The sequence below is a fragment of the Streptomyces sp. ATexAB-D23 genome, from assembly GCF_000373645.1.
GTDB classification, from domain to species: Bacteria; Actinomycetota; Actinomycetes; order Streptomycetales; family Streptomycetaceae; genus Streptomyces; species Streptomyces castrisilvae.
On record NZ_KB892068.1, the window covers coordinates 1 to 230,175 of the forward strand.

The window sequence follows — 230,175 nt, forward strand, 5'->3', positions numbered from 1 at the left end:
CTGGAGGACCGGCTTGCGGCTGCTGTCGCGGACTGGCGGGCGGGGCGGGTGCGGGTGGTGCGGGGCGGGAAGCGCCTGTTGAACACCCGCCATCACCTGGCCGAGGCCGGGCTGAGCGAGGAGGAGTGGCGTCAGCGGTGGGAGACGGAGCGGTGGTTTCTGGCGGCGGACGGTGAGTCGGGCAAGCGGTACGGGAACGAGACCATCCGCGTCACCCCGCAGGGCCGGGTCAGCGTCAAGCTCCCCGCCCCCTTGGCCCACTTGGCCAACAACGCGCACGGCCGCTACACCCTCACCTCGCCGGTGGTGTTCGCGCACCGGGGTGGTGAGTGGGCCGACCGCGTCGAAGGCAACCGTGCTGTGGCCTATCGCATCCACTACGACACCGGCCGGGACCGCTGGTACCTGACCGCGTCCTGGCAACGTCCTGCCGTGCAGACGATGCCTCTGGCAGCGGCGCGGGCGGGGGGTGTGATCGGGGTGGACACCAACGCCGATCACTTTGCCGCCTACCACCTCGACCCCCACGGCAACCCGGTCGGCAACCCCCACCGCTTTCCCTACGACCTGTCCAAAACGGCCGCACACCGTGACGCGCAGGTCCGCCACGCCCTCACCCGCCTCCTGCACTGGGCGAAGCAGACCGGCGTCACCGCGATCGCGATCGAAGACCTGGACTTCAGCGCGGAGAAGACGCGGGAGAAGCACGGGCGCAGGAAGCGTTTCCGGCAGCTGATCTCCGGCCTGCCCACCGGCAGGCTCAAGGCCCGCCTTGTCTCCATGGCCGCCGAGCACGGTCTCGCGATCATCGCGGTCGACCCCGCCTACACCTCACGGTGGGGTGGCCAGCACTGGCAGAAGCCACTGACCACACCCCGCCGGAAGATGTCCCGTCACGATGCCGCCGGTATCGCGATCGGGAGACGCGCCCTCGGACACCCGATCCGGCGTCGGACGACACCGCCCCGTGCGCACCAGAGCGATACGCACGGGCATCGGACCGCCCAGGCCGCACCAGGTGCCCCAGGGCGTGAGGGACCCCGCCCCCGCATCCCCGGACCACGGACACGATCCGTGCCACCGGACACGGCGAGAACGCGGGCAACCAGGACACCCAAAACCGTTCGGGATGTCCGCAGCGAACAGGAATGGGTCCAAGACCCACTCCTGCTCACTGAATAGGAACGGTCCACCTTCACCGTCGTCGTCGCGGCACTCGCCAATCTCGGCATCGCCGTGGCGAAGGCGGTCGCCGGGCTGATCAGCGGATCGAGCGCGATGCTCTCCGAGGCGGCGCACTCCGTCGCCGACACCGTCACCGAGGTGCTGCTGCTCACCGCGCTCAAGCGCAGCGAGAAGCCCGCCGACGAGGACCACCCTCTGGGGTACGGCCCCGAGCGGTACATCTGGGCGCTGCTCGCCTCCGTCGCCACCTTCGTCGGCGGCGCGGTCTTCTCGGTCTACGACGGCGTGCACACCCTGCTCGCGGGCGAGGAGCTGGGCAATCCGCTCATCTCGTACCTCGTGCTGGCCGTCGCCTTCCTGCTGGAGGGCTTCTCGCTGCGGACCGGGCTGAAGCAGGTGCGCGGCGAGGCCGTCCGGCTGGGCGCGCCCGCCAGGCACTACTTCCGGCGCACCCCCGACACCGCCGTCAAGGCCGTGGTGATGGAGGACTCGGCGGCCCTGGTGGGGCTGCTGCTGGCGGCGGGCGGGCTGCTCGGCGGCCGGCTGACCGGCTCCGGGGTCTGGGACGGCGTCGCCTCGCTGCTGATCGGGGCGCTGCTGGTGTACGTGGCCTGGGTGCTCGGCCGGTCCAACGCCCAACTGCTGATCGGCCGCCCGGTGTCGGCAACGATGCGGGCGGGCATCCGGGAGGAGCTGCTCTCGGTGGACCACGTCATCGCCGTACTGGAGCTGACCACCCTCATCCAGGGGCCGGACGAGGTCCTGGTCGCCGCGAAGGTCGACTTCCTGGACACGGTCAGCGCCGAGCAGGTCGAGTGGGCCTGCGAGCTGGCCGAGCGGCGGCTGCGGGAGCGCTACGCGTCGATCAAGCGGGTGTATCTGGATCCGACTTCGGGGCGGGAACAACGGCGCCGGGCCCGCACCGCCGGAGACGATCCGGCGGGCGGGCCCGACGAGGGGCGTGGCAGGGCCGGCGAAGGGCGTGGCGGGCCCGGCGAGGAGGGCGGCGGGCCAGGTGGCGGGGGCCGGCCGCTCACCCCCTGATCCCCTGATCCCGCCGCCATCGCCACCGCCGCTCAGCCCAGCGTCGTGAAGAACTCCGTGACGTCCTTCGTCAGCAGTTCCGGCTGCTCCAGCGAGAGGAAGTTGCCGCCCCGGTCGACCTCGGTCCAGCGCACCACGTGGTGGTCGCGCTCGGCGAACCGGCGGATCGCCACGTCTGCCTGGAGCGCCACGGCGACGGCGGTCGGGACGGTGCCCCGCTCCTTCGGCGCCCAGGCGGCCGGGTCGTGGGCCATCTCGTAGTAGAGGTGGGCGGAGGAGCCCGCCGTGCCGGTGAACCAGTAGAGGCTGACGTTGGTCAGCAGGGTGTCGCGGTCGACGGCGTCCTCGGGCAGCTCGGCGGCCGGGTCGGTCCACTCCTTGAACTTCTCGATGATCCAGGCCAGCTGGCCCACCGGCGAGTCGTGCAGGCCGAACGCCAGGGTCTCGGGCCGGGTCGACTGGATGACGTTGAAGCCCATCTTGTCGTCGCGGAAGTTCTGGAGGCGCTCCAGCCGGGTCTGCTCGGACTCGGTGAGCCCGGCGAAGTCGGCCGGGTCGTCGGAGGGGAAGGTGACGAGGCCGTTGACGTGGACGCCGTTGACGGAGTCGGGGGCCTGCCGGCCCATCTCGGCGGCGATCCAGGCCCCGCCGCCGTTGCCCTGGACCCCGTAGCTTCCGTAACCGAGGCGGGCCATCAGGGTGTTGAAGGCGGCGGCGATCCGGCCGGTGTTCCAGCCGGTCGACGTCAGCGGCCCGGAGAAGCCGACGCCGGGGGTCGAGGTGACGACCACGTCGAAGTCGCGGGAGAGCGGTTCGATGACGTCGGTGAACTGGACGAACGAGCCGGGCCAGTCGTGGACCAGCAGCAGGGCGGGGGCGCCGGCCTTCGCCGAACGGACGTGGACGAAGTGGATGTCCTGGCCGTCGATCTCGGTGAGGAACTGCGGGAAGGCGTTCAGCCGGTCCTCCGCGGCCCGCCAGTCGAAGCCGTCGGCCCAGTACGCGGCGAGGCCCTTGAGGTACTCGGCGGGCACGCCCCGGGTCCAGCCGTCGACGCCCGGCAGTCCGGTGTTCCAGCGAGTACGGGCGAGACGGTCACGCAGGTCGTCGACGTCGGCCTGCGGGATCTCGATCCGGAAGGGGCGGATTTCCTCGGTGGTGCCGTCCTGGGCGGTGCGGGCTGCGGTGGCGCTGCTGTTCTCCATGGAAAGAACTCTAGGATCGATGTAGGAAAGGTTCGTTCCTGATGGACGGAGAGAGTGCGGACCATGCTGGAAACTTCCGCGCGCCTGCTCAAGCTGCTGTCCCTGCTCCAGTCACCGCGTGAGTGGCCGGGCTCCGAACTCGCCGAACGGCTGGGGGTGAGCGGCCGGACCGTGCGCAACGACGTCGAGCGGCTGCGCACCCTCGGCTACCCGGTGGACGCCACCCGGGGCACGGCCGGCGGCTACCGGCTGGCGGCCGGGGCCGCGATGCCGCCTCTGCTGCTGGAGGACGACGAGGCGGTGGCGGTGACGATCGCGGTGCGCACGGTCGCGCGGGGCGCGATGCCGGGCATGGAGGAGACGTCGCTCCAGGCGCTGGCCAAGCTGGAGCAGGTGCTGCCCTCGCGGCTGCGGCGGCGGGTGCGGGCGCTTCAGCAGTACACCGTGCCGGTGCCCGCCGACCGGGCCGATCCGGGGGTCGGCCCGGACCTCCTGATGACGCTGACCGCGGCCTGCCGGGACCGCGAGCGCCTGCGGCTGGACTACCGGGACCACGCGGGGAACGCGTCGCGCCGGCAGGTCGAGCCGCAGCGCGTCGTCAACTGGGGGCGCCGCTGGTACCTCGTCGCGTGGGACGTGGACCGCGCGGACTGGCGGACGTTCCGGGTGGACCGGATCACGCCGCGCACGCCGTCCGGGCCGCGCTTCGCACCGCGCGAGGACCCGGAGGGGGACGCCGCCGTCTATGTGGCGGGCAAGGTGTCGGCCGCGGCCTGGCGGTACCGGGCGCGGGTGACGGTGCACGCCCCGGCCGGCGCCGTGCTGGAGCGGATCAACCCGGCGGTCGGCGTCGTGGAGCCGGTCGACGCGCACACCTGCGTGCTGGACACCGGGGCGGACACGCTGGACAGCCTCGCCGTCCACCTCGGGATGCTGGGGTACGACTTCACGGTGACGGAGCCCGCCGAGCTGGTCGCCCACCTGCGGGACCTGGCCGCGCGGTACGCCCGCGCCACCCCCGAAACCCCTGCGGACGGCCCCGCCTAGGGCCTGTCCGGCGAATTCTCGTGGGCCCGCGAAGATCCGCCGGACAGGCCCTGGAGCAGCCCCGCCGCGTCCAGCAGGTAGTCCGTCATCGGGTCGTAGAAGCGCGGGTCCAGGACGTGGTCGTCCAGGGGGACAGCCACCTGGAGGGTGCCCTCGGACTCCGCGAGGAACAGGGCGGGGTCGTTGCAGTCCGCGTACCCGATGGCGTCCAGGCCGCGCTGCGCCGCGCACCCGGCCCAGCCGTGGTCGGCGACGACCAGGTCGGGCAGCGGGCGGCCCTCCCGCTCCAGACCGTCCAGGATCGCCGCCATGGGGGCCGGGGAGTGGGTGTGCCAGAGGGTGGCGCCGCGCTCCTGGACGGCGACGTCCGCGAACTGGAAGACCATGCCCTCGTCCGCCATCAGCCCGGACGGGATGCGTACGATCTCGCAGCCGGCCGCCCGCAGCGCCGCCGCCGTCTGCCGGTGGACGTCCAGCAGCCCGCCGGGGTGGCCGGTGGCGAACAGGACCCGCTGGGCCCCGTCGGCGGCCTTCCGCAGCCTGGCGGCCGCCCGGTCCAGGGCGGCGACGGTCAGCTCCGGATCGATGGTGTCCTGCCCGAACCGGTGCTCCGGATCGTCGCTGACCCCGCACCGCTCGGCCATCACGGCCAGCACGTCCTGCTCGTCGCGCCAGCGGTCGCCCAGTTCGAGACCCAGCCAGAAGTACCGGTCGCCGTTGGCGAGCTTGCGGTAGTGGGAGAGGTTGTTGTCGCGCGGGGTGGCGACGTCTCCCGCGATGCGCGTGCGGACGAGTTGTTCGACGAGGGCGGCACGGCTGGGTATCGGCATGGGCCCATTGTGCCGTGGTCCGGGCGCGGCCGGTCAGGAACCTTCCCGGGCCCCCGCGGCGGCGAAGGCCCCCCGCGCCAGCCGGTGCAGCAGCGCGGCCGTCTCGGTGCGCCCCGGCAGGGCGTCGGGGCGGCCCGGGGCCTGTCCGGGGTCCCTCTCCGGCGTCACGGCGTCCGCCCCCTCCCCCGCGCCGGAGCCCCGGACGGGCCCGAGGTGCGGGGTCGAGTTGAGCAGGCCGAAGACGGCGTGGACGGCGGCGCGGGCCTCGTGCTCGGGGAGGTCCGGGTAGAGGTCGCGGACGACGGTGACCCAGACCTCGACGTACTGCCGCTGGAGCCGGCGCACCCGCTTGCGGTCGGTGTCCCGCAGGCGGTCCAGCTCGCGGTCGTGCAGGGTGATCAGGGGGCGGTCGTCGAGGGCGAAGTCGATGTGGCCCTCGATGAGCGCGTCCAGCAGGGCCTCGGGCGACCCGTCGCCCGAGACGGCGTCCTCGGACACCCGGAGTTCCCCGCCGGCCAGCAGCCGTTCGCTGATGCCGACGAGGAGCTCGGCGAGCATCGCGTCCTTGCCGGGGAAGTGCCGGTAGAGGCCGGGGCCGCTGATGCCGACGGCGGCCCCTATCTCGTCGACGCCGACACCGTGGAAGCCGCGCTCGGCGAAGAGCCGGGCGGCCTCCCGGAGGATCTGCTCGCGACGGGTGGGAGCCGCGACGCGGGCGGCGGCATGGGTGCTCATGAGCAGCCATTCTAGACAGGCGCGTTAGCGGTCGTTAACCTGTGGACACGTTAACGGTCACTAACATCGTCGCGTTGACGCTCATCACGACACTGCGGTACGGGCAAGGGGGCTCGACAGGATGCAGCAGGCACCGGTGCTGGCGAGCGCGGCCGATCCCGCCTCGGAGGCCTGGCAGGCCAACGAGGCGGCGCATCACGCGCTCGCCGACGAGCTGCGCAAGCGGCTCGCCACGGCCAGGCTCGGCGGGGGTGAGAAGGCCCGCGCCCGGCATGTGGCGCGCGGCAAGCTGCTGCCCCGGGAGCGGGTGGACACGCTGCTCGACCCCGGTTCGCCCTTCCTGGAGCTGGCCCCGCTGGCGGCCGAGGGGCTGTACGGGGGCGCCGCGCCGGCCGCCGGGGTGATCGCCGGAATCGGCCGGGTCAGCGGCCGGGAGTGCGTGGTCGTCGCCAATGACGCGACCGTCAAGGGCGGCACGTACTACCCGATGACCGTGAAGAAGCATCTGCGGGCCCAGGAGGTGGCGCTGGAGAACCGGCTGCCCTGCCTGTACCTGGTGGACTCCGGCGGCGCCTTCCTGCCGATGCAGGACGAGGTCTTCCCCGACCGGGAGCACTTCGGGCGGATCTTCTACAACCAGGCCCGGATGTCCGGCGCGGGCATCCCGCAGATCGCGGCGGTGCTGGGCTCGTGCACGGCCGGCGGGGCGTATGTCCCGGCGATGAGCGACGAGGCCGTCATCGTCCGGAACCAGGGCACGATCTTCCTGGGCGGCCCGCCGCTGGTGAAGGCGGCGACCGGTGAGGTGGTCACGGCCGAGGAGCTGGGCGGCGGCGAGGTGCACTCCCGTACGTCGGGGGTCACCGACCATCTCGCCAAGGACGACGCGCACGCGCTGCGCATCGTGCGCGACATCGTGGCGACGCTGCCGGACCGGGCCCCGCTGCCCTGGTCGGTGCGGCCGGTGGACGAGCCGAAGGTGGACCCGGCCGGTCTGTACGGGGCGGTGCCCGTCGACTCGCGCACCCCGTACGACGTGCGCGAGGTGATCGCCCGGGTGGTCGACGGCTCCCGGTTCGCCGAGTTCAAGGCGGAGTACGGGACGACGCTGATCACCGGCTTCGCGCACATCCACGGCCACCCGGTCGGCATCGTCGCCAACAACGGCATCCTGTTCTCCGAATCCGCCCAGAAGGGCGCGCACTTCATCGAGCTGTGCGACCAGCGCGGCATCCCGCTGGTCTTCCTCCAGAACATCTCGGGCTTCATGGTCGGCCGGGACTACGAGGCCGGCGGCATCGCCAAGCACGGCGCGAAGATGGTCACCGCCGTCGCCTGCACCCGCGTGCCGAAGCTGACCGTGGTGGTCGGCGGCTCCTACGGGGCGGGCAACTACTCCATGTGCGGCCGGGCCTACAGCCCCCGCTTCCTGTGGATGTGGCCCAACGCGAAGATCTCCGTCATGGGCGGCGAGCAGGCCGCCTCCGTTCTCGCCACCGTCAAGCGCGACCAGCTGGGCGACGACTGGAGCGCCGAGGACGAGGAGGCCTTCAAGGCCCCGATCCGCGAGCAGTACGAGACCCAGGGCAACGCGTACTACGCCACGGCCCGGCTCTGGGACGACGGCGTGATCGACCCGCTGGAGACCCGGCAGGTGCTGGGGCTCGCCCTGACCGCGTGCGCCAACGCGCCCTTGGGCGACGCCGGCTTCGGCGTCTTCCGGATGTGAGGAAGAGATGACGATGTTCGACACGGTCCTCGTCGCCAACCGGGGCGAGATCGCGGTCCGGGTCATCCGGACCCTGCGCGAGCTGGGCGTGCGCTCGGTCGCCGTCTTCAGCGACGCGGACGAGGGGGCGCGGCACGTACGGGAGGCCGACACGGCGGTACGGATCGGGCCCGCCCCTGCCTCGGAGAGCTATCTGAGCGCGGACCGGCTCCTGGAGGCGGCCCGCCGCACGGGCGCCCGAGCGGTCCACCCCGGCTACGGCTTCCTCGCGGAGAACGCGGCGTTCGCCCGTGCCTGCGCGGAGGCGGGGCTCGTCTTCATCGGGCCGCCCGCCGACGCGATCTCCCTGATGGGCGACAAGATCCGGGCCAAGGAGACCGTCGCCGCTGCCGGCGTCCCGGTGGTCCCCGGCTCCTCCGGGAGCGGGCTGAGCGACGGCGAGCTGGCGGACGCGGCGGACGCGATCGGCATGCCGGTGCTGCTGAAGCCCTCGGCGGGCGGCGGCGGCAAGGGCATGCGCCTGGTGCGGGACGCGGCGCTGCTCGCGGACGAGATCGCGGCGGCCCGGCGCGAGGCCCGCGCCTCCTTCGGCGACGACACCCTGCTCGTGGAGCGGTGGATCGACCGGCCGCGCCACATCGAGATCCAGGTGCTGGCCGACGCCCACGGCAACGTGGTGCACCTCGGCGAGCGCGAGTGCTCGCTCCAGCGCCGCCACCAGAAGATCATCGAGGAGGCGCCGTCCGTCCTGCTCGACGAGGGGACACGGGCGGCGATGGGCGAGGCGGCCGTCCAGGCGGCGCGCTCCTGCGGTTACGTCGGCGCGGGCACGGTGGAGTTCATCGTCCCGGGCAACGACCCGTCCTCGTACTACTTCATGGAGATGAACACCCGGCTCCAGGTCGAGCACCCGGTGACCGAGCTGGTCACCGGCCTGGACCTGGTGGAGTGGCAGCTGCGGGTCGCCGCCGGGGAGCGGCTGCCGTACGGGCAGGACGACATCACGCTCACCGGGCACGCGGTGGAGGCCCGGGTCTGCGCCGAGGACCCGGCGCGCGGCTTCCTGCCCTCGGGCGGGCGGGTGCTGGCGCTCAGCGAACCGCAGGGCGGCGGGGTGCGCACGGACTCGGGGCTCGGCGAGGGCGGCGAGGTCGGCAGCCTGTACGACCCGATGCTGTCCAAGGTCATCGCGTACGGCCCCGACCGGGCGACCGCCCTGCGCCGGCTGCGGGCGGCCCTCGCGGACACCGTCGTCCTCGGCGTCCCGACCAACGCGGGTTTCCTGCGCCGGCTCCTCGGCCACCCGGCCGTGGTGGCGGGCGAGCTGGACACGGGTCTGGTGGAGCGCGAGGTGGACGCGCTGGTCCCCGGGGGTGTACCGGAGGAGGTGTACGCGGCGGCCGCGCTGCTGCGGCAGCACACCGCGTCCGCCGCCGCCCGCGCCGGGGCCTGGGCCGACCCGTTCTCGGCCGGTGACGGCTGGCGGCTCGGCGGCACCCCGGCCCGGACCCTGCGCGACTTCCACATCCCCGGTCACGACCCGGTCCAGGTGGCCCTGCGGCCGTGCGGCGGCGGGGCGACGGAGCTGACGTTCGGCCATGTCGGCGAGGTCTGCGGCCCGCCGGCCCCGGAATCGGGGGCCTGCGGCCCGCTCGGACCGCTGCCCGGCGGACCGGAGACCGCGCGGACGCTCGCGGTGGACGGCGGCCGCATCACGCTCGAACTCGCCGGGGTGACCCATGTGTTCGCGTACGCCGTCTCCCCGGAGGGGCACTGGCTCGGCCGGGACGGCGACAGCTGGCACGTACGGGACCACGACCCGGTGGAGGCGTCGCTGACCGGCGCGGCCCGCTCCGGCGCCGACACGCTCGCCGCGCCCATGCCCGGCACCGTCACGGTGGTCAAGGTGGCGGTCGGGGACGAGGTCGCCGCCGGGCAGAGCCTGCTGGTGGTGGAGGCGATGAAGATGGAGCACGTCATCTCCGCCCCGCACGCCGGCACCGTCACCGAACTCGATGTCACGGCCGGGGCCACGGTCGCCATGGACCAGGTACTGGCGGTCGTGGTCCCCGCCGCCGGGGAGGAAGCATGACGACCGCCCGCACCCTGCCGATGACCGTGCCCGCCGAGGGCCTGCCCGCCCGGGTCCGTATCCACGAGGTCGGCGCCCGTGACGGCCTCCAGAACGAGAAGGCGGTCGTACCGACGGAGATCAAGGCGGAGTTCGTCCGCCGGCTCGCGGTCGCCGGGCTGACCACGATCGAGGCGACGAGCTTCGTGCACCCCGAGTGGGTGCCCCAGCTCGCCGACGCCGAGCAGCTGTTCCCGATGCTCGGCGACATCGCGGACGTGGGCGACGTGGCGCTGCCGGTCCTCGTGCCGAACGAGCGGGGGCTCGACCGGGCCCTGGCGCTCGGAGCCCGTGCCATCGCCGTGTTCGGCTCCGCGACGGAGACCTTCGCCGCCCGCAACCTCAACCGCACGGTGGACGAGTCGCTGGCCATGTTCGAGCCCGTGGTGGCCCGTGCCAAGGCGGACGCGGTGCATGTGCGCGGCTACCTCTCCATGTGCTTCGGCGACCCCTGGGAGGGGCCCGTCCCGCTCCCCCAGGTCGTGCGGGTGGCGAAGGCGCTGATGGACCTCGGCTGCGACGAGCTGTCCCTCGGCGACACCATCGGCGTCGCGACCCCCGGCCACGTACAGGCCCTGCTGACCGGGCTGAACGAGGCGGGGGTGCGCACGGAGACGATCGGCGTGCACTTCCACGACACGTACGGGCAGGCCCTGTCCAACACCCTCGCGGCGCTGCGGCACGGCGTGTCCACGGTGGACGCGTCGGCCGGCGGCCTCGGCGGCTGCCCGTACGCGAAGAGCGCGACCGGAAATCTCGCCACCGAGGATCTCGTGTGGATGCTCGACGGCCTCGGTATCGAAACCGGGGTCGACCTCGACGAGCTGACCGCCACCAGCGTGTGGCTCGCCGGACACCTGGGCCGGCCCAGCCCGTCCCGTACGGTCCGCGCACTCGCGCCCCAGCCTTACAAGGAGTGAACGTCCCCATGTCCCTGGACCACCGGCTGACCGCCGAGCACGAGGAACTGCGCCGCACTGTCGAGGAGTTCGCGCACGACGTCGTCGCCCCGAAGATCGGCGACTTCTACGAGCGGCACGAGTTCCCGTACGAGATCGTGCGCGAGATGGGGCGGATGGGCCTGTTCGGGCTGCCGTTCCCGGAGGAGTACGGCGGGATGGGCGGCGACTACCTCGCGCTCGGTATCGCCCTGGAGGAGCTGGCCCGGGTCGACTCCTCGGTGGCGATCACGCTGGAGGCCGGGGTCTCGCTGGGCGCGATGCCGGTCTTCCGCTTCGGCACGGAGGAGCAGAAGCAGCGTTGGCTGCCGAGGCTCTGCTCCGGTGAGGCGCTCGGCGCGTTCGGCCTGACCGAGCCGGACGGCGGTTCGGACGCGGGCGGCACCCGGACGACGGCGGTGCGCGACGAGGCGTCGGGTGAGTGGGTGATCAACGGCTCCAAGTGCTTCATCACCAACTCCGGCACGGACATCACCGAGTTGGTGACGGTCACGGCGGTGACCGGCCGCAAGGAGAACGGCGCCCCGCTGATCTCCTCGATCATCGTCCCGTCCGGCACCCCCGGCTTCACGGTCGCCGCCCCCTACTCCAAGGTCGGCTGGAACGCCTCGGACACCCGTGAGCTGTCCTTCTCCGATGTCCGCGTCCCGCTGGAGAACCTGCTGGGCGAGGAGGGCCGGGGCTACGCCCAGTTCCTGCGCATCCTGGACGAGGGCCGGATCGCCATCTCGGCGCTCTCGACGGGCCTGGCACAGGGCTGTGTGGACGAGTCGGTGAAGTACGCCGCCGAGCGGCACGCCTTCGGGAAGCCGATCGGCGCCAACCAGGCCATCCAGTTCAAGATCGCGGACATGGAGACGCGGGCGCACATGGCCCGGATCGGCTGGCGGGACGCGGCCTCCCGGCTGCTGGCGGGCGAGCCGTTCAAGAAGGAGGCGGCGATCGCCAAGCTGTACTCCTCGACCGTGGCCGTGGACAACGCCCGCGAGGCGACCCAGATCCACGGCGGCTACGGCTTCATGAACGAGTACCCGGTGGCCCGCATGTGGCGCGACTCCAAGATCCTGGAGATCGGCGAGGGCACGAGCGAGGTACAGCGGATGCTGATCGCGCGGGAGTTGGGGCTCCAGGCCTGAGGCACGGGGCCGGGCGCGCCATGGGCCCGCCCGGCCGAAGGGGCCTTCAGTCCTCGTGCTCCGGCACATAGTCGGGGCACAACGAGTGCCCGCACTCGCACGGAGGCCGACGGAGCGCCGCACCGGGCACGAGGTCGGCTCCCTCCGCCCCCGAATCGGCCATCGGGACGATGAGGACACCGTCCTTCCCGAAGCGCTCCGTTAACCGGGACAGCCCCTGTCGCGCCTTGCTGCCGTTCGTCATCGCACCGCACCTTTGAGTTCACTCACACCCTGGACCTCCACAGATTCGCAGTCTCGGGACTACGAACTTGCCGAGTTCGATATTGACCCGCAGTCCCAGGACTGTCAAGGTCATTGTGCTGTGCTTGACTGCTCCTTGAGACGTTGCGAGAGGAGTTGCGCATGGCGCCCAAGTGGCGGGAGTTGGCGGACAGGCTGGCCGACCGGATCCGGAGCGGCGCCTACTCCCCGGGGGACCGACTGCCGCACATCAGGGATCTCGTGGAAGCGGGCGAGGGCTCCAAGTCCACGGTCCACGCGGCATACCGGGCCCTGGAGGCCGAGGGTCTGGTCACCTCGTCGCGCGGACACGGCACAGTCGTACGGCAACGGCCTCCGCTCAAGCGTCTCGGCATCAGCAGGTACGACAAGGCCAAGTGGCGCGACGGCGACGAGGTCGCGTTCATCGCCGACCGCATGGCGTCCGGGCGCGTCCACAGACGTGACGACCAGACGCAGACGGTGAAGCGGGTCGAGGCACCACCAGCCGTCGCTGCCGCGCACGGCCTGACCCCCGGTTCGCACGTCTACGCCCGCGCCCGCGTCGTACGAGAGGCCGGGCAGCCGACGCATACGCTGACCAGCTACTACCGCCCCGAGCACGTCGAGGGCACACGTCTGGTCGACCCTTCCCCGGGTCCTGCCGGCCGGGGCGGCGGCTTTCGCGTGCTCTACGACGCGGGCTACGAAATCGACCGCATGCGCGAGGAACTCTTCGCACGCGCGGCGACCCCCGAGGAGTCGAAACTGCTCATGCTGGCCGGGGGTGAACCGGTGGTCGAACTGCACAGGACCGTGTACACGGCGGACGGAACGGTCGTCGAGTTCGCGATAGGCGTGCACGTCGCCTCACGATTCACCTGGTCGTACGACTTCGACGTTCCCGACTCGGCCCAGGGCGGAGGTACCACGTGACCGTCTCCTCCCGGTCGTGGTCGGACGCCCTGCTGTTGTGGGACCACCACCTGATGCACCACGACCCGCGCCCCTGCTCGGTGGCGATCGGCCTGGGCAGCCATGACCTGGGGGTCGCGGACATGACCGTGCGCCTCTACCAAGGCGGTATGGCCCCCCTCATCGTGTTCACCGGCGCCACCAGCCCCACCTCGCGTGCGCGCATGCCCCGCGGTGAGGCCGTGCACTATCGCGAGCGGGCCCTCGAACTCGGCGTCCCCGACCGCGCGGTGCTCATCGAGCCGCGCGCCCGCAACACCGGGGAGAACATCCGCTTCTCCCGGGCGGTCCTCGAAGAGGCAGGCGTCCCGATCTCGTCCGTCCTGCTGGTGAGCAAGCCGTACGAGGAACGTCGCGCCCACGCCACCGCACGCAAACTGTGGCCGGGAGTCGCGTTCGTGTGTGCCTCGGCCCCCGTCACGTTCGAGGAGTACCTGGCCTCGATCCAGAACGACCGCATGGTCATCGACATGCTGGTCGGCGCATTGCAGCGCCTGATGATCTACCCGGCGCAGGGCTTCATGGCCGCCGACCCCGTTCCGGACGACGTGGCTGCCGCGTACGAGCGGCTGTGCCGAGCAGGCTTCACGAGCCGGCTCATCGCGGACGGGGCCAACGCGTACGGATAGCCCCCCCCCGTCGCCCGCATGTGGCGCGACTCCAAGATCCTGGAGATCGGCGAGGGCACGAGCGAGGTACAGCGGATGCTGATCGCGCGGGAGTTGGGGCTCCAGGCCTGATCCGGCCGCGCACGGTCCGACCGCGCGTGTGATGCGTAAGACACCCCTAGCCCGCCGGGGGCCCGATGGCCAATGATCGGAGCATGCGCGCACAGGACAAGCAGGATGCCGCCCCTCGCCCGGTCCGTACGGAGCCCGCTGCCGCGCGCTCGGCCGGCGCCGTGGTCTCCGGCGCCGTGGCGCCGGCCGGACCGGTCGGCCTCGCCGGGACGGCCGGGACGGTCGGCCTCGCCGGGACGGTCGGTCTCGCGGGCGCGGTCGGCTCCGGAGGCGCGGTGCCCGGGGGCCGGCTCGGGGCGTTGCAGCGCTCGATGGGCAACGCCGCCGTCGTCCGGGCGCTGGAGCGGCAGTGGCAGGCCGACTGCCGGATACCCGGACTCCCCCACGGGCACGGCGAGTCGGCGCCCGTACAGCGCCATGAGCACGGGCCGTCCTGCGGGCGCGGCGGGCCCGCTCCCGTGCAGCGCTCGTCCGTGCCGGACGTGCTGCGCGGCCCCGGGCGGCCGCTGGGCGGTGACGTCCGTACGGAGATGGAGGCGCGGCTCGGTGCCGACTTCTCCGATGTGCGGCTGCACACCGGGCCGGCCGCCCAGCGCTCGGCGGCCGAGGTCGGGGCCCGCGCCTACACCTCGGGCAGCCATGTCGTCATCGGCTCCGGCGGCGCGGACCGGCACACGCTGGCCCATGAGCTGACGCACGTCATCCAGCAGCGCCAGGGGCCGGTCGCGGGCACCGACAACGGCTCGGGGCTCCGGGTCTCGGACCCCTCCGACCGCTTCGAGCGCGCGGCGGAGGAGAACGCCCGCCGGGTCCTGGCCGGTCCCGCGCCCACCGGGGCGGCGCCCGTGCAGCGGACGGCGGACGGCCCGGCCCGTACCGGCGGGGAGATCGCCGTACAACGCCTCGGCGAGGGCGAGGCGCCCTTCGACCACGCCCAGTACTACGCGCACACCAACTGGCAGGCGTCGGCCGAGCGGTTCGAGCAGCGGCTCGGCGCGTACGCCTTCGGGCACCCGAGGGCGCTCGCGGCGGCGCGCAAGACGGTGAACCGGCTCAAGCAGCTACTCATCAAGTACAGCCGCATCGAGCACAAGGACTCCGCGCTCGCCAACAAGTCGTTCTTCAAGGACGACCGGACGAGCGCCGGGCAGGTGGGCGAGAAGATGACCACCGCCCAGATCAACGACTTCTTCTCCCGGGACGGCAACGTCCGTGAGCTGATCACGGCCGTCTACAACGCCGCCTACTACAACAAGGGCGCCGAGCTGTCGCTCAAGAACATCCTCAACAGCATCATCGGGCCCAAGCCGAAACTGGCGTCGACCCTCGGCATGAACGAGGAGGAGCTGAAGAAGCACTCCGCGTTCCTCAACAGCTGGACCCGGCTGCCCCTGTGGGCCGGGGCGAGCGCCGTCGGCAAGGGTTACAACTACGAGAAGGACCCGTACGCCCTGGGTGGCCTGCTGTGGCAGTCGGACTCGGAGACCGTGGCCGGCGACACCCGCGAGATGATCAGCAGCCAGGGGCCGCGCAAGGAGCGCAGCGAGGCCGACAAGGCGGCCAACCGCAAGACCCCCCGGGACTACGAGACCCGCGGCGCCCCGCTCAGCGCGCGCGAGCTGGAGTTCGCGGGAAAGCCGGGGCCCGATGACAAGCTGCCCTGGAACGAGGGCGCGGCCTACTGGGAGATCCAGCAGAACGAGGCCTGGCCGAAGGCGAACGCCGAGCGTGGCATCCCGATCGTCGCCGGGATGTCCGGCACCACGACCCGGATGCTCAAGACCTTCCAGTGGATCAACGTGCCCGGGGTGGACGTCTTCGACTACCGGATGGCGCTGATGGGCTGGATGCTGCCGTCCTGGGACCACTCGCTCTACGAGATCCTGCGCGGCTCCTGGGCGGCCGGGGTCAAGGGGCCGGGCGAGACCGTCGCCCGAGCGGGCAAGGGCGCGGCGCTGATGTACCAGAGCATCGCGCCCTTCACGGAGGAGGAGCTGCGCCGAAACGTCTGCGTCGACGGGCAGTTCCCGCACGAGCTGATGTATCTCGCCCAGGCCAACATGCCCCGTGCGGTCGACCCCGCGGCGAGCGGCTTCATGGAGCCCGGCCGGGCCACGGCGGGTGAAGTGCCGGGCAGGTACGCCGACTTCCTCGCGGGCGACACGGCGCCCACGCCGGAGATCGCCGACTGGAAGGCGAGGAACAACGGTGCCTCCACCACGGCCCTCGCGGAGCGGCTCAAGCCCGCCCACGCGACCGCGCTGATGGCCTACACCGGGGGCGCGCACCAGATGATCAACTCGGTGGTGCGCAGCCGGCTGCTGCCCGAGGGGTACGCGCCGTACGGCACCGCCGGCCTGGCCGCCTCGGGTGCCGAGGCGCTCTCACTGCAACAGATCAAGAAGCAGCTCAAGTGGGCCGCCCAGGACCCCGGTGGCGAGGCGGTGAACACCCTCGAAGAGGACCCGGTGATCGCGCCCCAGCTCGCGGCCGCCCGGGGCACGGACCCGACGGCCAAGAAGGCGGCCGTCGCCGTCATCGACGCGCGCGTCGACCTCCTCGCGCCCGTGCTCTTCGAGGAGATGAAGGCGCACGCCGACATGACGATGGAGGCGCTGAAGCGGCTGCCTCCCGTCACCGGCACCGTCTTCCGCGGCGACTGGAACGCGGGCGGCGACGAGTCGGTCTACCAGCTCGGCAAGCAGGCCGCGCTGAACTACCGGCCGGGCTCCGTCTTCACCACCTCGTTCGACAGCACCAGCAGGGACGAGCCCGTGGCCATGGACTTCATGCGCGGCCAGAAGGTCTCCGGCAGGGCGACGCACCGGATCCTGCTGGAGCTGACGCTCACCGGCAAGTACGGCCGTGACGTCGAACCCTTCCACCGCTACCAGAACACCGAGTCCGAGGTCCTGCTCATGCCGGGCGCGAACTTCAAGGTGACCAGGAGCGAGTGGAAGCAGGACCCGCACCACGACGCGACGAAGGGCGGCAGCGCCTGGTACGAGCACGTCCGGGCGACGGAGGCCTGAGGGCGGCGCCGCGTCCACCGGGGCCGGGCCCCATCGACAGGTCGCCACACGCTGAGGTTAGGCTAGCCTTCCTTCGAACGTGTCACCTGCCGGTCTCCGGCTCGTACGAAAGCGGATTCCGTCATGCGCACTGCCCGAGCGTCCCGTCCCACCCGCCGTGGCCTGCTGGCCATGGGCGGCGCCGTTGGTCTCGGCGCCGTGCTCGCGGCCTGCGGCGGCAGCGACTCGAAGGACTCGGCCGCCTCCGGCTCCAAGAGCGCGGACGCCGGACCGTGGAAGTTCAAGGACGACCGCGGGCAGAGCGCCGAGGCGAAGTCCGTCCCGAAGAACATCGTCGCCTTCACCGGTGTCGCCGCCGCCCTCCACGACTACGGCATCGAGGTCAAGGCCGTCTTCGGCCCGACGAAGACCAAGGACGGCAAGGCCGATGTGCAGGCCGGTGACCTGGACATCGGCAAGGTCGAGATACTCGGCAACGTCTGGGGCGAGTTCAACGTCGAGAAGTACGCGGCGCTCGGCCCGGAGCTGCTGGTCACCGCGATGTGGGAGAAGGACGCCCTCTGGTACGTGCCGGACCAGTCCAAGGACAAGATCCTGAAGCTGGCCCCGAGCGTCGCCCTGTGGGCCGCCCAGACCACGATTCCGAAGGCCATCCAGCGCCACGAGGACCTCGCGGCCTCGCTCGGTGCCGACGTCAAGGCCGCCGGGGTCGTCGCCGCGAAGACCCGCTTCGAGAAGGCCGCGGCCCGGCTGCGCGCCGCCGCGAAGTCCAAGCCGGAGATCAAGGTCATGATCGGCTCGGCCAGCCAGGACCTGTTCTACGTCTCGCTCGCCAAGATGTCCGCCGACACCCTGTACTTCCAGGAGCTGGGCGTGGGCTTCGTCGAGCCGAAGGTGGACGAGGCGGGCTTCTTCGAGAACCTGAGCTGGGAGAACGTCGACAAGTACGCGGCCGACATCATCATGATGGACAACCGCTCCTCGGCCCTCCAGCCCGACGCCCTCACCTCCAAGCCGACCTGGGCGCAGCTGCCGGCCGTCAAGGCGGGCCAGGTCATCCCGCGTACCACCGAGCCGATCTACAGCTACGACAAGTGCGCGCCGATCCTGGAGGACCTGGCGAAGGCCATCGAGGACGCCAAGAAGGTCGCCTGACCCCGGCGGACCGGGTCCGTGCGGCAGGCCGGGGGCACGCGGCCCCCGGCCTGCGTCATGTCACCCCGCGGCGGCCGGCCACGGGACCTGGGGCGAGCGGTAGTAGTCGATCCCCTGCGCGGTGAACCGCTCCCCGAGGCCCGCCAGCCGCACCTTGTAGGTGTTCCAGTCGTGCGTGGAGGCGGGTGACCAGCCCAGCTCGGCCGCGCCCGGCAGCCTCGGGAACGCCATCACGTCGATGTCGTCGCTGTCGGTCAGGGTCTCCGACCAGATCGGCGCCTCGACGCCGAGGACGGCGCTCTCGGGCGTGCCGGGGAGGTAGGTCGCCGGGTCCCAGTCGTAGGAGCGCTTGACCTCGACCAGTCCGGCCCACTTCAGGCCCAGTTCCGTCTGGTCGTTGTACTTCATGTCGAGGTACACCCGGTCCGCCGGGGAGAGCACCAGCTTGGTGCCCTTCTTCGCCGCGTCGACCACCTGGGCGCGGTCCGCGGCGCTCGTCGCGTCGTAGCCCCAGTACTGGGCGACCGCGCCCTTGACCGGGTCGGCCCCGGTGAGCTGGTGCCAGCCCATCACGGTCTTGCCGTACTTCCCGACGACGGCCTGCGCCCGCTCCATGATCGCGACGTAGTCCTCGTGACTGGTGGAGTGCGCCTCGTCGCCGCCGATGTGGAAGTACCGGCCGGGCGTGAGCGCGGCCACCTCGCGCACGACGTCGTCGATGAAGTCGTACGTGACGTCCTTGCCGGCGCACAGGGAGCTGAAGCCGACCTTGATGCCGGTGTAGAGCGGGGGCGCGACGCCGTCGCAGTTCAGCTCGGCGTACGAGGCGAGGGCGGCGTTGGTGTGGCCGGGCATGTCGATCTCCGGCACGACCTCCAGGTAGCGGGAGGCCGCGTAGCGCACGATCTCCTGGTACTGGGCCTTGGTGTAGTAGCCGCCGGTCCCGCCGCCGACCTCCGTGGAGCCGCCGTACGTGGCCAGCTTCGGCCAGGAGTCGACGGCGATGCGCCAGCCCTGGTCGTCGGAGAGGTGGATGTGGAAGGTGTTCATCTTGTACTGGGCGACCTGGTCGATGTAGCGCTTGACCTCGTCGACCGAGAAGAAGTGCCGGGAGACGTCGAGCATCGCGCCCCGGTAGCCGTAGCGCGGGGTGTCGGTGATGCTGCCGCCCGCGATGCGCCACTGCGCCTTCTGCGGGCTGTCGCGCTCCACATCGGCCGGCAGCAGCTGACGCAGCGTCTGGACGCCGTGGAAGAGGCCGGCCGGCTGCCGGGCGGTGATGGTGACGGAACCGGTCCCCGAGGTGAGGGTGTAGCCCTCGGCGCCCAGCTTGCCGGCGCGCGGGTCGAGCCGGAGCCGGATGCCGTCGGCGCCGTCGCCCTCGGTGACCGGGAGGGCGTATCCGGTGGAGGGGCGCAGCAGGCCCGCCAGGTACTCGCCGACCTTCCGGGCCTCGCCGGACGCGCCGACGGCCCGGATGCGGGTGGCCGGGGTGAGGGTGTACGGGTCGCCGCCCGGTCTCACCGAGGCGGGCGCCGGCACCACCTGGCCGAGGGGCCGGGGCGCCCACGCGGTTGCGGTGTTGCCGGCGGCGGACGCGGTGGGAGCCGCGCACGCGCTGGAGACACCGGCCGCCGCCACGAGGAGCAACGAGCCGAGAAGCCGGGGCAGCGTGCGGGGAAGAGCACTGCGCCGGGCGGTGTGCAGTCTCACAACCGGGTCCCTTTCTACGGGGTCGCTCTGCTGGGTCTTCGGCCTTTCGCACCGTCGCCATGCGTACCGCGTGCCTCACGGATGGTCAAGGTGTAGACCACGGCCGGGCGTTGGCCGGTCCGGCACCCGCAAGGTGCTTTGTGGCTTATCGACCAATTCACCCCATCGGCTCCGACCAGTGTCGCGACCACCCCCTCCCGCACGGCCGCGCACCACCTCACGAAATCCACCCAAGCCAGAAAAAGAGGGCCACTCACCCACTTCCCTGCCCGATATCGGGCAGGATTGTTGCGCTCGCGCTCCGTGCGCCGCAATATCGACGGGTGCTCGAACGCCGCTCGTCGTACGACGACCTCATTGACCACGTGGTGCGCAGCACCGCGCTGCCCCGCGGCGAAGCCGCCCGGGTGATCCTCGACGTGCTGGCGTACTTCGACGAGACGACGGAGGCCTTCGTCCGCCGCCGCCACCGCGAACTGCAGTCCGGCGGCCTGGTGAACAAGGACATCTTCGAACGGATCGCGGCCGAACTGCCGCACCGGGCCGTCGCACCCCCGGAGCTCTCGCTCCGTCAGCTGCGCCGCATCGTCTACGGCTGAGACCGCCTCACGGCCGGGCACCTCTTTTACCTGTACGTCGATGGAGGGCGGAAAGCTCTATGTGCGGAATCGTCGGTTATATCGGAAAGCGTGACGTGGCCCCGCTGCTGCTGGAGGGCCTCCAGCGGCTGGAGTACCGGGGGTACGACTCCGCGGGCATCGTGATCACCGGGAAGCCGGCGGCCGGGAAGCCCGCCGCCCTGAGGTCGGTCAAGGCCAAGGGCCGGGTCCGCGAGCTGGAGTCCCGGGTCCCCAAGCGCTTCGCCGGCACGACCGGCATCGCCCACACCCGCTGGGCCACCCACGGCGCCCCGAGCGACGAGAACGCCCACCCCCACCTGGACGCCGAGGGCAAGGTCGCCGTCGTCCACAACGGGATCATCGACAACGCCGCCGAGCTGCGCGCCCGGCTGACCGCCGACGGCGTCGTCTTCCTCTCCGAGACCGACACCGAGGTGCTGGTCCACCTGATCGCCCGCTCGGAGGCCAAGACCCTGGAGGAGAAGGTCCGCGACGCCCTGCGCTCCGTCGAGGGCACGTACGGCATCGCGGTCCTGCACGCCGACTTCAACGACCGCATCGTCGTCGCCCGCAACGGCTCCCCGGTCGTCCTGGGCATCGGCGAGAAGGAGATGTTCGTCGCCTCCGACGTCGCCGCCCTGGTCGCCCACACCCGCCAGGTCGTCACCCTGGACGACGGCGAGATGGCCACCCTCAAGGCCGATGACTTCCGTACGTACACCACGGAGGGCTCGACCACGACGGCCACGCCGACCACCGTGGAGTGGGAGGCCGAGTCCTACGACATGGGCGGCCACGACACGTACATGCACAAGGAGATCTCCGAGCAGGCCGACGCGGTCGACCGGGTGCTGCGCGGCCGGATCGACGACCGGTTCTCCACCGTGCACCTGGGCGGGCTCAACCTGGACGCCCGCGAGGCGCGCGGGGTCCGCCGGATCAAGATCCTCGGCTGCGGCACCTCGTACCACGCGGGCCAGATCGGTGCCCAGCTGATCGAGGAGCTGGCCCGCATCCCCGCGGACGCCGAGCCGGCCTCCGAGTTCCGCTACCGCAACCCGGTGGTGGACCCCGACACGCTGTACGTGGCGGTCTCGCAGTCCGGTGAGACGTACGACGTGCTGGCGGCCGTCCAGGAGCTGAAGCGCAAGGGCGCGCGCGTCCTCGGCGTGGTCAACGTGGTCGGCTCCGCGATCGCCCGGGAGGCCGACGGCGGTACGTACGTCCACGCGGGCCCCGAGGTGTGCGTCGTGTCCACCAAGTGCTTCACCAACACCGTGGTCGCCTTCGCGCTGCTCGCCCTGCACCTGGGCCGCATCCGGGACCTGTCAGTCGCCGACGGCAAGCGGATCATCGACGGCCTGCGCAGGCTGCCCGCCCAGATCAGCGAGATCCTCGACGGCGAGGACGAGATCAAGAAGCTGGCCGCCGAGTACGCGGACGCCAAGTCGATGATGTTCATCGGCCGGGTGCGCGGCTACCCCGTCGCCCGCGAGGCCTCGCTGAAGCTCAAGGAGGTCTCGTACATCCACGCCGAGGCCTACCCCGCGTCCGAGCTGAAGCACGGCCCGCTCGCCCTCATCGAGCCCGCGATGCCGACCGTGGCGATCGTGCCGGACGACGACCTGCTGGAGAAGAACCGCGCCGCGATGGAGGAGATCAAGGCCCGCAGCGGCCGCATCCTCGCCGTGGCCCACCAGGTCCAGGAGAAGGCCGACCACACCATCGTCGTACCGAAGAACGAGAACGAGCTGGACCCGATCCTCATGGGCATCCCGCTCCAGCTCTTCGCGTACCACACGGCACTGGCCATGGGCCGGGACATCGACAAGCCGCGGAACCTGGCCAAGTCCGTCACCGTCGAGTGACCCCACCGCCACGCGCGGAAACGGCCCCGCACCCACAACCCGTGGGTGCGGGGCCGTTTCCACCGGGGCCCGGGGAACCCGCTACGTGTCGGTAATGTCACTCGATCGGCGTTTTCCACAGGCGAGTTGACGCCACCGCGAGCAGGTGTGCGAAATGCCCGGAAGGCCGGGAAGGGCGAGCCCCGGGCGGTCCGGCGCGGGCTACGGGATGACGACGACGGGGCGCTGGGCGCGGCGGGCCAGCCGGCCCGCGACCGAGCCGAAGATCCGGCCCACGATGCCGTGCGTGGAGCCCACGACGATCGCGTCGGCCGAGTACTCCCTGCCGACCTCCTCCAGCTCGTGGCAGATGTCCCCGCCGCGCTCCACGAGCACCCAGGGCACCTCGGCGAGGTAGTCCGCGCAGGCGAGCTCCAGACCGAGGACCTCGGTGCGGTGGTCGGGCACGTCCACGAAGACGGGGGGCTCGCAGCCCGCCCAGACCGTGGTCGGCAGCCGGTTGGCGACATGGACGATGATCAGCCCGGAGCCCGTTCTCCGGGACATGCCAATGGCATAGGCGAGGGCCCGCTCGCTGGAGGTCGAGCCGTCGAAGCCGACGACGACCCCATGCCGGAAGGCGGGATCGCACGGACGGCGCGCTTCTTCGGCCGCCTGCGGGCCCGACATGGGGTCGGCTACCTGCTTGCGGTCCGCGGGTTCGGGGATTTCGTGACCGGCCATCGGTGTCTCGGCGAAGAGAGTCCTCGTGAGGAGAGCGACGTGGGGAAGGTGCGTCAGCGGGCTGTGTCGTGGTGTCCGGGAATCATCTTCCCAACCCCTTACCCCCAAGGGTACGGCGCCATTCCTCCACTGCCCGTCCCGCGCACGGCGCATGCGACGTTTCCCGGAGCATGCCCGAGACCGGGCCCGGATGGCAATGCCGGTTGCCCGGTACAACGACGTCGCGCCCCGGCCCGGCCGCCCCGTACGGCCTTGCCGGGCCCGGCCGGTGTCCGCCTCGGGGGCTTTTGCCCGGCCAACCGGAAGCCACCCGTCCGGGCGACGGGGCCGTCGCCCGGAGGCGCGTCCGGAACCCATCGGGCGAGTGGCCCCCGCCGCGGTCCGGTGGCCGGTATTCGGCTGCCCGCCCCTCCCGGCGCGCCGGCCGGGCCGACTCGGCCGCATGACCCGGCGAGGGGGCGTGCGGGGGCGGATAGGCGCCCTGGGTTGTGCGCCGGTAGAACGACTGATTTCCGCACACGCGACCGTACATTTCCAGCCAACTTCGGGGGCCAGTTGATTCCTTGCCGAAATGGCCGGTCAACCCCCTTGCCACCAGGCAGGAAGAGACCGAGCGGTACGCTTCCGCCCAATGGGGACGGGCCATGAACGCCGGACGTACTTCCCTGCGCGACTCACGAGTGAAACGCTTCGTGATCGAACGCTTCCCGCCAGGTTGCCTTGTCGACAATGAGCCGGTTGGTGAACTTGTCACGACGGCACCACGGGACGCAGTAGATTCGATCTTGGGCGTCGAAGGCCGGGGACTCGTGCACGACCGAGGGGACAAGTGCAGGTGCGACAGGCCCGTAAGGACCAGGAAGACGCGAACACCGAGGGGGGCTTAGCGTCATGAGCCAGGACTCCGCCACCGCAACGGAGGCTGTACGGAAGCTGGGTGGACGACGACGCCGGGAAGTCGTCGCCGTACTGCTGTTCAGCGGTGGCCCCATCTTCGAGAGCTCCATCCCGCTGTCGGTGTTCGGAATCGACCGCCAGGACGCGGGAGTTCCACGCTACCGGTTGCTCGTGTGCAGCGGTGAAGAGGGACCGCTGCGCACTACTGGTGGACTCGAACTGACCGCGCCCTACGGGCTGGAGGCGATCAGCAGGGCCGGCACCGTCGTGGTGCCCGCCTGGCGCTCGATCACCTCACCGCCGCCCGTGGAGGCGCTGGAGGCGCTGCGCCGTGCCCACGAGGAGGGCGCCCGCATCGTCGGACTGTGCACGGGGGCCTTCGTCCTCGCCGCCGCCGGGCTGCTGGACGGCCGCCCGGCCACCACGCACTGGATGTACGCGCCGACGCTGGCCAAGCGCTATCCGTCGGTGCACGTCGATCCGCGCGAGCTGTTCGTCGACGACGGCGATGTGCTCACCTCCGCCGGAACGGCGGCCGGCATCGATCTCTGCCTGCACATAGTCCGCACGGACCACGGCACGGAGGCCGCCGGGGCACTGGCCCGCCGGCTCGTCGTGCCGCCCCGGCGCAGTGGCGGCCAGGAGCGCTACCTCGACAGGTCTTTACCGGAGGAAATCGGTTCCGACCCGCTCGCCGAGGTGGTCGCCTGGGCGCTGGAGCATCTGCACGAGCAGTTCGACGTGGAGACGCTGGCCGCGCGTGCCTACATGAGCCGGCGCACCTTCGACCGGAGGTTCCGCTCGCTCACCGGCAGCGCGCCTCTCCAGTGGCTGATCACCCAGCGGGTGCTCCAGGCGCAGCGGCTGCTGGAGACGTCCGACTACTCGGTGGACGAGGTCGCGGGCCGCTGCGGCTTCCGCTCACCGGTCGCGCTGCGCGGGCACTTCCGCCGCCAGCTGGGCTCCTCCCCTGCCGCGTACCGGGCCGCCTACCGGGCCCGCCGTCCGCAGGGCGGGGTGCCGGAGCCGGTCGCGACGGTCACGGAGGTGGCGGTGCCCGCCCAGGGGACCGCTGCGAGCCGCCGGACCGCCGTCGCGGGCCCGTCCGCCGCCGCACCCGCGGCGCTGGACGCGGGCCGCGCCGAGCACGGGAAGGCCGGCGCCGACGTGTACGCCGCGGGGCGCCCGGCCCTGCCCGGACAGCGGAGCGCCCCGTAGAACCTGTCGTCACGTTCCCGTCTGCCGGGCGGACGACGGGAACGTGACGACAGGCTCTGGGGCCTGTCGTCGAACTGCCGTCGTCGCCCGAAGGGCGGCCGGGCGGCGTCAGGTGCGTGCTCTCGGCGTGCCGGCCCCAGGCCCCTGTACTGGACGTACCGGGGNCTGGGACCGGTGCGGCGAGAGTGCGTGCATGGCGTCGCCCGGCAGACGGCAGTTTGACGACAGGCCCTAGGGTGGGGCGCATGAACGACCGCATGGTGTGGATCGACTGCGAGATGACCGGGCTCTCGTTGACGGAAGACGCACTCATCGAGGTGGCCGCACTGGTCACCGACTCGGAGTTGAACGTGCTCGGCGAAGGGGTGGACATCGTGATCCGCCCGCCGGACGCGGCGCTGGAGACCATGCCCGAGGTGGTGCGGCAGATGCACACCGCCTCGGGCCTCCTGGACGAGCTGGCCGGCGGCACCACGCCGGCCGACGCCCAGGAGCAGGTCCTCGCCTACGTCCGCGAGCACGTGAAGGAGCCCGGCAAGGCGCCGCTCTGCGGCAACTCGGTGGGCACCGACCGCGGCTTCCTCGCCCGCGACATGCCGCTGCTGGAGGGCTACCTCCACTACCGGATCGTGGACGTCTCCTCGGTCAAGGAGCTGGCCCGCCGCTGGTTCCCGAGGGCGTACTTCAACAGCCCGGAGAAGAACGGCAACCACCGGGCCCTCGCCGACATCCGCGACTCCATCACGGAGCTGCGGTACTACCGCGAGGCGGTCTTCGTGCCCCAGCCCGGCCCGGACTCCGAGCGGGCGAAGGGGATCGCGGCGCGCCTGTCGCAGCCCTCCGCCTGACACCGACGCGAAGCCGCTGGTCACCGCCCTTCCGGGGGCCGTGACCGGCGGCCGGGCAATGGGGGCGCGAGCACCCTCCGAGACCCTGTACACTTTTTCTCGGCCGGTCGGAAACGACCGGACATGGTGGGTATAGCTCAGATGGTAGAGCACCTGGTTGTGGTCCAGGATGTCGCGGGTTCGAGTCCCGTTACTCACCCTTGATGAAGAAGGGCCGGTTCGCTTGGGCGAACCGGCCCTTCTCTATGGTCGGGGCTGTCCCACAGTCGACGAGAGGAACGCTCATGCGCGCCCGGAGTATCGGCACGGCCGCAGCGGCGGCACTGGCGCTGGTGGCAGCCCGCGACCTCGTACAGAAGAAGCACGCGCTGCTCAGGAACTTTCCCGTGATCGGCCACGCCCGGTATCTGCTGGAGAGGATCGGGCCGGAGCTGCGGCAGTACGTCGTGACCTCCAACGAGGAGGAGCGCCCCTTCAGCCGCGACCAGCGCACCTGGATCTACGCCTCCGCGAAGGAGGAGAACAACTACTTCGGCTTCGGTACGGACATGGACGTGGAGCATGTGCAGGGCCACGCGTATGTGAAGCAGCGCACGTTCGCGGGCCCACTGCCCGACCTCCACGACCCGCAGGCCCCGCTGCCCTCGGCCAAGGTGCTGGGCGGTCCGCGCGGGCGGGCCAAGGCGTTCCGTCCGGCGAGCGTGGTGAACATCTCCGCGATGAGCTTCGGCTCGCTGTCGGGCGCGGCCGTCACGGCTCTGAACAAGGGCGCGGCGCTGGCCGGCGCCCTGCAGAACACCGGCGAGGGCGGCCTCTCCCCGTACCACCGCAACGGCGGCGACCTGATCCTCCAGATCGGCACCTCGTACTTCGGCTGCCGCAACGAGGACGGCACCTTCAGCCTCGACAAGCTGAAGGAGATCGTCGCGGGGGCGCCGGTCAGGGCGATCGAGATCAAGATCTCGCAGGGCGCGAAGCCGGGGCTCGGCGGGCTGCTGCCGGCGGCGAAGGTGACCCCCGAGATCGCGGAGATCCGGGGTATCCCGGAGGGCGAGGACTGCGCCTCGCCCTCCCGGCACACCGCGTTCCACGACGTCGACTCGATGCTCGACTTCGTCGAGCTCCTCGCCGGGGAGACCGGTCTGCCGGTCGGCATCAAGAGCGCCGTGGGCGACATGGGCTTCTGGGAGGAGCTGGCCGCCCTGATGGCGCGGGGCGACCGCGGGGTCGACTTCGTGACCGTGGACGGAGGCGAGGGCGGTACCGGGGCGGCTCCGCTCATCTTCTCCGACTCGGTGTCCCTGCCGTTCCGGATGGGCTTCTCCCGCGTCTACGGCACCTTCGCCGAGCAGGGCCTCACCGACGACATCACCTTCATCGGCTCCGGCAAGCTGGGCCTGCCCGAGAACGCCGTCGTCGCGTTCGCCCTGGGCGCCGACATGGTCAACGTCGCCCGCGAGGCGATGCTCTCCATCGGCTGCATCCAGGCGCAGAAGTGCCACACCGACAAGTGCCCCACCGGCATCGCCACCCAGGACCCGTGGCTGGTGCGCGGCGTCGACGCGCCCTCGAAGGCGATACGCGCCGCCGTCTACCTGCGCACCCTCCGCAGAGAGCTGCTGAAGGTCTCCGGCGCCGTCGGCGTCGCCCACCCCGGGCTCATCACCACCGCCGACATCGAAGTCATGAACGGCGACTACGAGGCCCGTGGCCTGGCGAGCGTCTACGGCTACAAGGACGGCTGGGGCGAACTGGCCCCGCACCTCGCCCAGGAGATCACCACCCTGGTCACCGGGACGGGCCCGGCGCCCGAGGGGCATGCCTGACGCACGACGAGCACCCTGAGCGCACGTAACCCTCATCTTGGCCCGTCGCGGGGGTGCCGCGAGGCCCGTGGGTGCCGTGGAAGGCCTCTACCCCCGGGGCCTGTCTGAGGGCGCGGGGCCCGTGCCCTCACGGCGCCGGCAGTGCGGTGACGCTTCCGCCCGGCGCCGGGCGGTCGCGGTCTCCGCGCGGGCCGGACACGGCGGCGGTCACGACGAGTCGCGGACCACCAGTTCCGTGGGGAGCACGATCTGCGGGCGGTCCGCGTTCTCGCCGGCGATCGTGTCGAGCAGGACCCTGGTCATGGTGCGGCCCATCTCCTCGATCGGCTGGCGCACGCTGGTCAGTGCGGGGTCCATGTGGCGGGCCACGGCGGAGTCGTCGAAGCCGATGAGAGCGACGTCGTCGGGGATGCGGCGGCCGGCCTCGCGCAGGATCTGGCGGGCGCCGGCGGCCATGACGTCGGACGCGGCGAAGACGGCGTCCACGTCGGGGCGGCGGGCGAGCAGGTCGCGCATGGCGCCCGCGCCGCCCTCCTCGGAGAAGTCGGCGGGGGCGATCAGCCGCTCGTCCGGTTCCAGGCCGGCTTCGCGGATGGCCTGGCGGTAGCCGTCCAGACGGCGCTGGGAGGCGTAGACGTCGAGGCGTCCCGTGATGGTGGCGATGGTGCGGCGGCCGCGCGAGACCAGGTGTTCCACCGCGCCGCGGGCCCCCTCGAAGTTGTCCGAGTCGACCGAGGAGAGGGGTTCGGTGGCAGATCTTCGGCCGTTCATCACGGCGGGCATGCCCAGCTGTTCGAGCAGGTCGGGCAGCGGATCGTCGGCGTGCACGGAGACCAGCAGCACGCCGTCCACCCGGTGCGCGGTCAAGTACTGGGCGAGCCTGCGGCGTTCCCGGTCGCTGCCGACGAGAGTGAGCAGCAGCTGCATCTCGGTGTCGGCCAGGGCGGCGCCGACCCCGCGCACGATGTCGGAGAAGTACGGCTCGGCGAAGAAGCGGCTCTCCGATTCGGGGACGACGAGCGCTATGGCGTCCGTGCGGTTTCCGGCCAGGGCGCGGGCCGCGCGGTTGGGTACGTATCCCAGCTCGGCGACGGCCGCCTCCACCGCCTCCCGGGTGTGGGCGCTGACCCTGGGCGATCCGTTGATGACGCGCGAGGCCGTACCCCGACCCACCCCCGCCCGTGCCGCGACCTCTTCGAGCGTGGGCCGGCCCCCGCTCCGTACTCGCGCTGCCGTCATGGCTGCCTCCCGTTCGCGGTCAATTTCTCACAGTCGGATAACCAAACCAAGTCCTGGTGTTGGTTCCCTTGACACTCTGCGGGACCGGTCGGCCGCTCCCCCGCTCCGTTCTATGGGAGCGCTCCCACTCTACGCGCGTGGTCAAGCGGGACGCACAGGCCGGGGCGGTGCGGGCGGCCAAAGGGGCACAAACGGCTGAGACCCGGCACGGGTGCCGGGTCTCAGCGGGCCGGTACGGGTCAGGACGTACCGGAGAGGGAGGGACGTGTCAGGCGCGGTCGCCCCGCGGGGGCAGGGCGTGACGGCGGATCACGTCGGCGTACCAGTGGGCGCTGTCCTTGGGGATGCGGCGCTGGGACGCGTAGTCCACGTACACGGCACCGAACCGCTTCGAATAGCCGTACGCCCACTCGAAGTTGTCCATCAACGACCAGAGGAAGTAGCCGCGCACGTCCGCGCCGTCGGCCACCGCGCGCTGCACGGCGTCGAGGTGGCCGTGCAGGTAGGCGACGCGCTCGGGGTCCTGGACCCGGCCCTCGGGCGAGACGTAGTCGTCGAAGGCGGCGCCGTTCTCGGTGACCATGAGCGGGATGCCGGGGTGCTCCCGGGTCACGTCCATGAGCAGGTTGTAGAGCCCGTTGGGGTCGATCGACCAGTTCATGGCGGTGGTCGGCTTCCCCTCGGCGAGGTGGAAGGCGACGTGCTCGGAGCCGGGCCACGGCGAGAAGTCGCTCGCGCCGTGGCCGTCGTTGCGCGTGTCGCCCGCGCCCTCGCCGGGCGTGGAGACCAGGGTCGGCGTGTAGTAGTTGACGCCCAGGATGTCGACCGGGCGCGCGATCGCCTCCAGGTCGCCGTCCTGGACCAGCTTCGACCAGTCCACGACGTGCGCGGTGTCGGCGAGCAGGTCCTCGGGGTAGGCACCGTGCAGCATCGGGCCGGTGAAGACCCGGTTGCCGACCGCGTCGATACGGCGGGCGGCGTCCGCGTCCGCCGGGCTCGATGTGAGCGGGCGCACCTGGTGGAGGTTGAGGGTGACCGAGGTCTGCGCGCTAGCGGGGAGTTGAGTGCGCAGAACCTCGATCGCCCGGCCATGTGCGAGATTGAGGTGATGGGCCGCCCGCAGGGCGGAGGCGGGCTCGGTGCGGCCGGGGGCGTGCACGCCGGAGCCGTAGCCGAGGAAGGCCGAGCACCACGGCTCGTTGAAGGTGGTCCACGTACCGACGCGGTCGCCGAGGGCGCCCGCCATGATCGCGGTGTAGTCCGCGAACCGCTCGGCGGTGGCGCGCTCGGGCCAGCCGCCCGCGTCCTCCAGCTCCTGGGGCAGGTCCCAGTGGTAGAGGGTGGCGACGGGGGTGATCCCGGCCTCCAGCAGCTCGTCGACGAGCTTGCGGTAGAAGTCGAGGCCGCGCTCGACGGCGGGGCCGCGGCCGGTGGGCTGGACCCGGGACCAGGAGATGGAGAAGCGGTACGCCTTCAGCCCCAGCTGCTTCATCAGGGCCACGTCGTCGCGGTAGCGGTGGTAGTGGTCGGCGGCGATGTCGCCGGTGTCGCCGTTGCGGACCTTGCCGGGGGTGCGGCTGAAGGTGTCCCAGATGGAGGGCGTGCGCCCGTCCTCGGCGGCGGCCCCCTCGACCTGGTAGGCGGCGGTGGCCGCCCCCCAGAGGAAGCCCGTCGGGAACTTCGTGGCCTCGGGCGCCGGCTTCGGTGCGGTGTCGGGTCGTACGGCAGTCATGCGGGAGCGCTCCCAAGGAAGTGACGGACAGGGGCGGTGACAGGGTGGAGCTCCGGAGCCCGTACGGTCCGCGGGGCGGGCGAGGACCGTACGGGGCGTCCGGGACGGTGAAGCGGCGGCGGGGGGTCAGCCCTTGACGGCGCCGGACATGATCCCGCCGACGATCTGCTTGCCGAAGATCACGAACACCACGAGCAGCGGCAGGGTGCTGATCAGCGCGCCGGCCATCACGATGCTCTCGTCGGGGGTGTAGGAGGCCTTCAGCTGGCCGAGGGCCACCTGGAGGGTGGGGTTCTGCTGGTTCAGGGCGAGGTAGGGCCAGAAGAAGTCGTTCCACGCCTGGACGAAGGTGAGCATGCCCAGCACCATCATCGCGGGGCGCGCCACCGGGAGCACGACGCTCAGCACGATGCGGAAGTTGTTCGCACCGTCGATCTTGGCGGCTTCGATCAGTTCGTACGGCAGCGCCTCGATCAGGTACTGCCGCATGAAGAACACGCCGAACGCGCTGACCAGGGTCGGGAAGATCACCGACTCCAGGCTTCCGCCCCAGCCGAGGTCGGCCATCATCATGAACAGCGGGACGACGCTGAGCTGCGGCGGAATGGTCAGGGTCGCGATGACCGCGGTCATCAGCGCGCCGCGGCCGCGGAAACGCATCTTGGCGAAGGCGTAGCCGGCCAGGGTGCAGAAGAAGAGCGTCGCCAGCGTGATGCAGCCGGAGACGATGAAGCTGTTGACGATCGCCTTGCCCAGGTTCGCCTGCTCCCAGGCGGCTTCGAGGTTGTGGAACAGTCGTCCACCGGGCAGGAAGGGCGGCGTGGTGGCCAGGACCTCGTCCTGGGTGTGGGACGCGGCCACCAGGGTCCAGTACAGCGGCAGCAGCGAGCCGATGCCGACGACGGTCAGCGCGATGTAGGCGAACGGACCGCCCTTCAGCTGCTGACCGGCACCGGGCTTGAAACGGCTCGGGCGCTTCTGCGCGCGGTGCGCGGTGCGCACCGGGCGGACGGACCCGGGAACTTCGGTGGGGCTGGTGATGGTCATGGATATCGCTCCCGGTCAGACCGCGGATTTGCGTACGAAGCGGCCGATGAGCCAGTTGACCGCGGCGATGAGCAGCAGGAGGGCGAGCATCGCCCAGGCCACTGCGGCGGCCGGACCGAGATGCCCCAGGTTCCAGCCGTAGTTGAAGAGGTAGATGCTGAGGGTCTCGTACTGGTTCTCGTTGCCGCCGATCGCGCCGAGCTTGCCGCCCTCCAGCAGCAGGGGCTCACCGAACAGCTGCATGGAACCGATGGTCGAGATGACGATCGTGAACAGGATCGTGGGCCGCAGCGAGGGGATGGTCACCTTGAGGAACTGCTGCCAGCGCGAGGCGCCGTCGAGCGAGGCGGCCTCGTACAGATCGGAGGGCACGGCCTGCATCGCGGCGAGGTAGATCAGGGTGTTGTAGCCGGTCCAGCGCCAGATCACGATGACGGAGATGGCGATCTTGGACGTCCAGTGGCCGTTGGCCCAGTTGGTGTCACCGAGTCCGACGAACTCCAGCACCCAGTTCAGCAGACCGCCGTCGGCCCGGAAGACCAGGGCGAAGACCAGGGCGGCCGAGGCCACCGAGGTGGCGTACGGGGTGAGGATGATCGTCCGCCAGAAGGTGCTGGCGCGGAGCTTGTAGTTCAGCAGGTGCGCCAGGCCCAGGGCCACGAGCAACTGCGGGACCGTCGACATGACACCGATCAGGAAGGTGTTGGTGACGGCCGTCCAGAACTCCGAGTCGTGCAGGATCCTGTCGAAGTTCTCCCAGCCGACCCATTCCATCTGGTCCAGGCCGGTCATCTCCACCCGGTGCAGGGCGATCCAGCCGGTGTAGATCAGCGGGTAGAGCCCGAAGGCGCCGAAGACGAGGAAGAACGGGGCGATGTAGGCGTACGGCGACGCCTTGTCGTCGAACCGCCAGAGGCGGCTCCGCCACGTCTGCCGGCGGGTGACCGCCGGCTTTTGCTGGGAGCCAGGAGGCGGCGGGGCGTATACGTCCCGGGTGGGAGACGAGGTGGCCACGGGCGGGATTCCTTCCCTGGAGTGCTTGAGTTACCCGGGTACGAGGCAGGGGCCGAGGACGTGTGCGGTGGGCTTCCACGGGGCGGCCGGGGAGGTACCCGGTCGCCCCGTGCAAGCCCGCCGGCAGACGCGCCCCGCGCGGCTCCGCACCCGCGGGATGGAGACGTGCAGGTGCGGGCGGCCCGGAGGCCGCCCGCGCTGCGAACGTCAGCCGATCACCTTGTCGATCTGCTCCGTCGCCGCGTCCCACGCCTTGTCGGGCTTGGTTCCGCGCTGCTCCATGTTGTTGATCTGGGTGGAGATGGCTTCCTTGATGGCGGCGTCCTTCGGGCCGATGACGGCCTCGGGGATGGACTTGGCCTCGTCGGCGTAGATCTGCCCGATCGGGGCGTCGCTGAAGTACGGGAGCGTGGCGCCCTTCACGTCGGCCAGGTCGTACGCGCCCTTGTTGGACGGGAAGACACCGATCGCCTTGAAGACGGCGGCCTGCTGCTCGGGGGCGGTCAGCCACTTGACGAGCTTGCCGGCCTCCTCGACGTTCTTGCCCGACTTGGGCACGCCGAGGAACGATCCGCCCCAGTTGGCGGCGGCCGAACCCGGGGCGGTGGTGATGTCCCACTTGCCCTTGTTGGCGTCACCGGCGGCGATCGAGATCTGTCCGGCCATCCAGGCGGGGCAGACCACGGTGGCCACGGTGCTCTTGCGCAGAGCGGCCTTCCACGGGTCACCGAACTGGGCGAGGCCCTCGGTCAGGCCCTTGTCCGCGGCCTCGGCCGACAGGTTCCAGCCCTGCTTGACGCTGGGGCTGTCCTTGTAGATCGCCTTGCCGCTCTCGTCGTAGTACTGCTTCGGGTTCGAGCTGACCACGGCGTTGAACATCGCGCTGGCGGAGTCCATGAAGTACGTCTTCGCGGGCGCGTTCTTCTTGTACTCCTCACCGAGCTTGAGGTAGTCCTCCCAGCCGCCGGAGATCTTGGCGGCGACCTCCTTGCGGTCGGTCGGCAGGCCGGCCTTCTTGAAGAGCTCGGTGTTGTAGCAGAGCGACATCGGCCCGATGTCGGTACCCGCGCCGATCACCTTGCCGTCGGCCGTGGTGGCCTGCTTCGCCTTCCAGGACACCCACTCGTCGACGTCGATGACCTTGCTCAGGTCGGCGAACTGGTCCGCCTTCGTGTCGACGAGCTCCTTGATGCGGCCGACCTCAAGACCCTGGACGTCGGCGAGACCACTGCCCGCGTTCAGCTGCTGGAGCAGCTTGGGGTAGTAGTCCTCCTCCTTGGCGGTGGTCTCTTCCTTCACCGTGATGTTCGGGTGCAGCTCGTGGTACTTCTCGAAGAGACCGGCTTCCTTGTAGCCGAACTGGCCGAAGTCGGCGACGGTCAGCGTGATCTTCCCGTTCGCATCGGCGCCGGCACTGTCCGAGTCGTCCGAGTCGCTGCTGCAGCCGGTCAGCAACAGGGCCGTGGCTGTCAGGCCCGTGGTGGCCAGAACCGCGACTCTGCGGCTCCGACCGGCGGCGGTGCGGGTGATACGCATTCCACTACTCCTTGTTCCAGGGTGGGACTGGCTCACTGCGTGGCATACGCGCTGGTGAGTGCGGGTGCCGGGTGGGGTCGGGGGGAGGACACGGGCAGTGCCGTTCACGCGAGAAATCCTCGTGCGATGTGGGAGCGCTCCCATGCGTCGATGTCGGAAGATTGCTGCCTGGGAGGGGTGGGTGTCAAGAGTTGAAGACGCTTCCGTTGCGCGAGCGTGTCCTGCAAGTCACGAGACCGTGTCCGGCCAAAGGCTTGCCAAAGCGGACCGGCACAATATGCGGAAGCCGGAGTTCCTGAATTCCCGCAGGTGGGAGGCGCGTTGGGGAGACGCAATGGAGCCGCGACCGAGGAAAACCGGCTGACCAGTCGGTTTTCCGGCATCCCCCGGAAACACTTTTCCAGGGCCCCGAACTCCCCCCGGGGGCCCGCCGGGAAGTGAACGGGGCACCGCGCGGAGAGGTCGCTGGAGCCCACTCACGCGTTCTTTGCCCGAACTCGATGTCCGAATGGTGGCGGACACGGGGCCTCCAGCGATGGCCGGATCCAAGTGGGCGCGGTGGCCGGAACGTTGTCCTACAGCGAGCGGTCAGGCGGTACGCAGACGGGCCAGGGTGTCTTCCAGCTCCTCCTGGGCCGCCCGCGCCGCCGAGTCCGCGTCGCCCGCCACGACCGCCGCGACCAGGGCCCGGTGGCCCGCGTGACCGTGCCGCGGGTCCTCCCGGCGCAGCCCGAGCAGCTCCACCAGGTCGATGAGCCCCTGCCGCAGCGCGGGCACGAACTCCGCGAACAGGTCGCTCAGCACCGGGTTGTGCGCGGCCGCCACGACCGCCCGGTGCACGGCGATGTCCGCGTCCACGAAGCGGGCGTCGTCGGTGCCGGCGCCCGCCGCCAGCCGGGCGGTGAGCGCGGCGCCCAGGGCGGCCAGGTCCTCGTCGGTGCGGCGGCGCGCGGCCAGCCTGGCGGCCTGGACCTCGATCAGCATGCGCACCTCGTAGACGTCGGCGACCGAGGCCCGACGCAGCCGCACCGGCCAGTCCTCCACGGCGTGGTCGGCCACGACGAAGACGCCGGCGCCCTGCCGGGACCTGAGGAGGCCGAGCGTGGCGAGCGTACGCACCGCCTCGCGGACCGTGGAGCGGCCCACGCCCAGCTCCCGGGCGAGCGTGGTCTCGCCCGGGAGCTTCGTCCCGACCGGCCAGTGCCCCTCGGTGATTCGCGCGCGCAGATGACTGGTCGCCTGTTCGACGAGGGGGCTGGGGCGGAGCGGGCCGAGCGAGGACACGGGGTTCACCTGTCAGGTTGTCTGAGGGGTTGCGTTCTGGTTACTGTACCGGTCATGACGTACCGCGGTCTCCTTCTTCTCGGCTGCCGCGGCGGGGCCTGAAGCGATCGGCACCCCGCCGCGGGGTGCCGTGCTGGGCCGGTCGCATCCGGCGATGCGAGAAGAGACACCGTTCATGCCCGACTCCATGCCCGCGGCCACGTCCGACGCCCGGTCACCCCTGCACGGCTTCCCCACGATCTGCACCCCCCGCGGCCCCGTGCCCGACGGGGCGCCCCGCTGGAACCCCCAGCGCTCCAGCTCCATGCCGTCACACCGCTACCGCTCCGCCTTCGACCGCGTCGAGATCCCGCTGACCGGCCGGAGCTGGCCGCAGGCCCGGATCGAACGGCCCCCGCTGTGGGTCCCCGTCGACCTCAGGGACGGCAACCAGGCGCTGGCGGAGCCCATGGACACCGCGCGCAAGCGGCGGATGTTCGATCTGCTGGTCGCGATGGGCTTCAAGGAGATCGAGATCGGCTACCCGTCCGCGAGCGGCACCGACTTCGACTTCGTACGGCACCTGGCGACGAGCGGGGCGGTGCCCGACGACGTCACGGTGGTCGTCTTCACCCCCGCCCGGCCGGACCTGATCGAGCGGACCTTCGAGGCGGTCGCGGGCATGGACCGGGTCGTCGTCCACCTCTACATCGCGACCGCGCCCGTCTGGCGCGAGGTCGTCCTCGGCCGCGACCGGGCCGGGGTGCACGGCGTGGTACTGGAGGCCGCGCGGCAGATGGACCGGCTGGCGCGGGCCAGGCCCGGGGCCGACATCCGGTTCCAGTTCTCGCCCGAGGTCTTCATCCTGACCGAACCGGACTACGTCCTGGAGGTCTGCGACAGCCTGACCGAGCTGTGGGACGCCTCGCCGGACCGCCCGGTCGTCCACAACCTGCCGGCCACGGTGGAGATCGCCACCCCCAACGTGTACGCGGACCAGATCGAGTACATGCACCGCCATCTGGCCCGGCGCGGCGCGGTGATCCTCTCCGTCCACCCGCACAACGACCGGGGCACGGGCGTGGCCTGCGCGGAGCTGGCCGTGCTGGCGGGCGCCCAGCGGGTGGAGGGCTGCCTGTTCGGCAACGGGGAGCGCACCGGCAACGTCGACCTGGTCAACCTGGCGCTCAACCTGCACGCCCAGGGCGTCGACCCGATGATCGACTTCTCGGACATCGACGAGATCCGCCGCACGGTCGAGCACTGCAACCGGCTGCCGGTGCCGCCGCGCCATCCGTACGGCGGCGACCTGGTGTACACCGCGTTCTCCGGGACCCACCAGGACGCGATCAGCAAGGGCTTCGCCCACCGCGCGAGCGGCGACGCGAAGCTGTGGGAGGTGCCGTACCTGCCGATCGACCCGGCGGACGTGGGGCGTACGTACGAGGCGGTCATCCGGGTCAACTCGCAGTCGGGCAAGGGCGGCATCGCCCATCTGCTGCGCACCGGGCACGGGGTGGACCTGCCGGCCGGGATGCGGGCCGACTTCTCCCGTACGGTGCAGCGCGCGACCGACGCGAGCGGTCTGGAGGCCACCGGGGAGGACCTGTGGGACCTGTTCGAAGCGGCCTGCCTGGCCCCCGGGCGGGACGGGGCCGTCGCCCTGACGTCCTGGTCGGCGCAGACCGGGCCGGCCGGTGAGCACCGGTTCGTCTGCACGCTGCGGGTGGACGGCCGGGAGGCCGACCACGAGGGGACGGGCACCGGCACGGTCACCGCGTTCGCGGACGCGCTGGCGGCGGCCGGGGTGGAGGTGGCCGTCCTCGGTCTCACGGAGCAGGAACCGACGGGGCCGGACGGGGTGACCACGGCGTACGCGCAACTCCGGGTCGGCGGCGAGGAGAGCTGGGGCGCGGGCCGGGACGTCTCGGGCGTCGCCGCCTCGGTGGCGGCCGTGCTGTCGGCGGTGAACCGGGCGCGGGGGTAGCGGCCACCGGCGGACGAAGGGGGCGCACCCCGGCCGGGGGTGGGGGGAATGGGGACCGGCCGGGATGCGCGGGGGGAGATGGTTCGTGGGGTGACGGGGAGCGTGGTTACTCGTAGGCGGCGAACGCCTTCGTGAAGGCGAGGGGTTCCTGCGTGATGGAGCTGCACGTGGCGTCGGCGGCCGGCTTGGCGCCGCCCGCGCACTCCTTGTCCCGGGTGCCCGACCACATCGCGAGCCGGGCCAGCCCCTTCTCCCTGGCGAAGGCGACCAGCTGGGTGGCGTCCTCGACCTGGAAGACCTCGGTGCTGACGTCGTTCACCCCGATCATCGGGGTGACGGCGACGGCCTTCCACGCGTCCGCGTCGGAGAGCCCGAGCACGCCCTTGATCTGGGCCTGGGTGGCGGTGGCGGCCTGGACGGCGTACGTGCCCATGTCGCCGCTGTAGGCGGCGCCGTAGTCCATCGCCATGATGTTGACGGCCCCGACGTCCACGCCGTTCTTCTTCGCGTCGGCTACGAGGTCGACGCCGGGCTGGGTCAGGCCCTCGGGCATCACCGGCAGGGTGAAGGAGACGTCCAGGCCGGGGTGGGACTTCTGGAGCTGGGCGATGGCCCGGGAGCGGCGGGTGTTGGCGGCGGCGTCGGGCAGCGCGCCGCCCTCGATGTCGAAGTCGACCTTGGTCAGCTCGTAGGTGTCGACGACCTTGCCGTAGGCGGTGGCCAGGTCGGCGGCCGAGGTGCAGTTCAGCGCCAGCTCGGAGCCGGCGGCGCCGCCGAAGGAGACCCGGACGTCGCCGCCCGCCGCGCGCAGGGCGCCGATCTGGGAGGCGACCTGGTCGTCGCCGAGGCCGGTGACCCCGCCCCAGAGCGGGGCGCAGCCGCCGCCGGAGGTGATGAAGGCGAGGTTGAACTCCTTCACCCCGGTCCTGGAGGCGGTGTCCAGCAGGTCGTACGCCGGGTGGAGCGAGGTGTCGACGTACGGGGCGAAGCGGGCGCCGCTCGCCGTGCCGCCGCCGTCGTCGGTCCTGGTGGGTGTGGGGGTCGGGGTGGGAGTGGGCTCGTCGGTGGGCTCGTCGGTGGGGGTGTCCGTGGGGGCGGAGGTCGCGGTCTCGGTGGGGCGGCCGCTGGGTTCGGGGGTCGCCCCGGTGTCGACGGAGCACTTCTCGCCGTCGATGAGGCAGCCGGTGGGGTCGGCGGCCGTGCCGTCGGAGCTGGTGACGAAGCCGATGGTGACGGAGGCTCCGGCGGCGAGCTCCTTGTCCCAGTCGGCCGGCCCGACCGTGACGTGGCTGCCGCTGACGGTGTGCTCACCGTTCCACAGGGAGCTGAGCCTCGTGCCCGCCGGCAGGTCGAATTCGAGCGTCCAATCGCTCTTGGCCCGGTCGGTGTCGTTGGTGACGACGTACTGCCCGGTGTAGCCGCCGCTCCAGCCGCTGGTCCGGGTGTAGGCGGCCCCGACCGCCGCGGCCTGGGCCGTGCCGGTGAGGGCGAAGACCGTTCCGCCGATCACGGCCGCGGCGACGACGGCGCCGACCGCCTTCGTCCTGGTGCCCACCGTGCGCCGGTGCGTGCTGGTGCCCATCGCGTTCCTGCCTCGTCGTACGGAAGTGGGGATGCGGGAGCACGCTAGCGGCAGCGAAAGGGGCGAACGGGGTGATCCGGGCCCGAGTTGATGTTCTTAGGGTTGGCTTAAGGGGCGCATCGGCCGCCCTAAAGGTTCGGACCGCCCGGCGCACGGAACAGCCCGGAACGCGCCCTGCGCTCAGGCCACGCCCTGGGTGCCGCGCCGCTTGGCCCCGCGCCGCTGCCGGCCGACCCGGTGGCCGCGCCCGCGCCGCTCGGGCCGCTGCCCGTCGAGCCCGATCCAGACCCGCACCTCGGTGCCGCCGAGCACCGAGCGGCCGATGCGCACGTCACCGCCGGTGGACTCGGCGACCCGGCGCACGATGTCCAGGCCGAGACCGGTGGAGCCCACCTCGCCCCGGGCCCGGCCGCGCCCACTGCCGCCGCGCGCCAGGGCCGCCTTCGGGTCCGCGATGCCGCCCCCCGCGTCCGAGACGAGCACGATCACCGCGTCCCCGCTGTGGTGCACGTCGACCGCGAAGGCGGTGCCCTCCGGGGTGTGCCGGAAGACGTTGCCGAGCAACGCGTCGAGCGCGGCGGCCAGTTCGGCGCGGGCGACCGGGATGCGTACCGTGCGGTCCACCCCCGCGAGGCGCACCTCGCGGCCCTCGTCCTCGGCCAGCGCGGACCAGAAGGCCATCCGTTCGCGGATCACCTCGCCGGCGTCGCAGCCGGCCCCGGGCCCGCCCGGCTGGGTCTGCGGTCGCTGTTCGCGGGCGGTCCTGATGATCGTGTCGACCTCGCGCTCCAGCTGTTCGACGGCCGCCCTGGTCTGCTCGGCGGCCGGGCCCTCGCCGAGGGACGCGGCGTTCAGCCGCAGGACGGTGAGCGGGGTGCGCAGCCGGTGCGAGAGGTCGGCGGCGAGTTCCCGCTCGTTGGCGAGGAGCTGGACGACCTGGTCGGCCATGGAGTTGAACGCGACGGCGGCGGAGCGCAGTTCGGCCGGGCCCTCCTCCGGGACCCGGGTGCCGAGCCGCCCCTCCCCCAGGTCGTGCGCGGCGCCCGCGAGGCGCCGGGCGGGCTCGACCATGCGGACGCCGAGGCGGTCGGCCACCGCGACCGAGCCGACGATCAGCGCGATGCCCACGCCCGCCAGCATCAGCCAGGCCGTGGCGACCCCGTGGGAGACCTCGTCGTCGGGGACGAAGACCTCCACGACCGCGATGCCGCCGGAGCCCAGCGCGGTCGGCTGGAGCAGCACCGAACCGCCGGCCACCTCGGTGACGGCGGCGCGGCCCGAGGTGCTTACGGTCTCCAGGTCCTCGCGGGTGGCGCGCCCGCGGCCGATGTCCGCCGCGGCGCCGTCCGCCTCGCCGGAGGCCGGGATGTGGACGGCCATCCGGCCGGCCGCGCCCGGTTCGGTGGTGAGCACGGCCGTTTCGAGCTTGGTCCGGTCGGTGGTGATGGAGAGGGTGGGGCCGATCGTCGCGGCCTGGCGTTCGGCGTCGGTGAACGCGCGGTCGCGGGCCATCTCCCGGACGACGAGCCCCAGCGGCACGGCGAAGGCGATCACGACCATCGCGGTGACGGCCACGCAGACCTTGACCAGGGCCCATCTCATGCGGGCCGCTCCGGGGCCGGTGGCTGGAGCTTCACGCCGACGCCGCGCAGGGTGTGCAGATAGCGGGGCCTGGCGGCCGTCTCGCCGAGTTTGCGGCGCAGCCACGAGAGGTGGACGTCGATGGTCTGGTCGTCGCCGTAGGACTGCTGCCACACCTCGGCGAGGAGTTCCTTGCGCGGGACGACGACGCCGGGGCGCCCGGCCAGGAAGGTGAGCAGGTCGAACTCGCGGCGGGTGAGGTCGAGTGCGGAGCCGTCGAGTTCGGCCTGCCGGCGCAGCGGATCGATGGCGAGGCCGCCGACCCGGATGACGCGCGGGGGCGGTGCCTCGCCGCCGGCGGACCGGGCGCGGCGCAGCACGGCGGCCATCCGGGCCGAGAGGTGTTCCACGGAGAACGGCTTGGTGAGGTAGTCGTCGGCGCCGTCGTTGAGGAGCCGGACGATCTCGCTCTCGTCGTCGCGCGCGGTCGCGATGATGACGGGGACGTCGGTGATGCCGCGCAGCATCTTCAGGGCCTCGGAGCCGTCGAGATCGGGCAGTCCGAGGTCGAGTATGACCAGGTCGAAGCGGAAGTGGGCGACCTCGCGCAGGGCTTCGAGGGCGGTGCCGACACTCCGTACGGTGTGGGAGGCCTCCGTCAGGTGCCGGATGAGGGCGGATCGTACGAACTGGTCGTCCTCGACCACGAGCACACTGGGCATGGGCGGCACCGTACGCCATCGGGCCCGTGCGGGGGTGTCGGGTCTCCCGGGTTCGTGGTGCAGGATATTGATGATGCAACGAGGTCTCGTACACGCGCTGGCGTGGTCGCTCGCCACCGGCGGGGCGGTCGCGGTGTCCTGGTGGGGCGTGCACGCCGTGCTGGCGGGGACGGTGTACGACCCGCCGCGAGCGGTGCCGGTCCAGACGCCCTCCTCGGAGCCCCTGACGTCCTCCACGCACCGCCCCGCCCCGTCCCCTTCGGCCTCACCGGCCCCGTCGCCCCGGGCCACCACCCCGAAGCCGGCCGCTTCCCCGTCCGGTGCGCCGTCGCCGTCGCGCACCCCGGCGAACACGCCAGGTCCGGCGTCCGGGGCCACCGCGTCGGCCGGAACGGCGAAGAGTTACGCGACGGACGGCGGCCGGATCGTGTTCGAGATCGGCGCCGAGTCGGCGCGGCTGGTGTCCGCGACCCCGGAACCGGGCTGGTCGGTGCGGGTCTGGGCGAACACGACGTGGATCAGGGTGAACTTCGCCCGGGACGACGGCACGACGGTCTCCGTCTACTGCACCTGGAACGACCACGCGCCCCTGGTGGACATCGTCACGTCATAGGGCCTGTCCGGCGGGGTGAATCGTCACGTCATGGGGCCGGTCCGGCCTCGTCAGTGGAAGGCGGACGGGGGCGGCGGCGGTGACGGGCGGGCGTCCGCGTCGTGGACCGGGGCCGCGCCGCCGGTGAAGTCGGCCAGCGCCCGCCCGTGTTCGACGCGTCCGGGGTGCGGATCGGTCGCCACCCGGCGGGTCAGCTCCGCGGTCTTCGGGGCGGTGTCCGAGGCGAGCAGGACGGCGTTGCCGAAGCGGCGGCCCCGCCACACCGTGGGGTCGGCGGCGAGGGCGAGTTCGGGGAAGACGGTGGCGGCGGTGGCGATCTGGCCGCGCAGGTGGGCCAGCGGCGGCCCGTCCGCGAGGTTGGCGACGTAACTCCCGCCGGGCTTCAGGACGCGGCGCACCTCGGCGAGGAATTCGGTGGTGGTGAGGTGGGCGGGGGTGCGGGCGCCGCTGAAGACGTCGGCGATGACGAGGTCGGCCCAGCCGTCCTGGACCTTGCCGAGCCCGGCGCGGGCGTCGGTGGCGCGGACCCTGATCCTGGCCTGCGGGTCCAGCGGCAGTTCGCGGCGCACCAGTTGGACGAGGGCGGCGTCCGCCTCGACGATCTGCTGGGTGGAGCGGGGCCGGGTGGCGGCGATGTACCGGGCGAGGGTGAACGCCCCGCCGCCCAGGTGCACGACGTGCAGCGGCTGCCCGGCGGGGGCGGCCAGGTCGGCGATGTGGCCGATCCGGCGCTGGTACTCGAAGGAGAGGTACTCCGGGTCGTCCAGGTCGACATGGGACTGCGGGGCGCCGTCGATCGTCAGCGTCCAGGCACGCCGGCGCTCCCGGTCGGGGACGAGTTCGGCGAGGCCGCCGTCGACCTGCTCGGAGACGTTTCCGGCCGCTGCCTGGTCTCGGGCCCCCTTGCGGTCGGCCCTGCGTTCCGCGCGCTGCTTGCGGTCGCCGCCGGCCGCTCCTCGACGTGCCACTGCTTCTCGCCCTGCTCACTGCTCATCGCGTCCGGTGACGGGCCGATCGGTGCGACCCGCCGTCCGGCCATTATGAGCTCAGCAGCAGTTGTCGGCCGCCTCGATCAGCCGGGCAGCCTGGTCGAGCGCGGCCCGCAGCACCGCCGGGTCGGTGACCGGGATGTTCTCGGCGGGCGGCAGCAGCCAGCCGCTGCCGGAGACCGGCGGCTCGGCGGGGATGCGCAGCCCGCGGCCGTCGGTCCGCGTACAGGCGCTGCCCGGTACGTCCCAGCCCTGGGCGGTGCCGGGCGGCACCAGGAACCCGAGGGTGTCGCAGGCGCCGTCGTGGATGACCGGGCCCACGGCCTCCTGGTCCGCGCCCCGGCGCAGGATGTCGACGGCCTCCAGACCCTGCCGGGCGGGCACGGTCACCAGATCACAGGGTTCGTCGGCTGGTGCTGTAGTGCTGGCCGTCGCGGTCGTCCGCGAGCCGGTCGCCATGTCGACATGCAACAAGGGACCTCTCCTCTCATCGCCGGGGTGGAGCCGGACCCCGTCTCCGCATGGACCAACGCCCCAACCCCGTCAAGGGCTACGGTGCAGCACCGCCGCAAAGGGTGGCAGTTCATGGCGGATCGCGGGCGAGATGCCCGGTTTATAGGGAAACGCTGCGTGTGTGCCTCATCACAGCGGGTACGTTCTTGCTCCGCCGGGACCCCGGAAACGACGCCCGGCTCGCACCAGAGAGGGCCCCGCCATGGTGTCGACACGGGCAGTTCCCAACCTCGCCTTCCGGCGGCTGCGCGGCTCGCGCTCCGCCGGGGAGTTCGCCGCGGCGGTACGCAGGGCCGCGCGCGAGATCGGCGAACAGGTCGCGTGCGACGCCCGGTACATCGGACGCGTGGAGTCCGGCGAGATCCGCTGTCCCAACTACGCGTACGAGCGGGTCTTCCTGCACATGTTCCCAGGGGCGGCCCTGGAGGACCTCGGCTTCTCGCCGCGTGCGTCGGTACGCGGCCGGGCGGCGAGGCCCCCCGCCGACGTCCCGCGACCCCCGACTGCCCCGCTGCTCGCACCCGGCAGCGACACCGACGAGGAGTGCGACGTGCTGCGTCGCGTATTCATGACGAGCGGCACCACCGCGGTGGCCTCCGCTTCCCTGGGCCTGGGCCTCGGCGGCCCGGCGTCCGCGTCCCTGCCCACACAGCGCCGGTTCGGCGAGGCGGAGGTGAGCGCCGTCGAGAGGGCGGTGCGGGAGATCCGGCTGCTGGACGACCGGCACGGCGGCGACCGGCTCTACCGGCGTGCCGCGCAGCCGCTGCGGGCGGCGTACGCGCTGCTCGACGCCGGGACCGCGAGCCGGGGCGCCACGGCGGACCGGCTGCACTCCGGGGCCGGTGAGCTGGCCATCTCGGTGGGGTGGCTGGCCCATGACTCGGCCCGCTTCGAGGACGCCCGCTCCCACTACGCGGAGGCGCTGGCCACGGCACGGGTGGCCGGGGACGCGGCCCTGGAGGCGCACGCCTTCTGCAACGCGTCGTTCCTGGCCCGCGACACGGGGCGGCCGCGCGAGGCGGTGCGCGCGGCGGAGGCGGGGCTGCGGGCCGCCCAGCCGCTGGGCTCACCCCGGCTGCGGGCGCTGCTCACGCTGCGGGAGGCGGGGGGCCGGGCGGGGCTCGGGGACCGCACGGGCTGCGAGCGGGCGCTCGGACGGGCGCACACCGCGTTCTCGCGGGGGCCGTCGGGGGCGGACCCCGAGTGGATGAGCTTCTTCCGCGAGGCGGAGCTGGAGATGCTGGAGGCGCAGTGCTGGGCGGCGCTGGGCGAGTGGTCGCGGGCCGCGCGGCACGCACGGCGGGCGGTGCGGACGCAGGACCCCCACTTCACCCGGAACCTCGCCCTGTACCGGGCCGAACTCACCGTGGACCTGGCCCACGCGGGCCTCGCGGAGGAGGCGGCGGCCACGGGCCACGAGGTCCTTGACCTCCTGGAACAGGTCCGGTCCTCGCGCATCCGCACGATGCTGACGGACGCGGTGACGGTCCTGGAACCGCGAGGGCGGGGCACGACGGACATCCAGGACTTCGTGGACCGCCACCGAGCGGCGACGTCCGCCACGTAACGCCCCGGCCCGGCCCCTTCCAGCCCGTCCGGCGTTCGAGGACGGAACCGTTGCCCCGGAAAAACCCAGCCCGTCCGGCGTTCGAGGGCGGAACCGCTGCCCCCGGGCCGGGCAGGGCTTCCGGGGCCCCGGGCCGGTGGGCAGGCCGGACGAGCCGGCGGTGCTCACCGCTCAAGGTGCCCCGTGTCGTTCCAGCGCTGGATCGCCGGCGCCCCGTACGCCCAGCCGAGGACGGAGAGCGACGTCGGGGCCAGCCAGATGCGGGCGCCGAAGGAGATGTCCTCGCCCAGCCACCGCGCGCCCAGCGCCCGCAGGATGTGGCCGTGGGCGAAGACCAGCACGTCGCGGTCGGCCGAGCGCGCCCAGTCGACGATCTCGTCGGCGCGGGCGGCGACCTCGGCCGGGGTCTCCCCCTCCGGCACCCCGTCGCGCCAGATGAACCAGTCCGGCCGCCCCGCCTTGATCTCGGCCGGCGTCATCCCCTCGTACGCCCCGTAGTCCCACTCCATCAGCGCGTCCCACGGCTCGGCCCGGTCGCCGAAGCCGGCGAGCCCGCAGGTCTCGGCGGCCCGTACGAGCGGGCTGGTGCGGATCTCCAGGCCGGACAGCCCGTCCCACGGCCCCCGGTGCAGCCGCTCGCCGAGCAGCTTGGCCCCGTCCCGGCCGGCGTCGAGCAGCGGAATGTCCGTCCTGCCGGTGTGCCTGCCGTTGAGGGACCATTCCGTCTGCCCGTGCCGGGCGAGCAGGATGCGCGGTGCCATAAGAGGGTTCTCCCGAAAAGCTGAGACCTGAGATGCGGAATCTGAAATCTTGGTACGGAGCGGAGCAACGGAGCAGAGACGAACGGATCGTCCGGTTTTCCATCATCCCGCACCTGCCCGCGAGGCAACCCGGGGGGCCGCAGCGGCGTCCCACTGTCCACAGAGCGATCCGCACAGCTGAGGGGTGCCGACCACACCCCCGGGGGAACCGCGGCCGACCCGCACCGTACGGTTGAACGCCCGCAGTCGGCCGCATGAACACATGATGGAGAACTTCCGGATGCCGCATGCCACCACCGCGCCCGCGCCGCGCCACCGGCCCCGCTGGTGGACCGAGCTGCCGCTCCTGGCCCTGGTGTACGCGGCGTACTCCGGCGGCCGGCTCCTGGCGCGCGGCGACGTCTCAACGGCCGTCGACCACGGGCTGCGCATCCTGCACCTGGAGAAGACCCTCTTCCTCAACGCCGAGCACCCGCTCAACCGCCTCTTCACCGCGCACGCCTCCATAGGCATACCCGCCGACTTCGCCTACGCCTCGCTGCACTACGTGGTCACCCCGGCCGTCCTGATCTGGATGTTCCGGCGCCACTCGGCCGCGTACCGCAGGGCACGCACCTGGCTGATGACCTCGACCATGCTCGGCCTGATCGGCTTCACCCTGATGCCGACCTGCCCGCCGCGGCTGCTGGCCGCCGGGCACGGCTTCGTCGACACGATGGCCCAGTACAGCTCGTACGGGTGGTGGGGCACGGAGGCGAGCGCCCCGCGCGGCATGGGCGGCATGACCAACCAGTACGCGGCGATGCCGAGCCTGCACGTCGGCTGGGCGCTGTGGTGCGGCATCCTGCTGTGGCGCCACGCCAAGCACCCGCTCCTGCGGGCGGCCGGTGTCGCCTACCCTCTGATCACGGCGTTCGTGGTGATGGGCACCGCCAACCACTACCTGCTGGACGCCGTCGCCGGCGCCGCCGTGATGGGTGTCGGGGCCCTGCTGGCCCGGCCCGTGATGCGCCTGGCCGACCGGGTCAAGCAGGCCGTGCTCCCCCGCTTCGCGGCCGGGCTCGCGTCCGGCGGGTCCCCGGATGTCAGTGCCGGGTGCAAGACTTCGGCGGGTGAGCGAATCCCCGGCCAGCGGACCTCCTCCGCAGAACCATCCGACGCGGCAGCCGCGGCCGGTCCGCCTGCCCGGCCAGACGCCGCCGCCCCGGCCGGACGAGCCCCCGAGGGGGACCCTGCGACAGCGGCTCGCTGAGCTGAGGGGCCCCGCGCTCCCCCGCCCGCTGGACGCCCGCGCGCTCGCGGCCCTCGCCGCCAACCCCGGCTGCAAGCGCCGCGCCCTGCTCGACGGGGCGGGCGTCGACAAGGGCGCGCTCGCCACCGCGCTGGGCTCCCCGGCCCCCTTCGGCCAGTCCCAGTTCGCCTTCATGCGGGGCAACGCCTTCGAGGCCAGGGTCAAGGCCGACGGCGGTACGGAGCTGATGCGCCTGCTGTACGAGCGCCTCGGCGGCCCCGGCGAACCGCCGCGCGATGTCGCGGTGCCCGATCTGACGGCCGCCGGGCCCGAGGGCCGTGCGGCCAGGACCGCGCTGGCCCTGCGGGAGGCGACGCGGGCGGGCGGCTGGGCGCTGCTCGACCACCCGATGCTGGCCCTGGAGGTGGCGGGCTCCCCTGCCTATCTGGAGCCGGACGCGGTGGTGGTGCACCCCGACGGCACCTGGACCGTGGTGGAGATCAAGTCGTTCCCGATGATCGACGGCTCGGCCGACGCGGCGAAGGTGGGCGCGGCGGCCCGCCAGTCCGCGGTGTACGTGCTGGCCCTCGAACGGGTCGCGGAGGTCACGGACGGGGCGCGGGTCGGCCACCGGGTGCTGCTGGTGTGCCCGAAGGACTTCTCGAACCTGCCGGCCGCCTCCGTCGTCGACGTACGCAAGCAGCGCGCGGTGACCCGCAGGCAGCTGACCAGGCTCACCCGCGTCGACGAGATCGCGGCGGCGCTGCCCGAGGGCACCACGTTCGACCCGGAGCGCTCCCCCGAGGAGCTGGAGACGGCCGTCGAGTCGGTGACCGCGGCCTATGCGCCGGAGTGCCTGTCCTCGTGCGAGCTGGCGTTCCACTGCCGGTCCCGGGCGCGCGCCGAGGGGGCCGTGGAGTCGCTGGGGCGCGGGGTGCGGGGCGAGCTGGGCGGGCTGACGACGGTCGCCGGGGTGCTGGCCGCGGCCGCGGGCAAGGAGGGCGATCCGGCCGATCCCGCGGTCGCCGCCCTGCGCCGCGCGGCGGCCCTGCGCGCCGAGGCGCTGGAGGGCCGCGTCGCATGTCACTGATCAGCACGCTGGCCCGGCTGGAGGCCGTGGAGAGCGGCCGGGCCCGGCCGACGGCCACGGTCCGCCACCGCCGGCTGACCGCCCGGCCGCTCGTCCTGGTGCCGCTGACCACGGCGGGCGAGGCGGGCGCCCCGCTGGGCGCCCTCGTCGGCACCGACCGGGAGGCGCCCCGGCTGCTGGCCGTGGCCCAGCCGCGCGACCGGGACCTGCGCTTCGCCTTCCTCGCCGACCTGGCCGAGGCGGTCCTGCCGCACATCGAGGCGTACGCCGACGTCATCGAGCCGGCCGAGCGGAACGAGACCGATCCCGCGACCGGGAAGCGGGTCAGGGTCGAGACCGAGCTGTGTGTGGACGCGGCGCAGATCGTGGTGCCGAGCCGGGCGGGCATCGAGTTCGTCCGGCTGCTGGGGCGTTCCATGCGGTTCCGGCGCACCGCCGAGGACGACCCGGACACCCCGTATCCGGCGCCGGCCCGGGTCCCGCTGCTGGGCCGCTGGCTGACGCACTACGGCGAGCGGGCCCGGGTCCCGGGCTCCTCGCTCCTGCTCGCCTGCACCGACCTCCTCAACCGGCACTGGGCGACCGGCCAGTCGAATCTGGAGGACCAGCATCTGGGGGCCCTGCTGGCCTGGATCGATCCGCCGGCCGGTGAGTCGGGCGCCGAGGCCGCGCTCCGCGCCGAGCTGGCCCGGGACGCGGGGGGCCAGCTGCTGTGCCCGCCGGCCGGTCCCGCCACCGACCCGGACTTCGACAACCGGCTGCTGGCCCCGGCGATCGAGAAGTACGACCGGGCGCGCTCCTCGCTCGCGGCGGCTGAGGACGGCCTGGCGGCGGACGCCGGGCTCGCCGGGCTGACCGGCGCCGAGCGGGAGATCAGGGCGCTGCTCGCCGGGGTGCTGCGGCCGACCTGGGACGCGGTGTGGCGGGGGCTGGACCTGCTGCGGGAGCTGCCGGAGGGCGCCAGGACCGAGGACCGCTGGACCCGGGACCGCTGGTCGTTCACCGCCCACCGCGACCGGGTGCGGGCCGGTGAGCCGCCCCAGCCGCGCAGGGACGACGCGGTGACGGCCGCCCGCAAGCTGGCCGCGCGGGAGACGGCGCAGGCGCAGCTGGAGGCCCAGGAGGCGCTGGACGATCCGCTGGTGCTGGCGGGCCGCCGGCTGGCCGGGGAGGCGTTCGTCGGAGAGGTGAGCGCGGTGGAGATGGCGTACAGCGAGTCGAAGCGGCCCTCTCCGCGCCCGCTGGTCACGGTCCGGACCGATGAGCGTCCGCAGCTGGGCGAGCGGGTGAAGGTCTACCGCTCGCTGGACGGCAAGCCGCAGACCGCGGAGTTCGTGGGGCACGGCCCGGCGGACGAGGAGGGCGGGGCGCCCTCGCTGGTGCTGCGGATCACCGACCGGATGGGGCGCGGCAAGGAGCCCGCCCCGGGGTCGGTCCCGGAGCCGGGTGACCGGATCTCCTGGACCCTGTTCGAGCACGACCAGCGCGGCGGGCCGCAACTGCCGGACGCGGAGGAGACGCCGTGGACCCACGGCGGCCCGCCCGGCGCCGTCGAAGCGGCCGAGCGCCCCGACCCCGTGACCCCGGAGGACCTGCTGTGACGGCCGTATTCGACCCGGGGGCGGCGGCGGGCCTGGCGACCGCCGCGATTCTGGACGACACGTTGAACGGCACGGCGCGGGGCGTCGTGGTGGACTCCCCGCCGGGCGCGGGCAAGTCGACGCTGGTGGTGCGCGCCGCGCTGGAACTGGCCGCCGCGGGCCGCCCGCTGATGGTGGTCGCGCAGACGAACGCACAGGTGGACGACCTGGTGGTGCGGCTCGCCGAGAAGGACCCCGGACTCCCGGTCGGCCGGCTGCACAGCAGCGATTCCGACCCGTACGACAAGGTGCTCGACGGCCTGGAGAATGTGCGCAAGTCGGCGAAGGCGGCGGATCTGGCGGGGCTCGACGTCGTCATCTCGACGGCGGCGAAGTGGGCCCATGTGAAGAACGTGGAGCCGTGGGGCCACGCGATCGTGGACGAGGCGTACCAGATGCGTTCGGACGCGCTGCTGGCCGTGGCGGGCCTCTTCGAGCGGGCGCTGTTCGTCGGTGACCCGGGGCAGCTGGACCCGTTCTCGATCGTCGGCGCGGACCAGTGGGCGGGGCTGAGCTACGACCCGTCGGCCAGCGCGGTGAGCACGCTGCTCGCGCACAATCCGGAGCTGCCGCAGCACCGGCTGCCCGTCTCGTGGCGGCTGCCGGCCTCGGCGGCGCCGCTGGTGTCGGACGCGTTCTACCCGTACACGCCGTTCCGCAGCGGTACGGATCACGGCGACCGGCGGCTGTCGTTCGGGGTGGCCTCGGACGGTTCGGCGGCGGACCGGGTACTGGACGAGGCGGCGGAGTCGGGCTGGGGGCTGCTGGAGCTACCGGCCCGGCACACCCCGCGCACCGACCCGGAGGCGGTGCGGGCGGTCGCGCTGGTGGTGCGCCGGCTCCTGGACCGGGGCGGCGCGGCCACCAGCGAGCGCGCCCCGGAGCCGGCCCCGGTGACGGCGGACCGGGTCGCGGTCGGCACGGCCCACCGCGACCAGGCGGCGGCGGTGCGCGCGGCGCTTGCGGAGCTGGGCGTGGCGGGGGTCGCGGTCGACACGGCGAACCGGCTCCAGGGCCGGGAGTTCGACGTGACGGTGGTGCTGCACCCGCTGTCGGGCCGCCCGGACGCCACCGCGTTCCATCTGGAGACGGGCCGGCTCTGCGTCCTGGCTTCCCGGCACCGGCACGCCTGCGTCGTGGTCTGCCGCGAGGGCGTGGCCGATCTGCTGGACGAGCATCCGTCGACGGAGCCGGTCCAGCTGGGCGTCACGGTGAAGTTCCCCGACGGCTGGGAGGCGAACCACGCGGTGCTGGCGCATCTGGCGGAACACCGCGTGCGCTGGGCTTGTTGAGTGCGCCGGGGGCGCACTCGGCTCCCGGGGCGCCCTTGCGGGGGTCTGGAGAATGGAGGGGCCGTCCGGCGGTCCAACGGAGGAGGAAGACCACATGGCACAACCCGAGCGGAGCGAGCGGCAACGGCTGCGTCCCGCCCCCCTGCTCTTCGAGCCGTCGGCTGCGGCCGCGGACCCGGAGCACTTCTTCGACCTGGAGTCGACGGAGGATCCGAAGGAGCTGCTGGACCGGGCCACGGAGCTGGCGCTGGCGTTCCGCGCCGCGACGGACCGCGCGGTGGAGTTCCAGGCGATGGCGGCGGCCCAGCTGGCCGATCCGCGCCGGTTCGACCGGCTGACGACGGCGGACATCGCCGAGCGCGCGGAGTGGACCGAGGACTACGCGAAGAAGATGGTGGAGTACGGCCGCACCCTGCTGAACACCACCACGCAGCCTTAGGGCGTTTCGTTTGGATCAGACCGGTTCGTGACTCCGGGTACAACCACTGGCATATGCCCGGGTGCACCTTACGCCTCGCGGCCTGGACCTGTCCCGGTTTTCGGCAACTCTCGGAATCCACTTGATCACTCCGGGTAGACCTGTGTGCATGACCGCATGGCTGCCCGACGAAACGACCCTGCACCACGGCGACGGACCCTGCCTCCACGCGGGCCACGAGGCCGACCTCTTCTCCGTCCTGCGCGAGCAGGCGCGGCACCAGACGGCTCAGGTCACCGCGGCCGGCGCCGCGTGGCTGGCCGGAGCGACGGCGTATCCGCGCAGCACTCTGGCCCAGTGGGAGTCGCGCCCGACGGCGCCCGGGGTGCTGCCGTGCGGTTCGGCCTTCGACGTGGTGAACGTGCCCACCCTGTTCGGCCGCCGGATGCTGGAGCACCTGTGGGCGGACGGCCCCGGCTCGGGTCCGGTCGCCTCGCACCGGGGCCGGATGCTGCTGTTCGCCTCCCCCGGCACCGCCCAGCGGCTGCCCTCGCTCCTCGACTGGGAGGAGTGGGGCACGGGCGGGCCGCAGGGCCCGGACGGCGGGGTGGCGACGGTGCCCCCGCTGCTCTGTCACGGCACCGGGGACGCGGTCACGGTCCCGCCCCTGACCTGCGGCGCGAGCTACTCCGGGCCGCGCTGGCTGGTGGCCCCGGACACCCGCAGCCCGTGGCTGCCGGGGCCCGACGTACTGCTCTGGGCCTGTGTCCGGGTGGCCCGGTCGGCACCCTCCCCGACTCCCCGTATTTCGATTTTTCCTCTCCCGGATCAGGGTGCTAAGGTCTACGACGTCAGCAGGCGCCGCTAGCTCAGTTGGTTAGAGCAGCTGACTCTTAATCAGCGGGTCCGGGGTTCGAGTCCCTGGCGGCGCACAGACGGGAGAAGCCCCCTCGCGAGAGCGAGGGGGCTTCTTCGTGTGCGGCGGCTCTCGCGTCACGCCCCCGTGGTGATGCGGACCGTCCAGGCTCCCGACGGGGTGCGGTCGGCGACCTCGATCGTGGTGTGCGCGCCGGGGACGGTGTACGTCTCGCCGACGCGCAGCGGGGCGTCCGCGAGCGGCGGGTAGACCGACCGGTCCCAGCAGGCGTCCGTCTCGGGGTGCGTGTCGAGCACGTCGACCGGGCCGCCGCCGGACGGGGTCTCGTTGCGGATCCGGTAGAGCAGGACGCCTTCGGCGCAGGTCGAGCGGTCGTTGCCGGTGGAGCTGCGGGCCTCGACGGCGACCGCGCTGCCCTCGCCGGTCCTGATCACGGCGAGCCGGGTGCCGAGGGAGGCGCCGGCCACGGGCACGGCGGCCATCGGTTCGAGGGTGACGACCCGGTCGCTCTGGACGCAGACCACCTGACGGTCGTCCAGCCAGCCCAGCTTCCACTTGTGCCAGCCGAACAGGTCGGGGGCGAGCCCGAACTGGCTCCCCATGACGTCCCAGTCGCCGACGTAGGTGTCCCAGTCGCCCTTGCCGTCGGACGGCCGGTGGTAGAGGTCGGGCAGGTCGAAGACGTGTCCGGTCTCGTGGGCCAGGACGTTGTGGTCCGGCGGGTGCTGTTCGAAGACGGTGACGACGCGCCTGATGTCCGTCCCGTCGGCGTGCAGGGGACGGTCGAAGTTGACGACCTTGGTGGCGTCGGAGTCGACGCCGGGGGCATCCGGGTCCGCGACGAGGTAGACGATGTCGTACCGCGAGAAGTCGACCTCGGGGTCGGCCGCGGCGACCGCGTCGCGCAGGTAGGCGCTGCGCCGGTCGTTGGCCCAGTCGCGCTTTATGCCGTACCAGGACGACGGCTTCGGCATCCGGATCCAGTGCCGCTGCGGGTGCGGGCGCAGGGTGAATTTGCCGTACGAGGCGCGCTCGAAGAACTCGGTGGTGGCCGGGAAGTAGTCGGCGGTGAGTTCGGCGGGGGTGGTGACCGGCCGGGCGTCGGGGAACGACAGGAACACCATCACGGCGTCCAGGGGGTGGTCCGGGCGCGGGTAGGCGCCGTTCCACCGGTCGACGCCGAGCGAGTGGTGGGCCGTGGTCCGGGGCAGCGCACAGGGGGTGGCGTCGCCGGACGCGGCCGCGGACGGCCCGGCGACGAGGGAGGTGGCGACGAGCGCCACCAGGGAGATCAGCCCGGCCGTCAGCCCACGCGGACTCGGCCTCTCCACCCCTGCGGGTCCGGGCTGACGCGGCACAGCTACCTCCGTGCGGGGAGCGGATGCCTCCGGTGCGGGGCGCGGACTCCGGAACCCTCCCGTCCACTTTGTGACTTTTCTTCCGTTACGTCACATCGGACTGCCCCACTCGGGTCAGCCGCCGCATCACACCCACCCTTCACACACAGTCACAATCGATCACTCGCACAACGAGAGAGAACAGAGGCGCGCAGAAACAATCAGTAGGGGACAAACCGGATGCGTGCGCGAATGGCTGACGCACGTCGCAAGCACGGTGCGCGAGAGGCGGGGCGCTGGAACGGCCGAGGCGCCAGCCTCTATGCTTCACCTCGCTTTCCTGCGCGGTTTCCGCCTCTGACGCGGCACTCCACGCGGCGGGCCAGTCCGACCACAGAGGTGTCCGGGACAGAACTGCAGGGCGGGAGCGAACGGTGAGCGCAACCTCCGAGGGGCCGAGGCCCACGGCAGGCACAGCACCCTCTGCACCGAGACCTCCGGTCACGGAGGGTCACGAAGCGTGGCCGCCCCGTGGCCCGGCGACCGAGGCGCACGACTACCGGGCCGCGTTCCGGGCCGCCACCCTGCCGATGGCCGTCGTCGACCACGAGGGCCTGATCGTCACGGCCAACGAGGCACTGGGCGCACTGGCCGGCGTCGGCGCCGCGGCGCTCACCGCGCAGTCGGCCTCCGATCTGGTCGACCTCGCCGCGGACGCCCGCGCCTGGCACGCGTACCGCGAGGTGCTGCACGGGCGGCGCTCCCGCTTCAGCTGCACCCGCAGGCTCAAGCACCCCGACGGGCGCGCGCTGTGGGCCGAGATCACCGTCGTGCCGATGCCCGGCGGCCAGGACGCGGAGGACGGTGACGCGCCGGGGCCGGTGCTGCTCTCCGTCGCGGACGTCAGTGACCGGCGCGAACTCCAGAAGCGGCTGCACCACCTCCAGATGCATGACCCGGTGACCCGGCTGCCCAACCGGACGCTGTTCTTCGAACGGCTCTCGACGGTGCTCCGCACCCCGCCGTACCAGGACGACAGCCTGCCCGAGCGGGGCCGGATCGGGCTCTGCTATCTGGACCTGGACGGCTTCAAGGCCGTCAACGACACCCTGGGCCACCGCATCGGCGACCGGCTGCTGGCGGCCGTCGCCGCCCGGCTCACGGACTGCGCCGAGCAGGAGGGCGCGTACCCGGCCGGTGCCCCGCTGGTGGCGCGGCTCGGCGGCGACGAGTTCGCGATCCTGGTGGAGGAGTCCACCGGCACCGAGCAGCTGACCGATCTGGCGCGCACGGTGCTGGGCGCGCTCCAGCAGCCCTTCGACCTGGCCGGCCGGCGGCTCTCGGTCTCGGCGTCGATCGGGGTGGTGGAGCGGCCCGTCGCCGGCACGTCGGCCACCGGCCTGATGCAGGCCGCCGACACGACGCTGTACTGGGCGAAGGCCGACGGCAAGGCCCGCTGGACCCTCTTCGACCCGGAGCGCAACGCCCACCGGATGACCCGCCAGGCCCTGTCGTCCAACCTGCGCCCGGCGGTGGAGCGCGGCGAGTTCACCATCGAGTACCAGCCATTGGTGGGCATGGCCGACGGGATCGTGCGCGGGGTGGAGGCGTTGGTGCGCTGGAACCACCCGCAGTTCGGCATGCTCTCGCCGAATCGGTTCGTCGCCATCGCCGAGGAGGACGGATCGATCGTGCAGCTCGGCCGGTGGGTGCTGCGCTCGGCCTGCCGGCAGGCCCGGCGCTGGCAGCTCGACCACCCGGCGAAGCCGCCGCTGTTCATCAGCGTCAACGTCGCCGTGCGCCAGGTCTGGGACTCCGACCTGGTCACCGATGTCGCGGAGATCCTGGCGGAGACCGGCCTCGACCCGGCGCTGCTGCAACTGGAGCTGACCGAGTCGGCGGTGATGGGCTCGGCGGGCCGGCCGCTGAGAGCCCTACAGGCCCTCAGCGACATGGGCGTGCGCATCGCCATCGACGACTTCGGCACCGGCTACTCCAACCTCGCCTACCTGAGCCGCCTGCCGGTGTCGGTACTGAAGCTGGACGGCGCGTTCGTACGCGGCTTCCGCTACGAGGACGGCACGCACCCCAGCCCCGCCGACGAGACGATCGTGGAGGCCATGGTCCAGCTGGCGCACCGGCTGGGCCTGACCGTCACCGCGGAGTGCGTGGAGACGGCCGGCCAGGCGGAGCGGCTGCGCCGGATCGGCTGCGACACCGGGCAGGGCTGGCTCTACTCGCGCGCGGTCGCCCCGGAGCGCATCGCCGAGCTGATCGGGATGCCCGCGCTGGGGGCGTAGGGCGCCGCCCGCCCGGAACCGCCGGACAGAACACCGCTCACGATCGGGCCGGCTCAGGCTCCCGGCAGCCCGTACGCGTCGGCGATGAGGCCGTAGCTGCGCAGCCGGGCCTCGCCGCCGTGGGCGTTGGCGGTGATCATCAGCTCGTCGGCCCCGGTGCGCTTGGCCAGGTCGTCCAGGCCGGTGCGGACCTCGTCGGCGGTGCCGTGGACGATGTTGACGAGCCAGCCGTCCACGAATTCGCGCTCCATCGGGGAGAAGGCGTACGCCTCCGCCTCCTCGGGCGTCGGGACCAGCCCCGGGCGCCCGGAGCGCAGCCGGAGCATGGACAGGGCGCCGGTCAGCACCTGGCGGCGGGCCTCGCGCTCGTCGTCGGCGGCCAGCGCGGCGACGCCGATCAGGGCGTACGGGGCGTCCAGGACCGTGGACGGCCTGAAGGAGTCGCGGTACAGCTCAAGCGCCGGCACGGTGTTCTGGGCCGAGAAGTGGTGGGCGAAGGCGAAGGGCAGCCCGAGCATGCCGGCCAGCCGGGCGCTGAAGCCGGAGGAGCCGAGGAGCCACAGGGGCGGGCGCGCGGGGGACTGGACGCCGCCCTCGGAGGTGGCCTGGACGGGTCCGGGGACCGCGTGGATGCGGGCGTAGGGGTGGCCGTCGGGGAAGTCGTCGTCCAGGAAGCGGGTCAGCTCCATGAGCTGCTGCGGGAAATCATCCGCACCCTCGTTCAGCCGGTCGGTGCGGCGCAGGGCGGCTGCCGTGGCGCCGTCGGTGCCGGGGGCGCGGCCGAGCCCCAGGTCGATGCGGCCGGGGGCCATCGCCTCCAGGGTGCCGAACTGCTCTGCGATGACGAGCGGGGCGTGGTTGGGCAGCATGACGCCGCCCGAGCCGAGCCGGATGCGCTCGGTGTGGGCGGCGGTGTGCGCGAGGATCACGGCCGGCGAGGAGGAGGCGACGCCGGGCATCGAGTGGTGCTCGGCGACCCAGTAGCGGTGGAAGCCCCGGCGCTCGGCGAGCCGCGCGATCTCCACGCCGGTCCGCAGGGCCTGGCCAGCGGTGCGGCCCTGGCCGACGGTCACCAGGTCCAGCACGGACAGCGGCACGGGGGCGGTGCCCCGGGCCGTGCCACGGATCTCGTCGCCCTGGATCTCGTCGCCTCGAATCTCGTCCACGTCCTGGCCTCTCCGGTGGTGCGTTTCGGTCCCTCGATGTCCGGAAGGCGGCAACAGGAGGATGACTCCGTTTATTCCGGACGGACTGTTGCCGGACGGACTGTTGCCGGACGGGCTGTTGCCGGACGGGCTGTTGCCGGACGGGCTGGCGCCGCACCGGCCCGGAACGCGGCAGCCGCCGCGCGACCGGCGGACCGGCCTCGGCGCCCCTACGCGTCCCGCTGCCCATGTGCGTAGGCGCGGCCCCGGCCCCGCTGCCCGTGCGCGTACGCGCGTCCGCTGCCGCTGCCCCGGTCCACCGGGGCCGGGGGCTCCTCGCGGTGGGCGAAGAGCGCGCCGAGCCTCGGGGCCCAGGCGGGGCGGTCGGTCAGGCGCAGGGCCTCGCGGACCGCCACCTGGTTCGCGGTGAGGACGGGCTTGCCGAGCGCCTCCTCCAGGTCCGGGAGATGGGCGACGGTGTGCAGGGCGGTGTCGGGCAGCAGGATCGCCTGCGCCTCGGGGCCGTCCCCCGCCTCGGCCAGTTCCCGCAACTGTTCCGGACCCCAGGCCGCGGCCTCGGCGGCGTCGGTGACGCCCGCCGCGTGGGTGGTGGTCACCTCCACGCCGGTCTCCTGGAGGAAGGCGGTGAAGCGGGCGGCCACGGCCTCGGGGTAGGTCGCGGCGACCGCGACGCGTTCGGCGCCCAGCTTGCGTACCGCGTGGACGAAGCCGATGGAGGTGCTGGAAGCGGGCACGCCCGCCGCGCGGGCGAGGCCGGCGACCTGGTCGTGGGCGCCCTGCCACCCGTGCGGGAAGCTGCCGCCGTCGCAGGCCCAGACGATGGACTGGACCCCGGAGCGCTGCAACTCCTCGATCCCGGCGGCGAGCCGGGAGGAGGTGCCCAGCTCGCGCAGGGCCTCCTCGCGGTAGGCGCCGTCCGGGCACTCGGTGTGGTGGACGACGAGTCTGATGGTGCTGTCGAGAAGGATCTCCATGCGCGGGTAGTCGTCCTCGGCGAAGTGGCCCGGGTAGAGGAATCCGACGGTCGTCATGTCCACCCTTTCTCTGCACCTTGCGTCTGCCGCGACGGCTTCCCGCCGCGTCCGCCGCTTGACCCCGCGGCGGCACTGACCGGTTTCCCCGCTCCTGTTCCAGTATTCCGCCATCCGCCCCGGTTATCGCTCCGAGCCGGACGGGCCGCCGTTCACACCCCTGGCCGCACGCATGAACGGCGGCCGGCCGGGAAGCCGTCGCGGTACCGGAGCGGGGTACCGGACATCCCACGCAAACACCGCCTTCCACCCTGCGAGCGGACACGGGAAGGTCACCCTCCGGCCACCGTTCGATTACATGCGCGTTCTTCCTGAATAGACACGGGGGATCGGGCAGGCGCCTGGGGCCTGTCCAGTTGGAAGACAGGCCCCAGGGCCTGTCCGCCGGACAGGGCCAAGCCTGTCCGGACTGTTCGACCCCTTCAGGAGATTGCGAACCATGGCTGACTTCCCGAACCTGTCCCGCCGGGGATTCCTCAACCGATCGGCAGCGGTGGGCGGTCTGCTCGTCGTCCCCGGCCTCCTCGCCGCGTGCAGCAAGGCCGGCGAGGGCTCCGCCGACGGCGAGGGCGCGCTCGAAAAGCTCCGCAAGCAGGGGTTCGTACGGGTCGCGTACGCCGACGAGGCCCCGTACGGCTACATGGAGGGCAAGGAGCTGAAGGGCGAGGCGCCCACGCTGCACCGGGAGATCTTCAAGGCGCTGGGCGTCGATGAGCTGAAGCCCACCCTCACCGAGTGGGACGGCCTGATCCCCGGCCTCCAGGCCGGCAAGTACGACGTGGTCAGCGCCGGCATGGCGATCACCCCGGAGCGCTGCGCCAACGCCCTGTTCTCGGAGCCCGAGTTCATCTCGCCGACCGCGCTGATGGTCAAGAAGGGCAACCCGAAGAAGGTCACCGACCTCGCGTCCGCGAAGGAGGCCGGGATCACCATCGGTGTGATGGCGGGCGCGGTCGAGGGCTCGTACGCCAAGGGCGCCGGCATCCCCGAGGGCAAGATCAAGACCTTGCAGAAGCCGCAGGACGGCGCGGACGCGGTCAAGGGCGGCCGGGTCGACGCGTTCCTGCTGACCGGTATCTCACTGCGCTGGCTCGCCAAGACCAACGAGGGCACCGAGGTCACCGAGGCGTTCCTGCCCGAGCTGGACGGCACCAAGCAGTACAGCCCCGGCGGCGCCGTCTTCCGCAAGGGCAACGAGGAGCTGCGGGACGCCTTCAACCGCGAGCTGAAGAAGATCGTCACGGACAAGTCGCGCTATGTGGAGCTGCTCCGGGACTACGGCTTCGGGGCGACCGAGCTTCCGCCGGCGACCTTGAAGACGGCCGATCTGTGCAAGGGCTGACAGGGACGGTACCCACCGCATGAATGATTTCTTCTCGGCCTTCGCCGACGATCTGCCGCAACTGCGGTCCGGCCTGTGGGTGACCCTGGAGGCCACGGTGTTCGGCGCCCTGGTGGCGCTGCTCCTGTCGTTCGTCCTCGGCCTGATGTCGCTCAGCCGGCTCCTGCTGTCGCGCGGGGTCTCCCGCGTGGTCGTGGAGTTCTTCCGCGGCACCTCGCTGTACGTGCAGCTGTTCTGGCTGTACTACGCGATGCCGCAGCTGACCGGGTACGAACTGACGCCGGTCGTCTGCGGGGTGCTGGCGTTCGGCCTGAACTACGGGGCGTACGGCGCCGAAGTGGTGCGCGGGGCGATCAACTCCGTACCGCGCGGGCAGTACGAGGCGGCGCTCGCGCTGAACATGTCGCCGCTGCACCGGATGCGCAAGGTGATCCTGCCGCAGGCGTGGGTGCAGATGATCCCGTCGTTCACCAACCTGCTGATCCAGCTGCTGAAGGCCACCCCGCTGCTGTGGCTGATCTCGGCGGCGGACCTGATGACCGCCATCGAGAAGCTCCGCAGCCGTACGGGTGAGACCCTCACCGCGTACGTCACGCTGCTGGCCTGCTACTTCGTCCTGGCCTATGCGCTGACCCTGCTGATGAACCTGCTGGAGCGGTCCGCCAAGCGGCGGCTCGGCCTGGCAGCCGGCGGGAAGAGTCTGCTGAAGTCCCGCAGTGCCGTGACCGCCCAGGCCACCGGAGGTGCCCGGTGAACAGTGATTTCGACTGGGGCGCCGTCGGTGACGCGTTCCCCCTGCTGCTCAAGGGGTTCGAGACGACCCTGCTGGCCACGGTGTTCGGCACCCTGGTCGCCGCCGTCCTCGGGCTGGCCATCGCGGTCGCCGGGCGGGCCCCGAGCCGGCTGGTGACCGTGCCGGTGAAGGTGGTGATGGAGTTCATCCGCTCCACCCCGCTGCTGGTCCAGCTGGTGGGCGCGGCCGCGCTGTTCACCTCGGTGGAGCCGCTGACCATCGGCATCGTGGTGCTGGGCGTCCACTACGCCACGTACACCTCCGAGGTGTACCGCGCCGGAATCGACGGCGTACCGAAGGGCCAGTGGGAGGCGTGCCGGGCGCTGTCGATGACGCCCCGGCGGACCTGGCAGGCCGTGATCCTGCCGCAGGCGGTGCGCAATGTGGTGCCCGCGCTCGGCAACTACGCGATCTCGATGTTCAAGGAAACACCCTTCCTCGCCGTGATCACGGTGCACGAGATGGTCTTCGAGGCACGCGACTACGGAGCCCAACACTTCGTCTTCACCGAGGTGTTCACCCTCGCGGGACTGATCTTCCTGGTGGCGAGCTACCCCACCTCGCTGTTGATGAGAAAGCTGGAGAAGCGCCTTGGCCACTGACCCTCTGCAGAAGAAGACGGCCGCGGCCCCCGAGGCCGTCGTGCCGGTCGACACCTCCAAGGACGGCGGACACCCGCTCGTCCGCTTCGACAAGGTCGTCAAGCGCTACGGCGACCACACGGTCCTGGACCAGCTGGACTTCTCGGTCGAGCGCGGCGAGCACGTCACCCTGATCGGGCCCAGCGGCTCGGGCAAGACGACGATCCTGCGGCTGCTGATGACGCTGGAGAAGGTCAGCGACGGTGTGATCTGGATCAACGGCGAACCGCTGACCCACGTACGGGCGCCGGACGGCTCGCTGCGGCCGGCGTCCGAGAAGCACCTGCGGGCGGCCCGCCGGCGGATCGGCATGGTCTTCCAGCAGTTCAACCTCTTCCCCAACATGAAGGTGCTCCAGAACATCACCGAGGCGCCGGTCAACGTGCTCGGCATGGACCGCGACAAGGCGGAGACCCGCGCCCGGGAGCTGCTGGACCTCGTCGGCCTGTCCGGCAAGGTCGACGCGCACCCCTCGCAGCTCTCCGGCGGCCAGCAGCAGCGCGTCGCGATCGCCCGCGCGCTGGCGATGGAGCCGGAGATCCTGCTCCTGGACGAGGTGACGTCCGCGCTGGACCCGGAGCTGGTGGCGGGGGTGCTGGAGCTGCTGAGCGACATCGCCCGCAACACCGACATCACGATGCTCTGCGTGACGCACGAGATGAACTTCGCCCGGGACGTCTCGGAGAAGGTGCTGATGTTCGACGCCGGACGGGTCGTGGAGTCCGGTTCGCCGGAAAAAATCTTCTCCGATCCCTCGCACGAACGCACGCGCGAATTCCTCAACGCGGTGCTGTGACCTCGGCATCCGTCGCCCGCGCATGACGTTGGCATATGCCGGACGGGTGCGCCCCTGCTGACAGCTCCGGGGCGCACCCACAAGTCCGCTGGACCACCCCCTGAACAGGGCCCGGACGGCTATCGTGGTGGCGTGCCTCCGGCCGACAAGCCGGCCTCCGGTCACACCTGGTAGGGGGGAAACCGTGCCGTTGAAGCCCGATCCGACCGCTCCGTTCCACTCGGTTCAGTACGCCCTCCGCGTGCTCGAAACGGTCTCCAAGCACGGCAGCGGTGTGACCGACGCGCAGATCTCCCGCGAAACCGGCCTGCCCATCGGCCACCTCTCGGCCCTGCTGCTGACGCTGCGCCGCGAGGGGTACGTGGAGCAGATCACCGACGGCGCGTACGTGGTGGGCGCCTCGCTGCTGCTGCTCGGCTCGGGCGCGGCCCGCCGCCAGGCCCTGGAGATCAAGCTCCAGCAGACCCTGGCCCAGCTGCGCGACTCGGTCGGCGCCGCGGTCTACATCAGCCGGTACGTGGACGGCGAGATCCGCGTCACGCAGTACGCGGACAGCCCGCACACCCCCGCGGTCAACGAGTGGGTGGACTTCAGGTCGGCGGCGCACGCGTCGGCGATCGGCAAGTGCCTGCTGACCCAGCTCGACCAGAACGGGCGGCGCGACCACATCGCGCGGCACAAGACGGCCCGGCTCACCTCGCGGACGATCACCAGCGAGAAGGTCCTCTTCTCCAAGCTGGACAGCCAGCCGGCGACGGTCCCGGTGCTCGACCTCCAGGAGTACGCGGTGGGCACGGTCTGCGCGGCGGTGCCGCTCACCGCCGGATCGGCGGCGGGCTGCCTGGCCCTGTCGATGCCGGTGGAGGACGCCCACCGACTGCGCGCGGCGGCGGACACACTGAACCGGCGCGCGGCTCCGGTGCTGCTGTCGCTGGCGCTCTAGGACCTGTCTTCAAACTGCCGTCGTCGCCCGAAGGGCGGCCGGGCGGCGTCAGGTGCGTGCTCTCGGCGTGCCGGCCCCAGGCCCCTGTACTGGACGTACCGGGGTCTGGGACCGGTGCGGCGAGAGTGCGTGCATGGCGTCGCCCGGCAGACGGCAGTTTGAAGACAGGTCCTAGGACCTGTCGGGGCGGAGCCGGGGGGTGTCATCAGCACCCCTCGGGACCAGGTATTATTTTCGAGTCAGCAGGCGCCGCTAGCTCAGTTGGTTAGAGCAGCTGACTCTTAATCAGCGGGTCCGGGGTTCGAGTCCCTGGCGGCGCACAGACAACGCACGAGGCGGTTTCCGTATCCACGGAGACCGCCTCGTGCGTTTTGCGCTGCCCACGGTCATGTACAGATGTTTTACACAGCCGTACTAGACAGCTGTTTTAAACAGTCGTACATTCCTTGGCATGACGAACCCTCCGAGCACCACCGCCGCCGCGTCCGGCGACCTCGCCGGCCGTCGGGAGTGGACCGCCTTCGCGGTCCTGCTCCTCCCCCTCCTCCTGGTCTCGATGGACGTGTCCGTCCTCTTCTTCGCGATCCCGTCCATCGACCGGGACCTCGCCCCCAGCGCCACCCAGCAGCTGTGGATCTTCGATGTGTACGCCTTCGCCCTGGCCGGCCTGCTCATCACGATGGGCTCGCTCGGCGACCGCATCGGCCGCCGCAGGCTCCTGCTGATCGGGGCGCTCGCCTTCGGTGCCGCCTCGGTCTGCGCCGCCTACGCCACCAGCCCGGAGATGCTGATCGCGGCCCGCGCGGTGCTCGGGATCGGCGGGGCGACGCTGATGCCCTCGACCATCGGCCTGGTGCGCAACATGTTCCACAACGAGGGGCAGCGGGCGAAGGCCATCGGCATCTGGTCGGGTGCCATGGCCGGCGGGGTCGCGCTCGGCTCGGTACTCAGCGGTGTGATGCTGGAGCACTTCTGGTGGGGCTCGGTGTTCCTGATCAACGTGCCCGCGATGGTGCTGCTGCTGGTGCTCGTCCCGCTGCTGGTCCCGGAGTTCAAGGACCCGAAGCCGGGCCGCTTCGACTTCCTGAGCGTGCCGCTGTCCATGGGCACCGTCCTGCCGGTGGTCTACGGCATCAAGGAGAGCGCCGCCCACGGACTCGACGCGCGGCGCGCCCTGGTCATCGCCGCCGGGCTCGTCATCGGCTGGGTCTTCGTACGCCGGCAGCGCAGCCGCTCCGACGCGATGATCGGCCGGGAGCTGTTCCGGGGCCGCGGCTTCGGTGTCGGGATCGGGCTGAACGCGCTGGCCGCCTTCGCGATGATGGGCTCGGCGTTCTTCACCACCCAGTACCTGCAGTCGGTGCTCGGCATGAGCACGATGGAGGCCGCGCTGTGGAGCCTGGCCCCGTCCCTGGCGGTGGGTGCGGCGGCGCCCGCGGCGACCGCGATCGGCCGGCGGACCCGGCGTGCGTACGTCGTCTGCGGCGGGTTCGTCGTCGGGGCGGCCGGCTTCGGCGTCTTCACGCTGGCCGGGACCGACTCACTGGCCCTGCTGCTCATCGGCTCGGGCGTGATGAGCAGCGGCATCGTCGCCGTGATGGCCATCGTCTCGGACCTGGCGATGACCGCCAGCCCCCCGGAGAAGGCCGGTGCGGCCGCCTCGCTCCTGGAGACCGGGCAGGAGTTCGGCGGTGCGCTGGGCATGGCCCTGCTGGGTGCCGTCGCCACCGCGGTCTACCGGGCGGACATGCCCGCCTCGGCCCCGGACGTGGCCCGCAGGACCCTGCCGGGCGCGCTGACCACCGGTGACGACTCACTGATCGCGATCGGCCGGGAGGCCTTCGTGCACAGCATGCGGTACGCCTCGGTGACCGGTTCGCTGATCCTGCTGACGGGGGCGGTGCTGGCCGCGACCCTGCTGCGCCGGGCGACCCGTCCGGCACTCCCCGCCGCCGAGACACCGGTGGCCGGGGCTCCCGAGGCGCTCCAGGTCCCCGCGCGGGTCTGATCATGCCCTCGCCGGACGGCGGAAAAGGGCGAGCCCCGGGATGGTGTCCCACACCACCCCGGGGCTCGTTGCGCTGCCCGCCGACAGCACGTTCGTTACGCCGTACGGGAGCCGGCGAAACGTCGGTACTGTCAGAACTGCACGTCGGAGCACGCGTAGAACGCGTTGGCGGTGTCCGCGACGTTCCAGACGCTCAGGATGATGTGCTTCCCGGACTTCTGGGTGGGGATGGTGCCCTGCTGGGTCAGGGTCGCCGGGGGCTGCTGGTTGTTGTACGGCACCGTCATGAACGGCTGCGGTTCCAGGTCGGAGCGCTTGAGCGGCTTGGTGGGGTCCCAGCCGTCCTTGGTGATGTAGTAGCGGAAGTCCGACGTGGCGTGCCGGGCGGTGAACTGCCAGCGGAAGCTGAAGCCCTGACCGGCCGTCACCTTGGTGGCGGGCCATTCGCCGTTGCGCGGGTCGTCGAGCTGCGCGAACTCGCCGTGACCGCCGGAGCAGATCGCCCCGTCCGCGGGACCGGCCTCCGGGAAGCCCTTGGGGCCCTCGACGCTCTGCGGCTCCCACTGGATGTTGCCGCAGCCCGTCACCGTGCCGTTGGCACAGAGCTTCTGACGGCTGATCGGGTTGTCCGTATAGCCGTGGCTGCTGGCGCTGCTGGTCGCGAACATCGAGACGCCCGCTACCGCGAGGCCCACCAGGGCCGCACTTGCCTTCATACGCATTGCTGTCGCTCCTCGGATGCGTGGGGGGAGGGGGGATTCCATGAGCATTGCTGTGCGCGCGGGTGCTGCGGTCTAGACCAAGGCCTAGATTATTGACGCGGCTTGAACATGTCCAGACCAATGAGCGCGTGATTCCGGTTGCCCCGAAAGCTCCCCCCACCCGGCGTCAGGCGCCGTCACCCCCGGCCCGGCCGGTGTAGAAGGCCACCGTCAAGTCCTTGACCAGGGCCTTGCGTTCGTAGTCGTCGAGTTCCACGAGGCCCCGGGCGGTCAGCCGGGTCACGGTGTCGTCCACCGCGTCCACGACCGAGGTCAGCACGCTGTCCCGGTGCTTGGCGTCGATGGCCGCGATCCGGCGCCGCTGCATCGCCGCCGCCACCTCCGGCGCGTACTCGATGCCGGTCGGCTGGGCCGAGTACACCTCGATGCCGACCGGTTCGCAGTCCGCCTTCAGCATCCGCGTCAGCGCGTCGCCGACCGCCTCCGCGTTGCGCAGGGTGTGCGCGTCCTCGTGGAAGGCGTCGGCGGGCAGCTGGGACAGGACCCGCGCCATCGCCGCCTCGACCTGCTCGCGCAGGTACTCCTCGTGGTCCTCGATCCCCAGCACCGCCCGCACGGTGTCCTTGACCCGCCACACGACCAGGACGACGACCCGCAGAGCCGTTCCGTTCGCGTCCACCGCGGGCAGCGGCTCGCTGCGCCAGTGCCGCAGCCGTACGTCGACCCGGCGGCGCAGCAGCAGCGGGCTGACCCACATCAGCCCGGTCCGCCGCACGCTGCCCCGGTACTGGCCGAAGAGCGTGAGCACCCACGCGTATCCGACCCGTCCCCGGCTCAGCCCGCCGAGCGCGAACAGCACCACGGTCGCGAGGACGACGAGCGCCGCCCAGGCGCCCGTGCCGAGCCCGTCGTACGGTCGCGGGCCGAGCCCGACCCTGGCCGACAGCGCGTCCGGCACCGCGCCCGTCCACCACAGGACACCGGCCGCCGCCACGGTCCCTCCGAAGCCCGTGAGCAGGGCGGCCCAGCCGGGCAGCGCGGGCCCCGGCCGTTCGTGGAGCCGGGGGTCGGCGTCGGGCGCCGGCCGGGTCGAGGGCCGCACCTGCGGGTTCCTCGGGACGGGCGGCCGCCGCACCCCGGCCCCCGGCTCGCCCCCGCCCGCCCGCCGCACGACGCTCCCGGGCAGGGCGGCGGCATCGGCCCGCTGGTCCTCGCGGAAGAGCAGGTGCACGGGGATGGTGGCGGTGCGCTCGTTGGCGATGACGGCCTGGTGCCGCCCGGTGTCCCGGACCGAGTCGGTACGCGGGGGCCCGGCGTCGGGCCCGGGTACGCGGGTGGCGGTCTCGGCCTCCGCCCCGGCTGAGGCTCCGGCCCCGGCTGAGGCTCCGGCAAGGACTAGCACGGGCGCGGGCGCGGGCTCGGGCACGGGCACGGGCACGGAGGCATCGGCGTCGGCGTCCGCCTGCGGGTCGGGATCGGTCGCGGTCGCGGTCTCGTCCACCGCTACGGCCACCGCCTCGTCCCCTTCGGCCGCGTCCCGCTCCCCGGCCGACGGCACCGAGACGGAGGCCGAGGTCGCGCCGAGCGGCCCCCTGCGGTCGTCCTCACCCGGCACGAGATCCAGCACCAGATCCACGACGGAGTCGGAAGCGGCCTCGGCCCGAGGTCCCTCCTCCGCGCGAGGTCCCTCCTCCGCACGCGCTCCGGCGCCCGCCGGCTCGCCCTCGCCCCCCGGCACGTCGACCACCACCTCACCCCCGGCGGGCACCGAAACCGAGACCGGCCCGAAGACCGGGGCCGCCCCGGAAACGGAGTCCGAGACCGGGACCACGTCCCACACCCCGTCGGAAACCGGCACCGCTTCCGAGGCCGGCACCGCGTCCCGCGCCCCGTCCCGAACCGGCACCCCGTCCCGGACCGGCACCGCGTCCCGAACCCGCACCCCGTCCCGAACCGGCACCGCGTCCTCCACCGCCTCCGCGGCCCGCTCCCCCGCTGCCGCCCAAGCGTCCGTGACGCTGCCGGCGCCGCCCGGACCGACCCACTCCCGTACCGGGACCGTCCCGTATCTCTCCTCCCCGTACTCCGGCTCCTGCCCGTACTCCGGCTTCCCGGAGCTGTCCGACACCGTGGATCGCATTACCGCCTCCGTCATGTGCGTCGTCGTGTCACGCGAAGAGTCGCCGCCAGGTCTCCGGGCCCGGATAGCCGTCGGCCTCCGTGCCCCGCCAGCCCTGGGCCTTCTGGAAGGCCTCGACATTGCGCCGGTCCGCCTCGGTCCACCGAGGGTCGGGTCCCGACAGGTAGTACGTGCCGTATCCCTTCTTCACCAACTGTTTGCCGAGCCTGTCGACATGGGTGTTGGACTGACCCGGCCGGAAATAGCCCCGCCCGGGGAAGGCCGGAACCCCCGCCGGGCCGTTCTGGCCGCTCGCGGCGGGGATGTCGTGGCCGGTTCCGGTCACCAGCAGCTCCCAGGTGTCGGGGCCGGGGATGCCGTCGGCCTCGGCGCCCTTCCAGCCCTGGGCCTCCTGGAACGCCCGGGTCGCCTGCCGGTCGGCATCGGTCCAGACGGGATCGGGGCCGACCTTGTAGAAGCGCTTGCCGCCCCGGGCGACGAGCATCGTGCCGAGCTGCGTGACGTTCGCGTTGTTCGCGCCCGGCCCGAACTCCGCCGCGCCGGGGAACGGGGCCGGCGTCGCCTCGCTGCCGCCGTTCCCCGAGGTCAGCCCCTTGTAGCGGTAGGCGACATAGCTGCCGGAGTTGGTCCAGTAGGCCATGGGCGTCGTCTGCTTGCGGGCGTGCGGCTTGGTCTGCTCGTACGCCGTGTAATAGGTGTGCGTGTAGTCGGTCCAGCCGCCGAAGATCGTGACGTGGGAGCCCTTGGCGGGGTCGGCGAGGTTGTGGAAGAGCAGGATGTCGCCGGGCTGGAGGTCCTCGCGGGCGATGCGCGTGCCGTACGTGGCGAGGCTGCCGGTCCACTCGTTGCCCGCCAGGTTCCAGGCCATCGACACATAGCCGGAGCAGTCCTGCCGGTACCCGTCCGACCAGTACTTCTCCATGCTGTACGGGACCTGCGCGGTGACCCACTTCTTGGCGCGGTTGATGATGTCGGCCCGGGTCGTCGGCCGCAGCACGGGCGCCGCCGCGTCGGCCGCGGGCGCTCCCTGGACGCCGGACCCCCGCAACGGTCCCGGCCCGCCCTGGGGGCTGTCCGGCAGCGGTCCCGCCAGACCGCTCAGCGCTCCCGTACCGGGCACCGGGGCCGGATCGGCGACCGCCCCGGCGGACTCCAGCACGCCCGCGCTCAGCACCACCCCGGCAGTGGTGACCAGCACCATCACGCGCCGCGCGCCGTGCGCGGCCGGGTTGCCCCCGTGCCGCGCGGGCAGTCCGCCGGCCGCGGAGCGCCGCTGGGCGGCGCAGCCCGGACAGGGGCAGTCGATGGCGGGTACGTACTCCTCGAAGGCCGGCACAGTCATGCGAATCCCTCCGCAGTCGTCAAGATCTTTGGGCGCATCTGCACGGGCGTCAGTGTCTCAACTGTCCTGACATACCGCATTTTGACGGATAGAAGAGAAAAAACGACCATCCGACAGGCCGGGAGAGAGATGAAATGGTCGGGAGCACCACTCGGGATCGGGTAGAGTTCTCCAGGTCAGCAGGCGCCGCTAGCTCAGTTGGTTAGAGCAGCTGACTCTTAATCAGCGGGTCCGGGGTTCGAGTCCCTGGCGGCGCACGCACAGTCAAGGCTCTCTCACTCCAAGTGAGGGGGCCTTGACAGTTTTCGCCACCGGCTCCGGGCCGGTTCCAATCGCGTCGTCGCGTCCAGCAGTTGGCCGGCCGCTGCGGGACAGGCCTCGCACAGCGTCCTCGTACGGGGCCCTTGTACGGGAGCGGAGTCGAACAGGCATCATGCTCTGAGCCCGTCGGCCGCGTTTCAGGGGGAGACGCGGCGGACGAAACGACCGAGCGACCGCGCAGCCCCGCCTGCGTGCAGGGGGACGACCCATGACGTCGACGCCGCCGGGTGACCGGCAGGACAACGACCCTTCCCGGACCACGCGGCTCCGCATACCCGGGCAGGACGACGACCCGTCCCGGACGGCCCGGCTCCGCATACCCCGGCAGGAGGACGACGCCTCCCGGACGACCCAGCTCCGCATACTCCGGCCGCTGCGCTCCGGCGGTCACCGACGCCGGCAGCCCAAGCCGCTGCCCCGGTACGACTACGAGCACTACAGCCGGCTCGCCGGGCCCCTGACCCAGCCCGACCCGGCGAAGCCGTACACCGTGAAGTACCGCTCGCTCCTCTCCCAGGAGCCGCACCGGGTGCGCGCCGCGCTCCTGCTGGGCGCGGCCCCGCTGGTCTCGCTCGGCCTCTTCGTCTGGCTGATGCAGCCCGAGCACTGGACGCAGCGCGACCCGAACCTCAAGAACGACACGCTGCTCGTCCTCGACGTCGTGATGCTGGTCTCGATCGGCCTGATCGAGCTGTTCCGCACGATGAACGTCCTGTCCAACGCGCACGCCACGCTGGTCGCCCGCGACCCGGTCCCGGTCGTCCCGGAGAACGGCACCCGGGTCGCCTTCCTCACCTCCTTCGTCCCGGGCAAGGAGCCCCTGGAGATGGTGACGAAGACCCTGGAGGCCGCGGTGCGCATCCGCCACCGCGGGCTGATGCACGTCTGGCTGCTCGACGAGGGCGACGACCCGGCGGTGAAGGCGGTCTGCGAGCGGCTCGGCGTCCACCACTTCTCCCGCAAGGGCGTGGCGCACTGGAACCAGGCCAAGGGCCCGCACCGGGCGAAGACCAAGCACGGCAACTACAACGCGTGGCTCGACGCGCACGGCGACGCGTACGACTTCTTCGCCTCGGTCGACACCGACCACGTACCGCTGCCCAACTACCTGGAGCGGATGCTCGGCTACTTCCGCGACCCGGACGTCGGCTTCGTCATCGGCCCGCAGGTCTACGGCAACTACGACACGTTCGTCACCAAGGCCGCCGAGTCGCAGCAGTTCCTCTTCCACGCGCTGATCCAGCGCGCGGGCAACCGGTACGGCGCCCCGATGTTCGTCGGCACCAGCAACGCGGTGCGGATCTCCGCCCTCAAGCAGATCGGCGGGCTGTACGACTCGATCACCGAGGACATGGCGACCGGCTTCGAGATCCACCGCGCCCGCAATCCGCGCACCGGCCGCAAATGGCGCTCCGTGTACACCCCGGACGTGCTGGCCGTGGGCGAGGGGCCCACCGCGTGGACGGACTTCTTCACCCAGCAGCTGCGCTGGTCGCGCGGCACCTACGAGACGATCCTCAAGCAGTACTGGAAGGGCTTCGGCTCACTGCCCGCCGGCAAGCTCTTCAACTACACCATGATGATCATCTTCTACCCGATGTCCGCCATGAACTGGATACTCGCGGCCCTGAGTTGCGCGCTGTTCCTGGGCATGGGCGCTTCCGGCGTGCAGATCGACCCGACGGTCTGGATGATGCTCTACGGCAACGCCTCCGCGCTCCAGATCGGCCTGTACGTCTGGAACCGCCGGCACAACGTCTCGCCGCACGAGCCCGAGGGCTCCGGCGGGCTGGCCGGCATGGTGATGTCCGCGCTCTCCGCGCCGGTCTACGCCCGCTCGCTGATGGACGCCGTGCTGCGCCGCAAGAGCTCCTTCGTGGTGACGCCCAAGGGCGACTCCTCCAGCCCGGACACGCTGTTCGGCACGTTCCGTATCCACCTCTTCTTCATCGCGGTCTTCGGCGGCTCCATCGTGGCCTCGTACGTGCTGGGCCACAGCCACCCGGCGATGGTCACCTGGGCCTCGCTGGCCCTGCTGATCACGGCGGCACCGGTCATCGGCTGGCAGTACACCGTGCGCGCGGAGAAGAAGAAGCGCCGCGCGGGCCCGCCACCGCCCGCGGCACCTCCGCAGCCGCAACCGCTGCCGGAGACATCGGCCCGGGGGCACCTGGCCGGAAACGACGAGACCATGCAGATCGCCCTGGGGGGTCGTAAGAAATGAAGTACCGTCCGAGCCGCCGTACCCGCCGCATGGCGATCAGTACGGCGGTGGTTCTCGCGCTCGCGGGGGCGAACGGGCCGTGGCTGTACCGTTTCGGCACCGAGCGCTACCACGACTACAAGATCAACCAGGCCGGTTACAAGGCGGACAACGGCCACTGGGACTTCCTGGACATCCCCTCCGAGTTCCGGATCAACACGATCCACGCCGCGCTCCTGCACACCGGCAAGGTGCTGCTCGTCGCCGGTTCGGGCAACAACCAGAAGAACTTCGACGCCAAGAGCTTCCGCTCGGTGCTGTGGGACCCGAAGACCGACGCCTTCAAGAACATCCCCACGCCCAAGGACATGTTCTGCGCCGGTCACACCCAACTCCCCGACGGCAAGCTCCTCATAGCCGGCGGCACCAGACGGTACGAGAAGCTCAAGGGCGACGTCACCAAGGCCGGCGGCCTGATGATCGTGCACAACGAGGACCCCGACAAGCCGATCACCCTCCCCGCCGGCACCCGCTTCACCGGCAAGGGCAACGGCAAGACCTTCGTCACCAAGGACCCGGTCCTGGTGGAGAAGGCCACCAAGGTCTTCGACAAGGAGACCGGCGCCTTCCTGCGCAACGACCCGGGATACGGCCGGATCTACGTCGAGGCCGAGAAGTCCGGTACGCAGTACGAGACGGGCGCCGAGGACAACTACCGCGTCCAGGGCCTGACCGGCTCCGACGCCCGCAACGTCTATGGGATCGCCCAGAAGCTCGCCCTCGACAAGAAGGACTTCCAGGGCATCCGGGAGGCCTTCGAATTCGATCCGGTGGCAGAGAAGTACATCACCGTCGACCCGATGAACGAGGCCCGCTGGTACCCGACGCTGACCACCCTGGAGGACGGCAAGGTCCTCGCCCTCTCCGGTCTGGACGAGATCGGGCAGATCGTCCCGGGCAAGGACGAGATCTACGACCCGGAGACCAAGGAGTGGGAGTACACCGGCATCGTCCGGAAGTTCCCCACCTACCCGGCGGTCTTCCTCCTCGACGACGGCAAGCTCTTCTACTCCGGCTCGAACGCCGGCTACGGCCCCGCCGACGTCGGCCGCGACCCGGGCGTCTGGGACCTGGCGACCAACGAGTTCACCAAGATCCCGGGCCTGAGCGACCCGGACAAGATGGAGACCTCCGCGACGGTGCGGCTGCCTCCGGCCCAGGACGAGAAGTTCATGGTGATCGGCGGGGGCGGCGTCGGCGAGTCCGAGAAGTCCAGCGAGAAGTCCCGGCTGGTGGACCTCAAGGACCCCGACCCCGAATTCAAGGACGGCGCCTCGCTGGACGAGGGCACCCGCTACCCGAGCGCGTCCCTGCTCCCCGACGACTCCATCCTGGTCACCGGCGGCTCCAACGACTACCGGGGCCGCAGCGACTCCGACGTGCTCCAGGCCCGGCTGTACGACGCGAAGACGGACACCTACCAGCGGGTCGCCGACCCGGCCGTGGGCCGCAACTACCACTCCGGGTCCGTGCTCCTGCCGGACGGCCGGGTCATGATCTTCGGTTCCGACTCGCTCTACTCCGACAAGGCCAACACCCGGCCCGGCGTCTTCGAGCAGCGCATCGAGATCTACACCCCGCCCTACCTCTACCGTGACTCCCGGCCCGAGCTGACGGCGGGCCCGAAGAAGATCGGGCGCGGCTCCACCGCGGTCTTCACCACCAACCAGGCCCGGTCCATCACCTCGGCGAAGCTGATGCGGCCGAGCGCGGTCACCCATGTCACCGACACCGACCAGCGCTCGGTTGCCCTGGACCTGAAGAAGGCGGACGGCACGATCTCGGTGACCGTGCCCGAGAACCGGGCGCTGGTGCCGTCGGGCTGGTACATGCTCTTCGTCACCGACGACCGGGGCACCCCGTCCGAGGGCACGTGGGTGGAGGTGCCGTAGGAGGCGCTATTTCGTGGCGCGGACCAGGTCCAGCGCGTAGGCGGGCCACCACTCGCCCGCCTTCGGGCCGCCCCGGCAGTCGCCGTCGGACTCGCCGGGGCGCTTGATCCACAGGTACGCGTCGACCAGGCCGTCGCCCGTGTCGGCGGTCGGCGGCTCGCCGAGGGCCCGGCCCGGCGGATTGCACCAGGTCTCCTCGGAGTCGGACGCGGTGTACGGGCCGTTGCCGTTGCGGCTGGTGTCGATGACGAACGGCTTGCCGCCGACCTTCGCCGACAGCTGCTTGCCGAATTCCTTGCTGGCGGCGGTGGTCTGGAAGTTGGACACATTGACCGCGAAGCCGTCCGCCGCTCCGATGCCCGCCCGCAGCAGCGAGTCGAACAGCGCGTCGGGGGTGCGCCAGCCGGCGTTGCCCGCGTCCAGGTAGACCCGGGTACCCGGCTGCTTCTTCAGCCGCTCCACCGCGCCCTTGAGCAGGTCGTAGCGCTCCTCGTGCAGCTTCCGCGGGGTACAGCCGTCGACCAGGTGCACCACCGCGTCGGGCTCCAGGATCACGGTGGCACCCCGGTCCCCGATGCCCCGCGCGACGGCCTCCACCCAGGCGCGGTAAGCGTCGCCGTCGGCCGCCCCGCCCTTGGAGAACTGCCCGCAGTCGCGGTGCGGGATGTTGTAGAGGACGAGCAGCGCCCGACGGTCCGCCTTCGCCGCCGCCCGCGTGAAGCCCTTCGCCTCGGCCTCCGGATTCTCCGCGCCGACCCACTCGGCGACCGGCTGCTCGGCGATGCGGCGGATCAGCGCGGCGGCCTCGGCGTTGCCGTCCTTGGTGTACGCGGCGACCTGGCGGGCGGCGGTGCCGTCCGGGTTCACCCAGTACGGGACCTCGCCGGCGGGCCGCTGGCCGATACCGGCGGGGTTCCCGCCGCCTTCGCCCGCGCCGGGCCGGTCGCCGTCTCCCTTGCCGTCCTCGGAGGCGGAGCAGCCGGCGAGCAGGAGCACCAGGCCCGCCGCCGCGGCCACCCCACGCATGGCGAACCGGCCGTTGTGACTGCCGTACATCCACTCCCCCTCGGGTGCGAGGGCGGTGCCCTGTCGCATCGCGGCCCATCCTGGCACAGCGCGCGGCGGCGGCCACGGTCTCGTGCGGTTTCACCACCGGGCCGTTACGGCGGTTTCACCGCGCTCTGCCCCGGTTCGTCGCCTGCGGAGGGTGACCGGTTATCGACGTAACGTCAGAAATGCTCTGGGCGGGTGGAGTTCGTCCCCCTACAGTGGGCGTGCGGCGGACCCGGACGCCACCGACCTCCCGTGTCCGCGCCGGGCCACTCCCGCGGCCCGCGCACCGCGGTCGAGGACCGGCCCGGCCCGCCGCCCGGAGGACGGGCGGCGGGCCGGGCCGTGTACCGTGCGCCGAGGTCTCAGACGGCCCCGGCGGGAACCTTCTCCTCGACGCCCTCCCCGGCGCCCTTCTCTCCGGCGCCCTTCTCTCCGGTGCCCTTCTCTCCGGTGCTCTTCTCCGCGGTGAGATAGGCGGAGACGACCACGTTCGCGGTGTACGAGCGCGAGGCGCGGTCGTAGGTGCCGCCGCAGGTGATCAGCCGGAGTTCCGCCCGGCCGTCCTCGCGGGGGCCGTACGCCTTCTGGGCGTCGAACCGTTCGCGGGTGAGGACCTGGACGTCGTCGATGGTGAATTCGGCGACGGTGCCGTCGGTGCGGGTCACGTCGACCTTCGCGCCGGGGCGGGCCGCGCTGAGCCCGTAGAAGACGGCCGGCTTGGTCTCGGTGTCGACATGGCCGACGAACAGGGCCGGGCCCTTGGCTCCTGGCTCGGTGCCGGCGCCGTACCAGCCGACGGTCTGGGGCGTGTCGAAGGACGGCGGCTCGATCGCGCCCTCGGTGTCCAGGTCCCGGGAGACGACGGGGGCCCGGATGCCGATCGACGGGATCTCGACGCTCTGCGGCGCCACGCCCTCGATCGGCTTGTGCGCCGGGGGCAGCGGCACACCGAGCGGGCGCCCGACCGCGGCGACGTCGCCCGTGGTCGGGGCCGAGCCGATGCCCGAGCCGTCGGTGATCCCGCGCCCCCACAGCCACAGACCCAGCAGGATGACGGCCCAGGCCACTCCGGTGAGCAGCCTGCCGTGACCGGCCGAGTCCTCCGGGGCCGGCATGTCAGTCGGCGGCCGGGCGGCGGCGGCGCACGCTGCGGAACGCGACGGCGACGGCGGCGACGGCTGCCAGGGCGAGGCCGATCACCTCGTGGGCGGTGCCGGGACCGGCCTGCTCGGTCGCCTCACCCGCGAGCGCGGCGGTGCCTCCGCCGCCGGCCCGGACCGGGGCGACGGGCATCGGCCGGTTGCGGTGGACCACGGTGAGGACGGCGGACGCCTTGGTGCGCTTGTCGTCCTTGCAGACGGCCTGGACGTCGTAGTCACCGGGCTCGGCGTCCGAGCGGATGCGGGCCTCGGCGAAGAGGGCGGCCCGGTCGGCGCCGGGCGAGAAGCGCGCCTGGGAGACGAAGGCGTCGGAGCTCCCGGTGGCCTCCTTGCCCTTGCAGCCGGCGAACTCCAGGTCGACCTCGCCACCCGGGGCGACGGACGAGGGGCTGACCGACAGGGTGGCCCGGGACCGTGGGTCCTCGTGGCCGGAACCGGCTTCGGCCAGTGCCGAGGGGACGGGCACCAGGGTCGCCGCGGCCACCGCGGCGGCACAGAACGTGAGGGGTATGGAACGCATCGTGAACCTCCTGATGGCAGGTTCACGCGTGCGGGGACTTTTCGCATCCGCAGCGCGGGGGCGCTGGGCCGGTGGAGTGTGTGGGGGGGACGGGCGCGGTCCGGGCCCGTCCCCCCACCGGAATCCGGTGTCAGCCCAGGTCGACGAGGTCGACCAGGTCCGCGATGGAGTCGACCACCGTGGACGGCCGGAACGGGTACTTGTCGATGTCGGCGACCGTGGTCAGCCCGGTGAGCACCAGGAACGTCTGCATGCCCGCCTCCAGACCGGCCAGCACGTCGGTGTCCATCCGGTCGCCGATCATGGCGCTGGACTCGGAGTGGGCGCCGATCGCGTTGAGCCCGGTGCGCATCATCAGCGGGTTGGGCTTGCCCGCGAAGTACGGGGCCTTGCCGGTCGCCTTGGTGATGAGGGCGGCGACGGAGCCGGTCGCGGGCAGCGGGCCCTCGGCGGACGGGCCGGTCTCGTCGGGGTTGGTGCAGATGAAGCGGGCCCCGCCGTTGATCAGCCGGATCGCCTTGGTGAGCGCCTCGAAGGAGTACGTACGGGTCTCGCCGAGCACCACGTAGTCGGGGTCGTGGTCGGTGAGGACGTAACCGATGTCGTGCAGCGCGGTGGTGAGCCCGGCCTCGCCGATGACGTAGGCGGTGCCGCCGGGCCGCTGGTCGTCGAGGAACTGGGCGGTCGCGAGGGCCGAGGTCCAGATGTTCTCGACGGGCACGTCCAGGCCCATGCGCTGGAGGCGGGCGTGCAGGTCGCGGGCGGTGTAGATCGAGTTGTTGGTCAGGACCAGGAAGGGCAGTCCCGAGTCACGCAGCCGCTTGATGAAGGCGTCCGCACCGGGGATCGGCGTCCCCTCGTGGATGAGGACTCCGTCCATGTCGGTGAGCCAGGACGAGATCGGCTTGCGCTCTGCCATGTGGGACTCCAGTTGCCGTACGCCAGGTGCGGGGACGCCGGCGGCACCGCGTTGTGCAGCGCCGACGTATCCGAGTTTAGGCCGACTGTTCGACGTGGAGGTACTGCCTGACCGGGGCGGATGCCCGGCGTCGCGCGCACCGCTCGGCGGGCGGGTGCTCAGCGGGTGCGCGCACCGCCCGACCGGCGCGCGTGCCCGGCGTCGCGGGCGCCGCCCGGCCGGGCGGATGCTCAGCGTTGCGCGCGGCGGGTCCGCCGGGCCGCGATCACCATCGCCCCGCCGCCGACCAGGAAGCCGGAGACGGTGAGGGCGGGCAGCGGTACGGGTACGGAGATACCGGTCCTGGCGAGTTCCGGGACGCCTGCGGGGTCGGTGCCGGTGCCGCCGGGGCGGCGGCCGGGGTCGGCGTGGCCCTCCTCTCCCTTCCCCCTGCCCGTGCCGTTGTGCTGCTCCTGATCCTGGCCGATGCCGCCCACGTCTTCCCTTCCCGCGCTCTCGCGCTCGCCGTCCGTCTCGCCGGTCTCGCCGCTGTCGGTGCCGTCCCCGTCGGATGCGTCCTCGACCACCGTGAACGGGTAGTCGTCGGACTCGCCGACCCACTCCCCGTCACCGTCCTTCGTGCCCTTGCCGGTGGTGTCCGCGCCGCTTCCGGCGCCCCGCCGCTGGACGATCGCGGCGTTCGCGGTGATCCGGCCGGGGCTGGTGTCGGACGTGAAGGCGAGGCGGACCTGGACGGTGACGGTGTGACCGGCGGGCACGGTGAATCCGGGGAAGGAGTCGTCGCCGGCCCCGCCGAAGACCCCGATGTGCTCGTCCCGGTCCGTCGTCTCCCAGGTCACGCGGTGTTCGACGCCGGGGTGGGCGCGCTCGGAGAACTCCAGCTGGATCTGGTCCGAGGTCAGGGCGCGGTCCTCGTCGGTGAGGACGAGCACGGGGTGGATGGCGCGGCAGGACTCCGTGGTGGTGTTCGTCAGGTCCAGGAACCAGGTGCCGTAGCCGCCGCCGGACGCGTAGGTGTCGGGCCCGCCGTGGATGCGGGTGTCGATCGGGAAGTCGGTCGCCCCCGGCTTCCCGCAGGCGGGCTGCTGCTCGGCGGTGGCGGACTCGGCCGGGCCGGACGGGGCCAGGCGGGTGGCCGGACCGGTGACGGGGTTGCGCTGCGGCGCGGCGGAGGCGGTCGCCCCGCCGAGGACCACGGGCATGACGCTCGCGGCGGCCAGTCCGAGCGCGAGTCCGTGGCGGGGCCGGCCGGCTCCGGGGGGCTCGGGGGACTCGGGAGGCTCGGGTGATTCGGGGGGCATGGCGGCCAGCCCTTCACTTCTCGCGGAAACGGTCGGCTCTCGCGGAAACGGTCGGCGCGCCCCGGGTCCGGAGTTCACCGGTCTGGTCGTGCTCCGCCGGTCACGCCGTGCTGCCGGCCGGGCAGACGGCGCCGCTCGCGGAGCACGCACTGGGCGGCGACCCTGCCACGCGCGCACGGGCGGCCCGCGCAGGCGCGGCGCCGGGCGCCCCGGACGGCGGCACGGCCCCGCCCGATCGGCCGAGCCGGACGACGGGGACGGGCCCCGGGCGGGCGTCGGCGGCCACCCCATCACCCGACCACCCGACCACCTGACCACCTGACCACCCGACGACGGTGATCGGCCCCCACGCGGGCATCGCCGCCCGCCACCGCCCGCCACCGCCCGCCTCGGCCAGATCAGCCCGGACGGCCGTCGGCCACCGCCCGATCAGCCCGGTCCGGCGGGGACCGGCCCCCGCCCGTCCGCCGCCGCCTCGTCCACCCGGCCGAACAGCGGGGCGAGGACCAGTTGCGCCGCCCCCTCCGCGACCGGCCGGTCCCCTCCCCCGGCGGCGACGACCGGCACCGGGACGCCGTCGGCCCCGTCGCGCCCGGCCCGTTCGTCGAGCACGGCGCGTACCCCGCGTACGTACGTGCCGGGGTCGGCGGCGACGGTGCGGCCGCCCAGGACCACCCGGCCGATGCCGAGCAGCCCGACGAGGTTGGCGGCTCCGGTCCCGAGCACCCTGGCCGCCTCGGCCACGTCGCCCCGGTGCGCGGCGGCCAGGCACAGCGCTTCGAGGCAGCCGCGCCCGCCGCAGCCGCACGGGATGCCGTCCAGCTGCACGGTCTGGTGGCCGAACTCCCCGGCCCCCGTCCTGGCCCCCCGGTGCACCGCCCCGCCGAGCACGAGCCCCGCGCCGAGGCCGGTGCCGAGGTGGAGGTAGGCGAAGTCGGCGGGGCCGGGCGTCTTGAGGGCGAGGCCGAGGGCGGCGGCGTTGGTGTCCTTGTCGAGGGCGACGGGCAGCCCGGTCCGGTCGGCCAGGGCGTCCCGCAGCGGGTACCGGTCCCACTGCGGGAACCCGGTGACGCGGTGCAGCACCCCGCCCCGGTGGTCCAGCGGCCCCGGCACGGCGACGCCCACCCCGAGCACCGGCAGCGCCCCGTCCCCCCGCACGGCGGCGACCGCCCCGGCCGCCGCCGCCAGCACCTGCTCCGCCGGGGCCCCGAAGTCCAGCGGAGCCGTGCGGCTCTCGGCCACGGCCCCCGCGAGGTCCACGAGCACCACGGTCAGCACGTCGCGGTCCAGGTGCAGCCCCACCGCGTGCCCGGCCTCCGGGACCAGCCGCAGCACGGTCCTGGGCTTGCCGCCCGTGGAGGCGCGGCGGCCCGCCTCGGTGGCCAGGCCCTCGGCCCGCAGCCGGGCGGTGATCTTGCTGACGGCCTGCGGGGTGAGTCCCGTGCGCTCGGCCAGTTCGAGCCGGCTGATGCCGCGTTCGCCGGCCACCCGCAGCAGGTCCAGCACGAGTGCCGCGTTGTGGCTGCGCAGGGCGGGCAGATTGGCGCCGCTGTTGCTCCTGTTCACGCGCCCATTGTCCCCCGCGCTTGCACTTTGGCAACAGCGTTGCCAAAGTGGAGCCATGACCGCCCACACCACCTCCGGTACCACCGGCTCCCCCCTGCGCGTCGGACTCGTCGGCTACGGCCTGGCGGGGTCCGTCTTCCACGCCCCGCTGATCACGGCGACCGGGGGCCTCGCCCTGGACACGGTCGTCACGACGGACGAGGGGCGCCGCGCGCAGGCCCGCGCCGCCTGCCCCGGCGTGCGGTTCGCCGCGTCGCCCGAGGAGCTGTGGCAGCGGGCGGACGAGCTGGACCTGATCGTCATCGCCTCGCCGAACCGGACGCACGTACCGCTGGCGCGGGCGGCGCTGGAGGCCGGGCTGCCGGTGGTCGTGGACAAGCCCGTCGCCGGTACTGCGGCCGAGGCGCGGGAGCTGGCGGCGCTGGCCGATGAGCGCGGGCTGCTGCTCTCGGTGTTCCAGAACCGCCGCTGGGACAACGACTTCCTGACTCTGCGCGCGCTCCTCGCGGACGGCGCGCTGGGCGAGGTGCGGCGCTTCGAGTCGCGGTACGAGAGGTGGCGGCCCAGCCTGAAGGGCGGCTGGCGCGAGTCGGGTGACCCGCGCGAGATCGGCGGGCTGCTGTACGACCTGGGCAGCCATGTCGTCGACCAGGCGCTGACGCTGTTCGGCCCGGTGGTCCGGGTGTACGCGGAGTCGGACGTACGGCGTCCGGGCGCGGCGGCCGACGACGACACGTTCCTGGCGCTCACGCATGCCTCCGGGGTCCGCTCGCACCTGTATGTGAGCGCGACGGCGGCCCAGCTCGGCCCGCGATTCCGGGTGCTGGGGTCAGAAGCCGGCTTCGTGAAGTACGGCCTCGACCCCCAGGAGGCCGACCTGCGCGAGGGCGCCCGCCCGGCCGACGGCGAGGCGTGGGGCGAGGAGCCCGAGGAGCTGTGGGGCCGGCTCGGCTCGGGCGAGTCCCCGCTGACGGGCGGCGGCACCCCGGTCCGCACGCTGCCGGGCGACTATCCGGCGTACTACGCGGCGGTCGCGGACGCGCTGCGCGGGAAGGGCGACAATCCGGTGACCGCCCTTCAGGCCGCCGAAGCGCTGGACGTCCTGGAGGCGGCCCGCCGCTCGGCCCGCGAGGGGATCACCGTCACCCTGCGGCCCGCCGGCATCGAAGCCCCCGTTCCCTCCCCCGCCCACACCCCCGAGGAGCAGCCCGTATGAACCCCACCGCTCCGACCATCTCCGAGCTGATCGCCCAGGAGCGCCGCCTGACCCTGCCGCATTTCGGCTACGAAGACGCCTACGCGCTGGGCGGCCTGCTCGTCGCCCTGGCCCGGGAGCGGCACGCCCCGGTGGCGATCGATGTCCGGCGCGGGGCGCAGCAGGTGTTCCATGCGGCACTGCCGGGTTCGAGCGCGGACAACGACGCGTGGATCGACCGCAAGCGCAGGGTGGTGGAGCGGTACGGGGAGAGCTCGTACCTGGTCGGTACGCGGTTCCGGGCGAAGGGGACGACGTTCGACGAGGCGTCCCGGCTGGACCCGGACAGGTACGCGGCGCACGGCGGCTCGTTCCCGATCGCGGTGGAGGGCGCGGGCGTCATCGGCTCGGTGACGGTGTCGGGGCTGCCGCAGGCGGAGGATCACGCGCTGGTGGTGGAGGCGCTGGAGCAGTTCGTGTCGCGGCTCGGCCGCTGACGTACGCGGAGGGGTGGGGTCCGCACACGACGGACCCCACCCCTCCGATGTCTGGGGCCGCGGCATCAGGCCGTCTCCTGAACGCCCTGTCCGGCCCGCGACGCGTTACGCGTCCTTCAGCTCCTGCCGCTGCCGTCCCAGCCCCTCGATCTCCAGCTCCACGACATCGCCCGCCCGCAGATACGGCTTGGGCTCGGGCCGCCCCATCGCCACACCGGCCGGCGTCCCGGTGTTGATCACGTCGCCCGGGTAGAGCGTCATGAACCGGCTCAGATACCGGACGACCTCGCCGACCGGGAAGATCTGCTCGGCGGTCGTGCCGTCCTGCTTCAGCTCGCCGTTGACCCAGAGCCTCAGCGGCAGCGCCTGCGGGTCGGGCACCTCGTCGGCGGTCACCAGCCAGGGGCCCAGCGGGTTGAACGTCTCGCAGTTCTTGCCCTTGTCCCAGGTGCCGCCGCGCTCGATCTGGAACTCGCGCTCGGAGACGTCGTGGGCGACCGCGTATCCGGCGACGTGTGCGAGCCCTTCCTCGGCGGTCTCCAGGTAGCGGGCGGTGCGCCCGATGACGACGGCGAGCTCGACCTCCCAGTCGGTCTTCACGCTGCCGCGCGGCACGAGCACGGTGTCCTCGGGCCCGACGACGGTGTCCGGCGCCTTGAAGAACAGGATCGGCTCGTCGGGGATCTGCGCCCCGGTCTCCGCGGCGTGGTCGTGGTAGTTCAGCCCGATGCACACGATCTTGCCGATCCGGGCGAGCGGCGGGCCCACCCGCAGCCCCTCGGCGGCGAGCGCGGGCAGCTCGCCGGGGGCGGCGGCCGCGGCCCGCACTCGGGCGAGCGCGTCCGCGTCCGCGAGCAGCGCGGCGTCGATGTCGGGGACGATGCCCGACAGGTCGCGCAGGGTTCCGTCCTGGTCCAGCAGAGCCGGTCGTTCCGCGCCTGCCGTACCCACACGAAGCAGCTTCAAGAGTCTTTCTCTCCTCGGTCGGGATCGGGCCCGTCGGATGGGTGGCGGCCATCGCAGGCTTGTCCGATCCTCCAAGACATCCGATCACTCCGCAAGACCCTGTTCACCCCCTGGACCGGACCGCAGGTGCTGTCGTCACGCCGCGGTGGCGACCGCGGCGCCGGGGGCGGGCATGTCCCGGTACAGGTAGGCCCGCTCGATCGCGGTCCAGGTGGTGCTCGCGACCACGTACAGCGCGGCGGCCAGCGGCACGAAGCCGACGGTGAAGAGGGTGAAGAAGGACATCAGCGGCATCATCCTGGTCATGGCCCCCATGCCCGGCACCGGCTGACCGTCGGGTCCGGTGGCCGGGGTGACGGGGTTGGCGGCCATCTGGCGCTTCGTGCGCCCGTAGTTGAACGTGGCGACGGCGGCCACGATCGCGAAGAGGCCCAGGTAGACGAGGCCCTGCGCGCCGAACACCCCGCCGTGCGACAGCGCGTCGTGCCAGCGCTCGCCGAGCGGGGCGTCGAAGAGCTGGTGGCCGAGGAGCGCGTTGGCCTCGTCACCGATCTTCTGGCTGGAGAAGAGGTGGTAGAGCAGGAAGAAGGCCGGCATCTGCAACAGGCTCGGCAGGCAGCCGGAGAACGGCGAGACCTTCTCCTCACGGTGCAGCTCCATGAGCGCCTTCTGCATCCGCTCGGGGTTCTTGGCGTGCTTCTTGCGCAGCTCGGCGATCTGCGGCTGGAGCCGGCGCTGCGCCTTCTGCCCGCGCGCGGCGGCCCGGGACAGGGGGTGCACGGCGAGCCGGACAAACGCGGTGAACAGGATGATCGCGGCGGCGGTGGAGCCGTTCTGGAAGAGCGGGTGGAGCAGGTCGGCGAGGGCGCCGACCAGGCTGGCGAAAGCGGACATGAAGGCGGACATGGCTGAGCCCTCCGGGGGTCTCGTCGTGCCGGAAGTGAAGGAGCTGCTGCTTCGGCATGACGGTCCGCGAGAGCCCGTCCGTCCCACGGAAGGGGAGGGGGGGGTGTGTGCCCTACTACGGGTGTGTGCCCTGTACGGAGTGTGCCCTACGGGTGTCCTGTACGGGGTGTGCCCTACGCGGCCGTCAGGAGGGCACGGCCCGGGGCTCGGGGGCGGCGGCGCCCCTGGGCGTCGGGGTCCCGCTGCGGGAGGAACGCGGTGCGCTTCTCCCGGTCGCGCATGGCGGTACGGACCCGGGTGCGGGGTACCGGGGTCGCGCAGCGGGCGCTGATGACCGAGCAGGCGACGAGCGCCGTGCCGGCGGCCGCGGTGGCGGCGAGCGCGACGGCGGCGGAGAGGCTGCCGCCCTCGGCGAGGAGCACTTCGGTGAGGAGGAAGAGCAGGAGCCCGGCGGGGCGCAGGGCGCGGGAGAGACCACGGCGTACGCGGTTCATGGCGTCGGCATTCATGGGGCTGCCCCCTTTCCCAGCTCGCTCACTCACGCACTCGCTTGCTCGCTCACTCACTCACTCGTTTGCTTCCAACCGTCCATCCGTTATACACGATGCCCCGAAGCGGTCAACGGCCGTCGACAGCCCGTGCACAAGCCCGCGCGTGCCCGGCCCCGAACAAGCCCGTGGGCAAGCCCGCGCGCCCGCCTCCGGGCAGGCGGGCCTCAGCTCACCCCGACGGGCACGTCCAGATCGTCCCGGGCCAGTACCTCCTCGTCGGGCCGCTCGTCGCGCTCGCGCGGACCGGCGTACGTGACCACGAGCGCGACGGCGAGGTTGGCTCCGAGGGCGACGATGCCCACGTTCACGCCCCACACCGGATCGTTCTCCGTGAACACGAAGCCGCACACCACACCGACCCCGACGACGAGCCCGCTCATCGCCCCGGCCAACGTCAGCCGCCGCCACACGAGCCCCAGCAGCACCATGGGGAGCAGCTGCGCCATGCCCTCGTACGAGATGAGCGAGAGCCGGACGAGGGTGTTCGGGGCGGTGTAGGTGAGCAGGAGCGCGAGGCTTCCGGCGACCACGACGACCAACTGGGCCGCGCCCTTCTGCCGCCGCTCCCAGCGCGGGACGAGCGAGAGCACGCTCCGCCCCCACATGGTGCCGATGACCAGCATGAAGACGGCCATGGGCACGATCGAGGACAGTGCGGCGGCGACCCCGATGATCCCGACCGACCAGGCGGGCAGCGAGTCCACGACGAGCTTGAAGAGGGCGAGGTTGGACTCGGCGCCGACGAGCCCCGGCACCACGAACAGGGCGGCCATGCCGAGCAGCATCGGGACGAAGAGCAGGACGTTGTAGGCGGGGAGCCACATGGCGTTGCGGCGCAGCACGTCCGCGTTCTTCGCGCCGAGGTAGCCGGCGACGGTGGTCGGGAAGATCACGACGGTGAGGGAGTTGAGGAACGAGGTGGTGATGAACCAGGCCTGCCCCAGCCCGCTGTCCCCGTGCCCGGGGAAGGTCAGCCACTCGCTCTTCTCGGTGACGAGCCGGTCGAGGAAGGGCCCGTAGCCGTCGAAGTAGTGCACGGGCACGTAGATCGCCAGGAAGCCGAGCGTGGCGATGACCAGGACGTCCTTCAGCACGGACACCCAGGCGCTGCCGCGCAGCCCGCTGACGACGACGAAGCCGGTGGTGACGGCGAAGGCGATGAAGTAGGCCCAGTTCAGGCTGATGGCACCGTAGGAGATCGTCGAGACGACGACGCCCATGCCGGTGATCTGGAGCTGGATGTAGGGGAGCAGGAAGACGGTCGCGAGGACGGCGACGAGCGCGCCGAGCCAGGGCCGCGCGAAGCGGTGGGCGACCATGTCGGTGATCCCGACGAGTCCGTGCTCGCGCGCGTACGCCCAGAGCAGCGGCCCGACGACGTAGCCGACGGCGTACCCGCAGGACATGTACGCGACGACGTAGAGGACGGGCGCCCCGTAGTTGTAGCCCCAGCCCGCGGCGCCGAGGTAGCTGAAGCTGGTGTAGCCCTCACCGGCCATCAGCACCCAGATGAAGACGGTCCCCAGGCTGCGCCCGCCCACCGACCACTCGGCGAGCCCGCCCCCGCCCTCACCGCCGCGCCGGCCGCGTACGGCGAACAGCCCGAGGGCGACGGTGGCCACCATGAAGACCCCGAAGACGGAGGTCGCGACGGCGGCGTTCACCGGCGGTCCCCCCGCCGGGTCAGCCACACGGCGACGGGGGTCAGCAGGGTCGCTCCGAGCAGCCAGAGGAAGAGGAACGGCAGCCCGAGAACGACGGGCCGCACCCGGTTCACGAACGGCAGCGCGCCGAGGTAGAGCACGTAGGGGACCAGCAACCACAACAACTGCGGACGTCGTCTGAGCACGTCGGGAAACCTTACGACCTCGGCCGTTGCGCGCGCTGACGGCGGTCGTGCCCAATCTTCGTGCCGTTCACGGTGCGGATGCGAACGTGTGGGCGGGTCGTGTCCGATCGCTGGGCGCCGAACCTCTGTCACGCAACCGCCGAGTACGCGATAATTGACGGGCTTTCAGGTCTGACGGGGAGGTTGGGACATGACTGTTTCGGGGGCTGCGCGCACCACCGCGTGGATTGTCGCCATCGCGGCCGGGCTGGTCTCGGCTGGGCTGATCGCGGCGCTGATCGTCAATCCCGGCATGGCCGACCGCACCGCAAGTGTGACGGGTGCCGTCGTGGGGCTCGCCGCTCTCGCGTTGTCCGTGGTCGCTCTGGCGCGTGGTTCCGGAAGCAGTGGTGGGCGACGGCAGGTGCGCGCCGGGCAAGGTGGCATCGCTGCTGGCGGAGATGTGGTCGGCAATGCCGTCGGTGATCGTTCCGCAGTCGTCGGTACCTCCACAGCACCCGGCAGAAACCCTGCCGCTGGGCAGCCGACGGACGTGCGCGCCGGGCGGGAGGGAATCGCCGCCGCCGGGGACGTACGGGATAACGCCCTCGGCGACGACAGCGAACGCCGATGAGCCCTCGTTGGCGGCGGCGCCGGGGCGGCGAGGCGGCCTCCACAACGGCGAAGGCGCCTGTTCCCGACCCTCGACGCGCACCGGGGAGTCCCGAGCGCATCATCGTGGGCGACGGCGCGGTGGGGGCAGGCAGAGACGCGAGCCACAACGCGGTCGGCACCAACAGCGAGGTGAACGACAACCGGACAGTGCACATCCACTTGGCCGCCCGTGAGGTGACCTGGCCGATCGAGGTCGGCATCGTTCCCGGCCTCGCCTCGGCGTTCCAGCCGCGTACGGCGCTACGGGACGAGATCGACGCCGCTCCGGTCCAGGGCGCTGCGGCTACCCCGACGCAGATCCTGTCCGGTGGCGGCGGGGTGGGCAAGTCCCAACTCGCCGCCTCATACGCCGCCGAGGCCGTCCACGCGGGCACGGACCTCGTGGTGTGGGCAGGCGCGACCGAGGTCCAGCAGGTCATCGCGGTGTACGCCCAGACAGCCACTCGCGTCTCCGTGCCGGATGCGACCGGCGAGGACACCGAACGGGACGCGCGGGCATTTCTGTCGTGGCTGGCCACCACTGACCGCCGGTGGCTCGTGGTCCTGGACGACATCACCGACCCGGCGGGCCTGCGGGGTTGGTGGCCGTCCAGCCGGACCGGTACCGGGCGGGTTCTGGCCACCACCCGTATCCACGACGCACGCCTCACGGGCAACGGGCGACGACGCGTACGGGTCGGCGTCTACACACCGGACGAGGCAACCGCGTACCTCCGTACCCGCCTGACCGAGGACGACGCCGAGCACCTTCTCGACGACGCCGTCGGCGACCTTGCCGCAGTGCTCGGACGTCTGCCGCTGGCGCTCGGACACGCTGCCGCCTACATGCTCAACCAGGACCTTTCCTGCGCGCGGTATCTGAACCTGTTCAGCGACCGCACCCGGCCCCTCGGGCAGTTGCTCCCCGAAGAAGCCGACGCCGAGGGTTACGGACGAGAGATCGCCACCACCCTGCTGCTCTCACTCGACGCCGCCCAGCGCACCGAGCCAGTCGGCCTCGCTCGCCCTGCTCTCCGCCTCGCCGCCTTCCTGGACCCCGCCGGGCATCCCCGCGCCCTGTGGACGACCCCGGCCGTCCTGACATACCTCACCGAACACCGGGACCCGGCCCCGGACGACGCACCCCGTCCCGAGGACGTCACCGCCGAACAGGCCGAAGCGGCCCTCCGCGTCCTGCACCGGTACGCGCTGATCAGCAGCGGCCATAGCCAGGACCCACGTGCCCTGCGCATCCACGCACTCACCGCCCGCGCCACCCGCGAGCCGCTCGGGGACGCAGCCCTGCCCGCCCTCGCCCAGGCTGCTGCCGATGGCCTACTGAACATCTGGCCCGACCCCGATCACGACCATCCCGAACTGGCAGCGTCCCTGCGCGCCAACACCGACCAGCTCCACCAACTCACTGGCGGCCACCTCTGGCACCCGAAGGGCCACGAGGTCCTCCACATCGCCGGATCAAGCTGGATCAACACCGGCTTCGCCGCACCGGCGGTGGCGTACTGGAAACACCTCGTCACCACCAGCCGCGATTTTCTCGGTCCGACGCACACCAGCACTCTCCGCGCTTGTGCCGGGCTCAGCAATCTGTACGGGGGCACGGGGCAGCAAGCGGAGGCCATCCCTCTGACGGAACGTGTCGTGGCCGACTGCGAACGACTCCTCGGTCCCACACATCACAGCACGCTCGCGTTCCGCGCCGACCTCGTCACCTTCTACGCAGACGCCGGACGGAACGCGGAAGCCCTCATCCTGGCGAAAGAGATCCTGACCGACCGCAGGAAAGCCCTCGGCCCTGAACACCCTGACACCCTCTCCGCCCGCGCCGCTCTGGCCTTCGCCTACAGAAAGGTGGGACACATCGAGGAGTCGGTCACACAGACGGAGAACCTCCTGAACGACCAGACGCGAATTCTCGGGCCCGAACATCCCGACACCCTTCGCACCCGCGCCAACCTCGCCGCCTCATACGGGGACGCGGGGCGCACCGAGGACGCCATCACCCAAGCGGAACGCGTCCTGAACGACCGGGAACGCTACATCGGCCCCACCCACCGCGACACCTTGACAAGCTGCGCCACCCTCGCCTCCGCCTACAGCCAGGTGGGACGCGTCACGGAGGCCATCCCCCTCGCGGAACGCTTCCTGACCGGCCAGGAACAGCTCCATGGCCCCACCCACCTCGATACCCTCCGCGCCCGCACCAGCCTCGCCCTCTACTACGCCCAGGCGGAGCGCAGCACGGACGCCATCGCGCTGGAGGAAAGCGTCCTCGCCGACTGCGAACGGTTCCTCGGCCCCACCCACCTCTATACCCTCCGCACCCGCTCCAACCTCGCGGCCTCATACGGGGACGCGGGGCGCATCACGGAGGCCATCGCCCTGACGAAAAGCGTCCTGGCCGACCGGGAGCGAATCCTCGGCCCCGAACACCCCGAGACCGCCTACACCCGCCGCCTCCTTTGGAACCTCTCGGCCAGACAGCTCGGTCAGTAGCTGCCCGGTCGGCAGTCGGGGACCACTGGGCCGGTGCCGGCCTGCCTCTCGGCCCCGCCCCGGTCAGCGCCCCCGCACCCCTGTCAGCTTCCCCCACACGACGAGCCGGTAGCGGGAGGTGAACTCGGGGGTGCACGTCGTCAGCGTCAGATAGGACCCGGCCCGGTGATACCCGGGGTACGGCGCGATGTTGCTGCGCGGCACGGCGGCCACGACCCCGCTGTCGCCCGGGGTGGTCCGGGCGAGGGTCTTGTCGACGGTGTACGTGTAGACGGCGTCCCGGGTCTCGACGGTGATCCGGTCACCGGCGCGCAGCCGGTTGATGTAGCGGAACGGTTCGCCGTGGGTGTTGCGGTGGCCGGCGAGCGCGAAGTTCCCCGGGGCGCCGGGCTGGGCGGTGTCCGGGTAGTGCCCGGCGTACCCCTTGTCGAGGACGCCGCTCCTGCTGATGCCCTGGGCGACGGGGGCGGTGAGGGAGATGCGGGGGATGCGGATGACGGCGTACGCCTGATCGGTCACGGGCTTCGCCGCTGCCGGGCGCTGTCCGGTGGAGGGGCCGCCGCCCGGAGGGGAGGGCGCGGCGATGACGGGCGGGGCGGCGGCCTCCGGCCCGTCAGCGGACCCGGGCTGTCCGGGCGGCTGCGCCGAGGGGGCTTCCCACTCCTGTTCCAGCCGGTCGACGGTGCGGCCGGCGTCGGCGCGGGCCTGGCGGTTGGTCCACCAGAGCTGATGGGCGACGAGCAGCAGCAGGACGACGCCGAGCGTCACCACCAGCTCCGCCCCGGTCCACAGCCCGCGCGCGACGAGACGCCCGCGGCGCGGGTCGCGCTGCACCACCACCGGTATCCGCTTGACCACGGCGCGCACGATAGGCCCGCTCCCCGCAACACTCCAGAGGCGGGACGAGAGTCACTCCGGCGGGCCCTGGACACGCCCCCGCCCCGCACCCGCACAGCAGTACGGTGTCATTCATGCGTCCCGACACTCCCGCCGATCACCTCAAAGAAGCCGAGCGCCTGCTCCGCACCGCGGCGCAGTACCCCGAGGACCACGAACCGCTGCTCCTCCAAGCAGCCGCCCACCTGGAACTCGCCGGCGACCGCGCCCGCGCCACGACGCTCTACGACGAGCTGCTCGGCGCTCCCGGCACCGAGCACCCGCACCTGGTGAAGGCGCTCAACGCCGCCAACCTGTGGGAGTACGGCCACGAGGCGGAGGCCCGCGCGCTCATCGACGGCATCCGCACCGCGGCCCCGCAGGAGGCGGCCCCCTGGGAGATCGCGGCCGAGACGCTGGAGGCCCACGACGAACTGGAAGCGGCCCACGACGTCTTCTCCACGGCTCTGCGCCTGCTGATCGCCCCGGGCGAAGAGGTCCCGTACGCCACCCAGTCGCTGCTCACCGGCCGCCACCGGGTGCGCAGGCTGATGGGCGTCCCGCACGACGCCTGGGACGAGTTGGCCGACACGCTGCACACGGCGGCGGTCCCGCTGGACGAACTCCACGACCCGAAGCGCCTGTGGTCGCTGGGCTCCTCCGACCCGGGCGAGCTGCGGGCCGAGATCACCCGCCTGCGCGCCGAACTGGGCACGTACCGCACGGCGTTGTCGCGCCCCTTCCCGGTGGCGGTGCTGCACTGGCCGGCGGACGAACTCCGCGAACTCCTCACCTCGTACCCGAGCCTGGGCAGCGAGTACACCTCCCACCCGGACCACCTGGACCGCCTGGAGGCCGCCCTGCGCGACCTGCACGCCACGGGCACCCCCAACCTCGGCATCGTCACGGGCACGGTCCCGTCCTACGAAGCCTTCGCCGCCTCGGAAGCCGCCTCCCCGGCCGACCCGGACCTGCTCCCCCAGTACGCCACCACCCTGGCCGCCCGGGGACGCGCGGTGCCATGGCCCCCGGCGAAGAGCGCGGACTGCTGGTGCGGGTCGGGGGTCTCGTACCGGGAGTGCCATGGGGGTGCGGCTCGGTAGGTCGGGGGGTGGGGTTGCTGGGGTTGGTGGGGTTGGTGGGGTTGCTGGGGTTGGTGGGTCGGTAGCTTGGCGGCTCGGGGCTGGGCGGCTCGGCAGCAGGGCCGGCCGGTAGCAGGGCTACTCGGTAACGGGGCGGCGGCCGGTATTACGGATGCCGGGCCGCGCCCCGCCTCCGTACCCTGCCGCCATGCCCGAACTCCAGCGCCTGCGCCCCGACCACGCCCCGGCCGTCCTCGCCTTCGAGGAGGCCAACCGCGCCTTCTTCGCAGCGTCGGTCCCGGACCGGGGTGACGACTACTTCGCCCGTTTCCCCGCCCGCCACGCGGCGTTGCTCGCCGAGCAGGTGACGGGCGCCTGCCACTTCCACGTCCTGGTGGCGGACGGGACGGACGAGATCCTGGGCCGTTTCAACCTGGTGGACGTGGCCGACGGCGCCGCCGAACTGGGCTTCCGCCTCGCGGAGAAGGCGACGGGGCGCGGCCTGGCGACGGCAACGGTCCGCCGGCTCTTCACGCTGTGCGGCACGTCGTACGCCCTGACGACGCTCAGGGCGGCGGCCACGCTGACGAACACGGCCTCGCGGTCGGTCCTGACCCGGACGGGGTTCGTCGAGACAGGCGAGGAGGTGGTGCTGGGCGGGAAGCCGGGGGTGGGGTACGTACGGGACCTGAGGCCGGCGACACCGGCACCGGCATCCGCGTAACTCGCCCCACGTATGGCCGACTTGTGCCTGGCCGGGCGCCCGGCCGCCCCCGATCATGGCCTCCTGAACCACGAACGCAGGGGGAAGGCCACCGGATGAGCACCGACGCCCCGGGAACACCGGGCAGAAGGCGGCCGCCACGCCCCTGGGAGCGCGGAAACCCCGGCACCGACGGCCCGCCCCGCCCACCGCACCCGCCCGCCGCCGCCGGCGGCGGACCGGAGGGCGTTCCGATGCCCGCCGCGGTCAGTGGCCTGCGGGTCCCGATGATGGTCATCGGCGGCATCCAGGCCGTCATCGGCCTCGCCCTGGTGACCAACGGCGCCTCCGTCGCCACCTCCGTCTGGGGCGAGGCCGACGGCCTCGGTGTGCTGCCAGTCGTCCCCCGGCGAGGAGCACGCGGGCACGGTGGTCTTCGCCGGCACACTCATCATCACGGTGGCCGCCTGGGGCATCGTGACCGCGCTCAAATTCCCCACGCGCCACCCCGACCTGCGCAATTCAGCCATGGCCTACGGCTGGGTGGCCATCCTCCTCACCATCCCCCTGTGGGCCTTCCTGGCAGTCCCCGTCCTGGTCGCCGTCTGGCTCGTCCTGTCAATCCTGCTCACGGTCCGGCCCACCAGCCGGAATGCCGGACCTGGTTCGACGGACAGCGGCGCGAGCGCCGCTCACTGTCCTTTCCCCTTGATACAAATACGTACGTAGGTATCGCAAAGAGGGGGCGGCCATGGCCAGCAGTGCTTCAGAGGCGGCAGCACCGGTCGCCGGACTTTACGAGACGCTGATCACCCGGCGACTCGAAGAGCGAATGAAGCAGCTCGACGCCGCGGGGTGGCGCGCGATCGACAATGTCGTGGGAGTCGAGTCCACGCCCCATGTTCTCTCCCGCCACATCGCGAATACCGTGCGCCAGGTGCTCCAGGGTCTCAAGCCCGCGGAGCAAGTCGTGGCCGCGAATCACATCCTCAGAGCGATCAACACCATCGAAGGCGCTGCCGAATGGGTTGATGTGATCATCGACGGGCCACGACAACTGCTGGCCGTGGCCGAGCAGGAAGCCCCGGGCGTCTACGCCATACGTCCCGCCACTCCACTCTCCGACACTGCCCTCATCACCAACGCGCCCGAAGACCCGAGCCTCGGCTTTGAACTCCGAGCGGAACTTGCCACGGCGGACCGCGTGGATCTGCTCTGTGCCTTCGTGAAGTGGCATGGCCTACGCGTACTTGAGCAAGCGCTCACAGCCGCCCACGATCGCGGCGTCCCGATCAGGGTGCTCACGACGACGTACATCGGCGCGACAGAACGCCGTGCGCTCGACCGCCTGGTGCGCGAGTTCGGCGCCGAGGTGAGGGTGAACTACGAGCTCCGCTCGACCCGCCTACACGCCAAGGCCTGGCTCTTCCGTCGGGAGAGCGGCTTTGACACGGCGTACGTCGGCAGTTCCAACCTCTCGAAGGCAGCACTCCTCGACGGCCTCGAATGGAACGTCCGACTGTCCTCGGTCGCCACCCCGTCAGTCCTGCGCAAGTTCGAAGCGACCTTCGACGCTTACTGGAGCGAACGCTCCTTCGAACCGTACGACCCCGACAGCGATGCGCAACGGTTGGACGAGGCCCTCTCGTACGCTGGTGCCCCCGCCGGCCGTCAAGGCAGTAACGCCATCACACTATCGGGGCTGGAGGTCCGCCCCTACCCTCACCAGCGCGACATGCTAGAACGCCTCGAAGTAGAGCGCACTGTTCACAAGCGAAGGCGCAACCTCCTCGTCGCGGCTACCGGCACAGGCAAGACGGTGATGGCTGCCCTGGACTACAAACACCTCCGGCACAAGCACGGTAGGGACCTCCGTCTGCTCTTCGTGGCCCATCGTAAGGAGATCCTGGAGCAGTCGTTGCGCGTCTACCAGAACGTGCTGGTAGACGCGAACTTCGGTGAGCTCTCCCACAGCGGCGAGGTACCCGATGACTGGACCCATGTCTTCGCGAGTGTCCAGTCACTCAACGCACGCGCACTGGACCGCCTTTCCCCAGACCATTTCGACGTCATCGTGATCGATGAGTTCCACCACGGCACCTCACCGACATACCGGCGGATCGTGGATCACTTCACCCCCGTGGAGCTTCTCGGCCTCACCGCTACCCCCGAGCGGATGGACGGGCTGAACGTTCAAGATGAGTTCTTCGACGGGCACATTGCTGCTGAGATGCGCCTCTGGGAAGCCCTTGAGAACGAGCTCCTAAGCCCCTTCCACTACTTCGGTGTCACAGACAACACCGACCTGAGTGCCGTCACATGGAAGCGGGGAGCTTACGACACGGGCGCTCTCAGCAACCTGTTCACGGGTAACGACGCCCGAGCCAGGCTCGTCGTCAAGGCCGTGAAGGACAAGGTCACCAATCCCGGCACCATGCGCGCACTGGGATTCTGCGTCTCTGTGGCACACGCCCACTTCATGGCTGACGTCTTCCGTCGCGCAGGCCTCAATGCCGTCGCGCTCTCGGGCGAGACTCCGAAGGACGCGCGCAAGAACGCACTTGAAGAGCTCCGAGCCGGGGCACTCCAGGCGATCTTCTCCGTCGACCTCTTCAACGAAGGGCTCGACATCCCGGATGTCGACACACTGCTCTTGCTGCGCCCGACCTCAAGTGCCACTGTCTTCCTTCAGCAACTGGGGCGTGGTCTGCGCCGTACTGAGAACAAGGCCGTTCTCACCGTCCTCGACTTCATCGGCCAACACCGCAAGGAGTTCCGCTTCGAGGAGCAGTTCCGCGCCCTCACCAACCTGACGCGCAACCGTCTCCTCACCAACATCGAGGACGACTTCCCCCAACTGCCCTCTGGCTGCCAGATCATCCTTGAAACCAAGGCCAAGGCTCTGATCCTCGACAACATCCGCAACCAGATCGGCGTCAATGTCACCCAACTCGCTCGCGAGGTCGCGGCCTACGCTGAACCTCGGCTCGCGGACTACCTCAAGGAGAGCGGGCGAGAGCTCAGGGAGCTCTACCGAGGCAACGGGAACTCCTGGACGGGCCTTCTCCGCCGCGCCAAGCTCCTCGATCCGACCGCTCCCGACGGTGAGGCCTCGCTCCTGAAGCGCGTATCGGCGTTCCTCCATGTCGATGATCCTGCACGCGTCGCGGCGTACACCAGGCTCCTCACCGACGACGCCCCCGCGTACGACCAACTTACGGCCCAGGAACAGGCGTACGCCCGCATGTTCTTCTTCTCTCTTTGGCCCTTGGGCGGCGATTTCGCGAGCTACCAAGAGGGCTTCGACACCCTGCGCACGCAATACGCCTTCCGCGACGAGGTCCGCCAGGTCCTGGCTCACATCCTCAACCTGGCTGACCACCTGCCGCTCCCGCTACTCGGCCCACATGGCGATCTACCCCTGTCCGTTCACGCCTCGTACAGCCGTGAGGAGATCCTCCCTGCCCTGGGCCAGTCCACCGTGAACGGCTTCATGCCAGGACACTTCCGTGAAGGCGTGAAGTGGTGCGAGAAAATTCAGACGGATGCCCTTCTCATCACCCTGGAAAAAGACGAGAAGGACTTCTCGCCCGAAACTCGATACAAGGACTACGCACTGAACGAGTCCGATTTCCACTGGGAGTCCCAGAACCAAACATCAGAGACGTCCCCAACAGGCCTCCGCTATCAGACTCACCGAGAGATGGGGACTCACGTACTCCTCTTCGTTCGGCGGTACAAGAAGACCGACATTGGCGGCCCCCACCCCTGGATGCTTCTGGGGCCCGCCGACTACGTCGAACACAAGGGCAGCAAGCCTATGGCCATCACTTGGAGGCTTCGCCATGAGATGCCGGCAGACGTCCTTACGTATTCAGCAATCGCCAGCGGATGACTCAGCCCAGCACTTTCGTCAGCTCTGGATATCCTGCACGACGTTAGCAATCTCCCCCACGAGTGTACTGCCAGCCTCAATCGACTCTCGCACAACTGGAGCACCCCTATTAAATGCAGCACACACGGAAACCAAAGACATGAACGCACGTTTCCATACGCCTGCCCTTTCCGGATCTCCTTCCCCGACCATCGCACTCGCCTGGGCGAGTGAACCAATCGCGCGACTCGCCTCGCCCGATATTCTCGCTTCGCCGAAAATTTCGACATTCTCAACTAGCCATATCACGTGCCTCAATTGCGAAATCAACTGACTTTTTATGACGTTATCAATATTCCCATTGTCCATCTCGAGGATCTCTATCCACTCCTGACATTGGCGCGACATTTCACTCAAGTCGGTCCCTGCCGGAGCCCCCTCAGAGCCCGCGAGATTGCTTAGTATTATGTCAGCAGCCGATTCAAGATGATCAAGAAGATCTAGATCGGCGATTTGAATTGCAGCACGCCCATTGTCAGCCCAATTCGCCTTAGGCTGGATGACGACGTTCCACCAAGCCGGCACATACCTCATAAATCTATCGCGAGATCGGTCCGGCAAGGCATGCAGTTGCTGAATCGTAAGCGAAAGTAGATTTACTACTTCCGCATGCCTTTTACAGAATTCTGCTGAACTCATTTCAGCATCGAGGACCGACACCCAGCCTTGAACGTATTGCCCTTTTCCAGATTCGCGAACCCGGGTCAATATAGCATGCAGGTGATGTGCGGCAGTGCTCTGAACCATAGAATCCACCATTATCCGTCCGCGTCAGGGAGAGTCTTGAGGGCTACAGCCCAAGCCAGTCGAGAATCTATCACCTTCCCTCTATCACCGAAACGTTTCTCCACAAAATGGGATGTCTGGACACGAAACCAGGCAGCCGCGCTGGCCGCCCATCCGCGGGAAAGCCGTTCTGTCGACGCAGCTTCCCAGTGCAGCTATCGTCAGGCGGGCCCACACGGACCCACAAGGAGCATCCATGGCAATCATCAAGCAGGCAGCTCGGCAGACTTTGGGACAACTCATAGGTGCAAATAACCCTGCGGTAACCGTTCCGGATGACAGTCAGAGACAGTACGCGTGGACCAAAAAGGAGGTAGATACCTACTGGTCAGACATCAAAAAATTCAAAGCAGCCCGCGACAGCGGAAAGGACTCCGCCTCCGAGTACTTCATCGGCCCAATAGTAACGATCACGGATAAGAAGGTAAGCACGAGATCGCTTCTCGACGGGCAGCAACGCTTGACGACCTCCACAATCCTCATTGCGGCGATTCGTGACGCGCTGTGGAATATGGGCTCTACAGAAGGGGCCTCAACTGCGAACAATCTGCATCGCGACTATATCGCCCGAAAGGCCGGCCGTCGCGAACCTATGGAGTATTTCCTCGTTCTTTCCCTTTTTGATCGCGACTTTTTTCGCGACTACATCCAGGATTGGAATGAATCAACAGGAAGGAGCCCAGGGATAGAGCGGGCCACACGCCCGTCACACACCTTGATTAGCGACGCCTACTCTAATTTCTCCAACAAGATCTCGGCAGAGCTCTCCTCATGCGTCGACGACGAGGAAAAGCTCGACTGGCTCGATAGCCTTCGAGAATGTCTGATAAACGGCCTGGTGTTCGTCGAGATTCAGACTCCGACCTCCAGTGACGCCAACGAGGTGTTTGAGACAATCAACTCGCGCGGGAAAGATCTTTCCACTGTTGACCTCGTGCGCAATTTCCTGATGGAGAAGAGTAAGAGCGACATAGATAAGCAGCGAGTGAATGATGCCTGGCGGACCATCCTTGATGGTTTCGAGAGGCGTGAAGAGATCGAGAGATTCCTGCGCCATTTTTGGGTATCTCGACACGGGGACGTAAAATCCCACAGCCTCTACTCAACCATTAGGCAGAATCTGAGCCTACACTTCAATAAGATCCCTCAACTATACGGAGTCGGAGCTTTTTCCGCCGAGCTCGAATCCGCATCTAGTCGTTATATAGACCTCATTAATTGCAACAGCGGCGACGCCGTCTTTGATGCCTCGCTATCCGAGATCAGAAACCTCAGCGCAGATGCCCTCTACCCGCTTTTGCTCGCGGCATCGGAAAGGGCGACCTATACGCAACTGCAAGATCTTGTAGATGCGGCAATAAGCTACTACGTCCGTTGGACGGTCGTCGGTCGGCGTGAATCCACCCTTCTCGAAGAGAACATTTTTGGCGTAGCTAAGGAGTTGTTCGGCGGCGCACAAACGGATTCGGCAACTCGCCAAATTTGCGAATGGATCCCGGACGATGAAACATTCCGCGCTGACTTCATGGAAGCCTCCACCCCAAAATCTTCACAATCACGATACCTACTGGGGAAGATTGAAGCGCATCTGCGAAATATGGCCGACGTGGATGAGGTTGTTGTTTCCAACTCACCCATAGTTCACGTGGAGCACATATATCCTCAAAAGCCTGGCCCGGAGTGGCGCCTTGATGAACATGACACTTGGGTGAACCGCATCGGCAACTTGACCCTGCTAAACGGTAGGAAGAATCGACCAATATCGAGTCTCCCCTACTCGCAGAAGTCCTCCATCTACGATGAATCCGTTCTCCTTGTAACCTCAAGGACGGGCACGTCTCGTATATGGAACTCAGAAATGGAGTGGTGGCGAGTCGAAGGGATCGTCGAGAGGCAAAGAGACCTGGCTGAGCTCGCACTGTCTATTTGGCCCAGTGGGAAGCATTGGGGTTAGGGCCGCGCCCATCGGCCGAAAATTCGCCGGGCCGATCGTGCCTCGACGCCCCAGGTCGCCCAGTTGTGCGTCCCTTGTCGTCGGTGCCCCTCGCCGCGAACCGGACATGGTGCCGTCCAGGTTCAAGACCACTCCGCCGCCTTCTCCTGGTCGACGTGGACGGCGTACAACCTGTTGCCGACAGTGCGTGCGCCCGCAGGGGTTCCGCCCGTACCCGGCCAAGCAGAACATCTTGGGCTGGGATCGATGGGCCGAGATCGCCGTGCGCTGCTCCACGGCCCCGATCCGCCCGACGGTCCGATCGATGCAGCGGGAGCGCCGCTGCATTCGGTGGCCGGAAGTCGCTATCCGGCCTCGTGCCGGGTGTGATCTCGGTTACCTTCGGGGGGACTGAATGGAGAGCCGTGATGATTCGGGGCTGGGAAGCCGATCCTTCTTCGCCGCTGGTGCGCCGTTTGGGTAAATCTCCCGCCGAGCTCGGGACCACGGGTGGTGAGCAGGGATGCCCGGACATCTGGGAGCTGGAGAACGGGGACATCGCCGTCGTGGGCCGCGACCTCACCGATTCCTACCTGCGCAGCCTTCCCCCGGGGCTCGTTGTCGCCCCGGACGAACGGATCGTCGTCATCCCCCGCAGGACGGCTGCCGCAGCGAAGGGAGACCTTCCCGATGCCTAGCCTGCGGGCCGAAGGCCCAGGTGAGCGCCTCGCACTTGATGACTACTCCGCGGACTTCAGCCGGTACTTCTGGCGTTCCGGCTCCGATGGGTTCTGGAAGCTCGAACGTCAGCAGAGCTTCCAGGAGCCCGGGGTGGAGAGCTGGGAGGCCTTTCGGAAGGGGCATTGGGACGAGTCCCTGGCGCTGATCGAGGGACAGCGGGGCCACTATGAGAAGTACTTCCAGCGAATCGCCGACAGCGGATTCGCCCTCCACCGCGTCCGCTGTGTGGAGGAGCCCATCTCTCCGTATCTTCAGTGGGAACTCCACCTTCTGCATCTGAAGGCCCAGTGCGGGGAGGACACGAGGGTCCTCCCCGGGGGCGACATCCCGCAGTACGAAACACAGCGCCCGCTGCCGGAGATCGTCGTCCTCGGCTCCTTGGTGATGTACGAAGTGCTCTACGACGATGCCGGAAGACTCGCCGGCGGCATCCGCTTCGACGATCCGCATGACATCTCCCGGTGCCGTCAGGCGATCCAGAAGATGCATCAGTCCGGCGAGCCGTTGGACAGCTTCTTCGGCCGCCAGGTCGCCCGGATGCCCCCACCGTCCGTGACTGAGGAGTAGCTCCAACCGGTCCAGTCCGGAACTCGGCAGCGAGTCCCGGACTGGGCACGACAACAACTTCTGGCCAGCACCGGTCGCACCACGAGGCACAAGGGCTGCGTATGCGCGTCATCCTGATTTCGTACTCCGCTCAAGGCTTCGCCCTCCTGCACAGCGTGTGCGAGCGGGCCGGGCACACTCCCGTCGCATACCTGCACGCGCGATCGCTGCGGCCGGGCGAACCCACGCGACACGGTGCGGGCGATGTCGTGGGCGAGATCGTCGATGCGTTGCCGAACGGGATGGACCTGCTGATTCCGGGCCGCAAGAGTGCGTTGCCGCACATCGTCGCGGGGTACCAGGCCGATCTCATCGTCTGCTACGGATTCCCCTGGAAGCTGCCGCCGGCAGTCCTTCGAGCGACGAACCTGGGGGCCATCAACGTACATACGTCGATGCTCCCGAAATACCGGGGGCCCATCCCGGTCAATTGGGCGATCAGGAACGGCGACAAGGAAATCGGCGTCAGCATCCACTGGATGGAAAGCGAATTCGACTCCGGCGGGGTCCTGGCCCAGGAGGCAGGGATCACGCTGGGCGACGATGTCGTCCCCCAGCCGCTGTGGGAAGAGGTCGACCGCTGCATCGAGCGTCTTCTTCCCCGCGCGCTCTCGCTGGCCGTAGCCGGTTCGCCCGGTTCACCGCAGGAGGAAGGGTCCGCGACCTACGCGGGCTGGATGGAACCCGAGTTCTCGCAGATCGACTGGAGCACCGCCAGGGAAGTGATCCACAACCAGGTGCGCGCCATCAGGTTCGGGAGCTCAGGGAAATCCGGCCCCGTTGCCACCGTGGCCGGCCGTCGTCTGCGGGTTCTGCGCACGTCGTTGCAGCCGGGGGACGGAATCAAGGTGATGTGTGGGAATGGGCCCGTGTGGATCACAGAGTCCGTTCCGGTGACCGACTCCCAATCCTGAACGTCCACCGAGCCGCAGTGCGTCAGGCCGGGTCTGCCCGCGTTGCCTCCGCCAGGGAGCTCCGGTACCGCCTGAGCTTGTCCCGGATACCCGCCGTCCACGGGTGTTCCGGACCGAGTACCCGCTCGCGCCATTCCCTGACGACTTCCGCGTGTTCGATGGCTTCCTGGTCCTCACCAACCGTGTGCAGGGCATTGCTGAGCAGGCTTCGTGCCGCCAGCGTGATGGGGTAGGCGGTTCCGAACCGGTGTTCGTGCGCCGCCAACGCACGACGGGCTAACAGCAGCGCTTCGGTGTGCCTTCCGGCGCCGAGCAGCGCTCCCGCGCAGTTGAGCTCGGCCGACAGGGTGATCGGGTGGTCAGAGCCCAACTCGCGGCGGCAGTCGGCGACCAGATCCGGTCCTGCCGGTGCCTCACGGTCCAGCTCCGGTCCAGGAGGCAGTTCGAGCAAACATGCTCTTGCCTCCAGCGTCAGCGGGTGCCATGGGCCCAGCTGCGCGGCTCGCCCGGCCACCGCCCGGTGCATCAACCCCAAGGCTTCCGCCAGTCGGTTGAGCCAGACCAACGGGCGAGACAGATGGAGGCAGGTGGTCAGGGTGTCCAACGCCTCCGGGCCACAGACCCGTTCGAAGTCATCGAGCAGTTCGCGGTGTAGATGCGCTGCCTCATCGAGACGCCCCAGACGATCGGTCGCCTTCCCGATCCGCTGCCTCAGGCGCAGCACCAAGAGGTGATCGTCCCCCAGTCGTCGTCGCGCGAGCACCGTCGCCTGTTCGGCCATGGCCAGCGCGGACGCATAATCGCCGGAACGATGCTGAGCCGTCGCCAGACGCAGAGCGCAGGTAGTGGCGGACTCGGCGGTGCCGATCGTGGTCTCGGGCCAGGTGGTGACACGGCGAAGCAGGCCCAGGACATGCGGGGCCAGAGCGTTGAGCAGGCTGTCGCGCAAACCGCGTTCCGGTGACGCGGGCAGGGCGTGAAGAAGCAGTCCGGCAGCGGCGGCGGCGAGTGGGTCGCGTTCACCGGCCGGAGTGACGCGCGCGACGCTGTCGAGCAGCACTCCGTGCGTACGCAAGCAGCGGATGTCGCTGGCAACGAGTTCGGTGAGCGAGTGGTCAATCAGCCCCCGAAGCGCGAGTTCCACCCGGTGGGCAGGCAGGGGCAGGGGCGGTCCGAGCCGGACGTTGGCCAGCAGCGACAGGGGCAGCGGGTCATTCGACCAGCAGGCCAGAAGACGCAGCAGAGTGACAGCCTCGGGCAGATTCTGCCCGGCCAGGGAGTTCAGCGAAAGCTGCCACGTTCCGCTCACCAGGTGGCGTGAGTCGCCGCCCACGTCGACGGCTCCCTGGTCAATCAGTTCGATGGGGTCCGGACGCTCCTGCAAGCGACGCCCGTACTCTTCCATCGTCCAGGGGTCGATCACTTGGTGGGCCAGGAATCCTCCGGCGAGAGTCAGGGCGAGTGGCAAGCGGCCGAGGCTGTCGGCGATGGCGGCCGCGTCCTCGGCGGAACCCGTTCCCGGGGCGAGATCGCGCAGGACCTGAGCCGCCTCCTCGCGAGGCAGGACATCCACGTGCAGCAGCTCGGCGGCGGGCCACCAGTGGCCGGCGGCCTGCCTCGTGGTCACAAGGACCGTTCCACGCGGACTGGTACGCAGCCATCCGCCGTCCCGCAGCACCGCAGGATCATCAGCGTTGTCCAGTACCAGCAGCCACGGGACGTCGGACCGGTCGAGGCGGTCCCAGACCAGGTCCGCGGCGGCGCGTAAACCGTTGCGCGCGGCCATCAGCTCACCATCGCCGGCCCCGCGGTCGGCGGCCACAGCGAGCATCCCGGCCCGCAGGGACGCCTGATCGGAGGCGTTGACCCACAGGCCCACGCGCCCGCGTTCCCGGGTGGCGTGTCCGAAGAGCGTGCACGCCACAGCGGTCTTGCCGCATCCTCCCAGGCCGTGCAGAACAAACACGGTGCTTCCGGCGCCCTCGGTCACCGCCGCCTTGAGACGTTCGATGAGTTCGCCACGGTCCCTCAGGATCGCCGGCGCCCGGCCGATGGGCGGGTGCCTCACCGAGTCCGGTCCTGCCCATGCGGCGCCGTGATGGTGGTGTTCGGTGATGTGCTGGTCGCCAGAAGCCTGGTAGACCCGCCCCTGATCAGTGGCCCGGCCGTCGTTGCGGCCAGTCATCGCTGGTCGACGTTCAGATCACGGCCGGCCTGGTAGACGCGTGAGCTGCCGGAAGCGGTCGCGCGTTGGGTGACGGCCGGAGTGGCGGCTGTACCGGGGTCGATTTCGGTCAGCAGGGAGCGTAGTTCCGTCACCAGCTCGGGGTGGGCGACGAGGAGACGGCGGATGCGGCCCTGCCACTCCGCCGCGATCTCCCGCCCGGTCTCCTCGTCACCGTTGCTCTGCGCGCCCAGGAGGTCCTGGCGTGAGGTGTCGAGCTGGGCGGCGACTTGCGCTTCATGGTCGGGCCGGACACGCCGCCACAGCGTGATCACGCCGCTTCGCACACCGTTCCAGGTGTCGGTTGCCAGCAGCGTCGCGATCGCCGTCCCTGCCGTGCCCGCCAAAAGGGTGATCTCCGCGTCCATCCCCTGCCCTCCCTCGATCCTGCCCGAAATGCAACTCTAGGCAGCCAACTCGGTTCCCGTACACCGCACTTCAGGGCACTGGATCGCCTCCGCGGGCGGCTCAAGCGTGGTGCGGCCTCATCCGAGCGGCAGACGCCGTACCACGGGGGCGAGAACCACCGGTTCGTGGGCTCCGAAGCGGGCTGTGCCGAAGCGGGCCTTCGGCCGAGGGCCCGCTGGGTCAGCCCGGTCAGCCGGTCAGCCGGTCAGCCGGTCAGCCGGTGACTTCGATGGTCCAGGTCGCCCGGGGGTTGTCCGTCCTGCTGTAGACGCGCTTGGGGAGCAGGGAGTAGTCCTCCACTCGGCTCCGCCCGAGGACGTTGCCGTCCTGCTCGATGGTGTAGTAGCCGCTCTCAAGCTTGGTGACCGGCGCCCCCTCGCCGCCGTCCTCGCCCAACTCCCGTATCTGCCAGAGGGACTTGTCCGTGGCGTCGGGCCGGACGACGGCCTGGGTGCGTGCTTCCTCGTTCGGCGCGGTGATCACGTTGTTAGTGCCCCGCACGGCGAACCGGACGTGGTCGCCATCGGGGACCACCACCCACTCCGCCGCCTTCTCCTCGTCGATGAGGAGGGCGAACAACCGGTCGCCCTTCAATACGCCCACAGGGGCTCCGCCCGTGCTCAGCCGGACGACCTGGCCGGCCTCGGGCGCCACGACGCCTTCACCGTGGGCGGCTCCGGATGTGGTCAGAACGGTCGCCGCAAGGGCAAGGCCGGTAAGAATGCGCCTCATTCTGTTCATGCCGGGTAAACGCGCTTAACGATCTTCGGTCACGCGGCGGGCGACTTCGGCTGCGGGCAGTGCGACCATGCACGGGCCGCTTCATCGAGTGCATGCGCGTAGGGGGGCGTGGGACCGGTCGATTCATGCCGGCGAGCGGTATCGAGCCGAAACCTCCCTGTCCAACGAGTCGGCGACAGGCGACCATGGGAAGAACAAGCGAGGGGCCGCAGCAGCGCGGCCCCTGCGGGAAAGCGGGGGAATCATGATGGTCATCGTTTCGGTCGCGGCCGTGCTCGTGGTCGCCGTCGCCGTATGCCTCGTCGCCCTCCGGCGTCGGGGTGGGGCCGGTGAGCGCGGGGCTGCGGCGCGTGGGGCGGCGGAGCAGGGGCTCGCCCAGGGGTTGGCGCACGGGCACGCCCGGAGTCAGGGCGTGGGACCGTACGGGGGCTGAGCTGCCCCGCCCCGACCACAGTCGCGGGGCCCGTCCCGACCGGCGGTCGGGACGGGCCCCGCAGACCTATCCAGGCTGTCCCGAGGCCCTGCTCAAGCCCCCTCGCCCGCCCTCCACGGCGTCGCGCCTTCCCGCGACTTGGGGAACAGGATGAGGCCGAGGAGCAGCATCACCGACCCGAAGATGAAGGCATACACACCGCCGCGGTATCTACTGAAGTCGGTGCCCTCCGTAGCAAGGCCAAAGAGCAGCAACGAGCCGTTGAGAACGGTGGCCAGGGCATGCAGGTAGCGAGGCCAGCGCGGTACGGGAGCGGTGCGGGTGCGCTGCGAGAGGAACAACGCCGAGGTGCAGGTGCCGATCCCGAGTGAAGCGGTGGCGGGGATCGGCCAGGCGCCGTCGAACATGTCGTTCAGCAAGATGCTCGACCCTTCGGCCGGGGGGAGAAGCATGGTGAGTGCCAGTGCCAGGATGCCGGCCCAGAAGGGGATGGTGACGCGGCCACCGGACGCGGATGGCGAGGGGGGCACGACTGGTGCGGCCGAGCGGGGAGGTAGAGCCGGGCGGGCCGGGGCGGTGGGCCTCGCGCTGGGTGTTGAGACGGGCGCGGGCTGCGGCCGTTCGATTGCGGGTGGCGGAATCTCCCGGGCGGACATCAGCGGGAGGGTGGTGGAGAGCGCGCCGGTGACAGGCGTGGGTAGCCACGTGGCGGTCCGGGGCGCGGTCGGCTCGGCCGAGCGGCTTTCTCTCCGTACCGGAGCGAGTTCCCCGATGAGCGACGACACCGACGGGCGCTGTCCGGGATCCTTCGCGAGGCAGCGTTCGATGATTTCCAGGCCCGGCCCCGGCAGTCGGGAGAGGTCCGGTTCCTCGTACGTGATACGAAAGTTGAGCGCCTGGGCCGAGCCCGTCCCGAAGGCGCCGGTACCGGTGGCCGCGTACGCCAGTACGGCGCCCAGCGCGAACACGTCGGAAGCCGGTGTGACGGGCCTGCCGACCAACTGCTCGGGGGCCATGAATCCCGGGGTGCCCACGATCATTCCCGTACGGGTGAGCGCGGTGGCCTCGGCGGCCACGGAGATCCCGAAGTCGACCACACGGGGCCCGTCCGACGCGATCAGGATGTTCGATGGCTTGAGGTCCCGGTGCACCAGACCGGCCGCGTGGACTGCTTCCAGCGCTTCGGCAAGGCCCGCGCCCAGGGTGCGTACCGACTCCACCGGCCACGGCCCGTGCGCGGCGACCGCCTCGTTCAGGGGCAGCCCGGGAACGTACGCGGTGGCGAGCCACGGCGTCGCGCCTTCGGGGTCGGCGTCGACCACGGCTGCTGTGAAGAAGCCGGCGACCCTGCGGGCCGCTTCCACTTCACGGGCGAACCGGCGGCGGAAGCCGGGGTCCTGGGCGAGTTCGGGCCGTACGACCTTCACGGCGACCAGGCGCCCGCTGGGCGAGTGCCCGAGGTAGACCTGGCCCATGCCACCACCGCCCAGCCGCCCGGTGATCCGGTACCGCCCCACCTGACGCGGATCGGTCGGCTGTAACTCGTCCACCCGTTCGCCCCCCTCACCACGCCGGCGCGCTCCGTCTCGGCGTGATTGCACACCAGCACGGCCCTCACACGCAGCCGCGCGTACCGCCTTGTGTACGTACCCCGTCCGTCAGCGCCCCGCCGTCGCGACGAGCCGTCCCAACGCCGCCCGTGCCGGCGGCCCCCACGTGGGCTTCCCGTTGGGCAGTCCCCGCTCGCCGTCGTCCGCGATGAGGAGGGCGCTCAGCGCCCGCAGGACGGCCCAGCCCCGGGCCCGGCGGAGAGTTGCCACGTCCGGGGTCGGGCGGTAGGCGGCATGGAAACGGTCCATGGCCGTGGTGGACGGGAGCAAGTTCCAGGCGGCGGCCAGGTCGTTGGCCGGGTCGCCCGCGAAGAGGTCACCGAAGTCGATGACGCCGCAGAACGTGCCGTTGGCGGTGAGCACGTTGGCGGGATGCAGGTCGCCGTGGACCCACAGCGCCGGCCCCGTCCAGTCCGGAGCGGCAACCGCGTCCGCCCACACCGCGCGGATGCCGTCCGGGTCGGAGACGAGGCCACGTTCGGTGACGGCGCCCAGGCTCTGCGCGAAGTGTTCCGCGTACGGCGCCAGCGGCCCGCCCCGCCCCCGGCCGGCGGGCGCCCCGGCAGGGGCGGGCTGGTGCAGGGCCGTCAGGAACGCGGCCAGGGCGTCGGCCGCCTCCTCGCCGCGCGTGGCCGGGACGCGGTCGGCCGGTTCGCCCGGCACCCAGGTGGTGACGAGCCAAGGTCGCGGGAAGCGCTCGGTGGGCACGCCCAGGCGCTGCGGGACGGGGACCGGGAGGGGGAGGTTCGGCGCGAGCGAGGGCACCCAGGTGTGTTCCTTGTGCAGCAGCTCGTCTGCGGACTCCGTCGCCCACGGCAACCGTACGGCGAGGTCGTCTCCCAGCCGCCACAACTGGTTGTCCCAGCCCCGGGCACCGAGCCTCAGGGGCCGGTCGGCCAGGTCGGGGTGCTGGTCGCGCAGGAGGTCGCGGATCATGTCGGCGGTGATGTCGGTGGGGGTGGTGGCGTGGGTGTCGGCGTGGGCGTGGGTGGGCGTTTGCGCGTGCGGGTTTTTCATGTGGGCCACGGTAGTTGGGGGCCGGCGCGTGCGGCCTTGGCGCCGACTGGGTGCGGTGCGGTGTGTGCCGGTCCTTGGACGGGTGACGCGTTCGGGCGGGGGGGGGTGGCGGGCGCGACGTTCGCTCGCGACTTGTGCGGAGCGGGGGTTGCTGTGCTGGGCGGCGAGGCTTCTTTGCGGTGCCCAGACGTGCTCGTCCCCGCGGGTGCGGGGAGCAGCGGCCGATGCGCTCCTCCGCGGCTGCGAGGGACCATCCCCGCGCGTGCGGGGAGCAGAGAAGCCGTACGGAGGCGAGCAGTTCGGAGAGGGGACCATCCCCGCGCGTGCGGGGAGCAGGTCCAGAACCCGGGCCGGGCGGCCGTGGAGTCCGGGACCATCCCCGCGCGTGCGGGGAGCAGGTCCCCGTACCGGCCGAGGCGGACCCCGGACCGGGACCATCCCCGCGCGTGCGGGGAGCAGAGCTCGCTCGGGTGCTTGCCGTTGCCGTAGGGGGGACCATCCCCGCGCGTGCGGGGAGCAGGGAGCCCTCCACCCGGCAGTCGAGCAGGCGCTGGGACCATCCCCGCGCGTGCGGGGAGCAGAGCTCGCTCGGGTGCTTGCCGTTGCCGTAGGGGGGACCATCCCCGCGCGTGCGGGGAGCAGGGAGCCCTCCACCCGGCAGTCGAGCAGGCGCTGGGACCATCCCCGCGCGTGCGGGGAGCAGCCAAAACCACCCCCGCCCCACCGGCCGCCGCCGGGACCATCCCCGCGCGTGCGGGGAGCAGGCGTGGACGGGGGCTGTGTAGATGGTGGCGAAGGGACCATCCCCGCGCGTGCGGGGAGCAGTCCTGGGCGAGCTGGTAGCGGCGTCCGAAGCGGGGACCATCCCCGCGCGTGCGGGGAGCAGGCGGCCCCTGTCTGATTCACTGCACTCATCAGGGGACCATCCCCGCGCGTGCGGGGAGCAGTCCCCGACAACAAGTGGATCATGGTGCCGGATGGGACCATCCCCGCGCGTGCGGGGAGCAGTTTGCCGCAGAGGTCGTGATCAACACGCTATGGGGACCATCCCCGCGCGTGCGGGGAGCAGTTTGCCGCAGAGGTCGTGATCAACACGCTATGGGGACCATCCCCGCGCGTGCGGGGAGCAGTCTGCGTGACCTGCGGCGTTACCTCGCGGGCGTACGCTTTCTGACCACTTTCACACAGTCCGACATAACCACCCCAAGGCTCCCATAGCAGGCATGCGTGGCAGCCTATAGGACCACCCATCCCCAGGCTCACCCCTTCACCGGGGCCACCATGCGTGCGCACGCTCACTCACTCACGCCCCATGTAGCGCGAGGCTTCCCGTGCCTGGTCAGGCTGCTTCGCTTCGACTCGAAGTGTCCCAGGCCCAAGCTGGGCCTGGGTAGCCGTAGGTTCTGCCAAACAAGTGGCTCTGGCCAGCAATCGGAGGTGCCGAAGAGCGACGGCCGCGTTGGCGTGGAGTGAGAACAGAGCCGCGCGTCGTACAGGACCGCGGTTTGGAGCCCTCCCTCCGCATGGCGACTTCGAACGGCCACCCTCCCTCATCCGGGCAGCACCGCGTCAGACCGCTCTACAACCCCCGCCCACTCGCGTTCACGGCACACGGGTAACTGCGCGCTGCTAGGCTGCACCGCTCTTACGCCGGATGCCCGGACCCGGGCGGAGAAGGAGCGGCACGGATGCCCCGAGTCATGCGGCAGGGCGGGCCGTTGAGGGAGCCCGTTGCCCCTCGTCTGCAGTCCCGTCTGGAGCCGGCCGAGCTGTGGCGGGATGCCCTCGAAGACGACGCGGTTGTCAAGCGCGTCGCCTACACGGGCACTTCGTTCGCTGGAGTACACGCGGAGGCGTTCGAGGCCGAGGGCTGCCGGTTCGAGGGCATCCGCTTCACCGGGGCCGTGCTGCGGCAGAGCCAGATCTCCGACTCTGCCCTCGCTACCTGCGACTTCGCCGAACTCAGGGCCCACGATGTGTCCCTGATCCGCTGCACCGTATCGGGCAGCCGCATCACCGGATCGGCCTGGAAGTCATCCACCTTCCGCGACGTCCGTTTCGAGGGCGGCAAGGCCGACCACGCGCTCTTCCGGGAGTGCAAGCTCTACGGCGTCGCCTTCGAGGGCGTCCCCATGCGCGGTGCGGACTTCCAGCGGTCCGAGATGCGCAACGTCCGCTTCACCAACTGCGATCTCACCGGCGCCCAGTTCGCCCACCTGGTCCCGGGAAGCGTGCGCTTCGAGAACTGCACCCTCACCGATGTGGGCGGCGCGGCCTGGCTGCGGGGCGTGGTGGTGCGGGGCCCCGGGGCTATGGAACTGGCCATGAGCCTGGCGCGGGAGGCCGGGATCGTCTTCGAATAGCTGCGTTCAGCCGTCCAGCGACTTGTAGGAAGCGAATTCAGGGCTGGTGATGCTCTGCTCGACGAATCGGAAGTCGATCTTCCGGCCGAAGGCGCCCAACTCGTCGAGCAGCATGGCACCATACGGTGTGAAGTAGGAGCGTCGCTCCTCCAATGAATCACAGGCGTCGGCGAGAGATTTGGTGTACTGGTCCACCAGAGCGCTCTTTGCGCAGCGGTGTTCCATATACATCAGAGGAACCGTGACTGCCGCAGCGTGGAACGCTTTGTCGAGCGGTCGCATCTGGCCGATCTTTACGGCCGAGAGCGCGCGATATTGATCTTTCTCCAGTTCTACAGACGGCAGGGTGAATGTGCCGTAGACCTTGTCGAGAACGAAGAGGCCCAGATGCAGACCCTCATGAACCAGGCACATCGCGTAGTCGAGGGTCTCCCAATCGGCACCTGGGCTCATCACCACGACACCGGGCAACTGGCTTGCGCTGCCACCACCGTCAGCGCCACTGTTGAGCACGACCAGGTCGGTGACCAGTAGATCCACCATGTACCGCAAGCCAGGGTGAATGTCTGTGATGAGTTGCAGGGCCTCATCGATCTGGACGCGCCACGCCTCACGCGTTGCCGAGTCGGTTCGGCCGGCTCCCTCGAAGATATGGGTGAAGATTCCGTTGCCCAGGCAGTACTGAGCCCAAGGACTGTCTTCGTACGCGATCGCGATGCCCTCTCCCCTGACGCCCAGCCCCGGGGGCCGGAGTTGCGTGGCCATCTCTCTGTATTCGGCCGGAAGGGTTTCGAGGCTGGGCAACGCGCCACTGCGGGCTCTTATGAGACGAGCGACGCTGGCGACCAGGTGACCGTTATTCATGAAGTGCATGACACATTCCTTCCCGAGTAACTGCTGAGGCGTGCGCCCGGCACGGGAGAATCCCGAATCCGGGCGCACTGAACGTCAGTTCGTCATGAGGGGGTCAGGAGGCCCAGCCGCCCATCATGCAGGAGTTTCCGTCGGTGAGAGCCGCCTGGACGTTGCTCTCGATGAAGGACTGCTGTGACGGGCTGTCGGACTGCACCTCTTCCAGTGCGGCGCTGAGCACGGTCTGGTCGAACGACTGGGTGATGGGGCCTGCGATCTGCGGTGCCATTGGATCCTTCTTTCTCTTTGGGGAGCGGAATATACCGAAAGATCGACTCCGCGTTTCGCGGCTTCCTCTTTCGTCGAGAGGACCATACCTAACTTCACGCGATGCGAAACCATTCAGTTCACTGTTTCCTGAATGACAGAATAGAGTTTTGAGGCAGCACAATGCACCGGACCGTGTCCGACTTGGCTGGCCCGGTAATTCATCTCGTGAAAGCTTTGACGACTGCTCATGCGTTCAGGACGCTCTACAGTTACCCACTTCCTTTTCCGGTTCTGGAGACAGGCTGCGCGAGTGCGCAGTGCTGGTGTTACCTATGTAGCGACTAGGGCATGCGGCACACCCGGAGAGCGCACCCTGCCGAAATGAGCAGCGAGCCGCCCGGTGTATTCATGAGTGAGTTACTTCTGTTTCCATCCCTGCTGGCGAGCGGGGCTGAATAGCTATGGGAACGGTTCGCAGGGCGCGGATGGGCGAGGGCATGAGAACGGCGATGGGGACGAGCATGAGGGCAGTGCCAACAGCAAAGGTTGCACGTATTCCGAAGGCAGCAACCAGAATCCCCGCGACGACTGCAGCCAGCGGGCGGGAGCCGGCGGACAGCCACGTACTGACGGACTGCATGCGCGCCTGAAATTCAGGTGCGCACAACACCTGTCGTGTTGATCTCTGCATGGTTCCGGCAGTGGCCGCACAGGCGAGCTGCACCACCAGAGACGAGGCCAGGACGATCTGCCAAGCGAAGCCCGGGTCGGCGAACAACAACGGGATCTCTGTCAACGGGGTAAGCGCAAACCCGACGATGATCGGTGGCCCGGGCCCAAACGATTCACTGATTCGAGGTGCCAGGAGGGCACCTATCAAGCTTCCGAGTCCGCCGATCCCCATTACCAGCCCAAGGGTGGCCGGACTCCAGTTGAGCATGGAGAGCAGAAAGAAGGTTCGATAGGTATTCATGATGCCCAGCGCAAAACCCAGCGTGGACAATGCTAGGATCAGAGGCCGAATTATCTCATGCCGGGCAACGTAACCCAGTCCGGTTCTGATCCCTTCGGCCATCCCAATGTGTTTCTGAAGCCGATAGTGCTGGGAGCCTCCCCGGATACGCCAGATACACCAGGCGCTCACGAGATGCGACAGCACATCGGCGAACACGGACCGAGCTGCCCCAAGCGCAGCGACCAGAGCAGCCCCTAAATTGCTCCCCGCACTGTCAGCCACTGAGAATGCGGCTCCAATTTTGGAGTTGGCATTCTGTAGCAGTTCTCCGTCGACAAGGTCCGGAAGGTAGCTGATAGCGGCCGCCTCGTGCAGCACCTTGGCAATGCCGAGCACGAATACGGCGCCGTAGAGATGGGGCATCCCGAGAACGCCGAGAACCGAAGCCAGCGGAACACTCACCAGGACGACGGCTGCCACCAAGTCCCCGGTGATCATCAGGAAGCGTTTCGAGTGCCGATCGGCCAACACACCGGCCGGCAGAGCGACCAGAAAGCTCGGCAATTGACTGAGGAACGCCAGAATAGCAACCTGCGCTGCGCTGGCGTGCAGGTCAAGAATAGCAACGGCAGGTACGGCGACGGCAGTGACCGCGCCTCCGGATAAACTTGCGCACTGGCCTGCCAGGTAGAGACGAAACCCTTGGTGCCGCCTCACCGCGTGACGCTTGATCGGCAACGATCCATCTTCAGTTTGCCCAACTTGCATCCGCGCGAGTCCACCTTCCTCTGGTTATCACAGGCGACGACTGCAAACCAGGAAAAATTTCGCGATGGCACACTCCTCTCCTCTACGGAAAACTATTCGGACTCTCTTCGGACTGGAACTCGTGGCGTGAAATCCCTTCGGCAGGATCACCGGTTCAACGCGTGAACTGCCATGAGCCCGCGTGGGCCCGTGCGCAGTATCTTGACATGTTCACACCAAGACACTTCCGCACACCTGGTGCGGAGAGGTTGGCTGAGATGCAGCCGTCCCGCTCCACGGCCCTCGGCATGACGTTTAAACCTCAGCCCGAGGTCAGCGGCTTGAACCGGCCCCGGGTTTCGCCGTTCCGGCGGGGCAAGGGCTCGACACGGATGATCCCGAGCTGGCCGGACTCCATCGACCCCGCCGGCCCGAGGCGGACCGCGCCGCTACTGGATACGGTCCAACTCGGGCCGGGGGACGCCGTGATGGCCGTTACGGCCGTGATAGCCGTGACCACAGCACGGCTGCCGTGAGGTAGTCGACGCCGTGAGCAACCGGCCACTGATGGCAGGGCCCCGCCGTTTGATCAGGAGGGTTGAACCGGCGGGAGCCGCCAGCGGCCGGAGTGGCCGGGCGGCAGTTCCATGTCGCGACGGACCGACGTGTAGTACTTCTCCCGCGCCACGCGCTGCTTCTCAAGCTGGGTCGACCATGCTTCGGCGGTACAGGCCGGTGCACGAAGAAGGGCTTCGAGCTCCACCACTGTGAGCGCCCATAGGTGCGCAGCATCGACCACCTCAGGGGAACCGAGCATCAGCAGCCCCTCTCCAGCGGGTGACCGGGCGTCATCGGCCTCGTCCAGAAGGGGGGCCGCTTCGTCGGGCGGCAAGGGCTGACGGTGCCCGTCGTGGCCGAAATGCGCGGCGACACGGCGGTTCAGAGTGACGGTCTTCTTCAGCGTCAACGCGTAATCGCTGTAGGCCGCGAGCCGCCGCTCCTGCCAGCGGGCTCCTTGCTCCCGCCGGAACCTCGCCCGATCGCCACGCATGACCACCACGTATGAGCCAAGAGCACCGATGACCAAGCCGAGCAGGGCGGGAAGCTGCTTTATGAACTCTGACACGGCTGCATGGTGATGCGTCATGGTGATGCATCAACTCTGGGCAATTCTCGGGGATTCGGTCTGTACGTCCGCTCAAGCGGCGGACTTCCACGCTCCGTTCCCAGGCTCTCGCTCTGGTCGTGCGGATGGTTGCCCAACACGCGCCAAGCTCTCGTTCGCGCGCCGGTCAAGGGCTTAGCTCATGCGGGTGAGTTTGCCGTGTCCGTCTGCGCCTGCCCTGGGGTCTCTGGAGCCTTGTATACGGCAACGTCGCACCGAACTACCTGATTGGACGCCCTCTTGAACAAGCGCATGCTCGCTGTCACTCCTCTCGCCCTCGTCGCGGGTCTGGTCTTCGCACCGGTATCCAGTGCCGCGCCCGGCGGTACGCCCGCCGTGGCTTGCGGGCGGCTCGTCGACGTCAGGACGCTGCCCGCCGGAACGAATCTGGACCTCCTGAACGAGGCGGCCAGGGGGTTGGGTTTGCGTGAGGTTCCTACAGTGGCCGGAGGCGGATGCGATGTCTCGATTCGTACCGACGCCTATTCGGGAACGACTCCGTACCCGAGGAAGGGTCCGGTCGTTCTTCGTGCCGGCGAGTACGCGCCGCGTCAGCAGTACTGCACGGACTCGGTGAGTGTGGATGGCGCGTTCACCTTTCCAGGAAGTGATGGTCCTCCGATTCCGGGGCTGGTTGTCTTCGCGTCTGGCTGCACCGAGGAGGTGAACCCGCTGCTGGTCTGAGCGGCGGGTTCAGGGCCGGGCGGTGATGACTCCGTCCTGCCCTTCGGTGTTCCGCTCGAAGGCGGCTGCGACGGCTTGTTGGCCTGGCTGACTCCCCTCTTCTTGGGTGAGGGCTTCGACGGGTTCGAGCGCTTCGGCGTGTTGAGACGTGGGAGCAGTCCCCGCGTGTGCCGGGAGCAGTGGGATCAGCCCGGCCGTGATCCACGTGGCCAGGGGCCATCCCCGCGCATGCGAGGATCAACGGTACGCCGCCTGCTGGCGAGTTCGTACCGTGGACCAGCCCCGCGCGTGCGGGGAGCACAGGAGGTCCACGAGCATCGCGTCATGCCCGCCGGGGCCATCCCCGCGCGTGCGGGGAGCAGGGTCGGTCCGCGGCTGTGCGAACACTTCACGTGGGACCATCCCCGCGCGTGCGGGGAGCAGCATGATGGGGCCCCGACGAGTTCTGACGTTCAGGGACCATCCCCGCGCGTGCGGGGAGCAGGCCCGGCGACTCCACAACCGCTTCAACGCACTGGGACCATCCCCGCGCGTGCGGGGAGCAGCGGCGTCGGCGGAGCGCTCGTAGAAGTCGGGGGGGACCATCCCCGCGCGTGCGGGGAGCAGAAGCTCGATCAGCCTCGCGAACCGATCGTACTTGGACCATCCCCGCGCGTGCGGGGAGCAGGCGAGACCGGTGATCACCGGTCCGTGTTCGTCGGGACCATCCCCGCGCGTGCGGGGAGCAGTCTGTGTGACCTGCGGCGTTACCTCGCGGGTGTACGTCTTCTGACCACTTTCACACAGTCCGGCATAACCACCCCAAGGCTCCCACAGCAGGCACAAGCGGCGCGCTGCGAGGTCAACCCATCAGCCCGGCCACCGTGCGCGCCCTCTCGATCGATTGCTTCATGGCCATCGTGGAGTCCTCCAAGGCCCGATTCTCATCGTGGAGATGCGAGACACAGAAAAGGTACGCGACCTGTCGTACCCGCCGACCGATCCCGCCTTTGAGAGCGCCGCCTCCTTGTCTCACGCGACGCGTCAATGACCCAACCGACGTCGCGCGTCGAACCGGCGCAATACTCGCACCACGCGCCACACTCCTGTCGCCGCTCCCACCAGCCTGCCCCCAGTCAACACACCGTCCCGCGCCGTACCAGAGACTCCAAAGACCAGCACGAGAACCAGCGCGGCGGCGAGCACTACCGCAGCCAACAGCGCGGCCGTCACCAGGGCGAAAACGATTTCTAACGTCATCGCGTCCTTTTCCCACCGTGACTCGCGTCCCGCGTCCATGCCGCAAGTCTTACACCCCGCCCATCCACAGCCGCCTCGCTCTGCCACCGCTCTCGCCCACCCACTGCGGCGGCGCAACCAACTGAGTTGACACGCGTCGAGCCGTAAACCATCCGTCCCTCCAACTCCCACAACGGCAGCGAGTTGTAGAACTTCCGGGGCGGGCGCGATGCCGGTGATCGGCATGAGGCCGACGTCGAGGACCTGATGACCCAGTGCGCCCCGTGCCCGTACATACAGCTCCCCGAGTGACGGTGCGTGCGCGGCGCCCGTCGCTGACCGTAGGAGCGAGCACGTGGTCGGCCCAGCGAGGCCACCATTCCTGATTCGTCCTTGCGGATGAAGCCGAGGCCTCCGGGGGGGGCGGTGAACGGAAGAGGATCTTCTTAGCCTGGGGACGACGCTCGTTGAGCCGCCGGGTCGCGTCCCACGCCGCCGACCTCGGCCGGGTTGGGCGTGCCCGCCGGCGCGGGCGGGCAGCAGCGGCGGTTCAGGCTACCTAAACCGGGATCAGCCCCGCGAATGCGGGGAGCAGGGGGGACCACCCGGCCACCGGCACCATCGGCCTGGGACCATCCCCGCGTCAGCAGGGAGCACAACAGCCTGTTCGCCCTGATGCTGCCCAGCATCGGACCATCCCCGCGCGTGCGGAAGCAGAGCAGCGTCACGGATTCGGTGTAGCGCGTGTAGGGACCATCCCCGACCGTGCGGGGACCAGCCTTCGCGGACGCCGAACGCGGTTCCGGAGTAGGGACCATCCCCACGCACGCAGGGAGCAGCACCCCTCCTCGGTTAAAAGGGCGGTGTAGATGGGGCCATCCCCGCGTGTGCGGGAAGCAGCCGAAGCGGGGCCAGTCCGGGTGGCGCTCGGTCGTCCACCAGGTGTGGGCGGCCCTGACCTCGTCCCAGAGGTGGCGGGGGCCATGCTGCCAGATGCGGGTTTCCCGGCCGTCGTGGGTCAGGGCGCAGGCCCAGGAGCGGTCGTTCAGGCTGTAGAACCAGTGGGGTTCGGCACCGTTCCGTTTCTCCGCGGCCACGTACGTGCAGTCGCGTACGCGCAGGCTCAGTGCGAACGTCAGCGCGCTGAAGCGGTCGCCGGACGCGAGGGCCGCCGGCCGCGCGGGCGACCAGGTTGTTCGTCGAACTCATCTGTTCCGTCCTCTCGGTGGGGGCATTCGCTCTGGCGCGGCTTCTACAGGCGGTACCGGGCGTGCCTGCTGTTGGTTTCTCGTACGCGTTCGCGGATGCCGTCCGGCGATCCCGGCTGCGGCGGTGCGTCCGGTCAGAGGGCCGCGCCGCATCTGCACGGAGGGAACTCCGCCAGCGATGCGTAGCGCGTGAGGCCGGGGCCCTTCCGCGGGGCGTCCCCGCCCGTGCGGGTGGGGAGTGGGCCCGGTGCCGGGGCGGCTCCATCCTCTTCAACAGGCACGCTTCCGTGCCCCTCCGTATCCATTTCACTACCAAACGCACTCAGCGTGGCCTAGCCTCACAAGGTCAGCGACGTGGCAGTCAGGGAAGACATATTGGTCAACCTCAAGGAACTGAATCCGGACGCGTCGCCACAGGCTGCCTACGGTGCGCGTCTACGCAGGATGCGCGAGGCGCGCGGCTGGATTCAGGATCACCTCGCCTCGATGGTCGGATGCACCGGGCGCCACATCTCAGCAATCGAAACTGGTCGCAAATCGGCAACCCTGCCGTTCTCGCGGAGACTGGACGTCACGTTCGAAATCGCAGGTACGCCCGATTCGTTCGAGCGTGAGTAGCGCGAGACGAAGCACGGCAGTCTGTTGGAGGGCTTCCCCGAGTACGTGGGGCACGAAGGCCGAGCCGTTGAGATCGGGCTGTCCGAGATCGGCATCCTCCCTGGCCTGATGCAGACCCACGCTAACGCGCGGGCCGTGGCCGAAGGTGATCTACAACGCGGCTCCATCACGCCCGAACAGGTCGACGAGCGCGTCTCGTTCCTGCTGGATAGGCAGGCCACGTTGGTAAGGGTCCGGCCACCGATGGTATTCGTCGTCATGGACGAGAGCTGCCTGCTTCAGGCTGTCGGCGGGCCGAAGGGCGTGGCCGCCCAGTTGCAACGACTGGAGGAGTTGGCGGCGCTCCCCAACTGGTTCTCCATGTCTCCCCGTTCGGAATCGGCGCACGCAGAGCGTTCAACCTGCCGGTCAACCTGCTCACGCTCGCCGACCGGTCCGTAGTCGCCTACGCCGAATCACAAGCGCAGGGTCACGTCGACCGGGAGCCGTCGTTCGTAGTACCCATGCTCACGGCCTACCATCAACTGCAGGGCGAGGCGCTGTCGCAGGCAGCGACAGCGGCCGAGATCAGCCAGTTGCGAAAGGGAGCCCCGCGACGAGGAATCCCCCCGCTGGTACAAGTCCTCGTACAGCTCGAACGGCGGCAACTGCGTCGAGGTCGCCGCCAACCTCGCCATCGCTGCCAGGATCGTCCCCGTCCGTGACTCCAAGCAAGCGACCGGCCCTGTCGTAACCGTCTCCGCCGATGCCTTCGCCGAGTTCGTCGCAGGCATCCAAGCCGGCACCGTCTGACCGGTCGCCGTAGCACTGTCCCCAGCAAGGGGCCTCACTCGGGGCTGATCACCGCCCTACCTCGCCTCACTCCGCCGACCGGGTCTACGGGCCTCGCCCATGTGCCGCTCGGCCTACATATCGGTCGTCTGTATCACTGAGACCAGGGGCAATCCCCGCGCGTGCGGGGAGCAGGTTCGCGGCGCCGGGCATCACCTTCAGCGCGCGGGACCATCCCCGCGCGTGCGGGGAGCAGAAGCTGCCGAGCGCCGGGTTGGGCCAGGCCCAGGGACCATCCCCGCGCGTGCGGGGAGCAGTGATCGTTGTCAGCGAGCGGCTCACTGTGCCGGGGACCATCCCCGCGCGTGCGGGGAGCAGCCGACCTTGCGGGGCACCTGCCGGCCGCGGTCGGGACCATCCCCGCGCGTGCGGGGAGCAGCCGACCTTGCGGGGCACCTGCCGGCCGCGGTCGGGACCATCCCCGCGCGTGCGGGGAGCAGGCGATGCTCGAAGGCGGAGCGTGGGCGCTGACGGGACCATCCCCGCGCGTGCGGGGAGCAGGCTCCGCTTGCGCTCCTGCTGGTCACCCCGTTCGGGACCATCCCCGCGCGTGCGGGGAGCAGCTCTGTCCGGGCCTGGACAGGCCGTCAGTCGCGGGACCATCCCCGCGCGTGCGGGGAGCAGCGCGGCGCATGCCAACAGGCGCTCCGGCGTGCTGGACCATCCCCGCGCGTGCGGGTAGCAGTTCACCCCGGACCAGGCCGTGGCGATCCTGAAGGGACCATCCCCGCGCGTGCGGGTAGCAGGGTGCGTGACCTGCGGCTTTACGCTGCGTGCGCGCCGTTTCTGACCACTTTCGCGCAGTCCGGCATATCCACCTCAATAATCGGATAGCAGGCAGACAGCCCAGTCCCGGCCAACAACCCTACCGTCCGCGCCAATCTCCCCACCCCCACCCACCACGCGCGCACCCAAGGCTCAGGGCGAATGTCAGCGCACCGAACCGGTCGGCCTCCGGCCAGGGCCTCGCCGTCTCGCCGTCTCGACCAGGTCCAACGTCGATGGCGCGCCCGGTGGTTGATGGGACGACCCCCTCAAGCCCGCCCCCCGTCCGCCGGCAGGTACCCCAGTTGGGCCGCGTGGACGCCTGCCTGGAAGCGGCTGCGGGCGTCCAGGTGGCCGAGGAGGCCGGTGGCTATGCGGCGGGCGGTTCGGGGGGAGACGCCCAGGCGCTTGGCTATGGCCTCGTCCGTGTAGCCGCGGGCCAGCAGGCGCAGGGTTTCGTGTTGTTGCCGGGTCAGCGAGTGGTCAGCGGGCTTCTCGGACGGGCCGTGGGGTTCGGCGCGGTCCCAGACGCTTTCGAACAGGGCCTCCAGCGCCGCGATGAGGCCCGGACCCGACACGACGAGCGCGCCGAGCGAGGAGTCCTGGTCGTCCAGGGCGACCAGGGCGAGGCGGTGGTCGGTGATGATCATGCGGGTGCTGAGCGAGGGAGCGGTGCGGATCTCGGCGCCGAGCGAGGCCAGCCAGGTCACATGGGCCACCGTGGGCGGGTGGTTGTGGATGCTGTCGAGGTAGACCGTACGCATCCGCACCCCGCGCTCCAGGAGTTCCTGGTTGAGCGGGCGGGAGGCGTGCATGTTCTCCTCGGTCTGCGCGCCGCCCGTCGCGAAGGTCAGGATCTCCTCCTCCACCTCCTCGTGCAGCCGGGTCAGGTAGTCCCGTACGTGGTCCACGCCGTCCAGATGCACCACGGGTGACTCACCGGCTGCGGGATGGGTGGCGGGGAGGCCGCAGAGGAGTTCGGCCACGGCGGCCTCGCCGTCCGCCAGCCGCTGCCGCTCGGCGGCGAGCAGGGCGCGGCGGCGGGACAGGAGCATCTCCAGGCCCAGCCGGGGGTCGACCACGTGCAGTCGCCGCTCCCCGGCGTTCGCGGCCGGGCGCACCAGGGACAGGTCGAGCAACTCCTTGACAGCGCCGTCGAATTGCTCCTGTGTCAGTTGGAGGTGAGAGCGATGCTCCGCGAGGGACGCGTACGGCTGGCCGAGCAGTGCCCGGTAGACGACCTCCGCCGTGGCGTCCAGACCCAAAGGGTCGAGCATCGTCCCTCCTCGCTAGGAGCTCTGTCGCTTAACGGAGTTATTTCCGCAGACGCCGCCGTCTACTCTTCAGCACCCCGTTGACGCTGCGGTAAAGAGCATGGCACGAGCGCGTGAGCGAGGGCAGGCGGGCTCCCGGTGGCCGGGACGGACGGATGCGGGCGTCCACATGCTGGACGGAAGGGGCCATGGCCTCATCGGTCCACCGGTCTCACCTTCACCGTTGCGTCGCTCGCGTACAAAACTCACGGTGCTGTCGAACGCTCCCCACCGATGGTTCGAAGGGCTTCCGCATGACGCGTCTCCACCGGTTCTCCTGTACCGCTCTCCTGTCCCTGGCCCTGAGCGGCGGGGTTCTCGCCATGACCCCCGCGTACGCCGCAACCGCTTCCGCCGTACAGAACGCCCAGACCGCCCAGAACGCCCCGGCCGCCTCCGACTCCGCCACCGATGCCCCCGGTCCCGCCGCCCTGCTCACGCCCCCGGGCGACCAACCGCACGACTTCGGCTGGCAGTAGTCGTCCCCTCCGGGACGGCGCTACGAGGCAGGCGGCCCGACGGGCCGCGGAGAGTGCACGGGAAGGCGGACGACGGTGCTGTTCCAACTGCTCGGGCCCCTGAGCATCACCGATGGGCGGGACGTCGTGGTTCTCCCGCCCTCCAAGCCGACCGCGCTCCTGGCCGCCCTGCTCATCCGGCCGGGGCGGGTCGTCTCCACCGACCACCTGCAAGAAGCCGTCTGGGGCGAGGAGCAGCCCACGACGGCCAAGGCCGCGCTACAGAGCTGTGTGCTCCGGCTGCGCCGGATCTTCGCCAAGTACGGCATCGAGGACCAGGCCGTCGTGGCGGTCGCCGGCGGCTACCGCATCCACGCCGACGCCGAGACCCTCGACCTGCTCCACTTCCGGCAGCTCGTCGGCCGGGCCGCGACGGCCGGTGAGGACTCCGAGCTGTACACCCTGCGGGCCGCACTCGCCCTCTGGCAGGGGCCGCTGCTCGCCAACGTGCCCTCCGGGCTGCTGCACCGGGACGAGGTGCCACGGCTGGCGGAGGAGCGCCTGCGGGTCCTGGAACGGGTCTGCGACATCGAACTGGAACACGGCCGCTGCCGCGAAACTCTTGTTGATCTATGGGAAGTTACGCGCGTATACCCGGCTCACGAGCGGTTTTCCGAGCAGCTGATGCTGGCCCTGTACCGGACCGGGCGGCAAACGGAGGCGCTGTCGGAGTACCGGAGGATCAAGACGTACCTGCGCGAGGAACTCGGCGTCGACCCCCGGCCCGGACTCCAGCGCCTGGAACTGGCGATCCTGCGGGGCGACGAGCTGGGCGCCCCGGACACCGGGCACGCCCCCGTCTCGCTCGTGTCCCCCACCGCCCCGCCGGCCCCGCTTCCGCCGGCCGTCCCGGGCGGGGGCGGAGCCGTGTCCCGCCCCGGCGGCGGTACGGCGGTGGCGCCCCTCCCCGCGGTGCCCGGCTTCACCGGCCGGCGGAGGCAGGTGGAGGAGCTGGTCGCCCTGCTGACGGACACCGGCCCCGCCCTGTTCGGCGCCGACGGGGACGGCCACTCCTTCGACGGGCGGCCCGGTACGGGGCCCGAGCGGGCCCCGGTGGCCGTGCTCTCCGGGGCGCCCGGCATCGGCAAGACCGCGCTCGCCCTGCACGTGGCGCGCCTGGTGGGCGGGGACTTCCCGGGCGGCTGCCTGCTGCTGCCGCTGACCCTGCCCGACGGCACCCCGCGCCCGACGGAGGAGGCCGCGGCCGAACTCCGCGACGCGCTGCCCGCCCCGGCCGGCGCCGGGCGGGGCCGCACCCTGCTGATCCTCGACGACGTCGTCCACCCCGACCAGGTGCGCCCCCTGCTCACCGCCAACGCGGGCGGCGCCGCGATCGTCACCAGCCGGATGGGGCTGGCCGCCCTCGTCGCCACGCACGGCGGAACCGTGCACCGGCTCGGCGCGCTCGGCCCCGAGGAGTCGGAAGCCCTGCTCACCGCCGTACTGGGCCGGGAACGTGTCGCCGCCGAGCCGTCGGCCGCACGGCTGCTGGCCTCGGTGTGCGGGCACCACCCGCTCGCCCTGCGGATCGCCGCCGCCCGGCTGCTCACCCGGCCCCTCCTCAAGCTGGCCGACTGCGCGGACTGGCTCCGGCACGACCTGCCGGGCCGCCTCAGCCTGGCCGACGACCCCCGGATGTCCGTACCCCTGACCCTGGACGAGGCCCTGGGCCGGCTCCCCCCGGTGCTGGCCGAAGCGCATCTGCGGCTCGGGGCGGCGACGCACGGCCGGCTCACCACGGATCTGGCCGCCGCCGTTCTCGGCGTTCCGTGGGAGACGGCCGAAGACGTGATGGAACGGCTCCTCGACGCGGGCCTCCTGGAGGAGGAACACCCCGGCGCCTTCCGGATGCACGAACTGCTGCGCGCACACGCCCGGCGCGCGACCGCCCCCTCCGTCGGCCATGCCCCGGCCCTCCTGCGCCCGCCGCGGCGCGGGGAGACACCCCAGGCGGGCAGTACCCGTCCCACCGCCCTGCGGTGACACCCCGTCACCGCACTGTGGACACCACCCCCCGTGTCCCCCCGGACCGGCCACCCGGCGCCTGAGCCCCGGATCCGGCAGCCTCCGCCCGACCGTGCCCGGACCAGCACCACATGCACCACATGCACCACACACACCACATGCACCACACGCGCATCACGAGTACCACCAGCACCTCCAGCACCACCAGCGCCGCGAGCACCCCCAGCGCCACGAGCACCTCCAGCACCGCCAGCACCCCCAGCACCACCAGCACCACCAGCACCGCCCATGACACCCGGCACCACCCGCTCCGTACTCCCCCCTACGCCCCTACAGCCGGACAGGGCGGCCCGTGCCCCGGGCCGGCCGTCCCACCCCCAGAACAAGAGGTGTGACGCACCCATGGCAGCAACGCCGTACACAGAGACCGCAGGGACCCGGCCACGAGTCCGCCGTGACGTCCTGTTCACCGAGACACCCGACGGCGTGATCTTCCACAACGCCGACGGAGGGTTCCGGCTCACCGCCAGGTCCGGCTACCGGTTCGCCACGCTCATCGTGCCCCACCTGGACGGCAGTAGATCCGTCGAGGAGATCTGCGAGGGCTTCGGCGACCGGCAGAAGGCGATGGTCGGCGAACTCGTGCAGGCCCTCTACGCGCGCGGCTTCGCCCGCCCCGTACCGGCACCGGACGAATCGGCGGCCCTGCGGACGGCCCCCGCCCCCGCCGAGCGCTTCGCCCAGCAGATCGCCTACGTCGACCACTACGCGGACGACGCCGACGCCCGGTTCGCCCGCTACCGCGCCACCCGGGTCGCCGTGCTCGGCGACGGTCCGGTGGCCCGCTGGTGCGTGCTGTCGCTCATCCGCAACGGCTGCGCCACCATCGGCGTCGATCCCGCCCTCGTCGACGGCTCCGGGGGCACCACGGCCGAGGAGTTCGCGGAGGTCCACCGGGAGGCAGCCCGGCTGGCCGAGGAGGACTGCCCCGTCGAGCTGTCCGTGCTCCCCGAGCCGCCCGCCCCCGGGGCCGCCGGCGACGGCTGGGCGGCGTACGGGGGGTACGACTTCGTCGTCACCGCGGCCGGTCCCCATGTGCCGGGCACCGTGCTGTCGTTGCTGCGGGAAGGGGTGCCCGAGGGGCGGACGCTGCTCCCGGCGTGGACGTTCCAGGGCCGGGCCGTCGTCGGGCCGGTCATGACCTCCCGGGCGGCGGCCTGCTGGGCCTGCGCGGCCCTGCGGCTGGGCGCGGCCGGCGGTGCGGCCGACGCGGCGGCGGCCGGGCTCTGGAGCGGGCTGGCCCTCGGCACCGGCACCCCCGGCGCCCAGCCCTCGGGCCCGCTCGCGGCGATGCTCGGCAACCTGCTCGGCTACGAGGTGTTCCGCCTGGTCACCGACGCGCTGCCGGCCGAGACCCGTGACCGGCTGCTCATCCAGGACATGGCCTCCTTCGACGTGGCGTCGGAGCCGCTGCTGCCGCACCCCGCCTGCCCGTTCTGCGCGCTCCCGGCCGCCCTTCCCGAGCCGGTCGACCTGGCCTCCGCTCCGGCCCGCCCGGCGTTCCTCCCGACCGTGGCCACCGCCCCCGACGACGAGGCCGCGCAGGGCCCGCTCGCCGAACTCGAACGCCGCTCCGCCCTCGTCCGCCCGCACGCCGGGGTGTTCACCGCCTACGCCGACGAGCGGCTGACCCAGACCCCGCTGAAGGTGGGCGCGGTCGTCCTGGGCGGCCTGGGTACCCCCGGCCCGAGGACGGTCACCGCCTTCGACGTCCACCACACCGCCGGGGCCCGGCTGCGGGCGCTGAACGCCGCCGCCACGGTCTACGCCGAGCACGTGGTGCCCGCGCCGGGACCCGACGACGCCACGGCGGAGCTGCCCGCCGTGGACCCGGACACCCTCACCGTCGCCTCCGGGACCGGCGGGACCGGGGCGGCCACCCGCTGGACGGCGGCCGTCTCCCTGCTCACCAAGGAGGCGGTGCGGGTGCCGGCGGGCGCGGTGCGCCCCTTCGGCGCGGACAACGCGGACCGGCGCTTCGAACCCACCCGGGCCGGTGCGGGGGCCGGTGCGGACCTGCCCGAGGCCGCCGCGGCCGGCCTGCTGTCGGCGCTCGCCCACGACGCGCTGCGCCGGGCCGTACGGGGAGCCGGAGCGGTCTGCGTGATCACGCCCGAGACGCTCGGCGAAGAGCCCGAACCGGTGTTCCTGCTGCGGTCGGCGGCCCACCTCGGCCTCACCGTCGAGCTGCTGGACCTCGGCGAGCGGGCGCACTCCGGGGCTTCGGTCGTCCTCGCCAGGACGACCGGCACCTCCGCCCCCGCCCTCTGGGCCGTCGGCGCGGCCCCGGACCTCGCCTCGGCTGCCGTGGACGCCCTGCGGGACCTGCTCGGCGAGGCGCAGACGGCCGACGGGCGGGCGGAGTCCGCCGACGGCACGGGCGCCCTGGACACCGGGGACCCGCTGCTGCGCGACCTGGACCCGGCGCTCGTCCCGGTCACCTCCGGACAGCCCGCCGCCCCGGACACCCCGGCCGGCGGGAACGACGCCGGGTGGACCCGCGTCCTGGAACGCCTCGCCGCCGCCGGGCGGGACGCCCTGGTCGTGCCCACCCACGCCGCCGACCTGCCGACCGCGGGCATCCACACCGTCCGCGTCCTGCTCACCCGGGCGGCCGCCGATGCCGGCTGAGACCGCCGTACGCCCCCGGCCGGCCGAGCCCTCCGAAGCCGTCGACCGGTTCGCCGCGGCCCTGCGGGACGCGCTCGGTGAGACCGGTTGCGCGCAGCCCGTGACCGTGGCGCGGCTCGGCGTCCGGGACGCGTACGCGCCGGCCGGCGCCACGGGCGGGGACACCCCGGCCGACGGCGCCCTGCCCGTCCATCTGTACGGCCGCCAGGTGCTGATCGGGCCGTGGCCCGCCCCGGACGGGCGCGCGGGGTGCGGGACCTGTCTCGCGCGCCGCTGGCAGGGCGTGCGCTCGGTGTCCCTGCGCGAGGGCCTCGAACTGGGCAACGGCACCCGGCCGGTGGGCGACTGGCCGTACGGCACGGCCTTCGCCGTCACCGCCGTCACCGCCCTGGTGGCGGGGCTCGCCGGGGCGGAGCCGGAGCCCGGACCGTACCCCCGGGTCCATCTGCTGGACCTGGACGCCATGACCGTACGCAGCCACCCCCTCGTCCCCGACCCGGAGTGCCCCGGCTGCTCCACGCCCCGGCCCGACACCGCCGAGGCCGCCGCGCTCACCCTGCGGCCGGCGCCCCCGTACCGGCCGGGTGTCTTCCGGGTGCGGCGGGTGGAGGACTACCGGCTGCCGGAGGACGCCTTCGTCAACCCGCACTGGGGCGCGCTCGGTTCCTCGGTGATCTGCGACGTCGCCTCCACCACCACGTCCGCCACCGTCGGCTGCTTCTCGACCCGCTCCGGGGACTACCTCCGGGAGACGTTCTGGGGCGGCCACGCGGACACGTACGCCCACAGCCGGAGCATCGGGGTCCTGGAGGCGCTGGAGCGCTACGCCGGGATGCGGGCCCGTGCCAGGACCACCCGTCTCACCGCCTCCCTCGACGAGCTGGGCCCCGACGCAGTCGATCCGCGCGAAACCGGGCTGTACGCCGAGGAGTTCCACACGGCCAACCCCCGGGTGCGGCCGTTCGCCCCCGACCGGAAGATCCCCTGGGTGTGGGGCTGGTCGCTCCGCGACGACCGCCCGCGCCCGGTCCCCGAGATCCTCGCCTACTACCACGCGCCCGGCCTGGAGAACCGGTTCGTGCAGGAGAGCTCCAACGGCTGCGCCTCGGGCGGCAGTACGGAGGAGGCCGTCTACTTCGGCCTGATGGAGGTCATCGAGCGGGACGCCTTCCTGCTCTCCTGGTACGGGCAGGTGCCGCTGCGCGAGATCGACCCGTCGACCAGCTCCCGCCCCGCCACCCGGCACATGGTGGACCGGCTGGCCATGTACGGCTACCGGGCCCGCTTCTTCGACACCCGGATCAGCTTCCCCGTCCCCGTGGTCACCGGCTGCGCCGAACGCTTCGACGGCGCCACCGGCCGGATGTGCTTCGGCGCGGGCGCCGGGCTCGACCCCGAATCCGCCCTGGACTCCGCGCTCTGCGAGATCGCCACCGACGCGGTCAACCTCGTCGGCCGGACGCTGCGGGACGAGGAACGGCTGCGCGCCATGGCCACCGACTTCGACCGGGTCACCACCCTCCACGACCACCCGCTGTCCTACGGAATTCCCGAGATGGGCCGGCACGCCGACTTCCTGCTGCGGCAGCCCGGACCCCGCCCGCCGCTCGCCGTCGCCGACCTGGCCTGGCCGGACACCGGGGGCGCGCAGGCCACCCCCGACCTGCGCGCCGACCTGCTGCGCGCGGTCGGCGCCGTCACCGCCGCCGGATACGACGTGGTCGTCGTCGACCAGACCCTGCCCGAGCAGCGCGCGCTCGGACTGCACACCGTCAAGGTGCTGGTCCCGGGGCTGCTCCCCATCGACTTCGGCTGGTCCCGCCAGCGCGCCCGGCACATGCCCCGGATGCGGACCACCCTCGGCCCCGCCGGACTCAACCCCGCACCCCACCCGTTCCCATGACCGCACGTCAGCTCCGCCCGCCCATCCGAGAGGGGACCGACCCCATGGGATACGCCCATGAGTACGCCGACGCCGTCCTGCACCGCGGCCGCATCCCGATGGAGCCCGCCGACTTCGTCCCCGACTGGCCCGACGCCCCGCGCAGGGGCAAGTTCTACCCGGGCGTGGAGCCCTACGCCCTCCCCGACGGCGACGGCCTCCCGGACGCCCCGGCCGCACGCGGTCTGCTGCCCGCCCCGGACGGCGGCAGGGCGGCGGACGACCCGGCCGGCTTCACCCTCCCGCTGCTGTCCGCGATGCTCAAGGACTCCTACGGGCTGACCGGCCGCCGCCTCGGCATCCAGGCCAACAGCGACCTGTCCGGGCTGCCGCTGCACACCCACGCCAACTGGTCCCGGGGCACCGCGGGCGGCGGCGGCCTCTACCCGGTCAGCATCTACTGGGCGTCCGGCCCGTCCGGCCCGCTGACCCCCGGCATCCACTACTACGACGTCCAGCGGCACGCCGTGCAGCGGGTGCTGACCGGCGACGTCTCGGCCCGCGTCCGGGAGGCGCTCGGGCCGGACGCCCCCGCCGAGGCCCGGGAGACCGACCAGTACCTGATCCTCGGAGTCAAGTACTGGCAGAACGCGTTCAAGTACAACAGCTTCTCCTACCACGTGGTCTCCACCGACCTGGGCACCCTCGTGCAGACCTGGCGGATCTGGGCGGGCGCCCGGGGCCTCGTCACCTCGCCCGTGCTGTGGTTCGACGAGCCCCGGCTGAACGGCCTCCTCGGCACCGAGGGCGAGGAGGAGGGCGTGTTCGCCGTCGTCCCGCTGCGCTGGGACGCCCCGGCCCCGGCCGCCGCGGCGGCCCCCGCGGGACCCGACCCGGCCGTCCGCCACCGGGACGCCGAACGGTCGCGCACCGTGCTGGAGTTCCCCACGCTCCTCGCCATGCACGCCGCGACCACCCAGGGTGCGACGGACCGCCCCGCCCCCGGGGCGCTGGCCGCCGCCGCCGCGCCGCCCGCCCCGGCGGGCGGCACCCGCATCGCCCTCCCGGCCCCGGTCTTCCCCGCCGTCCCCGTGCGGCACGCCCTGCGCACCCGGCGCAGCAGCTTCGGCCGCTTCGACTCGGCGAACCCCGTCACGCCCGACCAGCTCTCCGCCGTCCTCGCGGCCTGCGCCGGGACCTCGCTGCCCAGCGAGGCGGACCCGGACGGGGCGGTGCGGCAGGCCCGGATGTACGCCTTCGTCAACCACGTCGAGTCCATCGAGCCGGGCGCGTACGTCTACGACCCCGAGGCGGGCGAGCTGCGGCTCGTCGAGGCGGGGCCGCAGGGGGCGTTCCTCCAGGACAACTACTTCCTCGCCAACTACAACCTGGAGCAGGCGGGGGCCGTCCTCGTGCCGACCGTCCGCACCACGGCCGTGCTGGACGCGGTCGGGGACCGCGGCTACCGTCTGGCGGCCGGAACGGCGGGCGCCGTGGCCCAGACGTTCTACGTGGCCGCCGCCGCGCTCGGGCTCGGCGCGGGCGTCGCCCTGGGCTTCGACAACATCTCGTTCATCGAGAAGCTCGGCCTGGACCGTGTCCGCGACGTCCCGGGCGACGGCGACGAGGCACCCCTGCTGATCATGCCGCTCGGCAACGAGCGCCCCCGGCCCGCCGACTTCCGGCACGAGATCGCCTGACGGGAACCCATCGATGACACTCCTGACACCCGACACCGCCCCCCGTCCGCCCGACGTGTGGGAACCCGGGCACCGCTTCCTGCTCCGTGCGGCCGGCCTGCCCCTGGAGACCGTCCGGGGCCTGCGCTGCCCCGGAACCGGCGACTGGGCGAACGAGGTCCTGGAACTGGAGCAGTGGCTGACCGCCGAGGGCGCCGCGCTCAGCGAGCTGCTGCACGGGCTGCTCGGCGCCGCCGACGCGGCCGGCAGCGACGCCCGCCGCCTGCTGCTCACCCTCCGCCGCGAGGTCTTCAACAACCGTCTGCCCGCCGACCCCGGGGCCGCCGAGCGCCTGGTGACCGGGCTGGCCGAACCGGCCGGAGCACGGCTCGCCGGCTGGCTGGCCCGCCGGACCCGGTACCGCGATCTCCTGGCCCAGGGACCCGGGCTGCTGGCCGGGGAGATGCGGGCCGCGCGCCGGGCGCTGCGCGAGGCGCTGTCCGGGGACCGCCTCCGGCTGGGGCTGCTGCTGGCCTCGCCCACGCTGGACAGCAGGCTCGACGGCTACCTGAAGGACACGAGCGCCGAGCCGGGCAAGCGGATGCGGAAGATCGAGCGTTCGGCGCTCACGTACCTCTACCGCACCGCGTGCAAGACGAGCCCCTTCAGCACCCTGACCGCCGTCGCCACCGGCACCTTCGACGCCGGCGCCCCGGACTCCGCTCCCCCCGCCCTGCGCGTCGGCGAGGAGTGGACCAGCCATGTCCGGCTCAATGTCGTCGTCCTCGGCCGGCTGGCCGACCTGATCCTCGCCGACCCCGTGCGCCGCCAGGACCTCCCCGTCGTCCTCGCCCCGGGCTGGGGCCGCGACGAGGACCGCATCCGCTACGTCCGCCAGTGGGTGACCACGGGCGACGACAGCGCGGCCGTCACCTTCGACGCCGTACGCGACCGGCTGTTCTACCTCCGCAGCAGCGGCACCCTGGACCGGCTGCTCACCTTCTTCTCCACCCACGAACGGCTGCGCCACCGGGACCTCGTGGACCTGCTGCGCACCGAGCGGGGCGCCGAGCCGGAAGAGGCCGAGCGTTACGCGGCCGCCCTGCTCCAACTCGGCATGGTGCAGGTGCCGGGCCTGCGCACCGATGTCCACAGCCCCGACCCGCTGCGCTCCTTCCAGCAGGCCCTGCGCGGTCTCGGGGCCCCCTGGGCGGACGCGGTCGCGGCGGGGCTGGACGGACCGGCCGCCTGCCTGGCCGCGTACCCCGGCGCCCCGCTCACCGAGCGGCGCACCCTGCTCCGCACGCTGCGCGCCCAGCTCCTGGACGTCCAGCGGGAGCTGGGAGCCGAGGACCCCGCGCTCCCGCAGACCCTGGTGTACGAGGACGTCAGTGCGGGCGAGGACCTGCCCGGCGGGCCCGGACCGCTGGCCGGTGCCACCGGACAGGCGCTGCGGCGGGTCGAGGGCATCCTCCCGATGTACGACATCACGCTGCCCCAGCGCATCACCCTGCGCGGCTTCTTCCTGGCCCGTCACAAAAGCGGCGGGCGCTGCGACGACCTGCTCGGCCTGGTGCACGACTTCCACGAGGACTTCTTCGACCAGTACATCTCCTTCACCTCCAAGCGCAGCGCCTTCGACGCCGACGGGGAGTACGTCCCCGAGGAGAACTGGCTCGGCCAGAGCGCCCTGCGCACCCTGGACACCGCCCGGCGGCGCTTCGTCGCGGGTATGCGCGAGCAGTGGGAGAAGCACGGCGCGTCGGACGAGATCCGGCTCCCGGCCGGTCTCCTCGCCGAGGTGTCCGATGAACTCGCCCCGATCACACCGGACTTCACGCCGCAGAGCCACCACATCCAGGTCGCCGGGGCGGGCCCGGACGGGCAGCCGCTGGTCGTCCTCAACCGCTCGTACGGCGGCCTCGCCTTCCCCTTCAGCCGGTTCACCCATGTCTTCGACCCCGACGGCACGACCGCCCCGGACACCGCCCCCGGCCTCTCGGAGCGGCTGCGCGGCGAACTCCTGGCCCACGCACCCCAAGGCGCCGTGCTCGCCGAGCTGACCGGGGGGCCGATCACCACCAACCTCAATCTGCACGAGCGGCTGACGAGCCACCAGATCGTCTGCCCCGGTGAGACCTCCACCGTCCCCGAGGACGCCCGCATCCACCTGGAGGACCTCTACCTCCAGCACGACGAGGACACCGACCGGCTCGTCCTGCGGTCCCGGCGGCTGGAGTGCGAGGTCGTCCCCGTCTACCTCGGCTACCTCGTGCCCGTCGCGCTGCCGGAGATCCCCCGCACCCTGCTGCTGCTCTCCCCGAGCACGATGACCCCCACCGACCCGTGGGGAGGCGTCCCCGAGGGCCCCGCCCACGACGGGGTCACCCGCAGGCCGCGCGTGGTCCACGACGGGGTCGTCATCAGCCGCCGCAGCTGGACGGCCGAGGCCCGCGTCCTGCCCGCCCGGACGCCCGGCGCCGACGAGGCGGAGTGGTTCCTCGGCTGGCGGCGCTGGCGGCGCACCCACCAGCTGCCCGCCCAGGTCTTCGCTACGGTCCTGCGCGAGGGGCGCCGCGCCCTGGGCGCCAAGCCCCTCTACGTCGACTTCGACAGCCCGTTGTCCCTGACCGCGTTCGACGCCCTGCTGGAACGCGGCCCCGGAGACTGTGTGGTCCTGCGGGAGGCGCTCCCGTCCGAGGACGCCCCGCACGTGATCTCCGAACAGGGGCACCACGTCGCCGAACTGGCCGTGGAAACCTTCACCTCCCGCCCGCGTACCGAGGACGGCCCGACATGCCGGAACTGATCTCGTCCAGCCCCGCCGCCCGCCCCGTCGACACGGAGCGGGGGGAGTGGATCGCCCTGCACGTCTTCTACGCGGCCAGCCCCCGGCCGATGCTGGTCAACTGCGTGCGGCCGCTGGTCGCCGAGCTGACCGCCGAGGGGCTGCTGGCCGGCCACTTCTTCATCAACTACTGGCTGGAGGGGCCGCACGTCCGGCTCCGGCTGCGCCCCGCGAGCCCCGAGGCCGCTCCCGAGGTGCGGCGCCGCGCCGAGGAGGCCCTGACCGCCTTCCTCCGCACCCGGCCCGCCCTCTACGAGGTCGACTCCGGGTTCCTCAAGGACTTCTACAACGCCCTGTTCGACATCGAGTTCCCCGGCGAGGACCGGGGCCTGTACATGGGCGAGGACGGCCGGATGAACCTGCGGCCGAACAACTCCTTCAGCCTGGAGCCGTACGCCCCCGAGTACGCCAAGTACGGCGGCCCGGCCGGCGTCGAGCTGGCCGAGTGGCACTTCCGGCACTCCAGCGACCTGGTCATCGACGCCTTCCGCACCATGAACCTCCACCTGCGGACCGTGCTGCTGGGCACCTCCGCCCAGCTGATGATGGTCATGGCGAGCTGCTTCCTGCCGGAGGAGGACCGGCTCGCCGACTACCTCGACGGCTACTACGCGTTCTGGCACCGCGCGTTCCCCGGCACCGGCTTCATCGGATCGCAGGAGTACGAGCGCAACTACGCGCAGATGGCACCCGCCCTGGGGAGCCGCTTCGCCGCGATCCGCTCCGCCGTAGCCGCAGGTGAGCTGGGCCGGCTGCCGTCCTTCCTGCGCGGCTGGGCGGAACACTGCCTGGAGCTGCGGGACCGCGTCGCCGATCTCGCCACCCGGGGCGAACTCCTCTTCCCGGTCTGGGACGGGCCCGCCCGCGAGGACACCGGCCAGCAGCGTTCCAAGCCGGCCGAGGCGGCCCCCCTGGAGAAGCTCACCCATGTGCCGGCCGTCCTGCCCCGGCTGCTCTCCCCTTACATGCACATGACCAACAACCGGCTGCATGTGACGATCCGCGACGAGGCCTACCTCTCCTTCGTCCTGGGCCAGGTGCTGCGCGAGCCGGCGGGCCCGGCCGGTGCCGTGGCGGACGACGCCGGTACGGACACGGCGGCGGGCGCGTGAACCCGGCGACCGACCGCGCGCGGGCCGCCGCCCGCGCGTACCGGCCCGCGCTCGGGCCCGGGGTCCTCATCAGCCCGCCCCTGCTGCGCGGGCCCCGCACGGTGTACCTGCTCAAGCACCCCGTGAGCGGCGCCGCGTTCGAGGTCGGGCCCAAGGAGCACTTCCTCATCTCCCGCCTCGACGGCACCCGCACCCTCGACGACCTCGCACCCGCCTACGCCGAGCGCTTCGGCCGCCGGCTCGCCGAGGAGCACTGGAACAGGCTCCTGGGCCTCCTCGGCACCCGGAGCCTGCTGGCGGGCGCCCCCGACCCGCCGCCCGCCGCCCCGGCCCCGGCCCGCACGGGCGGCTTCTGGGCCGGCACCCGCCTCCTGGTCGCCGACGCCGACGCGACCACCGCCCGGCTGCACCGCGTGCTGCGCCCCCTGCTCCACCGGGCCGTCCAGCTCCCCCTGCTGGCAGCCGTCCTGGTCACCGTCGTGGCCCTGGTCCTGAACGCCGGGGAACTCCTCGACGGCACGGCCCGGCTGGTCCGGGAGCCGGCCGCCCTGGTGGCCGTCGCCCTGTTCCTGTGGTTCAGCATCACCCTGCACGAACTGGCCCATGGCATCGCCGCCCAGCACTACGGCGGCCGGGTCACCGAGATCGGGCTGCGCTGGCGGCTCCCGGCGGCGATGCTCTACTGCACCGTCGACAACTACCTCTTCATCCCCGGTCTGCGCGCCCGGCTCGTCATCGCCGGGGCGGGCGCGCACCTCAACATGGTGCTGCTGCTGCCCTTCGCCCTCTGGTGGTCCCTGCTGCCCCACGGCGACCCCACCAGGGCGCTGCTGGCCGGACTCCTGCTGCTCGGCGCCGTCCAGGGGCTCAGCAACCTCGTCCCCCTGCCCCCGCTCGACGGCTACCGCATGCTCGGCCATCTGCTCGGCACCGCACGCCTGGCCCCGGAGACCCGTACGTACCTGGCGCTGCGCCGAAGCGACGCGGGCGCCGCGGCCGCGTACCCGCGCCGGGCCCGGCGTCTCTACACGGCGTACGCCGCCGGCTTCGCCGTGCTCGTCCTCCTCGCCGCGGCCGGCACCTGCACCGCGGCGTACCTGCTCCTGACGGGGTGACCCGAGGTGACCGCACCGCGCGCACATCCCCGACCGGAAGGAAACACGCACCACATGAGTGAGGTACAGGCGATGCCAAGCACCCCCGGCCAGGACGGCCCCCCGGCCCCCGCCGTCCACGTCCGGCACGTCTCCAAGCGGTACGGAGAACGCCAGGCCCTGGACGACGTGTCGCTGGAGATCGGACGGGGCGAGTTCTTCGGCCTGCTCGGCCCCAACGGCGCGGGAAAATCGACCCTGGTGGAGATCATGGAGGGGCTGCGCCGGGCCGACAGCGGCACGGTCGCCCTCTTCGGGGAATCCCCCTGGCCCCGCAACACCGCGCTGCTCCCCCGCGTCGGCGTACAGACCCAGTCCTCCGCGTTCTTCGTCCGGCAGAAGGCCCACGAGCACCTGCGTACCGTCGCCGCCCTCTACGGCGCCCCCCGCGACGCCGTGGACGCCACCCTGGAGTCCGTCGGGCTCACCGAGCAGCGCGACATCCAGGTGGAGAGCCTCTCCGGCGGGCAGCGCCAGCGCCTCGCCATCGCCTCCGCCCTGGTCCACGGCCCCGAGCTGATCTTCCTGGACGAGCCGACCGCCGCCCTCGACCCGCAGGCCCGCCGGGACCTGTGGGAGGTGCTGCGCGCGCTGAAGGCGCAGGGCCGCACCATCGTCTACACCACCCACCACCTGGACGAGGCGGAAGCCCTCTGCGACCGCATCGCGATCCTCGTGGACGGGCGGATCGCGGTCACCGACACCCCGCACAACCTCATCGGCGGATTCAAGGCACCCAGCCGGCTGATGCTGCCGCTCGGCCGCCTCGGCGAGGAGGAGGCGGCGGCCATCCCCGGCGTCGACCGGGTCACCGTCCAGGGCGGCTCCCTCGTCCTGGAGACCCGCGAGGCCGGCCGGGTCCTCAGCGCCGTCGACAAGCTGACCGGCCTCGACGGCATCCAGACCCGCACCGCCGGCCTGGAGGACGTCTACCTCGACCTCACGGCACGGCTCACCCGCCCCCCGCAGTCCCCCCGGGACGCCGACACCACGGAGCACCAGCCATGAGCGCCTACGCCGCACTGGCCGCAGCGGGCTACCGCGCCCAGATCCGCGACAAGACCACCCTCTTCTTCACCTTCGCCTTCCCGCTGCTCTTCCTCGTCGTCTTCGGCCTGATCTTCCGCGGCCAGGACGTCGAGGAGAGCGGCCTGTCCTACCTCTCGTACACCGCCGCCGGGGTGCTGTCCTGGGGCGTCGCCAACGCCGCCGTCTTCGGGATCGCCTTCACCCTGATGCAGTGGCGGACCGACGACATCCTGCGCCTGATCCGGATGTCCCCGGCCCCCCTCTCCGCCGTCATCGGCTCCCGATACGTCATCGCCCTGGCCGTCGGCGCCGTGCAGTCGCTGCTGTTCGTCGGCGTCGCCATGCTGCCGCTGTTCGGTCTCGAACCGGCCTCCGGATGGCCCCTGCTGATCCCGGTGCTCCTCCTCGGCGTCACCACCTTCCTGCTGCTCGGCGTCATCATCGGCTCCTTCGCCGACACCCCCGAGTCCGTGGCCGCCGTCGCCAACTTCCTGATGCTGCCGATGGCGTTCCTGTCCGGCTCCTTCTTCCCGCTGGACTCGATGCCGTCCTGGCTGCAACACGTCTCCGTGGTCCTGCCGCTGCGCTACCTCAACGACGCCGTGTCCCACGCGCTCGCCGGACGCGGGGACCTCTCCGACGTCTGGGTGGGCTGCGCCGGACTCGTCGTCTTCGCCCTGGTCTTCGGCGTCGCCGCCGTCAAGACCTTCCGCTGGACGAGGTCCTCATGAGCACCCCCACGCGCACAGCCCCCGCCGCCCCGGCCCCCGTGCCCATGGACCTGGCCCGCACCGCGCTCCACACCGCCCTGGCCGGCCGCGCCGGGCGCGACGTCCCCGTGGTCCCGGTCGGCGCCACCGACGCCACCGCCGCCCTCGGCGACCGGGGCGCCCCGGACCCCTGGGCGGCCGAACGCCCCGGCGCCCGCGTCCACCTCACCGCCTCCGCCGTCCTGATCGGCCCCTGGGGCGGCGACGGCACCGCCCCCGCCTGCGGGCGCTGCCTCGCGATGCGCTGGCAGCGCCTGCGCAGCCGCAGCGAACGGGACGCCCTGGAGACCGGAGGCCCCGACGGGCCCCGCCCCACGGGCGCCTGGCCACTGCTCACCGACCACGCCTACGACGCCGTGGCCGCGCTGTGCCGCGCGCTGCTCGACGGCCCCGGCGCCGAACCGCCCGCCACCGGCCCGGCCGACCGGCTCCTGCCCCAGGTCACCCGGCTCGACCTGACGACCCTCCAGGTACGGACGTACCCCCTGCTCGCCGACCCCCTCTGCCCCGACTGCGCCCCGCCGCCCGCCCCCGCCGGGCCCCGTCCGCTCACCCTCGTCGCCCGCCCCAAACCCGACCCGGACGGCTACCGGATGCGCCCCGCGTCCGCGTACCCGCTGCCGGAAGAAGCCCTGGCCAACCCCGTCTGCGGGATGCTCGGCGGCGGCACCTGGAACGACGTCACCTCGCCGACGACGGCTCCCGTCGCGGGCAGCGTCTTCGTCCGGGGCTACGCCGGGCTCAACGACGTCACCTGGAGCGGCCAGGAGAACGCCTTCTCCACCAGCCGCACCCTGGCCTTCCTGGAGGGCCTGGAACGCTACGCGGGAACCCACCGGCGCGGCCGGACCACCCCCGTCACCGGCTCCTGGACGGAGCTGAAGGCCGACGCGCTCGACCCCGCCGTGTGCGGTCTCTACGACCCGGGCACCTACCGTGACGACCCGCTCGTCGACCCCTTCGACCCGGACCGCGCCATCCCGTGGGAGTGGGGCTGGTCCCTGCGCGACGACAAGCCCGTCCTCGTCCCGTCCCGGCTCGTCTACTACAGCGCCGGACTGGCCGCCGACAACTTCGTCTTCGAGTGCTCCAACGGCTGCGCCATCGGCGGTGGCCTGGAGGAGGCCGTACTCGGCGGTCTCCTCGAACTCGTGGAGCGGGACGCCTTCCTCAACGCCTGGTACGGCGACGCCCGGCTCACCGAGATCGACCTGGCCACCGTCGGCGGACGGGCCGCGCCCGCCATGGCCGAACGCGCCGCGCTCCAGGGCTACGACATCCACGCCCTGGACAACCGCGTCGACCTGGCCGTCCCCGTCGTGACCGCGCTCGCCGTACGCCGCGACGGCGGCCCCGGCGCCCTCTCCTTCGCCGCGGCCGCCTCGCTGGACCCACGGGCAGCCGTCGAGGGCGCCCTCTCCGAAGTCCTCACCTACATCCCGCACCTCTCCCGCCAGACCGAGGAGCGCCGAGACGAACTGGAGGCGATGGCCGACGACTTCGAGCGGGTGCGCCACCTCAAGGACCACGCCCAGCTCTACGGGCTGCCCAGGATGACCGCCCACGCCGACAGCTACCTCCGCCCCCTGGCCGTACGCCCCTTCGGCGAGGTCTACCGGGACTGGGAGACCACCGGCCGTCCCCGGACCGGCGACCTGCGGGACGATCTGCGGGCCGTCATCGACGAACTCGACCGCGCCGGACACGACGTGATCGTCGTCGACCAGACCACCCCGGAACAGGAACGCATGGGCCTGCGCACCGTCGCCACCCTCGCCCCCGGGCTCCTGCCGATCGACTTCGGCTGGAACCGCCGCCGCGCCCCCTTCATGCCCCGCCTGCGCACCGCGCTCCGCCGGGGCGGCCACCGCACCACGGACCTGACCGAGGCGGAGATGCGCATGGTGCCGCACCCCTTCCCTTAGCGGTGCCCGCCGGCCGAGGACGGCGAGACGCCCGGTACCCGTCGGAAGGGAGCCGGATACCGGGCGCACGCACACCGCCTGCCGGCAGCGCTGCCGACGTGAGGTCAGGCGGAGCAGGAGGTGGTGCTGGTGGTGGAGCTGCACGTCGACGTCGAGCTACAGCTCGTGGAACCGGCGAGCACGACCTCGCTGGCGTCCGAGTAGTCGGAGATCTCGAAGGTCTCCGCCTCCAGCTCAAGGATCTCGTCGGCGAGGGTGCTCAGGTTCTTCTCCATGATGTCTCCTCCGGTCCGGGGCCACCGTCTCCGGAGGCCGCCACCTGCGTACGCCCCGGCGGGGTGTACGCCATCCATTGCACCGCCCGGCGCTCACCGCTCGGCATGCCTCCCGCACACACCTCACTGACACCTCACGCCAGTGCCCCGACGAGCAGCCCCGGAGCCCCATGACCCGCCCTTCCCCGCCCCGCGTACAGCGCGACGCCCGGTACCCGTCGAACGGATACCGGGCGCGAACACGGCCTACGGGCAGCGCTGCTGACGTGAGGTCAGGCGGAGCAGGAGGTGGTGCTGGTGGTGGAGCTGCACGTCGAGGTCGAGCTGGTGCTGGTGGAACCGGCGAGCACGACCTCGCTGGCGTCCGAGTAGTCGGAGATCTCGAAGGTCTCCGCCTCCAGCTCAAGGATCTCGTCGGCGAGGGTGCTCAGGTTCTTCTCCATGGTGTCTCCTCCGGTCCGGGGCCGCCGTGTCCGGGGGCCACCACCTGGCGTACGCCCCGAGGGGGGCGTACGCCGCCCATTGGACCGCCCGGCGCTCACCGCTCGGCATGCCTCCCGCACACACATCGCTGGCACCCGGCGCCAGCGGCCCCGACGAGCACGCCAGGAGCCCCATGACCCACCCCCAGGAAGCCGCCCACCCCGCTCTGTCCCCCGCTCTCGCCCAGGAGACGGTGCGCCCCGCCCTCACCCTCTACCTGGACGTCCACCGCCATCCGGAGACCTCCGGCGACGAGGCCCGCACCGCCGCCCTGTTCGCGGACCGGCTCACCGCCGCCGGCCTCGACGTCACCCGGGGCGTCGGCGGCCACGGAGTCGTCGGCGTGCTGCGCAACGGCGAGGGCCCCCGCGTCTACCTGCGGGCCGAGCTCGACGCCCTGCCGCTCCAGGAGCGGACCGGCCTCCCGTACGCCAGCACCGGCCCGGCCATGCACGCCTGCGGCCACGATCTCCACCTGGCGGCGGCCACCGGGGCGGCGGACCTGCTGGCCCGCACCACCGAGCACTGGCGCGGCACCCTCGTGGTGGTGGGCCAGCCCGCCGAGGAGACCCTGACCGGCGCCCGCGCCATGCTGGCGGACGGCCTCTACGAGCGGTTCGGCGTCCCCTCCGCCGTCCTCGCCCAGCACGCCGCGCCGCTCCCCGCCGGCCTGATCGCCCACGGCGGCCCCCACACCCCGGTCGCCGCCGCGAGCGCCGCCCTCACCGTCCTCGTCCACGGCCGGGGCGGTCACGCCGCGACCCCGCACCTCACCGTCGACCCCGTGGTCACGGCGGCGGCGGTGATCGGCCGCCTCCAGACGGTCGTCGCCCGCGAGGCCGCCCCCGCCGAACAGCTCACCCTCACCGTGGGCACCCTGCGCGCCGGCACCGCCGTCAACGTCGTCCCGGACACCGCCGAGCTGGGCATCGGCCTGCGCGCCCTCACCGATGACACCCTGGACCGGGCGCTGGCGGCGGTGGAACGCATCGTCCGGGCCGAGTGCGCCGCGTCGGCCTGCCCCCGCGACCCGGACCTGACCCTGCTCTCCCGCTCCCCCGCCCTGCACTGCGACCCGGCGGCGACCGAGGCGGTCCGCGCCGCGCACACCGCCCTGTACGGACGCGAACGCGTCACCGTCTGGCCCCCTTCGCTGGCCGCCGAGGACTTCCCCCTCTACGGGGACGCGGGCCGCGACCTCCACGGCGAGACGGGAATCCCGCTGGTCTACTGGATGCTGGGGACCACGAGCCCCCGACAGTGGGCGGCCACCGGCGGCAGGGACATCCCCCCGAACCACTCCCCGCACTTCGCCCCCGCCGTCCGCACCGCACTGCCCGCGGCGATCACGGCCCTCACGTCCGCGGCGCTGGACCGGCTGGCCGAGCACTGGGACAGGCCCTAGCGGTTCATGGACACGACTACGTACACGCAGCCGACGGCCACCACCAGGCGACCACGACGGCGGCGCAACCGAGCGCCGTCACCGTGCCGCTGATGGCCGTCCAGCCGATCCTCGTAACACGCCGCGCACGCCGGACGGCATCGTCGTACCCAGTGTCGTCGTCCCACTCACCTTCGGCCATGCACCCCGCGTGCGGGGAGCAGCGCGCAGCATTACCTACGCCGGGCCCGACCCGGGGACCATCCCCGCACGCGCGGGGAGCAGTCGTAGTCGTAAATCGATTCGCGACCGTTTCCGGGACCATCCCCGCACGCGCGGGGAGCACGAAGTCGCGGCGCTGGAGGCCGAGTACGCCGAGGGACCATCCCCGCACACGCGGGGAGCACGGCCCGGCCGACCCCCCTCCTTGCCAGCCGTCTGGACCATCCCCGCACGCGCGGGGAGCACCCGGTGGTGCCGAAGACCGCGCCGCGCTGGGCGGGACCATCCCCGCACGCGCGGGGAGCACCAGGCGTGAAATGAACTCGGAATCGTGAAAATGGGACCATCCCCGCACGCGCGGGGAGCACTCTTCGTGACCTGCGGCTTCGTTTCGCGTGGGCGTGGTTTCTGACCACTTTCACCCATTCCGTCATAACCGCCTAAAGTTCAACAAAGTAGGAACACGCCGCAAGCATAGAACAACACGCGCGCCCCCAGGTCCCGTTCACCGCAACCGCCACCTCACCCCTCCGCCCCCACCCGATACACCACCTTCCCCTCCACCACCTCAAACCCCAGCGCCCCGTAGAACCCCAGAGCCTGCACGTTGTCCGTGTCCCCCATCCACTCCATCCGACTGCACCCGGAACGGGCAGACGCCACCGCTCGGAGTTCCGCCATCAGGCGGGCGCCCACGCCCCTTCCCCGCCACGCTTCACTCACGTACAGCTCCTTCAGGAACAGCGCATGCGTCGTCCCCCGCGCCGGCCAGAGGAACGAGTACGCGGCCATCCCGGCCAGGGTGCCATCGCCCGGGTCCGCGACCAGTGCCTGAGCGAGCGGGACCGGGGCGAACAAGGACTCCTCGATCTGGATGTGACGTTCCGTGAGCGGCTGGATCTCCGTGGCTCCGTAGAAGCGTTCGATCTCCTCGATCAGGGCCGCGAGGGGCGCGATGTCGTCGCGTCGGGCGGGGCGGATCGTCATCGGCATTGGGTGTCTCCCTCGGCGGTGGATCTCGTACGTGCGTCTCGCGAGCACACCGCATGTGACCATGCCCCCATAAGCATCCACCTCAACTGCGTCCCGGCGCTCGACAACCGCGTCATCCCCGACGGTTCCGCATAGGCCCCGCGCATCGGCGACCCCGCCCTGCCCGATGGGAGCTGGAGCACGACGTCGGCGGCCTCGGCTACGAGAGGGCAGCGGCTCACGTCCCCCGCGCTCGACGCTTGGCGCGACGCCCGATCCACTGGACGCCATCGCGCTCGCGCTCGGGTCGTTCCGGGGCTCTCGGTCCCCGTCGTACCGGCCGCTGTTACGGGTGCCGGGCCACCCAGTGCCGCGTGACGGCGGGCGCGTTCCGTTCAGGCCAGGTGCTTGTGCATAACGATGCACGGCCGGTCGTGGGCCAGGTCCTGACGCCGGCCGATCTCGCGCCACCCGAGGGACTTCCAGAAGGCCAACGCATGCGGGTTGTTCTCAAGTACGGCGAGCCGGAGGCCACTCCGCCCTTCGGCGCGAAACCGGTCCTCGACCAGCCCGACGAGCCGGCGCCCGATCCCCGTACGACGGGAGCGGCCGTCCACGATGAGCAGCCCGATCCAGGGCAGACCGTCCTTCGGATGCCGGCGCAGCAGACAGACGACCCCGACGAGTCGCCCTTCCCCACTGCGTGCGAGCAACACCTCGCCGCCCTCCATGGCGACCTCGCGGCGCAGATCGGCCTCGACCTGCGCCGCTTGGATATCGTCGGGGTCGTACTCGCCTGCCGCGCGCCAGTAGGCCGGGTTACCGACATAGAGGGCGACGACTTCGCGGATCTCCTCTGGGGTGAAGCGGAGCGAGTGGAGGCTGAGGGGGCGGGCCGACATGTCGGCCAGGGTACGGGGCGCTGGCCGCCGTCCCCGGAAGGTGCGGGGAGCAGTAGGCGTCACGGCCCAGCAGACCGGTGAGCGGCGGGGCATCCCCCCCCCTGGCGGGGAGCACTCGGCGGCCTGGTTCTCGCCCCACTTGCCGAGGGGGACCATTCCCGCGCGTGCGGGGGACACGCCATGGCGAGCAGCGGGGCGGCCGTGGCCTGGGGACCATCCCCGCGCGTGCGGGGAACACGCGAGGAAGTCGATATGCGCGCCGTCGATACAGGGACCATCCCCGCGCGTGCGGGGAACACATGGTGTCCGCGGCCTTCTTGACGCTCTCCGCGGGACCACCCCCGCGCGTGCGGGGAACACGATAGCCGAGGGCCGCAAATGACCACGAGGTTGGGACCATCCCCGCGCGTGCGGGGAACACCTCTCCCGGTACACCGAGGGCTCGTTGCAAGGGGGACCATCCCCGCGCGTGCGGGGAACACTGCCCGCGCTGTTCCATGGGCTGTCCGCAGCAGGGACCATCCCCGCGCGTGCGGGGAACACGAGCGCTGGACCTTCTCGCTGGCCCAGGCCGTGGGGACCATCCCCGCGCGTGCGGGGAACACACAGGCAGTCACCCTGTAGAGCCCGGGGCTCGGGGACCATCCCCGCGCGTGCGGGGAACACGGCACGTGCCTGTTCCAGTTCCATGGTCCACAGGGACCATCCCCGCGCGTGCGGGGAACACCACTCCGGCATTCTGCATGACGCCGATGGCCTGGGACCATCCCCGCGCGTGCGGGGAACACTCCCGGTACACCGAGGGGTCGCTCGCCGGACTGGGACCATCCCCGCGCGTGCGGGGAACACACTTCCTGACCTGCGGCTTCGTCTCGCGTCAGGCCCGTTTCTGACCACCTTCACCCACTCCGGCATAACCACCCCAACGCCCACACAACAGGCACACACCGCCACCCTAGGCCAACAACCGCAGCCACACCCCCCGTTCACCCTCCCTCAAGCCCCACCCCAACCGCACCCCACCCACGTAAGGTGCCCAGATGATCGTCATCCCGGAGGAGTTCGCCCGGACCACCGTCGAGCGCGAGGGCAGCGCCGGGGCGACCTGGCTCGCGGAACTTCCGGTAATCGTCGCCGACCTGATCGACGCGTGGGGCTGCGCACCCGACGGCCCCCTCACCCACGGCGGCGTCGGCGTCATCCTCCCCGTACGACGCGACCACACGCCCCCCGCCGTCCTCAAGGTCTCCTTCCCCCACCCGGGCAACGACCACGAACCCGACGCCTTCGTCGCCTGGGGCGGGTGCGGGGCCGTAAGCCTCTACGAGCGGGACGACAGCCGGTACGCGATGCTGCTGGAGCGGGCCTCGACGGTGACGCTCGCCGAGGCCGTCGACGGGGACGACGTGGCTCAGCGAGCGGGCCGGGGAGTGGGAGGACGGGCTGCGCACCGACGACGTCGAGTTCGCGCACCCCCTGCCACGGCCCGTCATCGGCTCCGCCCTCGCCACCGTAAGGGAGTTGGGGCGGGCGCAGCCCGACACGCTCGTCCACGGGGATCTGCACGGGCGGAACATCCTGCGGGCCGAACGTGAGCCCTGGCTGGCCGTTGATCCCAAGGGATACGTGGGCGACCCGGCTTATGACGCCGGGGCGTTGATGAAGTCCCACGCGTACGCACTCGCCGGCACCCACGATCTCCGCAGCACCGCCCATCGCATCGTCGACGTCTTCGCCGACGCCGCCGAGCTGGAGCGTGAACGCGTCCGCCGCTGGGCGCAGTTGCACGCCGTGCAAGCCGCCTTCTGGGCCCGGCGGCACGGGTTCCGGGTCGCCCGTGGCGGGCCCGAGCTGGAGTGGGTCACCGCCTTCGCGGACCGGCTGGCGGAGTTGTTGACCGAGCCCTCCTGAGGGCCTTCACCGCGTTGGGCCCTTCACCACCTCACGAAGCAGGGTCCTGAATCGTCGGCCTTGAAGAGGCCTTGAACTTGAATAGGCCTTGGAGAGCAGCCCCCTCGGAAGCGGAGAACAACGCATGCGCACCGCCTACCTGACGGTCACCATCCTCGGCATCTTCTTCAACGGTGCCGCCGCAGTGACCTACCTCATCGGCCACGAATACCCCAAGTCCCAGGCCGACATGAAGGGCATCCCCCGCAAGTACGTCCCCTGGCTGGGCATGTGCCTGGCCGCAGGCACCCTCGGGCTGCTCGCCGGGTTCGCCGTGCCCGCGCTCGGCACGCTCGCCGCGTGCGGGCTGATCCTCTACTTCATCGGCGCGATCATCGCCCATCTGCGCGTCGGATCAAGAAACATCGTCGGTGGGATCGTCTTTCTGGCTACGGCCGTCGCCGCCCTGATCCTGGGCGTGCAATACCACGGGGCCTGGTGAGCGAGCCGCCTATCTGCGGGTCGCGAGGTCCGCGTCCGTGATCGGCCGGACCACCCGGCACGGCGTACCGACCGCGACGCTCATCGGAGGAATGTCGCGGCTCACGACGCTGCCCGCGCCGATCACCGAGCCGTAGCCGATGCGGACGCCCGGCAGGACGACCACGTTGCTGCCGATCCACACCTTGTCCTCGATGACGATCGGCTCCGAAAAGCGGCCGAAATCCGCCCGGCGCGCGGGATGGACCGGGTGTCCCGTCGTGGTCAGGGTCACGCCGGGGGCGATCATGACGTCGTCGCCGATGTGGATGCCGACGTCGTCCACGAACGTCAGGTTCACGTTGCCGAAGAAGTCGTCTCCGATGTGGACGTTGCTGCCGAACGCCGCGTGGAACGGGGGCAGCAGCACGGTGCGTTCACCGACGGAGGCGAGGATCTCGACCAGCAGCTCCCGGCGTCGTTCCGCTTCGCCCGGCGGCGTGTGGTTGTACGCGAAGATCTCGTCCTCGCGGCGGCGGGGCGCCAGGAAGGCCGCCTCGGTCTCGGTGTAGAGGAGCCCCTTGGCGATCCGGGCGAGGACTTCTTCGTGCTGGGCATCGGCCACGGCGGTACGTATCCCTTCGGTTGACGCTTCAGCTGGTGCTCGTGCCTGTGCTGCTTTCGGTGCCCCCGTCGAGCCACCGCGCGTACTCCCGCGCGACCGCCTCGTTCGGTGCGGCGGCCCTCGCCGCCTCGTACATCCGCGCGGCCTCCCGCGTACGGCCGAGGCGGCGCAGCGCGTCCGCGCGAACGGCGGGCAGGGCGTGGTGGCCGGTCAGCTCCTTCGGCGTACCCAGCGCGTCCACGGCGTCGAGCTGGGCCCGCGGGCCGTCGCGCATACCGAGGGCGACCGCGCGGTTGAGGGCGACGACCGGGTTCGTACGCAGGGCGAGGAGGCGGTCGTACCGGGCCACGATCGCCGCCCAGTCGGTCGCGGCGGCGGTCGGGGCGAGGGCGTGCCGGGCGGCGATGGCGGCCTGGAGCGCGTAGGGGCCGCCCGCCGCCTCGGCCTCGCGGGCGAGGGTGACGCCCTCGGTGATGAGGGCGTGGTCCCAGCGCGTCCGGTCCTGGTGTTCCAGCGTGACCAGGTGGCCGTCCGCGTCGAGCCGGGCGGCGCGCCGGGAGTGCTGGATCAGGAGCAGGGCGAGCAGGCCGCGCGCCTCCGGTTCGTCCGGTGCCTCGGCGGCGACGAGGCGGGCGAGCCGGACGGCCTCGTCGGCGAGCCGGTCGCGGGTGGTGCTGCCGTCGCTGGGGGCGTAACCCTCGGTGAAGATCAGGTAGATGACGGCGAGCACGCCGGCCAGCCGTTCGGCGCGCGTCCCCGGAGGCGGGACCCGGTACGGGATTCCGGCCGCCGCGATCTTGCGCTTGGCCCGCAGGACGCGCTGCGAGACGGTGCCCTCGCCCACCAGGAAGGCGCGGGCGATCTCGCGCGTCGTGAGGCCGCCGACCGCCCGCAGGGTGAGAGCCACCCGGGAGGCGAGCGGGAGCGCCGGGTGGCAGCAGGTGAAGATCAGCCGCAGCCGCTCGTCCTCGGCGGCGCCCGGTCCGTGGACGGCCTCCAGCGCGGCGGCCTCGGCGCTCTCCATGACATCGGCGCTCTCCCCGGTCCGCGTCATCTCCACGATCTCGGCCAGCTTGCCGCGCTCGGCCGTCCGGCGGCGCAGTACGTCGACGGCCCGGCGCCGGGCGGCGGTCACCAGCCACGCCCCTGGCCTGTCCGGCACCCCGCCACGCTCCCAGGCCGGCAGCGCGCGGGCGAACGCGTCCTGCGCGCAGTCCTCGGCCAGCTCCCAGTCACCGGTCAGGCGCACGAGCGTGCCGAAGACGACGCCCCACTCCTCGCGGTACGCCCCGGCGAGCGCCGCCCGCACCCGGGCCGGTCCGGAGCGCGCGCAAGGTCCGTCCGGACTCGCTCGGAGCCTCTCCCGGCTCACGAGAAGTCCCGCCGGAACTCCCGCAGTTCGGCGGCCCCGGACCGGGCCATGGGGCACCGCGCGAGGTAGTCGACCGCTTCCTCCCAGGTCCCGTCGACGAAGACGATGCCGGACACCCACTCCGGTACGTCCGTGTACCCGCCATCGGTGATCAGCAGTTCCCCGCCGCGCCGGCGCACGAGCGTGGCGTCCCGGACGGGGCTCAGGTGCTCGCCGCCGAGGTAGCGGCCGGAGGCGAGGCCCTCGCGGACCCAGGTGGCGACCGCGGCGCGGTCGGGGGTGAAGGGGGGCGCGCCCGGGTCCGTACGCAGGATGCCGAGGAAGCGGGAGGCCGGCGCGTCGCCCTCGTGCGGGACGTTGCCGGTGCCGGGGCCGAGGTCGACCGGTTCGACGGGGCGGATCTCGATGCGTCCGGCGGTCGCCATCGGGTGCGAGGCGGCGACCTCGATCGCTTCGTCCAGGTCCGCCGCCTCCACGAGGTCGTACCCGGCGATCCACTCGGTGGTCTCGGCGAACGGGCCTTCGGTGACCAGCACTTGGTCCCCGCGGGCGCGGACCGTCCTGGTCTCGGCGACCGGCCTGAGCGGCATCCCCTCCACGCGGACACCGCGGCCGTTCCACTTCTCCACCCACGCCTCGGGGCTCTCGTCGGCCGACTCTCCGGCGGGGTCGGTGGCGACGAACAACACGTACTTCATGACCGTTCTCCTTGCGGGCGTTGCGAACGTTTCACGAGGACGACGAACGGCCGCCGCCTAATCCGACACCGCGCCGGGGACGGGACCGGGGACGGGGCCGGTACCGGAGACGGCGACGAAGCCGAGTTGACGATAGCCCCCGCCAACCCGAGTCGTCCGATCTCTTGACGTGCCCCTGACTGAATGGCTTCATGGGAGCGCACCGGAGTGGGAGCGCTCCCACTCCGGTGATCCGCCCTTCTCCCTCCCCCTTCTGGAGCCGCAGTGAGAACAGCGAGACGCACAGCGAAGAGCACCACCACCGTCATCCTCACCGTCCTGTCCACCCTCCTCGGGTTCCTGGCCCTCGGCGGCCTCGCCCCGGCGCAGGCCGCGTCCGCGGCCGGCACCGGTCTCCACATCAGCGACGGCCGGCTGGTCGAGGGCAACGGCAACGACTTCATCATGCGCGGGGTCAACCACGCCCACACCTGGTACCCGGGCGAGACCCAGTCACTGGCCGACATCAAGGCGACCGGCGCCAACACCGTCCGCGTCGTGCTGTCCGACGGCTACCGCTGGAGCAGGAACAGCCCCGAGGACGTCGCCGCCGTCATCGACCAGTGCAAGGCCAACCGGCTCATCTGCGTACTGGAGGTGCACGACACCACCGGGTACGGGGAGGACTCCGCCGCCGGCACGCTGGATCACGCGGCCGACTACTGGATCAGCCTCAAGGACGTCCTCGACGGCCAGGAGGACTACGTCATCATCGACATCGGCAACGAGCCCTGGGGCAACACCGACCCGGCGGGCTGGACCGCCCCCACCACCGCCGCGATCCAGAAGCTGCGCGCCGCCGGGTTCGCGCACACGATCATGATCGACGCGCCCAACTGGGGCCAGGACTGGGAGGGCGTCATGCGGGACAACGCCCAGGCGCTCTACGACGCCGACTCCACCGGCAACCTCCTCTTCTCGATCCACATGTACAGCGTCTACGACACCGCCCAGAAGGTCACCGACTACCTGAACACCTTCGTGGACGCCGGACTGCCCCTCGTCATCGGTGAGTTCGGCGGGCCCGCCGACCAGTACGGCGACCCGGACGAGGACACGATGATGGCGGACGCCGAGCAGCTCGGGCTCGGCTGGATCGCCTGGTCCTGGAGCGGCAACACCGACCCCGTCCTCGACCTGGCCATCGACTTCGACCCGGCGCGCCTCAGCTCCTGGGGCGAGCGGATCTTCCACGGCGCCGACGGCATCGCCCAGACCTCCCACGAGGCCACCGTCTTCGGCGGCGCGTCCGACGACACCGAGGCCCCGACCGCCCCCGGCACCCCGGCGGCCTCCTCGGTGACGGACACCTCCGTGGCCCTGACCTGGGCCGCGTCCTCGGACAACGTTGCCGTCGCCGGATACGACGTCGTCCGCGTCAGCGGTGACACGGAGACCACCGTCGCCTCCTCCGCCGGCACCGGCGTCACCGTCACGGGCCTCACCGCCGGCACCGCGTACTCCTTCGCGGTCTACGCACGCGACGCCGCCGGCAACCGCTCGGCGCGCTCGGCCGCCGTGAGCGTCACCACGGACGAGGGCTCCACCGCCCCGGCCGGCAGCTGCGCGGTCGGCTACCAGGTCGTCGGCGAGTGGCAGGGCGGCTTCCAGGGCGAGATCACCATCAGCAACACCGGCACCACGGCCATCGACGGCTGGACGCTCGGCTTCGCCTTCGCCGACGGCCAGACCGTCACCAACATGTGGGGCGGAACGTCGGCCCAGAGCGGCGGTTCGGTGACCGTCGTCCCGGCCTCGTACACCTCCGCCATCGCCGCGAACGGCTCGGTGACCGTCGGGTTCACCGGCAGCCAGAACGGCACGAACACCGCACCGGCGGCGTTCACCCTCGACGGCGCCGCCTGCACGGCCGCCTGACACGGTGCCGGCCGGCGGGAGCCTCCCCGGCCCCGCCGGCCGGCGCCCGGACCTCATTCGGTGACGGTCGGGGTCATCTTCGTGGTGGCGCACTCGTACGTCAGGTACGCCGCCCCGCTCTCCAGGACCGTGTGGTCCGTGAGCGACCAGGCCGTCGGGTCGAAGGCCGCCCCCCGCCCGAACAGCGGGATTCCCGCGCCGAGCGTCGTCGGGCTCAGCTTCACGATCAGCCGGTCGATCTCCGGGTAGAGCGCACCGGCCAGTTCACCGCCGCCGACCAGCCAGAGGTCCTTGCCGTCCTCCTGCTTCAGCTCCCGCACCTTCGCGACCGGGTCGCTCGCGACGATCTCCACCGCCGGGTCGGGGCTCTCGCCCAGGGTGCGGGAGAACACCAGGTGCCGCAGATGCGGGTAGGCGTCCGTGACTCCGGCGTCGAGGCCGACCTGGTACGACCTGCGGCCCTCCAGCACCGTGTCGAAGTGGGTGCCCTCAGCCGTCACACCGAGCGCGGCCCGCGCCGGGCCCGGCAGGGTCTCCGGGTAGGTGGCGATCAGGTGTGTGAGGTAGTCCTCCGGAATCGGCCAGAAGCCGTCCGGTCCGCTGGGGTCGCCCCCGTCCGGTCCGGCGATGAAGCCGTCGAGGGTGGAGGCGATGAAGTACACGAGCTTGCGCACGTACGGCCTTTCGTCCGGTGGCGGCCGCCGCGCGTCGGGGCCGTCGGCCGCCATGGTCGGGCAGGTGTTTCCGCGCACGCAACGGGAATCCGGCCTTCCGGGGCCCGGCCGGGGTCAGCCCTTCTTCGGCCGGTCGAACCACATCGTCGCCACCGACGGCACCAGCCCCGCCCAGAAGAGCACCAGCGGGACCGTGCGCTCCGTCCAGGGGACCTGGGTGATCAGCAGCGCGCAGAGCAGGGCCCACGCCGCCTGCCCCAGGACGATGCGGGCCCACGCCAGCCGCCGGATGAGCGAGGGCAGGTTGACCCGGATCCCGGCCCGCAGCCGGCGGTAGCGCAGCAGGGCGCACAGGGCCCAGATGACCGCCATGAGGACGAGGTCCCACAGCCGCTGGCCGAGGACCAGGGGCAGTTCCCGCTGCGTCTCGCCGTCCGTCCGGAACAGGTCGATGCCCGCGGCGGCGAACGCCAGGCAGAGCAGGGCCGGCCAGCGCAGGCCGCGCAGCAGCCGGTACGAGGCCGCGTCCAGGCCCTGCCGCATCGGTGTGGAACCCGGGGCGGAGGCCAGCGCGTCGGCGTACAGGGTGGCGGCCTCGGTCGCCTTGACGCCGGGGGCGGTCGCCGCCTTCCGCGTCCGCCGGGCCAGGGCACGTTCGTGCTGCGGGTCGAGCCGGAGGATCGCCTCGTCCATCCGGTCGGCGGCGGCGCGGTCGCCGGACATGTCGGCGATGAGCCACGCCACCTCGTAGACGTACACCACCTCGGGGGCCAGCCGGATGGCCTCCTGGGCGATCAGGTCGGCCTCCCGCAGCCCTGCCGTCATGTCCTCGCGCCGGACCTGGCCGCCGTTCGCCTGGCCCGAGCTGATCATCCGGATACGCCAGAGCCAGTCGGCGAGCCGGGCGTAGCCGAACCAGTGGTCGGGAGCCAGGCGTATCGCCTCGCGCAGCACGCCCTCGGACTCCGGGAAGCGGCCCCCCACGCGCAGGGCGTCGGCGTGCACGAGGAGCGCCCCGACGTGTTCGGGGTTCAGGGCGAGGGCCCGCTCGGTCGCCTCCAGGGCCTTCGCGCCGTTCTGCTGGTCCCCGAGATGGCACCGGGCGAGTTCGGTCCAGGCCCGGATGTCCTCTGGGTCCTCCGCGAGCCGCCGGGCCAGCAGTTCCCTGGCCTCCTCGTACCGCTTGAGGTCGACGAGCAGCTCGGCCCGCTCCACGGCGGGATGCAGGGAGCCGGTCACAGCTTGCGCCGCTTCTTCAGGTACGTCACCAGGTCGTCGTACATGCCGCCCTCGTTGGCGAACATCGCCACGTTGCGCGCGGAGGCGAACCACGGCTCGGCGGACGGCACGGTCTCCTTCGCGGCGGCCAGCAGGTCCTTCGTGTCGATCATCCGTACGGTTCCGGTCCGCACCGAGTCCAGCAGGGCCCGCTCGGCCGCCGCCTCGCAGACATGGGCCAGGTCCGCGCCGGACAGGCCGTCGGTGGCCTTGACCAGCTTGGCCACGTCGACGTTCTCGATGGGGCGGTCGCGCAGGTGGTAGCGGAGGATCGCCTCCCGGGCGGGCCCGTCGGGCGGGAGGACGAGGATGGTCCGGTCCAGCCGGCCGGGGCGGCGCAGGGCGTTGTCCACGTCCCAGGGCACATTGGTGGCGGCGAGCACGAAGACGCCCTCGTTGGCCGCGGATTCGATGCCGTCCAGCTCGCTGAGCAGCTGGTTGACGACGTTGCGCATGCCGCTGTGCGCGGTGCGGCTGCGCTTGGCGCCGAGGGCGTCCAGCTCGTCCAGGAAGAGCACGCAGGGGGCCTGGCGGCGGGCGGTCTCGAAGATCTCGTGCATGTTGCGCTCGGAGTTGCCGATCCACATGTCGAGCACGTCGTTCACGGAGACGGACAGGAACGCGGCACCGAGTTCGCCGGCCACCGCCCGCGCGAGGAACGTCTTGCCGCAGCCGGGCGGGCCGTACAGCAGCAGCCCGCCGCGCAGGCTCTTCCCGTACAGCTTGCGCAGTTCGGGGTTGCGGAGCGGGGCGAGGAAGGCGGCTTCCATGCGGTCCTTGACGTCCTGCATGCCGCCGACGTCGGCCAGCCGCACGGCGCCGGGCCGCTCCACGTCCCACGCCTCGGCGTCGCCCGGTTCGTCCTGCCCGTCCGCGCGGACCGGTGTCCCGGCGAACCGTGGCGGAACGACGTCCCCGACCTGGTCCTCGGCGGCCCTCCAGTCGAACCCGGCGCGCGGACGGGGCCGATCGTCCGGGGAGGGTGACGGGGACGGGGAAGCGGGCGCGGACGGGGAAGCGGATCCGGGTGCGGACGGGGAAGCGGGTGCGGGTGCTGGTGCGGGCGGGGACGCGGGTGCGGGCGGGGCGCCCATCGCCCGGAGCATCAGGTCCCTGGCCTGGGCATCCCCGGGCGCGTGCTGAAGGGCCACGGCCGCCTCGGCGACGGCCTCGTCGGCCCGGTCCGCCTCCAACAGGAGCTGGGCCAGGTGCAGTCGCAGGGGCACGTCGGCGGGCGCGGCGGCGACCGCGGTGCGCAGGCTCTGTATGAGAGGGGGGTCGTCCGACATGATCGACAGCCTAGTGCGGCCCTCCGACACTCCCCGGGGGACGGCCTCAGGCGGGCCCGCGCCGCGTGGTCGTGACCGCGTCCAGGGCCGGGGCGATCACCGCGAAGGCCCGGTCGGTCAGGCCGGCCGGGGACTCCACGCCGTCCCCGGCGCTCCAGCGGTGCAGTACGGCGTCGAAGGCGTTCAGCGCCATGCCCGCGGCCAGCCTCGGGTAGAAGTCCGTGCCGGCGTCGGTCCCCAGCCGCTCGGCCAGCTCCCGCGCCAGGTCGTCACGCCACCGGGCCTGGCGTTCCAGGAAGCGGGCGTGCAGCGCGGGCGTGCGCAGGATCAGCTGGACGACGCGCAGCGCCCGCTCCCCGTGGTCGGCGCATTCACCGAGCGGGACCCAGACCGCGCGCAGCAGGGCGACGGACGGCGGCTCGTCGGCGGGGCGGTTGGACAGTTCGGCGCGCATGCCCGTACCCATGTCGGCCAGGAACTGGACGACCACGTCCTCCTTGGACGCGAAGTAGCGGAAGAACGTCCGCTTCGACACTCCGGCGGCCGTCACGATCTCGTCGACCGTGACCGCGTCGAATCCCTTCAGGGCCAGCAACTGCAATGCCGCTTCGGTCAGTTCACCGGAGACGAGCTGACGCTTGCGCTGGGCCATGGTCACTTCGGGGCGGCTGCTCACCCCATCCACGGTACTCCATGCCCCGCATGACACCAAGTGCCGTATTGACGCTCGATGCCACCAAAGGCAACCTGTGCCGCATGACACAGGAGCAGCGACAGCAGCAGCGTCGGCAGCGCTGGACTTCCGAGCAGATCCCGGACCAGACCGGGCGCGTCTTCGTCGTCACCGGGGCCAACAGCGGCCTCGGTCTGGCCACCACCCGGGCGCTCGCCCGCCGGGGCGGGCATGTGGTCCTCGCCGTACGCGACGAGGGCAAGGGCCGCCGCGCCGCCGCGGAGATCACCACCGACCGGCCCGGCGCCCGGCTTGAGGTGCGCCGCCTGGACCTGGCCGACCTCGAATCCGTACGGGCCTTCACCGAGGAGCTGTGCGCCGACCACTCCCGACTGGACGTACTCGTCAACAACGCCGGCGTGATGGCCCCGCCGCGGTCGCTGAGCCCGCAGGGCCACGAATCGCAGTTCGCCGCCAACCACCTCGGCCACTTCGCGCTCACCGGGCGGCTGCTCGGCCTACTGGCGGCGGGCAGCGATCCCCGTGTGGTCACGGTGAGTTCGGCCAACCACCGCAAGGCCGAGCTCTTCTTCGACGACCTCACGGGCGACCGCCGGTACTCACCGATGGGCTTCTACAACCAGTCCAAGCTCGCCAACGCCGTCTTCGGCCACGAACTCCACCGCCGGCTCGCCGAGGCCGGCAGCCCGGTGCGCAGCCTCCTGGCCCACCCCGGCTACACCGCCACCAACCTCCAGACGGACGGGCCCGTCGCCCTGGTGAGGATGGTGTTCGGCCGCCTCCTCACCCCGCTCGCCCAGAGCCCCGAGCAGGGGGCACTGCCGCAGTTGTACGCGGCGACGGAGCCGGGTGCGCGCAGCGGCGACTTCATCGGGCCCGACGGCATGGGGGAGTTGCGCGGCGCACCGACCCGGGTCGAGCTGTCCGCCGGGGCGGCCGACGCCGTGACGGGGCGGCGGCTCTGGGAGGTGTCGGAACAGGCCACGGGGGTGCGGTTCGCGTTTCCCCCGTCCGTCTGAACCTTCGCGCTCCGGAAGGTCCGAAGCCCCCGGGATTTGGATAAAGTGCCGTGTCTACAGCAGAGCTCTCCGGGGGAGTCACGAGTTCATGAGCGGTCAGCAGCCACGCAGAGCCGGCGCCTCGCAGGTCTTCCAGCCCCTCGCGGGCGACGACCCGACCACCATCGCCGGATACCGGCTGGCCGCCAAGCTCGGCGCGGGCGGCATGGGCAAGGTCTACCTGTCGTACACGCCCGGCGGACGGCCCGTCGCCATCAAGGTGATCCGGCCCGAATTCGGTGAGGACCCCGAATTCCGCAGGCGGTTCGCGCAGGAGGTGACGTCCGCGCAGCGCGTGCAGGGACTGTTCACCGCGCCCGTCATCGACGCCGACACCAAGGGCGCGCAGCCGTGGCTGGCCACCGCCTACGTGCCGGGCCCCTCGCTCGCCGACGCGGTCGTGGCGCACGGCGCGCTGCCGGTCGAGGCGGTGCTGCTGCTGATCGCCGGCATGGCGGAGGCCCTGCACGTCATCCACGGGGCCGGCATCGTGCACCGCGACCTCAAGCCGTCCAACGTGCTGCTCGCGGCGGACGGGCCCCGCGTCATCGACTTCGGCATCGCCTACGCGGCCGACGCGACGTCCCTCACCGGCAGCGGTGTCACGATCGGCACCCCGTCGTTCATGGCCCCGGAGCAGGCCGCCGGGCGCCGGGTCACCCCGGCGACGGACATCTTCGCGCTCGGCCAGGTCGCCGCCTTCGCCTCCACGGGATCACCGGCCTTCGGCGAGGGGACCTCGCACGGGGTGCTCTACCGGATCGTGCACGAGGACCCGGACCTCACCGGCGTCCCGGAGCGGCTGATGGAGCTGGTCGGGCGCTGCCTGTCCAAGGACCCGGAGGACCGGCCCTCGGTCGCCGAGGTGATCCAGCTGTGCCAGACGGCGAACGCGGAGACGGTGCTGCGCCGCCCCGAGGACTGGCTGCCGACCCCGGTGGCCGCCGACATCACCGTCCGTGCGGCGGCCCCCGCCCCCGTCCAGACCCCGCCGCCCCCGTCCGCCGCGCCGGCCACGCCGGCCGCCGGGACGGCCACGCCCGCCACTGCCCCGGCCCCGGAACCGGAACCGGAACCGGCGGCCGTCCAGCAGCCGCCGGCGCCCGCGGCGAGCACCCCGCCCCCGGGGTACGGTCCGCCGGTCACCCCGCCGCCGGGCCAGGGCCCGCAGCCGGTGCAGCCGGGCCCGTACGGGGCCCAGCCCGTCCAGCCCGGCGCGTACGGCTATCCGCAGCAGGCGTACGGCTACCCGCAGCCGGCTTCCGGGCAGCACCCGACGCAGCCGACCCCGCAGGCACCCGCGCCCGCCAAGCGCCGGCGCGGCCGGGTCGTCGCCCTCGCCATCGCCGCCGCGCTGATCTTCGGCCTCGCGGGCGGCGGAACCGCGTACTTCATGCTCAAGGACGACGGCAAGGACGACCGGAGCACGTCGTCCGCCAAGGACAAGGCCACCCCGCCGGCCGGCGAGACGACTCCCACGCCGACCCCGCAGGACACCTCCGAGGAGGAGGCGGACGGCGGCAGCCCGGAGGAGGCCGACGTCGACCCCACCCCGACGGCCGACCCGACGCCCGACGAATTCCCCGGCATCAACCTCACCGCCGGCTACCACCTGACGCTCGGGGACGACGAGGTGCGCCCGCAGGAGGGCGAGAACGACGGGTACGAACTCTCCTACGACGACGACGGATACATCGACTCGGAGACCGAGGGCGGCAAGCTCATCCTGCTCGACCCGGGGCAGCACGGTTCGCTGGACATCTGCCGCGCGGAGACCCGGTTCGCGAACCACATCAACGTGAGCAAGCTCTCCAAGGGACGGCAGGTCTGCGTCACCACGGGCACCGGCCACATGGGGCTCATGACGTTCCAGGGCCAGTCCCCCGAGGACTCGCCCAGCAACTACATCACGATCGACATCACGGTCTGGCGCAACGCGTTGGGGTGAGCCCGGCCTCTCGGGCCCTCCGGCGACGAGGCGTCAGCCCGTGATCAGCCGCTGGAGCGCCGGCGCGTACAGGTCCGCGATGCGCTCCGGAGTCGCCAGCGCGCCCGCGCCCTCGCGGTGCAGGCTCAGCGTCGCGCCGAGGCCGAGGAGGTGCCCGGCCAGAAGCTCCGCGCGCAGGGCGCGGTCGGTGCCGGGGAGTCGGGCGGTGAGCGCGTCGGTGACCTGTTCGTGGAAGCGGTCGCGCAGCAGGGAGCGTTCGTCCTGGTTGCCGAGGGAGAAGACGACGCGCAGCAGCGGGTCCGACTGGGCCTCGCGGCGGCGGGTCACCAGCGTGACGACCATGTGGCGGCCCAGGGCGTCGAGCGGGGCGTCGAGGAGTTCGGCGGCGGCCGGGCCGAAGTCGGCCACGGTGTTGAAGAGTTCCTCCTTGCGGCCGAAGTGCTTGACCACGAGGGAGGGGCTGACCCCGGCGTCCGCCGCGATCCGGCGGATCGTCACCTCCGCGTACGGGCGCTGGGTGAAGGCCCGCCGCGCGGCACGGAGGATGGCGTCCCGTCCCGTGCCGGTGTCGGCGGGGGCCGCCGTGGTGGCATGGCCGCCGGTCATGCGCCCTCCTGGATTCCCGCCGGCCGCGCACCGCCCTTCCGGGTGCCCGGCGCCTCGCGGCTCTCCCCGACCGTACCCGCCCCGGCCGGCCTGTGGCCCGGCAGGAACAGTGTGACGGCCAGCGCGGCGAGCGCCGCGCCCGCCGCGATCACGAAGACCAGCTGGTACGCGTGGAGGGTCGGGGCGGTCCTGCCCCCGGCCTGGAAGGTGATGTTGGCCAGGACGGCGGCGACCGTGGCGCTGCAGAAGGCCTGCCCGATCGAGCGCATGAGGGTGTTCAGGCCGTTGGCCGCGCCGGTCTCACTGACCGGGACTCCGCGCATGACGAGGGCGGGCAGCGCCGAGTACGCGATGGCCGTTCCGGAGGCGACCACGGTGGCGCCGACGATGATGAGCCAGAGGCTGTGGCTCGTGAAGTACCGCACGCCGTAGCCCGCGGCGATGATGCCGGCCGCCAGCGCCAGACTGACCTTGGGGCCGTGCTTGGCGGAGATCCGGGCGGACACGGGCGACAGCGCCACCATGGCCACACCGCCCGGCAGCAGACACAGACCGCTGACGACGAGCGAGGCGCCGAGCCCGTAGCCGGTGGCCTTCGGCTCCTGCACCATCTGGGCGGTGACCAGCGAGTTCGCGTAGAAGGCGAAGCCGATCAGGAGAGCGGCGATGTTGGTGAGCAGGACGGCCGGGCGCGCGGAGATCCGCAGGTCGACCATGGGTGTGGTGACGCGCAGCTCGTACGCCCCCCAGACCAGCGCCACCACCACGGCCGCACCGAGCAGGCCGAGCGTCCGGCCCGAGGTCCAGCCCCAGTCGCCGCCCTGCGTCACCGCGAGCAGCAGGCAGACCAGCGCGCCGGTCAGACCGAAGGCGCCGAGCGCGTCGAAGCGGCCGCGGGTGCGCAGCGGGGACTCCGGGACGAAGGCCAGTACGAGCACGATGTCGATGAGGCCGATGGCGCCGGAGACCCAGAACATGGTGTGCCAGTCGAAGTTCTCCACCACGAGCGCGGCGATCGGCAGGCCGACGGCGGCGCCGATGCCGAGGGTGGAGCTCATCAGGGCGACGGCGGACAGGACGCGCTCGGGCGGCAGTTCGTCGCGCAGGATGCTGATGCCCAGCGGTACGACGGCGATGGCCGCGCCCTGGAGGGCGCGGCCGGTGATCAGGACGCCGATGTGGGAGCTGGCCCCGCACAGCACGGAACCCACCACCAGGACGGCGAGCGAGGCGATGAGCACCCGCCGCTTGCCGTACATGTCGCCGACCCGGCCGAGTACCGGGGTGAAGACCGCGCCGGTGAGCAGGGTGACGGTGACCAGCCAGCTCGCGGCGGCCGGGGTGGCGCCGGTCAGGGCGGGGATGTGCGGGAGCAGGGGGACGACGATCGTCTGCATGACCGCGACGACGACCCCGCAGAAGGCGAGCACGCCCACCGCGAAGCGCGGGTGCGGGGCCTGGGCCGCGGGAGTCGTCGGGGCTGCGGGGGCGGGTATGTCCGCGGGCATGGTTCTCCGTTGCGGTGATCGACTGCGGGGCCAGGGGGTGCACAGCTGTTCACCTCCAGGGTAAACGGCTGTGCACCCCCTCCGCGACGGGATGCCGGAAGCGCGCGTTAGCCTCGGACAGAACCCGGTTGTGCGCCCGGCGCGCACCCCATGACGTGACGAAGGCGGAGGTGGCTGCGATGGCGAAGGTGCCGGCAGCGGCGGTGGCGGCGGGCGGACTGGTCGGCGGTTACGCCGTCGCGCGGTGGACCCGCAAGCGCCCGCTGGGCGGGGTCGCGCTCGTGGCGGCGGGCGGCGTGGCCGCGTACGAGTGGAACCGGCAGGCGGGCCCCCGCACGGCCGTCGCCCTGACCACCGCCTATGTGGCCGCGTTCGCGGGCTCGCACCCGCTGGCGAAGAAGGTCGGCGCCTGGCCCGCCGTCCTCACCGCAGCGGGCACCGTGGCCGCCGCGTCCTGGGCGGTCACCCGCCGGTCCGCCTGAGACGGCCGTCCCCCGCGGCCCCGGCCCCGGGCCACCGCCCGGCCACCGCCCCGGGGGACCCGCTCACCACAGCGCCCACGACACCGTGTAGATCGCCAGGCCCGCCAGCGCACCCACCACCGTGCCGTTGATCCGGATGAACTGCAGGTCACGCCCGATGTGCGCCTCGATCTTGCGCGAGGTCTGGTCCGCGTCCCAGCCCGCCACCGTGTCGCTGATCAGCGACGTGATCTCCGCCCGGTACGTCGTCACCACGTACACCGCCGCGTCCTCCAGCCAGCCCTCCAGCTTCGCCTGGAGCCGCTCGTCCGTGGCCAGCCGGGCACCCAGCGACATCAGCGAGGCACGGGCCCGCAGCCGCAGCTCGCTCTGCTCGTCCTCCGCCGCCGCGATCACCATCGCCCGCACGGACGCCCAGGCGGAGGCGATGACGTCCTGGACCTCGCCACGCCCCAGGATCTCCGACTTCAGCCGCTCCACCCGGTCCCGGGTCTCCGAGTCGGTCTGGAGGTCGGCCGCGAAGTCCGCCAGGAACGTGTCGATCGAGCCGCGCGCCGGATGCCCCGGCATGTCGCGCATCTCGGTGACGAACCGCAGCAACTCCTTGTAGACCCGCTCACCGACCCGCTTGTCGACGAAACGGGGCGTCCAGCCCGGCGCCCCGCCCTGCACCGCGTCCATCACCGAGTCGCCGTGCTGGACGAGCCAGTCGTGCGCCCGCGCGCAGACCAGGTCCACGAGCTTGCGGTGGCCACCGTCCGCGACGACCTTGTCCAGCATCTTGCCGAGTCCTGGGCCGATCTCCACCGCGTTCGCCCGCCGGGTGATCGCCTCACCGACGACGGCCTGCACATCCGCGTCCCGCAGGACCGTCAGCGCCCCGCGCAGCGCGGTCGACAGCTCGGCCGTGACCCGGTCCGCGTGGGCAGGCTCCGCGAGCCACCCGCCGACCCGGCCACCGATGCCCAGCGAGTGAATCCGGTCACGTACGACGCCCCCGGAGAGAAAGTTCTCGCCGACGAAGGAACCGAGCGAGGCCCCGAGCTGGTCCTTCTTGGTGGGAATGATGGCGGTGTGCGGAATCGGCAGACCGAGCGGACGCTTGAAGAGGGCCGTGACGGCGAACCAGTCGGCGAGCGCACCCACCATGCCCGCCTCGGCGGCCGCCGCGACGAAGCCCGGCCAGCCGCTCACCCCCTCGTTCTTCGCCCAGGTGGCGAGAACGTACACGAGCGCGACCAGCAGAAGGAGGCCGGTGGCCGTGGTCTTCATCCGGCGTACGCCACGACGCTTCTCCTCGTCCGCGGCGGTGTACGCGAACGAGGCGAGGCCCGCGGGCCGCTCCCGAGCGCCCTCGCCCCGCACCTGTCCGCCGGGCCCCGGGGGCAGCTCGCCCCGCTCGGTCCGCCCGGCACCGTCGATCCGTTCCATCCGCTCCACCCGTCCGCCCGCGCTTCGCCCCCGGCGCCGCGTAGGCATTGTCCCTGCCTGACCTACTCCCGGGCCGCACGTCGAGTTCCCCGCGCCCTGCCGCATCATGGAACCGGTCCATCCCCCCTTCTTCCTCTTTTCCGCAAGGAGACACACCGCCCATGCCCAGGCGCCAGGGGTACGCCCTGCTCATAGCCCTAGTGGCGGGCACCGCCGCGCTCGCCGCCGCCGTGGCGTTCGCCGGTTCCCTGCTGTTCTCCGGGCCCCGGGCGACGGCGGCGGCGAGCACGGCCCCGCAGGGCGTGGCCCGGACCCCGGCCGCGCCCGCGCACTCCTCCGGCCGCTGGCTCGCCACCTGGGCGGCGGCCCCGGTCGTCGGGGTGAGCGACCCGGACCAGGCCCGGGACCAGAGCCGGCGCACCATCCGTAACGTCGTGCACACCAGCGTCGGCGGCACCCAGGCCCGCGTCACCCTGTCCAACCTGTTCGGTACGCGACCGCTGCTCATCGACCACGTCACCGTCGACACCCGCCCCGTGACGTTCGACGGCGCCCCTTCCGTCACCGTCGCGGCAGGCCGGCAGACCGTCAGCGACGCCGTCGTCGTCCCGGTCTCCGCCGACGCCGACCTCGTGGTGACGCTGCGCACCCCGACCGCCGAAGGCCCCGTCACCGCCCACCCCAACAGTCACCAGACCTCCTACACCGAGGACGAGCGGGGCACCTGGAGCACCACGCAGTGGCGCTACCTCACCGCCGTGGACGTGCGGGGCGGCGCCGCGACCGCGACGCTCGTCGCGTTCGGCGACTCGCTCACCGCGGGTACGGGCTCCACCACGGACGCGAACACCCGCTGGCCGGACACCGTCGCCGACCGGCTGCGCGGCCGGTACGCGGTGGTCAACCAGGGCATCGGCGGCAACCGCCTGCTGCGCGAGGGCATCGGCCCGCGCGCCCTGGACCGCTTCGAGCGCGACGTCCTCGGCATCTCGGGCGCGAAGACCGTCGTCATCGCGCTCGGCGTCAACGACATCCAGGCGTTCCCGCAGGAGACCGACGCGATGCGGATCACCGGCGCGCTGCGCACCCTCACCGAGCGGGCCCACGCACGCGGCATGAAGGTCATCGGCGCGACCCTCATGCCGTACCAGGGGTACGCCACCTGGACGCCCGCGCAGGACGCGGTGCGCGAGCGGGTCAACGCCGAGATCCGGGCGGGCGGCGTCTTCGACGAGGTCCTCGACTCCGACCTCGCGCTGCGCGATCCGGACCACCCGCGGCGGCTGCGGCCCGCCTACGACGCGGGCGACCACCTGCACCTGAACGACGCGGGCTACGCACACCTGGGCGCGCTGGTGGACATCGACGCGCTGCTGAGGGCCAAGGCCACGACCGACGCGCTCTGACCGGGAGACGGAGGGCGGCAGGCGCCTCGCACGTACGCGCTACCGGCCGCCCCCGTCGCCCTTCTCCAGCCGGCCCCGTCCGTCGCCCTTCTCCAGGCGGGCCCGCTCGCGCTCCGCCTCGCGCAGCCGCTGCTTCTCGGCCTTGCTGCGCTTGTGCTCCACGCCGACACCGCCCATCAGCGCGAAGCCGGTGATCCGGACCCGGGGCGCGTCCGGCGCGGGGGCCGCGTCGTCCTTGGCGTCCTCACCGAAGCCGCCCATGATGCCGATGCCCCGGACGTCCACGTTGAGGTCCGGCGGGACCGTCACATGGATGCCGCCCATGATCGTGAAGCAGCGGATGACGACCTCGCGGTCCTCGAAATTCGCCTCGCGCAGATCGATCTCGCCGCCGCCCCACATGGCGAACGCGGTGAAGACCTTGCCGACCGTCCAGTTGCCCCGGCGGCGGAACCCGCCCCAGAACGCGAAGGCACCGCCCGAGGTGGCCGGCTTGCCGACCCGCTCCGACCAGCGGGCCGCCGAACCCGACCGGGGCTGCACGGCGGCCGACGCCGAGGACGGCGAGCCGACCCCCGAAAGGTCGCGGACGAGCGGCTCCAGCTCCCCGTGCGTACGGGCCTTGTACGCCCGGTCGAGGCGCTGGTCGAACTCCTCCATCTCCAGCCGGCCCTCGGCCACCGCCTCGCGCAGGATCTCGGCAATACGTTCACGCTCGGCGTCGGAGGCCCGCATATCCGGAAGTTCGCTTGTCATACCGAGAAGAGTATTGAACGCGCACGCTCACGTCACCGATCTACAGGCCGGTGGCCGACGCGTACATCTTCGCGATCACCGCCTCGATGTCCGGCTCCCGCACCGAAAGGTCCACCATCGGGTACTCCGCGGCGATCCGCGCCACCAGCGGCGCCGCCGACGCCGACGCGGGGAACGCCAGCCACTGCCGCGGCCCCTCCACCTTCACCGTCCGCACCGACGGCTCCGACTCCAACCGGATCGGCGGCAGTTCACGCTCCAGGTCGACCACGAGCATCCGCTCGCTCTCCCCCACCTCGTGCAGCCCGGCCAGCGCGCCGTCATACATCAGCCGGCCATGGTCGATCACCATCACCCGCCGGCACAACTGCTCGATGTCCGTGAGGTCATGGGTCGTCAGCAGCACCGTCGTGCCGCGCTCCGCGTTCAGGTCCCGCAGGAACTCCCGCACCTTGGCCTTGGACACCACGTCCAGGCCGATCGTCGGCTCGTCCAGGTACAGCACCTCCGGATCGTGCAGCAGCGCCGCCGCGATGTCGCCCCGCATCCGCTGCCCGAGCGACAGCTGCCGCACAGGCACGTCCAACAGCTCACCCAGGTCCAGGAGTTCGACACACCGCTCCATGTTGACGCGGAACCGGGCGTCGGGCACCCGGTACATCCGGTGCATAAGCCGGTACGAGTCGCGCAGCGGCAGGTCCCACCACAGCGTCGTGCGCTGCCCGAAGACCACCCCGATCCGGTGCGCCAGCCGCGTGCGCTCCCGGGACGGATCGATGCCCGCCACCCGCAGCGAACCCCCGCTCGGGGTCAGGATCCCGGTCAGCATCTTGATCGTCGTCGACTTCCCGGCCCCATTCGGCCCGATGTAGCCGACCATCTCGCCACGCTCCACCCGGAAGCTGATCCCATCGACAGCCCGCACCTGACGGCGCTCCGCGCGCATAAAACCCGTCCTGCGGCGGACGTCGAAGACCTTCTCCAGGCCGTCCAGCTCGATGAAGGCCCTACCGGTGGCCTTCTCCGCGGTCGTCTCGGTGTCCGTGCTCATCCCGCTGCCTCTTCTCGCCCGTTCCTCGTCAACTTCCCGTACTCCGGTACGCCCGCAGCCCGGCCCGCCACGCCAGCCCCGCCCCCGCCGCGCACACGGCCGCCACCACGGGCGGCAGGAACGCCACCCAGTGCGGCAGCCCCAGCGGATAGTCCCGGTCCAGGACGTACAGCGCGGGCAGCCAGTTCACGAAGGCCAGCGGCACGACGAACGTCACCCCGCGCACCAGGTCCTTCGCGAAGATCGTCGGCGGGTACTGGAGCAGCGTGTTGCCGCCGTAGGTGAAGGAGTTCTGCACCTGCGACGCGTCCTGCGCGATGAACTGGAAGGCCCCGCCCGCCACGAACACCGCGCCGAAGATCACCGACCCGCTCAGCACCATCAGCGGCAGCACGGCCACCTTCGCCACGGTCCAGTCGATGTCCGCGGCCACCAGCCCGTAACCGAGGACCAGCAGCCCCTGCGTGATCCGCCCCAGCCTGCGCAGCGCGAACCGGTCCGCCGCCACCTGGGCGAGCACCGGCACCGGCCGCACCAGCAGCGTGTCCAGGGTCCCGTCACGCACCCGGCGGCCCAGCCGGTCCATCGACCCCATCAGCAGGTCCGCCAGCCCGAACGCCGTCCCCGCGGCCCCGTACAGCAGGGCGATCTCCGGGAGCGTGTAACCGCCCAGCGCGTCGACGTGCCCGAACATCAGGACGATCGTCACGAAGTCGAACGCCGTCGCCGTGAAGTTCCCGAACGCCGTCATCAGGAACGACGCCCGGTAGGCCATCGTGGAACGCAGCCACATCCCGACGATCAGCCCGTACGCCCGCACCCCCTCGACGAGCCGCGGCTTCGGCACGAACAGCTCCTCGGGCGCCCGCGTCACGGCACCCTCCACCACCTCAGCCACCCTGGACCACCACCCTCCGCGTCGCCACCGACTGCACCATCCGCCCCACCAGCAGCAGCACCGCGGCCCAGGACGCCTGGAACACGTACACCCGCACCAGACCCCAGCCCGTGTACTTCCCGAGGAACACATCCGCCGGCACCTGGAGCAGCGCCGACCACGGCAGCATCCGCGCCACCTCGCCGAGCAGCCCGGGGAACAGGGTCAGCGGCAGCAGCATCCCGGAGAAGAACAGCCCCGCCAGGAACGCGATCTGCGCCGCACCCGCGCCATCCATCAGCCAGAAGGCGGACAGCGCCACCAGATAGCGGATCGCGAAGCTCACCACCACGCCCAGCGTCACCGCGACGAGGAACGCCAGCCAGGTCCCGGCCCCCGACGGAAGCGCCAGGTCGAAGGCGAGCCCACCGAGGACCATCGGCACGATGCCGCGCCCCAGCAGATGGAAACCGGCCCGCCCCAAGTCACCCGCCAGCCACCACATTTGCAGGTCGACCGGCCGGTACAGGTCGACCGCGATGTCGCCCGTACGAATGCGCTCGATCAGCTCGTCCTCGAAACCGCCGCCCATCATCACGCACGTCATCAGCAGCGCCTGGCCCAGCCAGACGAACGTGAGCGCCTGCGGCATGTCGTACCCGCCCAGCCGGGGCCGCTCGTCCCACAACGCGGTGTACGTGTAAGCCAGGATGAAGCCGAAGACGGTGTTGGTGAACACCCCCGCGACCGTCTCGATCCGATAGGTGGCATAGCGGCGGAAACCACCCGCCGCCACCACCGCGTAGACCCGCACAGCAACCGCCTCCCCCGTTCACGGGTGCCGCACCGCGCGTGGACACCAAAGCGCAAGAGCCTAGTCCGGCCGGACCGGGCGTCGCGACCGCTTTTCGGCGGGCGATCCGAGGGTTATTCCGAGGCTTATGCGACAGAAGGGGGCAGTATGGGGGAACTGACCGCGGCCGAGGAGTCTGCACCGACATGAGCGACGAGCCACAGCAGCAGAACGGGGACTCCAACCCCGGGGGCTGGGCCCCCAGGGACCTGCCGGCCGACGCTGCCGCCCCCGGCCCCGCCCCCGAAGACCGGGACGCACCCGCCGGAACCGGCGGGAAGAAACCCCCGAAGACCAAGCGCCCCAAGCGCACCGGCTGGCGGCGGCTCGTCCCCACCTGGCGGATGGTCCTCGGCGGCGTCCTGCTCATCGCCCTGATCCTGGTCGGCGGCTTCATCGCCGGATACCAGCTCGTGGACATCCCCGCCGCCAACGCCAGCGCGACCGCCCAGTCCAACGTCTACCTCTACGAGGACGGCAGCGTCATCGCCCGCGACGGCGACGTCAACCGGGAGAACATCAAGCTCGCCCAGGTCCCCCGCACCGTCCAGCACGCGGTCCTCGCCGCCGAGGACCGCGACTTCTACTCCGAACGCGCCGTCGACATCAAGGCGATGTTCCGGGCCGGCTGGAACACCGTCACCGGCAAGGGCAAACAGGGCGGCTCGACCATCACCCAGCAGTACGTCAAGAACTACTACCTGGGCCAGGAACAGACCGTCGTCCGCAAGATCAAGGAATTCTTCATCGCGATCAAGCTCAACCGCGAACAGTCCAAGGACCAGATCTTCGAGGGCTACCTCAACACCAGCTACTTCGGCCGCAACGCCTACGGCATCCAGGCCGCGGCCCAGGCGTACTACAGCAAGGACGTCGGCGACGTCACCACCGCCGAAGGCGCCTACCTCGCCTCCCTGCTCAACGCCCCCAGCGCCTACGACGTCGTCACCCACCCCGAGAACAAGGCCGCGGCCGTCGCCCGGTGGAACTACGTGCTCGACGGCATGGTCAAGGAGGACTGGCTCGGCGCCGGCGAACGCGCCGGCCTGACCTTCCCCACCCCCGGCGCCGTCAAGCCCGCCAACAGCCTCTCCGGCCAGCGCGGCTACATCGTCCAGGCCGTCGAGGACTACCTCGTCGACCGCGACATCCTGGACGAGAAGACCCTCGCCACTCGCGGCTACCGCATCACCACCACACTGGAGAAGAAGAACCAGGACGCCCTGGTCAAGGCCGTGAACGACAAGGTGATGTCCCGCACCGACCAGGACCGCGACGCCGACCGCAACGTCCGGGTCGGCGGCGCGTCCGTCGACCCCGCCAACGGCCATGTCGTCGCCCTCTACGGCGGCATCGACTACACCCGGCAGTACGTCAACAACGCGACCCGCCGCGACTACCAGGTCGGCTCCACCTTCAAGCCGTTCGTCTTCACCTCCGCCGTCGCCAACGACTCCACCACCCGCGACGGCCGCCGCATCACCCCCGAGACCATCTACGACGGCACCAACAAGCGCATGGTCCAGGGCCCCGACGGCCCCACCGGCTACGACCCGGCCAACGAGGACGACGTCGACTACGGCCCCATCACCGTCCGCACCGCCACCGACAAGTCCGTCAACGCCGTCTACGCCCAGATGGCCGAGGACGTCGGCCCCGAGAAGGTCAAGCAGACCGCCATCGCACTCGGCATCCCCAAGGACACCCCCGACCTCACCGCCTCCCCCTCCATCGCCCTCGGCCCCGCCACCGCCAGCGTCCTGGACATGACCGACGCCTACGCCACCCTCGCCAACCACGGCAAGCACGGCGACCACGTCCTCGTCACCAAGATCACCAAGAACGGCGAGAGCGTCACACTCCCCGGCCGCACGGTGAAACAGGCCGTCAGCCGCGAGGCCGCCGACACCACCACCTCGATCCTCCGCAGCGTCGTGGACGGCGGCACCGGCACCGCCGCCCAGGCCGCGGGCCGCCCCGCCGCCGGCAAGACCGGCACCGCCGAAGAGGACAAGGCCGCCTGGTTCGCCGGCTACACCCCCGACCTGGCCACCGTCATCGCCGTCATGGGCCAGAACCCGGAGACCGGCGCGCAGAAACCCCTCTACGGCGCACTCGGACTCCCCCGCGTCAACGGCGGCGGCGCCCCCGCCGAAACCTGGGCCCAGTACACCGGAGCCGCCCTGCGTGGCACCCCCGCCGAGGACTTCGACCTCGACCTGGAAAGCGGCACGGACGACACCGCGCTGCCCACCGAGGAGGACACCGCACCCGGCGAGACCGGCCGGCGCCCCTCCAACTCCCCCACCCGCTCCCCGTCCACCACCCGGCCGAGCACTCCGTCCACCCCGCAGACCACCCCCGGCACCACCGACACCCCCGCCGGAGGCACCGGCAACGGCGGCACGACGGACGGCGGTACGGACACCGGCGGCGCGGACGGGGGCGGGAACGGCGGCGGAGACACCGGCGGGAACGACGACGGGGGCGGCGGCAACGGCGAGACCGGCGGCTTCCTCGAAGGCCCCCAGGGCACGAGGGCCCCCACCGGCCGACCCTAGGACCAGGCGGCCGTCAGTGCCCCGACGTGGCCTTCAGCCCCACCACGGCCACCAGCAGCAGACAGACGAAGAAGATCCGGGCCGCCGTCACCGGCTCGTGCAGCACCACCATCCCCAGCACCGCCGCACCCGCCGCGCCGATCCCGACCCACACCCCGTACGCCGTACCGATCGGCAGAGTCCGCGCCGCATGCGACAGCAACAGCATGCTCGCCACGATCCCCAGGCCGGTGAACACACTCGGCCACAACCGGGTGAACCCCTCGGTGTACTTCATCCCGATCGACCAGGCCACTTCCAGCAGACCGGCGACGACCAGCAGAACCCACGCCACGACAGCACCTCCGACGAGACAGAACACGCGAACAACACGGGTGCGTCGTCTTTGCGAAACCCGGTACGGCGCGTCTCGTCGGGTGCGTCCACCGTAGCAAAAAACAGGCAAAGGGCCCGGTGACAACGGTCACCGGACCCTCAGAGCCTCTCCGCGCGGACCGGCGCGGACCGGCACGGGCCGGCACGGACCGGCACGGACCGGCACGGACCGGCACGGACCGGCACGGACCGGCACGGACCGGCACGGACCGGCACGGACCGGCACGGACCGGCACGGACCGCGCCGGGCTACAGATACAACCCGGTCGAATCCTCCGAACCCTCGAACCGGTCCGCGGCCACCGCATGCAGATCGCGCTCACGCATCAGCACGTACGCCACGCCCCGCACCTCGACCTCCGCCCGGTCCTCCGGGTCGAACAGCACCCGGTCACCCGGCTCGACCGTCCGCACGTTCTGCCCCACCGCGACCACCACGGCCCACCCCAGCCGACGGCCGACCGCGGCCGTCGCGGGAATCAGAATGCCGCCGCCGGAACGCCGCTCGCCCTCGGGCGACTCGGACCGGACCAGCACACGGTCGTGCAGCATCCGGATGGGCAGCTTGTCGTCGGTGTTCTCGCTCACGCCCCGCAACCTACCGGGCCACCGCCCGGCCGTGCGCGCGAGGGGCCCGTCCGGCAGGCCCGCGAAGATCCGCCGAACGGGCCCGAGAGCCCGTCAACGCCTGCCGCGCCGCCCGGAAGCCACGACCAGACCCACCACGCCGACCGCAAGCAGCGCCACCGGAATGACCCGCTCCAGCCGGGGCGAGCCCTCCGCCGTGACGAACTGCGCCTTCACATCCGACACCGCCCGGTTCACCGCGACGTACGCACGCCCGGCCGTCCGGTCCACGGTCCCGGCCACCTTCGCCTTCGCGTCACCGATGATCGTCTTCGGGTGCACCCGCACCCCGATCTCATCGAGTACCACCGCAAGCTGCTCGCGCCTGCTGATGATGTCCGCCTCGATCTGCGCAGGGGTCCTGGCATCCGACACCGCGCCGCCTCCGTGGTCCTCGTCCGGTAAACCTTCATCGACAGTCTGTCAGTTCCACCGCCCCCGCACCCGGCGGCACCCCCTACTACCCTCGGTCCCGTACACCCCACGTACCAACGAGGAGAACCATGAGCGAGCGCCTCAAGCCCGGCGACACCGCCCCCGCCTTCACCCTCCCCGACGCCGACGGCAACGACGTCTCGCTCGCGGACCACAAGGGCCGCAAGGTCATCGTCTACTTCTACCCCGCCGCACTTACCCCCGGTTGCACCAAGCAGGCCTGCGACTTCACCGACAACCTCGGCCTCCTCGCCGACGCCGGCTACGACGTCATCGGCGTCTCCCCCGACAAGCCGGAGAAGCTCGCCAAGTTCCGCGAGAAGGAAAACCTCAAGGTCACCCTGGTGGGCGACCCCGCCAAGGAGACGCTGGAGGCGTACGGCGCCTTCGGCGAGAAGAAGCTCTACGGCAAAACGGTGACGGGCGTCATCCGCTCCACGGTCGTCGTCGACGAGGACGGCAAGGTCGAGCACGCCTTCTACAACGTGAAGGCCACCGGCCACGTCGCCAAGATCATCAAGGACCTCAAGATCTGAGATCCGCCCATTCGCCCGGAACGGCCCCCAGCGGCCCCGAGCGGCCCCGAGCGGCCCCGAGCGGTCCGGCACCAGCCGAACCGTTGGGCCGAACGGCCGAAATCGTGTGATGGACATCCCAATCCTTCGCCGAATCGGTTTGCGACCGCCATGTCCGCGCAGAAGCCTTTCCTGAAACACTCGCCGAGGAAAGGAACCGGCCATGGCGGCCTCCGACCCCCACCAGGCGGCCGACCCCGAAGCGGTCAAACGCCACCCCGCCCTGTTCCGTGCCATCCGAAAGCGCCAGAACCCCAAGCTGCGCCGTACGGACATCACCATCACGGACGACCAGGCGGTCAAGCGCGCGGTCAAGGCGGCTTCACTCGGTAATGCCATGGAGTGGTTCGACTTCGGCATCTACTCCTACCTCGCCGCCACCCTGGGCCATGTCTTCTTCCCGTCCGGGAACGACACCACCCAGCTCCTCTCCTCCTTCGCCACCTTCGCGGTCGCCTTCCTCGTGCGCCCCCTCGGCGGCATGTTCTTCGGGCCCATGGGCGACAAGATCGGCCGCAAGAAGGTCCTCGCCCTCACCATGATCATGATGGCGATCGGCACGTTCGCGATCGGCCTCATCCCCTCGCACCAGACGATCGGCGTCTGGGCGGCCGTCCTGCTGATCTTCTTCCGCATGCTCCAGGGCTTCTCGACGGGCGGCGAGTACGGCGGGGCCTCGACCTTCATCGCCGAATACGCCCCCGACAAGCGGCGCGGCTTCTTCGGCAGCTTCCTCGAATTCGGCACCCTCGCCGGCTACGTGGGCGCCGCCGGCCTGGTCACCCTGCTCTACGCGCTGCTCAGCGACGCCCAGATGGAGTCCTGGGGCTGGCGCGTCCCCTTCCTCGTCGCGGGCCCCCTCGGCCTCGTCGGCCTCTACCTGCGACTGCGCCTGGACGAGACGCCGGCCTTCCAGAAGCTGGAGGGCGGCACCGCGCACGCCACGGAGGCGGCGGACAGCGTCGAGACGACGGCCAAGGGCGACCTCGCCAAGATCTTCCGCGACTACTGGCCGACGCTGATCCTCTGCATCTGCCTGGTCGGCGCGTACAACATCACCGACTACATGCTGCTGTCGTACATGCCGACGTACCTCTCCGACGAGCTCGGCTACAGCGAGACCCACGGGCTGCTCATCCTGCTCGGCGTCATGGTCTTCCTGATGCTGATCATCAACCAGATCGGCAAGCTCTCCGACCGCTTCGGCCGCAAGCCCCTGCTGATGACCGGCATGCTGGGCTTCCTGATCTTCTCCCTCCCGGCCTTCCTCCTGATCCGCCAGGGCAGCATCCCGGCCATCATCATCGGCATGCTCATGCTGGGCCTCTCCCTGGTCTGCATGCTCGGCACGATGTCCGCCGCCCTCCCGGCCCTGTTCCCCACGAACGTCCGCTACGGCTCCCTCTCGGTCGGCTACAACCTCTCCGCGTCGCTCTTCGGCGGTACGACCCCGCTGGTGATCACGGCCTTGATCAGCCTCTCGGGCAGCAACCTGATGCCGGCGTACTACGCGATGGCGGCGGCCCTGGTCGGCGTGATCGCGGTGGCCTGCATGAAGGAGACCGCCAACAAGCCCCTGGCGGGCTCCCCGCCGTCGGTGGAAACGACGGAGGAAGCGGAAGAACTGGTCGCCTCCCAGACCCCGGACCCGAAGTTCTGACCCCGCTTGCCCCACCTGCGGCCCGTACGGCTTCCCCTCGAAGCGGTACGGGCCGTTCCACATCTTGTCGGATATCGGACGTGACCCTCCGATATTCGGTTCGTTGATCCGTACGAGGCCGCGAACGGGTGGCCGGATGCGGAGGGGAACGTGTCAGTCAGCCCTTACACACGAGAGCGGCTCTCGGAGGCTGCCTCATCGTCGCGAACGCTGTCCGAAGCGTTGATGAAACTCGGGGTCGACCCGAACAGTCGCACTCGGGGCTACCTGCGCGAACGGATGCGGAAAATGGGTCTGGACACCAGGCACTTCGAGCGCGAGGGGGCCCGCTGGACCAAGGACGTCCTTGAACCCGTCGTCGCTGCGTCAAACAGCGTGCATGAGGTACTGCGGCGCCTCGGACTCGACTTGGTCGGCGGACACCACACGAACATCAGCCGTCGGATCAAGTCGTACGGCCTCGACACCTCCCATTTCGTCCAACCGTCACAAGCGGCTCTCCCACAGCGCCGACGCTCACCCCAGCAACTGCTGACCGTGGATGATGCACCCCATGCACGCCGCATTCCCGGTGTCCGCCTCAAAGCCGCGATGAAGGCCCTCGGCATCGCGGATCGGTGCGCCGGCTGCGGAACACTACCCATGTGGCGCGGCCATCCGCTCACGTTGGAGGTGGACCACATCAACGGCAGGTGGCGCGACAACCGACTGGAGAACCTGAGGCTGCTCTGCCCCAATTGCCACTCGACGACCGACGCATACCGAGGTCGCGGCAAGGGGCGGCGCACACCGACGCAGAGCGAGAACCAATGAGTTCGGGCGGCCGCTACACACGGGAACTGCTGGCCGAAGCCGCGGACAAGTGCGCCAACATCCAGGAGGTCATCAACTTCCTGGGCACTCCCCCTTACGGTCGACTCAGTAGCTATCTGTTCGACCGCTTCGACCATTTCGGGATCGACGTGTCCCACTTTCCCCGCCGCACCTACCGCAGAGCGGGGAAACGCCCCTCAACAACGGAACTCGCGGTTGCCGTGACCTCGGCCGTTTCCATCGCCGACACTTTCAGACGGCTGGGCCGCACGGACAACGCGAGCCAGCGGAAGCAATTGCACGCCTGGCTTGCCGAGGACGGGCTCACCATCACGCACTTCCTGGGGCAAGGACATCAGCGGGGACGGGTCGGAACCACCCCGCTGAAGCCCGCTGACCGCATCCTGGTGCAGCACGACGGCCGACACCGCACGAAGACTGCGCTGCTGCGGCGTGCCCTTCGCGAAGTCGGCGTCCCCGAAGTGTGTGCCGAGTGCGGAACCGGCACGGTCTGGCTGGGCAAGCCCATGACATTGGAGGTTGATCACATCAGCGGCGACTGGAGTGACGATCGCAGAGAGAACCTGCGACTTCTGTGCCCGAACTGCCACGCGGTGACCCGCACCTGGTGCAGGGGCGGAACCAACCCGGGGCGTTGAAGGACTGTCCGATACCCGCTGCACTCTCTCCGTGGAGGGCAGTAAGCTGAGATTAGCTACGCGGCCGTAGCCAAACTGGTATCGGCGGGTGTTTTAGGGGCATCTGGGAGAAATCCTGTGTGGGTTCGAATCCCACCGGCCGCACAACATGATGGGCCGCCCTCCGGGGCGGCCCATCATCGTTTCACCCCACCAGCTCCCCCACCACCGGGGCCAGCGCCCGGAACGCCTTGCCGCGGTGGCTGATCGCGTTCTTTTCGGATGGGGTCAGTTCGGCGCAGGTGCGGGTTTCGCCGTCGGGCTGGAGGATCGGGTCGTAGCCGAAGCCGTAGCCGCCGGCGGGGGTGTGGCGCAGGGTGCCGGTGAGGCGGCCCTCGACCACGCGTTCCGTGCCGTCGGGGAGGGCGAGGGCGGCGGCGCAGGCGAAGTGGGCGGCGCGGTGGGGGGCGTCGATGTCGGAGAGCTGGGCCAGGAGCAGGTCCAGGTTGGCGCGGTCGTTGCCGTGGGTGCCGGACCAGCGGGCCGAGAAGATGCCGGGGGCGCCGCCGAGGACGTCCACGCAGAGGCCGGAGTCGTCGGCGATGGCGGGGTGGCCGGTGGCCTGCGCGAGGGCGTGGGCCTTGAGGAGGGCGTTCTCGGCGAAGGTGACGCCGGTCTCCTTGACGTCGGGGATCTCCGGGTACGCGTCGGCGCCGACGAGTTCGTGGGTGAGGCCCGCTTCGGCGAGGATCGCGTGGAGTTCGGTGATCTTGCCGGCGTTGCGGGTGGCGAGGATGAGACGGGTCATGGGTCGATTATCGCCGTGTCCGTCCCGATCGCTCACGGGGTGCAGACCTTGCCTATCTCCTTGGCGGCGTCGGTGATGAGGTCGGCGTTGTCCGTCTTGTCGCCGAGGTTGCCCAGTTCCTTCTGGATCTCGTCCAGGGCCTCGGACGCCTGGGTGGGGTCGCTGGAGGCGTTGGCGACGGCCCGCTGGAGGTTGTCGACACTGGTGGCGATGGCGTCGGCGGTGCGGACGCAGTCGAGTGTCTTGTCGAGGGCGCCGCAGCCCGCCGCCGCGGTGACGGTGATGAGCGCGGCGGTGACGGCCAGTGCGGTGCGGTGGTGCCGGTGGCGCGCGGCCATGGTGTGGTCCCTCCCCGGGTGCGGATACGTGGACGGGCGCACGGTTCGACCCGTGCGCCCGTATGCGTATCGACGCCGTGGGAGGGGGAGTTGGTTGCTCCGGGGCGGGGGGGCTACGCGCCGAGGGTGGTGGCCAGGGCGTCGTTCTGGAAGCGCGCGAGGTCGACGCAGCCGGCGGTGGCGAGGTCGAGCAGCGCGTTCAGTTCCGTACGGTCGAAGGGCTCGGCCTCGGCGGTGCCCTGGACCTCCACGAAGCGGCCGTCGCCCGTGCAGACGACGTTCATGTCGGTCTCGGCGCGTACGTCCTCCTCGTAGCAGAGGTCGAGGAGCGGCGTGCCGTCCACGATGCCGACGCTGATGGCGGCGACGGTGCCGGTCAGCGGCTTGCGGCCGGCCTTGATGATCTTCTTGCCCTGGGCCCAGGCGACCGCGTCGGCGAGGGCGACGTAGGCGCCGGTGATGGCGGCGGTGCGGGTGCCGCCGTCGGCCTGGAGGACGTCGCAGTCCAGGACGATGGTGTTCTCGCCGAGGGCCTTGTAGTCGATGACGGCGCGCAGGGAGCGGCCGATGAGGCGGCTGATCTCGTGGGTGCGGCCGCCGATCTTGCCGCGTACGGATTCGCGGTCGCCGCGGGTGTTGGTGGAGCGGGGCAGCATGGAGTATTCGGCGGTGACCCAGCCTTCGCCGCTGCCCTTGCGCCAGCGCGGTACGCCTTCGGTGACGGAGGCGGTGCAGAAGACTTTGGTGTCGCCGAAGGAGACGAGTACGGAACCTTCGGCGTGCTTGCTCCATCCGCGTTCGATGGTGACGGGGCGGAGCTGGTCGGGGGTGCGGCCGTCGATACGAGACATGGCGTCGAGCCTAGCGGGTGCGGGGAGGCGTGAATTCCGGTGCGGGGGTGGTGCGTACGCGGGCTCGGGGTTGTGGGTGGTGGCGTGTGCGGGGCGCGTGCCCGCCGGGGTGCGGGGTGCGTCGGCGGGGCGGCACGCGCCGCAGGCCCCGCCCTGGTCGGGGCGGGGCCTGCGGGGTGCCGGCCGGTGTGGCCGGCGGGGTCCGGCGGTGTCGGCCTGGAGGGCCGACGGGTTCAGCGGTGGGTCACATCATGTCTTCGATGTCGGCCGCGATCGGGTCGGCGTCGGTGCCGATGACGACCTGGATCGCGGTGCCCATCTTGACGACGCCGTGGGCGCCGGCGGCCTTGAGCGCGGCCTCGTCGACCTTGCTCGCGTCGTGGACCTCGGTGCGCAGGCGGGTGATGCAGCCCTCGACCTCTTCGATGTTCTCGATTCCGCCGAGCCCGGCGACGATCTTCTCAGCCTTGCTGGCCATGGCCTTCTCCCTGGTTCTTCACGTACATGCGACGGCCCACCGTGGGTCCGTTTCGTCACGGTAGCTCACGGTTGGCCCAACTTCGCTAGCGAGCGCCCCGGTCGTCACCAATGATGACGATCACCGGCGCCCTGCCCTGTGAGCGGGCTCCGCACCGTACCGCAACTGGTCTACACCAGTCTGCAACGACCGCCAAATGAGGCTTGTTCCGGGAGGACGCCGATGAGCTCCAGCAGCGAAGCCGCCATCCCACAGAAGCGGTGGTGGAACGGCCTCTTCCAGGGCCTCCAGAAGATGGGGCGCAGCCTTCAGCTCCCGATCGCCGTACTGCCGGCGGCCGGTATTCTCAACCGGCTCGGCCAGCCGGACGTCTTCGGCGACGACGGCCTCGGCTGGACCAATGTGGCCAAGGTGTTCGCGGCGGCGGGCGGTGCGCTGCTGGACTCGGGGCTCGGGCTCCCGCTGCTGTTCTGCGTCGGTGTGGCGATCGGGATGGCGCGGAAGGCGGACGGTTCGACGGCGCTCGCCGCCGTGACGGGCTTCCTTGTGTACTACGCGGTGCTGCACGCGTTCCCGGTGGACTGCGACGAGGGGTCGACGTTCGTCTCGGGCGGTGTCTGGTTCGGTACGTGTGTCGCGGGCGACGCGACGGTGACTCCGGCGGCGTATCAGAACCCGGGGGTGTTCGGCGGGATCGTGATGGGTCTGATGGCGGCCTGGTTCTGGCGGCGGTTCCACCGGGTGAAGCTGGTGGACTGGCTGGGCTTCTTCAACGGCCGCCGGCTCGTCCCGATCATCATGGCGTTCGTCGGTCTGCTCTTCGCCGCGCTGTGCGCCTGGCTGTGGCAGCCGATCGGTGACGGTCTGATCAGCTTCTCGAAGTGGCTGGTGGACCTGAACTGGCTGGGGTCGGGCATCTTCGGCATCGCCAACCGCGCGCTGCTGGTCATCGGCATGCACCAGTTCCTGAACACGTTCGTCTGGTTCCAGTTCGGTGACTTCACGAAGCCGGACGGGACGGTCGTGCACGGTGACATCAACCGGTTCCTGGCGGGTGACCCGACGGCCGGTCAGTTCACGACGGGCTTCTTCCCGATCATGATGTTCGCGCTGCCGGCGGCGGCGCTGGCGATCTACCACTGCGCGAAGCCGCACCGGCGCAAGGCGGTGGCGGGCATGATGGTCTCGGTCGGTCTGACGTCGTTCGTGACGGGAATCACGGAGCCGATCGAGTACTCGTTCCTCTTCGTCGCGCCCATTCTGTACGCGATCCACGCGGTGCTGACCGGTGTGTCGATGGCGGTGTCCTGGGCGCTCGGCGTAAAGGACGGTTTCAGCTTCTCGGCGGGCCTGATCGACTACGTCATCAACTGGAGTCTGGCGACGAAACCCTGGCTGATCATCCCGATCGGGCTGGCGTTCGCCGTCGTGTATTACGTGATCTTCCGCTTCGCGATCACCAGGTTCAACCTCCAGACACCGGGCCGCGAGCCCGAGGAGGTCGAGGAGGAGATCGAGCAGAACCTCACGAAGTAGCTGGTCAAAGGGGTCGCCAACCCCTCAGGAAAGGCCCCCGGACCTTGTGGTCCGGGGGCCTTTCGCGTGTCACGGTCCGTACGCGGTAGCTGCTGCGAAGTAGTCGGAAATCGCAGGTTCCTTATCTAACCCTCACCGTGCTACAACTGGTCTACACCACTCAGTGGTCCAGACCACGTGGCGTCCCCGCGTCACGTTCCCGAGTCGCCGCCCACCCAAACCCCCTGTCCCCGGCGGCGCCTTGCTTACTGGAGGAAGTTGATGAGTACGGCCACCGCTTCGGCGGCCCCCGCGAAGAAGCGGAGCTCCGGCCTGTTCCAGGGCCTGCAGAAGGTGGGGCGCAGCCTTCAGCTGCCGATCGCTGTGCTGCCCGCCGCCGGAATCATGGTGCGGCTCGGCCAGGACGACATCTTCGGCAAGGACGGTCTCGGCTGGGACAAGGTCGCCGCCGTCTTCAACAACGCGGGCGATGCCATCACCGGCAGCCTCCCGATCCTGTTCTGCATAGGCGTGGCCATCGGCTTCGCCAAGAAGGCCGATGGCTCGACGGCGCTCGCCGCGCTCGTCGGTTTCCTCGTCTACAGCAAGGTCCTGGAAGCCTTCCCGGTCACCGAAGTGGTGGTCCAGAAGGGCGAGGACGTCGCGGCTACCTACAACGATCCCGGTGTCCTCGGCGGCATCATCATGGGTCTGCTCGCCGCCATCCTGTGGCAGCGGTTCCACCGCACCAAGCTCGTCGACTGGCTCGGCTTCTTCAACGGCCGCCGCCTGGTCCCGATCATCATGGCCTTCGTCGGCATCGTCGTCGGTGTCTTCTTCGGTCTGGTCTGGGAGCCGATCGGCAACGGCATCTCCAACTTCGGTGAGTGGATGACCGGCCTCGGTGCCGGCGGCGCCGCCCTGTTCGGTGGCGTCAACCGCGGTCTGATCCCGATCGGCATGCACCAGTTCGTGAACACCGTCGCCTGGTTCCAGCTCGGTGACTTCACCAACTCCGCCGGCGAGGTCATCCACGGCGACATCCCGCGCTTCCTGAACGGTGACCCGGCCGCCGGTATGTTCCAGTCCGGCTTCTTCCCGATCATGATGTTCGGCCTGCCGGCCGCCGCGATCGCCATCGCGCACTGCGCCCGCCCCGAGCGCCGCAAGGCCGTGATGGGCATGATGGTCTCGCTCGCGCTGACCTCGTTCGTCACCGGTGTGACCGAGCCGATCGAGTTCTCGTTCATGTTCATCGCGCCGATCCTGTACGTCCTGCACGCGGTGCTGACCGCCGCGTCGATGGCCATCACCTGGGGCCTCGGTGTGCACGCCGGCTTCAACTTCTCGGCCGGCTTCATCGACTACGCGCTGAACTGGACCCACGCCACCAAGCCGTGGATGATCATCCCGATCGGCCTGGTCTTCGCGGTGATCTACTACGTGACCTTCCGCTTCGCGATCATCAAGTTCAACCTCACCACCCCGGGCCGTGAGCCCGAGGAGGAGATCGAGGACCTGACCAAGGCGTAAGCACCGGTCGGCACCCTCGTACACGGCGAAGCCCCTCACCTTCCGGGGAAGGTGAGGGGCTTCGCCGTGTCCGCGTCGAACTCTCAGACCTCGTAGACCGCGCCGGGCGCGGCGAGCTCGGTCGGCCCGGTGAACATCTCGCGGGCGTCGGCGAGGTTGCGCTCCGCGTCGGTCCACGGCGGGATGTGGGTGAGCACCAGCCGCCCCACTCCGGCCCGCTCGGCCAGCTCGCCGGCCTCCCGGCCGTTGAGATGGAGGTCCGGGATGTCCTCCTTGCCGTGCACGAACGACGCCTCGCAGAGGAAGAGATCCGTGCCCTCGGCCAGCTCGTCCAGCGCCTCGCAGGTGCCGGTGTCCCCGGAGTACGTGAGCGAGGAGCCGCCGTGCTCGATGCGGATGCCGTACGTGTCCACGGGGTGGCAGAGCTTCTCCGTACGCACCGCGAAGGGGCCGATGTCGAACGAGCCCGGCTTCAGGGTGTGGAAGTCGAAGACCTCGCCCATCGCGTGGTCGGACGGGGTGTCGGCGTGGGCGGTGGTGAGCCGCTGTTCCGTGCCGTCGGGGCCGTAGACCGGGATGCGGGCGGGGCGGTCGCCGCCGTGGGGGTAGTAGCGGACGACGAAGTACGCGCACATGTCGATGCAGTGATCGGCGTGCAGGTGGCTGAGGAAGATGGCGTCGAGGTCGTACAGACCGATGTAACGCTGCAACTCGCCGAGGGCTCCGTTGCCCATGTCGAGGAGCAGCCTGAAGCCGTCGGCCTCTACGAGGTAGCTCGAGCATGCCGATCCCGCGGAGGGGAACGAGCCGGAGCAGCCGACGACGGTGAGCTTCATGGAGCGTGAACCTCCGAGACGTGGGAACGGGGAGGGTTCGTGCGGTGCGGTTCTTGCGGGGCGATGCGGTTTGTTGAGCGTAAGGCGCGAAAGAGCTGGTCGCTCCTTCGGGGAGTGCCGTTGTGGGGGAACTCACCTGTGGTGTCACCGGTTCGGGTGGCGGGGGGGTGGGGTGCGTCTGCGGCGGGCACGTCCCCTTGCCCGCCCTTCCCGAAACGGCGGACGCCGGGGACCCGGACCGATGTGGTCCCGGTCCCCGGCGTCCGGGGTGAACGACGTGCGCGAGCGCGCTACGCCCAGAGCTGCCCCTGCAAGGTGGCGATCGCCGCCTCCGTCGTCGGTGCGGTGTACACGCCTGTCGACAGGTACTTCCAGCCTCCGTCCGCGACGACGAAGACGATGTCCGCGCTCTCGCCGGCCTTGACGGCCTTGTTGCCGACGCCGATCGCGGCGTGCAGTGCCGCCCCTGTGGAGACGCCCGCGAAGATGCCCTCCTGCTGGAGGAGTTCGCGGGTGCGGGTGACGGCGTCGGCGGAGCCGACGGAGTAGCGGGTGGTGAGGACCGAGGCGTCGTAGAGCTCGGGGACGAAGCCCTCGTCCAGGTTGCGCAGGCCGTAGACGAGGTCGTCGTAGCGCGGCTCGGCGGCGACGATCTTGACGTCCTCGACGTGTTCGCGCAGGTAGCGGCCGACGCCCATGAGGGTGCCGGTGGTGCCGAGGCCCGCGACGAAGTGGGTGATGGAGGGGAGGTCGGCGAGGATCTCCGGCCCGGTCGTGGCGTAGTGGGCGCCCGCGTTGTCCGGGTTGCCGTACTGGTAGAGCATCACCCAGTCCGGGTGCTCGGCCGACAGTTCCTTCGCGACGCGGACGGCGGTGTTGGAGCCGCCCGCGGCCGGCGAGGAGATGATCTCGGCGCCCCACATGGCGAGCAGGTCGCGCCGCTCCTGGGAGGTGTTCTCCGGCATCACGCACACGATGCGGTAGCCCTTGAGCCTGGCCGCCATGGCGAGCGAGATGCCGGTGTTGCCGCTGGTGGGTTCGAGGATGGTGCAGCCGGGGGTGAGCCGGCCGTCCTTCTCCGCCTGCTCGACCATGTGGAGCGCGGGGCGGTCCTTGATCGAGCCGGTGGGGTTGCGGTCCTCCAGCTTGGCCCAGATGCGGACGTCGTCCGACGGTGACAGCCGCGGCAGGCGGACGAGCGGGGTGTTGCCCACTGCGGCGAGCGGGCTGTCGAAGCGCATCAGTTCATGCCGCCGGCGACGGCCGGGAGGATGGTGATGCTGTCGCCGTCGTTGAGCTTGGTGGAGATGCCGTCGAGGAAGCGGACGTCCTCGTCGTTGAGGTAGACGTTGACGAAGCGGCGCAGCTGCTCGCCGTCGACGATGCGCTCACGGATGCCGGTGTGGCGGCTCTCCAGGTCCGTGAAGAGGTCGGCGAGGGTGTCCCCGTTGCCCTCGACGGCCTTGGCGCCGTCGGTGTAGGTGCGGAGGATGGTCGGGATGCGGACCTCGATGGCCATGGCGTGGGCTCCTGTCGAAGCGGAGTGGTGGCGGTGGGCGTGGGGCGCGCGGCTCTGCCCCCGCGCGGGGGTCGGTGCGTGGTGTGTGGCGCCCGGCCGGGCGGCGCCGGGACCGGGCTCAGGCCTCGCGGCCGGCTGACCGGTGGTTCGTACAGATGGCGCTGGAGAGGCGGCACAGGTCGACGTGCAGGCGCGCCACGAGCAGCGTGCCCGGCGTCTTGTCACTCACGTCATGGGGAACCATGCGGTCATCGTATCGATTCCCGGTCGGGGATTCGGAGTGTGATCTCACCTGGTGGATGTTCGGTGTTCGCTGGGTGGACAGGGCCGGGGTGCGGCGGCCCTGTCCGGGCCCTGCGGAGGCGGTGCGGGCGGGGTCAGGCGGCCGGGTACGCCTCGACGACGTGGACTTCCTCCTCGGTGATCTCGCCGTCCAGGATGCGGTACGAGCGGAACTGGAAGGGGCCCGCGTCGTCGGCGTCCGCGGTGGAGACGAGGACGTAGTGCGCGCCGGGCTCGTTGGCGTAGGTGACATCGGTGCGCGAGGGGTAGGCCTCGGTCGCGGTGTGCGAGTGGTAGACGATCACGGGCTCCTCGTCGCGGTCGTCCATGTCGCGGTAGAGCTTGAGGAGGTCCGCCGAGTCGAACTCGTAGAACGTGGGCGAGCGGGCCGCGTTCAGCATGGGGATGAAGCGTTCGGGGCGGCCGGAGCCGACGGGCCCGGCGACGACGCCGCAGGCCTCGTCGGGGTGGTCGGCGCGGGAGTGCGCCACGATCTGGTCGTAGAGCGTCTGGGTGATGGTCAGCATGGCGCCCAGGATAGGACGACGGGCCACGGTGTACCGAGGGGTGGTACGCGGGGGTCCGTATCATGGGAACGCCCTGGTGGGGGCGGGTCGCTCAGCGGCGGACGAATGCCTTGCCCTGCGGGTCGCGGGACTTCAGGACGAGGTAGGAGACGCCGAGGATCAGCGCCCAGAGCGGGGCGCAGTACAGCGAGATCCTGGTGTCCTCGTCGATGGCCATCATGACGATGACCAGGGCGATGAACGCCAGGGCGTAGACGCTGGTGTACGGGGCTCCGGGGGCCCGGAAGGCGGACTGCGCAAGGACTCCGCGGTCGGCGAGGCGGCGGTAGCGGAGCTGGCTGATGAGGATCATGATCCAGGCCCACATGCCGGAGATCGTGGCGAAGGAGACGACGTAGGTGAAGGCCTCACCGGGCCACTGGTAGTTGATCCAGACGCCGACGAGCATGAGGGCGGCGGAGAAGGTGGTGCCGATGAGCGGGGTGCCGCCGCGGGTGAGCCGGGTGAAGAGCGCCGGTCCCTGGCCGTTGAGCGCGAGGTCGCGGAGCATGCGGCCGGTGGAGTACATGCCGGAGTTGCAGGAGGAGAGCGCGGCGGTCAGGACGACGAAGTTGACGATGCCCGCGCCGATGCCGAGGCCCATCTTCTCGAAGGCTTGGACGAACGGGGAGACGCCGTCGGAGAACTCGGTCCAGGGCACCACGGCGAGGATCATGACGAGCGCGCCGACGTAGAAGACGGCGATGCGCCAGGGCACGGTGTTGATGGCCTTGGGCAGGACGGTCCGGGGGTCCTTGGACTCGCCGGCGGTGACGCCGACGAGTTCGACGGCGAGGAAGGCGAACATCACGATCTGCAGCGTCATCAGGGTGCCCTTGATGCCGTGCGGGAAGAAGCCGCCGGCGGACCACAGGTGGGTGACGCTCGCGGTGTCCCCGGCGTCGGAGAAGCCGAGGGTGAGGATTCCGGCGCAGATGAGGATCATGCCGACGATGGCGGTGACCTTGACCATCGAAAACCAGAACTCCAGTTCTCCGAAGACTTTGACGGAGATGAGGTTCACGGCGTAGAGGATGACGGTGAAGAGGAGGGCCGACACCCATTGCGGAATGGTGAACCAGAAGGTCATGTACTGGGCGGCGGCGGTGACTTCGGTGATTCCGGTGACGACCCAGAACAGCCAGTACGTCCAGCCGGTGACGAATCCGGCGAAGGGGCCGATGAATTCGCGGGCGTACTCCGAGAAGGAGCCGGACACCGGGCGGTACATGAGGAGTTCGCCCAGTGCCCGCATGATGAAGAAGATGACCAGGCCGGCGACGGCGTAGGCCAGGACGAGGCTGGGTCCGGCCTTGGCGATGGCCTTGCCGGCGCCGAGGAAGAGGCCGGTGCCGATGGCCCCGCCGATCGCGATCATCTGGATCTGGCGGGCGCCGAGGGCTCTTCGGTATCCCTCGGCGGAGGTGGCGGTATCCGCGACCGCGGCGTGCGGGCCGTCGGGCTCCTTGTCGTCGATCTGCGCCGATGTCATGTGGCTGCGCCTTTCTCCACGCCGGTCCGCGCCTTTCGGCCGCGGACCGGGTCGGGCACAACGACGGTCCGGCGGACGTTTTGTGGCGGACACCACAAGTAAAGGCGGGCGGGGCGGTTCGGGCGCCGCGGGAAAGGCCGTTCAGGTGACGCGGGCGCGCCCGGTCACCGCATCAGGGTCTCGACCAGGGTTTCCTGGAGGGCGCCGAGCCAGAGGTAGGCCATGACCATGGGCTTGCGGGGGTCGCTGTCGGGGAGCCGGTACAGCGAGCCCTCGTCGCCCTCGTCCTCGTCGGAGACCTCCAGGCGGGTGCCGATGGTGAGGCGGAGGTCGTTGAGGGAGCCGAGCCAGTTGCGGCACTCGTCGGCGGTGAGGGTGAGCACGGCGGCCTTGTCCCCGGCGGGCGTGAGCGCGTCCAGTGTGCGGACGACGACGAGGGCGTCCTCGCGCTTGCGGGTGCGCAGGTCGTTCTCGGTGAACCGGCGGAACTCGGAGGAGGCGGCGCGCAGTTCGTCGTCCTCGTCGCCGTACGCCTCGGGGAAGAGGCGGGCCAGGGCCGGGTCGGCGGGCGGCTCGCTGGGGCCCTCGGTGAACAGCGCGGCGAGCGGGTCCTCGCCCTCGGCGGGCTCGTCGCCGGGGCCGATGAGTTCCAGCAGCTGGACGGCGAGGGAGCGCAGGATCGCGATCTCCACCTCGTCGAGCGCGACGGCCGCGCCGCCGCCGGGGGTGGCCTCGAAGTGGCCGGCCATGGGGTGTCTCCGTTGGTGGTCGGGCGGGACGGACGGGGGCGGTGCGGAGCGGGTCAGTTGCGGTCCTGGGTGAGCGTGGCCCACAGTCCGTAGCCGTGCATGGCCTGGACGTCGCGCTCCATCTCCTCGCGGCTGCCGCTGGAGACGACGGCGCGGCCCTTCTGGTGGACGTCGAGCATCAACTTGTGCGCCTTGTCCTTGGAGTAGCCGAAGTAGGCCTGGAAGACATAGGTCACGTAGCTCATGAGGTTGACCGGGTCGTTGTGGACCAGCGTCACCCAGGGGACGTCGGGCTCGGGGACGACGAGGTTCTCCTCGGCCGATTCGGGACGTTCGATCTCTACGGGGGCGACACTCACCTACCCCATGCTGCCACTCGCAGTGGCCCATCGCACAAACGGCCCCCGCGCCGCGCCCGGCCCCGGACCCCCATCTCGTCACTTTGACGAAATAGGGGTAGCATCCCCGGCATGAACTCTGCGGACCTTGGGCGACGGGTCGGTGTGCCGTCGACAGCTCTCTTCACCGACCAGTACGAGCTCACGATGGTGCAGGCCGCGCTGAAGGCCGGCACCGCCGACCGGCGCTCGGTCTTCGAGGCATTCACCCGCCGGCTGCCCGAGGGGCGGCGCTACGGCGTCGTCGCGGGCACCGGGCGGGTCCTGGACGCGGTGGAGAACTTCCACTTCGAGGACGAGATGCTCGGCTTCCTGCGCGACCAGGACGTCGTCGACGGGCCGACCCTGGACTACCTGGCCGACTACCGCTTCAGCGGCGACATCTGGGGCTACCCGGAGGGCGAGGTGTACTTCCCGGGCTCGCCGGTCCTGCGGGTCGAGGGCTCCTTCGCCGAGTGCGTGCTGCTGGAGACGGTGATCCTCTCGATCCTCAACCACGACTCGGCCATCGCCGCCGCGGCCTCCCGGATGTCGGCGGCCGCGGGCGGGCGCGGGCTGATCGAGATGGGCGCGCGGCGCACCCACGAGCTGTCGGCGGTGGCCTCGTCCCGGGCGGCGTACATCGGCGGCTTCGACACCACGTCCGACCTGGCCGCCGGCTTCCGCTACAACATCCCGACGGTCGGGACGAGCGCCCACGCCTTCACCCTGCTGCACGACTCCGAGCGCGACGCGTTCCGCGCCCAGGTCGACTCGCTGGGGCGCGGCACGACGCTGCTGGTGGACACGTACGACGTGACGGAGGCGGTGCGTACGGCGGTCGAGATCGCCGGGCCGGAGCTGGGGGCGGTACGGATCGACTCCGGCGACCTGCTGCTGGTGGCCCACCGGGTGCGCCAGCAGCTGGACGAGCTGGGTGCCACGGAGACGAAGATCGTGGTCACCTCGGACCTGGACGAGTACGCCATCGCCTCGCTGGCGGCGGCGCCGGTGGACGCGTACGGGGTGGGCACCCAGCTGGTGACCGGCAGTGGGCACCCCACGTGCTCGATGGTCTACAAGCTGGTCGCCCGCGCGGCCTCGGCCGATCCGGCGGACGAGCTGCGGCCGGTGGCGAAGAAGTCGATGGGCTCGAAGTCCTCGAAGGGCGGCCGCAAGTGGGCGGCACGCCGGCTGGACGAGGAGGGCGTGGCCGAGGCCGAGGTGATCGGCACCGGACCGGTCCCCGACGAGCTGGCCGGGCAGCAGCTGCTGGTGGAGCTGGTCAAGGGCGGCGAGGTGGTCGCGCGTGAGCCGCTGGACGAGGCACGGGAGCGGCACATCGCGGCACGGGCGGGGCTGCCGATGTCGGCGATGCAGCTGTCCCGGGGGGAGCCGGTGCTGCCCACGGAGTACGTGTGAGGGCGGCGCGGGGCGGTGTGCCGGGGGCCGGCGCGGTGTGCCGGGGGCCGGGTGCGGCGTGCCGGGGGCCGGGTGCGGCGTGCCGTCGCCCGGGTGCGGCGTGCCGTCGCCCGGGTGCGTCCGGATGGCCGCTCTGTCCTCAATCGCCGGACGGGCTCGAATGTGCGCGGCCCGGCCCGGTTTGCGCGGCCGGCTTGATTTTGTGCGGCCCGGACCGGTTTGGTGCGGGCGGGCCCGAATTTTCCCCGGGCGCTTGATTGCGGCGCCCGAATCCCTAGGCTCAAGCCACCCCCGTCACCTCGTGACCACCGCTCGCTCCCCCACCGAAGGACACCCAGCATGCACCGCGCCTTGATCGTCGTGGACGTTCAGAACGACTTCTGTGAGGGCGGGAGCCTCGCCGTGGCGGGGGGTGCCGATGTCGCCGCCGCCATCACGGACCTGATCGGCCAGAGCCGGCCCGGCTACCGCTACGTGGTGGCCACCCGGGACCACCACATCGACCCCGGTGACCACTTCTCGTCGGAGCCGGACTTCGAGCGCTCCTGGCCGCCGCACTGCGTCGCCGGTACGGAGGGCGTGGGCTTCCACCCCAATTTCGCCCCGGCGGTCGCCTCGGGGGCGATCGACTCGGTCTTCGACAAGGGCGCGCACGCGGCCGCGTACAGCGGTTTCGAGGGGCTGGACGAGAACGGCACGGGGCTCGCCGCCTGGCTGCGCGAGCGGGAGGTCCGCGAGGTCGACGTGGTCGGCATCGCGACCGACCACTGTGTGCGGGCCACCGCGCTGGACGCCGTCCGTGAGGGCTTCGCCACGCGGGTGCTGCTCGGCCTGACCGCGGGCGTCGCCGAGGCGACGACGGACCGGGCGCTGGACGAGATGCGCGGCGCGGGCGTGGCGCTGACCGGCGAGCCGGTGGTCTGAGCGGCCGCGGGGCCCTCGGCCCTGTCCGGGTCCCCGGCGGGCGACAGCCCCGCCGGGGGCCCGGGAAGGCCCTCTCAGCCCTGTCCGGCCGCCACGGCGGGCCGCAGGAGGGCGCGGATGGGGTGCCAGAGCTCCTGGGCCCGCTCCGGTCTCGCGCGCCACAGGAGGCCGTCCGGGTGGTGCAGGACGGCGGTGATCTCGTCCGGGGTGGGCGGCTCGGCGTTGCCGCGCAGGTAGACGGCGCGCAAACCCAGGTTGCGGAGCCTGGTCAGGGCCCGCGCCCGGTTGCCCGCGTGCACCAGGACGCGGACCGGGGTGCCCCCCGCCGCGCACTCCGCCGGTCTCGGCAGGGTGATCGCGACGACCACACTGCCGTTCGGCAACTTGCTGAATCCTCCGCCTGCCATACTTCCGCGCTCCCCCGTGAGACATCGTGTCAATAAGAAAGTGAACAAGAGGCACCTAAACACGATCGGCCGCCGCCCGCTAGGGGGCGACGGCCGATCATGCTGTGACCTGCGGTGATGCCGGTTTACTTGGTCGAGGACCCGACCTGGACGGTCATCGTGGAGCCGTCGAGCGGCTCGCTGATGATCGTGATCTTGGTGTTGGTGTCAGGAACCTTCACGCTTCCGGTCGGGTTCTCCTTGTACCAGTAGGTGCCCTTGCGGTCGTCGAAGGCCGGCACGCCGAGCTGCGGCTTGATCTTCGTGGCCACGTCGGCGTTGTGCAGCGTGAAGCCGTCCGTCGGGTACCAGCTGAACGGCGCGTCGAAGGGCTGGATCTTGTTGCGGATGATCGTGCCGTTCGACCACGTCAGCGGCTTCGCGTGCGCGTCGACCGGCAGGATCAGGCCCTGGCCCGGGTGCTGCGAGACGTTGTTGTTCGTCTGCGAGGTGTCCCACAGCCAGATGAGCAGACCGTTCTGGTACGGGAAGTGCTCGACCCAGTCCGGACGGGTCGTGGAGAAGCCGAAGTTGTACGGGCCGACCTTGAGGGTCTCGTCGTAGCTGACGTACTGACGGTTCTCCGCGATGTAGTACTGCGGGTAGTCCTTGGTGAACGACTTGCCGACCCGCGAGAAGCCGTCGCTGGTCCAGCCGTTGTCGTCGCCCTCGGCGTCGTCGCTGAAGAGCGTGGCGCCGTCGGCGGTGACCGAGATGGTGTCGGCCGCGAAGCCCACGCCGCCCGCGCCGCCGTCGGTGGCGTAGCGGAAGCGGATGTCGATCTTCTTGCCCGCGTAGGCGTTCAGCGGGTACGAGAGCTTCTGGTACTTGCCGGAGACGTCGGTCAGGGCCGGCTTGTCACTGGCGTCGCGCGGGATGGCCTTGCCGTCGGCGGTGCCGTCGATCGCGGTCCAGCTGCTGCCGCCGTTCGTGGACACCTCGGTGTAGAGGTAGTCGTAGTCGGCCTCGATGTCCCACCAGCCCTGGAGGTCCAGGGACGCCTCGGTCTTGCCGGTCAGGTCGACCGGGCGGGACAGCGTGTTGCTGAGGTTGTCGCCCATATCGCTCCACCACTGCTTGGCGCCCTCGGCGGGCGTCGTGACCGGGGTGGTGACGGGCTTGGCGGGCAGCGTGACGACGAGCGCCTGCTTGTCCTTGGTGTTGTACTCGGAGACGCCCAGCTTGTGGGTCGACTTCGTCGCGGCCTTCGCCTCGGCGTAGTCGAGCCAGCCCAGCTGGAGCTTGTCCCAGGCGGTCATGTCACCGGGCATGTCCCCGATGCTGTCCTTGCCGGTGCCGAGCCAGGAGCCCGCCGACATCAGGGACCAGAAACCGACCGAGTTCTCGGCGGCGTTGGTGGTGTCGTAGAGGTCCGGGAGACCGAGGTCGTGGCCGTACTCGTGGGCGAAGACGCCCAGGCCGCCGTTCTCGGGCTGCGCGGTGTAGTCGCCGACCCAGATGCCGGTGTCGCCGATCTCGGTGCCGCCGGCCTTGTTCTCGGCCGGGCCCGTGGCGCCGACGTTGGTGCCGTACGCGTACCAGCGGTGCGCCCAGATGGCGTCGGTGCCCTGGGCACCGCCGCCGGCGGACTCGTCCTCACCCGCGTGCACGATCTGGAAGTGGTCGATGTAGCCGTCGGGCTCGTTGAAGTCGCCGTCGTTGTCGTAGTCGTACCGGTCCCACTGGTCGTACTGGGCGAGGTCCGCCTTGATCTGCTCGGCGGTACGGCCCTTGGCCTTCTGGTCGGCGGCCCAGGCGTTCACGCCGTCCTTGATCATGTCCCAGGCGTTGGAGCAGTTGGTCGAACCGCAGAAGTTCGAGCCGTAACGCGCCTCGTTGTACGGGACCTTGACCCAGTCGGAGACCTCGCCGTCGACCGAGTAGCGGCCGGAGGAGGTCTTCTCGTAGTACGTCTTGAGGGAGTTCTTGCCCGCGCCCTCGCCGAAGTACAGGTCCTGGAAGTGAGCCTGGTTGTAATCGGCCTGCCAGGCGGTGCTGTTGTCCTTCTTGGGGTCCGGCTCGGCTATCTCGTTGTGCGCCGGTCCGGGCGTGCCGCCGTACTTCTTGACGGGGGGCTTGGGGCCCTCGCCGTCCGGGTCGTACATGGTCGTGTCGTCGACCTGGTCGCCGAACTCCACCAGAATGGTGAAGATCTTGTCGGTCTTCTCACGGCCGAGTTCGACGTACTTGTTGTCGTCGAGCTTGACGACGTTGGAGCCGCCGCGCGGCGACACCTTCTTGTCGCCGGATATGACCTGTTCCAGAGCGGCCTGACGCTGGGCGTCCTGCTGCTTGCTGAACGGGCCCTCCAGGTTATGTGCGTTGCCCTCGGCCGACCCCGGATCCCGGCGTTCGATGGAGGCGGGGGCGCCTGACGCCTGGTCATCGGCCTGAGCGGTGGCAAAGGCGGATGCGGTGGCGGCGGTCGCGGCCATGGCCACGACAACCGCTCCGGTGCGAAGCGCCCGTCTCTTAATGATCACGTGATGCAGTCCTCCCCGGCGCCCGCGGCGTCGGCCCGGGAGTGTGGAGAGGCCGCGCGCGGAAACGCGTCACAAGTGACGCCATTCGACCGGAGTTACGGGAGAAAAGACAGACCTTGACTTGAACAGAGCAAGTGCACTATGCAGGAGCACTGTTCCGGTATCCGGACGAAGCGTTCGCGACCCACCGGCGCGTCAGACCTCGTCGCGGGAGCGCGAGATGACTCCGTGCGCCCCCCATGCACCGGCACTGTGGGTTAGGTTACGCTTACTAGCCGTTCCTCGCGGGCATCCACCGTCGTAGAGTCGCTTGACAGTACGACCGTGTCGAGAGATCGCCCATCCGACGCCCCGAGGACTGGAAAACGCCATGCCGCGTCCCACTGCCGCGCAGCTCTTCTACGGTTCGGTCACCGTCGTCTTCTCGACCCTGGCCATGTTGCTGCTGTTCCAGACCAGTTCGGGCATCGGTATCGCAGCCGTCGGCACGGTCGCGCTCGCCCTCGGGCTGCTGGTGTCCGTCACCGTACCCGCGCCGGCCCGCCGGCACTCGGCGCGTCCGGCGAGGACGGACGCCCCCGTCTCCGTACGGAGCGGGATTCCCGTCGCGCGTACCGCCACGCAGCGCGAGCACTCGCTGAGGCACTGAGCCCGTTCAGTTGACGGTCACCACCACGGTCTTGGCCGCCTTGTCCTGGAGACCCTGGCGGTAGGGCTTGTCGGTGAACATCAGCACGATGTTGATCAGCCACCACAGGCACGGGCAGCACAGCAGCGCCGGCAGCCACAGCACCACGGCCCGCAGGAACGCGGCCCCGGTGTCCGGCACCCGGCCGTCGTTGAGCATCGCGACCCGCAGTTTCAGCAGCCGCTTGCCGAGGGTGCGGCCGTCCTTGTGCGTGAAGTACGTGTCGTAGGCGACGTAGACCACCAGGCCGATCAGCGACCAGAGCAGCTGATGCCCGCTGTAGGTCTGGGCGAAGATGTCGCCCACGTTGTCGTCGTTCCCGTTGCCGCTGGACCCCCCGACCGCGCCGCCCCAGGGCAGCGAGATCAGGTACAGCGGGATCGAGATGATCAGGAAGTCGATCAGCCGGGCCAGGATGCGCTTGCCGGGTTCCGCGAGCGGCGGCATCCCCGCCAGCGGGTCCGCCCCGCCGTACGGCCCGCCGCCCCCGTAGGGACCCGGATCGTACGGCGGCGGAGGCGGCGCGCTGTCGTAGGGCGAGCCCGAGGGCGGCGGCTGGTCCCCCGGCGGCCTCTTCCGGAACGGGTCGTCATCGGGCGGCGGACCGGACGGCGGCTGATCGTTGCTCATGGGGGTCAGTGCATCGCGCCGCCCGGGGCCCCGCAACGGCTCAGGTGCGTTCGGGGGACGGGGTTCAGCCCGCCACGAAGGTGCGCGCCGCCTTGTCGTGCCAGCACTGGCGCCACGGCCGGTCGACCAGGCACCACAGCACATCGGCCACCCCGACCACGAGGACGCCCAGCACCCCGTAGACCAGCCAGCGGCGCAGCGCGGCGCCGAAGCCGGGCGCCTCGTGCGACTCGATGTCCCGTACGTCGAGTCCGCACAGCTTCTTACCGAGCGTCCGGCCCCACTTCGCGGTGGGCAGGGCCTCCAGGAGGACGCCCAGCACCAGGAACACGCCCAGCACCGCGCCCGCCAGTGCGGCCGTGGTGGAGTCCAGCAGCCAGACGGTGACCGTCTCGCCGGACAGTTCGGCCGCGTCGATCTTGTCGTTGATGTGGTCCACGGCCCGGCCTGCGAGCGGCACCGCGGCGGCAGCGGTGAGCGCGCCGACGACGACGGTGTCGATGAGCCGGGCGGCCAGCCGCTTGCCGAGCGGGGCGGGGCGCCCGGCGGTCCGGGCGGCCGCGAGCTGCTGGAAGTGGTCGTCGACCGGGGGCTTCCACGGCACGACCGGCTCGTCCGGCCGGCCCTGCTGCGGAAAGGCGGGCTGTGCGGGAGTGGCGGGTGCCGCCGGCGCCTGATGCCCCCAGGCCCCGGAGCCCGCCCCCGCGCCCGAACCGGCTCCGGCTCCCGATCCAGCTCCGGCTCCGGCGCCGGCTCCAGCTCCCGGTCCGGCTCCCGGTCCGACCTGCCGGGAGGGTCCGGGGGCGGGACGGGCGGCCTGCCGCGGGGGCGCGGGCGTCGGTGCGGGCGTCGGTGCGGGCGGGTTCTGCTGAGCGGCGGCGGGGCCGGTGCCCGCGCCGATCGCGCGGATGGTCACCGTGCCATCGGTGGGCGGCTGCCGGTCACCGCCCGTGCGGCGCAGGGCCCGGATCGCGACGGTGTTCTCGGCGGGCGGCCGCGGGGTCTCCCCGCTCGTGGCGCCGGGGCGGGCGACGCGGATGGCGACCGTGTTCTCGGGCTCCGGGGCCCCGCCCTCCCGCATACCCGGCACCCCGCCACCGGCCGCCTCGGGCGCGGACGGCGCCGAAGGCGCGGCGGGGCGGCGCGGGTCCACAGGGATGCGGCCGGCCCGCTCGCCGCCCGCCGGGGCCCGGCGGGCCACCTCGGCGGAGGCGGGGCTGCGGCGGGCCAGCTCGGCGGAGGGAGCGGAGGGAGCAGAGGAGGAAGGGGGAGGGGAAGGGGACGGGGTGGCGGGCTGGGCTTCTGCCGGGGCGGGGTACGCGGCGGGCGCGCTCGCCCCCGTGGTGGTACCGGCGTCCGTGTCCCCGTCCGTTTCCCCTCCCGCGCCGCCCCAGGAGACCCGGCGGTCGCGGTCGCCGCCGAAGCCGGCCTGGCGGGAGGCGTCGGCCTGCCAGGCGGTGGCGGGTTCGGGGCGGTCGGCCCCGTACGGCTCCTCCAGGAAGACCGGACCGGTCTCGTCCACCGGAGCGGGGGCCGGGGCGGGCGTGGGAGCGGGAGCGGATGCGGCGGCCGGCGGTGCCTCGCCCTGTTCCGGGGCCGGGCGGCTCGTGCCGGGCACCCAGGAGGCGCCGTTCCAGTAGCGGACGTATCCGGGGATGGACGGGTCGGGGTAGTACCCCTCGCGGGGGGCTTCGTCACCGGGTGCCGGGGTTGGGGCGCTCATCACCGTGGTCCCGTATCTCTTCGAGGCGTCAGACCGGCCGGCCGTCGGGGGATGGGGTCGGTCTCAATACAAGGGTCCACATCTATCAGACCACCGCGTATCCCCGGGCCGGTCCGGCTGTTTGGACCACTTTCCGGTCACCCAGAACTTTTTTCGCGAAGTCGCGTAATGGATGGCGGGGAGGGCGCTCTCTGCCTGTGCGGGCCGGTCGTGGGACCGGCCGCGGGCAACGAAAGGACGCCTCATGCACACCGTCGTGGAACACGAGCTGGAGCTCAAGCTGGTCCTGTCCCCCGAGCGCTCCATCCCGGTGCCGGCCCGGCTGACGTACCGCACACAGGACCCGTACGCCGTGCACATCACCTTCCACATCGGCTCCGACTCGCCGGTGTACTGGACGTTCGCCCGCGATCTGCTGGTGGAAGGGGTGTTCCGGCCGTGCGGGCAGGGGGACGTGCGGATCTGGCCCACCAAGATCGACGGGAACAGCGTCATCTGCGTGGCGCTGACGTCTCCGGACGGCAACGCCCTGCTCGAAGTGCCGTCCGCGGCGGTGACGGTGTGGGTGGAGCGGACGCTGCGGGTGGTGCCGCCCGGTACGGAGAGCGGGCGGCTCGGCATCGACGAGGGGCTGGCGGATCTGCTGGCGCCGCTGCCGGCCGACGACCTGTGGATGAGCGACCCGTGGCCCTCGGACGAGTCGCAGGACGGGGAGAGTTGAGCGGCGTGGCCGGGGGCCGGTCAGAACACCTTGCCCGGGTTGAGCAGCCCCAGCGGGTCGAAGGCCTGCTTGATGCCCCGGTGCAGTTCCACGCTCACGTCGCCGAGTTCGCGGGCGAGCCATTCCTTCTTCAGTACGCCGACGCCGTGTTCGCCGGTGATCGTGCCGCCGAGTCCGAGGCCGAGCGCCATGATCGCGTCGAAGGACTCCCTGGCCCGCCGGGACTCGTCGGCGTCGGCCGGGTCGAAGCAGACGACGGGGTGGGTGTTGCCGTCGCCCGCGTGGGCGCAGACGCCGATGGTGAGGCCGTACTTCTCGGCGATCTCCGCCGTGCCCTCCAGCATGGCGCCGAGCCGCGAGCGCGGTACGCACACGTCGTCGATCATCGTCGCCGGTTTGACGGTCTCCAACGCGGTCAGCGACATGCGCCGGGCCTGGAGCAGCATCTCGGACTCGGCGGTGTCCTCGGCGGGGACGACCGCCGTGGCGCCCGCGGCTGTGCACAGTTCGCCGACGGCGGCGAGGTCGGCGGAGGGGTCGGGGGTGTCGAAGGCGGCGAGCAGCAGGGCCTCGGTGGTCTCGGGGAGGCCCATGTGCGCCATCCGGTTGACGGCCTGGACGGTTGTACGGTCCATCAGTTCGAGGAGTGACGGGGTGTGTCCGCTTTCCATGATCCGGCAGACGGCGTCGCAGGCGGCGGCCGCGCCGGGGAACTCGGCGGCCAGGACGAGCTGCCGGGGCGGCTGCGGCTTGAGTGCGAGCACGGCCTTCACGACGATGCCGAGGCTGCCCTCGGAGCCGACGAGGAGCCGGGTCAAGTCGTATCCGGCGACGCCCTTGGCGGTGCGGCGGCCGGTGGTGAGCAGGCGTCCGTCGGCGAGGACGACATCGAGGCCGAGGACGTATTCGGCGGTGACTCCGTACTTCACGCAGCACAGACCGCCGGACGCGGTGCCGATGTTGCCGCCGATGGTGCACATCTCCCAGCTGGAGGGGTCCGGCGGGTAGAAGAGGCCGTGTTCCCCGACCGCGCGGGACAGCGCGGCGTTGATGACGCCGGGCTCGACGACGGCGATGCGGTCGGCGGGGCTGATCTCCAGGATGCGGTCCATCTTGACCAGGGAGAGCACGATGCAGCCGTCGGTGGCGTTGGCCGCGCCCGACAGCCCGGTGCGGGCGCCCTGCGGGACGACCGGGACGCGCAGCGCGGTGGCGGTGCGCATGACGTGCTGGACCTGCTCGACGGTGCGCGGGAGTGCGACGACCGCGGGGGCGCCGGCCTCGCAGAAGCTCGCCATGTCGTGGGAGTAGGAGGCGGTGATGTCCGGATCGGTGATCAGGGCATCGGCGGGGAGACCCGCCCGCAGGAGTTCCAGGAGATCGTCCATGATCCAAGCGTGGCACCCGGGCCCATTGGTGTGAACCCGTCTGCGGTGACGTTCCCAAGACGCGGTGTGATCTTCGTACTGACGCACAGTGATCGGCATGGACGTCACGCCTCAGCAGCCTTCGAAGGCCCCCGGGCCGGACCTCGCCCCCGATTACGCCCCTGACGCCGACTGGCCCCCGCCCGGCCAGCCCCCGCCGGGGCTGCCGCCGGACCCGGTGTCCCTGGCCGAGCCGCCGCCCGCCACGATGCGGACGACGCTGCGCAGGGCCGCGTTCGGGATGGTGGCGGGCGCGGTGCTGGTGACGGGGGCGGTGGTCGCGGTGCCCGACGACGACAAGGACGCGGCGCCGCCCGTGCCGGGGCCCGTCTCGCGTGCGATGACCGCGACGGCCGCCGGCTCCCCCGCCTCGCTCTCCGACCTGACCGCGCTCATCGGGGACCGGCAGAAGTGGGTGGGCACGCATCCCTCGGACGCGGGGTCGTGGGCGGTGCTCGGGTCGGCGTACGTGGAGTGGGGACGGCGGGCCGCCGACCCGGCGTACTACACCCGGGCCGAACAGGCGCTGAAGCGGTCGCTGGACGTGCGGCCCGGCGAGAGCGGCAACACGGCTGCCTGGGTGGGCCTCGCCTCGCTGGCCAACGCCCGGCACGACTTCGTGACCGCCAAGAAGTGGGGCGAGACGGTACGGGCGCGGCAGCCGAAGGAGTGGACGGTCTACCCGGAGCTGATCGACGCGTACAACGGCCTCGGCGACCGGAAGTCGGCGATCACGGCGGTGGAGAAGTTCACCGCGCTGCGGGCCGGGGTGCCGGCGCTGGGCCGGGCGGCCGAGATGTACCGGGACCGGGGCTGGCGCGAGGACGCGCTGGCCACCGCCCAGGACGCGGCGAACCGGGCGACGGCACCCGCCGAGAAGACCGCCTGCCTCGCCCGGCTCGGCGAACTGGCCTGGGAGCGGGGCGAGCCGAAGGAGGCCGTGGCGCAGTACGGGGCCGCGCTGCGGATCGACAAGGGCCACCACGCCTCGCTGGCCGGCCGGGCGCGCGCGCTGGCGGCCCTCGGGCGCACCGACGAGGCGCTGCGCGACTACCAGGCGGCGCTGGCGAAGTCGCCGCGCCCGGCGTATCTGCTGGAGCTGGGTGAGCTGTACGAGTCGCTGGGGCTGGACGGCGACTCGGTCGGCCAGTACGAGAAGCTCCGCGCGGCGCTGGACGCGGGCAAGGCGCGGGGTGTGGACGAGTCGTTGCTGCTCGGCCGGTTCGAGGCGGCGCACGGGGACGCGGACGCGGCGGTGGAGCTGCTGCGGGCCGAGTGGGACCGGGGGCACCGCAGTGCGGCGGTGGCCGACGCGCTGGGCTGGGCGCTGCACCGGTCGGGTGACTCGGACGGGGCGCTGGAGTACGCGGAGCGGGCGGTCGATACGGGCGGCCAGAACGCCTCGTACGCGTACCACCTGGGCATGGTCCAGCGCGCGTTGAACGATTACGGGCCGGCCCGCCGCCATCTGGAGGAGGCCCTGCGGACGAACCCGAAGTTCTCCCCGCTGGACGCGCCCCTGGCGCAGGAGGCCCTGGACACGATGGGGCAGCCCCCGGCGGGCGGGCCGCGGGACATGCGGCCGGACCCGGCACCGGAGCCGCCGCGGGCGCCCGAGCCGCAGCCGGCCGCGCCGGCGGGGCCCGGCCCGGACGCGGGTCAGGTGCCCGGCGGCGCCCCGGCCCCGGCGGCGGGCCCGCCTGCCGGGCAGCGGGCGCGGCCCTCCGCGCCCGCTCAGCCGTCCGCGGTGCCCTCGGCGGCCGGCTGACCGCGGGGCGGGCAACGGGTGAGGGGCGGGCCGCCGACGGCCCGCCCCTCTGCTGGTGCCGCGGCCGTCAGAGGTTGCCGCGCTTCTCCTGCTCGCGCTCGATCGCCTCGAACAGGGCCTTGAAGTTGCCCTTGCCGAAGCCCATCGAGCCGTGCCGCTCGATCATCTCGAAGAAGACGGTCGGCCGGTCCTGGACCGGCTTGGTGAAGATCTGGAGCAGGTAGCCGTCCTCGTCGCGGTCGACCAGGATCTTCAGCTCGCGCAGGGTCTCCACCGGCACCCGGGTCTCGCCCGCCCACTCGCCGAGCGTGTCGTAGTACGAGTCGGGGGTGTCGAGGAACTGCACACCGGCGGCGCGCATCGCCTTCACCGAGGCGACGATGTCGTTCGTGGCGAGCGCCATGTGCTGGACACCGGCGGCGCCGTAGAACTCCAGGTACTCGTCGATCTGCGACTTCTTCTTGGCGACGGCCGGCTCGTTGATCGGGAACTTGACCTTGAGCGTGCCGTCGGCGACGACCTTGGACATGAGCGCGGAGTACTCGGTGGCGATGTCGTCGCCCACGAACTCCTTCATGTTGGTGAAGCCCATGACCTTGTTGTAGAAGCCGACCCACTCGTTCATCCGGCCGAGTTCCACGTTGCCGACGCAGTGGTCGATGGCCTGGAAGAAGCGCTTGGCGGGCGGCTCGACGATCGGGTCGGCCGCGACGAAGCCGGGCAGATAGGGGCCCTCGTAGCCGCCGCGCTCGACCAGGGTGTGGCGGGTCTTGCCGTACGTGGCGATGGCGGCCAGCACGACGGTGCCGTGCTCGTCCTTCACCTCGTGGGGCTCGTCGAGGCCGGTCGCGCCGTGCTCGACGGCGTAGGCGTACGCGGCGCGGGCGTCGGGGACCTCGATGGCGAGGTCGACCACGCCGTCGCCGTGGGCGGCCACGTGGTCGGCGAGGAAGCGGCCGTGGTCCGTGGACGGCTTGATGACGGAGGTGAACACGAAACGGGCCGAGCCGCTGGTCAGGACGTAACTGGCGGTCTCGCGGCTGCCGTTCTCCGGTCCGGAGTAGGCGACCAGCTTCATGCCGAAGGCCGTCGAGTAGTAGTGGGCGGCCTGCTTGGCGTTGCCGACGGCGAAGACAACGGCATCCATTCCCTTGACCGGGAAGGGATCGGCCTGCCGGGACGTCTCGGGGGTGCTGTGCATCGTCTCTGTCATATCCGAAGGTTCCCGCCACTCCGCAAGGTGCGCAACAGTTCGCGCATTCACTGGTCAATCTGCATAGCGGATGCCCATGATGGGCGGGCTATCTGTACATGGTGCTCATCACAGTGAACCCCTCGGAGGCGGACCGTGGCGATCGATCATCTGGACGGGCGGCTCATCGTGCTGCTGGCGCGTGAACCCAGGATCGGGGTCCTGGAGGCGTCGCGCAGGCTGGGCGTGGCGCGCGGGACGGTGCAGGCGCGTCTCGACCGCCTTCAGTCGAATGGCGTCATCCGGGGATTCGGCCCCGATGTCGACCCGGCGGCGCTCGGCTATCCCGTCACCGCGTTCGCGACGCTGGAGATCAAACAGGGCCAAGGCGCCGACGTACGCGCGCACTTGGGCTCCGTACCGGAAGTGCTGGAGCTGCACACCACCACCGGGCAGGGCGACATGCTCTGCCGGCTCGTCGCGCGGTCCAACGCCGATCTCCAGCGGGTGATCGACCGGGTTGTCGGATTTGATGGCATTGTCCGGGCCTCCACGGCCATCGTCATGGAGAACCCGGTGCCACTGCGCGTCATCCCGCTCGTCGAACAGGCGGCGCAGGACACCGACTGAGCCGAGGAGTGACGGGTGAGCTTCTGGGAGTATCTGGCGAACCGGCACCAGCAGTTGCTCACCGACGCGTTCCAGCATGTGAGCGCCGTCTTCCAGTGCATGGTCATCGCCACCGTGCTCGGCGTCCTGATCGGGGTCGTCAGCTACCGCAGCGGCTGGGGGGCGTCGGTGGCGATCACCTCGACGGCGACCGTCCTGACGATTCCGTCGCTCGCCGCCATCGGCCTGCTCATCCCGCTGGTCGGCCTCGGTGTGGCACCGACGGTGATCACCCTGACGCTGTACGGGCTGCTGCCGGTCGTCCGCAACTCGATCGTGGGGCTGCGCGGCGTCGATCCCGCGCTGGTGGACGCGGCCAAGGGCATCGGGATGTCGCGGACCGCGCGGCTGTGCCGGGTGGAGCTGCCGCTGGCCTGGCCGCCGATCCTGACCGGCATCCGGGTCTCCACGCAGATGCTGATGGGGATCGCCGCCATCGCCGCGTACGCCTCCGGGCCCGGTCTCGGCAACGAGATCTTCCGCGGCATCGCCTCGCTGGGCAGCGCCAACGCGATCAACCAGGTGCTCGCCGGCACGCTCGGCATCGTCATCCTCGCCCTGCTCTTCGACGCCGCGTACGTGCTGCTGGGGCGGCTCACCATCCCGAGGGGGATCCGTGTCTGAGACCGCAGCCGAGACCGGGCAGCAGCCCGCCGCCGACGCCACGTCCGGCGCCCCGATCCAGCTGGAGAACCTGTCCAAGCGCTACGCGGGCAACCCGAGCCCGGCCGTGGACAACGTCTCGATGGACATCAGGGCCGGTGAGACGGTGATCTTCGTGGGCCCGTCCGGCTGCGGGAAGTCGACCACGCTGAAGATGATCAACCGGCTGATCGAGCCGACGTCGGGCCGGATCAGGATCGGCGACGAGGACGTCACGGACATCGACCCGGTGAAGCTGCGCCGCAAGATCGGGTACGCGATCCAGTCGTCCGGTCTCTTCCCGCACATGACGGTCGCCGAGAACATCGCCCTCGTCCCGAAGATGGTGGGCTGGTCGAAGTCGCGGGTGAAGGAGCGGGTCGAGGAGATGCTCGACCTGGTCGGGCTGGACCCCCGCGAGTTCCACGGCCGCTATCCGCGCGCCCTCTCCGGCGGCCAGCAGCAACGCGTGGGCGTGGCGCGGGCGCTGGCCGCCGATCCGCCGGTGCTCCTGATGGACGAGCCGTTCGGCGCGGTCGACCCGATCACCCGCGACCACCTCCAGGACGAGCTGATCCGGCTCCAGCACGAACTGCACAAGACGATCGTCTTCGTCACCCACGACTTCGACGAGGCCATCAAGCTGGGCGACCGGATCGCGGTGCTGCGCGAGCACTCGCACATCGCGCAGTTCGACACCCCGGAGGCCATCCTCACCAACCCGACGGACGACTTCGTCTCCGGTTTCGTCGGCGCGGGCGCGGCGCTGAAGCGGCTCAACCTGACCCGTGTGCGGGACGTGGAGATCGCCGAGTTCCCGACCGTGACGGTGGACGACCCGCTCCAGTCGATCTTCAACAAGCTGCGCAGCGGTCCGCACAACGAGCTGCTGATGCTGGACCGCAGGAACCGCCCGTACAAGTGGCTGCGGCGCGGCGACCTGATGCGGGCGAGGGGTTCGCTGGCGCGGGCCGGGCAGCTGGTCCACGACACGGTGACCAGGGACGCGACGCTGCACGACGCGCTGGAGGCGGTGCTCACCGACAGCGGCGGGCGGGTCGCGGTGACCGGCCGGCGCGGGGAGTTCACCGGGGTCGTGGACATGCACACCCTGATGAACTCGGTGCACGAACTCCTTGAGGCCGACCGGCTCACCGCCATCGAGCACCAGCACGACCTGGAGGAGCTGCGCGTCCAGCAGACCGCCCAGGAGCAGGAGGGCGGTGCGGGCGCATGACCCCCGACTCCCCCTCCGGCTCCTCCCGGGCTCCCGGCCGGGGCCGGCCGCCCGGCGAGCACGACGTGAAGGGCCTCGCCTTCCGCGACAAGGAGGAGGACGAGCCGGCCCCGGCGCCCTCGCGCCCGCCGCGCCGGATCACCTGGCGCAAGCTGGTGGTGCTCCCGGCGGCGCTGGCGGTGGTGCTGGTCCTCACGTACATCTGGATCAACAACGTCCATCTGGACTCGATCGCGGAGAACTCGCTGGCCGGCGACACGGTCCAGGTGCGCTGGTGGCAGCACGTGAGGCTGACCGCGATCTCGACGTTCTGGGTGCTGATCATCGCCATCCCGCTGGGCATCGCGCTGACCCGGCGCGGTGTGAGCAGGGCGGCGCCCGTGGTCACGGCCATCGCCAACATCGGGCAGGCGACCCCGGCGATCGGCCTGCTGGCCCTGCTGGTGATCTGGCTCGGCATCGGCCCGTCGACGGCCATCACCGGCATGGTGATCTACGCGGTGCTGCCGGTGCTCTCCAACACGGTCGCCGGCCTCAAGGCGATCGAGCCGAGCATGGTGGAGGCGTCGCGCGGCATCGGCATGTCGGCCATGGGCACCCTCACCAAGGTCGAACTCCCCCTCGCCGTCCCGCTGATCCTGGCCGGTGTCCGCACCGCGCTCGTCCTGAACGTCGGCACGGCGACCCTGGCGACGTTCGGGGGCGGCGGCGGGCTCGGCGACCTGATCACCTCGGGCATCCAGACCCAGCGCATGCCGGTGCTCGTGCTCGGCTCCGTGCTGACGGTGGTGCTGGCGCTCCTGGTGGACTGGCTGGCCTCGCTGGCCGAGGTGGCGCTCACCCCGCGCGGACTGGAGGTGGGGCGATGAGGACCCGGCGGACGGCGCGGCGGGCGGCACGGCGGATGCGTACGGCCCTGTTGGGCGGGGCGGCGCTGGCCCTGGTGCTGGCCGGGTGCGGGCTGAAGAGCGGTTCCCCGATGGTGGACGACGTGGCGCCCGGGTCGGTCGGGCAGGGGCAGCCGCTGGACGGCGCGTCGCTGACGGTCACCTCGAAGAACTTCAGCGAGAACATCGTCCTGGGCCAGATGATCGGCCTCGTCTTCAAGGCGGCCGGGGCGGAGGTCCTGGACCGGACGAACCTGCCCGGCTCGATCAGCGCGCGCGAGGCGATCGTCAAGGGCGACGCGGACGCGATGTACGAGTACACGGGCACCGGCTGGATCACCTACCTCGGGCACGCGAAGCCGATCACCGACCCGATGGAGCAGTGGCGTGCGGTGCGCGACGCGGACCTCAGGAAGGGGGTGACCTGGCTGCGGCCCTCCACCCTCAACAACACCTACGCGCTCGCCATCAGCCGGAAGAACAACGCGAAGTACCACCTCAGGACGCTCTCCGACGTCGCCGCCCTGGCGAAGAAGAACCCGTCGGCGGTGACGGTCTGCGTGGAGAACGAGTTCGCCTCGCGCGACGACGGGCTGCCCGGCATGGAGAAGGCGTACGGGATGTCCCTGCCGGCCGGCAACATCAAGAAGATGGACGCGGGCATCGTCTACACCCAGGTCTCGAAGTCCAACTCCTGCCTGCTGGGCGAGGTGTTCACCACGGACGGCCGCATCAAGGCGATGCACCTGGACGTCCTGGAGGACAACAAGCACTTCTTCCCCAACTACAACGCGGCGCCCGTCGTGCACACCGCGACGCTGGACAAGTACCCGGAGATCGCCGGCCTCCTGAACCCGCTCAGCGCCCGGCTGACGACGGAGGTCGCACAGGTGCTGAACGCCAAGGTGGACGTGGACGGCGAGGACCCGCACGAGGTGGCGAAGGACTGGCTGATCGAGGAGGGGTTCATCAAGGAGGGGTGAGAGCCGGGAGAACCGACCTCGAGAAGTTGCAAAGATTCTTTGCAAAGCCCTGTTGCAAAAGCTTCTTTGCAACTCTACTGTTGAGCCATGCCCACCAAGGAACCGAACGACGACCACACCGCCACGGCGCCCGACCCCAACGTCCTCAGCATCGACGCCCGCGCCCTGCGCGGACTCGCCCACCCGCTGCGGCTGCGCCTGCTCAGCGCCCTGCGGGAGTTCGGCCCCGCCACCGCCTCCGGCCTCGCCGACCGGCTCGGCGAGTCCAGCGGCGCCACCAGCTACCACCTGCGCCAGCTGGCCTCGTTCGGCTTCGTCGAGGACGACCCGACCCGCGGCAAGGGCCGCGAGCGCTGGTGGCGGGCGGTGCACGCCGGCGCCTCGTTCGACGCCGAGTTCCTGTACGACGCCGATCCCGAGGTCCGCAGCGCCATGGGCGTCGTCCTCCACGAGGTCGCGACGGTGCACGCACAGGAGCTGAGCACCTGGCTCGGCACGATGCAGGAGTGGCCGCGCGAGTGGTACGAGGGCTCGGACCTCAGCGACTTCAAGGTGCGGCTCACCCCGGACCTCTCCCGCGAACTGGCCGACAAGATGCACGACTTGATCAACAGCTACCGCGGACGCGTCCCCGAGGGCACCGAGGGATCCGCCGTCGTCCGCACCCACCTGCACGTCTTCCCACGCCCCACGGACTGAACCGGCTCGACCGTCCGGACCGGCTCAACCCCCTCAGCGAACCGAACCGAACCGAAGGGACCACCGTCATGCACCCCGAGGCCCACCTCGCCCTGTACCGCGTCCACAACACCGAACTGCGCTTCCACACCGAGAGCCTCCGTCGCGCCCGCCGCACCGCCCGGCGTCAGGAGCTGCGGAGCAAGCTGGGCTGGACCCTGATCGAGTGCGGCCTGCGCCTGGTACCGGCCCGCGCCGGCCAGGCCCACGCCGCTCGCACGGCGTAGCGCCATGGACGGGGGGAAGAACACGCAGCACACGCCCGGCCGGATGCCGCTCGTCGCCGTCCTCGCCGCCAACTCCATCTCCACAGCGGGTACCTCACTCACCCTGATCGGCGTCCCCTGGTTCGTCCTGGAGACGACCGGCAGCGCCGGGAAGGCCGGACTGGTCGCCTTCTGCGCGACGCTCCCGATCGTCGTCTCCGCGCTGATCGGCGGTCCCGTCATCGACCGGATCGGCCGGCGCCGGGTCGCCATCGCCTCCGACACGGTCTGCGGACTCGCCGTCGCCGCGGTGCCGTTGCTGTACTTCGCCGACGCGCTCGCCTTCTGGATGCTGTGCGCCCTGATGGCGCTCAACGGACTCGTCCACACCCCGGGCAACACCGCCCGCTACGTCCTCGTGCCCGACCTCGCCGAGCACGCCGGCACCACGCTCGCCCGCGCCGCCAGCCTCTTCGACGCGGTCTCGCGCGGGGCCCGGATGGTCGGGGCCGCGCTGGCCGGAGTGCTGATCGCGCTGGTCGGCGCCGAGACCGTGCTCCTGCTGGACGCGGCGACCTTCCTCGCCTCGGCGGCGCTGGTCGCGGCGGGCCTGCGGGGCGTACACGCGGCGCAGCCGGCCGAGGCCGCCGCACCGGTCTCGCTGCGCACCTACCGCCACGAACTGCGCGAGGGCTACGCGTACTTGTTCGGCAACCGGCTGCTGCTGGGCGTCGTGGTGATGGTCCTGTTCATGAACGGCACCGATCAGGGCTGGAACGCCGTCCTGCTCCCGGTGCACACCTCGGCCGAACTCGGCGGGGCGCGCGACCTCGGACTGCTCACCGCGCTGTTCGGGGCGGGCGGACTGACCGGCGCCCTCGTGTACGGCGCGGTGGGGCACCGCTACTCCGCGCGGGCCGTGTTCAGCGTGTGCGTGGTGCTGTGCGGGGCGCCGAGGTTCCTGGTCGCCGCGCTGACCGGTACGACGCTGCCGCTCGCCGTGACGATGGTCCTGAGCGGGATCGCGGGCGGCGTCCTCAACCCGATCCTCACGACGGTGATCTACGGGAGCGTGCCCGACGCGCTGCGCAGCCGGGTCTCCGGGGCGATCACCGCGGGCGCCGAACTGGCCATGCCGGTGGGCGGCCTGGCGGCCGGCCTGCTGGTGGAGAGCGCGGGCGCGGACGGGGCGCTGCTGGCCATGGGCGCGGTGTATCTGCTCGCCACGCTGAGCCCGCTGGTCTTCCCGTCCTGGCGGACGCTGGACGACGTGACGCCCGGGGCGGCCGGGGCGTCGGGAGCCGGTTCGGCCGAGACGGCCGGGGCGTCGGGAGCCGGTTCGGCCGACGCGCCCGGTGCGGCCGGTATGTCCGGTGCGCCGGAGGCGGCCGGGGCCGGGGCGCCCGAGGCGGCCCCGGTCAGCAGCTCGGGATCCTGCCCCCGTGATCCAGGGCCCTCAGCGAGTTCACCGCGTCCTTGAGCGTCGTGACCGGGATCAGCCGCAGGCCCTTCGGCAGCTCGGACTTCGCCTCCTTGCACTCGGCCTTCGGCACGAGGAAGACGGTCGCCCCGTCCCGCCGGGCCGCCTGAGTCTTCAGCGAGACACCGCCGACCGCGCCGACCTTGCCGTCCGCGTCGATGGTGCCGGTGCCCGCGACGGTGCGGCCGCCGGTCAGGTCGCCGCCCGAGCCGTCGCCGTCGAGCTTGTCCACGATGCCGAGCGCGAAGAAGAGGCCGGCGCTGGGGCCGCCCACGTCGGCCAGGTGCAGGGTCACGTCCACCGAGCCCGGCTTCCTGCCGAGGTGGTTGAGCGCGGCGTCGACGGCGTCGTCCTGGGACCTGGCCATGTCGTCCAGGTTGTGCTTCTCGATCTCCTTCTCGGAGCCGCCGGTCGGGTACACGGAGTCGCGGGGCAGCACGGCCCGGTCCGTACGGAACCAGCTGTCGACCACGTCACCGATGCCGACATCGGCCTTGGGCCCCGTCGCCACGATCGTCGTCATCCGCAGCTCGCCCTTGGTGTCCCGGGTGGGGGCCCCCTCGATACTGATCACCGGGGCCCCGTGATCGTCCCCCAGCACATTCGCGGTCGTCCCCGGCTGCGCCAACGTGAACGGCAACGGCGCGAAGGCGGCGACCCCGAGGAGGGCGACGACGGGGAGGCCGCAGAGGGCGAGGGTGCGGGGGCGGGTACCGGGTGTGAACACCCGCCCAATCTAACCCGCCCGTCACACCCGAGCCCGCCCGGGAAACCAGCACCCCAGGGCAGGCCCGCACCCCGAGCCCGGGAGTACCTGTCGAGCCCGCCCGGCGCTCGAGGGCGGAACCGGCCCGCCGGGGGCCGGCACCACGCGGCGGGCCCGCATAGCAAAACGCACCCGCCCGCACACCGCACCCGCGCTAACGAAGCGCGTCCGCGACCTCCCGGGCCGCGTCGATCACGCGGGGCCCCACCCGTTCCGGGACGGAGTCCGCCAGCATGACCACGCCGACGCTGCCCTCCACCCCCGTGACGCCCATCAGCGCGGCCGCCGCCCCGCTCGCGCCCGCTTCGAGTTCGCCGTGGGTCAGGGTGAAGGCCGTCTCGCTCACCGGCTTGCGGCGAGCGGCCAGGATCGCCCGGCCGGCCGCGCCCCGGTCGAGGGGATGGCGGAAGCCCGCCCGGTAGGCCACGTGGTAGTCGGTCCAGGTGGGTTCGACGACCGCGACCGCCAACGCGTCGGCGCCGTCGACCAGCGTCAGGTGGGCGGTGGCCCCGATGTCCTCGGCCAGCGACCGCAGCGCCGGCAGCGCCGCCTCGCGCACGAGCGGATGCACTTGGCGGCCCAGGCGCAGGACGCCCAGACCGACCCGTGCCCGGCCGCCCAAGTCGCGGCGGATCAGGGTGTGTTGCTCCAGGGTGGCGAGCAGACGATAGACCACGGTGCGGTTGACGCCGAGTTTGTTGGACAACTCGGTGACCGTCAGGCCGTGATCGGTGTCGGCGAGCAGTTTGAGGACACGCAGTCCTCGGTCGAGCGTCTGGGAGGTCTCCGCGGTCACGACGCCCTCTCCTCTGTGGTGAGCGGCGGCGGCTGGTTCCCGTGGATTGTGCGTCGCCGGTCCCAGCGGCGACGCACGGAGAGGCCGCCGGCCTGGCCAAGGCACCGGCTGCTCCGCGGCGGCGTTGCCACGGGGCGTTCACATTTTTGGGACAGTAGCGAGCGAGTCCGCTCAGCGGAAGACCTCGTCCAGAATCCGGTCTCCTCCAAGGACGCGACCGCGCCGCGGGAGCATAAGCGCCGGTCAGCGGCACGCCGGCCGATCACGGCGCATCTACGCGCGTCCATGTCGGCCGACTCCCCTCGCGACGCTCCGTAGACGGGACGTGAACCGGCGTTAACTCACCGTGAACATTTTCTGGACGATTTTTCCGTTGACGAGGACCTCGCAGGCCCTGATCGACCTCGTCGAGGGGTCCCGCACAGTGAAGTTGAGGGCAAAGGTGCCGTCGAGCCCGATGACCCGGGTGACGTAACCGTCGGAGGTCCGGTCCCCGGAAGCCGTGCGGCCGGTGACGGAGACCGTGGCGACGGGGGCGAAGCCCTTGCCGGTCACCTGGACGACCGTGCCGGGCGGTCCCTCGGGCGGCGAGAGCGCGAAGGACGCGCCGGCCGGCGCGGTGCCGTCCTGGACGGTGAACGCGGCGGTCTCGGTCCGGGGGTTGACGAGGACCTCGCGGACCTGGATCGCCACGGTGTCGGCCGCGCCCACGGTGAACGTCTGCGAGAACGCCCCGTCGAGCCCGACGACCTTGGTCCGCACCGGGTCGGAGGTCCTGGAGCCGTCCGCCCGCAGCCCGGTGATCGACACGGTGGCCACCTTCGCGAAGCCCTGGCCCAGGACGGTGACGGCGCTGCCCTTCGGCCCGGCGTCCGGGGTGAGGACGACGAACGTCGGGGAGACCGTCAGCTGGGTCAGCGCCTCGGAGACTCCGGCGGTGACCCGGAGGGCGTAGACCCCGCGCGGGGTGGAACCGGCCGGGGTGACCGTACCGGCGAGGGTGCCGTCGGCGGCGATCCGCAGGGTGGATCCGCTGATCCCGGCCGCGTCGCAGCCGCCGCCGTCGGCCGCGCACAGGGCGGCGGTGGGGGTGACGCCGGAGGGCCAGCCGTCACCGGTCACCCCGATCGTGGCACCGGGCTTCGCCTTGGCCGCACCGGCCGAGAGCGTCGCGGTGGCCTCGGTGACGGTGAACGGGGTGGTCAGGACGGTCGCCGGGTCGTTGCCCTCGTCCACCTGGACGGCGGCGACGGCGGGGTCGGAGACGGTGAACTCGGCCGAGAACGTGCCGTCGGGCCTGCTCTTGACGTAGACCGCGGTGTCGTCGAGCGTCGCCCCGGTGGCGTCGAGGCCGACTGTGTTGATCCACCGGTCCTGGTAGTAGTCGCTGCCGGTGACGGTGACGACGCTGCCGAGGGGCCCGCTGCTCCGGGACAGCGCGATCGTGCGGGGCCCGGCGGGGACGAAGGCCTGGACGGTCAGGGACGCGGTCGCCTCCTTCGTACCGTCGCCGACCTTCAGGAGGTACGAGCCGTCCGGCACCGCGCCGGCCTCCGCGAGGACCGCGTTGCCGGTGAGTTGGCCGGAGCCGTCGATGGCGAGGGTGGAGCCGGCGAACTTCCCGGCGTCGCAGCCGCCGCCGTCCGCCGCGCAGAGCGAGGGCACGGGGGTGGCGCCCGGGGTCCAGCGGCTGCCGGAGAGGGTGACGGCCGTGGACGGCCGGACGGGCGTGGTGGGGGCGATCAGGGTGGGCGGTTTCCCGGCGCTGCCCTCCGCCGTCACCGTGCCGATGGGCCCGCCGCCCGCGGTGATGGCGCAGGTGGTCTCGTAGGTGGAGCCGAGGACCTTGGTGCGGGTGAGGTTGCGCAGCGGGGTGAAGGTGATGGGCCCGCTCGCGTCGGCGGGGATGAGGAAGTCCCCCTCGTAGGGCGGGATCTCGATCGGCTTGCCGGACGGCACGTCGAGGTTGATCTGCGGCCCGGTGACGGTGACCGTGCCGGTGGCGCCGCCGGACATGGCGAGGTCGAGGCTCGGGGTGGTCGGCACGTCACTGAGGCTGAGCCCGCTGGTGGCGGGGGACGGGCCGAGCGTCACCTCGGCGTGCACCTTGCCACCGGGGTCGACCACGTCGGGGGTCAGCTCCACACCGAACTCCTGCGGCCCGTCCGCCTGGCCCTGGCCGGCGGGCAGCGTGCAGTGGACGGTGGGGGTGATGGTGCCGGCGTGGGCGACGGGGGCGAGGGCGACGGCTCCGCCGGTCCAGACGAGTACGGCTGTGGCGCCGAGGGCGACGGCCCGGCGTAAGGCCGGGCGGCGGCCGGGACCGCCGGTGGATCCGCGCTGCGCGAACATGTGGCTCCTCCGAAGGAAAAGGGAATGCGGAGACCCCGAATGCGGGGCGAAATGGCGGCGCCCGCCCGTTCCATTGCCGTACGGAACGGGCGACGGAACAGGCGGGCGTCGGCGGATCTTTCCCGGCCCCTTTACAGCAGGGTCAGGGTGAGCGTTGCGCTGTAATCTCCGGGGCGGGTGAATTCGGGAACGGTGAGTGCGAGTCCCGCGTCGGCGTCGAATTTTCCGCCGGTGAACGGACGTGATCCGTCCGGGTTCATCCGGCACAGGCTCGCCGCCTCGCCGCCGAGCGTGGTGGGCGATCCGGCCACCGGGGTCCCCACGCTGCCGTCCTGCGGGGTGCAGGCGGGTGCCCAGCGCACGGCTCCGGCCGGGATGGTGTCCCCGCCCGCGCTGGTGAAGGCGGTCAGGGTGCCGGTGAGGGACCAGCCGCTGTTGACGCCCCGGGCGTCCTCCACCTCCACCCGGTTGAGCCGGGCGCGCTGCACCCCGCCGCCCTCGCCGAGCACCGTCGTACCGAAGTCGACCGAGTCGCCGTCCTGGGTCATGGACAGCGTCCCGGCCCTGATCTCGGTGGTCAGGCGCTGCTCGGCCGTCCCGCCGCCGCCCCCGCCGCCTTCGGTGGTGACGGTGAACGGCGCGGTGCGTACGGTCGCCGGGTCGTTGCCCTCGTCAGCCTGGACGGCCGTCACCGCGTCCGAGATCACGGTGAAGTCGACGGCGAAGGTGCCGTCCGCGCCGCTCTTGACGTAGACCGCGCTGTCGTCGAGCGCGGTGCCCGAGGCGTCGAGGCCGATGACGTTGATCCAGCGGTCGGGGTTGTAGTTGCGGCCGCTGACGGTGATCACGCTGCCGACCGGGCCGCTGTCGGGGGTCAGCGCGATCTCCCGGTTGCCGGCCGCGACTGCCTCGACGGTGAGGGGGGCGGTGGCCTCCTTCGTACCGTCGCCGACCTTCACCAGGTACGAACCGTTCGGCACCGCCCCGGCCTCGCCGAGGGTCGCGGTGCCCGTGAGGGTCCCGTAGGCGTCGATCCGCAGGGTGTGCGAGGTGAACTTCAGCGGATCGCAGCCTCCGCCGCCGGCCGTGCACAGCGACGGCACGGGTGAGGCGTCCGGGGTCCAGCCGGAACCGCTCAGCCTGACCGCGGTGTTGGGGCGTACCGGGTCGGCGGGAGCGGTCAGAGTGGCCGGGTCGGAGGCGGAGCCCTCCGCCGTGACGGTGCCGACACCGGCCTCGCCGCCGACGATGTCGCAGGGCGTCTCGAAGACGGAGCCGAGCACCTTGGTCTGGGTCAGCGTGCGGACCACCGCGAACGCGATGTCTCCGGACGCGTCCGCCGGGACCAGGAAGTCGCCCTCGTACGCCGGGATCTCGATGGGCACCCCGGCCGGGATGTCCATGACGATCTCGGGGCCGCGCACGGTGACCGTACCCGTGGCGCCGCCGGACATCGCGAGGTCGATGCTGGGGATCGTCGGCACTTCGGCGAGGGCGAGCGCGCTGGTGGCCGGGGACGGGCCCAGCGTCACCTCGGCGTGCACCTTGCCGCCGGGTTCGACGACGGCGGGCGACAGCTCCACGTCCATCTGCTGCGGCCCGGTCGCCTCGCCCTGCCCGGCCGGCAGGGTGCAGTGGACGGTCGGGGTGACCGTCCCCGCCGCCGATTCCGGAAGGGGGACCGGGCGCGGGGAGGCCGAGGCACCGGCGCAGCCCAGCGACAGCACGAAGCAGGCAGCGAGCAGCCCGGTCACTCCGGGTCTTCGTCGTCGGATCACCTGACACCCTTTCCTGGAGCGTTGATTGCGCACATTGAGGAGGCCGCGTCCAGAGAAGTCAAGAGACACCGAATTGATCCTTTTCGGAGCGTCTCCGGCCGCCCCCGAAAGGAATTCCCGACGGTTTTCCGCAGCACCCCCGCACGCCTGTTGACTTCTTCGAAGATCACCGTTTCACTGCACCCGACATGCCGGGCCCGGCACGCAGATCCGTACGTACGAGCAAGGCATCGCACACGGCGCGTACGGCGAATCCGCGGAATTCAACCGGAAGGAGTTCCACCCGTCATGTCGATCTCTTCACGCGCTTCGAGGGCGCCGGGCCGAAGACGATTGCCGCTGGTCCTGGCGGCGGCGTGTTCGACCGGAGCGCTGCTCGCCCTGTCCGCCCCGACGGCGTCGGCGGTGACCCCGCTCACGGCGACGGCCACCTACGACTGCGGCTCCTGGGGCAGCGGTCTCGCCACCCTGACCGCCGCCGACGGCGCCTCGGGCAAGACCATCAAGGTCACGTCCACGGCGATCACGATGCCGGCCGGCACGAGCGCCGACCCGAACAGCATCACGACGACGCTCAAGCTCACCAAGAGCTCGGGCGGCGTCACCAGCGAGGTGCGGTTCTCCGCGAAGACCAACCCCGGTCTGAGCGGCGGCAATCCGATCACGCTCGGACCGCTGAAGCTCACCTCCGGCACGCTCGCGGCCGGGGACAGCACCGATTCCGTGGTGCTGCCCACTCCCCCGGGCGCCTCCAACTGGTCACTGCAGATCGTGGCCTCGTCCCCGACGTCCGCCACCGTGCCGTGTGTGGCGACGTCCGCCCTGTCCGCGCCGTTCGTCTGGTAGCGGGCCCGGTATGACGCCGGCCCGGGGCGGGGACGGCTGTCCCTGCCCCGGGCCGGTGCCCGCACGTGTGCCGTACGGGGCTCACCTCATCCGGGTGGCCCACTCCTGGACCTTCTTGATGCGCTGCTCGATCTGCCCGGCCGTGGCCTCCGCGCTCGGCGGCCCGCCGCAGACCCGGCGCAGCTCGGTGTGGATGACGCCGTGCGGCTTGCCGCTCTGGTGGGTGTAGGCCGAGACCATGGTGTTCAGCTGCTTGCGCAGGCCGAGCAGCTGCTTGTGCGTGACGACCGGCCGGTCCTCGGCCGGCTTCTCCAGCAGGTCGGCCTCCGACGCGGGCTTCTGCCGGCTGTGCGCGATCTGCCGGGTCTGCCGCTTCTGGAGCAGCAGTTGCACCTGGTCGGGTTCGAGCAGCCCGGGGATGCCGAGGTAGTCCTGCTCCTCCTCGCTGCCGGGGTGCGCTTGCATGCCGAACTCGGCGCCGTCGTACAGCACCCGGTCGAAGACCGCGTCGGACTCCAGCGCCTCGAAGGGCAGCTGCTCCTCGGTCTCCTCGTCCTCCAGCCTCTCGGCGTCGGCGAGGAGCTGGTCCTCCTCGGCGAACGGGTTCTCCTCGTCGCTGCCCTTCTTGGGCTTGTCGAGGACGTGGTCCCGTTCGACCTCCATCTCATTGGCGAAGTCGAGGAGCATCGGGATGGTGGGGACGAAGACGGACGCGGTCTCGCCGCGCCTGCGGGAGCGCACGAAGCGGCCGACGGCCTGGGCGAAGAACAGCGGCGTCGAGATGGTGGTGGCGTACACGCCGACGGCCAGGCGGGGCACGTCGACGCCCTCGGACACCATGCGGACCGCGACCATCCAGCGCGAGTCGTCCGCGCTGAACTTGTCGATCTTCTTGGAGGCGGCCTTCTCGTCGGAGAGGACGACGGCCGGTGTCTCCCCGGTGACCTTCTTCAGGATCTTGGCGTACGCGCGCGCCGACTCCTGGTCGGTCGCGATGACGAGCCCGCCCGCGTCCGGGATGCCCTTGCGGACCTCGGTGAGGCGTTTGTCGGCGGCGCTGAGCACGTTGGGGATCCACTCGCCGGTCGGCGCGAGCGCGGTGCGCCAGGCCTGCCCGATGGCGTCCTTGGTCATCGGCTCGCCGAGCCGGGCGGCGATCTCGTCGCCGGCCTTGGTGCGCCAGCGCATGTTGCCGCTGTAGCTGAGGAAGATCACCGGGCGCACGACGCCGTCGGCCAGGGCGTTGCCGTAACCGTAGGTGTAGTCGGCCGAGGACCTCCGAATCCCGTCGTTCCCCTCCTCGTACACGACGAACGGGATCGGGTTGGTGTCCGAACGGAACGGCGTACCGGTGAGCGCGAGCCGCCGGGTCGCCGGGTCGAACGCCTCCTGGCAGGCCTCGCCCCAGGACTTCGAGTCACCGGCGTGGTGGATCTCGTCCAGGATCACCAGGGTCTTGCGCTGCTCGCACCGGTTGCGGTGCAGCATCGGGCGCACCCCGACGCCGGCGTATGTGACGGCGACCCCGTGGTACTCCTTGCTCAGCGGCCCCGCGCTGTATTCCGGGTCGAGCTTGATCCCTATCCGGGCGGCCGCCTCCGCCCACTGCTTCTTCAGGTGCTCGGTGGGTGCGACGACGGTGACCTGCTGCACGACGTGGTGGTGCAGCAGCCAGGACGCGAGGGTCAGCGCGAAGGTGGTCTTCCCCGCGCCGGGGGTGGCGACCGCGAGGAAGTCGCGCGGCTGCTCCTGGATGTACTTCTCCATGGCGCCCTGCTGCCAGGCTCGCAGCTTGCCGGCCGTGCCCCAGGGGGCGCGGCCGGGAAAGGCGGGTGAGAGGTGGTGGGAGGCGGTAGTAGTCACGGTCTCCGGTTCGGGTCTCTCGGGTACGTGTGGCGCTGTCCGCAAGGGCCGGGCCGGCCCCGCACGCGATACGACAACCGGGCCACCCTACCGGGACCGGCACCCGGCTCCGCCGCGTACCGCACCGCCCCGCACGGAATTGCGACGGCTCTCACACGGGGTCGGCCGCCAGGTCGCGGAGACCCTGGGAGATGACCTTCACCTCGTCCGTCTCGCCCGTCGCGACTGCGATGACCAGGCGTTCCGCCGCGTCGATATCAGGGCGGAGATCGACCCCGTTCATGGCGAGGAAGGTGACGCACGACAGCCAGGCGGTGCGTTTGTTGCCGTCGAAGAGCGGACGGTTGACCGCCAGGGACTGCAGGAGTGCGGCCGCCTTGTCGATGACGTCCGTATATGCCTCCTGGCCGAACATGGACGCCGACGGCCGGTGGGCCGCCGACTCCAGGAGGCCGACGTCGCGGACCACGATCTGCATGTCCGGGCAGGTGTGCTCGGCGATGACGAGGATGTCCTCGGAGCTCAGGTAGACACAGCTCACTTGAGCCGCTCCATGAGCTCGCCCCACTTGGCGGCCTGCTCCTTGGCGGTCCGGCGGACGATGGCCTGCTGAGCGGTCCGGGCCAGGTAGTCGTCCACGGCCTGGAGCAGTATGGCGTGCATGCTCGTGCCCTCCTGCTCGGCGCGCTGCTTGAGGGCTGCGGTCTGGTCGTCACGGAGGCGCAGGTTCATAGCCATACCAAAACGGTACCACCACATGGGGTCAAACTGGTACCAGTTACGACGTCCGCACCCGCGCCGCCACCCACGCCCCCGCCAGTGCCACCGCCGCCATCGGCAGGAAGACCACCGCGAACGCGGCCGGGTGGGAGGTGGCGGAGCCCGCTTCCACCGCCTCGGTGGCGGCGTCCACCGCGCCGCCGCCGAGGGCCGCGAACGCGGCGCCGCCCGCGGCGAGCAGGAGGACGTTGGAGAGGCCGTCGGAGATCTGGAGGGCGGCCGAGTTGGCGCCGGCCTCCTCCGGGGCGGACAGCTTCAGGAGCAGGACGCTGGTCGATGCGATCACCATGCCCATGCCGAAGCAGCCGAAGGTCCAGGCGACCGCCACGGTCCAGACCGGCACGGAGTGGATCAGCACGGCCGGAGCCGCCGCGATGGCGGCGGCGACCAGGATCATGCCGCCGACCATCAGCCGCTCACGATGCGGTTCCAGGCGGGGCCGGGACTGCACGTAGGAGCCCAGCGCCCACGTACCGCCGCCGGCCGCGAGGGAGAGCCCCGCCAGGGTCGGGGACATGCCGCGCTCGGTGACCAGCATCAGCGGGACGAACGACTCGGCGGCGATGAACGACCCGGCGGCGACCCCGCGCAGCAGCACCACCGACGGCAGCCCGCGCGCCGCGCGGCCCGTGCCCGGGGGCAGCAGGCCCCGGATCGCGGGGACGAGCAGCGCGACCCCGGCGGCGGCAGGCAGCAGCGAGATCCAGTTCCGTTCCTGACCGGCGTACTGGAGCAGCCCGGCGCCCACCGAGATGCCCAGCGCGAGCGCGATGCGCCGGCGGTCGTACGGCTCGACGGGCGCCGCCGGGTCGGCGGGCCCGGACGCCATGCGCCGGATCTCGGGCAGCGCGAGCGCCAGCGGGAAGACGACCAGGACCGGGATGCCGACGAAGACCCAGCGCCAGCCCAGGTGCTCGGTGACGCTTCCGGAGGCCAGCGGCCCGACGACCGAGGGGATCACCCAGCTCGCGGCGAACGCGGCCAGGATGCCCGGCCGCAGGCGCTCCGGGTAGGCCCGGCTGATCACCACGTACAACGCGACGATCACCAGCCCGCCGCCGAGCCCCTGCACGGCCCGGCCCGCGATGAACATCCACATGGAGCCCGCGGTCCCGGACAGCAGCAGCCCCGCCGCGAAGGCGCTGATCCCGGCGGCCAGCGGGGCCAGCGGCCCGCGCCGGTCGGCCCACTGCCCGGACAGCACCATCGCGAAGAGGCTGGTGGTGAAGTACGCCGAGAACGCGAACGCGTACAGCGGGATGCCGTGCAATTCCCGGGCGGCGACCGGCATCGCGGTCCCCACGGCGGTCGCCTCGAAGGCGATCAGGAACACCACGGAGACGATGCCGATGCTCAGCGCCCGGTAGGTCCGCCCGAGAATCCCCTCCGGCGACGCGGTGCCGGAGGGGTCGGTGTGATCGATGGGGCCGGTGCCGTCGGTGGCTTCGATGAGGGGCGAGACATCGGCGTCACGCGGTTCCAGGGCGGTCATGAGCCAAGAGTAAGGGGCGAAACCCACGATGAGCCCTGTCGGAAGTCGCCCCGGCCCTCCACCCTTGGTCGTAGGCCCGCGGCCCGGATCGTGAACGCGGTATGGCAGTCGCGTTGCACACCGCCACGCACCCTTTCGCACCCCACCCGTCCGGGCCTACCTTCATTCCAGCGACACCACGCAGGACCGTGTGCCCGAGAGGCTCAGGGGCTCGACTGCAACTCGAGTTACACCGGTTCGAATCCGGTCACGGTCTCCACACCACCGCCCGCCCCTCACTCCGAGGGGCGGGCGGTCTCGTGTGCGGGACCGCTCAGCCCTTCGGCGCCGCCACCGCCGCCTGCGGGCGGATCGGGAGGCGGTTGACCGGGCGGCCGGTCGCCGAGCGGACCGCGGCGGCCACGGCGGCCGGGGAGGTCACGACGGGGACCGCGGACGCGGGCTTGGCGCCGAAGGGGGCCACCACGTCGCGCTCCTCGATCAGTTCGACGATGCGGATCTCCGGGGCGTCGAGGGAGGTCGGCAGCGCGTACCCGGTGAGGTCGGGGTGGCGGACCAGGCCGCGGGCGGTGCGCAGGTTCTCCGTGAGGGCGGCGCCGATGCCCTGGGTGACGCCCGCCTCGATGCGGGTCGCCAGCTGGGAGGGGTTGAGGACGCGGCCGACGTCCTGGGCGACCGCCATCTCGACCACCCGGACCGAGCCGAGCTCGATGTCGACGTCCACCACCGCCCGGATCGCGCAGAACGCCAGGCCCACGAAGGCGTCGCCCTGGCCGGACCCGTCCAGCGGTTCGGTGGGGTGGGGGCGGCACTGGGCGGTGGCCCACAGCTCCTTGCCGTCCAGCGCCTCCGCCACGGTCGTGGAGAGCACCCCGTCGTACGAGGTGATCTTGCCGTCGGCGATCTGGAGCAGCTCCGTGGACATGCCGAACTTGTGGGCCAGCGGCTGGAGGAGCTGGGTGCGGACCATCTTCGCCGCGCGTTCGACGGCGCCGGCGGAGACCCAGGTGTGGCGTCCGTGGGTGGCCGGTCCCGCCGGGGGCTGGTCGGTGTCGACGGAGGCGACGTGCACCTCCTCGACGCCCAGGGTCTCCTGGACGACCTGGCGGGCCAGCGTCGAGAAGCCCTGGCCCGTCTCGACGGCCGCGCAGATGACGGTGGCGACCGAGTCGTGGACCCGGACCGTGGCCGTGGACACCTCGTCGGCGCCCTCGGCACCGAGCATGTGGACCATGCCGAGCGCGTACCCGACGCCGCGCCGCACCGCGCCCGGCTCGCCCGCGCCCTCGGGGCCGCCCGGCAGCAGCCAGTCGTCCTGGGGGTCGTCCTTGGGCAGCGCGGGCAGCGGGAAGTCCCGTACCGCGCCGAGCAGTTCGGCGACGGGGGCGGGGCAGGTGACCGTCTGCCCGGTGGGCAGGATGTCGCCGGTGGACAGGGCGTTGCGCAGCCGCAGCTCGGCCGGGTCGATGGACAGCTTGGCGGCCAGCTTGTCCATCTGGCCCTCGTAGGCGGCGCAGACCTGCATCGCGCCCTCGCCCCGGACATGGCCGGAGGGCGGGTTGTTCGTGCGGACGGCCCAGCCCTCGATGAAGGCGTGCGGGACGACGTACGGGCCGCAGGCGAAGGCGACCGCGGCGGCCAGGGACTCGGACGAGGAGTCGGCGTACGCGCCGGCGTCCAGCAGGAGCTGGGCCTCGACCTTGACCAGGCGGCCCTCGGCGTCCGCGTGGTGGCGGTAGCGCAGCAGGCTCGGGTGGCGGTGGGCGTGGCCGAGGAAGGACTCCTCGCGGGTGGCGGCCAGTTTGACCGGGCAGCCGGTGCGCAGGGCGAGCAGACCGAGCGGCAGCTGGAAGCCGGGTTCCTCGCGGTCGCCGGTCGCGCCGGGCACCCCGGTGACGACGACCTTGACCCGGTCCGGTTCCAGGCCGAAGCAGGCGGCGGCGAGGTCGCGGTCGGTGTGCGGGTCGGTGGAGGCGGTGTAGAGCTCCACGCCGCCGTCCGGCCGGGGCACGGCGAGCCCGGCCTCGGCGCCGATCGGGGCCGGGTCCTGGCGGCCGATGCGGTACAGGCCCTCCACGACGACCTCGCCGGCCGCCTCCGGGTCGCCGTAGCGCAGCGGGATGTGGCGGATGAGGTTGCCGTCGGGGTGCAGCGGCTCGGCTGCGAACGCCTTCTCCGGGTCGGTGACCGCTTCCAGCACCTCGTACTCGACGGCGATGGCGGCGGCGGCCAGCCGGGCGGTGTCGGGGTGGTCGGCGGCGACGGCGGCGATCGGCTCGCCGTGGTGGCGGACCAGGTCGGACGCGAAGACCGGGCGGTCCACGACCTTGCGGCCGTACAGGGCCTCGCCGGGGATGTCCTCGTGGGTGACGACCGCCCGGACGCCGGGCATCTCGACGGCGGCCGAGGTGTCGATGGACAGGATGCGGGCGTGCGCGTGCGGGGAGCGCAGGACGGCCGCCCAGAGCAGGCCCTCGGCCCACAGGTCGGCGGCGTACGGGAAGGTGCCCTCGGTCTTGGCGCGGGCGTCGGCCGGCGGCAGCGAGGCGCCGATGCCCAGCAGCGGACGCTCGGCCTCGGGGCCGCCGGGGCCGTCCAGTGACGGGATGCTGATCGCCGTGGCCGCGTCGTTGCTCACGCCATGCCTCCGTCCTGCTGGTGGGCCTGCACACTACCCGCGCCGGGCGCCGCCTGGTGCGGGATGCGGGCCTCTTCCTGTTCCGCGGATTCCGGCGGGGGCGCTGCGGCTTCGGCGGCGGCCTCGCGGCCCGCGATGACCTCGTTGACGGCGTCCAGGACACCCCGGTAGCCGGAGCAGCGGCAGAGGTTGCCGCACAGCGCCCGGCGGGTCTCCAGCTCGCTGGGGGCGTGGTTGCCCTCCAGGAGGTCGTGGACGGTCATCGCCATGCCGGGGATGCAGAAGCCGCACTGGACGGCCCCGCAGGAGGCCAGCGCCCGCTGCACGTCGGACGGTTCCCCGTCGACGGCCAGGCCCTCGACCGTACGGACCTCGCTGCCGGCCGTGGTGGCGGCGGGGACCAGGCAGGAGGCGACGAGACGGCCGTCCACCTGGACGTTGCACGCCCCGCACTCGCCCTGCGAGCAGCCGTCCTTGGCACCGGCGAGGCCGAGGCGCTCGCGCAGCACGTAGAGCAGCGACTCACCGATCCAGGCGTCGGTGACGGGCCGGTCCACTCCGTTCACATGCAGCGTGTACGAGGCGGCGGGGTGCTCGCTGGGCAGCGGGGGCCCGGCGGCGGGCGGGGTGTCGGACGCCTCCGCAACGGGCTCCGGTCCGGTGTCCGGGACGACGTCCTCGTCCGCCGGTGCGGATGCGGGTGTCGTCTGTTCGGCGGCTTCGGGCCGCTCGCCGGCGGCCGGCCGCGCCTCGGGAAGTTCCGACGGGACACCCGGGGGGGCGTCGGAGGGGACGTTCGAGAGCGCGTCCGAGAGCGCGTCCGACGGAGCGTCTTCGCGGTTCTGGGCGGGGGCGTCATCAGCGGCGGCGACCGGGGCGGCGACGGCGTCGGGCCCGTTCTCGGCGGCCTGTTCCGCTTCCGCTTCCGCTTCCGTTTCGGCTTCCGTGACCAGAGGCTCCGCGGCCAGAGGCTCCGGCGCCAAAGGCTCCGGCGCCGGTTCCCGTGTCGCCCAGGGCGCGGTCGCGCCGCCCGGCAGGGTCGCCGGGCGGTCCGCGTACCAGTCGGCGGCCGGCGGGGTGGTGTAGAGCTCGCCGGAGTCGTCGGAGAGCGCACCGGACGCCGCCGGGGTCTCCGGCGCCTCCGGGGCGGGCGGCGGCCAGGCGGTGGCGTCGACCGACCACTGACCGGTGGCGGCCGGGTCGCCCGCGTACGGCTCCTGGTAGGGGCTCGGCGGCTGCTGCGCCCCGGGGGGCGGGTAGCCGTAGCCGGACTGCTGGTTCGGGTCGGGCCAGTGCACCGCGCCTTGCGCGGGCGGCTGCGCCTGCGTGCCGTGCTCGTGCTGCCCGGCCTGCGGCGCCGGGGGCTGGACGGCCCAGTTGCCGGTGGCGGCGGGGTCGAGCCCGGCGGCGGGGGTCAGCGGCAGGATCATCGGCGGCACGTATCCGTGGCCGGGGGCGGCCAGCGGGATGTCCGCGAGGTCCTCCGGCGGCAGGTGGACGAAGGCGGTCGCCTCGCCGTCGTACTCGCCGCCCTGCGGGGTCGGCTCCCAGCCGCCGTGCTGCTCGGCGGGGTTCTCCTTGCTCACGACAGTGCCCTCCCCAGCGCGCGTCGGGCCAGCGCGGCGACGGTGCGCCGCAGATGCAGTACGGCGGGGGGCAGCGGTGGTGCCTGGCCCCCGTCGGCGGGTGGTTCCTGGTCCGGGATGCAGGCGGCAGCGACGTACTCGCCGAAGGCGGCCAGCGCGTCGGGCGCGAGGCCGCGCGCCCCGTCCCAGTCGATCAGCGAGGCGATCCAGCGCTCTGCCTCCAGCGGGCGCAGCGGCATCGGCGCGATGGCGCCGACCGCGCAGCGCACCCCGCGCCTGGCCGGGTCGAGGACGATCGCGACGGAGGCGGTGGCGCGGCCGGGGCCGGTGCGTCCGGTGGCCTTGAGGAAGACCTGCGGAGCGTGCAGCAGGGGCACCCGGACGAAACCGATCAGCTCGGCGGGCTCCAGCATCTCGCGCCCGGCCAGCAGGTGCGAGACCGGGATCTCGCGGCGGGCGCCGCCGGGTCCCGCGATGACGAGTTCGGCCTCCAGCGCGGCGAGCACCGGCAGCGCGTCACCCGTCGGGGCGGCGGTGGCGATGTTGCCGCCGAGCGTCCCGGCGTTGCGGATCTGCGGGGGGCCCGCGGCACGCGCGGAGGCGGCGAGCGCGGGGATGAGGGCCGCGAAGTCGGGCCGTCCCATGCGGGCGTGGGTCAGGCCGGCGCCCAGCAGGGCGTGACCGTCCTGGTAGTGCCAGCCGCGCAGCTCACTGATCCGGCCGAGACCGACCAGACCGGAGGGGCGCAGGAGCCCCTTGTTGACGGCCGACATCAGGTCCGTGCCGCCTGCCACGGGGACGGCGGCCGGCATGGCGCCGAGTGCCGCCACGGCCTCGTCCAGTGAGGCAGGCAGCGTGACGGACTGCGCCGCCTGCGGTGCGTGCGTGGTCAACCCAGCTGCCCCTTCCCGGTGTCCCGGCGCTCCCGCCTGTTTCGCCGTACGGTACGTGCTCGAAGCCCGGACGTGGCAACTCTGGCACATCTTCGGACCGGCCCGACGCGCAGGTCCGCGAAGGGAGTATCCGTCCGCAGTCAGGGTAATGGTCCCGGTTTCCCGCCTGTTCGGCGGTGAGTGCCCTTTGCCTGTCTTCTGCGTACCCGTACGGCTTTATCCGTTCCGGAAGTGCCCCGCGTCATGACGCCGCCACCACGGTCGCAGGGACCGTGGTGGCGGGAGAGGGCGTTGCGGCCGGGCTCACACGTTCGGGGGTGCTCCCTCGATCGGGCGTCCGAGAATGCCGGGGCGCTTCTGCCAGGGCAGCGGGCCGGACGGCGGCCGGTAGCCGACGCCGAGCGCGTCGAGCCGGGCGTAGTGGGCGTTCATGCGGCGCTCGAAGCCGGCGAAGTCCCGTTCGGCGGGGGCGGGCAGGGCCGACCAGGCGACCTCGGCGAAGGCGGCGAGGCGGGGGAAGACCTGGTAGTCGACGCGGGAGCGGTTCTGCATGACCTCGGACCAGACGTTGGCCTGGGTGCCGAGGACGTGCCGGGCCGCTTCCTCGCTCAGGGCCGGCGGAACGGGTTCGAAGCGGTAGACGTCCTCCAGGGTGCGGACGTATCCGATGGGCATCGGCTCGTCGGGGCCGCCGTGCTGACGGTGGTCCAGGTAGACCTGCTGCTCGGGGCACATCACCACGTCGTGCCCGGCCTCGGCGGCCGCGATGCCGCCGGCGTAACCGCGCCAGGAGGAGACAGCGGCGCCGGGGGCGAGGCCGCCCTCCAGGATCTCGTCCCAGCCGATGAGGCGGCGGCCGCGCGCGGTGAGCCAGGTGTCGAAGTGGCGGATGAACCAGGACTGGAGCTCGTCCTCGTCGGCGAGGCCGAGTTCCTTGATGCGCGCCTGGGCGGCCGGCGACCGCTTCCACTGGTCCTTGGGGCACTCGTCGCCGCCGATGTGGACGAACGGCGAGGTCTCCGGCGGGAAGAGTTCGAGGAGTTCCTCGAAGACGCCCTCGTAGAACCGCAGGACGTGGTCGGTGGGGGCCAGGACGTTCGGGGTGACGCCCCAGTCGTCCCAGACGGTGAGGGCGGCGGTGTCGACGACGTCGGTGTTGCCGAGCTCCGGGTAGGCGCTGATGGCGGCCTGCGAGTGGCCCGGGATGTCGATCTCGGGGACGACCCGGATGTGCCGGGCGGCGGCGTACGCCACGATCTCGCGGATGTCGTCCTGGGTGTAGTAGCCGCCGTGCGGCATCTCGTCCCAGAGCTCGGACGCGCGGTGGCCGTACTTGGTGCGGGCCCGCCAGGCGCCGGCCTCGGTCAGGCGCGGGTGGCGCTTGATCTCGACGCGCCAGCCCTGGTCGTCGCTGAGGTGGAAGTGGAAGACGTTCAGCTTGTGGGCGGCGAGCAGGTCGAGGTAGCGCAGGACGTCGTCCTTGGGCATGAAGTGCCGCGCCACGTCGAGCATCAGGCCGCGCCAGCCGAAGCGGGGCGCGTCCTCGATGTCGGTGAATCCGAAGCCGGTCGTGGCGGCTTCGCCGACGGGCGCCCGGCGGAAGGCCTCGGGGCCGAGCAGCTGGCGCAGTGTCTGGGCGCCCCAGAAGACCCCGGCGGGGCTGCCGCCGGTGATGGCGACGCTCTCGTCCGGTCCGGTGGTCAGCCGGTAGCCCTCGGGCTCCAGGGAGTCGTCGGTGCGCAGCACGATCGCGCGCGGGGCGGTGCCGGTGCCGGGCGCGAGGGGCAGGCCGAAGGCGGCGCCCAGGGTGGTGCGCAGCCAGCGCTCGGTGGTTTCGGTGCCGGGGGCCGCCGCGATGGTGGTGGACGGATCGAGGACGAATCCGCACCGCCCCCGGTCGTCGGCGCGCAGGGGCGCCGGGATCAGTTCCAGGTCCATGACGTCAGTCCTTAACCGCTCCGCCGAGTCCGGAGACCAGGCGTCGCTGTACGAGTACGAAGAAGACCAGCACGGGCACGGTCATCACCGTCGAGGCTGCCATGATCCCGCCCCAGTCGTTCTCGTCGGGTTTGAAGAAGACCAGCAGCGCCATCGGGAGCGTCGACTGGGAGGTGTCGCTGATGATGAAGGACTTCGCGAAGAGGAAGTCGTTCCAGGTGGAGATGAACGAGAAGACGCTGGTCGCCACGAGGCCGGGGAGGACCAGCGGGAAGAGGATCTGCCACAGGAAGCGGGTGCGGCTCGCCCCGTCGATGTAAGCGGCCTCCTCCAGGGCCTGAGGCACGGCCCGGACGAATCCGCGCAGCATCCAGATGGCGAAGGGCAGTGAGAACGCCAGGTGCGGCAGGATCAGCGAACCGAGCGTGTTCAGCTGCCCGAAGTCCCGCATCAGGAAGAACAGCGGGATGGTCAGCGCCTCGACCGGCACCATCTGCGCGACCAGGAACATGATCAGCAGCGTGGTGCGGAAGCGGAATCTGAACCGGGTGACCGCGGTGGCCGCCAGGAAGGCGATGAGCGCGGAGGCGACGACGACCGTGCCGGCGACGAGGAGGCTGTTGAGGAAGTAGCGCCCGAAGTCCTGCTGCTGGAAGACCCGCCGGTAGGAGTCCAGGGACGGGGACAGGGTCCAGGGCCTGGGGTGCGTGGACTGGATCTCGCCCGCCGGTTTGAACGCGGAGAGCACCATCCAGTAGAGCGGGAAGGCGACGGCGGCGGCGATCAGCAGGGCCGCCGCCTCCGCGGCGAGCCGGCCGGGCCGGCGGACGCGCCACAGGGTGGGCAGGCTCACAGTTCCTCCCCCTGACGCCGGACCAGGCGCAGATACACGAGCGTGACGGCGAGCAGGATCAGCAGCATCACGACGCCGATCGCCGAGCCGAGGCTGTACTGCGAGGACGCGAACGCCTTCTGGTACGCGTACACGTTGAGCACCAGGTTCTGTCCGGCGATGCCGCCGCCGTTGGTCATGACGTAGATCTGCGTGAACACCTTGAAGTCCCAGATGACCGACTGGATGGTGACGACGGTCAGGATCGGCCGCAGCATCGGGGCCGTGACCGACCGCCAGATCCGCCACTGCGAGGCGCCGTCCAGCGCGGCCGCCTCCAGCACCTCGGCGGGGATCGCCCGGATGCCCGCGTAGACGGTCACCATCACGAACGGGAAGGAGCACCAGAGGACTTCGAGGAGCACCAGCGCGAAGGCGCTGTAGCGCCCGTACGTCCAGGAGTGGTCGCCGAGGCCGAGGATCCGGTTGACGGGGCCGAAGTCGGCGTCGAAGAGGAAGACCCAGACGGTGGACCCGGTGATCGCGGGCGTCGCCCAGGCGCCGAGCGCGGCCATCATGAGCGCGAGCCGGGGCACGGCCCTTATCCGGGTCAGCAGGACGGCCAGGGCGCAGCCGACGAGGAGTGTGGACAGGACGCAGGCCGCGGCGAAGACCACGGTGGCGGCGAGCACCTGCCAGAACTGGCTGTCGCCGAACAGGGCCGTGTAGTTGCCGAATCCCTGGAAGGTGGCCGGTTCGCCGCCGCTGACCTGGGCCTGGGTGTACTCCAGGAAGGAGATCAGGCCGAGCTGGTAGATCGGGTAGACCAGCAGCCCGCCGAGCAGGACGAGCGCGGGCAGCAGGTAGAGCCAGGGGGTCCAGCCCGGCCGCCGGGCCGGTGAGACCGGGCGGCGGCGCGGGCCGCGCGCGGGACGGCCCGGCGCGGGTGTGGGGGGCGCTTGGTACGCCGTGCTGTTCGCGGTCATCGTCAGCCCGCGTCGGCGAACGCCGCGTCCATCTTCTTCGCGGCGTCGTCCGACGCCTTCGCCACGTCCTTACGGCCGCTGACGATCTCCTGGAACATCGTGGGCAGGATCAGCGAGGAGTCGATCTGTCCCCAGGCCGGGGACGCGGGGACGAACTTGGCTCCGGCGGCGAGCGTCCTGACGAAGGGTTCGACGAACGGCTCGCGCTTCGCGGCGGCGGCCCGTACGTCGCTGTAGGTCGGCAGGAAGCCCATCGCGTCGAACATCCGTGCCTGGGTCTCCTTGCCGGTCAGCTCCTTCATCAGGGCGACGGCCAGGGTGCGGTGCTTGCTGCTCTTCAGCACGCCGATGTTGTTGCCGCCCGCGAACGCGGGTGCGACGGAGCCCTCGGCGACGCCCGGCAGCGGCACCACCGCGTACTTGCCCTTGACGCTGCCGGCCTCCACGGCGGCGTGGCTGAAGTCGCCGCCGATGGCCATGGCGGCCTTGCCGGAGGCGAAGGCGGTGACGGTCGCGTTGCCGCCCATGGCCGCGCACTTGGCGGGCGGGCAGTTGCTGTCGCCGAACAGCGAGGTGTAGGCCTCGATGCCCTCGCGGGCCTTCGGGCTGTTGATGGCCGCCTTGTACGAGGAGCCGTCCCGGTCGGCCAGTTCGCCGCCGTTGGCCCAGATGAACGGCATCGCGCCGTAGGTGTAGGCGCCGCCGACGGCGAGCCCGTACATGCCGGGCTTCGCCTTGTGGACCTTCTTCGCGGTGGAGATCAGTTCGGCCTGGGACTTGGGCGCCTCGATCCCCAGGTCCGCGAAGACGTCGGTGCGGTAGTACAGGGCGCGTACGCCGACGAAGAGCGGGGCTCCGTAGACCTTTTCGCCGACCGTCACGGACTGCCTGGCGGCCGGGTCGGTGTCCTTGGCGTCCGCCCAGTCGCCGAACTCGCCGGTGATGTCGGCGAGTCCGCCGTCCTTGACGTATCCGGCGGTGTCGGTGTTGCCGTACTCGATGAGGTCGGGGGCGCTCTTCGGGTCGTTGAAGGCGGCCTTGACGCGCTGGGCGCGGGTCTCGACCGGGATGTACTCGATCTCGGCCTTCGCGCCCTCGTGGGCCTTCTCGAAGGCGGCGACCGCGGTGTCGACGACCTTCTCCTTGGGCTTGTTGCCGACCTCCTGGAACAGCCAGACGCGGAGTGTGCCGGTCTTCTCGTCCCCCTCGGCTCCGGTGTCGGAGGTCTGCGGCGCGCAGGCGGTGGCCGTGAGGCCCGCCAGGACCAGCGCCGCGGCCGGGGCGGCGATTCGGGCAGAAAGCTTCATCCGGAACCCCTACCGGTAGGCGTTGCAGCATGCGCAACGCTCGTTTCGTTCTGCACAACAGGCAGGAGAGTAGGTGCGGACCAGGGCGGCGACAAGTGGTCTCCACCACTCTGTGACCCGGCGAAGCAGCCCGTGCAACGCACGCACCCGGTCCCGGACGACGAAGAACCCCCGGGGCACGCGGATGCGTGCCCCGGGGGTTCTCCCGGGTCGTTCAGCTCCTGCCGGTACCGGCCGCTGCGCCTACTTCTTGTCCTTGCCGCCCTTGTCCTTGTCGCCGCCGGCGCCCATGGACTCGTAGATCTCCTTGCACATCGGACAGACCGGGTACTTCTTGGGGTCGCGCCCCGGTACCCAGACCTTGCCGCACAGTGCGACCACGGGGGTGCCCTCCAGGGCGCTCGCCATGATCTTGTCCTTCTGGACGTAATGGGCGTAGCGCTCGTGGTCGCCGTCGCCGTTCGACACCTGTGGCGTCGGCTCCACGAGGGTTCCGGTACCTGCCCCGCGCTCGGGCTCAAGAGTGCTCATAACCGCCAAGCGTACTGAAAGACGGGACATCAGTTCAGCGAAGGGTCGTCCGGATACGTGGCGATCATGGCCAGTTCGCTGCGCTGGCGGCGCAGGACCGCACGCCACAGGCCCTCCGGGCGCGGCGAGGAGACATCTCCGGGTTCCGACTCGACGACGTACCAGGCGCCCTCGGACAGCTCCGACTCCAGCTGCCCCGGCCCCCAGCCCGCGTACCCCGCGAAGATCCGCAGCGATCCGACGGCCGCGGCCAGCAGCTCCGGCGGGGCCTCCAGGTCGACCAGGCCGATCGCCCCGTACACCCGGCGCCAGCCGAGCGGCCCCTCGCCGCCCGGGATCACCGCCACGCCGAGCGCGGAGTCCAGCGAGACGGGTCCGCCCTGGAAGACGACCTCGGGCTCGCCGGTCAGTCCGGCCCAGGTCGCCAGGATGTCCACGACGCCCACCGGGGTGGGGCGGTTGAGGACCACGCCGAGTGAGCCCTCCTCGTCGTGGTCGAGGAGCAGCACGACCGCACGGTCGAAGTTCGGGTCCGCCAGGGCGGGCGCGGCCACGAGCAGCCGCCCTGTGAGCGAGGACACCTCGGTCATGGCAGAAATGATCCCGCATCTTCGGCCCTCGCGGGGCCCAAGTGACCCGGTCGTCGCGCTGGGTGCCCGAGCGCAGCTCAGGGCGCACGGGTGCATGAGGAGCGCACGCCGGGGCCGGTCATCCGGACGGTGACCCTCCGCAAGAACCGAACAGCAGAGCGTGGCGCGGCGGTTCCCCATCGTTCGTACACCGCCCGTTCCCCTACGGAAGGGGCGCGCGGGCCCATTACCCTTTCGTTTGGCCCCCCTGCCCGACCACTCCGGAACGCGAGATCCATGACCGGCACAGACGATGTCCTGCTTGTCCACGGCGGAACCCCGCTGGAGGGCGAGATCCGCGTCCGAGGCGCCAAGAACCTGGTGCCCAAGGCGATGGTCGCCGCGCTGCTCGGCAGCGGGCCCAGCCGGCTGCGCAACGTGCCCGACATCCGTGACGTACGGGTCGTACGCGGACTGCTCCAGCTGCACGGGGTGACGGTCCGCCCCGGTGACGAGCCGGGCGAGCTGATCCTGGACCCCACCCACGTCGAGAGCGCCAACGTCGCCGACATCGATGCCCACGCGGGCTCGTCGCGCATCCCGATCCTGTTCTGCGGGCCGCTGCTGCACCGGCTGGGCCACGCGTTCATCCCCGGTCTCGGCGGCTGCGACATCGGCGGCCGGCCGATCGACTTCCACTTCGACGTGCTGCGCCAGTTCGGCGCGACGATCGAGAAGCGGGCGGACGGCCAGTACCTGGAGGCCCCGCAGCGGCTGCGCGGCACCAAGATCCGGCTGCCCTACCCGTCGGTGGGCTCCACCGAGCAGGTGCTGCTGACCGCGGTACTCGCCGAGGGCGTCACGGAGCTGTCCAACGCGGCCGTGGAGCCGGAGATCGAGGACCTGATCTGCGTCCTGCAGAAAATGGGCGCGATCATCTCGATGGACACCGACCGGACCATCCGGATCACCGGTGTGGACCGCCTCGACGGCTATACCCACCGGGCCCTCCCGGACCGCCTGGAGGCCGCCTCGTGGGCGTCCGCCGCGCTGGCGACCGAGGGCAACATCTACGTCCGGGGCGCCCAGCAGCGCTCGATGATGACGTTCCTGAACACCTACCGCAAGGTCGGCGGCGCCTTCGAGATCGACGACGAGGGCATCCGCTTCTGGCACCCGGGCGGCGCGCTGAACGCCATCGCGCTGGAGACGGACGTGCACCCCGGCTTCCAGACCGACTGGCAGCAGCCGCTGGTCGTCGCGCTGACACAGGCCGCGGGCCTGTCGATCGTGCACGAGACGGTGTACGAGTCCCGGCTCGGCTTCACCTCGGCGCTGAACCAGATGGGCGCGCACATCCAGCTCTACCGCGAGTGCCTGGGCGGCTCCGACTGCCGCTTCGGCCAGCGCAACTTCCTGCACTCCGCGGTCGTCTCCGGCCCGACGAAGCTCCAGGGCGCGGACCTGGTCATCCCGGACCTGCGCGGCGGCTTCTCGTACCTGATCGCCGCGCTGGCGGCCCAGGGCACGTCCCGGGTGCACGGGATCGACCTGATCAACCGCGGCTACGAGAACTTCATGCACAAGCTGGAGAAGCTCGGCGCGAAGGTGGAGCTGCCGGGCGGCTCACTGGTCTGACCGGCGGTGTTCCGGGCGCGGGGGCCCCGGAACACCGACGATGCCCGCCACACGGCCCGCTGAGGGCCCCTGGCGGGCCGAACGACGAAGGGCGGCCACCCTGGTCGGGGTGACCGCCCTTCGTCGTGCCCAGGGGTCCTACTTGCCCTTGGCGGCTTCCTTGAGCTTGGAGCCCGCGGAGACCTTCACGCTGTAGCCGGCCGGGATGTTGATCGGGTCGCCGGTCTGCGGGTTACGAGCGGTGCGAGCGGCACGGTGGGTGCGCTCGAAGGTCAGGAAACCGGGGATGGTGACCTTCTCGTCGCCCTTGGCGACGATCTCACCGACGGTCTCGGCGAGCGCGGCCAGCACGGCGTCGGCGTCCTTGCGGGTCACCTCGGCACGGTCGGCCAGGGCGGCCACCAGCTCACTGCGGTTCATGTTGTTACTCCCGTGTTCTTCTTGCCTGTGAGGCGTGAGATCGAAGCCGATGCTGCCAGGGCCCTCGGACAGTCCCCGTACCCGGGTCTGCCCTTCAGAGGGTCCGGTAGACCTCGCGCCCTGTGGGGTCTCCCCTGGACGTAGTCCTTGAGGAAGCATCCTGCCCCCACCTGCGGCGGGAAAGCCAATCCGGCACCCTCCGGGAGTCGGACGAAAACCACCACTGCCTCGTCGTGGTGACGTCTCGTCGACTCCCCCAAAGCGGTCCGCAGCGGGTGCGGGGCTCTGCGGGACGCGTCGCCCGCCCACCCTAAAGGGGCGTTTGGGGCACCGCGACCCACGACGCGCCGTACGTCAGACGGACGTGGGCCCCGTCACAGCGACTCCGGCCGCCTTGGCGGCGTCCCGGACGGCCCCGGCGACCGCTCCGGCGACCTTGTCGTTGAAGACCGAGGGGATGATGTAGTTCGCGTTGATCTCGTCCTCGGCGACCACGTCGGCCAGGGCGCGCGCGGCGGCGAGCATCATCTCCGTGTTGACGGTGCGCGACTGGGCGTCGAGCAGTCCGCGGAACACGCCGGGGAAGACCAGCACGTTGTTGATCTGGTTGGGGAAGTCCGAGCGTCCGGTGGCGACGACCGCCGCGGTGCGACGGGCGATGGCCGGGTCGACCTCCGGGTCCGGATTCGCGAGCGCGAACACGATCGCGCCCTCGGCCATGGCCGCCACGTCGTCCCCGTCCAGCACGTTGGGGGCGGAGACGCCGATGAAGACGTCGGCGCCGACGACGGCCTGCTTGAGGGTGCCGGTGACGTTCTCGGGGTTGGTGTTGCCGGCGATCCAGCACAGCGGCGAGTCGGGGTCGGCGGAGCGCAGGTCCTCGCGGCCCGAGTGCACCACGCCGTGGATGTCGGCGACCACGGCGTGCTTGACGCCGGCGGCGATGAGCAGCTTGAGGATCGCCGTACCGGCTGCGCCGGCGCCGGACATGACGACCCGCACGTCGCCGATCGCCTTGCCCACCACGCGCAGGGCGTTGGTCAGCGAGGCGAGGACCACGATGGCGGTGCCGTGCTGGTCGTCGTGGAAGACGGGGATGTCCAGCGCCTCGCGCAGCCGGGCCTCGATCTCGAAGCAGCGCGGCGCGGAGATGTCCTCCAGATTGATGCCCGCGAAGCCCGGCGCGATGGCCTTGACGATCTCCACGATGGCGTCGGTGTCCTGGGTGTCCAGGCAGATCGGCCAGGCGTCGATGCCGGCGAAGCGCTTGAAGAGGGCCGCCTTGCCCTCCATCACGGGCAGCGCGGCCTTGGGGCCGATGTTGCCGAGGCCGAGGACCGCGGAGCCGTCCGTCACGACTGCGACGGAGTTGCGCTTGATGGTGAGGCGGCGGGCGTCCTCGGGGTTCTCGGCGATCGCCATGCAGACGCGGGCCACCCCGGGGGTGTAGATCATCGAGAGGTCGTCACGGTTGCGGATGGGGTGCTTGGACGCCATCTCGATCTTGCCGCCGAGGTGCATGAGGAACGTACGGTCGGAGACCTTGCCGAGGACGACGCCCTCGATGGCCCGCAGCCCCTCGACGATCTCGTCGGCGTGCGTCGTGGAGGAGGCCGCGATCGTGACGTCGATCCGCAGCTTCTCGTGGCCGGAAGCGGTCACGTCGAGGCCGGTGACCGAGCCGCCGGAGGACTCCACGGCCGTGGTGAGCTGGGAGACCGCTGTGCCGCTCGCGGGCACCTCCAGCCTGACCGTCATCGAGTACGAGACGCTGGGCGCCGTTGCCATGGCCGAGTCCTTCGCTTTCCTTAGCTTCATTGCTACGCGTGTCCGAAGCCCGAGCATCCTCGGTAGCGGACACGCCTTCCGATATTCGCACCTACCGACGAGTAGCCGTTAATGACTGTCGCAGCGCGGAAACTGTTTTCCAC

General features: G+C 71.3%; 193 protein-coding genes, 6 tRNA genes, 5 pseudogenes, 4 CRISPR repeat arrays and 1 riboswitch. Of the genes and pseudogenes, 98 read left to right on the forward strand and 106 right to left on the reverse strand.

What is annotated here, in order from left to right:
* Positions 1-1,182, forward strand: a 1,182-nt coding sequence (locus tag B082_RS0131335; RefSeq protein ID WP_018555742.1) for an IS200/IS605 family element transposase accessory protein TnpB, incomplete at its 5' end; no start/stop codon positions are given.
* A 6-nt stretch (positions 1,183-1,188) separates the two neighbouring features.
* Positions 1,189-2,229 (forward strand): annotated as a pseudogene (locus B082_RS37125) (cation diffusion facilitator family transporter); the annotation flags it as partial.
* Between the two features lie 32 nt (positions 2,230-2,261).
* On the opposite strand, the gene B082_RS0131345 reads toward B082_RS37125, so the two are convergent.
* Positions 2,262-3,434 carry an epoxide hydrolase family protein gene (locus B082_RS0131345; protein WP_018555744.1) on the reverse strand — a complete coding sequence of 391 codons (1,173 nt, stop codon included), beginning with the start codon at positions 3,432-3,434 and terminating at the stop codon, positions 2,262-2,264.
* 63 nt (positions 3,435-3,497) lie between these two features.
* On the opposite strand from B082_RS0131345, the gene B082_RS0131350 reads away from it, so the two are divergent.
* Entirely contained in the window at positions 3,498-4,481 is a 984-nt protein-coding gene (locus B082_RS0131350) for a helix-turn-helix transcriptional regulator (RefSeq protein ID WP_018555745.1), read from the forward strand.
* Here B082_RS0131350 and B082_RS0131355 read toward each other — a convergent pair.
* Both B082_RS0131355 and B082_RS0131360 read right to left on the reverse strand, forming a co-directional pair.
* Positions 4,478-5,311 carry a phosphatase gene (locus B082_RS0131355; RefSeq protein ID WP_018555746.1) on the reverse strand — a complete coding sequence of 278 codons (834 nt, stop codon included), beginning with the start codon at positions 5,309-5,311 and terminating at the stop codon, positions 4,478-4,480. The genes B082_RS0131350 and B082_RS0131355 overlap by 4 nt on opposite strands.
* A gap of 33 nt (positions 5,312-5,344) precedes the next feature.
* Positions 5,345-6,046 (reverse strand): TetR/AcrR family transcriptional regulator, encoded by a 702-nt coding sequence (locus B082_RS0131360; RefSeq protein ID WP_018555747.1) that lies wholly within the window; start codon positions 6,044-6,046, stop codon positions 5,345-5,347.
* A 121-nt stretch (positions 6,047-6,167) separates the two neighbouring features.
* On the opposite strand from B082_RS0131360, the gene B082_RS0131365 reads away from it, so the two are divergent.
* The 9 genes and pseudogenes from B082_RS0131365 (at position 6,168) to B082_RS0131410 (ending at position 18,164) form a co-directional block, all read left to right on the forward strand.
* Complete coding sequence (locus B082_RS0131365) at positions 6,168-7,775, forward strand: carboxyl transferase domain-containing protein (protein WP_026250386.1); 1,608 nt, start codon at positions 6,168-6,170, stop codon at positions 7,773-7,775.
* Between the two features lie 7 nt (positions 7,776-7,782).
* Positions 7,783-9,867 carry a biotin carboxylase N-terminal domain-containing protein gene (locus B082_RS0131370; protein ID WP_018555749.1) on the forward strand — a complete coding sequence of 695 codons (2,085 nt, stop codon included), beginning with the start codon at positions 7,783-7,785 and terminating at the stop codon, positions 9,865-9,867.
* Positions 9,864-10,826: a hydroxymethylglutaryl-CoA lyase gene (locus B082_RS0131375; RefSeq protein ID WP_018555750.1), complete on the forward strand. Its 963-nt coding sequence runs from the start codon at positions 9,864-9,866 to the stop codon at positions 10,824-10,826. Before B082_RS0131370 ends, B082_RS0131375 begins: the two co-directional genes overlap by 4 nt.
* Positions 10,827-10,834: 8 nt before the next feature.
* Positions 10,835-12,001, forward strand: a complete 1,167-nt coding sequence (locus B082_RS0131380; RefSeq protein ID WP_018555751.1) for an acyl-CoA dehydrogenase family protein — start codon at positions 10,835-10,837, stop codon at positions 11,999-12,001.
* 405 nt (positions 12,002-12,406) lie between these two features.
* On the forward strand, positions 12,407-13,198 hold the full coding sequence (locus B082_RS0131390; RefSeq protein WP_018555753.1) for a GntR family transcriptional regulator: 792 nt from the start codon (positions 12,407-12,409) through the stop codon (positions 13,196-13,198).
* Between the two features lie 53 nt (positions 13,199-13,251).
* Complete coding sequence (locus tag B082_RS0131395) at positions 13,252-13,866, forward strand: YdcF family protein (protein ID WP_051094736.1); 615 nt, start codon at positions 13,252-13,254, stop codon at positions 13,864-13,866.
* A gap of 6 nt (positions 13,867-13,872) precedes the next feature.
* A pseudogene (locus B082_RS38470) lies at positions 13,873-13,977 on the forward strand (acyl-CoA dehydrogenase family protein); the annotation flags it as partial.
* Positions 13,978-14,060: 83 nt separating this feature from the next.
* A complete protein-coding gene (locus tag B082_RS37130; protein WP_420707715.1) occupies positions 14,061-17,009 on the forward strand; it encodes a DUF4157 domain-containing protein in 2,949 nt (982 codons plus the stop codon).
* Positions 17,010-17,180: 171 nt separating this feature from the next.
* Entirely contained in the window at positions 17,181-18,164 is a 984-nt protein-coding gene (locus tag B082_RS0131410) for an ABC transporter substrate-binding protein (RefSeq protein WP_018555756.1), read from the forward strand.
* Between the two features lie 60 nt (positions 18,165-18,224).
* On the opposite strand, the gene B082_RS0131415 is transcribed toward B082_RS0131410, so the two are convergent.
* On the reverse strand, positions 18,225-19,877 hold the full coding sequence (locus tag B082_RS0131415; RefSeq protein ID WP_018555757.1) for a beta-N-acetylhexosaminidase: 1,653 nt from the start codon (positions 19,875-19,877) through the stop codon (positions 18,225-18,227).
* A gap of 323 nt (positions 19,878-20,200) precedes the next feature.
* On the opposite strand from B082_RS0131415, the gene B082_RS0131420 reads away from it, so the two are divergent.
* Entirely contained in the window at positions 20,201-20,476 is a 276-nt protein-coding gene (locus B082_RS0131420; RefSeq protein WP_018555758.1) for a hypothetical protein, read from the forward strand.
* A 59-nt stretch (positions 20,477-20,535) separates the two neighbouring features.
* Entirely contained in the window at positions 20,536-22,365 is a 1,830-nt protein-coding gene (gene glmS / locus B082_RS0131425) for a glutamine--fructose-6-phosphate transaminase (isomerizing) (RefSeq protein WP_026250388.1), read from the forward strand.
* Positions 22,366-22,566: 201 nt separating this feature from the next.
* Here the strand turns inward: glmS and B082_RS0131430 are convergent, their stop codons facing one another.
* Entirely contained in the window at positions 22,567-23,088 is a 522-nt protein-coding gene (locus B082_RS0131430; protein WP_018555760.1) for a universal stress protein, read from the reverse strand.
* Between the two features lie 891 nt (positions 23,089-23,979).
* Between B082_RS0131430 and B082_RS0131435 the strand changes: the two genes are divergently transcribed.
* From B082_RS0131435 to B082_RS0131450, 4 genes are all read left to right on the forward strand, one after another.
* On the forward strand, positions 23,980-25,203 hold the full coding sequence (locus tag B082_RS0131435; RefSeq protein ID WP_018555761.1) for a helix-turn-helix domain-containing protein: 1,224 nt from the start codon (positions 23,980-23,982) through the stop codon (positions 25,201-25,203).
* 245 nt (positions 25,204-25,448) lie between these two features.
* Complete coding sequence (gene orn / locus B082_RS0131440) at positions 25,449-26,051, forward strand: oligoribonuclease (RefSeq protein WP_018555762.1); 603 nt, start codon at positions 25,449-25,451, stop codon at positions 26,049-26,051.
* 126 nt (positions 26,052-26,177) lie between these two features.
* Positions 26,178-26,250, forward strand: a tRNA-His gene (locus B082_RS0131445).
* 85 nt (positions 26,251-26,335) lie between these two features.
* Entirely contained in the window at positions 26,336-27,877 is a 1,542-nt protein-coding gene (locus tag B082_RS0131450; protein ID WP_018555763.1) for an FMN-binding glutamate synthase family protein, read from the forward strand.
* A 207-nt stretch (positions 27,878-28,084) separates the two neighbouring features.
* On the opposite strand, the gene B082_RS0131455 is transcribed toward B082_RS0131450, so the two are convergent.
* The 6 genes from B082_RS0131455 to B082_RS0131480 form a co-directional block, all read right to left on the reverse strand.
* Positions 28,085-29,116, reverse strand: a complete 1,032-nt coding sequence (locus B082_RS0131455; protein ID WP_026250389.1) for a LacI family DNA-binding transcriptional regulator — start codon at positions 29,114-29,116, stop codon at positions 28,085-28,087.
* A gap of 268 nt (positions 29,117-29,384) precedes the next feature.
* On the reverse strand, positions 29,385-30,848 hold the full coding sequence (locus tag B082_RS0131460) for a GH1 family beta-glucosidase (RefSeq protein WP_018555765.1): 1,464 nt from the start codon (positions 30,846-30,848) through the stop codon (positions 29,385-29,387).
* A gap of 126 nt (positions 30,849-30,974) precedes the next feature.
* Positions 30,975-31,895, reverse strand: a complete 921-nt coding sequence (locus B082_RS0131465) for a carbohydrate ABC transporter permease (protein WP_018555766.1) — start codon at positions 31,893-31,895, stop codon at positions 30,975-30,977.
* A gap of 15 nt (positions 31,896-31,910) precedes the next feature.
* Positions 31,911-32,909, reverse strand: a complete 999-nt coding sequence (locus B082_RS0131470; RefSeq protein WP_018555767.1) for a carbohydrate ABC transporter permease — start codon at positions 32,907-32,909, stop codon at positions 31,911-31,913.
* A 207-nt stretch (positions 32,910-33,116) separates the two neighbouring features.
* Positions 33,117-34,445: an ABC transporter substrate-binding protein gene (locus B082_RS0131475; RefSeq protein WP_018555768.1), complete on the reverse strand. Its 1,329-nt coding sequence runs from the start codon at positions 34,443-34,445 to the stop codon at positions 33,117-33,119.
* Between the two features lie 588 nt (positions 34,446-35,033).
* Positions 35,034-35,738 (reverse strand): FadR/GntR family transcriptional regulator, encoded by a 705-nt coding sequence (locus tag B082_RS0131480; protein WP_026250390.1) that lies wholly within the window; start codon positions 35,736-35,738, stop codon positions 35,034-35,036.
* Positions 35,739-35,904: 166 nt separating this feature from the next.
* Between B082_RS0131480 and B082_RS0131485 the strand changes: the two genes are divergently transcribed.
* Positions 35,905-37,695, forward strand: a complete 1,791-nt coding sequence (locus tag B082_RS0131485) for a 2-isopropylmalate synthase (RefSeq protein ID WP_018555770.1) — start codon at positions 35,905-35,907, stop codon at positions 37,693-37,695.
* A gap of 106 nt (positions 37,696-37,801) precedes the next feature.
* Here the strand turns inward: B082_RS0131485 and B082_RS0131490 are convergent, their stop codons facing one another.
* The 3 genes from B082_RS0131490 to B082_RS0131500 form a co-directional block, all read right to left on the reverse strand.
* On the reverse strand, positions 37,802-39,277 hold the full coding sequence (locus B082_RS0131490; protein ID WP_018555771.1) for a cellulose binding domain-containing protein: 1,476 nt from the start codon (positions 39,275-39,277) through the stop codon (positions 37,802-37,804).
* 180 nt (positions 39,278-39,457) lie between these two features.
* The gene (locus tag B082_RS0131495; protein ID WP_018555772.1) at positions 39,458-40,879 is read right to left on the reverse strand and encodes a sensor histidine kinase; all 1,422 of its coding nucleotides are present in this window, start codon (positions 40,877-40,879) and stop codon (positions 39,458-39,460) included.
* Positions 40,876-41,580 (reverse strand): response regulator transcription factor, encoded by a 705-nt coding sequence (locus B082_RS0131500; protein ID WP_018555773.1) that lies wholly within the window; start codon positions 41,578-41,580, stop codon positions 40,876-40,878. The genes B082_RS0131495 and B082_RS0131500 overlap by 4 nt, the downstream gene beginning before the upstream one ends.
* A 70-nt stretch (positions 41,581-41,650) precedes the next feature.
* Between B082_RS0131500 and B082_RS0131505 the strand changes: the two genes are divergently transcribed.
* Complete coding sequence (locus B082_RS0131505; RefSeq protein WP_018555774.1) at positions 41,651-42,193, forward strand: hypothetical protein; 543 nt, start codon at positions 41,651-41,653, stop codon at positions 42,191-42,193.
* A 50-nt stretch (positions 42,194-42,243) separates the two neighbouring features.
* On the opposite strand, the gene B082_RS0131510 is transcribed toward B082_RS0131505, so the two are convergent.
* Positions 42,244-43,161, reverse strand: coding sequence for a spermidine synthase (locus B082_RS0131510; protein ID WP_018555775.1), 918 nt, complete (start codon positions 43,159-43,161; stop codon positions 42,244-42,246).
* Positions 43,162-43,239: 78 nt separating this feature from the next.
* Positions 43,240-43,641 (reverse strand): hypothetical protein, encoded by a 402-nt coding sequence (locus B082_RS0131515; RefSeq protein WP_051094731.1) that lies wholly within the window; start codon positions 43,639-43,641, stop codon positions 43,240-43,242.
* Positions 43,642-43,897: 256 nt separating this feature from the next.
* Between B082_RS0131515 and B082_RS0131520 the strand changes: the two genes are divergently transcribed.
* Entirely contained in the window at positions 43,898-45,262 is a 1,365-nt protein-coding gene (locus tag B082_RS0131520; protein ID WP_018555777.1) for a hypothetical protein, read from the forward strand.
* Positions 45,263-45,426: 164 nt separating this feature from the next.
* Here B082_RS0131520 and B082_RS0131525 read toward each other — a convergent pair whose 3' ends face one another.
* Positions 45,427-46,023: a histidine phosphatase family protein gene (locus tag B082_RS0131525; RefSeq protein ID WP_018555778.1), complete on the reverse strand. Its 597-nt coding sequence runs from the start codon at positions 46,021-46,023 to the stop codon at positions 45,427-45,429.
* A gap of 280 nt (positions 46,024-46,303) precedes the next feature.
* On the opposite strand from B082_RS0131525, the gene B082_RS0131530 reads away from it, so the two are divergent.
* From B082_RS0131530 to B082_RS0131560, 7 genes are all read left to right on the forward strand, one after another.
* Positions 46,304-47,275, forward strand: coding sequence for a phosphatase PAP2 family protein (locus B082_RS0131530; RefSeq protein ID WP_051094738.1), 972 nt, complete (start codon positions 46,304-46,306; stop codon positions 47,273-47,275).
* On the forward strand, positions 47,205-48,344 hold the full coding sequence (locus B082_RS0131535) for a hypothetical protein (protein WP_078622713.1): 1,140 nt from the start codon (positions 47,205-47,207) through the stop codon (positions 48,342-48,344). Before B082_RS0131530 ends, B082_RS0131535 begins: the two co-directional genes overlap by 71 nt.
* Entirely contained in the window at positions 48,335-49,945 is a 1,611-nt protein-coding gene (locus B082_RS0131540; RefSeq protein ID WP_018555781.1) for a hypothetical protein, read from the forward strand. Before B082_RS0131535 ends, B082_RS0131540 begins: the two co-directional genes overlap by 10 nt.
* A complete protein-coding gene (locus B082_RS0131545; protein WP_018555782.1) occupies positions 49,942-51,276 on the forward strand; it encodes an AAA domain-containing protein in 1,335 nt (444 codons plus the stop codon). Before B082_RS0131540 ends, B082_RS0131545 begins: the two co-directional genes overlap by 4 nt.
* Before the next feature lie 94 nt (positions 51,277-51,370).
* Entirely contained in the window at positions 51,371-51,715 is a 345-nt protein-coding gene (locus B082_RS0131550) for a hypothetical protein (protein WP_018555783.1), read from the forward strand.
* A gap of 148 nt (positions 51,716-51,863) precedes the next feature.
* Positions 51,864-52,562, forward strand: a complete 699-nt coding sequence (locus B082_RS37640) for a bifunctional DNA primase/polymerase (protein WP_026250395.1) — start codon at positions 51,864-51,866, stop codon at positions 52,560-52,562.
* A tRNA-Lys gene (locus B082_RS0131560) sits at positions 52,553-52,626 on the forward strand. Before B082_RS37640 ends, B082_RS0131560 begins: the two co-directional genes overlap by 10 nt.
* A 61-nt stretch (positions 52,627-52,687) precedes the next feature.
* On the opposite strand, the gene B082_RS0131565 is transcribed toward B082_RS0131560, so the two are convergent.
* A complete protein-coding gene (locus B082_RS0131565) occupies positions 52,688-53,929 on the reverse strand; it encodes a M6 family metalloprotease domain-containing protein (protein WP_037711322.1) in 1,242 nt (413 codons plus the stop codon).
* A gap of 413 nt (positions 53,930-54,342) precedes the next feature.
* On the opposite strand from B082_RS0131565, the gene B082_RS0131570 reads away from it, so the two are divergent.
* Positions 54,343-56,208 (forward strand): putative bifunctional diguanylate cyclase/phosphodiesterase, encoded by a 1,866-nt coding sequence (locus tag B082_RS0131570; RefSeq protein ID WP_026250396.1) that lies wholly within the window; start codon positions 54,343-54,345, stop codon positions 56,206-56,208.
* 53 nt (positions 56,209-56,261) lie between these two features.
* Here B082_RS0131570 and B082_RS0131575 read toward each other — a convergent pair whose 3' ends face one another.
* Positions 56,262-57,374 carry an LLM class flavin-dependent oxidoreductase gene (locus B082_RS0131575; RefSeq protein WP_018555786.1) on the reverse strand — a complete coding sequence of 371 codons (1,113 nt, stop codon included), beginning with the start codon at positions 57,372-57,374 and terminating at the stop codon, positions 56,262-56,264.
* Positions 57,375-57,583: 209 nt separating this feature from the next.
* Positions 57,584-58,405, reverse strand: coding sequence for an aspartate/glutamate racemase family protein (locus B082_RS0131580; protein WP_051094739.1), 822 nt, complete (start codon positions 58,403-58,405; stop codon positions 57,584-57,586).
* 439 nt (positions 58,406-58,844) lie between these two features.
* Here B082_RS0131580 and ehuB point away from each other — a divergent pair, with 439 nt between their 5' ends.
* The 7 genes from ehuB (at position 58,845) to B082_RS0131615 (ending at position 64,928) form a co-directional block, all read left to right on the forward strand.
* Complete coding sequence (ehuB, locus tag B082_RS0131585; protein WP_018555788.1) at positions 58,845-59,747, forward strand: ectoine/hydroxyectoine ABC transporter substrate-binding protein EhuB; 903 nt, start codon at positions 58,845-58,847, stop codon at positions 59,745-59,747.
* Positions 59,748-59,766: 19 nt separating this feature from the next.
* A complete protein-coding gene (ehuC, locus tag B082_RS0131590) occupies positions 59,767-60,501 on the forward strand; it encodes an ectoine/hydroxyectoine ABC transporter permease subunit EhuC (RefSeq protein ID WP_018555789.1) in 735 nt (244 codons plus the stop codon).
* On the forward strand, positions 60,498-61,142 hold the full coding sequence (gene ehuD, locus B082_RS0131595) for an ectoine/hydroxyectoine ABC transporter permease subunit EhuD (RefSeq protein ID WP_018555790.1): 645 nt from the start codon (positions 60,498-60,500) through the stop codon (positions 61,140-61,142). Before ehuC ends, ehuD begins: the two co-directional genes overlap by 4 nt.
* Positions 61,132-61,977, forward strand: coding sequence for an ectoine/hydroxyectoine ABC transporter ATP-binding protein EhuA (gene ehuA, locus B082_RS0131600; protein ID WP_018555791.1), 846 nt, complete (start codon positions 61,132-61,134; stop codon positions 61,975-61,977). The genes ehuD and ehuA overlap by 11 nt, the downstream gene beginning before the upstream one ends.
* Positions 61,978-62,161: 184 nt before the next feature.
* Complete coding sequence (locus B082_RS0131605; protein ID WP_026250397.1) at positions 62,162-62,920, forward strand: IclR family transcriptional regulator; 759 nt, start codon at positions 62,162-62,164, stop codon at positions 62,918-62,920.
* Between the two features lie 246 nt (positions 62,921-63,166).
* A tRNA-Lys gene (locus tag B082_RS0131610) sits at positions 63,167-63,240 on the forward strand.
* A gap of 131 nt (positions 63,241-63,371) precedes the next feature.
* Positions 63,372-64,928, forward strand: coding sequence for an MFS transporter (locus tag B082_RS0131615; protein ID WP_018555793.1), 1,557 nt, complete (start codon positions 63,372-63,374; stop codon positions 64,926-64,928).
* A gap of 131 nt (positions 64,929-65,059) precedes the next feature.
* Here the strand turns inward: B082_RS0131615 and B082_RS0131620 are convergent, their stop codons facing one another.
* The 3 genes from B082_RS0131620 to B082_RS0131630 all read right to left on the reverse strand — a co-directional run bounded on the left by B082_RS0131620 (position 65,060) and on the right by B082_RS0131630 (position 69,132).
* Positions 65,060-65,650: a lytic polysaccharide monooxygenase auxiliary activity family 9 protein gene (locus tag B082_RS0131620; RefSeq protein ID WP_037711324.1), complete on the reverse strand. Its 591-nt coding sequence runs from the start codon at positions 65,648-65,650 to the stop codon at positions 65,060-65,062.
* A gap of 166 nt (positions 65,651-65,816) precedes the next feature.
* Entirely contained in the window at positions 65,817-67,790 is a 1,974-nt protein-coding gene (locus B082_RS0131625; protein ID WP_018555795.1) for an SPFH domain-containing protein, read from the reverse strand.
* 28 nt (positions 67,791-67,818) lie between these two features.
* Positions 67,819-69,132 (reverse strand): peptidoglycan-binding protein, encoded by a 1,314-nt coding sequence (locus B082_RS0131630; protein ID WP_018555796.1) that lies wholly within the window; start codon positions 69,130-69,132, stop codon positions 67,819-67,821.
* A gap of 183 nt (positions 69,133-69,315) precedes the next feature.
* Between B082_RS0131630 and B082_RS0131635 the strand changes: the two genes are divergently transcribed.
* From B082_RS0131635 to B082_RS0131645, 3 genes are all read left to right on the forward strand, one after another.
* A tRNA-Lys gene (locus tag B082_RS0131635) sits at positions 69,316-69,389 on the forward strand.
* A gap of 272 nt (positions 69,390-69,661) precedes the next feature.
* A complete protein-coding gene (locus tag B082_RS0131640) occupies positions 69,662-71,677 on the forward strand; it encodes a glycosyltransferase family 2 protein (protein ID WP_018555797.1) in 2,016 nt (671 codons plus the stop codon).
* A complete protein-coding gene (locus B082_RS0131645; protein ID WP_026250398.1) occupies positions 71,674-73,608 on the forward strand; it encodes a kelch motif-containing protein in 1,935 nt (644 codons plus the stop codon). The genes B082_RS0131640 and B082_RS0131645 overlap by 4 nt, the downstream gene beginning before the upstream one ends.
* 6 nt (positions 73,609-73,614) lie before the next feature.
* Here B082_RS0131645 and B082_RS0131650 read toward each other — a convergent pair whose 3' ends face one another.
* The 6 genes from B082_RS0131650 to B082_RS0131675 all read right to left on the reverse strand — a co-directional run bounded on the left by B082_RS0131650 (position 73,615) and on the right by B082_RS0131675 (position 80,127).
* Positions 73,615-74,664, reverse strand: coding sequence for a glycoside hydrolase family 6 protein (locus B082_RS0131650; RefSeq protein ID WP_026250399.1), 1,050 nt, complete (start codon positions 74,662-74,664; stop codon positions 73,615-73,617).
* A gap of 359 nt (positions 74,665-75,023) precedes the next feature.
* The gene (locus B082_RS0131655; protein ID WP_018555800.1) at positions 75,024-75,776 is read right to left on the reverse strand and encodes a class F sortase; all 753 of its coding nucleotides are present in this window, start codon (positions 75,774-75,776) and stop codon (positions 75,024-75,026) included.
* Between the two features lies 1 nt (position 75,777).
* The gene (locus tag B082_RS0131660; RefSeq protein ID WP_018555801.1) at positions 75,778-76,341 is read right to left on the reverse strand and encodes a hypothetical protein; all 564 of its coding nucleotides are present in this window, start codon (positions 76,339-76,341) and stop codon (positions 75,778-75,780) included.
* 130 nt (positions 76,342-76,471) lie between these two features.
* On the reverse strand, positions 76,472-77,260 hold the full coding sequence (locus tag B082_RS0131665; protein WP_018555802.1) for an HAD-IIA family hydrolase: 789 nt from the start codon (positions 77,258-77,260) through the stop codon (positions 76,472-76,474).
* Between the two features lie 230 nt (positions 77,261-77,490).
* On the reverse strand, positions 77,491-78,561 hold the full coding sequence (locus B082_RS0131670; protein WP_018555803.1) for a hypothetical protein: 1,071 nt from the start codon (positions 78,559-78,561) through the stop codon (positions 77,491-77,493).
* 429 nt (positions 78,562-78,990) lie between these two features.
* Positions 78,991-80,127 (reverse strand): ROK family transcriptional regulator, encoded by a 1,137-nt coding sequence (locus B082_RS0131675; protein WP_018555804.1) that lies wholly within the window; start codon positions 80,125-80,127, stop codon positions 78,991-78,993.
* Between the two features lie 55 nt (positions 80,128-80,182).
* On the opposite strand from B082_RS0131675, the gene B082_RS0131680 reads away from it, so the two are divergent.
* Both B082_RS0131680 and B082_RS0131685 read left to right on the forward strand, forming a co-directional pair.
* Positions 80,183-81,343, forward strand: a complete 1,161-nt coding sequence (locus tag B082_RS0131680) for a Gfo/Idh/MocA family oxidoreductase (RefSeq protein WP_018555805.1) — start codon at positions 80,183-80,185, stop codon at positions 81,341-81,343.
* Positions 81,340-81,819 carry a heme-degrading domain-containing protein gene (locus B082_RS0131685; RefSeq protein WP_018555806.1) on the forward strand — a complete coding sequence of 160 codons (480 nt, stop codon included), beginning with the start codon at positions 81,340-81,342 and terminating at the stop codon, positions 81,817-81,819. The genes B082_RS0131680 and B082_RS0131685 overlap by 4 nt, the downstream gene beginning before the upstream one ends.
* Before the next feature lie 105 nt (positions 81,820-81,924).
* Here B082_RS0131685 and B082_RS0131690 read toward each other — a convergent pair whose 3' ends face one another.
* The 5 genes from B082_RS0131690 to B082_RS38475 form a co-directional block, all read right to left on the reverse strand.
* Positions 81,925-82,785 carry a fumarylacetoacetate hydrolase family protein gene (locus B082_RS0131690; RefSeq protein WP_026250400.1) on the reverse strand — a complete coding sequence of 287 codons (861 nt, stop codon included), beginning with the start codon at positions 82,783-82,785 and terminating at the stop codon, positions 81,925-81,927.
* Positions 82,786-82,920: 135 nt separating this feature from the next.
* A complete protein-coding gene (locus B082_RS0131695) occupies positions 82,921-83,691 on the reverse strand; it encodes a YidC/Oxa1 family membrane protein insertase (protein WP_018555808.1) in 771 nt (256 codons plus the stop codon).
* A gap of 173 nt (positions 83,692-83,864) precedes the next feature.
* Positions 83,865-84,200, reverse strand: coding sequence for a DUF6412 domain-containing protein (locus B082_RS0131700; protein ID WP_026250401.1), 336 nt, complete (start codon positions 84,198-84,200; stop codon positions 83,865-83,867).
* A 206-nt stretch (positions 84,201-84,406) separates the two neighbouring features.
* Positions 84,407-85,906, reverse strand: coding sequence for a sodium:solute symporter family protein (locus tag B082_RS0131705; RefSeq protein WP_018555810.1), 1,500 nt, complete (start codon positions 85,904-85,906; stop codon positions 84,407-84,409).
* The gene (locus tag B082_RS38475; RefSeq protein ID WP_018555811.1) at positions 85,903-86,061 is read right to left on the reverse strand and encodes a DUF3311 domain-containing protein; all 159 of its coding nucleotides are present in this window, start codon (positions 86,059-86,061) and stop codon (positions 85,903-85,905) included. Before B082_RS38475 ends, B082_RS0131705 begins: the two co-directional genes overlap by 4 nt.
* A gap of 220 nt (positions 86,062-86,281) precedes the next feature.
* On the opposite strand from B082_RS38475, the gene B082_RS39340 reads away from it, so the two are divergent.
* Together B082_RS39340 and B082_RS37140 are read left to right on the forward strand one after the other, a co-directional pair.
* A complete protein-coding gene (locus tag B082_RS39340; protein WP_158688918.1) occupies positions 86,282-86,704 on the forward strand; it encodes a hypothetical protein in 423 nt (140 codons plus the stop codon).
* Between the two features lie 119 nt (positions 86,705-86,823).
* On the forward strand, positions 86,824-89,238 hold the full coding sequence (locus tag B082_RS37140; RefSeq protein ID WP_158688919.1) for a tetratricopeptide repeat-containing protein: 2,415 nt from the start codon (positions 86,824-86,826) through the stop codon (positions 89,236-89,238).
* Positions 89,239-89,301: 63 nt separating this feature from the next.
* On the opposite strand, the gene B082_RS0131720 is transcribed toward B082_RS37140, so the two are convergent.
* Complete coding sequence (locus tag B082_RS0131720) at positions 89,302-90,105, reverse strand: class E sortase (RefSeq protein WP_018555813.1); 804 nt, start codon at positions 90,103-90,105, stop codon at positions 89,302-89,304.
* A gap of 104 nt (positions 90,106-90,209) precedes the next feature.
* On the opposite strand from B082_RS0131720, the gene B082_RS0131725 reads away from it, so the two are divergent.
* The 4 genes from B082_RS0131725 (at position 90,210) to B082_RS0131740 (ending at position 95,794) form a co-directional block, all read left to right on the forward strand.
* Positions 90,210-91,217, forward strand: a complete 1,008-nt coding sequence (locus B082_RS0131725) for an SEC-C domain-containing protein (protein WP_018555814.1) — start codon at positions 90,210-90,212, stop codon at positions 91,215-91,217.
* 187 nt (positions 91,218-91,404) lie between these two features.
* Positions 91,405-91,920, forward strand: a complete 516-nt coding sequence (locus tag B082_RS0131730) for a GNAT family N-acetyltransferase (RefSeq protein ID WP_018555815.1) — start codon at positions 91,405-91,407, stop codon at positions 91,918-91,920.
* 366 nt (positions 91,921-92,286) lie between these two features.
* Positions 92,287-92,628 (forward strand): hypothetical protein, encoded by a 342-nt coding sequence (locus B082_RS0131735; RefSeq protein ID WP_158688920.1) that lies wholly within the window; start codon positions 92,287-92,289, stop codon positions 92,626-92,628.
* Positions 92,629-92,650: 22 nt separating this feature from the next.
* Complete coding sequence (locus B082_RS0131740; RefSeq protein ID WP_026250403.1) at positions 92,651-95,794, forward strand: DUF3427 domain-containing protein; 3,144 nt, start codon at positions 92,651-92,653, stop codon at positions 95,792-95,794.
* An 18-nt stretch (positions 95,795-95,812) separates the two neighbouring features.
* Here B082_RS0131740 and B082_RS39345 read toward each other — a convergent pair whose 3' ends face one another.
* A complete protein-coding gene (locus B082_RS39345; RefSeq protein WP_158688921.1) occupies positions 95,813-96,580 on the reverse strand; it encodes a hypothetical protein in 768 nt (255 codons plus the stop codon).
* A 235-nt stretch (positions 96,581-96,815) separates the two neighbouring features.
* Here B082_RS39345 and B082_RS38480 point away from each other — a divergent pair, with 235 nt between their 5' ends.
* From B082_RS38480 to B082_RS0131760, 4 genes are all read left to right on the forward strand, one after another.
* Positions 96,816-98,573, forward strand: coding sequence for a DUF262 domain-containing protein (locus B082_RS38480; RefSeq protein ID WP_158688922.1), 1,758 nt, complete (start codon positions 96,816-96,818; stop codon positions 98,571-98,573).
* A gap of 407 nt (positions 98,574-98,980) precedes the next feature.
* Positions 98,981-99,250 carry a hypothetical protein gene (locus B082_RS0131750; protein WP_018555819.1) on the forward strand — a complete coding sequence of 90 codons (270 nt, stop codon included), beginning with the start codon at positions 98,981-98,983 and terminating at the stop codon, positions 99,248-99,250.
* Complete coding sequence (locus B082_RS0131755) at positions 99,243-99,860, forward strand: DUF6879 family protein (protein WP_018555820.1); 618 nt, start codon at positions 99,243-99,245, stop codon at positions 99,858-99,860. Before B082_RS0131750 ends, B082_RS0131755 begins: the two co-directional genes overlap by 8 nt.
* A 101-nt stretch (positions 99,861-99,961) precedes the next feature.
* Entirely contained in the window at positions 99,962-100,813 is an 852-nt protein-coding gene (locus B082_RS0131760; RefSeq protein WP_018555821.1) for a methionyl-tRNA formyltransferase, read from the forward strand.
* Between the two features lie 22 nt (positions 100,814-100,835).
* Here the strand turns inward: B082_RS0131760 and B082_RS0131765 are convergent, their stop codons facing one another.
* The 5 genes from B082_RS0131765 to B082_RS0131790 all read right to left on the reverse strand — a co-directional run bounded on the left by B082_RS0131765 (position 100,836) and on the right by B082_RS0131790 (position 107,246).
* Entirely contained in the window at positions 100,836-102,998 is a 2,163-nt protein-coding gene (locus B082_RS0131765; RefSeq protein ID WP_026250404.1) for a tetratricopeptide repeat protein, read from the reverse strand.
* Entirely contained in the window at positions 102,995-103,405 is a 411-nt protein-coding gene (locus tag B082_RS0131770) for a hypothetical protein (protein WP_018555823.1), read from the reverse strand. Before B082_RS0131770 ends, B082_RS0131765 begins: the two co-directional genes overlap by 4 nt.
* Before the next feature lie 253 nt (positions 103,406-103,658).
* Positions 103,659-104,177 carry a hypothetical protein gene (locus B082_RS0131775; protein WP_018555824.1) on the reverse strand — a complete coding sequence of 173 codons (519 nt, stop codon included), beginning with the start codon at positions 104,175-104,177 and terminating at the stop codon, positions 103,659-103,661.
* A 534-nt stretch (positions 104,178-104,711) separates the two neighbouring features.
* Positions 104,712-106,169: a serine/threonine-protein kinase gene (locus B082_RS37150; RefSeq protein WP_051094733.1), complete on the reverse strand. Its 1,458-nt coding sequence runs from the start codon at positions 106,167-106,169 to the stop codon at positions 104,712-104,714.
* Positions 106,170-106,277: 108 nt separating this feature from the next.
* Positions 106,278-107,246 (reverse strand): phosphotransferase, encoded by a 969-nt coding sequence (locus B082_RS0131790; protein WP_018555826.1) that lies wholly within the window; start codon positions 107,244-107,246, stop codon positions 106,278-106,280.
* Positions 107,247-107,435: 189 nt separating this feature from the next.
* Positions 107,436-108,376: direct repeats of the CRISPR family, unit length 29 nt; unit sequence GGGACCATCCCCGCGCGTGCGGGGAGCAG.
* 558 nt (positions 108,377-108,934) lie between these two features.
* Between B082_RS0131790 and B082_RS0131795 the strand changes: the two genes are divergently transcribed.
* The gene (locus B082_RS0131795) at positions 108,935-109,609 is read left to right on the forward strand and encodes a pentapeptide repeat-containing protein (protein WP_106435567.1); all 675 of its coding nucleotides are present in this window, start codon (positions 108,935-108,937) and stop codon (positions 109,607-109,609) included.
* Positions 109,610-109,615: 6 nt separating this feature from the next.
* Here the strand turns inward: B082_RS0131795 and B082_RS0131800 are convergent, their stop codons facing one another.
* From B082_RS0131800 to B082_RS0131820, 4 genes are all read right to left on the reverse strand, one after another.
* A complete protein-coding gene (locus B082_RS0131800; RefSeq protein WP_018555828.1) occupies positions 109,616-110,482 on the reverse strand; it encodes an aKG-HExxH-type peptide beta-hydroxylase in 867 nt (288 codons plus the stop codon).
* 94 nt (positions 110,483-110,576) lie between these two features.
* Positions 110,577-110,750: a hypothetical protein gene (locus tag B082_RS39350; protein ID WP_018555829.1), complete on the reverse strand. Its 174-nt coding sequence runs from the start codon at positions 110,748-110,750 to the stop codon at positions 110,577-110,579.
* A gap of 387 nt (positions 110,751-111,137) precedes the next feature.
* Positions 111,138-112,454, reverse strand: a complete 1,317-nt coding sequence (locus tag B082_RS0131810; protein ID WP_078622706.1) for an MFS transporter — start codon at positions 112,452-112,454, stop codon at positions 111,138-111,140.
* A gap of 568 nt (positions 112,455-113,022) precedes the next feature.
* Positions 113,023-113,559 (reverse strand): hypothetical protein, encoded by a 537-nt coding sequence (locus B082_RS0131820; RefSeq protein ID WP_018555832.1) that lies wholly within the window; start codon positions 113,557-113,559, stop codon positions 113,023-113,025.
* Positions 113,560-113,838: 279 nt separating this feature from the next.
* Here B082_RS0131820 and B082_RS39355 point away from each other — a divergent pair, with 279 nt between their 5' ends.
* The gene (locus tag B082_RS39355; protein WP_158688923.1) at positions 113,839-114,282 is read left to right on the forward strand and encodes a hypothetical protein; all 444 of its coding nucleotides are present in this window, start codon (positions 113,839-113,841) and stop codon (positions 114,280-114,282) included.
* 1,023 nt (positions 114,283-115,305) lie between these two features.
* Here B082_RS39355 and B082_RS38485 read toward each other — a convergent pair.
* Positions 115,306-115,560: a DUF6332 family protein gene (locus B082_RS38485; RefSeq protein ID WP_026250406.1), complete on the reverse strand. Its 255-nt coding sequence runs from the start codon at positions 115,558-115,560 to the stop codon at positions 115,306-115,308.
* Positions 115,561-117,083: 1,523 nt separating this feature from the next.
* On the opposite strand from B082_RS38485, the pseudogene B082_RS40165 reads away from it, so the two are divergent.
* Both B082_RS40165 and B082_RS38495 read left to right on the forward strand, forming a co-directional pair.
* Positions 117,084-117,919 (forward strand): annotated as a pseudogene (locus tag B082_RS40165) (helix-turn-helix domain-containing protein); the annotation flags it as partial.
* A gap of 7 nt (positions 117,920-117,926) precedes the next feature.
* Positions 117,927-118,118: pseudogene (locus B082_RS38495) on the forward strand (DUF397 domain-containing protein); the annotation flags it as partial.
* A gap of 145 nt (positions 118,119-118,263) precedes the next feature.
* A CRISPR array of direct repeats spans positions 118,264-118,903; the repeat unit is 29 nt; unit sequence GGGACCATCCCCGCGCGTGCGGGGAGCAG.
* Between the two features lie 288 nt (positions 118,904-119,191).
* On the opposite strand, the gene B082_RS0131840 reads toward B082_RS38495, so the two are convergent.
* The gene (locus tag B082_RS0131840) at positions 119,192-120,199 is read right to left on the reverse strand and encodes a helix-turn-helix domain-containing protein (protein WP_018555834.1); all 1,008 of its coding nucleotides are present in this window, start codon (positions 120,197-120,199) and stop codon (positions 119,192-119,194) included.
* Positions 120,200-120,489: 290 nt separating this feature from the next.
* Here B082_RS0131840 and B082_RS38735 point away from each other — a divergent pair, with 290 nt between their 5' ends.
* Together B082_RS38735 and B082_RS0131850 are read left to right on the forward strand one after the other, a co-directional pair.
* Positions 120,490-120,714 (forward strand): hypothetical protein, encoded by a 225-nt coding sequence (locus B082_RS38735; RefSeq protein ID WP_018555835.1) that lies wholly within the window; start codon positions 120,490-120,492, stop codon positions 120,712-120,714.
* A 75-nt stretch (positions 120,715-120,789) separates the two neighbouring features.
* Complete coding sequence (locus tag B082_RS0131850) at positions 120,790-122,736, forward strand: AfsR/SARP family transcriptional regulator (protein WP_018555836.1); 1,947 nt, start codon at positions 120,790-120,792, stop codon at positions 122,734-122,736.
* Between the two features lie 7 nt (positions 122,737-122,743).
* Here B082_RS0131850 and B082_RS39655 read toward each other — a convergent pair whose 3' ends face one another.
* Entirely contained in the window at positions 122,744-123,001 is a 258-nt protein-coding gene (locus B082_RS39655; protein ID WP_018555837.1) for a hypothetical protein, read from the reverse strand.
* 119 nt (positions 123,002-123,120) lie between these two features.
* Between B082_RS39655 and B082_RS0131860 the strand changes: the two genes are divergently transcribed.
* From B082_RS0131860 to B082_RS0131900, 9 genes are read left to right on the forward strand one after another with little or no spacing between them, the layout of a single operon-like run.
* Positions 123,121-125,409, forward strand: coding sequence for a TOMM precursor leader peptide-binding protein (locus B082_RS0131860; protein WP_026250407.1), 2,289 nt, complete (start codon positions 123,121-123,123; stop codon positions 125,407-125,409).
* Positions 125,399-127,312 (forward strand): TOMM precursor leader peptide-binding protein, encoded by a 1,914-nt coding sequence (locus tag B082_RS0131865; RefSeq protein WP_018555839.1) that lies wholly within the window; start codon positions 125,399-125,401, stop codon positions 127,310-127,312. The genes B082_RS0131860 and B082_RS0131865 overlap by 11 nt, the downstream gene beginning before the upstream one ends.
* A 44-nt stretch (positions 127,313-127,356) precedes the next feature.
* Complete coding sequence (locus B082_RS0131870) at positions 127,357-128,991, forward strand: nitroreductase family protein (protein WP_018555840.1); 1,635 nt, start codon at positions 127,357-127,359, stop codon at positions 128,989-128,991.
* A 13-nt stretch (positions 128,992-129,004) separates the two neighbouring features.
* On the forward strand, positions 129,005-131,779 hold the full coding sequence (locus B082_RS0131875; protein WP_018555841.1) for a lantibiotic dehydratase: 2,775 nt from the start codon (positions 129,005-129,007) through the stop codon (positions 131,777-131,779).
* Positions 131,767-132,930, forward strand: a complete 1,164-nt coding sequence (locus B082_RS0131880; protein ID WP_018555842.1) for a lantibiotic dehydratase C-terminal domain-containing protein — start codon at positions 131,767-131,769, stop codon at positions 132,928-132,930. The genes B082_RS0131875 and B082_RS0131880 overlap by 13 nt, the downstream gene beginning before the upstream one ends.
* Positions 132,927-134,045: a M50 family metallopeptidase gene (locus tag B082_RS0131885; protein ID WP_018555843.1), complete on the forward strand. Its 1,119-nt coding sequence runs from the start codon at positions 132,927-132,929 to the stop codon at positions 134,043-134,045. Before B082_RS0131880 ends, B082_RS0131885 begins: the two co-directional genes overlap by 4 nt.
* 54 nt (positions 134,046-134,099) lie before the next feature.
* Positions 134,100-135,092 carry an ABC transporter ATP-binding protein gene (locus B082_RS0131890; protein ID WP_018555844.1) on the forward strand — a complete coding sequence of 331 codons (993 nt, stop codon included), beginning with the start codon at positions 134,100-134,102 and terminating at the stop codon, positions 135,090-135,092.
* Positions 135,089-135,844, forward strand: coding sequence for an ABC transporter permease (locus tag B082_RS0131895; RefSeq protein ID WP_018555845.1), 756 nt, complete (start codon positions 135,089-135,091; stop codon positions 135,842-135,844). Before B082_RS0131890 ends, B082_RS0131895 begins: the two co-directional genes overlap by 4 nt.
* A complete protein-coding gene (locus B082_RS0131900; RefSeq protein WP_018555846.1) occupies positions 135,841-137,808 on the forward strand; it encodes a TOMM precursor leader peptide-binding protein in 1,968 nt (655 codons plus the stop codon). Before B082_RS0131895 ends, B082_RS0131900 begins: the two co-directional genes overlap by 4 nt.
* A 104-nt stretch (positions 137,809-137,912) precedes the next feature.
* Here B082_RS0131900 and B082_RS0131905 read toward each other — a convergent pair whose 3' ends face one another.
* Both B082_RS0131905 and B082_RS0131910 read right to left on the reverse strand, forming a co-directional pair.
* Positions 137,913-138,083, reverse strand: coding sequence for a thiazolylpeptide-type bacteriocin (locus B082_RS0131905; RefSeq protein WP_018555847.1), 171 nt, complete (start codon positions 138,081-138,083; stop codon positions 137,913-137,915).
* A 272-nt stretch (positions 138,084-138,355) separates the two neighbouring features.
* Positions 138,356-138,526, reverse strand: coding sequence for a thiazolylpeptide-type bacteriocin (locus tag B082_RS0131910; protein WP_018555848.1), 171 nt, complete (start codon positions 138,524-138,526; stop codon positions 138,356-138,358).
* Positions 138,527-138,699: 173 nt separating this feature from the next.
* On the opposite strand from B082_RS0131910, the gene B082_RS0131915 reads away from it, so the two are divergent.
* Positions 138,700-139,971 carry an amidohydrolase gene (locus tag B082_RS0131915; protein ID WP_018555849.1) on the forward strand — a complete coding sequence of 424 codons (1,272 nt, stop codon included), beginning with the start codon at positions 138,700-138,702 and terminating at the stop codon, positions 139,969-139,971.
* A 235-nt stretch (positions 139,972-140,206) separates the two neighbouring features.
* A CRISPR array of direct repeats spans positions 140,207-140,539; the repeat unit is 28 nt; unit sequence GGGACCATCCCCGCACGCGCGGGGAGCA.
* Positions 140,540-140,694: 155 nt separating this feature from the next.
* On the opposite strand, the gene B082_RS0131925 is transcribed toward B082_RS0131915, so the two are convergent.
* Together B082_RS0131925 and B082_RS0131930 are read right to left on the reverse strand one after the other, a co-directional pair.
* Positions 140,695-141,159, reverse strand: coding sequence for a GNAT family N-acetyltransferase (locus tag B082_RS0131925; protein WP_272920767.1), 465 nt, complete (start codon positions 141,157-141,159; stop codon positions 140,695-140,697).
* Between the two features lie 380 nt (positions 141,160-141,539).
* Positions 141,540-142,046 (reverse strand): GNAT family N-acetyltransferase, encoded by a 507-nt coding sequence (locus B082_RS0131930; protein ID WP_018555851.1) that lies wholly within the window; start codon positions 142,044-142,046, stop codon positions 141,540-141,542.
* A 148-nt stretch (positions 142,047-142,194) separates the two neighbouring features.
* A CRISPR array of direct repeats spans positions 142,195-142,895; the repeat unit is 29 nt; unit sequence GGGACCATCCCCGCGCGTGCGGGGAACAC.
* A gap of 191 nt (positions 142,896-143,086) precedes the next feature.
* Here B082_RS0131930 and B082_RS37165 point away from each other — a divergent pair.
* A pseudogene (locus B082_RS37165) lies at positions 143,087-143,957 on the forward strand (aminoglycoside phosphotransferase family protein).
* Between the two features lie 124 nt (positions 143,958-144,081).
* Positions 144,082-144,438 (forward strand): DoxX family protein, encoded by a 357-nt coding sequence (locus tag B082_RS0131940; protein ID WP_018555854.1) that lies wholly within the window; start codon positions 144,082-144,084, stop codon positions 144,436-144,438.
* A 9-nt stretch (positions 144,439-144,447) separates the two neighbouring features.
* Here B082_RS0131940 and B082_RS0131945 read toward each other — a convergent pair whose 3' ends face one another.
* From B082_RS0131945 to B082_RS0131955, 3 genes are read right to left on the reverse strand one after another with little or no spacing between them, the layout of a single operon-like run.
* The gene (locus tag B082_RS0131945) at positions 144,448-145,041 is read right to left on the reverse strand and encodes a sugar O-acetyltransferase (protein WP_018555855.1); all 594 of its coding nucleotides are present in this window, start codon (positions 145,039-145,041) and stop codon (positions 144,448-144,450) included.
* A gap of 28 nt (positions 145,042-145,069) precedes the next feature.
* The gene (locus tag B082_RS0131950) at positions 145,070-146,350 is read right to left on the reverse strand and encodes an RNA polymerase sigma factor (RefSeq protein ID WP_018555856.1); all 1,281 of its coding nucleotides are present in this window, start codon (positions 146,348-146,350) and stop codon (positions 145,070-145,072) included.
* A gap of 59 nt (positions 146,351-146,409) precedes the next feature.
* Complete coding sequence (locus tag B082_RS0131955; RefSeq protein ID WP_018555857.1) at positions 146,410-147,111, reverse strand: YciI family protein; 702 nt, start codon at positions 147,109-147,111, stop codon at positions 146,410-146,412.
* 264 nt (positions 147,112-147,375) lie between these two features.
* Here B082_RS0131955 and B082_RS0131960 point away from each other — a divergent pair, with 264 nt between their 5' ends.
* The gene (locus B082_RS0131960) at positions 147,376-149,028 is read left to right on the forward strand and encodes a cellulase family glycosylhydrolase (RefSeq protein ID WP_018555858.1); all 1,653 of its coding nucleotides are present in this window, start codon (positions 147,376-147,378) and stop codon (positions 149,026-149,028) included.
* 53 nt (positions 149,029-149,081) lie between these two features.
* On the opposite strand, the gene B082_RS0131965 is transcribed toward B082_RS0131960, so the two are convergent.
* The 4 genes from B082_RS0131965 to B082_RS0131980 form a co-directional block, all read right to left on the reverse strand.
* Entirely contained in the window at positions 149,082-149,702 is a 621-nt protein-coding gene (locus tag B082_RS0131965; RefSeq protein WP_026250409.1) for a dihydrofolate reductase family protein, read from the reverse strand.
* A 114-nt stretch (positions 149,703-149,816) separates the two neighbouring features.
* Positions 149,817-150,941 carry a tetratricopeptide repeat protein gene (locus tag B082_RS0131970; protein ID WP_018555860.1) on the reverse strand — a complete coding sequence of 375 codons (1,125 nt, stop codon included), beginning with the start codon at positions 150,939-150,941 and terminating at the stop codon, positions 149,817-149,819.
* Positions 150,938-152,269, reverse strand: coding sequence for an ATP-binding protein (locus B082_RS0131975; RefSeq protein WP_018555861.1), 1,332 nt, complete (start codon positions 152,267-152,269; stop codon positions 150,938-150,940). Before B082_RS0131975 ends, B082_RS0131970 begins: the two co-directional genes overlap by 4 nt.
* 46 nt (positions 152,270-152,315) lie before the next feature.
* Positions 152,316-152,921: a TetR family transcriptional regulator gene (locus B082_RS0131980; protein WP_106435571.1), complete on the reverse strand. Its 606-nt coding sequence runs from the start codon at positions 152,919-152,921 to the stop codon at positions 152,316-152,318.
* A 104-nt stretch (positions 152,922-153,025) separates the two neighbouring features.
* Here B082_RS0131980 and B082_RS0131985 point away from each other — a divergent pair, with 104 nt between their 5' ends.
* Both B082_RS0131985 and B082_RS0131990 read left to right on the forward strand, forming a co-directional pair.
* On the forward strand, positions 153,026-153,982 hold the full coding sequence (locus B082_RS0131985; RefSeq protein WP_018555863.1) for an oxidoreductase: 957 nt from the start codon (positions 153,026-153,028) through the stop codon (positions 153,980-153,982).
* 88 nt (positions 153,983-154,070) lie between these two features.
* Complete coding sequence (locus B082_RS0131990) at positions 154,071-155,969, forward strand: serine/threonine-protein kinase (protein ID WP_018555864.1); 1,899 nt, start codon at positions 154,071-154,073, stop codon at positions 155,967-155,969.
* Positions 155,970-156,002: 33 nt separating this feature from the next.
* On the opposite strand, the gene B082_RS0131995 is transcribed toward B082_RS0131990, so the two are convergent.
* Positions 156,003-156,575: a TetR/AcrR family transcriptional regulator gene (locus B082_RS0131995; RefSeq protein ID WP_018555865.1), complete on the reverse strand. Its 573-nt coding sequence runs from the start codon at positions 156,573-156,575 to the stop codon at positions 156,003-156,005.
* The gene (locus tag B082_RS0132000) at positions 156,572-158,083 is read right to left on the reverse strand and encodes an MFS transporter (RefSeq protein ID WP_018555866.1); all 1,512 of its coding nucleotides are present in this window, start codon (positions 158,081-158,083) and stop codon (positions 156,572-156,574) included. The genes B082_RS0131995 and B082_RS0132000 overlap by 4 nt, the downstream gene beginning before the upstream one ends.
* Positions 158,084-158,262: 179 nt before the next feature.
* Between B082_RS0132000 and B082_RS0132005 the strand changes: the two genes are divergently transcribed.
* A complete protein-coding gene (locus B082_RS0132005) occupies positions 158,263-158,565 on the forward strand; it encodes a hypothetical protein (RefSeq protein WP_018555867.1) in 303 nt (100 codons plus the stop codon).
* A 63-nt stretch (positions 158,566-158,628) separates the two neighbouring features.
* Here the strand turns inward: B082_RS0132005 and B082_RS0132010 are convergent, their stop codons facing one another.
* On the reverse strand, positions 158,629-159,837 hold the full coding sequence (locus B082_RS0132010) for a DUF445 domain-containing protein (RefSeq protein ID WP_026250410.1): 1,209 nt from the start codon (positions 159,835-159,837) through the stop codon (positions 158,629-158,631).
* Between the two features lie 320 nt (positions 159,838-160,157).
* Between B082_RS0132010 and B082_RS0132015 the strand changes: the two genes are divergently transcribed.
* A complete protein-coding gene (locus tag B082_RS0132015; protein ID WP_026250411.1) occupies positions 160,158-161,402 on the forward strand; it encodes an SGNH/GDSL hydrolase family protein in 1,245 nt (414 codons plus the stop codon).
* A 39-nt stretch (positions 161,403-161,441) separates the two neighbouring features.
* Here the strand turns inward: B082_RS0132015 and B082_RS0132020 are convergent, their stop codons facing one another.
* From B082_RS0132020 to B082_RS0132035, 4 genes are all read right to left on the reverse strand, one after another.
* Positions 161,442-162,137 carry a DUF1707 SHOCT-like domain-containing protein gene (locus B082_RS0132020; protein WP_018555870.1) on the reverse strand — a complete coding sequence of 232 codons (696 nt, stop codon included), beginning with the start codon at positions 162,135-162,137 and terminating at the stop codon, positions 161,442-161,444.
* 61 nt (positions 162,138-162,198) lie between these two features.
* Positions 162,199-163,209 (reverse strand): ABC transporter ATP-binding protein, encoded by a 1,011-nt coding sequence (locus B082_RS0132025; RefSeq protein WP_018555871.1) that lies wholly within the window; start codon positions 163,207-163,209, stop codon positions 162,199-162,201.
* Positions 163,210-163,237: 28 nt separating this feature from the next.
* A complete protein-coding gene (locus tag B082_RS0132030) occupies positions 163,238-164,107 on the reverse strand; it encodes an ABC transporter permease (RefSeq protein WP_018555872.1) in 870 nt (289 codons plus the stop codon).
* Complete coding sequence (locus tag B082_RS0132035; RefSeq protein WP_018555873.1) at positions 164,100-164,900, reverse strand: ABC transporter permease; 801 nt, start codon at positions 164,898-164,900, stop codon at positions 164,100-164,102. Before B082_RS0132035 ends, B082_RS0132030 begins: the two co-directional genes overlap by 8 nt.
* 185 nt (positions 164,901-165,085) lie before the next feature.
* Here B082_RS0132035 and B082_RS0132040 point away from each other — a divergent pair, with 185 nt between their 5' ends.
* Entirely contained in the window at positions 165,086-167,500 is a 2,415-nt protein-coding gene (locus B082_RS0132040) for a transglycosylase domain-containing protein (RefSeq protein ID WP_018555874.1), read from the forward strand.
* 13 nt (positions 167,501-167,513) lie between these two features.
* On the opposite strand, the gene B082_RS0132045 is transcribed toward B082_RS0132040, so the two are convergent.
* The 3 genes from B082_RS0132045 to B082_RS0132055 all read right to left on the reverse strand — a co-directional run bounded on the left by B082_RS0132045 (position 167,514) and on the right by B082_RS0132055 (position 168,877).
* Positions 167,514-167,834, reverse strand: a complete 321-nt coding sequence (locus tag B082_RS0132045; protein ID WP_018555875.1) for a DMT family transporter — start codon at positions 167,832-167,834, stop codon at positions 167,514-167,516.
* Between the two features lie 39 nt (positions 167,835-167,873).
* A riboswitch (guanidine-III (ykkC-III) riboswitch) is annotated at positions 167,874-167,948 on the reverse strand.
* 176 nt (positions 167,949-168,124) lie between these two features.
* A complete protein-coding gene (locus B082_RS0132050) occupies positions 168,125-168,463 on the reverse strand; it encodes a GroES family chaperonin (protein ID WP_018555876.1) in 339 nt (112 codons plus the stop codon).
* Between the two features lie 93 nt (positions 168,464-168,556).
* Positions 168,557-168,877 (reverse strand): DUF3618 domain-containing protein, encoded by a 321-nt coding sequence (locus tag B082_RS0132055; RefSeq protein ID WP_018555877.1) that lies wholly within the window; start codon positions 168,875-168,877, stop codon positions 168,557-168,559.
* A gap of 128 nt (positions 168,878-169,005) precedes the next feature.
* Between B082_RS0132055 and bcp the strand changes: the two genes are divergently transcribed.
* From bcp to B082_RS0132080, 5 genes are all read left to right on the forward strand, one after another.
* Positions 169,006-169,473, forward strand: coding sequence for a thioredoxin-dependent thiol peroxidase (bcp, locus tag B082_RS0132060; RefSeq protein ID WP_018555878.1), 468 nt, complete (start codon positions 169,006-169,008; stop codon positions 169,471-169,473).
* Positions 169,474-169,675: 202 nt separating this feature from the next.
* Positions 169,676-171,172, forward strand: a complete 1,497-nt coding sequence (gene proP / locus B082_RS0132065) for a glycine betaine/L-proline transporter ProP (RefSeq protein WP_018555879.1) — start codon at positions 169,676-169,678, stop codon at positions 171,170-171,172.
* Positions 171,173-171,322: 150 nt separating this feature from the next.
* Complete coding sequence (locus tag B082_RS38500) at positions 171,323-171,985, forward strand: HNH endonuclease signature motif containing protein (protein ID WP_078622709.1); 663 nt, start codon at positions 171,323-171,325, stop codon at positions 171,983-171,985.
* The gene (locus B082_RS0132075) at positions 171,982-172,644 is read left to right on the forward strand and encodes an HNH endonuclease (RefSeq protein WP_018555880.1); all 663 of its coding nucleotides are present in this window, start codon (positions 171,982-171,984) and stop codon (positions 172,642-172,644) included. Before B082_RS38500 ends, B082_RS0132075 begins: the two co-directional genes overlap by 4 nt.
* Before the next feature lie 60 nt (positions 172,645-172,704).
* Positions 172,705-172,788: transfer RNA gene (locus B082_RS0132080), tRNA-Leu, on the forward strand.
* Positions 172,789-172,828: 40 nt separating this feature from the next.
* On the opposite strand, the gene rdgB is transcribed toward B082_RS0132080, so the two are convergent.
* The 4 genes from rdgB to B082_RS0132100 all read right to left on the reverse strand — a co-directional run bounded on the left by rdgB (position 172,829) and on the right by B082_RS0132100 (position 175,098).
* Positions 172,829-173,431: an RdgB/HAM1 family non-canonical purine NTP pyrophosphatase gene (rdgB, locus tag B082_RS0132085; protein ID WP_018555881.1), complete on the reverse strand. Its 603-nt coding sequence runs from the start codon at positions 173,429-173,431 to the stop codon at positions 172,829-172,831.
* A 32-nt stretch (positions 173,432-173,463) separates the two neighbouring features.
* Positions 173,464-173,769 carry a hypothetical protein gene (locus B082_RS37170; RefSeq protein WP_018555882.1) on the reverse strand — a complete coding sequence of 102 codons (306 nt, stop codon included), beginning with the start codon at positions 173,767-173,769 and terminating at the stop codon, positions 173,464-173,466.
* A gap of 113 nt (positions 173,770-173,882) precedes the next feature.
* Positions 173,883-174,620 carry a ribonuclease PH gene (gene rph, locus B082_RS0132095; RefSeq protein WP_018555883.1) on the reverse strand — a complete coding sequence of 246 codons (738 nt, stop codon included), beginning with the start codon at positions 174,618-174,620 and terminating at the stop codon, positions 173,883-173,885.
* A 244-nt stretch (positions 174,621-174,864) separates the two neighbouring features.
* Entirely contained in the window at positions 174,865-175,098 is a 234-nt protein-coding gene (locus tag B082_RS0132100; protein ID WP_018555884.1) for a glucose PTS transporter subunit EIIB, read from the reverse strand.
* Positions 175,099-175,320: 222 nt separating this feature from the next.
* Here B082_RS0132100 and B082_RS0132105 point away from each other — a divergent pair, with 222 nt between their 5' ends.
* Together B082_RS0132105 and B082_RS0132110 are read left to right on the forward strand one after the other, a co-directional pair.
* Entirely contained in the window at positions 175,321-176,634 is a 1,314-nt protein-coding gene (locus B082_RS0132105) for a PTS transporter subunit EIIC (RefSeq protein WP_018555885.1), read from the forward strand.
* Positions 176,635-176,895: 261 nt separating this feature from the next.
* Entirely contained in the window at positions 176,896-178,146 is a 1,251-nt protein-coding gene (locus tag B082_RS0132110) for a PTS transporter subunit EIIC (RefSeq protein WP_018555886.1), read from the forward strand.
* Positions 178,147-178,229: 83 nt separating this feature from the next.
* Here the strand turns inward: B082_RS0132110 and B082_RS0132115 are convergent, their stop codons facing one another.
* The 8 genes from B082_RS0132115 to clpS form a co-directional block, all read right to left on the reverse strand.
* Positions 178,230-178,982 (reverse strand): MBL fold metallo-hydrolase, encoded by a 753-nt coding sequence (locus tag B082_RS0132115; RefSeq protein ID WP_018555887.1) that lies wholly within the window; start codon positions 178,980-178,982, stop codon positions 178,230-178,232.
* Positions 178,983-179,272: 290 nt separating this feature from the next.
* Positions 179,273-180,223: a PLP-dependent cysteine synthase family protein gene (locus B082_RS0132120; protein WP_018555888.1), complete on the reverse strand. Its 951-nt coding sequence runs from the start codon at positions 180,221-180,223 to the stop codon at positions 179,273-179,275.
* Positions 180,223-180,501: a MoaD/ThiS family protein gene (locus B082_RS0132125; protein WP_018555889.1), complete on the reverse strand. Its 279-nt coding sequence runs from the start codon at positions 180,499-180,501 to the stop codon at positions 180,223-180,225. The genes B082_RS0132120 and B082_RS0132125 overlap by 1 nt, the downstream gene beginning before the upstream one ends.
* A 118-nt stretch (positions 180,502-180,619) precedes the next feature.
* A complete protein-coding gene (locus tag B082_RS40335) occupies positions 180,620-180,745 on the reverse strand; it encodes a putative leader peptide (protein WP_018555890.1) in 126 nt (41 codons plus the stop codon).
* A 133-nt stretch (positions 180,746-180,878) separates the two neighbouring features.
* Positions 180,879-181,310: a Mov34/MPN/PAD-1 family protein gene (locus tag B082_RS0132135; RefSeq protein ID WP_018555891.1), complete on the reverse strand. Its 432-nt coding sequence runs from the start codon at positions 181,308-181,310 to the stop codon at positions 180,879-180,881.
* A gap of 91 nt (positions 181,311-181,401) precedes the next feature.
* The gene (locus tag B082_RS0132140; RefSeq protein ID WP_018555892.1) at positions 181,402-182,841 is read right to left on the reverse strand and encodes an amino acid permease; all 1,440 of its coding nucleotides are present in this window, start codon (positions 182,839-182,841) and stop codon (positions 181,402-181,404) included.
* A gap of 164 nt (positions 182,842-183,005) precedes the next feature.
* Complete coding sequence (locus B082_RS0132145) at positions 183,006-183,590, reverse strand: DUF2017 domain-containing protein (protein WP_018555893.1); 585 nt, start codon at positions 183,588-183,590, stop codon at positions 183,006-183,008.
* Between the two features lie 53 nt (positions 183,591-183,643).
* Positions 183,644-183,949 (reverse strand): ATP-dependent Clp protease adapter ClpS, encoded by a 306-nt coding sequence (clpS, locus tag B082_RS0132150; protein WP_018555894.1) that lies wholly within the window; start codon positions 183,947-183,949, stop codon positions 183,644-183,646.
* A 111-nt stretch (positions 183,950-184,060) separates the two neighbouring features.
* Here clpS and B082_RS0132155 point away from each other — a divergent pair, with 111 nt between their 5' ends.
* Both B082_RS0132155 and B082_RS0132160 read left to right on the forward strand, forming a co-directional pair.
* Positions 184,061-185,389: a nicotinate phosphoribosyltransferase gene (locus B082_RS0132155; RefSeq protein WP_026250412.1), complete on the forward strand. Its 1,329-nt coding sequence runs from the start codon at positions 184,061-184,063 to the stop codon at positions 185,387-185,389.
* 339 nt (positions 185,390-185,728) lie between these two features.
* Positions 185,729-186,313, forward strand: coding sequence for an isochorismatase family protein (locus B082_RS0132160; protein WP_018555896.1), 585 nt, complete (start codon positions 185,729-185,731; stop codon positions 186,311-186,313).
* 74 nt (positions 186,314-186,387) lie between these two features.
* On the opposite strand, the gene B082_RS0132165 is transcribed toward B082_RS0132160, so the two are convergent.
* Together B082_RS0132165 and B082_RS0132170 are read right to left on the reverse strand one after the other, a co-directional pair.
* Positions 186,388-186,720 (reverse strand): hypothetical protein, encoded by a 333-nt coding sequence (locus B082_RS0132165; RefSeq protein ID WP_199783877.1) that lies wholly within the window; start codon positions 186,718-186,720, stop codon positions 186,388-186,390.
* 125 nt (positions 186,721-186,845) lie between these two features.
* On the reverse strand, positions 186,846-189,242 hold the full coding sequence (locus B082_RS0132170) for an immune inhibitor A domain-containing protein (RefSeq protein ID WP_199783878.1): 2,397 nt from the start codon (positions 189,240-189,242) through the stop codon (positions 186,846-186,848).
* 370 nt (positions 189,243-189,612) lie between these two features.
* On the opposite strand from B082_RS0132170, the gene B082_RS0132175 reads away from it, so the two are divergent.
* Complete coding sequence (locus B082_RS0132175; RefSeq protein WP_018555899.1) at positions 189,613-189,891, forward strand: hypothetical protein; 279 nt, start codon at positions 189,613-189,615, stop codon at positions 189,889-189,891.
* A 6-nt stretch (positions 189,892-189,897) separates the two neighbouring features.
* Here the strand turns inward: B082_RS0132175 and B082_RS0132180 are convergent, their stop codons facing one another.
* Together B082_RS0132180 and B082_RS0132185 are read right to left on the reverse strand one after the other, a co-directional pair.
* Positions 189,898-190,560 carry an RDD family protein gene (locus B082_RS0132180; protein WP_018555900.1) on the reverse strand — a complete coding sequence of 221 codons (663 nt, stop codon included), beginning with the start codon at positions 190,558-190,560 and terminating at the stop codon, positions 189,898-189,900.
* A gap of 64 nt (positions 190,561-190,624) precedes the next feature.
* Entirely contained in the window at positions 190,625-192,283 is a 1,659-nt protein-coding gene (locus tag B082_RS0132185; protein ID WP_018555901.1) for an RDD family protein, read from the reverse strand.
* A gap of 244 nt (positions 192,284-192,527) precedes the next feature.
* Here B082_RS0132185 and B082_RS0132190 point away from each other — a divergent pair, with 244 nt between their 5' ends.
* Positions 192,528-193,004 carry an SsgA family sporulation/cell division regulator gene (locus B082_RS0132190; protein ID WP_018555902.1) on the forward strand — a complete coding sequence of 159 codons (477 nt, stop codon included), beginning with the start codon at positions 192,528-192,530 and terminating at the stop codon, positions 193,002-193,004.
* Positions 193,005-193,024: 20 nt separating this feature from the next.
* Here the strand turns inward: B082_RS0132190 and B082_RS0132195 are convergent, their stop codons facing one another.
* The gene (locus tag B082_RS0132195) at positions 193,025-194,392 is read right to left on the reverse strand and encodes an FAD-binding oxidoreductase (protein WP_018555903.1); all 1,368 of its coding nucleotides are present in this window, start codon (positions 194,390-194,392) and stop codon (positions 193,025-193,027) included.
* 97 nt (positions 194,393-194,489) lie between these two features.
* Between B082_RS0132195 and B082_RS0132200 the strand changes: the two genes are divergently transcribed.
* Complete coding sequence (locus tag B082_RS0132200) at positions 194,490-196,199, forward strand: tetratricopeptide repeat protein (protein WP_026250413.1); 1,710 nt, start codon at positions 194,490-194,492, stop codon at positions 196,197-196,199.
* Positions 196,200-196,266: 67 nt separating this feature from the next.
* On the opposite strand, the gene hppD is transcribed toward B082_RS0132200, so the two are convergent.
* On the reverse strand, positions 196,267-197,412 hold the full coding sequence (hppD, locus tag B082_RS0132205) for a 4-hydroxyphenylpyruvate dioxygenase (RefSeq protein WP_018555905.1): 1,146 nt from the start codon (positions 197,410-197,412) through the stop codon (positions 196,267-196,269).
* Between the two features lie 135 nt (positions 197,413-197,547).
* On the opposite strand from hppD, the gene B082_RS0132210 reads away from it, so the two are divergent.
* The 8 genes from B082_RS0132210 (at position 197,548) to B082_RS0132245 (ending at position 204,233) form a co-directional block, all read left to right on the forward strand.
* Positions 197,548-198,021 carry an Lrp/AsnC family transcriptional regulator gene (locus B082_RS0132210; protein WP_018555906.1) on the forward strand — a complete coding sequence of 158 codons (474 nt, stop codon included), beginning with the start codon at positions 197,548-197,550 and terminating at the stop codon, positions 198,019-198,021.
* Positions 198,022-198,036: 15 nt separating this feature from the next.
* Positions 198,037-198,684 carry an ABC transporter permease gene (locus B082_RS0132215; protein WP_018555907.1) on the forward strand — a complete coding sequence of 216 codons (648 nt, stop codon included), beginning with the start codon at positions 198,037-198,039 and terminating at the stop codon, positions 198,682-198,684.
* Positions 198,677-199,939 carry an ABC transporter ATP-binding protein gene (locus tag B082_RS0132220; RefSeq protein WP_018555908.1) on the forward strand — a complete coding sequence of 421 codons (1,263 nt, stop codon included), beginning with the start codon at positions 198,677-198,679 and terminating at the stop codon, positions 199,937-199,939. Before B082_RS0132215 ends, B082_RS0132220 begins: the two co-directional genes overlap by 8 nt.
* On the forward strand, positions 199,936-200,808 hold the full coding sequence (locus B082_RS0132225; protein ID WP_018555909.1) for an ABC transporter permease: 873 nt from the start codon (positions 199,936-199,938) through the stop codon (positions 200,806-200,808). Before B082_RS0132220 ends, B082_RS0132225 begins: the two co-directional genes overlap by 4 nt.
* 35 nt (positions 200,809-200,843) lie before the next feature.
* Positions 200,844-201,809 (forward strand): glycine betaine ABC transporter substrate-binding protein, encoded by a 966-nt coding sequence (locus B082_RS0132230; RefSeq protein ID WP_018555910.1) that lies wholly within the window; start codon positions 200,844-200,846, stop codon positions 201,807-201,809.
* 87 nt (positions 201,810-201,896) lie between these two features.
* Positions 201,897-202,508 (forward strand): winged helix-turn-helix domain-containing protein, encoded by a 612-nt coding sequence (locus B082_RS0132235; protein WP_018555911.1) that lies wholly within the window; start codon positions 201,897-201,899, stop codon positions 202,506-202,508.
* 68 nt (positions 202,509-202,576) lie between these two features.
* Complete coding sequence (locus B082_RS0132240) at positions 202,577-202,774, forward strand: hypothetical protein (protein ID WP_018555912.1); 198 nt, start codon at positions 202,577-202,579, stop codon at positions 202,772-202,774.
* Positions 202,775-202,778: 4 nt separating this feature from the next.
* Positions 202,779-204,233: an MFS transporter gene (locus tag B082_RS0132245; RefSeq protein ID WP_018555913.1), complete on the forward strand. Its 1,455-nt coding sequence runs from the start codon at positions 202,779-202,781 to the stop codon at positions 204,231-204,233.
* Here B082_RS0132245 and B082_RS0132250 read toward each other — a convergent pair.
* The 4 genes from B082_RS0132250 to B082_RS37570 form a co-directional block, all read right to left on the reverse strand.
* Positions 204,172-204,960: a PDZ domain-containing protein gene (locus tag B082_RS0132250; RefSeq protein WP_018555914.1), complete on the reverse strand. Its 789-nt coding sequence runs from the start codon at positions 204,958-204,960 to the stop codon at positions 204,172-204,174. The genes B082_RS0132245 and B082_RS0132250 overlap by 62 nt on opposite strands.
* Positions 204,961-205,153: 193 nt before the next feature.
* On the reverse strand, positions 205,154-205,795 hold the full coding sequence (locus B082_RS0132255) for an IclR family transcriptional regulator (RefSeq protein ID WP_018555915.1): 642 nt from the start codon (positions 205,793-205,795) through the stop codon (positions 205,154-205,156).
* Positions 205,796-206,131: 336 nt separating this feature from the next.
* Positions 206,132-208,147 carry a hypothetical protein gene (locus B082_RS0132260; protein WP_018555916.1) on the reverse strand — a complete coding sequence of 672 codons (2,016 nt, stop codon included), beginning with the start codon at positions 208,145-208,147 and terminating at the stop codon, positions 206,132-206,134.
* A gap of 131 nt (positions 208,148-208,278) precedes the next feature.
* Positions 208,279-209,925, reverse strand: coding sequence for a hypothetical protein (locus tag B082_RS37570; protein WP_158688924.1), 1,647 nt, complete (start codon positions 209,923-209,925; stop codon positions 208,279-208,281).
* A gap of 288 nt (positions 209,926-210,213) precedes the next feature.
* Between B082_RS37570 and B082_RS37180 the strand changes: the two genes are divergently transcribed.
* Positions 210,214-210,771 (forward strand): hypothetical protein, encoded by a 558-nt coding sequence (locus B082_RS37180; protein ID WP_234018293.1) that lies wholly within the window; start codon positions 210,214-210,216, stop codon positions 210,769-210,771.
* Between the two features lie 81 nt (positions 210,772-210,852).
* Here B082_RS37180 and B082_RS0132275 read toward each other — a convergent pair whose 3' ends face one another.
* The 4 genes from B082_RS0132275 to B082_RS0132290 all read right to left on the reverse strand — a co-directional run bounded on the left by B082_RS0132275 (position 210,853) and on the right by B082_RS0132290 (position 214,906).
* Positions 210,853-212,634, reverse strand: coding sequence for a DEAD/DEAH box helicase (locus B082_RS0132275; RefSeq protein ID WP_037711330.1), 1,782 nt, complete (start codon positions 212,632-212,634; stop codon positions 210,853-210,855).
* A gap of 151 nt (positions 212,635-212,785) precedes the next feature.
* Positions 212,786-213,175: a type II toxin-antitoxin system death-on-curing family toxin gene (locus tag B082_RS0132280; protein ID WP_018555920.1), complete on the reverse strand. Its 390-nt coding sequence runs from the start codon at positions 213,173-213,175 to the stop codon at positions 212,786-212,788.
* Complete coding sequence (locus B082_RS0132285) at positions 213,172-213,372, reverse strand: ribbon-helix-helix protein, CopG family (protein ID WP_026250414.1); 201 nt, start codon at positions 213,370-213,372, stop codon at positions 213,172-213,174. Before B082_RS0132285 ends, B082_RS0132280 begins: the two co-directional genes overlap by 4 nt.
* Before the next feature lie 40 nt (positions 213,373-213,412).
* Positions 213,413-214,906, reverse strand: a complete 1,494-nt coding sequence (locus B082_RS0132290) for an MFS transporter (protein WP_018555922.1) — start codon at positions 214,904-214,906, stop codon at positions 213,413-213,415.
* A 184-nt stretch (positions 214,907-215,090) separates the two neighbouring features.
* Here B082_RS0132290 and B082_RS0132295 point away from each other — a divergent pair.
* A tRNA-Cys gene (locus B082_RS0132295) sits at positions 215,091-215,165 on the forward strand.
* Positions 215,166-215,219: 54 nt separating this feature from the next.
* On the opposite strand, the gene B082_RS0132300 is transcribed toward B082_RS0132295, so the two are convergent.
* The 9 genes from B082_RS0132300 to B082_RS0132340 form a co-directional block, all read right to left on the reverse strand.
* Entirely contained in the window at positions 215,220-217,544 is a 2,325-nt protein-coding gene (locus B082_RS0132300; protein WP_018555923.1) for a xanthine dehydrogenase family protein molybdopterin-binding subunit, read from the reverse strand.
* Complete coding sequence (locus B082_RS0132305) at positions 217,541-219,130, reverse strand: 2Fe-2S iron-sulfur cluster-binding protein (protein ID WP_018555924.1); 1,590 nt, start codon at positions 219,128-219,130, stop codon at positions 217,541-217,543. The genes B082_RS0132300 and B082_RS0132305 overlap by 4 nt, the downstream gene beginning before the upstream one ends.
* Positions 219,127-220,023: an FAD binding domain-containing protein gene (locus B082_RS0132310; protein WP_018555925.1), complete on the reverse strand. Its 897-nt coding sequence runs from the start codon at positions 220,021-220,023 to the stop codon at positions 219,127-219,129. The genes B082_RS0132305 and B082_RS0132310 overlap by 4 nt, the downstream gene beginning before the upstream one ends.
* 303 nt (positions 220,024-220,326) lie before the next feature.
* Positions 220,327-221,961, reverse strand: a complete 1,635-nt coding sequence (locus B082_RS0132315) for a beta-N-acetylhexosaminidase (RefSeq protein ID WP_018555926.1) — start codon at positions 221,959-221,961, stop codon at positions 220,327-220,329.
* A 4-nt stretch (positions 221,962-221,965) separates the two neighbouring features.
* Positions 221,966-222,814 carry a carbohydrate ABC transporter permease gene (locus tag B082_RS0132320; protein ID WP_018555927.1) on the reverse strand — a complete coding sequence of 283 codons (849 nt, stop codon included), beginning with the start codon at positions 222,812-222,814 and terminating at the stop codon, positions 221,966-221,968.
* Entirely contained in the window at positions 222,811-223,779 is a 969-nt protein-coding gene (locus tag B082_RS0132325) for a carbohydrate ABC transporter permease (protein WP_018555928.1), read from the reverse strand. Before B082_RS0132325 ends, B082_RS0132320 begins: the two co-directional genes overlap by 4 nt.
* 2 nt (positions 223,780-223,781) lie before the next feature.
* Entirely contained in the window at positions 223,782-225,086 is a 1,305-nt protein-coding gene (locus tag B082_RS0132330; protein ID WP_018555929.1) for an extracellular solute-binding protein, read from the reverse strand.
* Positions 225,087-225,329: 243 nt separating this feature from the next.
* Positions 225,330-225,617: a DUF3039 domain-containing protein gene (locus B082_RS0132335; protein WP_026250415.1), complete on the reverse strand. Its 288-nt coding sequence runs from the start codon at positions 225,615-225,617 to the stop codon at positions 225,330-225,332.
* A gap of 29 nt (positions 225,618-225,646) precedes the next feature.
* Entirely contained in the window at positions 225,647-226,207 is a 561-nt protein-coding gene (locus B082_RS0132340) for a YqgE/AlgH family protein (protein ID WP_018555931.1), read from the reverse strand.
* Positions 226,208-226,483: 276 nt separating this feature from the next.
* Between B082_RS0132340 and murA the strand changes: the two genes are divergently transcribed.
* Positions 226,484-227,824, forward strand: a complete 1,341-nt coding sequence (murA, locus tag B082_RS0132345; protein WP_018555932.1) for a UDP-N-acetylglucosamine 1-carboxyvinyltransferase — start codon at positions 226,484-226,486, stop codon at positions 227,822-227,824.
* A 138-nt stretch (positions 227,825-227,962) separates the two neighbouring features.
* Here the strand turns inward: murA and B082_RS0132350 are convergent, their stop codons facing one another.
* Entirely contained in the window at positions 227,963-228,244 is a 282-nt protein-coding gene (locus tag B082_RS0132350; protein WP_003968811.1) for an HU family DNA-binding protein, read from the reverse strand.
* Positions 228,245-228,598: 354 nt separating this feature from the next.
* Positions 228,599-230,032, reverse strand: a complete 1,434-nt coding sequence (locus tag B082_RS0132355) for an NAD-dependent malic enzyme (protein ID WP_018555933.1) — start codon at positions 230,030-230,032, stop codon at positions 228,599-228,601.
* Between the last annotated feature and the right edge of the window lie 143 nt (positions 230,033-230,175).

Bases quoted from the DNA above. Each gene is read 5' to 3' on its own strand.
- B082_RS0132040 (WP_018555874.1), top strand. From the start codon at position 165,086: ATGAGCGACGAGCCACAGCAGCAGAACGGGGACTCCAACCCCGGGGGC.
- B082_RS40335 (WP_018555890.1), bottom strand. From the start codon at position 180,745: ATGGTTCCCCATGACGTGAGTGACAAGACGCCGGGCACGCTGCTCGTG.
- B082_RS0131640 (WP_018555797.1), top strand. From the start codon at position 69,662: ATGACGTCGACGCCGCCGGGTGACCGGCAGGACAACGACCCTTCCCGG.
- B082_RS0131695 (WP_018555808.1), bottom strand. From the start codon at position 83,691: ATGTCCGCCTTCATGTCCGCTTTCGCCAGCCTGGTCGGCGCCCTCGCC.
- B082_RS0131975 (WP_018555861.1), bottom strand. From the start codon at position 152,269: ATGTCGGACGACCCCCCTCTCATACAGAGCCTGCGCACCGCGGTCGCC.
- B082_RS0131495 (WP_018555772.1), bottom strand. From the start codon at position 40,879: ATGAGATGGGCCCTGGTCAAGGTCTGCGTGGCCGTCACCGCGATGGTC.
- B082_RS0132075 (WP_018555880.1), top strand. From the start codon at position 171,982: ATGAGTTCGGGCGGCCGCTACACACGGGAACTGCTGGCCGAAGCCGCG.
- B082_RS0132025 (WP_018555871.1), bottom strand. From the start codon at position 163,209: ATGAGCACGGACACCGAGACGACCGCGGAGAAGGCCACCGGTAGGGCC.
- orn (WP_018555762.1), top strand. From the start codon at position 25,449: ATGAACGACCGCATGGTGTGGATCGACTGCGAGATGACCGGGCTCTCG.
- B082_RS0132195 (WP_018555903.1), bottom strand. From the start codon at position 194,392: ATGGACGATCTCCTGGAACTCCTGCGGGCGGGTCTCCCCGCCGATGCC.
- B082_RS0131365 (WP_026250386.1), top strand. From the start codon at position 6,168: ATGCAGCAGGCACCGGTGCTGGCGAGCGCGGCCGATCCCGCCTCGGAG.
- B082_RS0132175 (WP_018555899.1), top strand. From the start codon at position 189,613: ATGCCGCGTCCCACTGCCGCGCAGCTCTTCTACGGTTCGGTCACCGTC.
- B082_RS0131455 (WP_026250389.1), bottom strand. From the start codon at position 29,116: ATGACGGCAGCGCGAGTACGGAGCGGGGGCCGGCCCACGCTCGAAGAG.
- B082_RS0131990 (WP_018555864.1), top strand. From the start codon at position 154,071: ATGAGCGGTCAGCAGCCACGCAGAGCCGGCGCCTCGCAGGTCTTCCAG.
- B082_RS0131685 (WP_018555806.1), top strand. From the start codon at position 81,340: ATGAACCCCACCGCTCCGACCATCTCCGAGCTGATCGCCCAGGAGCGC.
- B082_RS0131750 (WP_018555819.1), top strand. From the start codon at position 98,981: ATGATTCGGGGCTGGGAAGCCGATCCTTCTTCGCCGCTGGTGCGCCGT.
- B082_RS39345 (WP_158688921.1), bottom strand. From the start codon at position 96,580: ATGGTTCAGAGCACTGCCGCACATCACCTGCATGCTATATTGACCCGG.
- B082_RS0131625 (WP_018555795.1), bottom strand. From the start codon at position 67,790: ATGCGATCCACGGTGTCGGACAGCTCCGGGAAGCCGGAGTACGGGCAG.
- B082_RS0131925 (WP_272920767.1), bottom strand. From the start codon at position 141,159: ATGACGATCCGCCCCGCCCGACGCGACGACATCGCGCCCCTCGCGGCC.
- B082_RS0131865 (WP_018555839.1), top strand. From the start codon at position 125,399: ATGCCGGCTGAGACCGCCGTACGCCCCCGGCCGGCCGAGCCCTCCGAA.
- B082_RS0131465 (WP_018555766.1), bottom strand. From the start codon at position 31,895: ATGACCATCACCAGCCCCACCGAAGTTCCCGGGTCCGTCCGCCCGGTG.
- B082_RS0131985 (WP_018555863.1), top strand. From the start codon at position 153,026: ATGACACAGGAGCAGCGACAGCAGCAGCGTCGGCAGCGCTGGACTTCC.
- B082_RS0131375 (WP_018555750.1), top strand. From the start codon at position 9,864: ATGACGACCGCCCGCACCCTGCCGATGACCGTGCCCGCCGAGGGCCTG.
- B082_RS0132120 (WP_018555888.1), bottom strand. From the start codon at position 180,223: ATGCGCTTCGACAGCCCGCTCGCCGCAGTGGGCAACACCCCGCTCGTC.
- B082_RS0132140 (WP_018555892.1), bottom strand. From the start codon at position 182,841: ATGACATCGGCGCAGATCGACGACAAGGAGCCCGACGGCCCGCACGCC.
- B082_RS0131350 (WP_018555745.1), top strand. From the start codon at position 3,498: ATGCTGGAAACTTCCGCGCGCCTGCTCAAGCTGCTGTCCCTGCTCCAG.
- B082_RS0131795 (WP_106435567.1), top strand. From the start codon at position 108,935: ATGCCCCGAGTCATGCGGCAGGGCGGGCCGTTGAGGGAGCCCGTTGCC.
- B082_RS0131525 (WP_018555778.1), bottom strand. From the start codon at position 46,023: ATGGCACCGCGCATCCTGCTCGCCCGGCACGGGCAGACGGAATGGTCC.
- B082_RS0132155 (WP_026250412.1), top strand. From the start codon at position 184,061: ATGAACTCTGCGGACCTTGGGCGACGGGTCGGTGTGCCGTCGACAGCT.
- B082_RS0131980 (WP_106435571.1), bottom strand. From the start codon at position 152,921: ATGGCCCAGCGCAAGCGTCAGCTCGTCTCCGGTGAACTGACCGAAGCG.
- B082_RS0131500 (WP_018555773.1), bottom strand. From the start codon at position 41,580: ATGCCCAGTGTGCTCGTGGTCGAGGACGACCAGTTCGTACGATCCGCC.
- B082_RS0131530 (WP_051094738.1), top strand. From the start codon at position 46,304: ATGCCGCATGCCACCACCGCGCCCGCGCCGCGCCACCGGCCCCGCTGG.
- B082_RS0131435 (WP_018555761.1), top strand. From the start codon at position 23,980: ATGAGCCAGGACTCCGCCACCGCAACGGAGGCTGTACGGAAGCTGGGT.
- B082_RS0131890 (WP_018555844.1), top strand. From the start codon at position 134,100: ATGAGTGAGGTACAGGCGATGCCAAGCACCCCCGGCCAGGACGGCCCC.
- B082_RS0131995 (WP_018555865.1), bottom strand. From the start codon at position 156,575: ATGACCGGCGGCCATGCCACCACGGCGGCCCCCGCCGACACCGGCACG.
- B082_RS0131910 (WP_018555848.1), bottom strand. From the start codon at position 138,526: ATGGAGAAGAACCTGAGCACCCTCGCCGACGAGATCCTTGAGCTGGAG.
- B082_RS0131860 (WP_026250407.1), top strand. From the start codon at position 123,121: ATGGCAGCAACGCCGTACACAGAGACCGCAGGGACCCGGCCACGAGTC.
- B082_RS37180 (WP_234018293.1), top strand. From the start codon at position 210,214: ATGTCGATCTCTTCACGCGCTTCGAGGGCGCCGGGCCGAAGACGATTG.
- B082_RS0132230 (WP_018555910.1), top strand. From the start codon at position 200,844: ATGCGTACGGCCCTGTTGGGCGGGGCGGCGCTGGCCCTGGTGCTGGCC.
- B082_RS0132180 (WP_018555900.1), bottom strand. From the start codon at position 190,560: ATGAGCAACGATCAGCCGCCGTCCGGTCCGCCGCCCGATGACGACCCG.
- B082_RS0131515 (WP_051094731.1), bottom strand. From the start codon at position 43,641: ATGGCGACCGGCTCGCGGACGACCGCGACGGCCAGCACTACAGCACCA.
- B082_RS0132200 (WP_026250413.1), top strand. From the start codon at position 194,490: ATGGACGTCACGCCTCAGCAGCCTTCGAAGGCCCCCGGGCCGGACCTC.
- B082_RS0132290 (WP_018555922.1), bottom strand. From the start codon at position 214,906: ATGACCGCCCTGGAACCGCGTGACGCCGATGTCTCGCCCCTCATCGAA.
- B082_RS0131870 (WP_018555840.1), top strand. From the start codon at position 127,357: ATGGGATACGCCCATGAGTACGCCGACGCCGTCCTGCACCGCGGCCGC.
- B082_RS0131660 (WP_018555801.1), bottom strand. From the start codon at position 76,341: ATGCGTTCCATACCCCTCACGTTCTGTGCCGCCGCGGTGGCCGCGGCG.
- B082_RS0132110 (WP_018555886.1), top strand. From the start codon at position 176,896: ATGAGTACGGCCACCGCTTCGGCGGCCCCCGCGAAGAAGCGGAGCTCC.
- B082_RS0131345 (WP_018555744.1), bottom strand. From the start codon at position 3,434: ATGGAGAACAGCAGCGCCACCGCAGCCCGCACCGCCCAGGACGGCACC.
- B082_RS0131360 (WP_018555747.1), bottom strand. From the start codon at position 6,046: ATGAGCACCCATGCCGCCGCCCGCGTCGCGGCTCCCACCCGTCGCGAG.
- B082_RS0131390 (WP_018555753.1), top strand. From the start codon at position 12,407: ATGGCGCCCAAGTGGCGGGAGTTGGCGGACAGGCTGGCCGACCGGATC.
- B082_RS0132285 (WP_026250414.1), bottom strand. From the start codon at position 213,372: ATGGCTATGAACCTGCGCCTCCGTGACGACCAGACCGCAGCCCTCAAG.
- B082_RS0131790 (WP_018555826.1), bottom strand. From the start codon at position 107,246: ATGAAAAACCCGCACGCGCAAACGCCCACCCACGCCCACGCCGACACC.
- B082_RS0131520 (WP_018555777.1), top strand. From the start codon at position 43,898: ATGGTGTCGACACGGGCAGTTCCCAACCTCGCCTTCCGGCGGCTGCGC.
- murA (WP_018555932.1), top strand. From the start codon at position 226,484: ATGACCGGCACAGACGATGTCCTGCTTGTCCACGGCGGAACCCCGCTG.
- B082_RS0132115 (WP_018555887.1), bottom strand. From the start codon at position 178,982: ATGAAGCTCACCGTCGTCGGCTGCTCCGGCTCGTTCCCCTCCGCGGGA.
- B082_RS0132330 (WP_018555929.1), bottom strand. From the start codon at position 225,086: ATGAAGCTTTCTGCCCGAATCGCCGCCCCGGCCGCGGCGCTGGTCCTG.
- B082_RS0131915 (WP_018555849.1), top strand. From the start codon at position 138,700: ATGACCCACCCCCAGGAAGCCGCCCACCCCGCTCTGTCCCCCGCTCTC.
- B082_RS37170 (WP_018555882.1), bottom strand. From the start codon at position 173,769: ATGGCCGCGCGCCACCGGCACCACCGCACCGCACTGGCCGTCACCGCC.
- B082_RS39340 (WP_158688918.1), top strand. From the start codon at position 86,282: ATGACTGTTTCGGGGGCTGCGCGCACCACCGCGTGGATTGTCGCCATC.
- B082_RS0131770 (WP_018555823.1), bottom strand. From the start codon at position 103,405: ATGGACGCGGAGATCACCCTTTTGGCGGGCACGGCAGGGACGGCGATC.
- B082_RS0131810 (WP_078622706.1), bottom strand. From the start codon at position 112,454: ATGCAAGTTGGGCAAACTGAAGATGGATCGTTGCCGATCAAGCGTCAC.
- B082_RS0131665 (WP_018555802.1), bottom strand. From the start codon at position 77,260: ATGGCAGAGCGCAAGCCGATCTCGTCCTGGCTCACCGACATGGACGGA.
- B082_RS37130 (WP_420707715.1), top strand. From the start codon at position 14,061: ATGCGCGCACAGGACAAGCAGGATGCCGCCCCTCGCCCGGTCCGTACG.
- bcp (WP_018555878.1), top strand. From the start codon at position 169,006: ATGAGCGAGCGCCTCAAGCCCGGCGACACCGCCCCCGCCTTCACCCTC.
- B082_RS0132240 (WP_018555912.1), top strand. From the start codon at position 202,577: ATGCACCCCGAGGCCCACCTCGCCCTGTACCGCGTCCACAACACCGAA.
- B082_RS0131410 (WP_018555756.1), top strand. From the start codon at position 17,181: ATGGGCGGCGCCGTTGGTCTCGGCGCCGTGCTCGCGGCCTGCGGCGGC.
- B082_RS0131505 (WP_018555774.1), top strand. From the start codon at position 41,651: ATGATGCAACGAGGTCTCGTACACGCGCTGGCGTGGTCGCTCGCCACC.
- B082_RS0131655 (WP_018555800.1), bottom strand. From the start codon at position 75,776: ATGCCGGCCCCGGAGGACTCGGCCGGTCACGGCAGGCTGCTCACCGGA.
- B082_RS0132325 (WP_018555928.1), bottom strand. From the start codon at position 223,779: ATGACCGCGAACAGCACGGCGTACCAAGCGCCCCCCACACCCGCGCCG.
- B082_RS0132005 (WP_018555867.1), top strand. From the start codon at position 158,263: ATGGCGAAGGTGCCGGCAGCGGCGGTGGCGGCGGGCGGACTGGTCGGC.
- B082_RS0131725 (WP_018555814.1), top strand. From the start codon at position 90,210: ATGCGTCCCGACACTCCCGCCGATCACCTCAAAGAAGCCGAGCGCCTG.
- B082_RS0131370 (WP_018555749.1), top strand. From the start codon at position 7,783: ATGACGATGTTCGACACGGTCCTCGTCGCCAACCGGGGCGAGATCGCG.
- B082_RS0132105 (WP_018555885.1), top strand. From the start codon at position 175,321: ATGAGCTCCAGCAGCGAAGCCGCCATCCCACAGAAGCGGTGGTGGAAC.
- B082_RS0131580 (WP_051094739.1), bottom strand. From the start codon at position 58,405: ATGACGACCGTCGGATTCCTCTACCCGGGCCACTTCGCCGAGGACGAC.
- rdgB (WP_018555881.1), bottom strand. From the start codon at position 173,431: ATGACCCGTCTCATCCTCGCCACCCGCAACGCCGGCAAGATCACCGAA.
- B082_RS0131760 (WP_018555821.1), top strand. From the start codon at position 99,962: ATGCGCGTCATCCTGATTTCGTACTCCGCTCAAGGCTTCGCCCTCCTG.
- B082_RS0132100 (WP_018555884.1), bottom strand. From the start codon at position 175,098: ATGGCCAGCAAGGCTGAGAAGATCGTCGCCGGGCTCGGCGGAATCGAG.
- B082_RS38485 (WP_026250406.1), bottom strand. From the start codon at position 115,560: ATGGACGCGGGACGCGAGTCACGGTGGGAAAAGGACGCGATGACGTTA.
- B082_RS0131775 (WP_018555824.1), bottom strand. From the start codon at position 104,177: ATGAGGCGCATTCTTACCGGCCTTGCCCTTGCGGCGACCGTTCTGACC.
- B082_RS0131905 (WP_018555847.1), bottom strand. From the start codon at position 138,083: ATGGAGAAGAACCTGAGCACCCTCGCCGACGAGATCCTTGAGCTGGAG.
- B082_RS0131380 (WP_018555751.1), top strand. From the start codon at position 10,835: ATGTCCCTGGACCACCGGCTGACCGCCGAGCACGAGGAACTGCGCCGC.
- B082_RS0132225 (WP_018555909.1), top strand. From the start codon at position 199,936: ATGACCCCCGACTCCCCCTCCGGCTCCTCCCGGGCTCCCGGCCGGGGC.
- B082_RS0131895 (WP_018555845.1), top strand. From the start codon at position 135,089: ATGAGCGCCTACGCCGCACTGGCCGCAGCGGGCTACCGCGCCCAGATC.
- B082_RS0132135 (WP_018555891.1), bottom strand. From the start codon at position 181,310: ATGCTGACCATCACCCAGACGCTCTACGACCAGATCGTGGCGCACTCC.
- B082_RS0131430 (WP_018555760.1), bottom strand. From the start codon at position 23,088: ATGGCCGGTCACGAAATCCCCGAACCCGCGGACCGCAAGCAGGTAGCC.
- B082_RS0131880 (WP_018555842.1), top strand. From the start codon at position 131,767: ATGCCGGAACTGATCTCGTCCAGCCCCGCCGCCCGCCCCGTCGACACG.
- B082_RS0131645 (WP_026250398.1), top strand. From the start codon at position 71,674: ATGAAGTACCGTCCGAGCCGCCGTACCCGCCGCATGGCGATCAGTACG.
- B082_RS0131730 (WP_018555815.1), top strand. From the start codon at position 91,405: ATGCCCGAACTCCAGCGCCTGCGCCCCGACCACGCCCCGGCCGTCCTC.
- B082_RS0131755 (WP_018555820.1), top strand. From the start codon at position 99,243: ATGCCTAGCCTGCGGGCCGAAGGCCCAGGTGAGCGCCTCGCACTTGAT.
- B082_RS0131840 (WP_018555834.1), bottom strand. From the start codon at position 120,199: ATGCTCGACCCTTTGGGTCTGGACGCCACGGCGGAGGTCGTCTACCGG.
- glmS (WP_026250388.1), top strand. From the start codon at position 20,536: ATGTGCGGAATCGTCGGTTATATCGGAAAGCGTGACGTGGCCCCGCTG.
- B082_RS0131930 (WP_018555851.1), bottom strand. From the start codon at position 142,046: ATGTCGGCCCGCCCCCTCAGCCTCCACTCGCTCCGCTTCACCCCAGAG.
- B082_RS0131620 (WP_037711324.1), bottom strand. From the start codon at position 65,650: ATGCGTATGAAGGCAAGTGCGGCCCTGGTGGGCCTCGCGGTAGCGGGC.
- B082_RS0131550 (WP_018555783.1), top strand. From the start codon at position 51,371: ATGGCACAACCCGAGCGGAGCGAGCGGCAACGGCTGCGTCCCGCCCCC.
- B082_RS0132020 (WP_018555870.1), bottom strand. From the start codon at position 162,137: ATGCGGGCCTCCGACGCCGAGCGTGAACGTATTGCCGAGATCCTGCGC.
- B082_RS0132350 (WP_003968811.1), bottom strand. From the start codon at position 228,244: ATGAACCGCAGTGAGCTGGTGGCCGCCCTGGCCGACCGTGCCGAGGTG.
- B082_RS0132245 (WP_018555913.1), top strand. From the start codon at position 202,779: ATGGACGGGGGGAAGAACACGCAGCACACGCCCGGCCGGATGCCGCTC.
- B082_RS0132315 (WP_018555926.1), bottom strand. From the start codon at position 221,961: ATGGACCTGGAACTGATCCCGGCGCCCCTGCGCGCCGACGACCGGGGG.
- B082_RS0132340 (WP_018555931.1), bottom strand. From the start codon at position 226,207: ATGACCGAGGTGTCCTCGCTCACAGGGCGGCTGCTCGTGGCCGCGCCC.
- B082_RS0131395 (WP_051094736.1), top strand. From the start codon at position 13,252: ATGCACCACGACCCGCGCCCCTGCTCGGTGGCGATCGGCCTGGGCAGC.
- ehuC (WP_018555789.1), top strand. From the start codon at position 59,767: ATGAATGATTTCTTCTCGGCCTTCGCCGACGATCTGCCGCAACTGCGG.
- B082_RS0132260 (WP_018555916.1), bottom strand. From the start codon at position 208,147: ATGTTCGCGCAGCGCGGATCCACCGGCGGTCCCGGCCGCCGCCCGGCC.
- B082_RS38735 (WP_018555835.1), top strand. From the start codon at position 120,490: ATGACGCGTCTCCACCGGTTCTCCTGTACCGCTCTCCTGTCCCTGGCC.
- ehuB (WP_018555788.1), top strand. From the start codon at position 58,845: ATGGCTGACTTCCCGAACCTGTCCCGCCGGGGATTCCTCAACCGATCG.
- B082_RS0131475 (WP_018555768.1), bottom strand. From the start codon at position 34,445: ATGCGTATCACCCGCACCGCCGCCGGTCGGAGCCGCAGAGTCGCGGTT.
- B082_RS38480 (WP_158688922.1), top strand. From the start codon at position 96,816: ATGGCAATCATCAAGCAGGCAGCTCGGCAGACTTTGGGACAACTCATA.
- B082_RS0131450 (WP_018555763.1), top strand. From the start codon at position 26,336: ATGCGCGCCCGGAGTATCGGCACGGCCGCAGCGGCGGCACTGGCGCTG.
- B082_RS0131490 (WP_018555771.1), bottom strand. From the start codon at position 39,277: ATGGGCACCAGCACGCACCGGCGCACGGTGGGCACCAGGACGAAGGCG.
- B082_RS0132165 (WP_199783877.1), bottom strand. From the start codon at position 186,720: ATGGCAGGCGGAGGATTCAGCAAGTTGCCGAACGGCAGTGTGGTCGTC.
- B082_RS0131355 (WP_018555746.1), bottom strand. From the start codon at position 5,311: ATGCCGATACCCAGCCGTGCCGCCCTCGTCGAACAACTCGTCCGCACG.
- B082_RS0131765 (WP_026250404.1), bottom strand. From the start codon at position 102,998: ATGACTGGCCGCAACGACGGCCGGGCCACTGATCAGGGGCGGGTCTAC.
- B082_RS39350 (WP_018555829.1), bottom strand. From the start codon at position 110,750: ATGGCACCGCAGATCGCAGGCCCCATCACCCAGTCGTTCGACCAGACC.
- B082_RS0131540 (WP_018555781.1), top strand. From the start codon at position 48,335: ATGTCACTGATCAGCACGCTGGCCCGGCTGGAGGCCGTGGAGAGCGGC.
- B082_RS0132145 (WP_018555893.1), bottom strand. From the start codon at position 183,590: ATGGCCGGCCACTTCGAGGCCACCCCCGGCGGCGGCGCGGCCGTCGCG.
- B082_RS0132335 (WP_026250415.1), bottom strand. From the start codon at position 225,617: ATGAGCACTCTTGAGCCCGAGCGCGGGGCAGGTACCGGAACCCTCGTG.
- B082_RS0131460 (WP_018555765.1), bottom strand. From the start codon at position 30,848: ATGACTGCCGTACGACCCGACACCGCACCGAAGCCGGCGCCCGAGGCC.
- proP (WP_018555879.1), top strand. From the start codon at position 169,676: ATGGCGGCCTCCGACCCCCACCAGGCGGCCGACCCCGAAGCGGTCAAA.
- B082_RS0132190 (WP_018555902.1), top strand. From the start codon at position 192,528: ATGCACACCGTCGTGGAACACGAGCTGGAGCTCAAGCTGGTCCTGTCC.
- B082_RS0132185 (WP_018555901.1), bottom strand. From the start codon at position 192,283: ATGAGCGCCCCAACCCCGGCACCCGGTGACGAAGCCCCCCGCGAGGGG.
- B082_RS0131875 (WP_018555841.1), top strand. From the start codon at position 129,005: ATGACACTCCTGACACCCGACACCGCCCCCCGTCCGCCCGACGTGTGG.
- B082_RS0131900 (WP_018555846.1), top strand. From the start codon at position 135,841: ATGAGCACCCCCACGCGCACAGCCCCCGCCGCCCCGGCCCCCGTGCCC.
- B082_RS0131680 (WP_018555805.1), top strand. From the start codon at position 80,183: ATGACCGCCCACACCACCTCCGGTACCACCGGCTCCCCCCTGCGCGTC.
- B082_RS0131740 (WP_026250403.1), top strand. From the start codon at position 92,651: ATGGCCAGCAGTGCTTCAGAGGCGGCAGCACCGGTCGCCGGACTTTAC.
- B082_RS0131955 (WP_018555857.1), bottom strand. From the start codon at position 147,111: ATGAAGTACGTGTTGTTCGTCGCCACCGACCCCGCCGGAGAGTCGGCC.
- rph (WP_018555883.1), bottom strand. From the start codon at position 174,620: ATGTCTCGTATCGACGGCCGCACCCCCGACCAGCTCCGCCCCGTCACC.
- B082_RS0132160 (WP_018555896.1), top strand. From the start codon at position 185,729: ATGCACCGCGCCTTGATCGTCGTGGACGTTCAGAACGACTTCTGTGAG.
- hppD (WP_018555905.1), bottom strand. From the start codon at position 197,412: ATGACAGAGACGATGCACAGCACCCCCGAGACGTCCCGGCAGGCCGAT.
- B082_RS0132125 (WP_018555889.1), bottom strand. From the start codon at position 180,501: ATGGCCATCGAGGTCCGCATCCCGACCATCCTCCGCACCTACACCGAC.
- B082_RS0132015 (WP_026250411.1), top strand. From the start codon at position 160,158: ATGCCCAGGCGCCAGGGGTACGCCCTGCTCATAGCCCTAGTGGCGGGC.
- B082_RS0131630 (WP_018555796.1), bottom strand. From the start codon at position 69,132: ATGACTGTGCCGGCCTTCGAGGAGTACGTACCCGCCATCGACTGCCCC.
- B082_RS0131800 (WP_018555828.1), bottom strand. From the start codon at position 110,482: ATGCACTTCATGAATAACGGTCACCTGGTCGCCAGCGTCGCTCGTCTC.
- B082_RS0131615 (WP_018555793.1), top strand. From the start codon at position 63,372: ATGACGAACCCTCCGAGCACCACCGCCGCCGCGTCCGGCGACCTCGCC.
- B082_RS0132235 (WP_018555911.1), top strand. From the start codon at position 201,897: ATGCCCACCAAGGAACCGAACGACGACCACACCGCCACGGCGCCCGAC.
- B082_RS0131650 (WP_026250399.1), bottom strand. From the start codon at position 74,664: ATGTACGGCAGTCACAACGGCCGGTTCGCCATGCGTGGGGTGGCCGCG.
- B082_RS0131485 (WP_018555770.1), top strand. From the start codon at position 35,905: ATGCCCGACTCCATGCCCGCGGCCACGTCCGACGCCCGGTCACCCCTG.
- B082_RS0131700 (WP_026250401.1), bottom strand. From the start codon at position 84,200: ATGAATGCCGACGCCATGAACCGCGTACGCCGTGGTCTCTCCCGCGCC.
- B082_RS0131670 (WP_018555803.1), bottom strand. From the start codon at position 78,561: ATGCCCCCCGAATCACCCGAGCCTCCCGAGTCCCCCGAGCCCCCCGGA.
- B082_RS0132010 (WP_026250410.1), bottom strand. From the start codon at position 159,837: ATGAAGACCACGGCCACCGGCCTCCTTCTGCTGGTCGCGCTCGTGTAC.
- B082_RS0132000 (WP_018555866.1), bottom strand. From the start codon at position 158,083: ATGCCCGCGGACATACCCGCCCCCGCAGCCCCGACGACTCCCGCGGCC.
- B082_RS37640 (WP_026250395.1), top strand. From the start codon at position 51,864: ATGACCGCATGGCTGCCCGACGAAACGACCCTGCACCACGGCGACGGA.
- B082_RS0131940 (WP_018555854.1), top strand. From the start codon at position 144,082: ATGCGCACCGCCTACCTGACGGTCACCATCCTCGGCATCTTCTTCAAC.
- B082_RS0132355 (WP_018555933.1), bottom strand. From the start codon at position 230,032: ATGGCAACGGCGCCCAGCGTCTCGTACTCGATGACGGTCAGGCTGGAG.